Origin of the sequence: Streptomyces roseolilacinus (genome assembly GCF_014649335.1) — a bacterium.
In the GTDB taxonomy this organism is placed as follows: domain Bacteria; phylum Actinomycetota; class Actinomycetes; order Streptomycetales; family Streptomycetaceae; genus Streptomyces; species Streptomyces roseolilacinus.
Map to the genome: position 1 here is coordinate 170,740 of NZ_BMSV01000004.1, position 229,965 is coordinate 400,704.

Genomic DNA, 229,965 nt, shown 5'->3' on the forward strand with positions numbered 1-229,965 from the left:
GGGGGTGAGGAACGGCGCGTCCGTCTCGACGAGGACCAGCTCCAGGGGGGCCACGGCGAGGGCATCGCGCAGCGGCTGGGCGTTCTTGAAGGTGACGTTCCCGGCGAAGGACATGTAGTAGCCGCGCTCGGCGCAGATCCGGGCCATGTCGGCGTCGCCGGAGTAGCAGTGGAAGACGGTCCGCTCCGGGGCGCCCTCCTCGGCGAGGACGCGCAGCACGTCGTCGTGGGCCTCGCGGTCGTGGATGACGAGGGCCTTGCCGTGCCGCTTGGCGATCTCGATGTGGGCCCGGAACGAGCGCTCCTGCGCCTGCCGGCCCTCGGGTCCCGTGCGGAAGTGGTCGAGGCCCGTCTCGCCCACGGCCTTCACGTGGTCGAGGGCGGCGAGCCGGTCGATCTCCGCGAGCGCGTCGTCGAGCGCCGCGTCCCCGCCGGCCTCGCGCCCGCGTTGGCGCGGCCCCTCTCCCCCGGGGTCGCCCAGCACGATGCGCGGCGCCTCGTTGGGGTGCAGGGCGACGGCGGCGTGGACGTTCGCGTACCGGGCGGCCGTCTCCGCCGCCCAGTGCGAGCCCTTCAGGTCGCAGCCCACCTGGACGACGGTCTCCACGCCGACGAGCCCGGCCTTGGTCAGGGCCTCCTCGACCGTGCCGGACTGCATGTCGAGGTGGGTGTGGGAATCGGCCACCGCGACGGGCAGGGGCTCGGGCAGCGGCGGCGGGGCGTCCTTGGCACTCATGCCCCGATCGTACGAAAGCCCGCGCCCCGGCCCCCGCCGGCACCGGCGCCGCGGCGCCGCGGATGCCGGCGCCGCCCTCGGCGGCGTCACCCTGCCGGCGTCACCCCCGGCGGAACGGGTGCAGCAGGTGCGAGCGGTGGCGGTGGCCCGCCTCCGGCCCGTCCACCCGGGTCGCCCCGGACCGCCCGGCCTCCCGGACCGCCTCGGCGTCCACGCCCTCCGGTAGCGGCCTCCCCTCCAGCTCCTGGCCGATCGGCCCGGTCGTCGCCACCGGCACGGCCCTCCGGAAGGCCGCTCCGGGTGCGCCGGACCCCTCGGGCCGGGGCTCGCCGTGGTCGAGCACCACCGAGATCCGGCCGGAGCGCATGATCCGCACGACGTGCCGCCCGCAGTTGGGGCACGTCGGCTTCGACAGCGGCGACGGCACGCGCCGGCCCTCGCTGCGGTAGACGACGAAGTCCTGGCCGGTGACGTCGGTGTGGTGCTCGATGTCGTACGCCTGCTCCCAGCCGTAGCCACACCTCATGCAGGCGAAGGCGTACGCCTCGTGGCCGACCGGGATGCTGGAGGTCTCGCTCATGCCGGCTCCTTCCCACCGCCGCGGTGGACGCCTTCGCGGTCGGCGTGGCTCAACGGGTGAGAGCTGTGCTTTTCACGATAGCCCTTCGTCCGCTTTCGGGCGGTTCGCCCGGGAATTCTTCGCCTCGACGTTCTTCGCTCAGCTGCTCTTCGCCGCGGTGTTCTTCGCCGCGACGACGGCGTCGAACACCTCCCGCTTGGGCAGCCCCGCCTCGGCGGCGACGGCGGCGATCGCCTCCTTCCGCCGCTCCCCCGCCTCCTCCCGGACGCGGACCCGGCGCACCAGCTCGTCCGCGTCGAGGTCGGCGGGCCCCGGCTCGGGGGCGCCCTCGACGACGACGGTGATCTCGCCCCGTACGCCCTCGGCGGCCCACGCGGCCAGCTCCCCGAGGCCGCCGCGCCTGACCTCCTCGTACGTCTTGGTCAGCTCCCGGCACACGGCGGCGCGCCGGTCCGCGCCGAACACCTCGGCCATCGCGGCGAGCGTGTCGTCGAGGCGGTGCGGGGCCTCGAAGTAGACGAGCGTGCGCCGTTCCGCGGCGACCTCACGCAGCCGGGCGAGCCGCTCGCCGGCCTTGCGGGGCAGGAAGCCCTCGAAGCAGAACCGGTCGACGGGCAGGCCCGACAGGGCGAGCGCGGTGAGCACCGCGGACGGGCCGGGCACCGCGGTGACCTTGATGTCCCGCTCGACGGCGGCGGCCACCAGCCGGTAGCCGGGGTCGGAGACGGACGGCATGCCCGCGTCGGTGACCAGCAGCACCCGGGCGCCGCCCGCGAGGGCCTCGACCAGCTCCGGGGTCCGCGCGGCCTCGTTGCCCTCGAAGTACGACACGACCCGGCCGCGCGGCTGCACGCCGAGGGCCTGGGTGAGGCGGCGCAGCCGTCGGGTGTCCTCGGCGGCGACGACGTCGGCCTCCGCCAGCTCGGCGGCGAGGCGGGGCGGGGCGTCGGCGACGTCGCCGATCGGGGTACCTGCGAGTACGAGCGTTCCTGTCACGGGGCCATCCTCGCAGCCGCGCGGGCGGCACGGCCGGGCGAGTCGCGCGGACGCGTTCCCTACGATGGCGCGGTGACCAGTACTGCGCCAGAGGCCCTGCACGGACAGGACGGCCCGGGCGGGCCCGCCGCCGGCCCCCCCGGGGCACACGAGCCGCCCTCGTGGGAGCGGCGCCTGCGCCGGTTCGGGTACGTCCCGCCCGCGGTACCGGGCCTGCGGGAGCGGCTGGTACCGCCGTACGTCCGGGCGGCGCCCCGCTCGCGGGGCGGGCTCGGGCTGCCGCCGGGCCTGCTGCGCTTCCTGTCCTGGGGCGGACCGCTGCTGGTGGCGCTGGTCGCGGGCCTGCTGCGGTTCTGGGACCTGGGCTCGCCGCACGCGGTGATATTCGACGAGACGTACTACGCCAAGGACGCCTGGGCCCTGATCCACAACGGCTACGAGGGGGCGTGGCCGAAGGACGTCGACAAAACGATCCTGAAGGACCCCGGCGCGGTCCCGATCCCGGTGGACCCGGGCTACGTGGTGCACCCGCCGGTCGGCAAGTGGGTCATCGGGCTGGGCGAGTGGTGGTTCGGGTTCGACCCGTTCGGCTGGCGCTTCATGGTGGCGGTGTGCGGCACGCTGTCGGTGCTGATGCTGTGCCGGATCGGGCGGCGGCTGTTCCGGTCGACCTTCCTCGGCTGCCTGGCGGGCGGCCTGCTCGCCGTGGACGGGCTGCACTTCGTGATGAGCCGCACGGCCCTCCTCGACCAGGTGCTGATGCTCTTCGTGCTGGCCGCGTTCGGCTGCCTGCTGGCGGACCGGGACTGGGCGCGGCGGCGGCTCGCGGCGGCCCTGCCGGTCGACGCCGACGGGCTGCTGCGGCCGGACGCCCGCGTCGCGGAGACGCTGCGGCTGGGGTGGCGGCCGTGGCGGCTGGCCGCCGGTGTGGCGCTGGGCCTGGCGGCGGCGACCAAGTGGAACGGCCTGTACGTCATGGCCGCGTTCGGGCTGCTGACCGTGGCGTGGGACGTGGGCGCCCGGCGGGTCGCCGGCGCGCACCGCCCGTACGCGACGGTGCTGAAGCGGGACGTGCTGCCGGCGTTCGTGTCGACGGTGCCGGTGGCGCTGGCCGCGTACGTCGCCTCCTGGAGCGGGTGGATCCTGTCCGACAAGGGCTACTTCCGGACGTGGGCGTCGACCGGCGCGGGCCGGGACAGCTCGTGGTCGTGGCTGTTCCCCGACTGGTGGCGGAGCCTGTGGCACTACGAGTCGGAGGTGTACACGTTCCACGTCAACCTCACCTCGGGGCACACCTACGAGTCGAACCCGTGGAGCTGGATCGTCCTGGGCCGCCCCGTCTCGTACTTCTACGAGTCGCCCGCGCAGGGCCAGGACGGCTGCCCGGCGAACGCCGCGGAGAAGTGCGCGCGCGAGGTGCTGGCGATCGGGACGCCGCTGCTGTGGTGGGCGGCGTGCTTCGCGCTGTTGTACGTGCTGTGGCGCTGGTTCTTCCGCCGCGACTGGCGGGCCGGGGCGATCGCCTGCGCGGTCGCGGCCGGGTGGGCGCCGTGGTTCCTGTACCAGGAGCGGACGATCTTCCTCTTCTACGCGGTGGTGTTCGTCCCGTTCCTGTGCCTGGCGGTCACGATGATGATCGGCGCGATGCTGGGCCCGGCCGCGCCCCCGCCCGGCCCGGACGGCGCCCCGGACCCGGACGGGCGCGCCGAACGCCGGCGCACGGTCGGGGCGATCGGCGCGGGCGTCCTGGTCCTGCTCATCGTGTGGAACTTCATCTACTTCTGGCCCCTGTACACGGGCCAGACGATCCCGATGGACCAGTGGCGGGCGCGGATGTGGCTGGATACGTGGGTGTGAGGGCTCGCGGTTGATTCCGTTCGGGTAACGGGCGCCCGGGTGTTCGACCGTGCGGCATAGGGTTCCCCGGGGGATCTTGAACACGTTCAGCGGAACGTGCGAGCGGAGGGGGAACCGCGGGATGCGCAGCGGAGCGAAGGTGGCCGTCGTCGGTGGGGTGTTCGCCGTCGTCGCCGGGGGCGTCGGGTACGGGGCGTTCAACCTGTGGGAGGGGCTGACGGGCGGCACGGTCGCCACCACGTCGGCCGACGGCTCGGCGAGGAGGAGCGGCCCCGTCACGGCGGAGGAGACCGAGGCCACGGCGCGGGGCTTCCTCGCCGCGTGGGCGGAGGGCGACGTGGCCAAGGCGGCCGCGTTCACCAACGACCCGGCCGCGGCGCAGACCGCCCTGGACGTGTACCTGACGGGGACCCACGTCGGGGGCATGAAGGCGAAGGCGGGCGCGCCCAGCGGGACGACGGTGCCGTTCACGGTGAGCGCCGTCGTCTCGTACGACGGCGCCCGCGTCCCGTGGACGTACGCGTCGCGGCTCAGCGTCGTGCGGGGCCTGTCCACCGGGCAGCCGCGCGTCGACTGGTCGTCGGCCGTCCTGCACCCGGAGCTGGAGGACGGCCAGGCGCTGCGGGTGACCTCGTCCGGCGCGCCCGCCATCAAGGCCGTCGACCGCAACGGCGCCGAGCTGACGGCGGAGCGGTACCCGTCGCTCCGGCCGGTCCTGGACGAGCTGCGCAAGCGGTACGGCACCGAGGCGGGCGGCACGCCGGGCGTCGAGCTCGTCGTCACCAGTGAGGGCGACGCGGCGGACCGCACCCTGCTGACCCTGCGCAAGGGCAAGCCGGGCGAGGTCCGCACGACGCTGGACGCCGGGGTGCAGGCCGCCGCCGAGAAGGCGGTGAAGCGGTACGCCGAGTCGTCCGTGGTCGCGATCAAGCCGAGTACGGGCGAGGTACGGGCGGTCGCCAACAACCGGAAGGACGGCTGGAACGCGGCGTTCCTCGGCCGGCAGGCGCCGGGCTCCACGATGAAGATCGTCACGGCGGCGCTGCTGCTGGAGAAGGGCCTCGTGGCCGCGGACCGGGTGGCGGAGTGCCCGCCCGACGTCCGGTACTACAACCGCACGTTCCAGAACCTCGACGGCTTCTCCCTCGACGGCGCGACGTTCGAGAAGAGCTTCGCGCGCTCCTGCAACACCGCGTTCATCAAGCTCATCGACGACGTGGACGACGACGCCGCCCTCGGCAAGGAGGCGCGGGAGGTCTTCGGCATCGGCCTGGAGTGGCGGACGGGCGTGCCCTCCTCGGACGGCTCGGTGCCCGCCGAGACCCAGGAGGAGGCGGCCGCCCAGTACATCGGGCAGGGCACCGTCCAGATGAACGCCCTGAACATCGCCTCCGTCGCGGCGACCGCGAAGGCCGGCGTCTTCAAGCAGCCGATCGTCGTCCCGGCCTCCCTCGACGACCGGGAACTCGCCGAGGCGCCCCGCCGCATGGACGGCTCGACCGCCCGCCAGCTGCGCGACATGATGCGCGCGACCGCCCGCGGCCAGGGCACGGGCGCGGCGGCGATGGCCGGTGTGGGCGGCGACAAGGGCGCGAAGACCGGTTCGGCGGAGGTCGACGACCAGGGCCAGGCGAACAGCTGGTTCGCGGCGTTCGCCGACGACCTCGCCGCCGCGGCGGTGGTGCAGGCGGCCGGGCACGGCGGCGACGCGGCGGGCCCGCTGGTGGCGTCCGTGCTGAACGCCCGGTGAGCGCGGGGGCGGGCCGGGGCGGGCGGGCCGGATGCCGGTGAGCGCCGGGGCGGGGCGGGCCGGACGCCTGTGGGTGCCGGGGCGGGCTGGCCGGCTGCCGGTGACCGCCGGACCGGACGCCCGGTGACCGCCGGGCCGGGTGCTGCCCGGCGCGTCCCGGCCGTGGGGTGCCCGAGGGGCGAAAGCGCTCGCCCGCCCCGCGCGCGGGCCGCTAACGTGCGACGGCATGGACCGTACTGATTCCGTCATCCACCCCCGTTTCGCCGAAGCCCTGCGCGCGCTGGGCCTGGACGTGGAGGTCCGCCGCTACCCGGACGCCGTACGGACGGCCGCGCAGGCCGCGGCCGCGATCGGGTGCGAGCCCAGCGAGATCGTCAAGTCGCTGGTGTTCGCCGCGGACGGGGCCCCCGTCCTCGTCCTGATGGACGGGGCGTCCCGCGTGGACGTCGCCCGCGTACGGGACGAGCTGGGCGCCGCCGTCGTGGAGCGCGCCGACCCGGACCTGGTCCGCGAGACGACCGGCTACGCGATCGGCGGCGTACCGCCGTTCGGCCACCGCACCCGCACGACCGTCCTCGCCGACCGGGGGCTCCTCGACCACCCGGTCGTGTGGGCGGCGGCCGGCACCCCGCACACGGTGTTCCCGCTCGACCCGCGGAGCCTGATCGACCACGCGGGCGGCCGTCTCGTGGACGTGCGCGAGCGCACCGCGTGACCCCACTGGTCACGGCGGCGGTCCTGCTGGCCGCGCTGTGCCACGCGAGCTGGAACGCCCTCGCTCACCACCTGCGCGACCAGTTGCTGTCGTTCACGCTGATATCGGGCGGCGGGGCGCTGATCGGGGCGGCGGTGGCGCTGTTCGCGCCGGTGCCGGCGGCCGCCGCCTGGCCGTGGCTGCTGCTGTCGGCGGCGGTCCACCTCGCGTACATGGCGCTGCTGATGCTCTCGTTCCGGCTGGGCGACTTCGGGCAGGTGTACCCGGTCGCCCGGGGCACGGCGCCGCTGGTGGTGACGGGCCTGGCGGCGGTGTTCGTCGGCGAGGTCCCCGACGGGCGCCAGTCGGCGGGCGTCGCCGTGGCGAGCGCGGGCCTGCTGGGGCTCGCCCTGTGGGGGGTGCGCCGCGCCGGGCGCCGCCCCGCGTGGGGCGCCCTGTCGGCGGCGGGGGCGACGGGCCTGACGATCGCGGTGTACTCGGTGGTGGACGGCGTCGGCGTCCGCGCGTCGGGCACGCCGCTCGGGTACGTGGCGTGGCTGATGCTCGTGCAGGGCGTGGTGATCCCCGCCTACGCCGTCCACCGCCGCCGGGGCGCGCTCGCCGCCCAGCTGCGGCCGCACCTGCGGCTCGGCCTGCTGGGCGCGGTGCTGTCGGTGGGGGCGTACGGGCTGGTGCTGTGGGCGCAGACGCGGGCGCCGCTCGCCCCGATCGCGGCGCTGCGCGAGTCGTCGATCCTCGTGGGCGCGGCGATCGGGGCGGTGTTCTTCAAGGAGCGCTTCGGCGCGCCGCGCATCGCGGCGGCCGGGCTGATGGTGGTGGGCATCGGGTTGATGCTGCACGCGGGGTGAGCCGCCGGCCCCGCGGTGGCCGCCGCGCCGCCCGCACGGCGGCGCGGCGGCCCGGCCCTCACCCCTCGGCGGGGGCGCCCCGTTCGGTGACGGTGACCCAGGCGAACTCCTGGTCGGTGAGGGGGGCGCGGCTGTTGCCCCAGTCGTCGACGGCGACGACCGCGTACAGCACCGTCTCGCCGTCCGCCGTCGCCTCGTGCAGGTGGCTCGTGGCGGTCTCGTCCAGCCAGGCGATCTGGCGGATGGACCACACGCCGTCCTCGCCGCCGACGGGGCCCTCGCCCAGCCAGACGGCCCTGTAGACGTCGTACCGCTTGAGGTCCGGCTCCCGGTTGGGCTCCCACTCCAGCAGCACGCCGTCCTCCCGGGGCGTCGCGGTCAGGCCGGTGACGATTGCCGGGGGCATGCGGTCGCCCGCGGTGGTGATCGTCACGGGCACCGGGCGCGACTCGTTGCCCCCGCCGTCGACGGCGGCGACGGCGTACTCGTACGTCGTGCCGTGGCCGACGCCGACGTCCCGGAACTCGAAGGTGTACGGCTCTGTTCCGGTGTCCACGAACCAGGCGGTGCTGTCCACGAGCCGCTCCCCGTCGCGGTAGACGCGGTAGGTGGACGCGTCGCCGCTGGTGGAGCCGGTCCACCGCAGGGTGACGCTCCGGTGGGTCTCGGTGGCGGTCAGGCCGGTCGGCGGGGCGGGCGGGTGGTCGCCGCGCGTGACGGGCAGGCCGGCGGACCGGACGGAGGTGTTGCCGGACGCGTCGGTGGCGCTCACCCAGTACGTGTAACCGGCCCGTTCGGGGGCGGTCGTGTCCGTCCAGCCCGGGGACGTGACGGTGGCGACCTGGGTGACCGGCGGGGTCTCTCCGTCCTCGGGGCGCGTCTGCCGGAACACCGTGTACCTGGCCGCGCCCGCGCCGGCCGTCCACCCCAGTGTCACGCCGCCCGGTGCGTCGGTGCCGGTGAGGCCGGCCGGTGCGGGGGGCGGGGTGCGGTCGACGGTGGTGACGGTCTGGTCGGCGCTGCCCGCCGACTCGTTGCCCGCCTTGTCGACGGCGCGGACCTCGTACGCGTACGCCTCGCCGGTGGCGGGCGGGACGTTCGCGTACGAGCCGGTCGTGACGAGGGTGGTGCCGTTGACCCGCGCCCAGGTGGTGGAAGCGGAGGGGCGCCGGTACACGCGGTACCCGGCGATGTCCATCTCCTTGTTGGCGGCCCATCGCAGGGTGGCCCGGTTGGCGGTCCGGTCGTAGGTGACGGCCGTGCCCGTGGGGGCGAGCGGCCGGACCTTGTCGACGGTGGAGGTGGTGCGGGGCGCGTAGGCGAACGTGACGTTCGCCGCGCCGGTCCAGGCGACGAAGTCGACACGGATCGTGTGGCGGCCGGCCGGGATGGAGAGGTCGAGCCTGCTCCGCTGGGTGGCGGTGACGTTCCGCCAGGCGTCGATCCTGCGGACGCCGTCGACGTACACGCGGACGCCGTCCTGCGACTCGGCGGTGAAGGCGAAGGGGCCGCCGGAGCCGAAGTCGCGGGTGAGGGTCCAGCGGGCGGAGAAGTCGTCCTTGGGCAGCGTGACGCCGGCGGGGTCGCCGAGGCCGTAGTTCTCGCTGATCACGCTGTCGCAGACGGTCAGCTTCGGCGTGCCGCTCAGCGACGCGTTGGCGTAGAACTGCGCCGTCCAGGCGGGCGAGGCGCAGGAGACGGCCGCGGCGGCCGGAGTGGCGGTCGGCAGGCCGCCGGTGACGGCGAGCGCGGCCGCGGCGGCCAGCACTCCCGCCCTGGTGCGGGTGATCACAGAAGGGTCGACCTTTCAGCCCACGTCAGTAGGGGTGGCATGCGTGGGGGGCGGCGGTACGGGTGGGGCCGGTGCTTCCGCCAGAGCGCGAATGCTACCGCCGTGTCATGCACCCGCCCACGCCAGGAGGGCGTACCGCTCGTCGTCGACGGGCCGCCCCCACAGGGCGGCGTCCCCGTCGAGCGGTTCGACGCGCACCTCGCGGGCGAGCGGCGCGACGGCGCCGGCCAGCACGTCGGCGGGCACGCCCCCGCCCCAGGGCAGCGCCTCGCCGCCGGGGACGTAGGGCTCGGGCTCCCGCCCCGCCTCACCCCACCGTCCCTCGACCAGGACGAGCCGCCCGCCGCTCCGCAGCAGCCCGGCCCAGGCGCGGAGGGCGGCCTCGGGGTCGGGCAGGGTCCACACCAGGTGCCGGACCAGCACCACGTCGAACCGCCGCTCCCCCACGGGCGGCCGCGCGGCGTCCCCCACGAGGAACCGCCCCGGCAGCCCGGCCGCCACGAACTTGGCCTTCGCCCGCGCCACCATGCGGGGCGCGAGGTCGACCCCGGTGACGCGGTGGCCGTCCTCGGCGAGGAGCAGCGCGAGGGACCCCGTGCCGCACCCCGCGTCGAGCACGTCGCACGCCCCGCCCGGCGTCCACCGCCGCAGCCGCTCCCGCCAGGCGTCACGGGTGCGGGGGTCGAGGAGCCCGTGGTCGGGCTCCTCGTCGAAGGAGGCGGAGGCGGAGTCCCAGTAGGCGGTGACGGCGGTGTCGAGTCCGGTCATCGGGGCATCGTCGCACCGCCCACCGACAACGCCTCCGGCACGCGTCCCGGGCCCTCCCCCGCCGCCCGGCGGACCGGCCACCGCCGGGGAGCCGTACGGCCGTCGCGGCGCGTGCCGTGCGGTGCGGTGACGTGCGCGGGGTCGCGGAAGGGCGTACGGCCGGCCAGGCGCCGCGGCGCCCGGGACCGGGACGTACCGGGACCGGGGTGTCGGGGGCCGGGGTGTCGGGGACCGGGGCGTCGTGGGCCGGAGGCGGGGCGCCCGGCGCCGCGCTCAGCCGATCGCCTTGGCCACCGCCCGTACCAGGGCCTGGGCGCGGGGGTCGGCGGTGACGCCCTTGCGCATGCCGTTGGTGACGTAGCCCAGGGCGACGCCCGACTCCGGGTCGGCGAAGGCCAGGGAGCCGCCCCGGCCCGGGTGGCCGAAGGAGCCGGGGGCGAGGAGCGGGGAGGCCGGGCCGTGCAGCATGTAGCCGAGGCCGAAGCGGGTGCCGACCACCAGGACGCGGTCGGGGCCCGCCGACTCCTCCGTGCGGGCCAGGGCCAGGGTCGCCGGGGCGAACAGCCGGTGGCCGTCCACGGGGCCGAGGAGCGCCGCGTAGAAGCGGGCCAGGGCGCGGGCCGTGGCGATGCCGCCCGAGCCGGGCAGGCCCGCCGCGCGGTACTCGGGCGCGTTCTCGTCCGGCGCCGGGTCGATCACCGCGAAGGCCCGCCGCGTCAGCGACCCCGGGTCCTGGTACGCCTCCGCCACCGACCGCTTCGGGCGCAGCACGAGGCCGCCCGACGCCGCGGCGGGCGGCTCGTCGAGCCGGCCCACGCGGCCGACGCGGCGCGCCTCGTCGTCGGGCAGGCCCAGCCACAGGTCGAGGCCGAGCGGGCGGGCCACCTCCTCCGCGACCCACCGTCCGATGGACCGGCCCGTGACGCGCTGCACCAGGCCGGCGAGGAGCCAGCTGTAGGTGTGCGCGTGGTAGCCGTGGTCGGTGCCGGGCTCCCAGACCGGGGCCTGGGCCGCGACCGCCGCCGTCGCCCGCTCGAAGCGGCCCCCCGCGTCCAGCGCCTCGTCCGGCGTCAGGGGCGCGTCCAGCACCGGGACGCCCGCCCGGTGCGCCAGCAGGTGCCGTACGAGCGTGCGCTCCTTGCCCGCCGCCTTGTACTCCGGCCAGTACGTGCCGACCGGCGCGTCCAGGTCGAGTTGGCCGCGCTGGTGCAGCAGCAGCGGCACGGCGGCCGCGACGCCCTTCGTGACGGACCGCACCACCTGGGCGGTGTCCACCGCCCACGGCGCGTCGCCGTCGACGTCCCGCGTGCCGGCCCACAGGTCGACGACCTTCCGGCCGTCCCGGTACACGGCGACCGCCGCTCCCCGCTCCCCGCGCTGCTCGAAGTTGCGCGTGAACGCGTCCTTCACCGGCTCGAAGCCGGGGTCCACGGTGCCCTGGACGTCCACCTCTGCACGCACTTTCTCTCGGGGTCGCTCACCCCATGGTGCAACGGCTCAGTGGCCGCCCGGATTCCGGGTCGGCCTCGCGGTCGGGTCGAAGCCGAACGGCAGCTCCAGGCGGTGCCGGCGCATCAGCTCCTCGTCGGCGAGCAGTTCGCCGGTCGGGGCGTCCGCCGCGATGACGCCCTCGCTGAGGATCACCGAGCGGGGGCACAGCTCCATCGCGTACGGCAGGTCGTGCGTGACCATCAGGACGGTGACGTTCAACGAGCGCAGGACGTCGGCCAGTTCGCGGCGGGAGGCCGGGTCCAGGTTGGACGACGGCTCGTCGAGGACGAGGATCTCCGGTTCCATCGCGAGGACCGTGGCGACCGCGACCCTGCGCCGCTGCCCGAACGACAGGTGGTGCGGGGGCCGGTCCGCGTACGCGGCCATGCCGACCCGTTCCAGGGCCCGCCGCACCACGGCGTCCAGTTCGGCGCCGCGCAGGCCGGCCGCGGCCGGGCCGAACGCCACGTCCTCCCGGACGGTCGGCATGAACAACTGGTCGTCGGGGTCCTGGAAGACGATGCCGACCCGGCGGCGGATCTCCGCCAGGTTCGCCGGCCCGACCGGCAGGCCCGCCACCGCGACCGTGCCCGCCCCGGCCGTGAGGATGCCGTTCAGGTGGAGGACGAGGGTCGTCTTGCCGGCGCCGTTGGGTCCGAGCAGGGCGACCCGCTCGCCGCGCTCCACGGTCAGGTCCACGCCGAACAGCGCCTGGTGCCCGTCCGGGTAGGCGTAGGCCAGGCCCCGGACCTCCAGCGACGGGAGGAAGGACAGGGACGGGGGCGGTGGTGTCGTCATAGCGTCCATCCCAGCAGACACACGGCGAGCGCCGTCAGCGGGAGGGCCGCCGCCCGCCGCCACTGCGCACCCGTCGCCGTCACCTCGTCGATCACCGGCATGGTCCCGGTGTAGCCGCGGCTGACCATCGCCAGGTGGACGCGTTCGCCGCGCTCGTAGGAGCGGATGAACAGGGCGCCCGCCGACTTGGCGAGGACGCCCCAGTGGCGCACGCCCCGCGCCTCGAAGCCGCGTGAGCGGCGGGCGACGGACATGCGGCGCATCTCGTCGGTGATCACGTCCCCGTACCGGACCATGAAGGAGGCGATCTGGACGAGCGTCGGGGGCAGTCCCAGCCGCTGGAGGCCGAGCAGCAGTTCCCGCAGCTCCGTCGTCGCCGCGAGCAGCACGGACGCGCCGACGCCGAGCGTGCCCTTGGCCAGGACGTTCCACGCGTCCCACAGGCCGGGGACGGAGACGGTGACCCCCAGCAGGTCGGTGGTCTCCCCCGGCACGACGAACGGCATCAGGAACGCGAAGGCGACGAACGGGACCTCGACGGTGAGCCGCTTCAGCAGGTACGCCGCCGGTATCCGGGCGGTCAGCGCCACCGCCGCGAGCAGCAGCGCGTACGCGCCGAACGCCCACATCGCCTCGCGGGGCGTGGACACGACGGCCACGACGAAGCCGAGGACGGCGACGAGCTTGGTGTGCGCGGGCAGGGCGTGGACCGGCGAGTGCCCGTGCCGGTAGAGCTTGTGGGCGTGGCCGGCGCCCACCTCAGACGGTTTCCCTCGGGCGGGCGGTCCCGGTCGCGGTGGGGGTACGGCGTCGGCGCGTCACCCAGAACACGCCCGTGCCGAGCGCGAGCGTCGCGCCGACGCCGATGGTGCCCGCCAGCCCCCCGGACAGGCGGGCGTCCTGGACGTCCCTCACGCCGTAGTCGGCGAGCGGGGAGTCCGCCGCGGCGTGCTCCCGCACCTCCCGGTCGAGGCCGTGGTCGGCGGCGACCCGCTCCAGGCCGTCGGGGCTCGCGGAGGCGTAGAAGGACACGAATCCGGCCAGCAGGACGGACACGGCGAGGCCGGCCGCCCACACCCCGCGCGTGCCGGCGGAGGCCGGGGCGGGGCGCGGGGCGGGCGCCGCGTCGACCAGTTCGCCGCCGACCCGGAGCTTCAGCGGCACGGACAGGCCGCGCGCGCCGTACACGAGGTCGGGGCGCACGGCGAGGACCGCGCCGACCGTCGCCGTCGTGATGACGGCCTCGCCGAGGCCGATCAGCAGGTGCACGCCGAGCATGGCGGCGAGGACCTTGCCGACGGGCACGTCGGTGGTGCCGCCGACCGCGTGGACCAGCGTGAAGGCCGCCGCCGACGCCGGTACGGAGACGAACGCCGCCGCGAACGTGGCGGCGGTCACCGAGCGGCGGGTGCGCGGCAGCACCTTCACCAGGGCGCGGAACAGCCCGTACGCGACGAGGACCGTGACCCCGCCCATGACCGTGACGTTGACGCCGAGTGCGGTGAGCCCGCCGTCCGCGAACAGCACGCCCTGCATGAGCAGGACGACGGCGATGCACAGCATGCCCGTCCACGGACCGACGAGTATCGCGGCGAGCGCGCCGCCCAGCAGGTGGCCGCTGGTGCCGCCGGCGACCGGGAAGTTCAGCATCTGCACGGCGAAGACGAACGCGGCGACCAGGCCCGCCAGCGGTGCCGTGCGCTCCTCCCCCAGCTCGCGGCGGGCGCCGCGCAGGCCCGCCGCGACGGCGCCCGCGGCGACGAGGCCGGCGGCCGCGGACACGGGTGCGTTGATGAATCCGTCGGGCACATGCATGGAGGGACCGCTTTCGGACGTTCGACGGTATCCGGCCGTTCGATGATGACCGCTCCTGCAAACACCTTGCAAGAGCGAGTGGGGTACGAAAAGCGGTCCCGGGCGCGGCCGGCGGATGGGTGGGACATTGGGGGGTAGGCGAAACGAGCAGGTGACGGCGAGCAGAGGAGCCGGTGATGTGCCCCGCCGACGCACACCCCGAAGAGGCCCGCCCGGGCGGTGGGTCCCGTTCCGACGACTCCCGCGCGGCCGTGGGGGCCGCGGGCCCCGCGCGGTCCGGGCGCCTGGTGGAGGTGCGGGCCCGGGGCATGGTCGTGACGGACGGGCCGCTGTCCCGGCCGGTGCCGGTGGCGCTGCGCTACGACCCCGGGGCGGAGCCGGGGGCCGTGCGGTTCGTGCTGCCCGGCGGCAGCTGGACGTGTCCGCGCACGCTGCTGGAGACGGGGCTGCGGGCGCCCGCGCACGACGGGGACGTCGACGTGTGGCCGTGCGGGCGGGTGCAGACGGTGGTCGAGTTCCACTCGCCGGAGGGCACCTCCGTCGTCCAGTTCGACTCGTCGGCGCTGCGCGGCTTCCTGCGCCGTACGTACACCGCCGCCACCGCGCCGGTCACGCGCTGATCGCGCGCGCCGGCGGGATGGCGGCGGAGGGCCGGGCGGGGGCCGGGCGTCACCCGGGCGGCGTACCGGCGCGGTGCGCCTTCCGTCCGCCGCCCGAGGGACCCCGGACCGGGGGTGTCACACCCGTACGAGCTCCCGCTCCTGGTCGGCGTCCGGGTCGCCGGGGCGGCCGGTGTGGTCGGCGAGTTCCTTGCGCAGGCCCTCGCCCTCGACGTCGACGTTCGGCAGGACGCGGTCCAGCCAGCGCGGGAGCCACCAGGCCCGGTGGCCGAGCAGGGCGAGGACGGCCGGGACGACGGCCATGCGGACGACGAACGCGTCGAACAGGACGGCCGTGGCGAGGCCGAAGCCGATCATCTTCACCATCTGCTCGCTGGAGCCGATGAAGCCCGCGAAGACGGCGATCATGATGACGGCGGCGGCGGTGACGACGCGGGCGCCGTGGCGGAAGCCGGTGACGATCGCCTCGCCGGGCCGCTCGCCGTGGACGTACGCCTCACGCATGCGGGTGACGAGGAAGACCTCGTAGTCCATGGCGAGGCCGAAGACGACGCCCACCATGAAGATCGGCATCATGCTCATGATCGGGCCGGTCTGCTCCACGCCGAAGACCGAGCCGAGCCAGCCCCACTGGAAGACCGCGACGACGGCGCCGAGGGCGGCGACCACCGACAGGAGGAAGCCGAGGGCGGCCTTGAGCGGCACGAGCACGGACCGGAAGACGACCATCAGCAGCAGGAAGGCGAGGCCGACGACGAGCGCCAGGTAGGGCAGCAGCGCGTCGTTCATCTTCTGCGAGAAGTCGATGTTCATCGCGGTCTGGCCGGTGACGAGGACGTCGTCGCCGGTCGTGTCGCGGATGTCGTGGACGAGGTCCTCGGTGGCCTTGGAGGACGGACGGTCCTTCGGCACCACGGTGATCATGGCCGTGTCGCCGGCCTTGTTCGGGGTGGGCGGGGTGACGGCGGCGACGCCGTCGAGGCCCTTGATCGTGTCGGCGGCCCGGGCGGCGGCCTCCTTGTCGCCGTCCACGACGACCATCAGCGGGCCGTTGGAGCCGGGGCCGAAGCCGTCGGAGAGCAGGTCGTACGCGCGGCGCTGGGTGGTGGAGGTCGGCTGGGCGCCGTCGTCGGGCAGGCCCATCTCCAGGGAGGCGGCCGGCACGGCGAGCGCGCCGAGGCCGACGACGCCGACGAGCAGGACGGCGACGGGGCGGCGCAGGACGAAGCGGGCCCAGCGGGTTCCGGCGTTCGGCGCGGCCCCGTCGGCGTCGCCGTGCCCGGCGGCCTCGCGGGCGGCGAGTTCCTTGCGGGCCTTGCGGCCGAGGACGCGCCCGCCCGCGTAGCCGAGGAGCGCCGGGATGAGGGTGAGCGCGATCAGCACGGCGACGGCGACCGTGCCGGCGGCGGCGACGCCCATCTTCGTCAGCATCGGGATGTTGACGACGGCGAGGCCGACCAGGGCGATGACGACGGTCAGACCGGCGAAGACGACGGCCGAGCCGGCCGTGCCGACCGCGCGGCCGGCGGCTTCCTCGCGGTCGTGGCCCTCGGCCAGTTCGGCGCGGTAGCGGGAGACGATGAACAGGGCGTAGTCGATGCCGACGGCGAGGCCGATCATCGTGGCCAGGGTGCCGGTGGTGGAGCCGAGGTCCAGCGCGTCGGCGAGGGCGGTGATCGACGAGACTCCGATGCCGACGCCGATGATCGCGGTGAGCAGCGGCAGGCCGGCGGCTATGAGCGAGCCGAAGGTGATGACGAGGACGATGCCGGCGACGACGACGCCGATGATCTCGCCCGTGCCGGTCTCCGGCATCGCCTGGAGGGCGTCGCCGCCGATCTCGACGGTCAGTCCGCTCTTCTGCGCCTCGGTGCCGGTCTCCGTCAGCGCGTCGCGCGTGGCGTCGGTCAGCTCCATGCCGTTGGCCTCGTACGTGACATGGATGTACGCGGTGGTGCCGTCGCGTGAGACGGCCTGCGCGGCGTACGGGTCGGTGACGTCGGCGACCTGGTCGGAGCCCGCGCGGAGGTCCGCGACGGCCTTGTCGACGCGGGCCTTGTTCGCCGGGTCGGTCATCTTCTGCCCGTCGGGCGCCTTGAAGACGACGCGCGCGGTGGCGCCGTCGGCGCTACCGCCGGGGAATCGTTCCTCCAGCAGGTCGAAGGCCTTCTGGGCCTCCGTACCGGGCATGGAGAAGGAGCTGGAGGTGGCTGCCGGCGCGGACGCGGCGCCCACTCCGGCGAGGGCCAGCAGCGCGACCCACAGGAGGGTCACGACGTGGCGGCGCCGGAAGGCGAACCGGCCGAGTTTGTAGAGGAACGTGGCCACTGGGGCGTACTCCCGTGATGAGTGGACAGGGCAGGACGTTTGGGGAGTCGGCCCGACAGCGTGAGCGGTACGTGTCAGGTGCTGCGGTCCCGGGCGCGGCGCGCTTCCGGCATGGGGAGTGCCGGGGCCGGCCGGCCCGGGTGGTCCGCCCCGGCGGGGCGGGACGGGTCAGGGGGCGCCGAGGGCGGGGAGCACCACGGCGTCCACGTAGGTGGTGAGGTACGCCTGGTCGACCGGCCGGTCCTCGATGAGGGGGCGGGCGACGACGGCGCCGATCATCATGTGCGGGACCAGGCCGAGCGCCGGGTTGTCGGCGGCGATCTCGCCCCGCTCCACGGCGCGGCGCAGGACCTGGTCGAGCCCGGTCATCTCGGGTTCGAACAGCAGCTCGCGCAGCGCCTGGTGGAGTTCGGGGTTCTCGCTGACGGCATGGGCGAGGCCCCGCATCATCGCGGAGTCCTTCTCCATGCGGCAGTCGTCGGAACGCCCGATCATCTCGTGGAAGTCGCCCCGGAGCGAGCCGGTGTCGATCTCCGCGATCCGTACGGGCTTGTGGTGCCGCAGCGACTGGGCGACCAGCTCGGGCTTGCTCCCCCACTGGCGGTAGAGGGTCGCCTTGCTGGAGCGCGTGCGGGTGGCGACGGCGTCCATGGTGAGCCCGTCGTAGCCGACCTCCCCGAGGAGGTCGATGACGGTCTCGTACAGCTCCGACTCGCGTTCCGGGGTGAGTCTGCTGCGGGCCATGGGCGCTTCCATCCGAACGAAACGGTTTCGTACACCTCCACCCTAGGCCGCCCGGAGAGCGAAACGAAACCGTTTCGTACGTGTCCTGCGTCACGAACACCGGCCCGATCCGCCGGTCGAGTTGCCGTGCTCCCGCGGCGCGGAAAGCATGAACCTGTGAGCAGCGACGGCGCGTACCTCAGGTATCCCCACGTCCACGACGATCTGCTGTGCTTCGCGGCCGAGGACGATCTGTGGATCGCCCCGCTCGTCGCCGAGGGCGGGTCCCCCGGCCGCGCCTGGCGGCTCACCGTCGACCGGACGAGAGTCGGGCACCCCCGCTTCTCGCCGGACGGGCGGCACGTCGCGTACACGAGCTGGCGCAGCCTCGACCCGGAGATCCACCTCGTGCCGGTCGACGGCGGCCCGGCGCGGCGGTTGTCGTACTGGGGGTCGCTGGACACCCGCGTGTGCGGCTGGGACCCCGACGGCAACATCCTGGCCGTCGCGTCGCACGGGCAGCCGTTCTCGCACTTCTCGTGGGCGTACAAGGTGTCCGTCGACGGCAGTCCGGGCCGCCGCCTGCCGTGGGGGCCGTGCGCCGACATCCAGGTCGCCGACGTCGACGGGGAGCACCGCACGCTGCTGCTGACCGGGAAGCCGCCGCACGAGCCGGCCGCCTGGAAGCGGTACCGGGGCGGGGCGACCGGGCGGCTGTGGCTGCACGGCGAGCGGCTGCTGCCGGACCTCGGGGGCCACCTGGACTGCGCGATGTTCGTGGCCGGCCGGATCGCGTTCCTCTCCGACCACGAGGGCGTCGGCAACCTGTACTCGTGCCGGCCCGACGGCTCCGACCTGCGGCGCCACACCGACCACGACGCGTTCTACGCCCGGCACGCCTCCTCCGACGGGCGCCGGGTCGTCTACCAGTGCGCGGGCGACCTGTGGATGGTGGACTCCCTGGCCCCCGACGCGCGGCCGCGGAGGCTCGCGGTACGGCTCGGCGGGCCGCGCGCCGGACGGCGCACGTACCAGGTGCCGGCCGCCCAGCACCTGCAGTCGGTGTCCGTCGACGAGACCGGCCGGGCCAGCGCCGTCTGCGTGCGCGGCAGCCTGTACTGGCTCACGCACCGCGACGGGCCGGCCCGGTCGATCGCCGACACCCCGGGCGTGCGGGTCCGGCTGCCGGAGATGCTGGACGGCGGGCGCGTCGCGTACGTGACGGACGCGGAGGGCGAGGACGCCGTCGAGGTCGCGTACCTGCCGCGCGCCAGCGGCCAGCGGGAGCCGCGCCGGCTCGCCGCGGGGCGGCTGGGGCGCGTGCTGGAGATGGTCTCCGATCCGGACGGGGAACGGCTCGCCATCGCCTCGCACGACGGGCGGCTGCTGCTGCTGGACGTGTCGGAGGAGACGGTGGAGGCGGCGGGGACGGCGGAGCCGGCGGGGGGCGACGGGGACGGGGTGCGGACCGGGCGCCTGAGGCGGCTCACGGACCCGGCGGCACCGGAGGGCCCGGCGGGGGCCGCGGCGGACGCCTCGGCCCCGGCCGGTGCGGCGGGCACGGCGGCCCCGGCCGGTCCGGCGGACACCGCGGCCCCGGCCGGCCCGGCGGCCCCCGCCGGTGTGGTGACGGAGCTGATCCGCTCGGAGAACGGCCCCGTGCGCGACCTGGCGTTCTCGCCGGACGGGGCGTGGCTGACCTGGTCGCACCCGTTCATCGGCCGGTCGCTGCGGCAGATCAAGATGGCCCGCATCAAGGACCGGCTGGTCGTCGACGTGACGAACGGCCGCTTCGAGGACGAGAGCCCGGTGTTCACGCGGGACGGCCGCTACCTGGCCTTCCTGTCCTGGCGCGGCTTCGACCCGGTGTACGACGTGCACACCGGCGATCTGTCGTTCCCGCTGGGCTGCCGCCCGTACCTGGTACCGCTGGCGTCGACGACGCCGTCGCCGTTCGCGCTCTCCCCGGAGGGGCGCCCGGCGGCGGGCGGGCTGGACCCGGGCGAGGAGGAGCAGGCCGGCGACGGGACCGTGCTGGTCGAGGTGGAGGGGCTGGAGAGCCGGGTGACGCCGTTCCCGGTCGCCGCGTCGAAGTACTCGTCGCTGCACCCGGTGAGCGGCGGCGGACTGGTGTGGCTGCGCTGGCCCATCTCGGGCGCGCTGGGCGAGACGTTCGTCAACCCGTCGGACCCCTCGGAGCGGCCGACGCTGGAGCACTTCAACCTGACCAAGGCCCGCAAGACGGAACTGGTCGCGCACCTGGACTGGTTCGCGGTGAGCGGCGACGGGACGCGGCTGGTCGTGGTCGACGAGGGCGACCTGCGGGCCGTCCCCGCGAACGAGACGGGCGACCCCGACACGACCGTGTACGTGGACGCCCGGCGCATCCGGCACGAGGTGGACCCGGGCGCCGAGTGGCGGCAGGCGTACGACGAGGCGGGCCGCATCACGCGGGCCCTGTTCTGGGAGCCGGACATGGCCGGCATCGACTGGTCGGGCGTCCTGGACCAGTACCGGCCGCTCGTCGAACGGGTCGCGTCGCCCGACGAGTTCGCCGACCTGCTGCGGGAGGTCCTCGGCGAGCTGGGCACCTCCCACGCGTACGTCACGCCCTCGCGGCGCAACGAGGGCCCGCCGCACTACCAGCGCGCGATGGGGCTGCTCGGTGCGAACCTGGTGTGCAGGGACGGGAAGTGGGTCGTCAAGCGGATCCTGCCGGGCGACTCGTCGGACTCCAAGGCGCGTTCGCCACTGGCCGGCACGGGCATCCGGGAGGGCGCGGTCCTCACGCACGTGGACGGGCGGCCGGTGGATCCGGTGACGGGGCCGTACCCGCTGCTCTCGGCGGCGGGCGGGACGACGGTGGAACTGACGTTCGGCCCGGCGGACGGCGAGGCGGGCCGGCCGCGGCGCGTGGCGGTCGTGCCGCTGGTCGACGAGCGGCCGCTGCGGTACCAGGACTGGGTGGCCAAGCGCCGCGAGGTCGTACGGGAGTTGAGCGACGGCCGGTGCGGGTACCTGCACATCCCCGACATGGGCGGCTCCGGGTGGGCGCAGTTCAACCGGGACCTGCGGCTGGAGGTGTCGCGGCCGGCGCTCATCGTGGACGTGCGCGGCAACGCGGGCGGGCACATCAGCGAGCTGGTCGTCGAGAAGCTGACGCGCCGGATCCTGGGCTGGGACCTCACGCGGAACGCCCAGCCGGTGTCGTACGCGTCGAACTCGCCGCGCGGGCCGGTCGTCGCGCTGGCGGACGAGGCCACGTCGTCGGACGGCGACATGATCACGGCGGTGTTCAAGCTCCAGGGCCTCGGCCCGGTCGTCGGGCAGCGCACCTGGGGCGGCGTGGTCGGCATGACGGGCCGCCACCGGCTGGGCGACGGCACGGTGATCACCGTGCCGATGAACGCGGCCTGGTTCGAGGCGTACGGGTGGGGGGTGGAGAACCACGGCGTCGAGCCGGACATCGAGATCGAACGCACCCCGCTGGACTGGGCGGAGGGCCGCCACCGGCAGCTCGCGGACGCGGTGGACCTGGCGCTGGAGCTCCTGAAGAAGAACCCGCCGTCCAGCCCCCCGGACTACTCGGCCACCCCGAACCTCTCCCGTCCCCCGCTGCCGCCCCGCCCCTGAACGGGAGAGCGGCGGCGCGTCCGCCCGGGCCCGGCCGTGCCCGGCCGCGTCCGGGGTACGGCCCGGACCGGGTACGGGAGCCACGGCCCGGACCGGGTACGCCGGTGGTCCGGGCGCTCCCGGGCCGAACCGCCCCGTCGTGACGGGCGGCCCCCGCCGTGGCCCCTCGGCGGCGGCGACTTCGCCCTCCCCTCCCGCGGTCCGCGCGGCGGGGGCGCGCGGGCGCCGTCCGGCGAGGTGGGGGGCGCGCGGGCGCCGCCCGGCGGGAGGACGGGAGGAGTCCCCGGAGGTTCGCGTCGCGGCCTGCCGGAGAAGCCCCCGAAGACCCGCCGCACGGCGGCCGGAAACCCGAAGGCCCCGTCCGCGCGCCCCCGTCCCGCACCCCTTGTGACGTCCCGCGGGCGGCCGCGCGCCGCCCGCGCCCGGAAGGACGGCCCCGCCCCGCCCGGAAGGACGCCCCCGCCCGGCAGGGCGCCCGCACGCGCGTGCCCCGGGCAGCGGGGCTGCCCGGGGCACGGGGAAGGGGAGGCGGGGTCAGACCTCGTCGTACTCGTCGTCGAGGCGGTCCTGCCTGCCGCGCGCCGTCTCGTCCTGGTCGCGGTCCATCGGACGGCCGCGCTCGGGCTGGCCCTGCTGCTTGCCCTTGCGCTGCTGCATGCGCTGCTGCGCCTCGTCCTTCATGCCCTGCGCGCGCTGCTTGCCCTGCTGCTGCAGCTGCTCGGCCTTGTCCTTGAACTGGTCAGAGATGCCCATACCGGGTTTCACTCCTACACGGGTCGGGGGAACGCGGAGCCGTTACCGGCCCCGCGCCGACCAGCCTGGCATGAGCGGACATACCGCGCATTTCGATCAGTCACGCTCCGCACGCGCCCGCTCGTCGGCGGCGCCCCCCGCGCCCACCAGCCCCTTCGACATGCCCGCCAACCGGGGTTCGAAGCGCCGCATCTCGCGCCGGCCCACCGCCGTGATGATCCCCGGCAGGTAGCCCCGTACGGACTGCATGCCGCGCAGCCACCACTGGGCGTACACGTGCGCCGAGCGCCGCTCGACACCGTCGACGATCCGGTCGACGGCCGGACCCAGCGGGTAGGTGCGGTTCGCCGGCCACGGCAGCCGCTGCCGCAACTCCCGCATCACCTCGTCCTGGTCGGCGCCCCGCACCATGTCGGTGTCCGTCCACGACAGGTACCCGACCCCGACCCGCACGCCCCGGTGGGCGACCTCGGTGCGCAGGCAGTGCGCGAACGCCTCCACGCCCGACTTGGACGCGCAGTACGCCGTCATCATCGGCGCCGGCGTGATGGCGGCGAGCGAGGCGATCTGGAGGAAGTACCCGCGGCTCTCCAGCAGTACGGGCAGGAAGGCCCGCCCGGTGACGGCGCCGCCGACGAGGTTGACCTCGATGACGCGCCGCCAGGCGACCGGGTCGGAGTCCGCGAACGGGCCGCCCGTCGCCACACCGGCGTTGGCGACGACGACGTCCACCTTGCCGAAGCGTTCCTTCACCTCGTACGCGACCCGCCCCATCACCTCGTGGTCGGTGACGTCCGCGTGCCACCAGTCGCTCTCGGTGTGCAGCCGCTCCGACACCCGCTTCAGCTCGTCCGGTTCGAGTCCCACGAGCGCGATCTTCGCGCCGCGCGCGGAGAGCTTGCGGGCCAGCAGTTCGCCGACGCCGCGCGCGCCGCCGGTGACGACGACGACCTGTCCCTCCAGGCTGACCCTGCTCATACGGCTTCCTCTTCCCTCTCGTCGTCGCGGTCGGTGTCGTCGTCGCCCAGGTACGCCGCGGACAGCTCGCGCAGGCGCGCCGTGACGGCCTCGGGCGCCTCGACGGGCGTCATGTGCCCGACGCCGGGCAGCACGTCCAGGCCGACGCACCGCGGCAGGGCGGCGGCCAGCGCGCGGGCGTGGACCGGCGGGGTGAGCCGGTCGGCGGCGCCGGCGACGACCACGGCGGGCACGTCCAGGGCGCGGACACCGGCCTCCAGGTCGAGTCCGGCGAGCACGTGCGACCAGGCGACGCGCACGGCGCGCGGGCAGGCGTGCACGATGCGGGCGCACTCCGCGACCCGGTCGGGCGCCGAACCGGGGCCCATCGTGGCGTACTTGAGGATCGCCTTCGACACGGGCGTGACCGGCCCGAGCGGGGCGCGGGCGCCGAGGATCGCGCCGGTGATCCGGGTGCGCAGCGCGCCGGGGCGCAGCGGTATGACGAGGGACTCGGGGACCAGCCGGGACGCGCCCGTGCTGCACAGCAGGACGGCGGCGGCGCGGTCCCGCAGGGCGGGGCGCCCGGCGGCGGCCATCAGCGTCATGCCGCCCATGGAGTGCCCGGCCAGGACGGCCTTCTCGCCGGGGGCGAGGGCGGCGGCGAGGACCGCCTCCAGGTCGTCGGCGAGGGCGTCCGTGGAGTAGCCGGAGGACGCGGCGGCGGGCGGGGTGGCGCCGTGGCCGCGCTGGTCGTAGACGACGACGCGGTGGTCGGTGGCGAGGTCCCGCACCTGGGCGGCCCAGAAGTCGGTGGAGCAGGTCCAGCCGTGGACCAGGACGACGGCGGGGGCGCCCTCGGGGCCGTACACCTCGACGTGCAGGGACTGGCCGTCGGCGGAGACGGCGGTCAGCGTGCGGGGGGTGGCCGCCGCGTACGGGGTCGGGTTCACGCGGCGGCCTCCTCGCGGCCGCGGGAGGCGCCCAGCGGCGCCTTCCCGGAGCGGGGCGCACCGGCCTCCCCGGGCGCCCGCACCACCTCGTACTCGCCCATGTCCACGCTCCGCGTCGCCCGCCGGAACTCGGCCGTGGTGCCCGGCCACAGCGTGGTGTTGCGGCCGTTGGCGTCCAGGTACCAGCTGTCGCAGCCGCCGGACTTCCACACCGTGCGCTCCATCCGCGCCTGGACGCGCCGGTTCCACGCGGCGACGGCGGCGGGGCGGGGGGCGAGGGCCCGGCCCTCGCCGAGGAGGTCCAGTCGGCGCAGGAAGTCGGCCATGTAGTTCAGCTGGGACTCGATCATGAGGATCATCGAGGAGTTCCCGAGCCCGGTGTTGGGGCCGATGATCGTCATCCAGTTGGGGAACCCGGCGGCGGTCGCGCCGCGCAGCGCCTCCATGCCGTCCTTCCAGGCCTCCGCGAGGGTGACGCCCTCGGCGCCCACGACGCGGTCGGCGATCGGCATGTCCGTGACGTGGAAGCCGGTGCCGAAGACGATCGCGTCGACCTCGGCCTCGGAGCCGTCCGCGCCGACGGCGGTCCGGCCGCGCACCTCGCTCAGTCCGGCGGCGACGACGTCGACGTTCGGGCGGGCGAGGGCCGGATAGTAGTCGTTGGAGAGCAGGATGCGCTTGCAGCCGATCCGGTACGACGGGGTCAGCTTGGCGCGCAGGGCGGGGTCCTTCACGGCGCGGTGCATGTTGGCCTTGGCGAGCGCCTCGACCAGGCCCAGCGCCTCGGGCCGCTTGGTGAACGCGCCGACCTGGAGCTCGCGGATGCCCCACAGGACGCCCCGGCGGGCCCTGCCGGTGGCCGGCAGCTTCCGGTGGAGCCAGCGCTCGGCGCCGGTGACGGCGCGGTCCATGCGCGGCATGACCCACGGAGGGGTGCGCTGGAAGAGGGTGAGGCGGCCGACCTGCGGCTGGATGGCGGGGACGATCTGGATGGCGGAGGCGCCGGTGCCGATCATCGCGACGCGCTTGCCGGTCAGGTCGTAGTCGTGGTCCCAGCGGGCGGAGTGGAAGACCTTGCCGCCCGCCTCGCGGAAGCCGTCGAGGCCGGGCACGTCCGGGACCTTGGGGTCGGACAGCGGCCCGGTCGCGGAGACGACCACGTCGGCGGTGAGGGTGCCGCGCGAGGTCTCCACCTCCCAGCGCAGCGCCTCGGCGTCCCAGCGGGCCGTCAGCACCTCGTGCCCCAGGCGCAGGTGGGGCCGGAGCCCGAAGGTGTCGGTGACGCGCTCCAGGTACGCGCGGATGTGCGGCTGCCCGGAGAAGGTGCGGGGCCAGTCGGGGTGGGGCGCGAACGAGAACGAGTACAGGTGCGACGGGACGTCGCAGGCGCAGCCGGGGTAGCTGTTGTCCCGCCAGGTGCCGCCGACCGAGTCGGACCGCTCCAGGACGACGAAGTCGGTGACGCCCTCCCGGCGCAGCCGGACGGCGGCACCGAGGCCGCCGAAGCCGGATCCGATCACCGCCACTCGTACGTGTTCGCGCGCGTGGTCGCTCATGCCGCCTCCCAAGACTCTGCCACCAATCACTGGCACTGTCCGGAGGGTAGAGCAGCTCCCTACCCGGCGGTAGAGGGCGGGACGAGGAAAGTTACCGCTGGTACGTCATAGGGTGGCCGACGTGGCGAACGAGGGTGAGGACCGTGAATACCGCATGGAGGAGCTGGCCGAGGCGGCCGGCATCACCCCCCGGACACTCCGCTTCTACCGCGAGCGCGGGCTGATACCGCCTCCGCGCCGCGAGGGGCGCATCGCCTGGTACGGCCCCCACCACCTGGCCCGGCTGCGCACCATCGCGGCGCTGCTGGAGCGCGGCCACACCCTCAACGGCATCGCGGACCTGGCCGCCGCCTTCGAGAGCGGCCGGGACGTGGGCGAGGTGCTGGGCCTCGGCGAACCCACGGAGGAGGAGCCGGTACGGCTCACCCCGGAGCAGCTGGCCGACCACTTCGGCGACCAGGTCACCGCCGAGAACTTCGCCGCCGCCCTCGACCTGGGCTACCTCGCGACGGACGGCGAGGAGATCGTCCACGTCAGCCGCCGGCTGCTGGACGTGTCCTCCGCGCTGGTGCGGGAGGGCGTCCCGCTGGCGGCGGTGCTCGGCGCCGCCCGCGACGTGCGCACCCACGCGGACGCCCTCGCGAAGCTGTTCGCGGACCTGCTCCACGCCCACGCGCGCGACGAGGACCTGGGCCGGCTGCGCCCGCTCGCCAAGAGCGTGGTGGACGCGGAGCTGTCGATGGCGCTGGACCGCCGCCTGCGCGAGGTGCTCGGCAGCGAGGCCCGGGGCGCGTGACCGGCCGCCGTCACGGCGGCGGGGCGCCCCACCAGCGGGCCTTGTAGATGCCGCCGCCCGCCAGGCGGTACGCGCCCGCCGGGCGGTGCACGGCCGCGGTCGTCGTCCACCAGGACTCCGCCAGGCCCCGCTCCGGGACGGTCGACAGGATCCGGCCGGTGCGGGGCTCGTCGCCCACGGACTTCACGCGCGGGCGGCTCACGGCGGCGGCGCCCGGGTAGTCCCGCACGAAGGCGCGGCGGCTCTTGACGTACTGGTAGACGGCCCCGCCGGTGCTCACCCACAGCCGGTCCGGGCGCCGCGCCACCTGGCCCAGGTCGTGGCCGCCCGGGTCGGGCAGCGGCACCCGGTCCACCTGCCGCAGCACGGGCCGCCCGTCCTCGCGCCCCGCGCGCAGCGCCACGAGCCGGTCGCCGCCGAGCGCCCACAGCACGCCGAGGCGCTCGTCCCACTCCAGCCCGTGCGCGTCGTCCAGCGTGAACGCCGCGTACCGCCCGCCGGGCGGCGGCTCGTACAGCCGGACCACGTCCCCGGTGCTGCCCGCGACCGCGACGGAGCCGTCCGGGAGCAGTTCGGCGCTGTGCGGGTTGACCCGGATGGTGCCGGGCGCGAGGGCGGCGGCCCAGTGGCGGGCGCCCGACGGGTAGGCGACGACGGCGGCGAAGCCGTACGAGGCGGTGGTCAGCAGGTACGTGCGGCCCCGCCACCGGCGCAGCTTGGCCTCGTTCGGGTGCACCCAGCTGCGGCCGGGGTCCGCGTCGGCGTACCGGGGGTCCCCGACGGGCGAGAACGCCCACCGCTCGGCCGCCGGCCCCCACACCCGCCGCGCCCCGTCGAACACGACGACGCGCCGCGACGCCTGCTCGGTGACCACCACGTCGGTGGCGCCGGGCGGGGCGGCGGGGCCGGGCGGAAGGGCGGGAGCGGACGGGAGGGCGGGACCGGAGGCGAGGGCGGCGAGGGCGACGAGCGCGGCGAGGGACACGGGGAGCACCCGGTCACGCTGCCACCGGCCGCCGCGCGGTCGGGGGCGACGCGCGCGCCCGCACGGCCGTACCGGTCCCGCGTCAGCCCGTACGGCCCAGGGCGAAGGCCCCGGGGACGCCTACGCGGCGATGGCCAGGCGCCGCTGGATCGGGGCGACCTCCTCGTCCAGCGCCTCCGAGGTCTCCAGGGCGAACGCCGCCTGCGGGTTCTCCTGCACCAGGCGGAGCCACTCGCCCACCGTGGACTCCCGCGACACGGTGACGATCTCCGTGGGCCCGAGCCGGCCGCGCGTGGACAGCACCGTGGCCATGAACTGGTCGGTCGCCGTGATGAGGATGACGTCGTGCCCGAAGCTCGACACGTACTCCATCACGCCGCGGGCGGGTTCGCCCGGGTCCGCCACCACCACGACGTGCGCCCCCTTCTCGTCCGTCGTGTGGGCGACGCCCGCCAGGAACTCCATGAACCCCGGGATGTGCTTGTTCCGCAGCTCGTCGACCACCCTCTCGCGGGCGGCCTCGAAGCCGGGGGTCCCGGCGGCCGTGAAGCTGAGGGTGACGGACACCGAGGTGGCGAGCGCCACGTCGATCTCCGCCATCTCGGCGCGCGTGGGGTAGGCGGCCCCGTCGTCGAGGCCGTGGGCGGCGAGCCACTGGTTGACCTCGCTCCACAGCCAGGCCCGCGACCTGCCCACGGTCCCCTCGGGGGCCGGGAAGGGCTCGCCCTGCGCCTTGCGGTCGCCGGCGATCCACTGGCTGACGTTCTGCCGCGAACGCCCCGTCCGCTCGGCGATCTCGTGGACGCCGACCAGGTCGCGGTCCAGACGGCACACCCGCAGCTGCGGCACCGCGCCGCGGGCGGCGGACACGGCGGTCAGCGCCGCCTCGATGGCCGATTCACCGGAGCCGGTCACGCTCAGGAGATCCACGCCACCGGCTCGGGCCAACAGTGCGTCGCAACTCTCCAGCAAGGCGTCGACGGCAGCCTGGTCGTCCACATCCACGCCGGAGACGACAAAGGTGAAGTCGTAATCCATGTTGGCCCCCTAGTCCTTCACCACAGTCGCAGAGCTGTTGACATTCGTCAACAGCAAAATAGGGTCAAACATGGACAAACGTTCTCGTGACTAGTCGCGTGACCGACCGGTGAGACTGCGGTTCGGCGCATCCGGCGGGAGGGGGCAGCGGGACGCCAGCCGGTCCACCCGGCGCGCGTGGGCCCCGTCGTTCCGGGGCGACCCGGAGACCGGGATGGTGGTGCACTCCGCCCCGCACGGGCAGTACAGCTTGCCCCAGTGGCCCTCCTTGCGGAGCTTCCAGCCGCGCCCGGCCCACTTCTCCAGGACCCGGCGGACCTCCTTCCTCGGATGGTCGGAGGGGTTGAGGTCGCGACCTACCATCCGGCCACCGCCCCCGCCCGCGGGTGGCGGCCTCGCGACGTCCGCCGCCCCCGCGGGGAGACGGTCCTACAGCCCGCACCGGAGCGAAGCGGGGGGTGAACAAGTACCACGGGAGTTCGCGCTCCTCTGGTGCCGGCCGCGCGAGGAACGGCGCCCCGCGAGCAAGATCACTTTCGTGACCGAGTGGTAACACTCAGCCACCAGTACGATACTCCAGATGGCGGACGCCACGTCATCGGCGTGGACATCCGCGACCCGCCCCTCCACGACGGACCGCCTTGACGGCGGGGCCACTTGACGCCCGGTCGGGTCCGGTCCGGGGCGGCGGGACGTGCGGGCGCCGCCGGGAGCACGGGTCCGCCGGGGCCCTGCGCGGGCCGGGCCGCGCGCGTACTCTCGGCCTATGCCTGCCAACTTGGGTGACCGGCTCAGGGACGTCCGGAAGCGTCGCGGGATGACGCAGCGGGGGCTGGCGAGCGAGTCCGGGGTGTCCGTGTCGCTGATCCGGAAGCTGGAACAGGGCGAGCGGCAGGACGCCCGCCTGGAAACGGTCCGCCGGCTCGCCGCCGCGCTCGGAGTGTCCACCTCGCGCCTCGTGGCGGAACCGGCCGAGGAGGGCGCGAGCACTCTCGTCCTCGACGCCTGGGCCCCCGTCAGGGAGGCGCTCACCGCCCCGCCGGCGGACACGGCCGAACCCGACGAGCCGCCCACCGTGGAAGGCGTGCGCGCCGCGCTCGACGCCGTCACGCCCCTGTTCTCCGGCGACCGGTTCGCGGAACTCCGCACGGTCCTGCCCCCACTGCTCCGCGACGCCCACACCCTGGCGCGGCTCGGCCCGGAAGGGCGCGCCCTGCGCGTACGCCTCCTGCAGCTCACCGGCTGGCTCCTGACGCAGACCCGCCAGTTCGAAGCCGCCGAGTGGTCCCTCGACGCCGCCCTGGCGGGCTCAGCGGACCGACTGCAGGGCGCGTCGACGGTCAACACGATGTGCTGGCTCCTGCTGCGGCGAGGACGGCTCGGCGAGGCACGGGAGTTGGCCGTCCGGTGGGCGGACGAGACGGAACCCCGCCTCTCCCGGGCGACACCGGACGAGCTCGGCGCGTGGGGGTGGCTGCTGTTGCGCCTGTCCGCCGCCGCGGTGCGGGACAACAGGCCCGAGGAGGCCGAGGACGCGCTGCGGCTGGCCCACGCCTCCGCCGTGGCGCTGGGACGGGAGTTCGCCCCGGACGGGGACTTCCTCCGGGCGTTCGGCCCCGTCACGGTGACGCTCAAGCGGACGGAGAACGCCATGGTCATGGACCGTCCGGACGTGGTGCTGGCGCTGGCGGAGAGGATCCCGACGGGAGGGCTGCGCCCCACGTCGAACAACCGCAACCGCCACCTCCTCGACGTGGCCAACGCGTACACGATGACCCGGCAGTACGGACCGGCCGTCGACACCCTGGCGGGCATCCGCGCCGCCGCCCCGCAGTGGCTGCCGAACCAGCGCTACGCCCGTGACATCCTCGGCCGCATCATCGCCAGGCGGCGGACCCTGACCGGGACGATGCGCTCCCTCGCCGACACGGTGGGGCTGCCCGTGTGACGGTGCGTGGCACTACTCGCCGATCATGAGTGGAACTGCCATTGCCGCTGGTCAGAGCCGTCCCTAGCGTGGGCCGACATGACCACCGAACCGACACGCCACAGCACTCCCCCGGTCGAACTCCCGCTGCGGTGGGAGCGGGAGCCGGATCCGGCCGGGGCGTGCCCGGACTGCGCCGAGCTCGTCGCCGCGCGGTCCCGGGCGCGCGCCCGGGGCGACAGGTCGGCCGTCTCCGACTGCAACGTCCTCCTCCGCCGGCACCGGCAGGGCCACCGGTGACCCCCCGCGACACCACCGGAGGCCCCGCCGACGGCGGACGGCCGCTGCTGACCCTGCGGGTCTCCCGCGACGGCGGGCGCACCTGGAGCGAGCGCACCGCCGTGCACAGCCGGGAGAGGCTCACCCCCCTGCACTCCTCCGTCTGGCCGCCCTGCGCCTGCCCCCGGTGCGCACCGGGGAGGAGCGGGCGGGACGGCACGGGTCAGGGGCCGTAGACCGCCGTCACCGGGGCGTGGTCCGACCAGCGTTCCGCGTGGGTCGCGGCGCGCTCCACCCAGGCCTTCAGGGCGCGGGACGCCAGGCCGGGCGTGGCCATGTGGTAGTCGATGCGCCACCCCGAGTCATTATCGAAGGCGCGGCCCCGGTAGGACCACCACGAGTACGGGCCCTCCTGGTCGGGGTGGAGCGCGCGGACCACGTCGACGTACTCCGCCTCGTCGAGGACGCGGCCGAGCCAGGCCCGCTCCTCCGGGAGGAAGCCGGAGCTCTTGCGGTTGGCGCGCCAGTTCTTCAGGTCGGCCTCCCGGTGGGCGATGTTCCAGTCGCCGCACACCAGGACCTCGCGGCCGTCCGCCGCCGCGCGCTCCCTCAGCTCCTTCAGGTACGGCAGGAAGGCGTCCATGAAGCGGACCTTCTCGTCCTGGCGCTCCGTGCCCACCTCGCCGGACGGCAGGTAGAGGCTGGCGACCGTGAGACCCGGCAGGTCGGCCTCCAGGTAGCGGCCGGACGCGTCGAACTCGCTCACCCCGAAGCCGACCCGCACCGCGTCCGGCTCGCGCCGCGTGTAGAGGGAGACGCCCGCGCGGCCCTTGGCGGCGGCCGGGGCGTGCGCCGCGTACCAGCCCTCGGGTGCCCGGACCTCCTCGGGCAGCTGGGCCGCGTCGGCCCGGACCTCCTGGAGGCAGAGCACGTCGGCGGCCGTTCCGGCCAGCCACTCCACGAACCCCTTCTTGGCGGCGGCGCGGAGGCCGTTGACATTGGCGGTCGTCACAGTGAGCATCCCGGCACAATACGACAGTCCCGAGACGCGGCCCGCCGCCCCATTCCGCATAGAAGTACGATGCCTCGCATGATTATCCAGCCCATGCCGTTCGACCACCCCGACGCCGTCAAGCTCAACGACCAGGTGCAGCTCGAGTACGCCGAGCGGTACGACGGCGAGGGGGACGAGACCCCCCTCGATCCGGCCATGTTCCGGCCGCCCCACGGCCTCTACCTGATGGCGCACGACGAGCGCGGCCGCCCGGTCGCGACGGGCGGCTGGCGCGCCATGGACGAGAACGGCGAGGGCTACGCGGACGGCGACGCCGAGCTGAAGCGGATGTACGTGGTCCCCGAGGAGCGCGGCCGGGGTCTGGCCCGGCGCATCCTGGCCCTCCTGGAGGAGGACGCCCGCGCGGCGGGGCGGCGGCGGATGGTCCTGGAGACGGGGACCAAGCAGCCGGAGGCCATCGCGCTGTACCTGTCCAGCGGCTACGAGCCGTGCGAGAGGTTCGGCCTCTACCGGCACCACGAGGACAGCCGCTGTTTCGCGAAACTGTTGACGGGTCAGTAAAGAATCAGTGACGCGCCCCTGACAACCTCACGACGGCCGTGGCACTCTGCCTCACGCAGCCCGATCCGGTACCGCGATCCGCACCCCATCCCTTCGTCCCCCCACCCCCCCTGCCCGGGTGGTCCTCGGCGACCGCCCGGGCACGGCAGAAGGAGACACGTGTGAGACGCCATCGCTCGCCCGCGGCCGTCCTGCTCGCCACGGCGGCCCTCCTCACCGGCGCCCTGTCCGCCGCCGCCCCGGCGGCCGCCGCGCCCGCCCCCGAAGCCGGCCCGGCGGTCGCCGCCCGCGTCGTGCCCGCCGCCGAGCAGCGGGACGCGGCCGCGTTCTGGACCGCCGAGCGGATGCGCGGCGCCACCCCGCTCGACCTGCGTCCCACCCCGGCCCGGCCGGCCGCCCCCAAGGCCCCGGAGCCGGGCGGCGAGACGGTCACGGTCGCCCCGACCGCCGCGTCGGCGGACGCCGCGGGCCCCCTGGCGTTCCCGCAGGCCGGGGGCGCCTGGACCGGCGGCGGCGCGGTCGTGAAGACGTCCGGGCGGGTGTTCTTCACCTTCCAGGGCCGTACGGCGTCCTGCTCCGGCAACGCCGTGACCAGCCAGAACCAGTCCACCGTCATCACGGCCGGGCACTGCGTGAAGTACCAGGGCAGCTGGCACACCGACTGGGTCTTCGTCCCCGCGTACGACAACGGGCAGGCGCCGTACGGGCGGTGGACCGCGACCAGGACGCTCACCACGCCGCAGTGGGAGGCGAGCGAGGACATCAACCACGACGTCGGCGCCGCCGTCGTCGCCCCGCTGAACGGCCAGAGGCTGACGGCCGTCACCGGCGCGCAGGGCATCCAGTTCAACGGCGGCTACAACAAGCCGATGTACGCCTTCGGCTTCCCGGCGGCCTCCCCGTACGACGGGTCCAAGCTGGTCTACTGCAGCGGGAACTCCTCCAAGGACTTCCTGTTCTCGCAGGACCACGGCCTCGGCTGCAACATGACCGGCGGGTCCAGCGGCGGCCCCTGGTTCACCGGCTTCAGCGAGGCGACCGGGACCGGGCTCCAGGTCTCGGTGAACAGCTTCGGGTACACGTTCCTGCCGAACCGCATGTTCGGGCCGTACTTCGGCAACGAGGCGCAGGCGCTGTACGACACGGCGCAGACCTCCTGACGCGGCGCCCGCCCGCGGTCCGTGGCCCGCTCCCCGCCGGGGGGGCGGGCCACGCCCGCGCCACCGGCCCTCCGGCCGCCGCCCGGCGGGGCCGGGCCGGGGGTCAGGCCCGGGCGAGGTCCGCGGCCGGTACGGCGTCGCCGAGGACGTGCCGCAGGAGCCGTACGCGCTCGGCGGCGTCGGGGGTCGCGAGGAGGGCGGCGAGGACGGCGATGCGGGCCTGCCCGGCGCGCAGCGTCCCGGTGGGGACGGCGCCCGCCGCGACGAGGTCGACGGCGCCGCCGTGGGTGTAGATCTGGGAGACGGGCCCGGCGGGCACCCGCGTGGTGAGGGCGACGAGGACGCCCCGCGCGGTGGCCTCGGCGACGGCGGAGACGATCTCGGGCGTGGCGTTGCCGGCGCCGGTGGCGACCAGGACGAGGCCCTGCGCGCCGGCGTCGACGGCGGCGTTCAGCAGCAGCGGGTCGCCGTCGGCGTGGTGCATCACCATGTCGACGCGCGGCGGCGTGCCGGGCGCGGCGGGCAGGGGCAGCGCGGCGGGCCGCTCGGGGCGGCGCAGGACGGAGACCTTGCCGAAGCCGATGTTGCCGAGGCGCATGCCGGAGGGGTCCGCGAAGGCGTCGGCGTCGAGGGTGTGGGTCTTGACCGTGCCGCGTGCGGCGTGGACCTTGCCGTCGAAGGCGATCAGGACGCCCAGTCCGCGGCAGCGCGCGGCGGTGAGCAGCGCGTCGTGGAGGTTGCGCGGCCCGTCGCCGTCCTCGGAGTCGAGGGGGAGCTGGGCGCCGGTGAACACGACGGGGCGCGGGTCGTCGTGGTGGAGGTCGAGGAGGAACGCCGACTCCTCCAGCGTGTCGGTGCCGTGGGTGACGACGACGCCGTCGACGCCCGGGTCGGCGAGGACCTCGTGCACCGCGCGCAGCAGGGCGAGCTGGTGGGTGGTGGTGAGGCGGGGGCTGTTGACGCTGAACAGGTCGACGACCTCGACGGTGACGCCCTCGGGCACGGCGGCGGTCGCCATGACCTCGCGTCCGTGCGCCTCGGCGGCGAACCCGGAACCCTGCCAGCGGCTCGCTATCGTCCCGCCGGTGCTGACCACGACGATCCGTCCCACGCTGCCCTGACCTCTCCTCGCGCAAAGCGACAAAGCGTTCGAAAGAGCAATGATAGGGGAGTCAGTGCGCAACCAGATCGCGTATTTCTCCGTCCGGGCCCGGTTCGTTGGTGGATGATTGCGTCATGGACGCGATCGACCGCGCTATCTTGCGCGAGCTCCAGGCGGACGGCCGGCTGAGCAACCAGGAGCTGGCCGCGCGGGTCGGCCTGACCCCCTCCCCCTGCATGCGCCGGGTGCGCCAGCTGGAGCAGGACGGCGTGATCCAGGGCTACCGGGCGGTGATCGACCCGGAGGCGGTGGACCGGGGCTTCGAGGTGCTGGTCTCCATCGAGGTGAAGCGGGACCGCGAGGTGGTGGAGGCGTTCGAGGCGGCGCTCCAGGACATCCCGGACGTCGTCGAGGCGTACCGGTTGTTCGGCAGCCCCGGGTGCCTGCTGCGGATCGCGGTGGCGGACCTGCGCGCGTACGAACGGCTGTGGATCGAGAAGCTGACCGCCCTGACGGGGGTCACGGAGGTCAACTCCCAGATCATCATGAAGCGGGTGAAGGAGCCGACGGGCCTGCCGGTCGACCCCTAGCCGTCAGTGGCCGTTGCGGCTGCGGCGGGCCTCGCGGACGAAGTGCCGCACGAAGGCGCAGACCCCCCACGCCAGCAGGACGTTCACCAGCGCGCCGCCCGCGTACTGCGGCAGGAAGTCCAAGGGCCCCACGGTCTCGTCCGAGAGGTCCACCCCGCCGCCGACGAGCGCGGGCAGCAGGTAGAAGGCGGCGAGGGCGACCAGGACGGAGCCGGGGAAGGTCACCAGGCTCAGGAGCGCGCTCCATCCCTCGGGGGCCCCGGCGGCGCCGTGGGCGAGCGCGAGCGCGGCGACCACGCCGACGTAGCCGGCGGCCACGAGGGGGGCCTTCCCCCGGCGGCGTGCGCTGTCCGTCTGTGCCATCAGGGTTCTTCCGTCTCCGTGGAGGGCCGGTGGGAGGGTCCGGACACACGGCGGGCCCGCGCCCCCGTGAAGGGATCGCGGGCCCGCCGGGCCCCATTATTGAACATGTTCAACTCAGGGGCCGGTCCCCGAGGGGGGACGACCGGTCACGGCACGTCTCAGAACTTGTCCCGGACCACCTTGCGGAGGTTCTTGCCGAGCTTGTCCCAGTACGGCTTCGCCTTCGCCTCGCTGCAGGAGCGGCCGCAGAAGATCGCCGCCGCGCCGCCGAGCTTGCCGCGGACCTCCAGCTTCATCCGGCCCTTCTTCTTGTACAGGTCGAAGCCGATCCAGCCGCCCGGCCAGTCCGGGTGCCCTCGCCGGGCCCCGAGCTGGAGGTAGCTCTTGCCGATGCTGTTGACCTTCACCGGGAAGTCCATCCGGATGCCGTACACCTTCGGGTGCAGCGTGAACTTCTGCCCCTCGTGCGTGATCTTGTTGGGCCGGCCCGGGATCGGGAAGATCGCCTTGAAGTGCTTCTTCCAGTAGGAGAAGACCTTCGTGGCGGACGCGCCCGTCCTGCCCAGGTCGTAGTACCGGTAGTAGCTCGCCTCGCCGCTGAGGTCGCGGCAGCCGACCGGATCGCCGCCGCAGTACACGTACGCGTTGGCGCCGCCGTCGTACTGCGGGTCGACCTGCAGGAACCGGCCGGTGCCCGGCTCGTAGGCGCGCGCGTTGGTCAGCACGACGCCGCTGAGCGTGTCGCTGGAGACCTGCGAGCCGCCCTGCCAGCCGTACCGGGTCGCCCCGGTGCCCTCGGCCGGCGCGCCGAACTCGTCGTACCGCTGCACGGCCGACGCGGACGGGTCGGCCAGGTCCAGCCGCACCGCGACGTCACCGGCCAGGTTGGTCAGCTGCAGCACCACGCCGGTGCCCGTCGTCGTCGCGGTGAGCGAGCCCACCGCGTCGTTGACGAACCGCGTCACCGTGCCGTCGCCGCGCGCCTCCCAGTCGGGGCTGGTCGACTCGTCGCCGTAGTGCTGGGTGACCGTGCCGGCCACCGTCCACGCGCCGTCGGCGCCGCGGGTCTCCGTGGTCGCCACGGCCGGGCGGCCGGCGGCGTCCAGGTCCCAGGTGCGGCGCCGGTCGCCGACGGTCTCCGTGCGGAGCCCGTCACCGGCGTAGTACCCGTACTGAACGCCGTCCTTGGCCGTGGTCCGGCCGAAGGCGTCGTAGGCGCGGCCGGTGAGCCGGTCCGCCGAGTCGTACGCGTACGCCGTCTGGTCGACGACCGCGTCCTGCGTGGCCGGGTCGCAGTCGTCGCGGGTGACGGTGCGGGTCTTGCGGTTGCGGTTGCCGTCGAAGGCGTAGGCGCGGACCGCGCAGCCCTCCACGGCGCTGTCGGCGGCCCGGGAGAGCCGGCCGATCGCGTCGTACCCGTAGTCGGTCGACACGGTGGTGCCGTCCGTCTGGGTGTGGCCCACCAGGCGGCCCGTGATGTCGTACTCCGCCACGTCCGCGAGCACCGTGGCGCCCTCGGCGTCGGTGTAGACGCGCGCGGTGGACCGGCCCAGCGGGTCGGTGGTCACCCTCAGCGTGTGGCCGCCGGGCAGCGACTGCGACACGAGCGTGCCGCCGGCGCCGTAGTCGGCGGTGAACGCGCCCGCCACCGAGTCGGTGACGGTGCCCAGGTCGCCTTGGGCGTCGTAGCCGTAGACGGTGCTCGCGCCCGTGGAGTCCGAGGTCTTCACCGGACGGTCGAGCAGGTCGTACTCGGTCTTCGTCGTGTTGCCGGAGCCGTCCTGGTAGGAGATCTGCCGGCCCAGCGAGTCGTACGCGTAGGTGACCGTCTTCCCGCCGGACGACTGGGTCAGGAGCCTGGCGGTGTTCGGGTCGAACGTGTACGTCGTCGCCGCCGTCGCCGTGCCGGTGCCGCCGGTGAGCTCGCTCTTGGTCCGGCGGGCCGCGTCGTCGTAGGTGACGGTCAGGACGCGGGTGACGCCGTTGGCGGTCTCGGTCGTCTTGGTGACGCCGCCCCACCGGTTGTACTCGTGCCGGCTGGTGACCAGCTGCGCCGGGTTGTCGCCGCCGCCGGTGACCGCGCCCGCCGGGGCCGTCTTGCACAGCAGCCCCGCCCACTCGGGACGGCCGGCGCACTCGCCGGTGCCCGCCGCGGTCCAGTACGTGTACGTCAGGGTGCCCGCGTCGGCGCCGTTGGACATCGGCAGGCTGGTGGAGGCCAGCTTGCCGTCCGCGCGGAAGGCGGACCGGGTCGCGCTGAGCTGCGTGCCCTGGTCGTCCCTGGTGACCAGTTCCTCGCCGGTCGCCCAGTTGTAGGTGGTGGCGGTCCGCTTGACGTCGGCGTCCTGGGCGTAGCCCTCGACCGCCGCGCCCGTGGACGTGGAGGTGGACATCCCGGAGACGGCCGCGTCGGCGGGCCGCCCCTCGTCGTACCGGTACGCCGTGTGCTGGCGGGCCGGGACGGACGTGCCCGCGGCGAGCGCCGGGTTGCCCCCGGACGCGGCCAGCGGACCGGTGAGGGTGACCTGGTGCAGCGGGCCGTACGTGTCGGTGACCCGCTGGCCGTCCTCGGAGTACACCGTGGCCGACGACAGCCGCTCGGCGCGCTCGGCCGTGGTGAGGCCCGCCAGGTCCAGTGCGTCGAGCCGGGCCGCGGCGTCGGGGGCCGTGCCCATGGCGAGCGCGCGGTTGGCGGCGCTGAGCTGGCCGACCGTGTTGCCGTACCGGTCGAACTCGGTCACGTCCAGGTCACCGCCGGGCCGGGCGGTGTTGGTCTCGCGGCCGTTGGCGTCGACGTACGTGACGGCGGCCCGGCCGTAGCCGGTGGCCGTCAGGTCGGCGCCGGTGGAGGAGGCCGGGACGGAGTCGGCGGGGAACACCGCCGTCGCGTCGGTCGGCACCTCGTCCTGCGCCCACGCCCCGACCTCCGCGGCGCCCATCTGGTACGGCGCCTTGGTGCCGGTCAGCGGCACGTCGTAGACGACGGTGGTGGTGGCGGTGGACTCCACGGTGTCCACCGTGCCCTGCTTCAGGGTCGGGCGGGTCACCTTCAGGAGCATGCCGTCACCGGAGGTCAGCGACGAACCGGCCTTGCCGTAGTGGAAGTTCCACGCCTGCTCGGGGCCGGCCATCATCCAGAAGACCCGGCCGGCCGCGTCGTACGAGTACTGGACCTGCGTGCCCTGCGAGTAGTGCGGGTTCCACTGCTGGCGCAGGCGGCCGTACGCGTCGTAGCGGTACGACGCGAGGGTCTCGTCGCGGGTCGCGGCGGCACCCGGGTCGGCGGCCCACAGCTTGATCGCCTTGACCTGGCCGGCGAAGTCGCCGAAGTCGGCGGCGGTGGACCAGCCGGTGGCGGTGGTGGCCGTCGCGTACACGAACTCCAGGACCCGGCAGCCGCGCGTGGACGGCGCCGCCTGGCAGGTGGCGGCCGCCACGGACTCGGACGGGGATATCAGGTACTTCGGGCGGGCGACGGTCTGGCCGCCCTGGACGACCGTCTCGGAGACCACGGTGACCGTGGAGTCCTCCACGGCCGCCGCCGAGGTGGCCAGCGTCCACGTGGTGGCGCCGGCACCGACCTTGCGGAAGACGGAGACCGTCGCGTCGGTGTCCTTCAGGGTGAACGCGTCGCCGGTCAGCGACCCGGTCAGGGTGAGCGTCCCGGCACCCGTCTCCGGTTCCCAGCCGCCGTTCGCGGTGGCCGTGAACGCGGTGGAGTCGCCGTCCGCGTCCAGGATCTCCACGGACGTCGCGGAGGTCCTGCGCAGCTGCGTGTAGCCGCTGCCGGAGGTCTGGGCGCTGACGGAGGAGACCCAGCCGGGTCCGAAGACGGCCGCCTGGCCCTCGGTGTCGGAGGGGTTGGCGCGCGAGGAGAACGTCCGGTTGACGGACACCTCGAAGGCCTCGACGTCCTTGGCGCCGATCTTGAAGTCGCCGGTGAGGAGGTTCAGCGAGCCGGGGCCGACCTGCGCGGTCGGGGCCTCGCCCGCGTTGCGGTCGACGGTGACCTCGACCTCCGGGGAGGCGTCGGTGGTCGTGCCGGCCGTGAAGACGGCGCGGATCTCGACCGGGCCGTCGTTGGGCAGCGTGCTGGTGACGTTCCAGTACAGCGACGCCGGCTTGCCGCCGGTGACCGCGAACGGCCAGGCGGTGACGGCGCTGCCGTCGGCGCTGCGCCGCACGTCGGCGACGGGGACGTCCTTCCAGGCGTCGGCCTCGCCGTGGCGGTACTGGTAGCGCACCCCGGTGTACGTGCCGCGGCCCTCGGACGTCAGCACCACACGGCGGGCCGGCCGGTCGCCGTCCGCCGGGGAGGTGATCGCGGCGCCCTTGCCCGCGGAGAACGCGTACACGGTGTTCGCGGAGAGGTTGCCGGCCGCGTCGCGGGTGCGCGCGGTCAGCGTGTGCTCGCCCGCCTTGAACGTGAGGCTCCGGGTGACGGCCGCGCCGGTGGTCGACACGGTCGTCCAGGTCCCGCCGTCGAGCTGGTACTGGACGCTCTTGGTGTCGGTGGCGGGCGGCGTGAAGGTGAACGCGCCGGTGAAGTCGCCGTTCCCGTCCGCGGTGCCGGACCACTGCCCCGCCGGGAAGTCGGCGGAGGAGACGGCGGTGGCGGCCGGCTTGGTCGTGTCGACCGTGAAGGTCTGCCACGCCGACCAGGAGCCCGTCGCGGTGCCGTCCGAGGCGCGGGCGCGCCACTTGTAGGCGCCCTGCGCGAGGGCCGTGCCGGCCGTCCAGGACGCGGTCGCCCCGGAGTTGACCTTGGCGGCCGTGCCGGACTGGAGCGCGGCCGTGCCGTCGGACTTCCAGACCTCGAAGGCCAGCTGGACCATGTTGCCGTCGGCGTCCGTCGCCTTGCCCGACAGGGTCGGCGTCGTGTCGCGGGTCGCCGTGCCCGTCAGCGGGGACAGCGGGGTGACGGTGCCCGGCGTGGAGTTGTACTGCACGGTGAGCGACGGCTCGTGCGTCGCGTCGTGCGAGCCGTCGACGTGGTTGGCGGAGCGGTAGCGGCGCCAGGTCAGCGGGTCGGTCTCGCCGCCCGCGCCGGCCAGCCGCACCCCGTGGTTGGGCTGGCCGCCCGCCCACGCCTGGGCGATGGCGTCGATGTCCCACGTGCTGTACCCGGCGGGGCAGGCCGCCGAGTAGCCCTTGGCGTCCTTCACGACGACGGCGCCGCTGGTGGTGGTGGCCGGCTGGTCGGCCCAGCCGATCGCCGCGGAGTCCCAGCTCTCGGTGATCCGCCGCACCTCGACGCCCGCGTTGTCCGTGTCGCAGGTGGAGGAGTAGAACGAGTACAGCCGCAGCTTGGCGTCGAGGACCTGCTTGCCGGCGTACTTGGCGACGTTGAACTTCAGGAAGGAGCGGGCCTTCTCGGAGCCGTCGTACGTACCGGTCTTCAGCTCGGTCGAGCCGCGCTGCGTGGTCAGGTAGTCGTCGTACTGGATCCAGGTGTCGGTGACCGGCCCCATCAGGGAGTCCGTCGGGTCGATCGTGACGGGGTACGTCACCGACGGGTCGGCGAGGAACGCGGCGCTCGGCCTGAGCACCAGCACCTGGCCCTTGCCGTCCGCGTCCCGCTCGACCTCCACCTCGACGCCGGCGATCCGCTCGGGCTCGCCCGACGCCTTGTCGCGGGAGGAGTCCCACATGACGGGGGCGGGCGCGGCGGCCTTGGTGCGGCCCTTGGCGTCGTGCCACAGGAGCCGCTTGTCGCCGGCCTCCTTCAGGCTCAGCCCGGTGGCCGCGACGGGCAGCCGGTACTCCACGGGCCCGGTCGGCCGCTCCCGCAGGACGACGTTGTGCTGGAAGCCCTCGCGCAGCGCGGTGACGACGAGGTCGCCGCCCTCGACGGCGTTCGGGTACGTCGCGGTGGGGCCGTCCAGCCTCGGCGCGGGCAGCTTGCCCTCCCAGCCGACGCCCAGCGCCTGCCCGCCCCGGCCGACCCGCGCCAGGGGCTCCCCCGTGCCGCCGTCGGACAGGGTCACGTCGGCGGCGGCCCTGCGGGGCCGGACGCCCTCGCCGGCGTCGACGAGCGTCATGTCGACGGGCCGCCACACGCCTTGGGCGTCCTTGACCCGGACGGCCCCGGTGAACGCCTCCACCGTGGTCGTGCCGTCGGGGCCGGCCCAGGTGGTCGTCGACTCGGTGCGCTCACCGGTGATCTCGATGCGGCGCTGCTGGAGCCGTGCCAGCAGCATCGCGGTCGGCGCGTCGGCCGCCTCGGCGGGTCCGAGCGGCTTGGCCGCCTGCGCCGTGCCGGAGGCCGCCCTGGGTGCCGTGGCGACGGCCACCCCCGCGTCGACCGCCGACACCGACATCACCACCGCGGCGGCGAGGGCTGCGTACCTCAGCCGTGCCGCGGATAACACGTGGTACCGCCCGCGTGGAGCGGGATCCCACTCTCTCATGCGCCTCTGTCTCCTCATGGACAAGGAGGAATGACGTTCGGTCACTCCCCGTCAGTAGTGATCACTACTGATCACTGCGAACCTACTGAGAGGGGGCAAGAGGACAGATGCGATATACACAGACATCGTCGGGCCGTGTGGAGATCCCGTAATCAAAACGTGTCCGCCACGGGAAGAGTGGAAGTGGTGAAACGTGGGATTTCCCCCTGCCGCGCGGCAGGGGGCCGCCCACCTGCGCGGGTCGCCGCGCCTCCGCGCACCCGGCCGGCACCTTCGCGGTCCCGCCCGTGGTCCTGCCCGTGGCCCCCTCCGCGACGAGCCCTCCCGGCGCACGCGACCTGGGGAACGCCGGGCCACCGCGCCGCGCCGCCTCGCCCCGCACCGCGCCACCTCGCCGGGGCCGGGCGGGGTGGGTGGGGGGTGGGAAACGCGCCATGCCTCGCGCGGACGGTGACCACGTATCAACAAATCCCTACAGGCGTTCGGGATCCGGCTGTAGGCTCCATCCGCCGCCGAGCCGCGCGTGCGCCCCTTCCGGGTGCGCCGCCCGCCGCGCTCGCGGCCTCTTGATCACTCACCCCAGGGGGGGTTCCGCATGGCGTTCCACCGTACGGGCCGCGCGCACGCGCGCGCCCGCAGACTCGCTTCGTGCACCGCGCTCGTCCTCGCCTCCGGCCTGCTGCTGTCCGGCACGGCCGTCGCCGACGACCACGGCGGCGCCCCGGCCCCGGGCCGCGCGCCGGTCGAGCGCGCCACGCCCGGCATCGAGCTGCCCGAGGGCCAGCTGCCGAAGAAGCACCGCATGTCCACGGGGACGACCAAGGCCGCCACGGTGCCGTCCCGCCACGACTTCACCGGCGACGGCACCAGCGACCTGCTCTACCGCGGCCTCGACGACGCGTTCTACCTGATGCGCTCCGAGGACTCGGGCAACACCACCGAGTTCGGCCTGTACGGCGACCCGGGCGAGAAGTTCAAGGACGTCATCCCGGTCGGCGACTTCACCGGCAACGGCACGGCCGACGTGCTGACCCTGTCCCCGTACGGCACCCTGTCGTTCCGCGAGACGTACGACGGCGGCACCGGCACCTCCAGCCCGTACTGGTCCGGCGTCGGCTGGAACATCTACAACAAGGCCCTGTCACTCGGTGACGTCAGCGGCGACGGCAAGGTCGACGTGCTGGCCCGCACGCCCGAGGGCGAGCTGTTCCTGTACCGCGGCACCGGCGCCGGCAGCGCCCCGCTCCAGACCCGCCTGAAGGTCGGATCGGGCTGGCACATCTACGACCAGCTGGTCGGCGTGAACGACGCCAACGGCGACGGCCTGGGCGACCTGTACGCCCGCACCCCGAACGGCGACCTGTTCTTCTACGCGGGCACCGGCACCCCCCTCACCCCGTTCAAGGCCCGCGTCAAGGTCGGCACCGGCTGGAACGTCTACAACCAGCTGTCGATCGCCGACGACAGCTCCACCGACCCGACCGACGACGGCCACCCCGAGCTGCTCGCCCGTACCACGGGCGGCGCCATGTACTACTACGTCACGGACGACGCGGGCCGCCCCACCACCCGCGTCCTGTGGTCCGACGCCAGCTGGAACAACGCGAACCTCCTCGCCAACTTCGGCGGCAACCCGCAGACCGGCAAGTCCGAGATCCTGGGCCTGGACAAGAACGGCACGCTGTTCACGTACTCCTCGCGCAACAACGGCACCCTCACCGCCCGCTACCAGATCAGCGACGTCGGCGGCTGGGCCGGTGCCCGGGTGCACTTCCCCAGCTCCCTGGACAACAACGGGCACGCCGACCTCCTGGAGGTCTACCAGGGCTACCTGTACAACTACGACCGGTACTCCGACGGCCCCTACCCGCTGGGCCGCGGCTGGGGCGCGTTCAACACCCTCACCGGCGTCGGCGACCTGAGCGGTGACGGCAAGGGCGACCTGCTGGCCCGCACGTCGGGCGGCACCCTGTACCTCTACCGGGGCGACGGCCAGGGCTACGGCTTCGCCGGCCGCACCACCGTCGGCTCCGGCTGGAACGCCTACAACGCGCTGGTCGGCGCGGGTGACATCACCGGCGACGGCCGCGCCGACCTGCTGGCCCGCACCCCCGGCGGCACCCTGTACCTCTACCCCGGCAGCGGCGACGCCGCCGCCCCCTTCAAGGCCCGCGTGAAGGTCGGCACCGGCTGGAACACCTACGCCAAGCTGGTCGCCCCCGGCGACATCACCGGCGACGGCCGCGCCGACCTCCTCGCCGTCACCTCCGGCGGCACCCTCTACCGCTACATCACCACCCACACCGGCACGGCCAACCCCTTCACCACCCGCACCAACCTCGGCACCGGCTGGAACACCTACACCCAGCTCCACTGACCGAAGACCCACACCCGGAAGCCCCGCCCGGCACCAAGCCGAGCGGGGCTTCCGCCTTCCCGGGCCCCCGGGGGGGGCGGCGGTCGCCTCGCCCCACGGCGTCCCCGCCCCCCGGCCCGACTTCCGACGTACCGCCAAGGAAGCGTCGCAGCAAAGTTCCTGAGGCCGCCTCCACCGGACCGCGCCCGGACGAACCGTCACCGGCACCGCGGAAGTCCGTCCCGGCCCCGCGCCCGGAAGCGCCGGCGGTCGCCCCCGCCCGTCATCGGCCCGCGAGCTCCCCGGCCGTCGTGCGGGTCACCACGGAACCGATCCTTTGCCGATATCACCACAACCCTTCCCCCGTGTGGCGCACATCACGGCGAACACCCGGGGGTTGCCCGGTTCTTGCCGGTTTCCGCATTGGACGCACCCGCCGGGCCCCGGCTTCGATGGGGGAGGTGAATCCGCGGGGGGCGGCAGCGAAGGGCTTTCCCTGCCGACTTGCCGCGTCGAAGATCGCGACGAAGCCACGCGGCGTCGGCGCGCTTTTCCGGGCACCACGACCGCGACCGGTGCCCTGACACGGGCCGTGAGGGCGCGGAACTCCACCGGGAGGACCTCCCCGGCCCGGAACTCGACTCGGTGTACCGGCGTGCGGACCCACGACCACGACAGTTCGTCGACGGCCGGGAGCACGTCCTGGCCGAGATCAGTGGAGCAGAAGGGAGCCGTGATGTCACGGCCTTCAGAACGGGTCTTCAGCAGACGCCAGATGATGGGCATCCTCACCGCGGCGGGGGCCGGTTGCGCGCTGCCCGCCTGCGTCATCGGGGCCCGACCCGCGTACGCGGCGGGCGAGGCGGGCTCCACGGCGGTGCCCGAGGGAACGGGCCTTCCGGACACCGACCGCGGCAAGGTGGTCTGGGCGTACAAGTCGGGCGGCCGGGCCGTCCGCACCGCGGCGGCCGCGGCGCTGGCGGGCAGCGCGGCGGACGTGACGGCGTTCCTCGACCGGAAGCTGCCCCTCGCCCGGGCCGAGGACAACAGGTTCACGCTCATCAAGTCCCTGGGCACGGCCGGCAAAGCGACGCGCACGGGGATCAACAACGCGCTGTCCAGCGGGGACGCGGCGATCGAGTCCTTCCTGAAGGGCGGCTTCCGGACCGCGGTCCACGAGGACCTCAGGGTGGCCGTCACCACGGTCATGACCCACGGTGGCCGTGCCGTGAGGAGCAAGGCGTCCACGGCACTGGACACCGACTCGGACTTCGCGTTGCGCGCCTTCCTCAGCGGCGGGCAGTTCACCGCCCGCGAGGAGGACGAACGGGTGCAGGTGCTCTCCCTCCTCATGACGGCGTCACCCCAGGTGCGTGAGTACGCGCAGCGGGCACTGGACGACGGGTCGCCGAGGGCGATCCGCTGGTTCCTGAAGACGGGCCAGTACATCGCCCGGGCGCGTGACGAGGAAACGGCGACGATCGAGCAGCTGGTCAAGGTCGTCGAGGCGGAGGGTCGCCTCGCCGGCCAGAAGACCGACGAGGCCGTGGAGCTGTCCGCCCAGGCGGTCGAGGCCGCCGAGAAGGCGAAGAAGGCGGCGTTGGAGGCCAAGGCCGAGGCCGAGGCCGCCGAGCGGGACGTCCAGCGCTCGGCCGACGCGGCGAACAAGGCCGCGGAGGCGGCCAGGGGCGCCGCCGCGGCCGCGTCGACCGCCGTGTCGGCCTCACGGACCGCGCAGGCCGCCTCGCAGCGTGCGGTGGCGGCCGCGCAGGCGGCCGCCGCGGCCGCCGCGGAGGCGGGACGCGCCGCGGCACGCGCGTACCACGCCGCGATCGCCGCCTCCAAGGACGCGTCGATGGCGTCCGCGGCCAGGACGGCGGCGCAGGTCGCCCGGAGGATGGTCGGCTTCGTCCGTTCCGTGGCCCTGAAGGCCGACATCGCGGCGGTGGCCGCCATGGCGGCCGACCGGGCGGGCGCGGCTGCCGCCAGTTCGGCGGTCAACGCGGCCGCCGCCGCCCGCGCCTCGGCCGACGCGGCCGTCGCCTCCGGTGCCGCGAGGGCCGAGTCCGCCGCCGCGCAGCGGGCCGCCGCGGAGGCCGAGGTCGCCGCGAACAGGGCGACCCAGGCCGCGAGCAGGGCGCGGTCCCTGGCCGGGCAGTCGGCCGCCGCCGCCGCCACGGCGCGGGACGCCGCCAACAGCGCCGCCGACCACGCCGAGAAGGCGGCCGCAGCCGCCGAGGAAGCGGCCGACCACGCCGGCCAGGCGGTCGACTTCGCCAACCGGTCGACGGCCGCCGCCAACGCCGCGATCGCGGCGGCGAACAAGGCCGCCGACGCCGTCGCCAAGGCACGTGAGGTCGAGCAGGCGGCCCGTGCGGCCGAACTCGCCAGGCTGGCCGAGGAGACCGAGGAGGCGATCGAGCGGGCCCGGCTCGAAGCGGTCGCGGAGACGGACCTCCTCGCACGGTCCAACCGGCAGCGGACGCAGGAGACGCGCCTGTCCGAGGAGGTCCTCGGCCTCCTCGGCTCCGCGGAGTCGGCGCTGCGGAGCGGGAACGTCGCCGAGGCCGTGGCGGCCGGACGCAGGGCGGCGGTCCAGCTCATCGACCGGTCGGGCACCTGGACCCGGGAGGCCGCGGAGTTCGCGCTGGCCGGTTCGGACGAGGACGTCGTCCACTGGATCGAGGCCGACCGCGCCATCGCCCTGAACCAGGACAACGCCGAGAACGTCGCGGCGATCTCCGCGGTGTCCACGAAGAACGTGGCCACGGCGGCCCACGAGGCCCTGAAGACCGAGGACGCCGCCCGGATCAGGGGATTCCTGGAGAGCGGGGCGGTCGCGGCGGCCCGGGAGGACAACCAGGTCGAGATATTCAAGATCCTGGCCGACGCCTCCACCGGCAGGGCGGTGCGAAACGCGGCCCAGGCCGCGCTCGACGCGGGAACCGCCGAGGCCCTGCACACCTTCCTGCACGTCGAACGTGCCGTGGCCGTCCGCGAGGACGACCGGGTCGCGGCCGCGACCCTCCTGGCGAACGGGGGCCCCTACGTCAAGGCGGCGGCCCGCATCGCGCTCGAGGGCGACACGCACATGCTCCGCCAGTTCGTCGGGACGACGCAGTACGACTTCGCGCGGCTCGACCACGACCACGCGACGCACATCAGCGCGATCCGCGCGGCGATCGCGCGTGCGGCCAAGATCGCCTCGGACGCCCTCGAGGACGCGGCACGCGCCTCCGAGGCGGCGGCCCGCGCACGCAACGCCGCCGCCGAGGCGACCGAGTGGGCCAACCGCGCGCAGGGGTACGCCAACGACGCCAAGCTGTCCGCCGAGGAAGCGCGCAAGAACGCCGCGGCCGCCGAAGGGTCCGCGGCCGCCGCCGCGCGGTCCGCCGAGACCGCCCGCCAGGCGGCCGCCGCGGCCCGCCAGGCGAGCAGCGTGGCGCGGCACGCGGCGACGCGGGCCGTGCGGTCCGCCACCGTCGCCGCGTCCTACGCCGCGGACGCCGCGGTGTCGGCGACCGCTGCCCGGAAGGCGTCGATCGAGGCGGGCAAGGACGCCAACGCCGCCACCCGGGCCGCGTTCGAGGCCAAGGCCCTCGTCATCCAGGCCGCGATACGCGAGGCGATCCAGAACGCGCTGGACAACGCGACCGTTCCCATCGACCCCGCCAAGAACGGCCTCCCGGAAGGCGCCGAAAGCTGCCTGACGCCGTTCGGCCGCCCCATCGCCTCCGGCAACGCCACCAACCCGTGGGAACTGGGCTGGGACTGGCTCTCCGGGAGCGGCTCCGCGTCGCAGTGCTTCGGCCCGGACGACGAGTTCACCGGCATCTACCGCGGACACGACTACACGAAGGAGGCCATCGCCTTCTTCGCCGCCCGCACCCAGTCCGGGAACTACGAGCTGGGCCACACCTACATGTACGACTACCAGCTCGGCGGCTTCGACGGTGTCGGGAAGTACCTCACCGACTACGGGACGCTCGCCACGGGCGGGCTCACCGGGAACCTGGCGTACACGTTCCTGGGCTCGCACTACGTCAGGATGACCCCCATCCGCAAGAACGCGGACGGCTCCGTGGTGTGGCGGTACACCGCGTTCAACGAGTCGGACATCGAGTCCGCGACCCACCCCCCGGTCATCGGGTACACGGACTGGTGGAGCGACAACGTCGGCTCCTTCGTCGACAAGGTCGTCGGCGAGTCCGGGCCGATGTCGCCGAAGACCCAGGTCATCGAGTTCAACGTTACGCTGGGACCGTGACGCGCAAGAGGACCGGCGGGCGGTGGCTGGCCGCCGCCCTGACCGCCTCCGCGGCGCTCCTGTCGGGGTGTGCGGGCCTGGGCTCGGTCGACCCCGACGAACTGCCCGGGGTGTACCGCGACGACGCGACCGGCGGCGAGCTCGTGCTCGCGTCCGACGGGACGTTCTCCGCCACCGACGTGCCGGGGGACGCCGTGGGGGGCGGCGGTACCGATCCCGTCGACTTCGGCGGCCGGTGGGAGTGGGTCGCGAGCAGCGGGTCCGGCGGCTTCGTCTACCTGACGGTCGACGAGGGCGACCTCGGCACGGTCGGCGGCATGAAGCTCCATCCGAGCGGCCGGGCGGTGGAGTTCCACGCCGATCCGGACGGGCCGCCGTCCCTGGTGCTCACCAGGGCGGCCGCGGCGTAGCCCCCGCGAGCCGGTCCGGCACCACGCCTGACGGCGGCGGCCGGGCCGCGGGACGTCCGTTCCGCGGCCCGGCCGCCGCCGTCTCCGGCTCCCCGCCCCCTCGACGTGCCCCCGGGCGGGGCCCGCACGGGGAGTGACCAAGGGCGCCCCTCCCGGTGATCCGCGTCACGACACGGGGGCCCGCCCTCCCCTTGGGCGCGCGCCGGCACAGCGAGGGCGGCAGGGCTCGACGTGCTTGCCGTACGTCACTGCCGTACGACAAGGCAAAGCCCCCGCCCGGTTTCCCCGGCGGGGGCTTTGATGTCTGTGGACCTGAGGGGATTTGAACCCCTGACCCCCTCGATGCGAACGAGGTGCGCTACCAGTCTGCGCCACAGGCCCTTGCGACGTGTGAAACATTAGCATCCCGATCGGGGTGCTTGGAAATCCGTTGCCCGGCCGGGGCCGGGAGGCGGGTCACGGGGTCATTCGTTGGCCGCGCGGGGGCGGTCGTCGTCGGCGTACTGGTCGAACAGCGGGGTGCGGCCGTGGTCGCGGGGGCGGCGCGGGGGCGTGGCCGAGGGGTTCGGGTTCTTGCGGGTGGGCGGGGGCGGGGTGGGTTCCGCCGGGGAGGAGCGGGCGGCGCTCCACGTCTCCGGGTCGGTCACGTCGACCCCGCCCGTGGCGCGCGGGGCGACCGGGGCGGTGACGTAGGTGGGGAGCGGGACCGGGACGGGGTCCCAGCTGTCGCCGCGCGCCGGGCCGCGGTCGCGCTGCTGGTCGACCCACTCGGCGTGGTCGGTCTGCTCGACGAGGGCGCGGCGGTCCGCCTCCGCCGGGGACACCGGCGGCGTGGCCGGCTCCGGGTGCGCCGGGGCCTCCTCGTCCTGGAGCGCGGGTACCGGGCGGCCGCGGCGGGGGCGGTTCTCGCGGAGGCGCTGGGCCGCGGCCTCCGCGCGGCGCCGGTCCATCACGTACACGAAGCGGCGGCGCTCCTGGCGGCGCAGGTACACGATGTACGCGCTGAGCAGGACCGCCGGGACGCCCGGCGCCCACAGGAAGGCGAGGCCGCCCACGGCCGCGACGATCGCGCCCACGGTGAACGCGAGGAAGAGGAGCACCGTCGTACGGCGGCGGCGGGCCAGGACGCGGGAGCGGCGGGCGCGCTCGGCGGCCGCCCGCGACACGGCGGGCCGGGGGTGGCCGTCGGGGGCCGCCCTGCGCGCCGCGGGGGCGGCGAGGGCCTCCGGGAGTTCCAGGCGCGCCTCCGTGTGGGACGGGGGCGCGGCGAAGGCCCGGACGTCGACCGAGTCGATCTGCTCGGTCTCGGCGTCCGGGTCCACGTCGGGCACCCGCCAGTCCTCGTCGGCGCCGCGGGCGCGTAGCTCCTTGGCATACCGGCGCTCCATCCCCGCCCTTCCGGACAGGAGCCGGATGGCGGTGCTGAAGCGTTCGGTAGGTCGCGCTTCGTTCAGCTCGTCCTGCCTGCGGAGCCACATCGGCACCAGATAGGCGGCCCAGGCTCCGACGATGACTGCGTAGATGAGGCCGCTGCTGCTCACGCCTCACACGGTAGAGGTGTCGGCGTGAGCCCATCCGCCAATTGGGCCGGTGTGTCGCACGATCTGGCTGATATCACTGCCATTTTTGTGATTGGTCAGATCGATTGCGTTCATGCAAGCGCTTAATTCGAACACGTGAATTATTTTGTTTGGCGTTCCCGGTACGACCTGTGCCAGCGCCGCACCAGCCCCTCGGGGACCTCCTCCGCGGTCAGCGCGAAGACGAGGTGGTCCCGCCAGGCGCCGTCGATATGGAGGTACCGCGGACGCAGTCCCTCCTCGCGGAATCCCAATTTCTCCACGACGCGGCGGCTCGGCCCGTTCTCGGGGCGAATGCACACCTCGATCCGGTGCAGCCCGACCGCCCGGAAGCAGTGGTCGACGGCGAGCGCGACCGCCGTGGGCATGACGCCGCGGCCCGCGACGGCCTGGTCGACCCAGTAGCCCACGTGCCCGGAGCACATCGAGCCCCAGGTGATCCCGGCGACGGTGAGCTGGCCGACGAGCCGGCCCTGGTACTCGATGACGAAGGGCAGCATCCGGCCGGCGTTGGCCTCCGCGCGCAGGTGGCGGACCATCTGCCGGTACGTGGGGCGCTGGACGTGGGGCGCCCCGGGGGCGGGGGGCGGGACGGTGGCCTCCCAGGGGCGCAGCCAGTCGCGGTTGCGCCCGTTGACCTCCCGCCACGCCTTGTGGTCGCGCACCTTTATCGGGCGCAGCACCACGTCGCCGTCGGACAGCATCGCGGGCCAGGCGGGGTTCATGACGCCGGTCTCGGGTGGTCGCCGCCGCGCAGCTGGTCCACCGCGTGGACGAGGAGCGGCTCCAGGACGGCGAGGCCGTCGCGTACGCCGCCGGTGGAACCGGGCAGGTTGACGATCAGGGTGCGGCCCGCGACGCCGGCCAGGCCGCGGGAGAGGGCCGCCGTGGGGACCTTCTCCCGGCCGTACGCGCGGATGGCCTCCGGGATGCCGGGGACCTCGTGGTCGAGGACGCGGCGGGTGGCCTCGGGGGTGGCGTCGGTGGGCGAGACGCCCGTGCCGCCGGTCGTGAGGATCACGTCGTACCCGGCGCGCACCCCCGCGCGCAGGGCGGCCTCGACGGGATCGCCGTCCGGGACGACCCGCGGGCCGTCGACGGCGAAGCCGAGCGCCGCGAGGCCCTCGGCGAGGAGGGGGCCGCCCCGGTCCTCGTACACGCCGGCCGCGGCGCGGTTCGAGGCGGTGACCACCAGCGCGCGGTACGTCACGGCCGGCTCCAGTCCCCGGACTTGCCGCCCGTCTTCTCCTCCACCCGCACGTCGGTGATGACGGCGGCCTTGTCGACCGCCTTGACCATGTCGACGACGGTCAACGCGGCCACGGACACCGCCGTGAGGGCCTCCATCTCGACGCCCGTGCGGTCCGTGGTCCGCACGGTCGCGGTGATCTCGACCGCGTCGTCGGCGACGCTCAGGTCGACCTTCACGCCGGAGACGGCGAGGGGGTGGCACAGCGGGATCAGGTCGGGCGTGCGCTTGGCGCCCATGATCCCGGCGATGCGGGCGGTGGCGAGCGCGTCGCCCTTCGGGACGCCCTCGCCGCGCAGCAGCTCCACCACCCGCGGCGACACGAGGACCCGTCCGCTCGCACGCGCGGTACGGGTGGTGACGTCCTTCGCCGAGACGTCCACCATGCGGGCCGCCCCCGCCTCGTCGATGTGGGTCAGGCTGCCTTGCGTACTCAACTCACTCCGCCTCGCGATCCTGGCGCCGGTCGTCCTGTCCGGCGCGGCGGCAGCCACCGTACCGCCACGGCCACCCCGGGGGGCCCGCCGGTTCAGCCGATGAGAACCACCTCCAGCTCGGTCCCCGGCTCCACGCGCGTGGCGTCCTCCGGTACGACGATGAGCGCGTCGGCCTGGGCGAGGGCGGCGATCAGGTGCGACCCGGCACCGCCCACAGGAGCGACGGTACCCGCCCGGGCGTCGTACGTCCCGCGCAGGAACTGGCGCTTCCCGGCGGGCGAGGACAGCGGCCCGGCGGCGGACAGCACGGCACGCGCGCGGGGGCGGTGCAGGTCCCGCAGTCCCATGAGGGCGCGGATCGCGGGCCGCACGAACAGCTCGAAGGAGACGTACGAGGAGACGGGGTTGCCCGGCAGGGCGAGCAGCGGCGTGTGGTCGGGGCCGACGGAGCCGAAGCCCTGGGGCTTTCCGGGCTGCATGGCGAGCGTGCGGAACTCGACGCCGCCGCCCGGCTCGTCGGCGTCGGAAGCGGCCGACAGGGCCTCCTTGACCACGTCGTACGCGCCGACGCTGACGCCGCCCGTGGTCACCAGGAGGTCCGCGCGGACCAGCTGGTCCTCGATGGTGGCGCGCAGCGTGTCCGCGTCGTCCGTGACGGCGCCGACCCGGTAGGCGATGGCGCCGGCGTCGCGGGCGGCGGCGGCCAGGGCGAAGCTGTTGGAGTCGTAGATCTGGCCGGGGCCCAGCTCGGTGCCCGGCTGGACGAGCTCGCTGCCCGTGGACAGGACGACCACGCGGGGGCGGGGGCGGACCCGGACCGTGCCGCGGCCGATGGCGGCGAGGAGGCCGATCTGGGACGGCCCGAGGACCGTGCCCGCCGCGAGGGCCAGGTCGCCGGCGGCCACGTCGCTGCCGCGCGCGCGTACGTGGGCGCGGGCCTCGGCGGGGCGGTGGACGCGGACCTCGCCGCCCGCCCCCTCCGGGGCCGCGCTGGCCGCGCGCATGCCGGTGGCGGCGCCGCCGCCGGTGCCGCCGTCGGTCCACTCGACGGGGACGACCGCCTCGGCGCCGGGCGGGAGGGGCGCGCCGGTCATGATCCGCGCGGCCTGGCCGGGGCCGACCTCGGGCAGGCCGTCGCTGCCGGCCGCCACGTCCCCGACGACGGTGAGCACCGCGGGGAACTCCTCGCTCGCCCCGGCGACGTCGGCGACGCGCACCGCGTAGCCGTCCATGGAGCTGTTGTCGAAGGGCGGCAGGGCGACGGGCACCGTGACGTCCTCGACCAGCACGCAGCCCTGGGCGTCGGGCAGCTGCAGCTCGATGGGGTCCAGCGGGTGGACGGTCGCGAGGATGTCCTCGAGGTGCTCGTCCACCGTCCAGACGGTTCTCTCCGGGCTCACTGAGGTCACAGGGCCTCCATCTCCTCGGTGACGTAACGGCGGAGCCAGGATCGGAACTCCGGTCCCAGATCCTCACGTTCGCACGCGATTCTGACAATCGCCCGCAGGTAGTCGCCGCGGTCGCCGGTGTCGTAGCGGCGGCCCTTGAAGACGACGCCGTGGACGGGGCCGCCGGCCCCGTCGTCGACGGCGAGCTTGTGGAGGGCGTCGGTCAGCTGGATCTCGCCGCCCCGGCCGGGCGCGGTCTCGCGCAGTATCCCGAAGATCGACGGGTCCAGGACGTACCGGCCGATGACCGCGTAGTTGCTGGGGGCGTCGGCGGGGTCGGGCTTCTCCACGAGGTCGGTGACCCTGACCACGTCGGCCTCGCCGGACGGCTCGACGGCGGCGCAGCCGTAGAGGTGGATCTGGGCCGGGTCGACCTCCATGAGGGCCACGACGCTGCCGCCCTGCCGCTCCCGCACCTCCACCATGCGGGACAGCAGGGGGTCGCGGGGGTCGATCAGGTCGTCGCCGAGGAGCACGGCGAACGGCTGGTCGCCGACGTGCGGGGCGGCGCACAGGACGGCGTGGCCGAGGCCGCGCGGGTCGCCCTGGCGGACGTAGTGCATGGTCGCCAGCTCGTTCGACGCCCTGACGCGCTCCAGCCTCTCCCGGTCGCCCTTGCGGTAGAGCGCCTCCTCCAGCTCGTAGTTCCGGTCGAAGTGGTCCTCCAGGGGCCGCTTGTTCCGGCCGGTGATCATCAGTACGTCGTGCAGACCGGCACCCACCGCCTCCTCGACCACGTACTGGATGGCGGGTTTGTCGACGACCGGCAGCATCTCCTTGGGAGTGGCCTTCGTGGCGGGCAGGAACCGGGTGCCGAGTCCCGCGGCGGGGATGACAGCCTTGCTGATCCCGGGGTGCGACTGAGTCATGGCCAGTACCCTATCCGTTCGATATGGGAGGAAGATGAGCCCTTGGTTAACTTCCTCCTCATATAGGGGATTACGAGAGGTTGGCGAGTGTCGTGACGGAAGACGAGGCGGGGACGGGCGGCGGCGGCCGGGACGGCGCGGGCAGCGGACCGCGGGGGCGCGCGCCCGGTGAGCGGGCGCCGGACAAGGCGGGGCTGCGGGAGCGGCTGCTCGCCGCCCGCACCCTGCTGACCGGGGAGGACGTCCGGCGGGCCGCCGGGGCCCTCGCCGCCGCGGCGCTGGGGCTGCCGGAGCTGGCGGGGGCCGGCACGGTCGCCGCGTACGTCTCCGTGGGGCGCGAGCCGGGCACCCGGGAGCTGGTCGACGCGCTGCACGCGCGGGGCGTGCGGGTGCTGCTGCCCGTCCTGCTGGACGACAACGACCTGGACTGGGCTGCCTACGCGGGCGTCGAGGGCCTCGCCAAGGCGCGGCTGGGGCTGCTGGAGCCGTCGGGGCCCCGCCTCGGCCCGGACGCGGTCACGGAGGCGGACGCGGTGCTGCTGCCGGGGCTCGCGGTGGACGCGCGGGGCATGCGGCTGGGCCGGGGCGGCGGCTCGTACGACCGGGTGCTGGCCCGCCTGGCGCGCGCGGGGGCCGATCCGGCGCTCGTGGTGCTCCTCTACGCGCACGAGGTGGTCGCCCGGGTCCCGGAGGAACCGCACGACCACCCCGTGCACGCGGTGGTGACTCCCGACGGGGTGCGGCGCTTCAGCGCGCCCCGCCCGGTCTGATCAGGGCTTCAGGACGAGGTGGTCGGTCTTCGCCGCGTCGACCGCCTTGTCGCTGAACGGCCAGTCCAGCAGTTCGCCCCTGGCCCACGCCTCGGTCTGGTCCGTGTAGTGCGGGTGGTAGGCGTGGCCAGAGGCGCCGGTCAGGTTGATCCAGCGGGACTTGTCCCAGTCGCCGACGTTGACGACCATCCGCATGGACGGCACCCAGACGACGCCGTAGCCGCCCGCCGCGTTCCAGCCGGTGGCGTTGACGGCCGCCTCGCCGCCCGACAGGTTCCACGGGCCGCGGTTGAGCAGGAACTTCACGAGGTCCGGGCCGCCCGTGCCCAGCGTCTGGTTGCGCAGGGTCAGCTGGTGCAGCCGGCCCCAGCTCCAGGTGGAGACGTCCTTGCCGAGCTCCGCGGTCAGCTCCCAGCGGGCGTCCTTCATGGCGCGGGCGAACAGCTGGTCGCGGGTCTCGGTGGCCGCGTCGAGACGGTTCTCGGGCGTGTGCCACCAGGCGTTGTCCTCGTCCTGCAGGAGCGGGCGGACCACCTCGTACCAGCGGTCGCTGCCGTCCGGCTGCGCCTTGTCCGCGTCGCGCTGGCCGCACTCGCGGACGAGCCGGTCGCGCTGGTCGTCCGGGACGGTGGGGTCGGCGGCCGGGACGCGGAGGCACTCGCCCTTGACGCGCAGCTCCTTGGGCAGCTTGTCGCCGAACGCCAGCTTCAGGACGTTGCGCCAGACCGCGTTGAAGTACGCGGCGGCCGGGGAGTCGGCCTCCTGGGTGTAGTCCCAGCCCTCCAGCAGCCTCTGCGCCTCCCGGACGTACGGGTCCGAGATGTCGACCCTCAGCAGGAGCGGCGTCAGCAGCTTGGCGATCTCGCTCTGGTTGTCCGTCTGCATGGTGCGCATGTCGTCGGTCGAGATCTTGCCGCCGTCCTTGATCTTCGACTCGATGAGGTCGTTGATGCGCTGGCTGCGGGAGCCGTAGCCCCAGTCGGCGGTGAGGTGGTGCGGGTACTCCTCGCCGTTCACGACGGCCTGGTTGGCGGTGACGATGTAGCCGCGCGCGGGGTCCTCCTCGTACGGCAGCTCGTCGAAGGGGACGTACTTCTTCTTCCAGTCGTACGCCGGGTCCCAGCCGGGCGCCGGGAGCGTGCCGTCGTGGCCCTTGGCGCGGACGGGGATCTTGCCGGGGGCCTGGTAGCCGATGTGGCCCTCGGAGCCCTTGGCGTCGGCGTAGATCAGGTTCTGCGACGGCACCTCGAAGTCGCGGGCGGCGGCCCGGAACTCCTTGAAGTCGCGGGCGCGGTTCAGCTTGAACACGGCGTCCATGGACTTGCCCGGGTCGAGGGCGGTCCAGCGCAGGGAGACCGCGTAGCCCTCGCCACGGTCGGGGGCGAGGTCGGTGACGGGGGCCTTCTGGCCGACCTTCTCCAGCTCGCCGCTGCGGTCGGAGATCAGCGGGCCGTTGACGGTGGTGCGGACGGTGATGGTGCGGCTGGTGCCGCCGGCGACCTTGATGACCTCGTCGCGGGTCTCGAACGGCACCTCCTTGGTGCCGCGCAGGTAGCCGCGGTCGGTGACCTTCTGCAGGTACAGGTCGGTGACGTCGGCGCCGAGGTTGGTGAAGCCCCAGGCGATGTCCTGGTTGTGGCCGATGACGACGCCCGGCATCCCGGCGAAGGTGTAGCCGGCGACGTCGTAGCGGCACGTGTCGGAGACGGCGCGGCAGTGCAGGCCCATCTGGTACCAGACGGACGGCAGCTGCGGGGCGAGGTGCGGGTCGTTGGCCAGCAGCGGCTTGCCGGTGGTCGTGTGCTTGCCGGAGACGACCCAGGAGTTGGAGCCGATGCCGGAGCCGTTCGGGCCGAGCAGGGCGGGGACGGACTCGAGCGCCTCGGAGAGGGCCGCGAGCTGGGACTGGAGGCCGCTCTGGGCGCCGATGCCGGTGCCGGTGCCCGCGCCCTGGCCGGTGCCGGTGCCCTGGGTGCCGCCCTGCAGGCCGCCGCCCTCGCCGGTGCCCGTGCCGTCGCCGGCGCCCGTGCCGTCGCCGTCCTCGCCGTCACCGTCGCCGGAGACCTCGAAGCCGTCGACGACGGGGCGGTGCGCCTTGTACGGGTAGTCCGGGTACAGGTCCTCGATCTGGCGGGCGCTGAGCCGGCTCGTCATGAGCGAGCGGTCGATCTCGTCCCGCATGTTGCCGCGCAGGTCCCAGGCCATGGCCTTCAGCCAGGCGATCGAGTCGACCGGGGTCCAGGGCTCGATCGCGTAGTCGTGCGAGAAGGCGAGCGCGGAGTACTCGACGGAGACGTCGCGGGGCGCCCTGTCCTTCAGGTAGGCGTTGACGCCGTCCGCGTAGGCCCGGAGGTTCTTCTTCGTCTCCTCGGACAGGACCTTGTCGTACTCCTCCTGCGCCACCCGGTGCCAGCCGAGCGTGCGGAGGAACGCGTCCGTGTCGACCATGCGCTTGCCGAGCATCTCGGAGAGGCGGCCCGCGGTCATGTGGCGGCGGACGTCCATCTCCCAGAAGCGGTCCTGGGCCTGGACGTACCCCTGGGCACGGAACAGGTCCTCGTCGGTGGAGGCGTAGATCTGCGGGACGCCGCGGCCGTCGCGCTTGACGTCGACCGGCCCGGAGAGACCGTCGAGCCGGAGCGTGCCGGTGGTCTGCGGGAAGGGGGCGCGCACGGTGCTGACGCCCCAGTAGGCGCCGTAGCCGACGCCCGCGACGAGCGCCAGCACCAGGGCGATCACGAGCAAGCGGGCACGTCGCCCCTTCTTCTTGGGGGAAGAGACGGTGGTGTTGGCGGGCATCGCTGTCCTTCGAGGCGCAGGCTTGGTCCAGGAGTGCTGGGAGCAACCATAGGCGCAGCGCCCGGCGGGCCCGGACGCGGTGTCAGTAAGGAGCCCCTCCGCGGGCGGCGGTACCGGCGTCAGGAAAGCGTTAAAGATTAGGTAAGGTAACGAAGTACCGACCGTCGCGGGCCCCTCACCCGGCCGGACATACCCGACACACCCCCGTCTTTCCCTGCATACCGGCAACTACGGGAACCCCTCCGACCGGTGGGGACGGCGCCCACGCGCGCGGCCGGGCCGGAAGGCCGGGGTGCGGGCGCCCGCGCACGACTGAACGCGCACAACTGAAGAGGTCCGCCCACGCATCTCCCGGGAAGGTTCGGCCCCTGACTGTCCACCAGCTCAACGAACTCCTGTTCATCGGCTCGCTCGTGCTGCTCGTCGCCGTCGTCGCGGTGCGCCTGTCCTCGCGCAGCGGCCTGCCCAGCCTGCTCCTGTACCTCGGCATCGGCATCGCCATGGGGCAGGACGGCATCGGCAACGTCGCCTTCGACAACGCGGAACTCACCCAGGTCATCGGATACGGCGCGCTCGTCGTGATCCTCGCCGAGGGCGGTCTGGGCACCAAGTGGAAGGAGATCAGGCCCGCGCTGCCCGCCGCGACCGTCCTCGCGACCCTCGGCGTCGCGGTGAGCGTGGGCATCACGGCCGCCGCGGCGCACTACCTCGTCGGCCTGGAGTGGCGCCAGGCGCTGCTCATCGGCGCCGTCGTCTCCTCCACGGACGCCGCGGCCGTCTTCTCCGTGCTGCGCAAGGTGCCCCTGCCGTCACGGGTGACCGGCACCCTGGAGGCCGAGTCGGGGTTCAACGACGCGCCCGTCGTGATCCTGGTGGTCGCCTTCTCGACGACGGGCCCCGTGGACAGCTGGTACGTCCTGATCGGCACGATCGCGCTGGAGCTCGCCATCGGCACGGGCATCGGCCTGGCGGTCGGCCTCCTCGGCGCGTACGGCCTGAGGCGCGTCGCCCTGCCGGCCTCCGGCCTGTACCCGATCGCCGTGATGGCCATCGCCGTCACCGCGTACGCGGCGGGCGCCCTCGCGCACGGCAGCGGCTTCCTCGCGGTCTACCTGGCGTCCATGGTGCTCGGCAACGCGAAGCTGCCGCACCAGCCGGCCAACCGCGGCTTCGCCGAGGGTCTCGGCTGGATCGCCCAGATCGGGATGTTCGTCCTGCTCGGCCTGCTGGTGACCCCGCACGAGCTGCTGCGGGACTTCTGGCCGGCGGTGGCCATCGGGCTGGTCCTGACGGCCGTGGCGCGGCCGGTGTCGGTCCTGCTGAGCCTGACGCCGTTCCGCATCCCGTGGCAGGAGCAGGCCCTGATGTCGTGGGCCGGGCTGCGCGGCGCGGTGCCGATCATCCTGGCGACGATCCCGATGGTGTCGGGCATCGAGGGCAGCCGGAAGGTCTTCAACATCGTCTTCGTCCTGGTCGTCGTCTACACGCTGGTGCAGGGGCCGACGCTGCCCTGGCTGGCGAAGGCGCTGCGGCTGGGCGACGGGGAGGGGGCCAAGGACCTGGGGGTGGAGTCGGCGCCCCTGGAGCGGCTGCGCGGCCACCTGCTGTCGGTGTCCATCCCGGAGCGGTCGCGGATGCACGGCGTGGAGGTCGCGGAGCTGCGGCTGCCGCCCGGCGCGGCGGTCACCCTCGTCGTCCGGGACGGCGCGAGCTTCGTGCCGTCGCCCACGACGGTGCTGCGGCGCGGCGACGAGCTGCTGGTCGTGGCGACGGACCCGGTGCGGGACGCGGCGGAGCAGCGGCTGCGGGCCGTCGGCCGGGGCGGCAAGCTGGCGGGCTGGCTGGGGACGGGCGGCTGACCGCCCGGCGGCCGGCCCCCGGTGTGACCGCGGTTTCACAGGCGGTGAAGTGGCGCGTAGCACATTTCACAGGCGTCACACGACTGGCTCCCTGTACCATGAAGGCACCCTGATCGAACCAACTCTGCCTGATGCAGGGCTGGCGCGACCGTATGGCGGCCGAGTCCCCCCTCCGCGGGACTCCGGTATCTACCGCGCTTCCGCGCAAGAGGACAGCCCTCGGCGGTTCCCGGCACCCCGGCGAGCGCTACCAGGCGGCAGAAAGGCACGGGCCGTGGCATCCACGGTCACCTCCGACGCTGTGAAGCGTCCCGGATACGGGCAGCTCCTGCGCACCCCCGGCGCCTGGACGTTCCTGTTGCCCGGATTCGCGGCGCGACAGCCGTTCGCGATGCTCACCATCGGCATCGTCCTGCTGGTCCAGCACACCACGGGCTCGTACGGCAGCGCGGGCGCCGTCGCCGCGGTGACCGGCGTGTCCATGGCGCTGTTCGCCCCGCAGAGCGGCAAGCTCGCGGACCGCTTCGGGCAGCGCGCCGTCCTGGTCCCCGGCGTCCTGGTGCACGCCGCGTCGGTCTCCGTGCTGACGGCGCTCGCCCTGGCCGGCGCGCCCCTGTGGGCGCTGTTCGCGGCTGCGGTGCCCAGCGGTGCCTCCGTCCCGCAGGTGGGCCCCATGGTGCGGGCCCGCTGGGCGGCCCGGCTGGAGGGCTCGCCGCTCATGTCGACGGCGGCGGCCTTCGAGTCGGTGACGGACGAGTTCACGTTCGTCGTGGGCCCCGTCCTGGCGACCGCGCTGTGCACCGGCGTGCACCCGGCGGCCGGCCTGGTCGCCGAGGCCTCCCTGACCCTGGTCGGCGGTCTCCTGTTCGCCGCCAGCACGCGCACGCAGCCGGCCCACGGGGCGCACTCGGGCGCCGGGGCGCGGCCGCGCGTGTCGGCGCTGTCCGTGCCGGGCGTACGCGTGCTGGCGGTGGCGTTCCTGGGGATCGGCTCCGTCTTCGGCGGCATGCAGGTCTCGCTGACCGCGTTCACCGAGGAGATCGGCAACCCCGGCGCCAACGGCCTGCTGTACGGCCTCTTCGCCGCCGGCAACATGCTGGCCGGCGTCGCCGTCGGCGCCATCGCCTGGAAGTCCGGGCCGCGGCGCCGCCTGATCGCCGGGTACGCGGCGCTGACGGTGGCCGCCTCGCTGCTGTGGTCCGCGCAGTCGGTACCGCTGCTGGCCGCGCTCGGCCTGGTGGTCGGGCTGTGCATCGCGCCCGCGCTGATCAGCGGGTACACGCTCGTCGAGTCCCTGGTCCCGGCCACCGCGCGCACGGAGGCGTTCACCTGGCTGACCGGCGCCGTCGCGCTGGGCCAGGCGGCCGCCGTGACGGTCGCCGGACGCCTCGCGGACGCGTACGGCTCGGCCGCCGGTTTCCTGGTGCCGCTGGGCGGCACGGCGCTGGCGCTGGCCACCCTGCTCGCGCTCCGGTCGCGGCTGGCGCCGCGGGCGCCCGAGAGCCGCGCCGCCGCGCGTGGCATCGGTCACCGCGTGCCGGTGGCGGTGGACTGAAGCGGCGGAATGCGTCACTATGGTTCGTCGTTAGCACTCATCGAGTGAGAGTGCCAGGAGGAAGACAAGTGCCGACGTACCAGTACCAGTGCACCGAGTGCGGCGAGGGCCTCGAGGCGGTGCAGAAGTTCACCGATGACGCCCTGACCGAGTGCCCGAGCTGCAAGGGACGCCTGAAGAAGGTGTTCTCGGCGGTCGGCATCGTCTTCAAGGGCTCCGGCTTCTACCGCAACGACAGCCGCGGCGCCTCCTCGAGCAGCACCCCCGCGTCGAAGTCCGCCCCGTCCGCGTCGTCCTCTTCGACGTCCTCGACGGGCTCGTCGTCCTCGGACGCGAAGCCGGCCGCGTCGGGCACGAGCGGCGGCAGCGCCGGCTCCGCCGCCTGACCGGGGCACCGCCCGACCCGGGCACCGACACGTCCCAGGGCCCCGCCGTTCCGTACGGCGGGGCCTTCGGCGTGTCCGGGGCGGGGCGGGGTGGGGCGCACCCGGCGTCGGGGCTTGTGGGGTGGGGCGCCGCGGCTTGCGGGGCGGGGCGCCGGCGGGGGACGGGGTGCGTCCGGGGCCCGGACGGGCCGCGTCTAGGGTGAGGCGCATGGCGACGCATGCAGAGATCGGCGTGATCGGCGGTTCCGGCTTCTACTCCTTCCTGGAGGACGTCACCGAGGTCGAGGTCACCACCCCCTACGGCAGTCCCAGCGACTCCCTGTTCGTCGGGGAGGTGGCCGGGCGCCGGGTCGCCTTCCTGCCCCGGCACGGCCGCGGCCACCGGCTGCCGCCGCACCGCATCAACTACCGGGCCAACCTGTGGGCGCTGCGCTCGGTCGGCGTCCGCCAGGTCCTGGGACCGTGCGCCGTGGGCGGGCTGCGCGCCGAGTACGGGCCGGGCACGCTCCTCGTGCCCGACCAGCTGGTGGACCGCACGAAGTCGCGCGTCCAGACCTTCTTCGACGGGGAGCCGCTGCCGGACGGCACGACGCCGAACGTCGTCCACACCACGTTCGCCGACCCGTACTGCCCGGACGGGCGGAAGGTGGCACTGAGGGCCGCGCAGGGCCGGAGGTGGGACGCCGTGGACGGCGGCACCATGGTCGTCGTCGAGGGGCCGCGCTTCTCGACGCGCGCCGAGTCGCGCTGGCACGCCGCGATGGGCTGGTCCGTCGTGGGCATGACCGGCCATCCCGAGGCGGTCCTCGCCCGCGAGCTGGGCCTCTGCTACACGTCGATGGCCCTGGTCACGGACCTGGACGCGGGCGCCGAGACGGGCGAGGGCGTCTCCCACACGGAGGTGCTGCGGGTGTTCGGGGAGAACGTCGAGCGGCTGCGGGCCGTGCTGTTCGACGCGGTGGGGGCGCTGCCGGCGACCGAGGACCGGTCGTGCCTGTGCACCCACGCCCACGACGGGTGGGACCTGGGGATCGAGCTGCCGTAGGGCCGTGGCTCACCCCTGGGGGTGAGCGCGTTCTCCACAGGCGGGAGGGCCGTCCACAGGCCCCGGCGGGGACGGGGGAAACACGGGAGGGTGGAGGGCGCCGGCGCTCCGCCGGCGACGGTCCTCCCACGACAGGCGGTGTGCCATGACGTCCCGCACGTACCGGTCCACGTCCTCCCCCGCGCCCTTCTCCGTGCCCCCTCCCGCCCCCTCCCCCGAGACCTTCTCCACGTCCTTCTCCGCGCTCCCGTCCGCCCCTCCCCCCGCGTCCCCCCTCCCGGCGCCGTCCGTACCGGAGACGTGCGCGGTGCCGCGGTTCGCGCCGCTGCGGGTGCGCGGCGGGCGGTGCGGGTCGCGGTGGGCCGCGCGGCGCGGGCGGCGGGCGGTGGCGGCGGGGCTGGCGGTGACGGCCGCCGCGCTGGCGGCGCCGCATCTCCGCGAGCCCGCGGCCGAGGCCGGCCCGCAGGCCCGGCGGGCGGCGCGCGCGGCCGCGGTGCAGGCCGGGCCGCCCGGCCCGGCGGCGGCACGGCGGGGAGCACGGGACCTGGTGTCCGCGCCGGTGCGGATCGCGGACGGGGCGACGGTGCGGCTGCTGCGGCCCGGCGACCGGGTGGACGTGATCGCCGCCCCGGAGACCCCGGCCGGCACGTCGGCGGAGGACGGCGGCCCGAAGGCGCGGACCGTGGCGTTCGGAGCCCGGGTGACGGCCGTGCCCCGGGCGGAAGAGGAGGGTGGTCGTCCGCATGGTCCGGACGGGTTGCCCGAGGTGGGGCGGAGTGGCGGCGCGCTGCTCGTGCTGACCGTTTCGCGTGCGGTCGCCGCGGACCTCGTCGCCGCGGCCGCCGCCTCGCGCCTGGCGGTGGTCCTGTGCTGACGCGCACGTGTGGGCAGCGCCGTCACCGGTCCGTGTGTACCGATTGGACGGCCCGGCGATCCGTACGACGTAATGGCTGCACCCACTGCACACGCGACGAAAGGCACCCGAGTGAGCCAGGAAAGCAGGACGAGCATCCTGGAAGGCTTCAAGGCGTTCCTGATGCGGGGGAACGTGGTGGACCTGGCGGTGGCCGTCGTCATCGGCGCCGCGTTCACCAACATCGTCAACGCGATCGTGAAGGGCGTCATCAGCCCGATCGTCGGAGCCTTCGGCACGAAGAGCCTGGACGGCTACCAGTCCTGCCTCAAGGGCCCCTGCGTGGTCAAGGGCGGCGAGGTCACCAGCGGGGTGGCCATCCTGTGGGGCTCGGTGCTCAGCGCCACGCTCACGTTCCTGATCACGGCCGCGGTGGTGTACTTCCTGATGGTGCTGCCGATGGCCAGGTACCTGGCGCGGAAGGCGGCCAGGGAGAAGGAACTGCACGGCCACCGGGACAGCGTGGAGGTCACCGAGCTGGACGTGCTGAAGGACATCCGCGACGCCCTCGTGCACCAGCGGGGGGACGAGACCGCCGGGCCGGGGGTCCGCACTCCGTAGCAGGGACCCCCGCGGCGGCTCAGAGGTGGTGCGGCGGCTTCTCGTCGAGGAAGCGGGCCAGATCGTCGGCCGCGCCGTCACCACCCGGAGCCCGCTCGCCCCACCCACGGTCCGTATCGTCCGCGGACTGCTGGTCCAGCGGATCGTCGAAGACCAGCGCGGGCTTCTTCTCGGCCTCGGGCCGGTTCTCCGCAGGGCGCGGTCCGGGAGTGGGGGCGGTACTCATACGTTCAGCGTACGCCGCGCGGCGGGAGCGCCGCCTTCCGCATCCCGACGCGTCCCGCCCCGTCCCCGCCCCGCCGTCCGGTGCCGTACCGCGCCGCGCCGCGGCCCCGTGGACCGGTGGCGGACCCGCCGTCCCCCCGCGGGGCGGCGGGATGCGGACTGACGACCTCAAGGGCCGGCGTGCTAGGCAGGAGGGATGGACACCTGGACGCCGGCGGGCGGGCTGACGGACGTGGCCGGGCTGCGCGTGGGGCACGCGCGGGTGCCCGGTGAGCGGGCACTGAGCGGGACGACGGTGGTCCTCGCGCCGGAGGGCGGCGCCGTCGCCGCGGTGGACGTGCGGGGCGGCGGCCCCGGGACGCGGGAGACGGACGCGCTGGACCCGCGCAATCTGGTCGACCGGATCGACGCCATAGTCCTCACGGGCGGCAGCGCGTACGGCCTGGAGGCGGCCGGGGGCGTCATGGCGTGGCTGGAGGACCGGGGCCGGGGGGTGCGGGTGGGGCCCTCGCCCGAGCAGGTCGTGCCGGTGGTGCCTGCCGCCTGCATCTTCGACCTGGGACGGGGCGGCGACTGGCGGGCCCGGCCCGGGGCGGCGACCGGCCGGGCCGCGGTGGAGGCCGCCGCGGCGGCGGCGCCGGGCGCGCCGGTGGAGTGCGGGTGCGTGGGCGCCGGCACGGGCGCGGTCGTCGGTGGGCTGCGCGGCGGGGTCGGCACGGCCGCGACGGTGCTGGAGGGTTCGGAGGTGACGGTGGCCGCGCTGGTCGTGGCGAACGCGGCGGGCTCGGCGGTCGACCCGTCCACGGGCGTCCTCTACGGGGCGTACGGCGATCCGGCCTTCGCGGCCCAGGGCACGCCGGGCCGGCCCGCGTACCCGGCGCCGGAGGTGCACGCGGCCGCGGCGCTGCGGCTGGCGGAGGCGCGGGAGCGCGGCACCACGCCGCCGATGAACACGACGCTCGCGGTGGTCGGCACGGACGCGGAGCTGACGCGCGCCCAGGCGCAGAAGGTCGCGGGGGCGGCGCACGACGGCATCGCGCGCGCCGTACGGCCCGCCCACCTGCTGAACGACGGGGACACCGTCTTCACCCTGGCGACCGGCGCGCGACCGCTCACTCGGGGGCGCGAACCGCTCGCGCCGAACGCTCTGCTGGCGGCGACCGCGGACGTCGTGACGCGGGCCATCGTACGGGCCGTGCTGGCCGCGCGGTCCCTGTCGGGGCCGGGTGGCGACTTCCCGTCATATCGCGGCCTGTACGGGACGCCGCCCGGACCGGGCGGCTCCTGGGGCGAAGACGGCCCCGAGGGCCCGGAGGGGCTGAACGGCCTTGACCGACCGGGTCGTTGACCGGTCGGGCGGGGGCGCGCGGGAACTCGCCTCGTGCGCCCTTCGTTTTGCGGAAGCCGGTCGCGTTGTCGTACCGAGGCACTACCTTGAGCAAGCATCGAGTAACTCGCGGCGACGGCCTGGAGACCCATCTTGAACGATCCGATCGATCGGAACGATCCGTATGAGACCACGGAGCTGCACGTCGAGCGGCTCCTGGGGCGGGCGCTCAACTCCTTCGATCTGCCCGATGCCCTGGTCGAGCGGCTGCGTTCGGCGCTGGCACACGCGAGTGCGCTGCACTCCTCGCACCACAGCGCGGCCCTGCACCGCGCGACGTACCGGCACACGTACCTGCTGGCGGACGGCGAGTCCCTGACGCTGTGGGAGCTGGTGCACCACACGGGCGAGGACGACCGGGACCACCACGAGTTGTACGGGGACGAGGCGGAGGTGCGGCTGGCCGCGGCGCGGCTGTCGGCGGCGTTCGGCCTCCCCGGCACCGTGCGGCGGGCCGATCCGCTCGACGACGACCTGGACGCGGACCTGGAGCTGCTGAGCGCGCTGCTGGTGCGCCCCCTGGCGCCCGCGCCGCGCCTGTACGTGCCGGACGACTCGGCGGACCACGCACGCCGGGTGCTGCGCCGGGCGGAGAACGCCGACCGGCCGGGCGAGGCGGTCGCCGCGCGGCTGCGCGGGGCGTACGCCCACCACATCCAGCAGGTGTTCGGCCGCCAGTGCGGGGTGGCGGGCGGCAGGGACGCCGGGTTCTCGCTGTACGAGCACGCGTTCCTGCTGCTGGACGGGACGGAGATGAGCGTCTGGGAGGTGGAGCACACGGCGACGCCGGACGGCCGCCACATGTGCGAGGTGTACGAGGACGAGCACACGGCGCGGGCGGCGATGGAGGTGCGCGCGGCGCGGGCGTGGTGAGCCCGGCGCGCGGCGCCGTGCGTGACGGTGCGCCCGGGGGCGGGGCCCCCCGGGGCGGGGGCCCGAGGACGGCAGGCCCCGGGGCGGGAGACCTGGCAGGCCGGGCCCGGCGGCGGGGTCCGGGAGCGGAGGCCCCGCGGCGGAGGTGCCTCGGCGGGGGCGCGAGGACGGAAGAAGGCCCGGCGGCGGGGTTTGGCGGTGGCCGTTCCCGCCGCCGGGCCGTGGTGGATCAGGCCGCGACGGTGACCGTCCGCTCCGCGTCCGGGGCCGGCTCGCCGCCGTCCGCGGGGGCCTTGCGGGCGCTCTTGAGGACGACGACGAGCGCCGCGCTGACGAGCGTGCCGGCGAGGACCGCCAGGAGGTAGGGGAACGGGTTGCCGATCAGCGGGACCACGAAGACGCCGCCGTGCGGCGCCCGCAGCGTCGACCCGAACGCCATCGACAGCGCACCCGTGACCGCGCCGCCCGCCATCGCCGACGGGATGACCCGCAGCGGGTCGGCCGCCGCGAACGGGATCGCGCCCTCCGAGACGAACGAAGCGCCCAGCACCCACGCCGCCTTGCCGTTCTCCCGCTCGGCCCTGGTGAACAGGCGGCCGCGCACGGTCGTGGCCAGCGCCATCGCGAGCGGCGGCACCATGCCGGCGGCCATCACGGCGGCCATGACCTTCATGGAGCCCTCGTTGGGGGTGGCGAGGCCGCCCACCGCGAAGGCGTACGCCACCTTGTTGACCGGGCCGCCGAGGTCGAAGCACATCATCAGGCCGAGGATCATGCCGAGGACGACGGCGTTCGCGCCGGTCAGTCCGGACAGCCAGTCGGTGAGCGCCTTCTGCAGCGAGGCGATCGGCTTGCCGACCACCAGGAACATCAGGAAGCCGACCACCGCCGACGCGACCAGCGGGATGACCACCACCGGCATGATCCCGCGCAGCACCGGCGGGATCCTCAGCCGCTGGACGGCCATCACCACCGCGCCCGCGAGCAGACCGGCTGCCAGGCCGCCGAGGAAGCCCGCGTCGATGGTGAGCGCCACCGCGCCGCCGACGAAGCCGGGGACGAGGCCGGGGCGGTCCGCCATGCCGTACGCGATGTAGCCCGCCAGCACGGGGACCAGGAACCCGAACGCCAGGCCGCCGGTCTGGAACAGGAGCGCGGCCCAGCTTTCCGCCTGGCCCCAGGCGAAGTGCTCCGCGACGGACGGCGCCTTGTTGATCTCCCAGCCGCCGATGGCGAAGCCCAGGGCGATGAGCAGGCCGCCCGCGGCGACGAACGGGACCATGTAACTGACGCCGGACATCAGCCACTTGCGGAGCCGGGTGCCGTAGCCCTCGCCGGACTCGCCCTCCCGGTCGACGGGGGCGACGGTGGCGGGGGCCGTCGTCTCGCCCCGCGCGGCCTTCGCGCGGACCTCGGTGATCAGCTCGGCGGCGCGGTTGATGCCGGCCTTCACCCCGACGTCGACGGTCGGCTTCCCGGCGAACCGCTCCTTGTCGCGCACGGCGACGTCATGGGCGAGGATCACGCCGTCGGCGGCGGCGACGACCGCCGGGTCGAGCCGGGTGAAACCGGCCGACCCCTGCGTCTCGACGGTCACCTCGACCCCGGCGTCCCGTCCGGCCTGCTCCAGCGCCTCGGCGGCCATGTAGGTGTGGGCGATGCCGGTGGGGCAGGAGGTGACGGCGACGATCCGGAAGGGCTCCTCCGAGGCCGGAAAGCCCGCCTCGGGAGCGCCCCCTGCCTCGGGGGCGGCACCCGTCTCGGCCGAGGTACCCGCCTTGGTCAAGGAGCCCGCCTTGACCGAGGAGGCCGTCTCGGGGGCGGCGTCCGCCTCTGAGGCGGTGCCCGTCCCGAGGGGGGTCTCCGCCTCGGGGGGCGTACCGGTACCGGCCTCGGGGGCCTCGCCGCCCGCCGGCGGCGGCTGCTCGCCGCGCAGCAGCGCGGCCGCCTCCGCCGAGGACGCCGTCGCCCGCAGCGCCGCCGTGAAGTCCGCGTCCATCAGGTTGCGGGCCAGGGACGACAGGATCGTGAGGTGGGCGTCGTCCGCGCCCGCCGGGGCGGCGATCAGGAAGACCAGGTCGGCCGGGCCGTCCGGGGCGCCGAAGTCGACGCCCCGCGCCGTCCGGCCGAACGCCAGCGTCGGCTCCGTGACGTGAGCGCTGCGGCAGTGCGGGATCCCTATGCCGCCCTCCAGCCCCGTCGGCATCTGGGCCTCGCGCGCCGCCACGTCGGCGAGGAAGCCGTCCAGGTCGGTGACGCGGCCCAGGGCCACCATGCGTTCGGCGAGCGAACGGGCCGCTTCCTGCTTCGTCTGCGCGGCCAGGTCGAGATCGACCAGGTCCGCGGTGATCATGTCGCTCATCGCGGCTTCCTAAGGGCTCGTCACTCGGTGAGTGCGCGGTCGAGGGGGACGTCGGTGGTCACGGTGACCGCCGCCGGGTTCAGGTGGGCGGGCGTCGGCATCTGGCTGCCGGGCAGCTGGACGGCGGCCGCGCCGTGCGCGACGGCGGCGGCCAGGGCGGCCGGCCCCTCGCCGCCCGCCGCGAGGAAGCCGGCGAGGGAGGCGTCCCCCGCGCCGACGTCGCTGCGTACGGAGGCGACGGAGGCGTTGCCGTACCAGACGCCGCTCGCCGACACGAGGAGCTGGCCGTCCGCGCCGAGGCTGGCCAGTACGGCTCCGGCGCCGGCGGCGCGCAGTTCCTCGGCGGCCTTCACGGCGTCGCCCACGGTCGCCAGGGGCCGGCCGACCGCCTCCGCGAGCTCCCGGACGTTGGGCTTCACCACGTCGGGCCTGCCGCGCAGGGCGACGAGCAGGGACGGCCCGGAGGTGTCGAGGGCGGTGCGGGAGCCGTGCCCGTGGGCGCGGGTGACGAGGTCGGCGTACCAGGTGGGGGCGAGGCCCCGCGGGAGGCTGCCGCAGCAGGCGACCCAGTCGGCGCCGGCGGCGTGCGTGCCGACGGCCGCGAGGAGCGCCTCGGACTCGCCGGGCGTGAGGTTCGGGCCCGGCGCGTTGATCTTGGTGAGGGTGCCGTCGGGTTCGGCGACGGCGATGTTGGAGCGGGTGTGCCCGCCGATCGGCACGGGGGCGACGTCGATGCCCTGCCCGGCGAGCAGTTCCGCGACGAGCGCGCCGGGCGCGCCGCCGAGGGGGGCGATGGCGAGGGTGCGGTGCCCGGCGGCCGCGACGGCCCGCGAGACGTTGACGCCCTTGCCGCCCGGGTCCATGCGCTCGCCGGTCGCGCGCAGCACCTCGCCCCGCTCCAGGGCCGGCACTTCGTAGGTCCGGTCCAGGGAGGGGTTGGGGGTGACGGTGAGGATCATGCGCGTACGACTTCCGTTCCCGCGGCCTCGATGGCGGCCGCGTCCTGGGGGCTGAGCCCCGTGTCGGTGATGAGCAGATCGACGTCGGTCAGGTCCCCGAAGCGGGCGAAGTGGTCCTGCCCGTGCTTGGCGGAGTCCGCGAGGAGGACGACGCGGCGCGCGGCGGCGACGACGGCCCGCTTCACGGCGGCCTCCGCGAGGTCGGGGGTGGTGAGCCCGTGGGTGAGGGAGAAGCCGTTGGCGCCGAGGAGGACGACGTCGGCGCGGATCTCCTCGTACGAGCGGAGCGCCCAGGCGTCGACGGCGGCGCGGGTGCGGTGCCGGACGCGGCCGCCGACGAGGTGGAGGGCGATGCCGGGGTGGTCGGCGAGCCGGGCGGCGGTGGTGAGGGCGTGGGTGACGACCGTGAGGGAGCAGTCCGGCGGGAGGGCGGCGGCGATCCGCCCGACCGTGGAGCCGGCGTCAAGGATGACGCTGCCCTCCTCGGGCAGTTCCGCGAGGGCGGCCCGCGCTATGCGGTCCTTCTCGTCGGCGGCGGTCGACTCGCGCTCCGCGAGGTCGGGCTCGAAGTCGAGGCGGCCCGCCGGGATGGCGCCGCCGTGCACCCGGCGCACGAGGCCGGCCCGGTCGAGGGCCTTCAGGTCGCGCCGGATGGTTTCGGCGGTCACCTGGAACTCGTCCGCGAGGGAGAGCACGTCGACACGGCCGCCCTCACGGGCGAGGCGGAGGATCGCCTGCTGGCGCTCCGGTGCGTACATGTCCGTTTACATCCGTTCGTGACCGAACCTGTGGTTCTCACCTCACAGTACGGACCGAATCTCGGGAAGTAAACACATCCGGGCATCGAAACGGGCACGTTCGGGCATGCCGGCGGGGAGGGGTGCCCAGGAGGATGCCGGAGCCCGGCCGGAGGGCCTCCCCCGGCCGGGCCGGGCAGGCGGGCCGGGCAGGCCGCAGCCCCTCGCCGGGGGGGGGAAGGCGAGGGGCTGCGGGTCCGGCCACCGTCCCGCCCCTGGGGGGATCCGGGCGGGACGGTGGGTCCGCGGGGTCACGCCGCCGCGTCGAACCCCGTGTCGCGGGCCATGCGCTTCAGCTCCAGCAGGGCGTGCTTCTCGATCTGGCGGATGCGCTCGCGGGTCAGGCCGTGCTCCTTGCCGACCTCGGTGAGCGTCCGCTCGCGGCCGTCCTCGATGCCGTACCGCATGCGGATGATGGACGCCGTGCGGCGGTCGAGGCGGCCGATCAGGTCCTCCAGCTCCTCGCTGCGCAGCAGCGTGAGCACCGACTGCTCGGGCGACACCGCCGAGGTGTCCTCCAGCAGGTCGCCGAACTGGGTCTCCCCGGCGTCGTCCACCGGCATGTTCAGCGACACCGGGTCGCGGGCCCAGTCCAGCACGTCGGAGACCCGCTCCGGGGTGGAGCCGAGCTCGGCGGCGACCTCGGTGGGCTCCGGCTCGCGGCCGTGCTCGCGGTTGAACTCGCGCTGCACGCGGCGGATGCGGCCCAGCTCCTCCACCAGGTGGACGGGGAGGCGGATCGTGCGCGACTGGTCCGCGATGGACCGCGTGATGGCCTGGCGGATCCACCACGTCGCGTACGTCGAGAACTTGAAGCCCTTCGTGTAGTCGAACTTCTCCACGGCGCGCACCAGGCCGGCGTTGCCCTCCTGGATCAGGTCCAGCAGGGGCAGCCCGCTGCGCGGGTAGCGCCGGGCCACGGCGACCACCAGACGCAGGTTGGAACGGATGAAGACGTCCTTCGCGCGCTCGCCCTCGGCGACCAGGCGCTCCAGCTCCTCGCGGGTCGCGCCCCCCGCCTCCGTCTCCACCTCGCCGTCCAGGATCTGCTGGGCGTACACGCCCGCTTCGATGATCTGGGACAGCTCGACCTCCTTGGCGGCGTCGAGCAGCGGCGTGCGCGCGATCTCGTCGAGGTACATGCCGACCAGGTCGCGGTCGGCGATCTCCCCGCCCACGGCGCGAACGCTGTTGGCCCGAGCGGTGCCGGTGGTGGCGGACTCCGGACGGGCGACGGCACGGGTTGCCATGCGAGCTCCCTTACTGAGTAGGTCGCGACACCCTTGCGGGTGCCCTGCATCCGACGGAAACAACGACTGGAATCCGGACAGAATTCCCATGCCGCCCATCGATTTCGCCGATCATGCAGTACCCTGTGCCGCCCGACGGATGGGGTGCCTGATGATCGATCAGGCAGAAGTGCAGGTCGGGACGGGAAAGGCGACCGGTCTCCCGGCCCCCCTGGGAGCCGCATGACCCCGCGTACGTGAGACGGCCGTCACATGTGATCCGGCATCCTCCCTCCGAACGGCGCCGCCCCCGCTCGCCCTTCGACCGGGAAGACGCCCCCTCTCGCCTCTCGGTTGCCCGGAAGAACGGGAGAGATGCCCGGAATGTTCCGACCCGGACCGTCGCGGGCGGGGACCAGGACCCCGGGGAGGGCCGCTCGGGCCCCGGGACTAGGTCCGCCGCCCGTTCCGCCGGGCGCGGCGCCCGGCCTAGGGTCCGGGCCATGGAGGACACCGACAGCAAGGACACCCCGACCACCCGCACCCCCCACACCACCGCCACCCGCACCCCCCACACCGCCGACGCCCTCGACGCCGGCACCACCCACGCCGCCCACCCCCTCGGCGCCCCCGAAGTGCCCGACACCACCGGGATCCTCGACGAGGCACTGGAGCGGCTGCACGCCTCCGGCCCCGAGCGGCAGGGATGGCTCAGCAACCACGCGCCGATGGCCGTCGAGGCGCTCGTACGGCGCGGCCGGGCACCGCGCGTGCACCGCTGGCTCGACGCGTACCGGGACAGGCTGGAGGACATGCCGGCCCCCCGGGCGCGCGTGACGCGGGACAACTGGCGCGAGGCCCTGGGCGACCCGGCCAGGATCGCGGACTGGGCCGGGTACTTCGAACGGGAGACCTCCGGGCGGCCCTGGCGCGAGGTCCTCGCCGAGTGGTGGCCGCGCCTGCTGCCCGGCATCGCGGGCGGGGCCACGCATCCGGTGATCCGCGTCGGGCACGCCGTACGGACCCTGCTCACCACCGAGGAGACCGCTCCCCGCGTCACCGAACTCGCGCACGCCCTCGGCTACTGGGCCGCCCGCCACCAGCCCCTGCCGCCGCTCGCCACCCTGGCCGCCGCGCCCACCGCGGCCGCCGCCCTGGACGCCGTACCGGCCGTACCGGACCAGACCGAGGGCATCCGGCACCGGCTGGCGCAGCTCACCGCCCTGCCGGGGTGGGGCGCCGCGCCCGGCGGCCCGGACGCCGCGCGCGGGCTCCTCGCCGAGCTCGTCACCGCCGCCACCCACCGCTACGCCACGCACGCGCACGGCGAGCCGGTCATGCTGGTCCACGCCGCGACCGCGCCCAACGCCGTGCTGCGCACCCTGCCGGCCCTGCCGCGGGACCTGTGGGCGCCCAGCGTCGGCGCGGCGTGGGCGGCGAGCGCGGCGGTCACGGCCGCGTACACGCCGGCGGCGGCCGTGCCATACCGGCCGGCGGCCGTCCCGACGGCGGAGGAGGTCTTCGAGCGGGCCGCCGCCCACGGCGACGACCACGTGATCAAGTTCGCCGACACCGCGCTCGACGTGGGCGACCCGGTCGCGCTGGCCGCCACCGTGCGGTCGGTCGGGCTGATCGACCCCTGGTTCGGCTGAGGGCTCAGCCGAACTGCACGGACCGCTTGGCCAGCCCCATCCAGAACCCGTCGACGACGCTGCGGCCCGTGTCCAGCTCGCCCGCCGCGTCCGCGGCGCCGAGGGTCACGAACAGCGGCGCGAAGTGCTCCGTGCGCGGATGGGCGAGCCGCCCGGCCGGGGACTTGTGCAGGAAGTCCAGCAGGGCGTCCACGTCCCGCTCGGCCAGGGCGCGGCGGCCCCAGTCGTCGAACTCGGCCGACCAGGCGGGGACTCCGCCCTGCCGCAGCGCGGCGAGGTTGTGGGTGAAGAAGCCGCTGCCGACGACGAGCACGCCCTCGTCGCGCAGCGGTGCCAGCCTGCGGCCCAGCTCCATCAGCCTGGCCGGGTCGAGGGTCGGGAGGGACATCTGGAGGACGGGCACGTCGGCGTCCGGGAACATCTCGACGAGCGGCACGTACGCGCCGTGGTCGAGGCCCCGGTCGGGGATGTCCTGCACGGGCGTGCCGGGGGCGCGCAGCAGCTTGCGGACCGACTCGGCGAGCGCCGGTGCGCCGGGGGCCGGGTACCGGACGCGGTAGTAGTGCTCGGGGAAGCCCCAGAAGTCGTACACGAGCGGCACGGTCTCGGTGGCGCCGAGGGCGAGCGGCGCCTCCTCCCAGTGGGCGGAGACCACGAGGATCGCGGTCGGCCGGGGCAGGTCGGCGGCCCACGCGGCGAGCTGGCCGGGCCACACGGGGTCGTCGGCGAGCGGCGGGGCGCCGTGGGAGAGGTAGAGGGCGGGCATCCGCTCGGCGGTGTCGGTCATGGCGGGTCCTCTTCGCATCACGGGGGCCACGAACTTGAAGTTTCAAGCTTGTGTACGTTCCACGGTAACGCGATCTAGTTGAACCTTCAAGGAGAAGTAGAGTGGATGCATGAATACCGCATCCATCAACGAGGATGGCGCGTCCGGGACGGCGTCGGGGTCCGGGGCGGAGCCGCGCTGGCTGACCGACCGCGAGCAGCGCGTCTGGCGGTCCTACGTCCACGCCACCATGCTCCTGGAGGACCACCTCGACCGGCAGCTCCAGCGCGACGCGGGCATGCCGCACATCTACTACGGACTGCTCGTCCAGCTCTCCCAGGCGCCCCGCCGCCGGATGCGGATGACGGAGCTGGCGAAGGGCGCGAAGATCACCCGCTCCCGGCTCTCCCACGCCGTCGCGCGCCTGGAGAAGAACGGCTGGGTGCGCCGCGAGGACTGCCCCTCCGACAAGCGCGGCCAGAACGCGTACCTGACGGACGAGGGCTTCGAGGTGCTGCGCCGCAGCGCGCCCGGCCACGTCGAGGCCGTGCGGCAGGCGATGTTCGACCGGCTCACGCCCGAGCAGGTCGACCAGCTCGGCTCGATCATGCGCGTGGTGGCCGACGCGCTGGAGCCGTCGGACCCGAACGCGGACCTGCCCTGGCTCCGCTGACGGGCGGAACCAGGGCAGGGGACGGCGCGGGGCGGCGGGCTCAGTGGGCCAGGACCGGCACCTGCACCTCGTCACCGGGTGCGCCGTCCTTCGCCGCGCCGCCCGGGGCGAGGTTCGGGCGGCCGGTGTTGACCAGCGTCAGCGCGATCGAGGCGGCGACGACGAGGATGCCGACCGCCCACCAGATGGCCGACGTGTAGCCCTCCACCATGGCCTCCAGCTGCACCAGCCGCTGCGCCTGCGGCGAGGTCGCCGACGCCGCGTGGGCGGTGAGGTACGCGGTGGTCGCGGAGGCGGCGATGGTGTTGAGCAGGGCCGTGCCGATGGCCCCGCCGACCTGCTGCGAGGTGTTGACCATCGCGGAGGCCACCCCCGCGTCCCGCGGCTGGACGCCGTGCGTCGACAGGGACATCGCCGGCATGAACGCCGTGCCCATGCCCAGGCCGAGCAGCAGCTGCGCGGGCAGGATCAGGCCCGCGTACGAGGTGTCGATCTCCAGCCGGGTCAGCAGCAGCATGCCGACGGCGGCCGTCAGGAAGCCGGGGCCCATCAGCAGCCGGGGCGGGACGCGGGTCATCAGCCGCGTGCCGATCTGGGTGGAGCCGGTGATCATGCCGACGACCATCGGCAGGAACGCGAAGCCGGTCCTCAGCGGCGAGTAGCCCTTCACCACCTGGAGGTAGTAGGTGAGGAAGAGGAACAGGCCGAACATCGCGATGACCGCGAGGCCGAGGGAGAGGTAGACGCCGCCGCGGTTGCGCTCGGTCATCACGCGCAGCGGGAGCAGCGGGCTCCTCACCGACGACTCGACGGCGACGAACGAGGCCAGCAGCACCACCGACGCGGCGAAGACGGCCAGCGTCCCGGCCTCGGTCCAGCCGTGCGACTCGGCGCGCGTGAAGCCGTACACGAGCGCCACCAGGCCCAGCGTCGACAGGACGACGCCCGGGACGTCGAGCGGCGAGCGGTTCCGGCCGCCGGCGGGCTCACGGATCACGAAGTACGCGCCGGCCGCGGCCACGATCGCGAACGGGATGTTGACGTAGAACGTCCAGCGCCAGTCCAGGTACTCGGTGAGGAAGCCGCCCAGGATCAGACCGACCGCCCCGCCGCCGCCCGCGATGGCGCCGTAGATGCCGAACGCCTTGGCCCGCTCGCGGGCCTCGGTGAACGTCACGGCGAGCAGGGACAGCGCGGCGGGCGCCAGGAGCGCGCCGAAGGCGCCCTGCAGGGCGCGGGATCCGAGCAGCATCGCCTCACCGGTCGCGGCACCGCCCAGCGCGGACGCGGCGGCGAAGCCGAGCAGGCCGACGACGAACGTCCGCTTGCGGCCCCACAGGTCGGCTATCCGGCCGCCGAACAGCAGCAGCCCGCCGAAGGCGAGGGCGTACGCGGTGATGACCCACTGGCGGTTGCCGTCCGAGATGCCCAGGTCCTGCTGGGCGGAGGGCAGCGCGATGTTCACGATGGTCGCGTCGAGGACCACCATCAGCTGGGCCAGGGCGATGAAGACGAGCGCTTTCCAGCGGTTCGGATCGGGCAGCACTCCGGCTGCTTCAGAGGTTTTCGACATGGATGAGGCCACCTGATAAGTCGTCAATGAGGTACGCGGGCATGGAAGGAGCGGCTCCGGGGAGCGGAACGAGGCCGTACGGCGGGGGTGGTGCGCGGTCGGCGGCACCGGCGCGCGGCCCCGGGCCCCGTGTCAGGGCCCGCCGTCGGGGCGGCGGCCGGCCGCGGTCAGGGGCGGCCGTGCTGCCGGAGGGCCTCCAGGGTCGCCGGGGCGCCGGGCAGCTCGGAGCGGGCGGGGGCCTCCAGGCCGTCGAGCAGCAGCTGGAGGTGGCGGTGGACGAACTGGTCGTTGACCGGGCACGCGGTGCCCGGCAGCGGCCGGGTCAGCTGGGACAGGGCGACCAGCAGGTCGCCCACGGCGACGTCGGGGCGCATCCGCCCCGCCGCCTGGGCACGCTCGAACAGCCCCTGCACCGCGCCCTCCAGCCGGTCGCGCGCGGCGGCGATGCCGGGCTCGTCGTGGTCGAAGGTGCCGGAGAGCATCGGGCACAGGGCGCCGATCCGCTCGTCGGCCGCCTCGTGGGTGAAGCGCCGCAGCGCGCCGAACGGGTCGGCCTCCTCGGCGGCGGCCCGCTCGGCGCTCCGCGTGATGCGCGCCATCACGCAGACGACGACCTCGTGGACCAGGGCCTCGCGGTCCGGGAAGTGCCGGTACAGGGTGGCGTTGCCGACGCCGGCGCGGCGGGCGATCTCGTCCAGCGCGACCTGCGCCCCGGACTCGACGAACATCTCCCGGGCGGCCGCGACGATCCGCTCCCGGTTGCGCAGCGCGTCCGCCCGGAGCCGGGGGGCGCGCCCCGCCTCGAAGCCGCCGCACCCGGCGGCCGCCTCGGGCGTGCCGGACGCCGCGCCCGCCGCCGGAACGGCGGTACCCGCGATGGTCGTGGCGGTCACGGCTGCACTCCTCGGCTCGGGTTCGGACAGGGCCGCCGTCAACCGGGGAGATCCTCCCCGCTTACCGGCGGCACCCTTGCAAACGGGGAGACCGTCCCCACTTATTTCGCCCCCTCTTGTGACCTGCGTCACTTCACCTGCGGATTCCCACGATCGGGCCACCCGGCGAGCGCCCCCGCACCACCCGGAACAGGCTGTGGGCATGCAGCAGCCGACCAGCCGGAGACGGCGAATACGCAGGACGGCCGCGATCGGAACCGTCACGGCGCTCGCCGTGGCCGCCCTCGCCACGGCGAGCGCCACCCTCCACGGGCCCGCCCCCGCCACCGCGGGGGCGGGGGCCGCCGACCCGGGCGCGCGGGCGCTCGCGGAGGCCGCCGACCCCGGGAGCCTCGCCGCGTGCCGCATCCGGGCGGAGCCCGGCGTGCAGATGTCCGAGGGCATCCCCACCCCGCCCGGCTACGCCCGCTCCACCGGCGTGGTCCGCGCCCTCAACCTGATGATCGACTTCCCGGACGCGCCCGGCGAGGAGCCGGCGATGCGCCGGTTCGCGGAGTTCTTCCCGCAGACCGCCGACTGGTTCCGCGTCAGCTCCTACGGGCGGCTGCGGTACGTCCCGTACGCGCCCGTCCCGGACTGGCTGCGGATGCCGCTGCCGTTCCCCGCGTACGGCATCGACCGCGGCGCGCCGTACGAGCCGGGGTACCGCAAACTGGTCGAGCACATCGTCGAGGCGGCCGACGAGCGCGTCGACTTCAGCACGTACGACCTGGTCAACGTCCTGGTCACACCGAACGCGGGCCCCTCGGCGCTGGACACGGTCCTGTCCGTCACGTTCTCCGGGAACGGCGAGGCGCCGGGCGCGGACGGGGTGACGCTGTCCAACACGTCGTTCGTGTACAGCCGCCAGGACGACGGCTCCGGCTCCTTCCACGAGACCGGCTACCGGGTGCTGCCGCACGAGAACGGCCACGTCTTCGGCCTGCCCGACCTGTACACCGCCGAGGGCGGGGCGGCGGTCGGCCACTGGGACATCATGTCCGAGGACTGGGGCGCCAACAACGATCTGCTGGGCTGGCACAAGTGGAAGCTGGGCTGGCTCGACGGCGACCAGGTGCGCTGCGCGTCCAGGCGCGGCACCCGCGAGTACACGCTGACGCCCCTGGCCCGGGCGGGCCGCGGCGTGAAGCTGGCGGTCGTCCCGCTGGGCGAGACGGCCGGGTACGCGCTGGAGGTCCGCTCCCGGGAGGGCAACGACGAGGCGGTGTGCGAGCCGGGCGTGCTGGTCTACCGGGTGCGGGCCGACGTGGACACCGGCCAGGGCCCCGTGACCGTCGAGGACGGCGACCGCGACAGCGGCGGCTGCACCCGCCGCCCGAACGTCCACGCCGAACTGTCCGACGCGCCGTACGGCCCCGGCGAGACGTTCCACGACGAGGCGGCCGGGGTGAGGGTGACGGTCCTGTCACGGGAACGGAACGGCGCGTACCGCGTGCGGGTGACTCGCGGCTGAGACGGGGGATCTTCGCTGCCACCGGGGGGGCGGCCGCACGGGACGGGCCCTCCCACCGGAGGCGGGCTGCCGTACGGGGCGGGGCCCTGCCACCGGAGGGCGTCACCGGCCCCGCCACCAGGCCCGTCACCGCCCCCGCCACCGGAGGACACCGCCGCACCCCCGGGTCATCCCCCGTCCGACACCTCACCCCTCACCCCGCCCGTCCCCCATCCGCGAAGGCCCGCCTCAGCTCGTCCTTCAGGACCTTGCCGCCCGCGTTGCGGGGCAGCGGCCCGTCCCGGACGACGACGTGCGCGGGCACCTTGTACGCGGCGAGGTCCCGCGCGACGTGCGCCCGCAGTTCCTCGGCCGTGACCGCGTGCGGCGCCTCCCGGAGCCGTACCACCGCGGCGACCTCCTCGCCCAGGACGGGGTGGGGCACGCCCAGCACCGCCGCCTCGGCGACGGCGGGGTGCCCGTGCAGGGCGGCCTCGACCTCGACGCAGTGGACGTTCTCGCCACCGCGGACGACGACGTCCTTGATCCGGTCGACGACACTGACCCGCCCGTCCTCGCGCACCACGGCCAGGTCGCCCGTCCGGAACCACCCGTCCGCGGTGAACGCCGCCGCCGTCGCCTCCGGGTCGCGCCAGTAGCCGCGGACCAGGCTCTGGCCGCGCAGCAGCAGCTCGCCGGTCTCCCCGTCCGGCACCGGCCGCCCGTCGGGCCCGGCGACGCGGACCTCGGTGACCGGGGTGGGGCGGCCGACGCGGTCGGGCCGGCGCCGGTACGCCTCGCCGTAGTGGGCGAGGACGCCGCCGCAGGTCTCGGTCAGCCCGTAGCCGTTGCGCGGCTCGACCCGGTCGCCGTACGCCTCGGTGAGGCGGCGGACCAGCGCGGGGGGCGCGGGGGCGCCGCCGGTGTTGAGGTGGGTGAGGCTCTCCAGCCGCTTCCCGCCGGCCGCGTCGAGGAGCTGGAGGGCGGTGGTGGGGACGCCCGCGTAGTGGGTGACGCGGTACCGGTCGACGAGGTCGAGGGCCCGCTCGGCATCCCACCGGCGCATCAGCACGAGCGTGCCGCCGGCGGCCATCACGGCGTACAGGGAGGTGAACGCGGCGGCGTGGAAGAAGGGGAAGGTCGTCAGCGAGACCGGCGGCCGCCCCGCACCCGGCACGGCACCCCGTTCCAGCGCGGCCGCCGCGGCCTGGTAGCGCGGGTTGATCGCGGCGGCGACCTGCGCGCGGTGGGTGGCGACGGCGCCCTTGGGACGGCCGGTGGTGCCGGAGGTGTAGAGGATGGTCGCGTCGTCGTCGGGCAGCACGTCCACGGCCGGCGGCGCGACGGCGGAGGTGTCCCGGGCGGCGTCGCGGAAGCCGAGGCACGGCACGCCGTTCCGCTCGGCCCAGCCCCGCAGCAGCACGGCCCGCTCGTCGTCGACGAGGAGCGCCTTCGGTGCGCAGTCGTCGAGGGCGTACGCGCACTCGCCCGCCGTCCACCAGGCGTTCAGCGGCACCGCGACCAGCCCGGCGAACTGCGCCGCCCAGAACGCGACCTGCCACTCGGGATGGTTCCGCCCCGCGATCACGACCCGGTCGCCGGGGCGCAGCCCGTACCCGTCGGCGAGGCGCCGCGCCAACCCGCAGGCGGCGCCGAGGAACTCGCGGTACGTGTACCCGGCCCCGTCCTCGCCCACGAGGAACGGCGCGTCCCCGAAGGCCCAGGTGGCCTCCACGAACTCCCGCAGCGTGCGCGGCCCGGACACGTACTCCAGCCGGCCGCCCTCCCCCCGCACCACGGCGAACGGCGCCCCGGGCGCGGTCAGCAGGGCCTCGACCCGCGACGAACTCTCCACGTACGACACCCGGGGACGGTACCGAACCCCCACCCGACCCCCGACGGCCGGTGCGCACATCGGGCACCCGGGGCTGGCGCTCACGGCGGGCCGGCGCCCGGCGGCCGGCATCCGCCAGGACCTCGCCGTACCGACGGAAGCCCGCCGGACCGGCAGGGCCCGCCGACCTGGGCGCCGCCCACCGGCCCCGACGCCCATGCAGGGCGCCACCACCCGACTGCCGGAGGCCCTCCACCACGGCACCCCCGACGCGGCGACCACCGCTCCGCCCCCACCCCCCACCTCACCGCCACCACCCGGCTCCGATCCGCTACCCTGTCTGGGACCACCCCGCCTCCGTAGCTCAGGGGATAGAGCACCGCTCTCCTAAAGCGGGTGTCGCAGGTTCGAATCCTGCCGGGGGCACCAGCGCAAAGGCCCCGGACCGATCACGGTCCGGGGCCTTTGACATCCGTATTTGACATCAACGGCGTCGGTCACTGACGACCGGGACGCCTCTTCCTGAGCAGCCGGTCCATGTGGCTCATGGCCTCGCGCTGCGTGTCCTGCACGACGTGCGTGTACACGTCCATGGCACTCGGAACCATCCGCCCTGTCTCCACCTTGGACACAGTCGGCTGTCCCACCCCGGCCCGTTGCGCCACCACGGCACCTGCCAGACCACCTTCAGTGCGCAGTCCCCGAAGACGCATCCCCAGCGCCTTCATCCCCTCCCGCCGCTCACTCCCCATACCCAGGGTTCTACACCACGGGACGGCAAGGTCCGGCTGCACGAGCCCTAGCGATCACCAAGGGGACCCGAGCGTGATTCAAACTTTCTCTACGGGTTCAAGGCGCCCGCCGCGCACAGCACGGCGGGCGCGGCCCGTCGTCCGGGCCGACGCTCCTGTCTCCGCCCCGCTCCGGCCCGGCCGCCGGCCGCACGCCTAGCAGCTCGGGTTGATGGTGGGAGAAACCCGCTGTGGCTGGGGCGGTCGGCTCCGCGGCTTTAGCCACCTCCCCGGTCCGGGTCCCGCGCCGAGCAAGACCGGGGGGCCACTCGTGCTCATTACGGGCAGGTCCAAAGCCTGCCCGAATTGCCAACCAGCGTACGGCCCCCTAATCATGCTCGGCCCCAAACCAGGCAGGACACCGGCCAAACCCGCTCCACCGACCTGACGGCAATGACGCACTCATCAAAACAAGAACTAGAGAGCCGAAAGCTCAGACAAGGCCTCTTCAATGCTCGCGTCCGCCTCTACGTCGATCCATCCCAGCGTCGCTAGATGGACAATCGATCGCAGAATGTCTTCGCTTCTAAGCGGCGGGCGTCGTCTGACCTTCCACGCTTCCACAGCACGAAGGATTTGGGAGGCAGTCGGCCGAGTCCCATACTTAAGGCTCAAAAACTTGCAGGTATAGTGAACTGTAGCTGCAATTTCGGCCTGTGTTGAGTCAAAGCGAGCCACGAGGTCCATTGTCTGCTCGATTGCATGATCCCACTTCTCGATATGCTCTCGATACTCTTCGCGCGCATCCTTGAAGGTGTGGCCAACTCGAACTTCGAACATATTTCCGCGCTGTTGCTCTAGAATCAAGCCGTTGTTTTGCAGTCGGGCAACGGTGGGTTTCACTTGACTAGAGAACGGACCATAGCTCGCGCGCTCATACTCGAGACCTGTAGGCACGCCCGCAGCTGTAGCAAAATACGCAATCTTCTGGAACATTACTCGCCCAACCGGCCAGCGATAAGGCTGCCTTTCTAGCCGATCCAGAATATCGACCAATGCAATTTGCCATGGCTCAACAAACTGGGCCGACCCGGCAACCTGTCCCGAACCCCAGAGATCTAGCTGTTCATGGCCATCGAGATTCACGTCGAAGGGCGCATAAAGCTCTACAGGAATGTCGAACCGCTCAAGGTGTTGCACTAGGGTGGGGCCGACTACAGACCATTCGAGCTGCCCATTACCGCATCCTAGGGGCGGAACAGCAAGGCTCCTGATCCCCCACTTCCGATAATTGGCATGCAAATATTCAAGGCCCGCCACGATATCGCTCAGGCGACTTACACTGCGCCAATGCCCCTTGGTCGGAAAGTTGATGACTACATGGTCGCCCGCGTCGAAGGGGTAAGGCTCACCCAATCTAACCAAACCAGAACGGCATCGCTGAACATAGTCTTCGTACATCGCCGGGTAACGCTTCTTGAATGCGAGAGCGATACCCTTTCCCATGACACCAACAGTGTTTACGGTATTAATCAGTCCGTACATTGGGGACTTCAACAGGTCCCCTTGGACAATCCGCACGTTACTAGCGGAAGTAGACATTCCTGTTCACCTCCACCTTCCAATGCGGGTCCGCGTCGACGCAAGTCGCCAAATGTTCCTGATTCAGAGTATAGCAACCCACGATGTGATCAGGCGACACGAACTCAGGAATTAGCATTTCAGCGCACCTTTGACGCTTTCGTTCCGCCTTCTCAAACGGGTCGGCATAGTTCCAAGACTCAGCATAGATACGGGATTCGTCCAGATATTTCAAACCGGTCGGAGAATCGAAGAAACGAGTGGTTCCAGCAGCCGCATTACCGTCAGTCAAAACTGCATCGGGCAGATCGAGGACCGCGTTTGAAATTCGGATGACGATCAGGTCTCGCCGAGCCTCCTGATTGAACAGCCTGTACATCATGGGATTCCGCGCATCAAAGTATAGATTCGCATACGAGTGGAGGAGCCCCCCGTTCGGGACGCGCTTACCCCTCCGCCGATCCTGCACCGACTCCATGGCTACCGACTTGTGCGGCAGTGATGCTGCCCTGATATGGCTGAGCAGCCCTCGCTCGACTATAGATGTCAAATTCGTGATCGACGTAATGTAATGCAACTCACCAACCCTACTTCTGTCCATGAAGCCCCTTTCATGCAGGAGACGCAGACCGGACTTGAACTGGCGCCACGACACCAGGTCTGCGCCAACGCAAACCCTTCTGTGACACTCTCAGCAGCATAGGCCTCGGCACTGACAACGGGCTGGTAGAGCCGTGTGACGGCTCAAGAGGGGCGCCTGGGGCGCGTCGCCGCTTCGGGCCAAGGTAGGTTGCGCCCCATGTCAGCAGCTCCGCCCACATGCCCCGAGTGCGCCCAGACGATGAGGGCCGGCGGCCTCGTCCTCTCCGGCCGGGAAGATGATGGCGCGCGAACCTGCCGCGTGCTGTGGCGCTGCCCCTCTCGCCACGTCTGGTGGAAGTGGGCGGACCGTCCCGAGGACCCGCTGGAGCCATGCCCGAACCCCCAGCTCTTCCGGTCCTGACATCCACGGCTGACATCAACGAGGGCGCACAGCCGCATCCACGAGCGACCCAGCGCGGCGGCCGGACGTCCCGGCGTGCGGGTTGCACAGCGCCCTCGATCGAACTTCTAAAGCTAGTATCGAGGGCCGACGTCACTCCTCGCGGTACTCAGCGAACACGGGCTGCTGCTCGTCCCACCAGTTCCAGTCAGCCGACCGTGAGAAGGGCAGGCTTCGGGCAAGGGTGGAGAACTGATCGGACGGCTCCCGGCTGGTCTTGTTCACCACGATCGCCGAGAGCATCGGTGCTCGTCCGTCCTCGTTGCGGTGGAGACAGACGTCCTTGAGCAGATAGGTCATGACTCCGCGGTGAGGCGGGATGGAGTCGAAGCCCTGGGCTGCCAACTCGGCACTCAGTTCCCCGTACGTGATGGTCAGTCCTTGGCCGGCCCGCTTCCGCAGGATCTCCACAGCCGCTTCGATCGCTGCCGGGTACTCCGGATCCTTGATCCTCATAGCCCCTCCCCCCATCGCGTGGACACTGCCCAGCCCGCGCATCGTACTGGCCGAACACCGACCAGCGCTGTCGAAGCGGCACAACAGCGAAGTACGACAACCTTCCTGACCCCAACTGATCATTGGAGGTCAACAGCCCTTCGATCAGCCCACCGCCCCCGATGACCCTTCAGTCGGAAGCTCGGGGCGGAGGCCATCCATGCCGGATGCGTGCCAGAACGAGCGGGGAGGAGCGGTCAGCAGCGGTCACTTCGAGCTCCACCACAGCGCGAACTGTGAGGGTATCCGCGCAGGTCAGGGGCATGACGCGTAGGTGATCGCACGGTGATTCCCAAGCTCAGAGCGCGGGTTCGATCCCCGTCACCCGCTCCACGCAGAAGGCCCAGGTCATCGACCCGGGCCTTGTTCGTTGTCCGGATCTCCCAGTCCTTCACGGCGATGGGCCGCGACAACGACGGCACGGTCGTCAGGCTCGGGCCGGCCTCACCGACGGACACCCGCCGGATCAGCCACTTCCCCGTCTGCCCGGGACGCGGCGCCTGAGCCGGGCCCGAATCCCCTGACGATCAGCCACCCGGCCAGTCCCAGCTCCCAGGCGAACACCGGGAGCGCGGCGGCTGCCCCCGCCACGGAGAGCTGCGCGTAGGCCCCGAACACCACGGCGACGGCCGAGGCGCAGATCAGTGGCCCGCCGACCAGGCCGAGCGCGGCGATGAAGCGCGGTACGAGCCGTGCGCGGTACGCCAGGTACGCGAGCAGGACAGTGTTCAGGCCGAGGGCGATGTTGGGCCCGAGCAGGAACGTCCAGTCGTGCACGGCCACCAGAGCGGCATCGGCGCCGTCCGCCGTCCCCGTGTCCCGCCGCAGGGTGACGAGCGCCAGGACGGCGACGATCCCGAGGGCGATGACGGCCGCCTCCAGCAGCCGCCCGAAGGCGTACCCGAGCGCGAGCCCCTCGCCGTGGCGCCGCAGGACGGGGAACAGTGCCGCCCCGGTACCGGCCACCGCCACCACCAGCACCATCTCGCAGAGCGCCCCGAGCAGTGCCTGCGTGTCGGCACCCTGCGCGAGCCGGCCGTCCGCGGCGCCCAACAAGGGGCGGTACAGGATCGCCCCGGCTATCGCGGCGGCCTCGGTCAACAGGAACAGCGACCCGGCGGTCACCGCGGTTCTCCGGTCCGGACTCATCTTCTCCAGCCCCCTCGCTCAATGGTGGTGTACGTCGTACACCTGACAGCGACCATAGGTGTACGGCGTACACTCGTCAAGGAGAAGGCTGTCGAGGAGGGAAGGGGCCGAACGGAAATGACCCCGCAGGAAGCCACGCGCACGCAACGAATCCCCCTGAACAGGGACCGCGTCCTGCGCGCCGCCGTCGCGCTCGCCGACGCCACCGGCATCGACGCGCTCAGCATGCGCAGGCTCGCGCAGGAGCTGGGCGTCGTACCGATGGCCCTCTACAAGCACGTGGCCAACAAGGAGGAGTTGCTCGACGGCATGGTCGACGCCGTCGTCGGCGAGATCGACCCGCCGGCCTCGGGCCCCGACTGGCAGCGCGTGGTCCGCGGGCGGATCCTCTCGGCCCGGCGGGTCCTGCTGCGCCACCCCTGGGCGGCCCGGGTCATCGAGTCGCGGACCGGCCCCACCCCGGCCGTGCTCGCGTACCTGGACTCGATGGCCGGGAGCTTCCGGGACGGCGGCCTCTCCGCCGACCTCACGCATCACGTCATGCACGCGATGGGCAGCCGCCTCCTCGGCTTCAGCCAGGAACTGTTCGACGCCTCGGGCCCCTCCGGCCCACCGGACCCCGGCCTGGCGGCGCGCTACCCGCACATCGCGGAACTGGCCGCGACGGCCGCGCACGACGGGGGCTCCACGGTGGGTGGCGGCTGCGACGACCAGTTCGAGTTCGAATTCACCCTGGACCTCCTCCTGGACGGCTTCGAAAACCTCCGTCGCCAGGGCTGGACGTCCGCGCGGAAGGCGTAGCGGGTGCGGGGACTGATCGAGCAGCGGGAGGAGTCCTCGAAGCCGACTTTCCGATCGAGTCCGGGACGGCGATCCGGAGGCGCACCCGCGCTGGTTCCGACTTCCCCCTCCCCGCAGGCACCTGCTCGATGTTCCGGCACCGTGCCCCGGTCGTGCCCTTCAGAGCGGTGAACAGCGGTGAACGGGGGTGTCGCCCGGCCGTCCACCAGTGCCGCCGCGGAGGACGTTTTGGCAGGACAGAAACCAGGTGGCCGAAACGGGTGGCGGTGATTCCCAAGCTGATGGCTCACACTCCGTCGTGACGGTGCCGGCCGTCGCGGGTTGCTCTGGTCGACGGCGCAAGCCAGCAGCGCGGCTGAGGCCGGTGGAGGGTGCAGCGAGGCACACGCGCGCCTCGTCGGTCGGCGCGCCCGCCGTCGTGGCTGACTGTCGTCGGCTGAGGTTCGTGCCACAACCGTGCCAGACGCAGGGGTCAGCCACGGTCAACGCCGGTGCCCCGCGGTCGAGTACCCACCTCTTTCCTCGGCCGGTGAAGCCGCAGCTCAGGCCTGGGATCACCCAGCCGCTCCCTTGAAGCGGGTGCCACGGGTTCGCATCCCGCATGCTGCGGCCGCGAGTTCTCCCACCGGTCCGCAAGGGGCGCGGAGGACTGGTGGCCGGTCAGCCGGTCGCGTCCGGATCCGGTTGTCGCTTCGTGGCCGGCTGCGCATCCTGCTGGTGTGCGCTTCTCTGTGAACATCCCGAACTTCGGTGACTTCGCCGACCCTCGTAATGTCGCGGCTGTTGCGGCCGCCGCCGAACAGGCGGGCTGGGACGGGCTCTTCGCCTGGGACCACGTACTGCACCGACGGCACCAAGGGCGTCCCTTCGGAGATCCCTGGATGCTCCTGACCGCGGCCGCGCTGGCCACTTCCCGGATCCGGCTGGGCACCTTGCTGACGCCGGTCCCTCGTTACCGTCCGCAGCAACTCGCCCGCCACGTGGCCACCCTGGACCATCTCAGCGGCGGCCGGGTGGTCTTCGCCGCCGGGCTGGGCGGTCCGGTCGAGGACGAGTACCGCAGCTTCGGTGACGCCGCCGAACCACGTGTCCTCGCCGAGCGCCTGGACGAGGGGCTGGAGCTGTTGAGGCGCTTCTGGTCCGGTGAGCCGGTGGACCACCGCGGTCGGCACTACGAGGTCCGGGACGTGACGCTGCTGCCCGCGACCGTGCAGCGGCCCGGTCCGCCGGTGTGGATCGGCGGGTTCTGGCCGCGTCGTGCGCCCATGCGGCGGGCAGCGCGGTGGGACGGCGCGGTGCCTCTCTTCGAGACGGCCCGGCACGGACACGTGCCGGACGTGACGGAGGTGCGCGAACTGGTCGCCTATGTGCGCAAGCACCGTACGGTCAGGGCCGAGCGCCCCTTCGAGTTGGTGCTCGGCGGTGCCACGTCCCCGGACGCGGCGAGGGCCAGGGACGTGATCGGTCCCCTGTACGAGGCCGGTGCCACCTGGTGGGACGAACGGCACGTCCAGACCGGCCCTGACGTGGACCGCTTCCTCCCGGTGCTGCGCCGTGTCGAAGCGGGGCCGCCGGTGATCTGATCAGGCGTTACGGGCCGGTGGCCAGGTCCGGTGTGCCGTCCGGGGCTTCGGCCGAGCGCCACGGCGGCAGTCGCCGCTCCCTCCGGGAGACCCGGGGTGGAGGCGGAGCGGAAGCGGCTCCGGTCGGGCGCGGGCCTCGGGTTCGGGGGCCGGCGACGGTCCGTGGCGGTTCGCCGGTCGGGTGGGCTCGCGGCGCCGCCGTCACGTCGGGCCGGTCGTCACGTCGGGTCGGTGTCGTCCCGCTCCAGTCGGCGCCGGATCTCGGCGAGGTCGCTCAGCCGTCGCGCGGTGTCGGGGTGGTCCGGTCCCAGGGCCGCCTCGGTGATCGCCAGCGCCCGTTCCGCCAGTGGTAGTGCTTCCGTGTGCCGGCCCAGCTCGGAGAGCGTCACGACGAGGTTGCCCAGCCGCAGCCCGGTGGTGGGGTGGTGGGGTCCCAGCGCCGCCTCGGTGATCGCCAGGGCCCGCTCCTCCAGCGGCAGCGCCTCGCCGCGCCGGTCCAGCTCGGAGAAGGTCCTGGCCAGGTTGCCCAGTCGCAACGCGGTGGTGGGGTGATCGGGGCCCAGCGCCCTCTCGGTGATGGTCAGCGCCCGTTCCTCCAGCGGCAGCGACTCGCCGTGCCGTCCCAGCTCGGAGAGGCTGGCGGCGAGGTTGCCCAAGCGCAGGGCGGTGTCGGGGTGGTGGGGGCCCAAGGCCGCCTCGGTGATCGCCAGGGCCCGCTCCTTCAGGGGCAGTGCCTCGTCGTGCCGTCCCAGCTCGGAGAGGGTGGCGGCGAGGTTGCCCAGCCGCAGGGCGGTGTCGGGGTGGTCCGGTCCCAGGGCCGCCTCGATGATCGCCAGCGCCCGCTCCTCCAGCGGCAGCGCCTCGCCGTGCCGCCCCAGTTCGGAAAAGGTCCTGGCCAGGTTGCCCAGGCACAGTCCGGTGGTGGGGTGGTCCGGTCCCAGGGCCGCCTCGGTGATCGCCAGGGCCCGCTCCTCCAGCGGGAGCGCCTCGCCGTGCCGTCCCAGCTCGGAGAGGGTGGCGGCGAGGTTGCCCAGCCGCAACGAGGTGGTGGGGTGGTCCGGCCCGAGCTCCCTCTCGGCGATGGCCAGCGCCCGTTCCTCCAGCGGCAGCGCCTCGCCGTGCCGCCCCCGCTCGGAGAGCGTCCTGGCCAGGTTGCCCAGCCGCAGGGCGGTGTCGGGGTGGTCCGGGCCCAGCGCCGCCTCGGCGATGGCCAGCGCCCGCTCCGCCAGCGGCAGCGCCTCGTCGTGCCGTCCCAGGTCGAAGTACGTCGTCCCCAGGTTGCCCAGCCGCAGGGCGGTGACGAGGTGGTCCGGGCCCAGCGCCGCCTCGGTGATCGCCAGGGCCCGCCTCTCCAGCGGCAGCGCCTCGGGCGCCTGGCCGCGGCTGCGGAGGTAGAACGCCGTCTCTCCCAGGATCGCGGCCAGCCGGAGGTCCCTGCTGTCGTCGGGGTGGTGGGCGATCACTGCCTGGAGGTGCGGCAGGAGGCTCTGCCAGACGGGCCAGCCGTCCACCTCCTCGGGGCTGCCCGGCGGTATGGCGTCCAGCAGGAGGATCAGGGCGGTGGTGTGCGGGGAGGGCGGGGCGGCCGGGGTGCGTCCGCGCAGCCGGCGGGCGAGGCGACGGAGGCGGGTGGGTGCCGCGGGGGGCGGGGGTGCGGTGGTGCGGATGACGCTTTGGACGAGGCGGTGGGTGGTGACGGTCCGGTCCGTCAGGGTGATCATGCTGTAGGCGGCGAGTGTGCCCAGGGCGTGGTCGACCGCCCGGCGCGTGGGCAGGGCGGTGTCCAGGACGTCGCGGGGCAGGGGGTCCGGGGCCGTGTGGGCCAGGATGCGCAGCAGGTGCACCGCGTACGGGTCGGCCTCCTCCACGGCCCTGAGGGTGACGCTCCACACCTGGGCCACGGTGCGCTGGTGGGCGTCACCGGGGGGCGTGGTGGCGAGGATGCCGGCCGGGTCCCGGCGGAGTTCGGCCAGGTAGTCCCGGGCCGGGGTGCGGGTCTGCGCCAGGTAGGCGCCCGCCTGCTGCAGTGCCAGGGGCAGGCAGCCCAGTTCGCCGGCCAGCTCGCCGAGCGCGGTGTCGTCGGTCCGGCTGCGGCCGGTGACGCCCTCCAGGACGGCCACGGCGGCGTCCGGGGTGAGGGTGTCCAGGCACAGGGGGGCGACGAGGTCGCGCCAGGGCAGGTCGCGTCGGGTGGTGATCACGACCTGGCCGGTGGTCAGCCGGCCGAGGTAGGGGGACAGGTCGGCCGGGTCCTCGGCGTTGTCCAGGACCACCAGCCAGCCCGAGCGGCCCTGCAGCCACACCAGCGCCCATTCCGCCGCCTCCTCCAGCGGCAGGGCCGCGTGCACCGGGTGCAGGGCGGTGGCCAGTCCCGCCAGCCCGGCCACGACGCCCGCTTCGGTCTCCGCGTCGATCCACCACACCGGGCCGCTCCCGGCGGTGAGGAACGCCCGCGCGTGGTGGAGCACCAGCGTGGACTTGCCGACTCCGCCCAGGCCGCGCACGCTCTGCGCCACCACGCCCGTCCCGGCCGACGGCACGGCGGCCAGGGCCCGCAGTTCCTCCTGGCGGCCCTCGAACACGGCGCTGTCGTAGGCGGGCAGGTTGTTCAGCCTGACGACGGCCTCGCCGTCGACCGCCGGGCCCACGGCGCCCGGTGGCAGTACGAGGGTGCGCTGGTCGATCCGGGCGTCGTTGCCGGTCGCGATCACCCCCGGGTTGCTGCCCGCGGCGGCGGCCCGGCCGCCGGAGGCGGAGGAGGGCGTCTGCTGTGCGCTCACCGCTGGATGGTGCCGTTGTCCCCGGTCACGATGATCCCCGTGTTGTCCCCCGTGGCCACCGACCGCTCGCCCGACGCCGTGATCCGGGTCGCCCCCGACGGCGGCGGGGGCGGGGACGGCGGCGGGGACGCGGGGTTGATCACGGACGACCCCCAGGCCACCAGTACCGCGACCAGCACCGCCCCGGCTCCCGCTCCGGCGCCGACCCGCTCCGGCCGGTCCCACGGGAGCAGCGCGTCCCCCAGCCACACGCACAGCCCGAACACCACCAGCGAACCGGCGGCCAGCAGCAGCCACCGCGTGGTCCGATTCATGTGACGCCCCCTCAGACGAATCGTCGGCTCCATCCTCCCACCGAAGCCCGTTCCCTGTCCGTCCCTCGGCGCACACCGCGTGAAACCGTTCGGCCGCCCCCGTGCGGGCGCGGGACCGGGAAGCCCCCCGGGTCCCGGGGGCGGTTCGGGGGTTCGGGCCTTGCCCGTGGGGTTTTGTTCCTACGCTGGACACTGGCGTGACCGCGAGTTCCGGGGGGTCGAGTGAGTACGGAGATCGTGCGGTTGGTGGAGCGGGCGGGGCCGTGCCTGACGACCGCGGTGGGCGCGTACGGGGTGACGGTGTTCACCCGGGCGGAGAGCGCCGCGGTGGACGCCACGGCGAACCTGGGGCGGCGGATCCTGCGGGCGGTGTGGGACCGCCGGGACGAGCGGGGGCGGGTGGAGCTGGAGGCCGCCGTCCGGGACGCGGCCGAGGCCCCGGAGGACGCGGACGCGGCGGCCGCCCTGCGGCAGCAGGTCAAGCGCGCGCTGCGCGAGGACGCCGGGTTGTCGGCCGAGCTGGCCCGGATGCTGCCCGCGGCCGGGGAGACGGTGAACGTGACGGCGTCGGGTGAGCGGTCCGTCGCGGCCAAGACCATCGGTACGGCCGTCACCGGCGACAACGCGACGATCAAGCCGTGACGGACGGACTCGTGCCCGGGGCCGGTGGCCCGCAGGCGACGGGGCAGCGGTCCGTGGCGGTGGGCGGCGACGTCGGGGTGGCGATCACCGGGGACGGCGCCCGGGTGGTGATGCTGCCGGCCGAGGCGGTGCGCTGGGCCAGGGAGGTGGAGGCCCCGCCGGGGGCCGGGAACCTGCCCGGGTCGGCGTCCGGGGTGTTCGTCGGGCGCGAGGACGAACTCGCCACGTTGCGCCGGCTCCTGACCGCCGAGGGGGAGGCCGCGGTCACCCAGGGGTCCGGGACGCGGGCGATCCACGGACTGGGCGGGATCGGCAAGAGCACGCTCGCCCTGCACTACGCCCATGCCCACCGGCACGCCTACACGCTGGTGTGGTGGATCAACGCCACGAGCACCGAGCAGGTCGTCGCCGGTCTGGCCGCCCTCGCCACCCGGCTGTGCCCGCAGTGGGCCGCGTCGGCCGGTACCCGGGAGCGGGCCGCGTGGGCGATCCTGTGGCTGCAGTGGCACCCCGGCTGGCTGCTCGTCTTCGACAACGTCGAGGACCCCGCCGACCTGCGCCACTACCTGGGCACCCTGCCGGACGGGCACCACCTGGCCACCAGCCGCATCGCGACCGGCTGGCACAGCATCGCCCCCACCATGCCCCTGGGCCTGCTCGACGACGACACGGCCGTGGCCCTGCTGTGCTCCCTCGCCTTCGGACCGGACCACGTCCTCACACCGGCGCAGCGCCGGGACGCCACGGCGCTCGCCACCGAACTGGGCCACCTGCCGCTGGCGTTGGAGCAGGCGGGCGCCTACCTCTTCGAGACCGGCATCACCCTGGCCGACTACCGGGTCATGCTGGGGCAGGTCATGAACGCGGCCGCGGGCGGCATCGACCCCGAACGCACCATCGCCCGCATCTGGCGCCACACCCTGACCGCCATCGAGCGCCGCGACCCGCAGGCCATCACGCTCCTCCACGCCATGGCCTGGCTCGCCCCCGGCGACATCCCCCGCACCCTGCTCGCCCCGCTCTGCCCCGACCCGCTCCGCCTCGGCGAGGCCCTGGGCGCCCTGCACGCGTACAACATGATCGCCTTCACCGGGCACCAGGGCGTCAGCGTGCACCGCCTGGTCCAGGCCGTCCTGCGCTCCCACCGCACCGGCGACTCCGCCGCGCCACGGGGCCGGTACGAGGCCGAACGGGCCGTCCACCAGGCGCTCCCGCCGGAGTCGGACACGGAAGCCGCTCACACCGGGCGGTGGCAGCGGCTGATACCCCACGTCATGGCCCTCCTGGAGACCACGCCGCCCGGGCACCCCACGTCGTCCGACACCAGCGCCACGTACAACGCCACCGCCCAGCACCTTTTCCTCCAGGGGCGTGACTACCAGACCCCCGGCCTGCGCAAGGCCGTCCTCGCCCACAACGCGCGGGCCCTGGGCGACACCCACCCCGAGACCCTGACCTCCCGCCACAACCTGGCCCACGCCTACCGGGAGGCCGGGGACCTGGAGCGGGCCATCCCCCTGTTCGAGACCACCCTCGCCCAACGGGTGGAGACCCAGGGCGACGCCCTCCCGGCCACCCTGGTCACCCGCAACCAGCTCGCCGTCTCCTACCTGGAGGCGGGGGACCTGGAACGGGCGATCCCCCTGTTCGAGACCACCCTGGCCCAGCAGGTGCAGATCCTGGGCGACACCCACCCCGACACCCTGACCACCCGCCACAGCCTCGCCCACGCCTACCGGGAGGCCGGGGACCTGGAGCGGGCGATCCCCCTGTTCGAGACCACCCTCACCCAAAGCGAACAGACCCAGGGCGACACCCACTCCCACACCCTGATCACCCGCAACCAGCTCGCCGCCTCCTACGTGGAGGCGGGGGACCTGGAACGGGCCATCCCCCTGTTCGAAACCACCCTGGCCCAGCAGGTGCGGACCCTGGGCGACACCCACCCCGACACCCTGACCACCCGCCACAACCTCGCCCACGCGCACCGGGAGGCCGGGGACCTGGAACGGGCCATCCCCCTGTTCGAGACCACCCTGGCCCAGCAGGTGCGGACCCTGGGCGACACCCACCGCCACACCCTGATCACCCGCAACCAGCTCGCCGCCTCCTACCAGAGGGCGGGGGACCTGGAGCGGGCGATCCCCCTGTTCGAGACCACCCTCGACCAACAGGTGCGGACCCTGGGCGACACCCACCCCGACACCCTGACCACCCGCCACAACCTCGCCCACGCCTACCGGGAGGCCGGGGACCTGGAACGGGCCATCCCCCTGTTCGAAACCACCCTCGCCCAAAGCGAACGGGTCCTAGGCAAGACCCACCCCCACACTGTGATCACCCGCAGTCAACTCGCCTTCTCGTACCGGGAGGCCGGAACCGCGCAGGGGTGAGGTGCGGCGTTCCAGGGGCACGGGCGGCCGCGTCGAGGGTGGCTCCCCCGACGCGGCCGGTTCCCGGTACGTCCCGCTACGGCGCCGCCGGGGCCGCGTCCGTGAACGTCTTGCTGCGCATGAGGAACTCGCCGAGGTAGCCGTCGTGCGGCAGTCCGGGCACCAGCACGTGGGTCGGGTGGTCGCCGACGTGGAGGTTGCGGACGGTGGGTTCGTCGAGCAGGCGCCCGACCAGGTCCCGGTCGGACGTGAGCGCGGTGAGCACGATCGTGTCGCGGAGCGGGGCCAGGCCGTCGGCCCGGCTCCACGGCGCGACCCACACACAGGGGAACGGCATCTCCAGGCGCGCCTGCGGCGCGTCGGCGCGGTCCAGCTGGAACACCGCCGGGCGCAGGGCCGCGGCGCCGTCACCGAGCTCGGCGACGATGGTGTCGCCGCCGAGCCACGCCCTGGCGCCGGCGGCCTCGGAGTGCACGAACTTCTCCAGGTTCCGCGCGGCGTCCAGCCCCCGGACCGGCAGCACGGCCCGGTCGTCCTCCGGCGGCAGCGCCGGGAGACCGGCCAGCCGGTCGGCGAGGGCCTCGGCCACCGGGGCCGGGTCCCCCTCGACGAAGACGGCCGTGGCGTTCACGCACGCGGCGCCGGCCTCCCGGCTGACCGAGTCGACGATCGTGTCGAGGTGCCGGGTGAAGTCGGTGTCCGCGGTGATCAGGATCTTGGCCCGGCCCGGCCCGTGCGGCAGCACGGCCGTACTGGACCGGTACTTGTCCACCACGTCGTCGCCGCCGTAGACCACGGCCAGGTCGGCGCCCCCCACCAGGTCGTCGGCGACGCCGTGGTCGGTGGGCAGGAGGACGACCCGGTCCGTGCCGAACCCGGCCTCGTGCAGGGCGGTGACCAGCCGGTGCGCGCTCAGCGGTTCGCGGCGCGAGGGCCGTACCGCGACGCGGTAGCCGAGGGCCAGCGCCTCCGCCCACTGCGCGTGGATCCCGGGGTGGTTGCCGGCGGCGAGCACCGCGAGCACGTCGCCGCGCCGGATCCACACCGCGGTGCCGGCGCCGTTCGACGTGTCCCGGCTGCCGCGCGGCCGGGCCTGGCCGGCGAAGCCGTACGCGCCGGCCAGGCCCGCCGCGATGCCGGCGGTGGACTCCCGCACCATCGTGATCGGCAGGCCGCTCACCCGGGCGACGGCGTGCTCGTACTGCCCGGCGGTCATGCCGTTCAGGGTGGCGGTGGCGAACAGCCGGCCCGCCTCCGCCAGTGCCGGCACCCGTTCGTCCGGCGGCAGCGTCTCCGCCCGCCGCAGCGCCGCCAGGCCGCGCTGCACGTACAGCCGCGGCACCATGCTCAGCTCCGCGACCGGCCGGCCGGTGACGTCGTGGACGACCTCCCTCGCCTGGGCCCGGTAGGGGCCGCTCGGACCGAGGGCGTCGAGGTGGAGCGGTGCCGGGGAACCGGGCATCGTCAGTACACCCCCTCGACGACGGCGGTGCCGCCGAACGTCGGGACCGGCCTGATGTCGGCGACCGCGTCGCCGCCGAGGCCCGGGGCGCCGGGCAGGCGGACCGCGGTGTCCCGTTCGAGGTTGTTCGGGATCAGCATGCTGCGGCTGATGTGGTTCATGACCACCTGGCCGCGCTCGCCGTAGGGCACGGTCTTCCCGGTGTCCGGGTCGACGACCCGCAGGCTGACGAACGGGTACGGCGGGTCGAAGGTGGGCGGCTCGTCGTCGGCGAGCCCCGCCCGCTCGTACATGCCGGCGCCGACCATGGTGCTCCCGTAGAAGCCGAGCAGCTGCGCCCCGGGGAACACCTCCTTGCGGAACAGGGTGCGGGTGTCGAGGTCCATCGAGGCGCCGCCCCAGATGAGGGTGCGGACCTTCCGGTTGACGAGTTCGGCCAGCTCCTCGTGGCCGGCCAGCGCCTCCAGCAGCGGCGGCGTGGTGAAGACGACGCCGACGTCCTGGCTGCGCAGGATCTCCCCCACCTGGTCGAGGACGTGCGCGAGGTACCTCCTGCTCTCCTCGGACCTGCCCTCCGCGGCGCACTTCTTGGCCCACCGCGGGTCGAGGTCCACGGTGAAGGGGATGCCGCCCCGGCGGTGCGCCAGCGTCCGGCCCATGGGGCCGAACATGTGCGGTCCGCTCGGGCCGATCGTCAGCCAGTTCGCCCCGTGGGGGACGCCCCGGTCGTCCAGGACCTGGGAGTGCCACGAGTTCAGCTGGTCGTGGAGGTCGGGAAGCCAGGCGATGCGCTTGGGCGCACCGGTCGTCCCGCCGCTCTCGTAGACGTCCAGCGCGATCCGCCGGTCCCCGTACCCGCGGGGGACGAGGTCTTCCACGCGGACGTCGCGCAGCTCGTCGACGACGTTCGGGAACAGCTCCAGGTCGGCTTCGGTGCGGACGTCCTTCCGCGGGTCGAAGTCCAGGCTCTTGGCGCGCTCCAGCCAGAACCGGGAGCCGGTCTTCGGGTCGAAGTGCCATTCCATGGCGGCGGCGAGCAGTTCCGGCATCGAGGGCGGCCGGTCCCACGGCGTGTCGAGCACCGGGAGGACCACCGCCGGCGCGGCCGGCCGCTTCCGCTTCCTGGTCGCGTACTCGGTGAGGACGTCGGTCACCGCCGCCGCCACCTGGTCCGCCTCGTCGTGGCTCATCACCAGCGGCGGGCTCACCAGGACGGTGTTGGGGTTGTTGCGGACGATGATCCCGCTGCGTTCCCGGACCAGCGGCGGGACCCACCCGGCCGACAGCGGTTCCCCGGTGTCCGGGTCCTGGGCCAGCTCGATGCCGATCATGAGGCCGATCTGCCGCACCTGGCCGACGATGGGCAGCTCCTCCAGCCGGCGCAGCTGGGCGCCGAGGTGGTCGCCGACGTCGACGGCGGCCGCGAGCAGGTTCTCCCGCTCCATGATCTCCAGGTTCGCCAGTGCCACCGCGCACCCGGTCGCGTGGCCGCCGTAGGTGTAGCCGCCGATGAACCCCTCGTCGCGGGCGACGACGTCGACCACGCGGTCGGCCACCAGCAGCGCGCCCATCGGGAAGTAGCCCGAGGTGAGCCCCTTGGCGGTGACGACGAAGTCGGGGGCGACACCGAGGCGTTCGGCGGCGAACCAGTGCCCGGTCCTGCCGAACGCGGTGATGACCTCGTCGAGGATGAGGAGGATGCCGTGGGACGCGAGCAGTTCGCGGACCCGCGGCCAGTAGTCGCTGGGCGGTTCGATCACGCCGGCCACGCCGAGGATCGGCTCGCCGATCATGACCGCGATGCGGTCCGCGCCGATCTCCTCGATCGTCTCGCGCAGTTCGCGCAGGCAGAATTCGGTGGGGTCCTCGCCGCCGTACATCTCGGGGTGGAAGGGCATCGGCGGCGTCAGGTGCCGGACGTTGGGCAGCATGGGGCCGAAGCCCTGGTGGAACATGGGCATGCCGGTCGCCGCGGCGCCGCCGTACGAGACCCCGTGGTAGCCGAAGTTGCGGGCGAGGATCCACGTGCGCTCCGGCTCGCCCCGGCGGTGGTGGTAGAGCCGGGCCATCCGCAGCGCGGCGTCGACCGCCTCGCCGCCGCCGCTCGTGAAGTACACCCGTTCCATCGGAGAGGGCGCCAGGTCGATGAGCTTCTCGGCGAGCCTGATCGAGGGTTCGTTGGTGAACTCGTGAAAGCTGCTGTAATACTCCAGTTTCGTCATCTGTCCGGCCGCGACCTCGGCCAGGTCGCGCCGCCCGTGCCCGACGTGCGCGAGTAAGAGCCCGCCGGTGGCGTCCAGGTACTCGCGGCCGTGCGCGTCGCGTAACCGACAGCCGGAACCCTCCACCATGACGATTCGGTCGGTGACATCACCGGGCAGGTGCGGGTGGATCAACCTGGAGCGGTCGGTTTTTACCAGGGCGTCTGCGTCTACTAGCGGTGCCGTCATCGCATCCTCACATCGAGAATCAGCCGAAATCTTCATTCCTGGTGTTCTTCGGGAGGATGCCAGTGTGCGGCAGGGGGAACACGGAGGTAACCGGTTCAAGTGGATAAGTTAACGGGTTCAAGTGAACGGGGAAGGGGCCGCGTACAAGGGGCATCGGCGTCACCGCCTCGGGCTTTGCCGGGATTTTCCACTTCCGGTTGCGGGCGGTCCCCCATTCGGTAATGAATGGCTCCGCTTCCGCTTCCGCGAAAACGCGGATCGGGCCACAGGGGGAACACCGGCCGGTTCGCGTACCGGGGCGGGGCCGGTTCGTCCGGCGGCCGGAAGGGCCCCCGGCGGCGCGCGTGCCGGGACCGCTCCGGGGCCACCGCCGCGCGCCGTGCCGGGACGTGTCACTCCACCTCGACCCCGTGGTCCCGGAGGAGCTGCTCCAGTCCGCCCGTGTACCCCCGGCCGCCGAGGACGAAGTCCCAGTCCCCGTTGGGCCTGCGCCGGAAGGAGCCGAGCACCAGGGCGGTCTCCCCCGGCCGGCCGTCGGAGACCTCCAGTCGCCCGATCTCCGTCATCGCCGGGTCGAGCAACCGGATGCGGGCGTCGGTGAATCCGGAGAGGTCGGCTTCCGGATCGGTCTCCGGGTCGACGGCGGCGACCAGGACGAAGCGGTCGGCCTCCTCCGGGAGCGCCTCGAAGGAGACGCGGATCGCCGCCCTGTCCGGTGGCGCGGCCGGCAGCGCGCCCACGGAACCGTCCGGGGTCTGCGGGTTGTTGTAGAAGACGAAGTGGTCGTCGCTGAGGACCCGGGTGCCGCGGCAGACGAGCGCGCACACGTCGAGCGCGACGTCACCGGACCAGGACATGCCCAGCACGTTGGAGTCGTCGGGCCGGGCGCCGGGGCCGGGCGGCGCCGGCCGCGCCGGGGCCGCCCGCCCGGCCCCGCCCAGCCGTCCGCGCAGTCCGTGCCGGTGCAGCAGGTCGACCAGTTCGCTGCCCGAGACGAGCTCCAGGGGCTTGCCGTGGGCGAAGGTGTGGGACCCGGGGCCGAACTTCGACGTCGTCACCAGTACGCCCTTGTTGGCGCCGACGTCCTGGACCGTCCCGTACAAATCGCGTACGGCGGTGGGCGGCACGGTGTTGCGGTAGCGCTTCACCTGCACGACGATCTTGCCGCCTCGGATGGGTGCCGGATCCAGCGCGTCGACGTCCACGCCCCCGTCGTTCGAGCGCTGCGTCGTCACGGCCTGCATCCCCATCGCCCGGAAGAGCTCGGCGACGAGGGACTCGAAGGCGAGGGGGTCCATCTCGTACAGGTCCGGTTCCTCGCCGCCGTCGCCGTGGGTGACGACCTGGTCGCCCACCTCCTGCGGGCGCCGGCCGGGGCGTACCGGGGAGAGCTGGTCGGGCCGGGCCGCGAGCTGTCCCCTGAGCGCGTCGGTCAGGCAGCTGACGGCGTCGACCTGCTCCAGGCGCAGTCCGGTGAAGGTGGACCGCGGGGCCATGACGGTCACCAGGTGGATGTGCGTCCGCCGGCCCGTCGCCGGGTCGGGGGCGTCCACGAACCCGTTCAGCGCCACGGCGTCGAGTGCGGCGGACTCGTCCGCCGCGAACAGCTCGTGCAGGACGAGCAGCGCGCACTGCGCGAGGACCTCCCGGTACAGCGCGCGCCGCTGCCCCACCGGGCGGGGGGTCTCCTTGTCCTGGTCGGTTCCCGGCATGTACCGGACCGACTTCGTCTCGGGGACGACCTCGGGACCGGGCATCTCCCAGTCCAGGACCAGCTGCCGCGCCGCCGCGTCGTACGCCGCCGAGACCTGCCGAGGGAACCCCTCCGGCCAGGCGGTCGAGGCGTAGAGGGCGGCGGAGAAGTACGCGACCACGGACTCGGGGTCCCGGCGCCTGACCCCCTCGGTCACCTCGGCGATGCCGGCGTTGTGCCGGCGCACCTCCGACCGTCGGGCTTCGGCCCACTGCTCGTACTCCCGCCGGTAGGCCTCCAGCTGGTGCAGGCGCTGCGCCTCCGCGGCCCGTGCCGCGTGCAGGTCGTGTTCGAACCGGGCCCGCGCCTCGGCCTCCGCCTGGGCGCGCCGGCTCGCGGTCCACCCGCCCTGGGCCTGGTAGTGGTGGGGGTTCGGCAGGGGTACGGGGTGGGCGAGCGGCCCCGGTGAGAACGGCTGGACCTCCTCGGCGCGCAGGAGCGAGGCCGCCCGGAAGGCCGGGGCCCGGCAGCCCGCGGCCAGGAGCCCCCGGAGGGACGCGACCCGCGCGTCCAGCTCCTCGGTACGCCGCCGGGCCTCCGCCTGCCGGTACTCCCGGTGGCTCTGCGCGACGCGCCGCTGGTAGGCCCGCTCCTGGCGTTCCTGCTCCCTGCGCCGTCGGGCGTCGGCCTCCAGCTGGCGCTGCTGCTGACGCTGCATCTCGGCCCAGACACCGACCAGACCGGTGGAGCGACGGCTCATCCCTACAGGCCCTCCCCAGGACATCGACGTCACCGGCCCGGCCGTCCCCACGACCGGTCGTGACGAGCCGACTCTATCCAGCGACGACGGTCTCGCCCATCCATGTGCCGAAGGGACCGTGCGGTGCCGGTCGCCACAGGTCACGGCCACCGGGGCGGAGGCGGCGCCGGGCCCCTCCCCGGTGGCCGGGACGCGGCTGCGGGCAGCCGCCCGCCGCAGGGGCGCGGGCGTCGGCGTGGGCGGGTGCGGGCACGGTCGTCGGCGTGTACGGGCGCGTCGGCGGTTCCGCCGGGGGCCCCGGGGCTCGTAGAGTCGCGATCATGGTGACTGCGACTGTTCGTGAGTGGCGCGAGGAGGAGGGGTGGGGGGTGCTCGACAGCCCGGAGACCCCCGGCGGTTGCTGGGCCCACTACTCCACCATCGAGGTGACCGGGTTCCGCACGCTGTCGCCCGGGCAGCGGGTGGACCTCGAGTGGCAGGCGCCCGGCTTCCAGCAGGACGGCTACGACTACCGCGCCCTGCGCGTCGTTCCCCGCAGGGGGCACGGTGGCTGAGCGGGCCGACGCCGACCGGACCCCGGCGGGCCGCGAGGACGCGGGCGGGGCCGGTGTCCCGGTGGGGATCAGGGACGTCATCGTCGACTGCGTCGACCCCGAACGGCTGGCGTCGTTCTGGTCCGAGCTCCTGGGGAGGCCGGTCACGGGAAGGACCGGGCCCTACGTGTGGCTCGCGCGGGGCGCGGGCCCGGGGGTGGGCTTCCAGAAGGTCTCCGAGCCGAAGTCCGGCAAGAACCGCGTCCACTTCGACGTCTCCTCCTCCGACCCGGCCTCCACCCGGGCGCGCGTCGAGGAACTGGGGGGCCGGCGGCTCGACCGGTACGCGGCCGGCGGCTTCCTGGTCATGGCCGACCCCGAGGGGAACGAGTTCTGCGTCATCCCGCCCGAGCCGTTCGAGGTCGACGACGACGGACGCGCCGACTACCTCGGCGAGGGCGGCGCCTGAGTCGGAGCCTTCGCCTCCTGGCGATGATCGCCGAAGGCCCCGGCACCGTCACGGCGCTTCCACGACCGGCGTCGTGGCGTGAACGGCGCGACGGAGTCGCCCGTCGTCCACGCGATCCGCCCGGAGGCCCCCGGCGTCCGGCACCGGTGCCGCGACCACCCGCGGCCCGGCCGGAGTGACCGTGCCCGCGGGCCGTCCTCCACCGCGCGTCCTCGGACGGGCCCGTCGGCAGGCCCTCCCGCTCCGCCACCGGTCGGCTCCGCTGCCTCGCTGCAACCTTTCCGTCCGGGGCGGTGTTCCTCTCACTGATGGACGAGAAGGCCGAGCAGCAGTTGACCGAGCTCCTGGCTGCGGACCTCGACGGTGGGTTCACCGAGCTGGTCCGGGTGCACGGGAGGTCGGTGTACACGTTCCTGCTCCGGGTCTCCGGCTCCCGGACCGAGGCCGACGACCTGGGACAGGACGCGTTCCTGCGCGCCTACACCGCCTTACAGGGATACGACCCCGAGCGACGGAGGGAGTTGAAGCCCCGTGCCTGGTTGCTGACCATCGCCGCGAACGTGTGGCGCAACCACGTGCGCACCTGCACGCGACGCCCCGCCCTGACGGGGGTGCCCGTGGAGGAAGCCGCCGGTTCCTGGACCGACCACCGGCCCGGACCGGAGGAGCGCGCGGCGCTGTCCGACGATCGCAGGCGCCTGGTCTCCGCACTGCTGAAGCTGCCCGAGCACCAGCGGATGGCGGTCGTGCTCCGCCATGTGATGGGGATGAGCTACGCGGAAGTGGCGGAGGTGCAGGGGTGCCCGGTCGGGACGGCCAAGGCACAGGTGTCCAGAGGGCTGAGAAGTCTCCGTCAGCTGCTGGATCCGGAGGTACCGGTGTTGGAGGAGGTGACGACGTGAGACAGAGTGACCACGAGGTGCCGACCCGTCTCGAACGGGCAGCGGGCGACCTGATCGGGCTCGCCGCGGACCCCCCGGAGGACTTCGCCCTGCGCGTGCTGCGGCGCGTCGGCATCCAGCGCGAGCAGTACGACACGTACGTCCGCCTCGAAACGCCTGCCGGCGGTCTGTTCGTGGCGGCGGGGCCGGACGCCGTGACGGGTGCCGCACTCGACTCGGCGGGACTGACGGCGACGGCCTTCGAGGAACGGCACCGCGTCCGTACGCACCGCTCGGCCATACCGGCGACCAAGCCGTTCCCGGGGGTCGTCACCGCCCTGCGCACCGGGCGGGCGAGGAGGCTGCCCATCGACCTGTCCGGCCTCACCACGGCCGAGCGGGCGGTGCTGGAGGCCGTGCGGACCATCCCGCCGGGGCAGTTGCGGCCCGTCGGCTGGATCGCGCGGGAGGCCGAGGTCCCGGCGACGGCGGTGGTCGGAGCCCTGGCGAGGAACCCGGTGGCGGTGCTGATCCCCTCCCACCGCGTGACACACGACGGCGGCGCCCCCTGCGACGCCGACCTCGTCCCCGGCGCGGGGGACGCGCTGCGCGCCGCGGAGGGCGTCGACCTGGACAGGGAGGTGGAGCTCCGCCGCGGAGGGGTGGTGTTCCTCGGCAGCGACACCACCCGCATCTACTGCCACCCGACCTGCGCCCACGCCCGCCGCATCGTCCCGCGCCACCAAGTCCCCTTCCGCACGGCGCGCGAGGCCGGCCGGGCCGGGTACCGCGCGTGCAAGAGCTGCCGGCCCGTCACCGTGTGACGGTAGCCCGACGGCAACGACGAACCCACGGAGTCACCATGCGAACCAGCACCAGGATCACCGGCGGCCGCCCCGTCGCCGTCACCGCCGCCGTGGCGGTGCACACCACCCCCCTCGGACCGCTCGTGCTGGCGGCCACCGACGAGGCACTCGTGCTGTGCTGCTTCGGCCCGCCCGAGGCGGCGGCGGAGCGCGCGAGGAGGGCCGGGACGCACACGGTGGACGAGGAGGAGGCCACGGCGGCGCAGCGCCGGGTGCTCGACGAGGCGCGGGCGCAGCTCGACACCTATCTGAGCGGTGGGCGCCGGGACTTCACCGTGCCGATGGACCTGCGGCTCGCGACACCGTTCAGCCGCCGGACCGTGTCGGCGCTCGGGGAGTTCGTCCCGTACGGGCGGACCGCGACGTACGCGCGGCTCGCCGAGGCGCTCGACCGGCCGCGGGCCGCTCGGGCGGTCGGGACGGCGCTGGGGGCCAACCCGCTGTGCGTGGTGCTCCCGTGCCACCGGATCGTCGGCTCCACGGGCGGCCTCAACGGATACGCGGGCGGCCTGGAGGCCAAGCGGTTCCTCCTCGACCTCGAAGCGGCCGCCCTCCCGGCGGGCCTTCCGTCCCGGTGACCGGCGGGCGCCGGCGCACTTCCCCACCGCCGGCATCCGCCGTCCCCTTCCGACCCGGAGCGTGGAGCACGTGAGCGCCTACGAAACACCCCACCTGCCCGGCCTGCCCCCCGCGGGCCCGACCGCCTCCCCGGCCGTTTTCCCGACCGGCTCCCCAGGCGCCTCCCCGGGCGCGTCCCCGGGCGGCTCCGCCCATCCGCCCAGCGCCGGTGGACTACCCGCCCTCCAGGACCTCGACTGGGTCGCGCTCGCCGCCGAGCTGGACGAGGAAGGGGTGGCCCTGACCCCACCGCTGCTGACCCGGGAGGAGTGCGCCGAGGTCCGGGCGCTGTTCGACGAACCCGCGCTGTTCCGCAGCACGGTGACGATGGCGCGGCACCGCTTCGGCGAGGGACGGTACCGCTACTTCACCCATCCCCTGCCGGACCTCGTCCGGACGCTGCGGCAGCGGCTCTACCCACCGCTCGCGCACATCGCCACCACCTGGGCGGAGAGGCTGGGGGAAGCCGGGTTCCCCCACGACCACGAGGGCCTCGTCGCGGCCTGCGCCGCCGCCGGCCAGCACCGCCCGACCCCCCTGCTGCTCCGGTACGGACCGGGCGGCTACAACTGCCTGCACCAGGACGTGTACGGCGAGCTGACGTTCCCCCTGCAGGTGGCGGTGATGCTGGACCGGCCGGACGAGGACTTCACCGGCGGCGAGAGCGTGTTCGTCGAGCAGCGGCCGCGTGCCCAGTCGCGCCCCGTCGTCAAACGGCCCCGGCAGGGCCAGGGCATGGTCTTCGCGGTCCGCCACCGCCCGGTCCGCTCGATACGCGGCTGGAGCCGGGTGACCCTGCGGCACGGGGTGAGCGCCGTGCACAGCGGACAGCGGCACGTGCTGGGCGTGATCTTCCACGACGCGCGGTAGCCGGACGGCCGGCGGCGCCACCCGGCGGGACGCGTCTCCCACCCGGCGGGGCACCTTTCCCGCCCGGCGGGGTGCCTCTCCGCCCGGCGGCGGGCGCGCGAGGACCTCAGCGGGACGCCGAGGGGCAGGGGGTGCCCCGCGGGAAGAGGGTGTACGGCGAGGCCAGGTGGTACGTCCCCGCCGAGGGCACCTGGAGTTCCGTCCACTCGTCGCCGTCCGCCGTGCGGGCGGCCCTGCGGAGGCAGGGCGCGCCCTCGGCGCTCCCCGCTGACGCCAGGCGCTCGCCCCGTTCGTCCACCAGTGACAGCCAGGGCGAGTACGCGACCCTGACGAGGACCCTGCCCGGTTTCTCCACGCGGAGCGTGACGCGGTCCGCCGCCGCCCGGTCGACCGACGCCGCCGGGCCCGCCAGGGGCTTCGCGTCGCGGACGGAGAAGAGACGCCAGTGGGCGTCGGACCACACCAGGTCCAGGTACGGCAGCCCGCCCTCGATCAGGGCGGTCTCCTCGCGGGCGCCCGTGTCGGGCGTGCCGGTCGGCAGGACGACGTACCGGACGGCCCACCGGTCCAGCCACGCCCGGTAGTTCGCGGCGGTCAGGGAGCCGTCGTAGAAGGCCGGGTTGCGTTCCAGGTCGGCCTGGCGGTTCCAGCCGCGCGCCAGCGTGACGTACGGGGCGAGCGCGCTGGACTCGCGGTGGCTGCGGGCCGGGACGACCTCCACGCGGGCCCGCTCGGCGCCGCGCCGCTCCAGTTCGTCGAGCAGCGGCCGCGTCGCGTGCCGGTCCCACGACGCGTGGGGCGCGGTCACCAGCACGTCGTCGACGCTCTTGAACCCGACCCACCCGTGGAACACCACCAGCGCGGCGAGCAGCCCGTAGCGGGCCCGCCGCGACGCCGCGTACGGCACGGCGGCCAGCAGCACCACGCCCGCGAACAGCATCGGCAGCCGTGTCACGTTCGACCCGACCTGCGAGTCGACGAGCCAGGTGAGGAGCGCGCCGGCCACGTACACGGCGGACGCCGTGCGGACCGTGCGCCACGTCCGGTCCGCCGCCAGCAGGCACAGCACGCCGAACGCCAGCGGCAGCAGCACGGTCCCGAACGCCATCGGCTGCGTGCCCGAGAAGGGGAACAGCAGCGCCGACGCGGCGACCACCAGGACCGGCGGCACACCCAGCGCGTACGCGGCGGGACGCCGGCCGCCCAGGAACAACGCCGCCGCGACGACGCCCAGGAACAGTCCCGCGACCGGGCTCGCCGCCGTCGCCGTGCCCGCCAGGAGCGCCGTGGCCGCGCCCCGTACCGCGCGGTTCGGGCGCGGGCCGCGCGGCCGGGGCCACCGGCCGCAGAACACGACGGCCACCGCGCCCAGCGCGAACATCAGGCCCAGCCCGAACGTCACCCGCCCCGACAGGGCGTTGCACAGCAGCGCGAAGACCGCGGCCAGCGAACAGGCGAGCGGGTTGCGGACGGTCCGCGTCCGCACCAGGAGCAGCGCGGTGAGCGCCGCCGAGACCGTCCCGGCGACCGCCATCGTCGTCCGCACGCCGAACAGCGCCATCACGTACGGCGAGAGCACGCTGTACGACACGGTGTGCATCCCGCCGTACCAGGCGAGGTTGTACGACGAGCCGGGGTGCCGGGCCGCGAAGTCGGCCCACGCGTCCTGCGCCGCCAGGTCGCCGCCGCTGTTCGCGACGAGCAGGAACCACCCGGCGTGCAGGGCCGCCGCGAGGACCGTCGCCGTGACGACGACACCGACCGGGCCCGGCCTGCGGACCGGACCGGCCGCCGGGAGGCCGCGGAGCGCGCTCCGGTGTGCGGCGCGGCGCTCCGCGGGCGGTTGCGCGGTCGTCACTCGTCGGCCCCCTGTCCGGTTGCGCGCGGGGGCGCCCCGGTGTCCGGGACGCCCCCGCGCCGTGTGGTGTGGTGCGCGTCAGCCGACGCGCGTCAGCTTCGCGCCGAAGCCCGGCTCCTCCAGGCCCCGCTGGAGCGCGACGGGCACGCTGACCCGGCCCGTGCCGGAGCCGACCGCCAGCTCGCCGACGACCGTGCCCGCGGCGGCCGTGCTCGGCAGCCCGCCCTTGCCGTCCTTGCCGGCGGTCAGCTTCAGCTCGACCTCCAGGCCCGCCCAGCCGACCGGCTTCAGGTCCTTCGTCGCGACGACCGGGGTGTGGCCGCCGAGGCCGTCGTCGACGTACCCGACGACGTCGCCCTTCTTCACCGCCGTCGCCGAGACGACGCCGCCCTGCGCGGCCTTGATGAGGCCGTAGCTGTACGTCTCGACGGCGAGCTTCGTCTTCTCGGAGAGCGTCGCACCGGACTTGACGTTCATCACGACGCCGATGACGCGCCGCACCTCGCCGTCGACGACCGTGTTCGCGGACCACAGGAGGTTGCCGCCCGCCGGGGTGGACGTGCCGGTCTTGATGCCGCTGACACCGTCCTTGAGGAGGATGGTGTTGCCGTTCTCCAGCTGCCGGCCGATCTGCGGCAGGTTCACGTTCGGCATGTCGACGATCTTGCGGAACACCTCGGACTTCATGGCCGCCTTCGCCAGCTTCAGCTGGTCCTTCGGCGTCGAGACGGTGCCCTTGTCGAAGCCGCTCGCGTCCGTGTACACCGTGTCGGTCATGCCGAGGTCCTTGGCGGTGGCGTTCATCTTCTTGATGAACGCCACCTCCGAACCCGCGTCCCAACGTGCCAGCAGGTGGGCGACGTTGTTCGCGGAGCGGACCATCAGCAGCTGGAGCAGCTGGCCCTGCGTGTACTTCTGGCCCTTCTCGACCGGCGCGGTGGACCAGTCGGGATTGCTCGCCTGGTCCTCCGTCTTCTGGTCGATCTCGATCGTCGGGCCGGCGTCCTTGTCCTTGATCGGATGGTCGCGGAGGATCACGTACGCCGTCATCGCCTTGGCGACGCTCGCGGTCGGCGCGGGCTTCTGCGGCCCGTACGTGCCGACGATCCCGACGCCCTCGACCTCGACGGCGCCCTGGCCCTCGGTGGGCCACGGCATCTTCAGCTCGCCGCCCTCGAAGGTGTACGCGGCGTCGGTGGACAGCGCCAGCGACGGGGCGGGCAGCGGGCGGAGCAACTGCACGGTCGCAAAGACGATCACCAGGAGGGCGACCAGCGGCGACCAGATCTTGACGCGGCGGACCAGCGTGCGGATCGGGGTTTCCGGCGGGGGCGGCGTGTTCGTCAGCTCCGCCAGCAGGTCGAGCGGCGGACGCGGCGGCATCGGCTGCTGCTTGGTCCGCTCCGCCTCGGTGAGGGACGGCGGGGTGACGGCGGCGGTCACCTCGGCGTCACCGCCGAGGGAGGCGCCGGCCCCCTTGGCGGGCGCGGTACGGGAGCCGGCGCCGGCCGCCGTGGCGCCGGCGCGCGCGGCGGGGGCGGAGTCCGCCCCGTCGGCCTCCGCGGTGCGCGTGGCCGTGGCGGGGCGGATGTCGTCGGAGCGCAGCGGCACGAGCCGGCCGGGACGCTTGCCGTCACCGTCCGCACCGGCGGCCGCCCACTTGGGCGCGGGCTTACCGTCGACCGGCTTCCCGTCGGTCGGCTGCGCGTCCGTCGACTTCCCGTCGACCGGCTTCCCGTCGACCGGCTTCCCGTCCGCTGGCTTCCCGCCGGTCGACTTCCCAGCCGCCGGCTTCCCGTCGGACGGCTTCGCCTCGGTCTGCTTCGCCCCGGTCTCGGCCGGGGGCATCTTGAGCGCGGTGGTGGGCTGGTCGACGGCGGGGGTGCGCTTCCCCGGGGCCTTGAACACGGCGGTGGGCTGGTCCACGGACCCGGCCCCGGAACCGGCCCGAGAGCCCGGCTCGGCGTCGCCCTCGGAGTCGGACCCGGACTCGCCCTCGGATCCGGAGTCGCCCTCGGAGTCGCTCTCGGAGTCAGAGTCGGAGTCAGGCTCGGGGGCCGAGGACTCGCCGGACTTCCGGGGCATCTCGGCGTCCCCGGCATCCCCGGCATCCTCGGCGTCCTCGGCCGCGTCCGCCTCGGCGTCACGGGCCGGCTCCGACACGTCGGAGGTCCCGGTCCCGGGCGCCTTCGACGTCCGGGTGGCGGCCGTGGGGCCCTCCGCGGCACGCGGCTCCTCGGACTCGGTGTCCGCGTCGGCCTCCGCGGGGGCGTCGGCGTCACCGGACGTGGCGGAGGCAGCGGGGGCCGCCCCGTCCCGTCCGCCCTCGGACGCCGTGTCCGTTTCGTCCTCGTCGGGCGTCTCAGCGGCGTCGGAGTCGTCCGGGGCCGTCTCGTCGGAGTCGGGGGCCGCGCCCGCCGCGGAACCGCCCGGGCGACGGGACGACCCGGAGGCCGCCGCCGTACCGGCGCCGTCCGCCGCACGCGACGCGCCGGACGCCCCGGCGGAGGCGGTCCCGCGGGACGGGGTGGCGGGCTCGGTGGGTTCGGCGGTCTCGGGGGTGGATTCCTCCGAGGTCTCCGCCGGCTCGACCGTCACGGCTTCCTGACGCTGGGCGACCAGTGCGGGCTTCGAGGACGTCGAGGGCCGCGGCTCCACCGTCTCCGTGGACGGCTTGGGGGCCTTGAAGACCGCCGTCGGCTGGTCCACCCCGGCCGGGGCCGCGCCACCGAAGGCGGTGAGCCGCGGATCGCGGCCGCCCGCAGCCGTCTCCCCCGGAGACCTACGCTGCTCCGACTTGTCGGGGGACTCGCCCGCCACCGTGCCTCCTCAACCAACGCGTTGTCCGAACCATGTACCAGTGTCCTGTGTGAGCCCTCGGCCCCCGTGCAAGACGAGAACGACATACCTACCGGTTCCCGCACGAAGCACCCAGGCGCTCTCGACAGATGAATGTGAGAGGGGTCACCCTGTCATTCATCCACGCGGGGAGGCATGGATGGGCAGGAGCCGCAGAACACTTCCGGAGGAGCTTCTGCTGCTCGCTCTGGACCCGGCCACGGGTACCACAGCGCAGCCGCAGTCGCTCGACCTCGGTCTCGCCGGAGCACAGCTAGTGGAGCTGGCTCTGGCAGGACGGATAGCCCCTGACGGGGATCGTATCGCCGTGGTGATGCCACGGCCGACAGGAGATCCGACGCTGGACTCCGCACTGGAACTGCTGCGCAGGCGCGGCAGTCCGGTACGGGCCGTCCACTGGATAGGCGGGCCCCGACTGGGGCTGCGTCAGACGTATCTCTCGCACCTGGAGCGGTGCGGCATGGTCCATGCCGTCGAGAGCCAGATGTGCGGGGTACTGCCGACGACCCGCTACCAGGCGACGGACACGGCCATCAGCCGGGAGATCAGGTCCCGGCTGGACAGCGCGATCCGCACCGGCGTGCCGCCGGACCCGCGGACCGCCGCACTGGCCGCGCTCGCGCACGCGGTGGGTCTCGGCAAGCACCTGTACCCCGGGAACGAGGGGCGCTCGTCGCGCTCCCGGCTCCGGGACCTGATCCGGCACGACCCCATGGGCGGCCTCGTGGCGCACGCCGTGATGGACGTCCAGAACGGCGTGGGCGCACAGCCGCGCCGTACCGCCGCACCGGGAGGCGCCGGCCGCCAGGCCGCCGCGGAACCGATGCGGTCCCCCTCGCGACCCGGGCCGGGTGCCATGGCCCGCGTCGCCGCCCGCTGAGCCTCGACACCCCCGAGCGCTCCGGCGGGCCCGCGGCGGCACCGCGCCGCACAGCACCACGAGCACCGCGGCGGCACCGCGCCGCACAGCACCACGAGCACCGCGGCGGCACCGCGCCGCACAGCACCACGAGCACCGCACGACACAGCACCGCACCTCGACACCGCCCGCAGGGGTGGCGCCACGCCCACGCGCGGCGCCTTCGTCCCACCGGGCCCCCACGGGCCGGGTCGGGTGTCGTATCGGGCGCGCGGGGCGGCCACCGGCCGTCCCGCGCGTTCGCGGTCGCTCACCCGTGTGGCAATTCTCCAGCGCGGCACGCCCTTTGGTGGCAGTCTGCTGAGCAGTAGACACGCAGTGCGATGCCAGCAGCCAGGCAGCCGGAGGTGCAGTTCCCGTGGCGTCCAATGTCAACCCCACCGTCAGGCGACGCAGACTGGGCATGGAGCTCCGCCGGCTGCGTGAACAGAAGGGCATGACGGCGGAGGAGGTGGCGGAGCGCCTGCTGGTCTCGCAGTCGAAGATCAGCCGCCTGGAGAACGGACGCCGTTCGATCAGCCAGCGCGACGTGCGCGACCTGTGCGGGGTCTACGAGGTCGAGGACCGGCGGATCGTCGACTCGCTCATGCAGATGGCGAAGGATTCGCGACAGCAAGGATGGTGGCACGCCTTCGGCGACATCCCGTACAGCGTGTACATCGGCCTGGAGACGGACGCCGCGTCGCTGCGCGTGTACGAGCCGCAGATCGTGCCCGGGCTGCTGCAGACCCGGTCGTACGCGCAGGCCGTCATCACCGGCGCGCTCCCGGAGGCGCCCGCCGCGGAGATCGACAAGCGGGTGAACGTCCGCACCCGCCGCCAGGACCGGATCAACGACGCGGAGAAGCCGCTGCGGCTCTGGGCGGTGATCGACGAGGGCGCGCTGCGCCGGGTCGTCGGCAGCCGCGAGCTGATGGTGGCGCAGTTGGAGGCGCTGATCGAGCACTCGCACCTGCCCCACGTCACCGTGCAGGTGATGCCGTTCGAGATGGGCGCGCACACGGGCATGAGCGGGCACTACGCGATCCTGGAGTTCCCCGAGGCGACCGACTCCTCCGTCGTCTACATCAAGGGCGTCACCAGCGACCTGTACCTGGAGAAGCCGAACGACGTGCAGCGGTACACGGTGATGTACGAGCACCTGCGCGCCCAGGCGCTGGGGGTGGAGCAGAGCCGGCGGTTCATGGCGCGGATCGCGAAGGACCACGCGGAGAGCGAACCGCCCGCCTTGCCGGGGTTCAACCGGGATTGACGGATACGTCACCGGGGGGACCGGCACCGTACACCTCGGCCACCGCCGAGCGGAAGAGCATCCCGGGACATGCCATCCGGTCGAGTGAACGGCGATGCCGGGCACGGAGGTTGGGCGGGTAGCGTCGATCACGCCAGCCTGAGGGGTTGGCGTGGCTGCCAGCCAGCCACCACCAGCCAGAACCGGAGCTAGATCATGGCCATTATTCAGGGCGCCACGGACACCTGGACGAAGTCCTCGTACTCCGGCGGGAACGGCGCGTGCGTCGAGGTCAAGTCCCCCGTCGTCGCGTCGATCGCGGTCCGCGACTCGAAGGTCCCTGCGGGCCCGTCGATCACGTTCGTTCCGGACGCGTGGAACGCGTTCGTCAGCGAGGTGAGCACCGGCTCCCTCTGAGCCCGGCGCCCCTCCCGCGCCACGCATGAGCCCTCTCGACTGGTCCGCCGTCCCGGCCGAGGGGGCTCGTCCCGTGGCCGGCCCCTCCACCGGGGTGCCGGCCCCGTCACCGGGCCCGCCGGCTCCGCCCTTGCCGGTTCCTTGCCGGTTCCTTTTCCGGACCTTTCCGTACGGGCGGTCGACATACCGGTGAGTACCCGGAAGGGTGGCCCGTGAGCGGCGCCGCCGGTCCCGCCTCCCCGCCCGGACCCCGGCGCCCGTTCCGCACCCCTCCCCCGCCCGTACCCCCGCTCCCGCTCCCCTCCTCTTCTCGGCCGCACGGGACCCGCATCCCGCGCGGCCGTCGTCGTGCGTGCACGGCCATGTGAGCCCTGACGAAGCGCCCGGACATCGTCCGCCGGGCCGCGCGCCGACGACAACGACCCCAATGGTCAAGAACGAGTAAAGTAGTTCCACTTGGTGACCTGCGTTCACATCCTTGATTTCGAAAGGGGTTGACCGACCCTTCGAACGGACGGTTCAATCCCGGGGAATCCCCCGCTCCCGCACGGGGGAAACCGCTTGCCTACACCGCACTGGCGAAGTGGCGTGGCGTTCACAAAGCGGACCCCTGGAGGGGGCACATGAACAGTCTCGACTGGGCCGTGCTCATCGGCTACTTCGGCGTCATGGTGGCGATCGGCCTCTGGTCGCACAAACGCATCGACGACGTCGGGGACTTCTTCACCGCGGGCGGCCGTATGCCGTGGTGGCTGTCCGGCATCTCCCACCACATGTCGGGCTACAGCGCCGTCATGTTCACCGGCTACGCCGGCATCGCCTACACCTACGGCATCACCTCGTACGTCACCTGGTCCTTCCCCATCGCCATCGGCATCGCCATCGGGGCGAAGCTGTTCGCGCCCCGGCTCAACCGGCTGCGCTCCCGGCTGCGCGTGGCCTCGCCCCTGGAGTACCTGAAGAACCGCTACGACCTGCGCACCCAGCAGGCCCTCGCCTGGTCCGGGGTGCTGCTGAAGATCGTCGACGTGGGCGCCAAGTGGGCGGCCATCGCGACCCTGCTCTCCGTCTTCACCGGGATCTCCCTCAACCAGGGCATCCTCATCACCGGCGTCGTCACCGGCGTCTACTGCACCGTCGGCGGGCTGTGGGCCGACGCGCTCACCGAACTCGGCCAGTTCGTCATCCAGTTCTTCGCCGGCATCGCCATGCTCGTCGCGGTCCTCGCCGAGCTCGGCGGGGTCAGCGCCCTGTGGACCGTCTGGGACCGGCCCGAGCTCCAGGGGCACGCCGAGCCGACCGCCGGCCCGTACACGATGACGTTCCTGCTCGCGTACCTCTTCATCAAGACCTTCGAGTACAACGGCGGCATGTGGAACCAGGCCCAGCGCTACATGGCCACGCCCGACGCCCGCGCGGCCACCCGGTCCGCGTGGCTGTCGTCCGTGCTGTGGCTGGTCTGGCCGCTCGTGCTGTTCTTCCCCATGTGGGTCGCGCCGCTGCTGATCACCCCGGAGAAGCCGGACGCCTCCGACTCGTACGCCCTGATGACCGAGCAGCTGCTGCCGCACGGGCTGCTCGGCCTGGTCATCGTCGGGTTCTTCTCCCACACGATGGCGATGTGCTCCTCCGACGCCAACGCCATCGCCGCCGTCTTCACCCGCGACATCGCGCCCGTCCTGTCGAAGTCCGCCCGCACCTGGACGCACCGGGCCGGGCTGCTCGCGGCGCGCTGGTCGACCGTCGCGTTCCTGGCGCTCTCCATGGCCATCGCCACCCAGGTCAACTCGCCCGCGTTCAAGGACATCATCACCGTCGTCATCAAGTGGGTGGCCGGGCTGATGGGGCCCATCGCGATCCCGTTCATGCTCGGCATGCTGCGCGCCTTCCGCCGGTCCGGGCCGACCGCCGCGCTCGTCTCCTGGGCCGCCGGGCTGTTCGCGTTCTGGCTCACCAACTACGGCCTGGACGGCGTGGAGCTGCAGATCCAGATCGTGTCGCCGGTCGCCACCTCGCTCGTCCTCTACGTCCTCGTCGGCTTCCTCAAGCCGGAGGACACCCCGGAGCGGGACGCCGTGCTCGACCGGATCAACACGGACGCGCCCGAGGACGCCCCCGCCCCCGCCGCTCAGCCGCGCGGGTAGCGGGCCAGCCAGCCCGGCGAGGCCGCCGACGGGCCGTGCAGCGCCGGGCCCTGCGTCATCTCCATCGCGAAGTCGTCGGCCAGCTCCAGCAGGGTGGACCGCCCCTCCAGTTCGGCCAGCCAGGCCGGCGGCAGGGCGGTCTCGCCGTGCAGGGCCCCCAGCAGGGCGCCCGTCAGCGCGCCCGTCACCTCCGACGGGCCGTCGTGGTTCACGGCCAGCCGCAGCCCGTGCCGTACGTCCTCGCCGACCAGGGCGCAGTACACGGCGATCGCCAGGGCGTCCTCCGCCGACTCCCCGTCCGTGTCGCCCAGCGACGCGATCCGGTCCGGGGAGGGCGCCCCCTGGCGCACGGCGGCCGCGGCCCGCTCCAGGGCGCCGGTGACCGGCTCGTGGCCGGGCCGGGAGGCCAGCTGCGCCGCCGCGGCCCGCACCGCCGACTCGATGTCCTGGCCGCGCGCCACCCCGTGCACCACCACCGCGTACGCGCCGGCCGACAGGTACGCGACGGGGTGGCCGTGGGTCTGCGTCGCGCCCTCCACGGCGAGCTGGCACACCAGGTGCGGCTCCCACCCGACCAGCAGCCCGAACGGCGCGGACCGGACGAGCGCGCCCGCGTCCCGCGCGCCCGGGTTCTTCGGCGCGGCCGGGGTGCCCGGCACCTCGTCGGCGAGACCCGTCAGGCAGGCGCGGGCCGGGTCGCGGCGGGCGTACAGCCACTCCTGGGCGGCGAGCCAGCCGTTGTCCTTGCGCCGCTCGTCGGGCCCCCAGTCCCGCTGGGTCGCCGCCCAGCGCAGGTACGCGCGGTGCAGGTCGGTCGGCGGGTGCCAGGCGCCCGTGTCGCGGCGCACCTGGGCGCGGATCAGCCCGTCCACGGTGAACAGGCCGAGCTGCGTCGCGTACGTGACGGCGCCGCGCCGCCCGTGGGCCGACGCCAGGTCGGTGATCCCGTCGGCGCCGTGGGCCTCGCGGATGGCCTCGACGGGCAGGCGGGCCACGCAGGCGCCGAGGGCGTCGCCGACGGCCCCGCCGAGCAGGCAGCCCCGCACCCGGGCGCGGTAGTCCTGCTGCTCGACCCGGCCCCAGACGGCTGCCGCTGTGGTACTCACCGAGAGGCCCTCCCCCACGACGTGGCTCCGGCGCAGCACTGTAATCGAACGGCCGCCCCGCGCAGGGGGCCGCGCGGGGAGAGTTTCCGCAGCCGGGCGAACCCGCCGGGAACTCCGGGGGAAGCCGCGCCGACTACTTGTCCGGGGTCGTTCTTCGGCCCGAACGGCAAGGAAGGGTCAGCAGTGGTGAGGCAACCTCGCGTGTGGTGCGGTGTCGCGGCCGTCCTGGCGTTCGCCGCGGTCGGCTGCGGAGCGGACGGCGGCGGCTCCTCGTCGTCCGCCGGCGCGTCCGGGGGCGGGGAGGCCGCCGCGGGATTCCCCGTGGAGGTGACGGACTGCGAGGGCGGCCGTACGACGGTCGGGGCCGCGCCCCGCGGGATCGTCACCAGCAACTCCTCCGCGCTGGAGCTGCTGCTGCGGCTCGGCGCGGGTGACAAGGTCGTCGGCACCGGCTTCCCGCCCGGCAAGGGCACCCTCCCGGGGGAGCTGGACGCGCGGGCGCAGGAGGTCCCGGTCCTGAGCGAGACCGTCATCCCGAAGGAGAAGCTGCTCGGCTCCGGCGCCGACCTGTACGTCGACACGTTCGCCACGGTGCGCGGCGGCGGGCACGGCATGGGCGACCAGCCGACCGCCGAGGAGCTCCGGGCGGCCGGCATCACGCGCATGTACCTGAAGTCGACGGCGTGCGCCGCCGGGGCGAAGGGCCCCGTGACCGACCTCACCGCGGTCACCGAGGACATCAGGACCCTCGGCGCCGTGACGGGTACGGCCGACAAGGCGGCGGAACTCGTCGCGGGGATGAACCGGAAGGTCGAGGCCGTCCGGAAGGCCGTCGGCCCGACGTCGGAGGAGGACCGGCCCACGTACTTCCTCTTCGACTACGACGCCGGCACCAAGCAGCCCGTCGCGGTGTGCAACCGGCAGGTCGCGAACGCGGTCATCACGCTGGCGGGCGCCCGGAACGTCTTCGCCGACTGCGACGACACGTTCAAGCAGGTCGGCTGGGAGGACGTGGTCGCCGCCGACCCGGACTGGATCCAGCTGGCCGTCCGCAACCGGGGCAGCGCCGCCGCCACCGAGAAGGCGTTCGACGAGGCCCGCGCCTGGCTGGAGGGCAACGCGGCGACGCGCGGCCTCAAGGCCGTCAAGGAGGGCAGGTACCTGCGGATCGGCTCCGAGGTGACGACCATCGCCGGGGTGCGCAACGCCGACACCGTGGAGAAGATCGCCGCGACGCTGTACCCGAGCAAGGTGAAGGCCGGACGGTAATGCCGATAGTGGAGGCCGACGCGCAGACCACCCCCGCCCGCACGGGACCGGACCACACGCCTGGCAGGGCGCCCGGGGTCCGGCACGTGCGGGCCGGGGTCCTCGCCGCGGTGTTGGGTGTGGCGCTGCTCGCCGCGCTCACGTTCGCCGTGGCGTGGGGGTCGACGGACGTACCTCCGCGCGAGGTGTGGTCGGTGGTGCTGCGGCGGCTGTCCGGGGAGGCGCCCCGGCCGGGCACGTCGGACCTGATCGTCTGGCAGCTGCGCCTCCCCCGCGCCCTGCTGGCCGCCGTCGTCGGCGCGGGACTCGGCCTCGTCGGCACGGCGGTGCAGGCCCTGGTCCGCAACCCGCTCGCCGACCCGTACCTGCTCGGCATCTCCTCCGGCGCGTCGCTCGGCGCGGTGGGCGCGCTGGTGCTGGGCCTGGGCACGGGCGGCGCGCTCGGGCTCGGGACGTCGGGCGCCGCGTTCGTCGGGGCGCTGGCCACGTTCGCCCTGGTGTGGCTGATCGCCCGGCGCGGGGGCGGTTTCTCGCCGCTGCGGCTGGTCCTGGCGGGGGTGGGCCTGGGGCAGTTCCTGACCGGTTTCACCAGCTACCTCGTCCTGCAGGCCGGGGACGAGCAGCAGACGCAGGGCGTGCTGTTCTGGCTGATGGGCAGCCTCGGCGGGGCCGGCTGGGAGACCCTCGCGGTGCCGGCCGCGGCCGTGCCGGTGGCGCTGCTGCTGCTCATGGCGCGGGCCCGGGCGCTGAACACGATGATGATGGGCGACGAGACGGCCGCGGGGCTCGGGGTGAGCCCGGCGCGGCTGCGGCGCGAACTGTTCGTGGTGACCAGCGTGCTGACCGGGGTGCTCGTCGCCGTGTCCGGCGCGATCGCCTTCGTCGGCCTGATGGTCCCGCACGCCTGCCGGCTCCTCGTCGGCGCGGACCACCGGCGGCTCCTTCCCGTGTCGGCGCTGTTCGGGGCGGTGCTGCTCGTCGTCGTCGACATCGTGTGCCGTACGGCGCTGGACACGCAGGAGCTGCCGGTCGGCGTCGTCACCTCCCTGATCGGCGCGCCCGCGCTGCTGTACCTGCTCGACCGGCGGCTCGGGAGGAACGCGTGAACATCGCCATCGAGGAGCTGAGCGTCGCCTACGCGGGGCGGGCCGTCGTGTCGGGGGTCCACCTGATCGCCGCGGACGGTGAGATCGCGGGACTCGTCGGGCCGAACGGCAGCGGCAAGTCGAGCGTGCTGCGCACCGTGTACCGGCACCTGCGGCCGGCGGCCGGCCGGGTGCTGGTCGACGGGCGCGACGTGTGGGAGCTGACGCCCGTGCAGGCGGCGCGGTGTGTGGCGGCGCTGCCGCAGGAGCGGACCAGCGACTTCGAACTGACGGTCGGTGACATCGTCATGATGGGCCGCACCCCGTACAAGAGGCCGTTCGCCGGGGAGGACGCGACCGACCGGGCCGTGGTGGCGGGGGCGCTGGAGCGGGTCGGGATGGGGGCGGCGCGGGGCCGGTCGTTCTCGACGCTGTCCGGGGGCGAGCGGCAGCGGGTGCTGCTGGCGCGCGCGCTGGCGCAGGACCCGGACGTGCTGGTGCTGGACGAGCCGACGAACCACCTGGACGTCCTGCACCAGGTGGAACTGCTGGCGCTGCTGCGGGAGCAGCGGCGGACGACGCTGGTGTCGCTGCACGACCTGAACGCGGCGGCTTCGGTGTGCGACCGGCTGCACGTGCTGCACCGGGGCCGGGTGGTGGCGTCGGGGACGCCGCGGGAGGTGCTGACCCCGGAGCTGCTGGCGGAGGTGTTCGGGGTGCGGGCCGCGGTGCTGGAGCACCCCCTGACGGGTGACCCGCTGATCGCCTTCGACCACCGCTCCCCCGCGGCGGTGGCCTCCCCCGTCACCACCGCGGTGGCCCCGTGACCTCCCGCCGTGCCGCGGCCGTCGCCCCGGCCGGGGCCGCCCTCCCCCGGGACCCCGGACCGGCTCGCCCCGGGGGGAGCCCCCGCGTCCCGGGGGGCGCGCCCCCGGCGGGGTCCTCGGGTGAGGGACGACCGCTCACCACCGGCCGGGACCCGCGGTGGGCGGTGGGCGACGGCCCGCGGGCAGGGAGGTCAGCGGGCTTCCTGGGGAGCGGCGGTCCGGGCGCGCATGGTGGCGAGGACGTCGTCGCGGTCGTAGTAGACCTGGCGGCCGTTCTTGCGGCGCCGCCAGCGGTGCGTGTTGGCCAGCCAGTACACCGTGCCGGAGGCGATGCGCCAGCCGGCGGCGATGTCCTGCGCGGTCAGCCCCGTCGTGCCGCGCCCCGCGCGCGGCGGCGCCTCGTGCAGGGTGTGCCACAGTTCCGGCGTCCAGGTGTGCCCGCGCTCGACGGTGCACGTGATCGCGGCCCGGCCGGACGGCGAGGGCGACGCGCCGGAGCCGAGGTGCGCGACGAGCGTGCCCCGGCAGCCGGGCCGTACGCACGGCCCGATCACCATGTGCCGGTCGGTGCGCCCGGACAGCACGCCCCAGGCGGACTTGACCAGTTCGTCGGTCTCGGCCACGAGGTCCTCCGCCGCCTCGTGACCGGCCAGCCATCCGGAGTGGTGGCTGAGGAAGGCCAGCAGGGCGACGGTGTTGCGGGTCGGGGCCTGGACGCCCCGCCCCTCCCGGACCACGGCGGCCCAGCTCGCCAGTACCCTGCGGATGCGATCCCTGGTGTCGACGGCCCTGCTGTTGAGCGGGATGCCGGGGGTGCCGCGTTCCCGGACCCGCTCGACCACCCCCCGTGAGGGTCGGGCCGAGGTCAGGGAGTGGGTGAGTTCGTTGTACAGCTCTCCAAGGGTCACCAGGTTCTTGGTGATCCGCCGGCGGGTCACCTGCGCGCTCGTGCTATAGGCAGGAATAGAGGCACATGGCATAGGGCATCCTCTGCAGGCGTATGACGACAGCATCAATGAGCCTGAGGGTCCGGGCTACCAGGTCGATACCAATCCGTTCCCGCCCGGTGGTGCCGGCGGACGACTCTTGACAAAAGCCCAGGATCACCAAGAGGATGGGCTTCAGGTTGGTGTTTCATGCCCAGTTCGGGCAGCACCACCCGAGGGGGCTCCACGTTTTACGGGTCGACAGATCGTAAAACGATGATGAACCACACCCCTTGACATTCCACTTGCACATCCGCCCAGCTCAGCTGGGTTGTTCAGCATGCACGCGGGACGCCTCGGCGTCCCTTTCGCTCTTCCCGGACACACCGCCGACACGCCCGGCGCGCCCCTTTGACATACGCCTGCCGGGCCGCTCCTCCGTCGTGGCCGGAAACAGACCTTCAGGCGGTATTGGCAATTCCGCCGGCTCCGCCCCCGCACCGAGGAATTGAGGCCGACATCACTACGCGCACGGAAACCACGGAAACCGGCTTCCGGACCGTGGACACAGTCCTTTTCGATCTCGACGGCACCCTGGTCGACACACTGGACGACATCGTCCGCGCGGTGAACACGGCACTGCGTGACCACGGCCTCCCGACCCTGTCCCGCGCTGAGGTCAGGGACCGGGTGGGCGAGGGGGGGACGGCGCTGGTCGACGCGTCCGTACGCAAGTCCGGGCGCGCCGTGGGCCCCGCCGTCGTGGCCCGCGCCCAGGAGGCGTACCTGACCGGCTACGCCGCCTCGCCCGCCGAGGACTCCCGGCCGTACCCGGGCGCCGCGGCGCTGCTGGAGCGGCTGCGCGCGGCGGGTGTCCGCACCGCGCTGTGCACCAACAAGGCCGGCGGCGTCACCGGCGAGCTGCTCAAGGCCCTGCACCTCGACGGCTGCTTCGACGCGGTCGTCACGGGGGACGGTCCGGCCGGGCGCAAGCCGTCGCCCGAACCCCTGCACCACGCGCTGAAACTGGCCGGCGGCACGGCCGGCCTCATGGTCGGCGACAGCCGCCACGACCTCGCCGCCGCCCGCGCCGCCAGCATGCCCGCGGCCTGGGTGAGCTTCGGATACGGCCGGCCGGGTCCCGCCCAGGCCCCGGATCTGGAGCTGTCCCGTCTCGACGCGCTGGAGTCCACCGCGCGCACCGTGCGCATCCAGTTCCACGCGATCCGATGACCGAACCCCACTTATCCCTCAAGGAGGGAACGATGTCCGGTTCACCCGCGGACGACATTCTCCGCCTGGTCTTCTCGTTCCGCCGCCTCGCCCACACCCCGGCCGACAGCAGTTGCGCCGCCGGGACGTGCGAGGAGTGCTTCGCGCTGCACCGGCCGAAGGTCGAGCACTTCATCGAACAGGGCGTTCCCATCCACTTCGTGATCCCGGCGTTCCCCGCCAAGTCGCCCAACCCGGAGAAGGTGCTCGGCACGCTCCCGGACATGGCGGAGCGGGTGTCCCTGGAGTTCCTCCAGGAGCTGTGCGACTACACCCGCCACTGCTACGAGCCGGGCGCGCGCATCACCATCTGCTCCGACGGCCACGTCTTCAGCGACCTCGTCGGCGTCCCCGACGAGACCGTCCACGCGTACGGGGCCGAACTGGACGTCCTGCTCGGGGCGATCGGCGCGGACGCGATCAACACCTACGGGCTGGAGGACGCGTTCCCCGGCTTCCCGTACGACGAGCAGCGGGCCATGCTCACCAGCCAGTACGCCGTCCCCGTCGAGGAGGTGCGCGCCCGCGCCCTGGAGGTCCCGGCCGCGCGGAGCATCTTCGGCGGCATCCACCGGTTCCTGTTCGAGGACCGGATGGCCCTGAGCACCGGCCGCAGCCGCAACAGCGTCCGCGAGGAGACCAAGTCCCTGGCGTACCAGGTGATCCAGCGCAGCGACGCGTGGAGCAGCCTCGTCGAGGACTTCTTCCCCGAGGCGCTGCGCCTCTCCATCCACCCCCAGGTCAGCCACTCCTCCAAGATCGGCATCCACATGATGCGGACGAAGGACAACTGGATGACCCCCTGGCACGGTGTGGCGCTCGACGACGGCGAGGGCGTGCGCCTCGTCAAGCGCCACGAGGCCGAGGAACTCGGCGCGACGCTCGTCATGCGCGGCGGCCGCGTCAGCCACTACATCGCCCCGAACGTCTCGTCATCCCTCAAGCCGCTGATCGAGGAGGTCGCGTCATGACCGCGTACACCGTCACCGCCCTCAAGCCGTTCGGCGCCGTCGTCGAAGCCCGTCAGGAAGGGACCGACCTCGGCTCGATCGACCTGGAGGCCGTCCGCGCGCTCGTCGGCGAGCACCGCGTCGTCGTCCTGCGCCGGTTCCGGTCCTGGACCCACAAGGACGAGCTCGTCGCGTACGCGCGGCGCTGGGGCGACCTGCTGTCCTGGAACTTCGGCGAGGTCCTCGACCTGGAGGTCCACGCCGACCCCAAGGACTACGTGTTCACCCCGGGTCCCGTGCCGTACCACTGGGACGGGGCGTTCGCGGAGAAGACGCCCACGCACCAGATCTTCCAGTGCGTGAAGGCGCCGGCCCGCGGCACCGGCGGCCGGACGACGTTCTGCGACACCACGATGGTCCTGGACGCGCTGCCCGCCGAGAAGCGCGCCCAGTGGGAGGCGCTGAGCGTCACCTACCGCAAGGAGAAGACGGCGCACTACGGCGGACACATCACCGCCCGGCTCGTGCAGCCGCACCCGCACACCGGCGTGCCGACTATCCGGTACGCCGAGCCGCTGGCGCCCGAGGAGTTCCTCAGCCCGCTCTTCCTCGACGTGGACGGGCTGCCGGAGGGCACCGACGCGGAGGCGTTCTTCGCCGACATCAAGGAGCGCCTGTACTCCCCGGACGTGATGTACGAGCACGCGTGGGAGGACGGTGACTTCGTCATCACCGACAACCACGCACTGGTGCACGGCCGTACCGCGTTCACCCAGGGCTCGCCGCGCCATCTGCGGCGCGTGCACGTCCTGTGAGCACCGCCAGTACCACCAGTACCACCAGCACCACTCGCACCATCCGAACCACCCCGGACAACGAGAGGCGAGACTTGATGCGACCGTACTACGACGTGGTGATCATGGGTGGCGGCCCGGGCGGGTCGTCCCTCGCCGCACTGCTCATGCGGCAGGGCGGCCTCAGCGTGGCCGTGTTCGAGAAGGAGGACTTCCCGCGCGAGCACATCGGGGAGTCCTTCGCCCACCCGCTGATACCCGTCCTGGAGGAGACCGGGGCGCTGGAGAAGGTCCTGGCCAGCGACTGTTGGGTGAAGAAGTACGGAGGCATCTTCCAGTGGCGCGCGGAGGACCCGCACGTCGCCTTCTTCGACCACTCCAACACCGTCCGCGACGGCGCCTACCGCTGGGCGATCCACGTCAACCGCTCCGAATTCGACAAGATCCTGCTGGACCACGCCCGCGACCTGGGCGCCGACGTGTTCGAGGGCACGGCCGTCTCGGACTGCACGCTGCTGCCCGACGGCCAGGGCCAGGAGATCACCCTCAAGGACGGCCGCACGGTCCGCGCCGGGTTCTTCGTCGACGCCTCGGGCCGCCGCAACAGCATCGTCACCAAGAAGCGCCGCGAGTGGCTGTCCGGTTACCGGAACATCGCCATCTGGCAGCACTACCTCGGCGGCAAGTCGACGCAGACGCTGGAAGGCGACTGGAACATCTTCCGCGACGGGGACATGTCCCCGATCGGCTGCTTCGCCTTCCGCGACGGCTGGTGCTGGTACATCCCCGTCCGGAAGATCATCAACGGGGAGCGGGTGACCACCCACTCCATCGGCATCGTCACCGACCCCGGCATCCTCAAGCAGCCGGGCACCGACTTCACCGACCCGGAGGTCTTCCTCCGGACGGTCAAGGAGGTCCCGAGGCTCAAGGACCTGATCCAGGACGTCACCCCGGTCGACAACAAGATGCTGACCGCGACCAACTACTCGATGATCAATGACAAGTTCTCGGACTACGAGGGACGCTGGATCCTCCTCGGTGACGCCTCGTACTTCGTCGACCCGCTGTTCTCCTCCGGCGTCGCCTTCGCCACCAACCAGGCCCGCGCCGCCGCCGCGCTGATCCGCGAGACCCGCCGCGAGGGCCTCAGCGAGGACGAGGTGCGGGGCATGTGGCGGGACTACGACACCGAGTGGCACGGCATGGCGTCGTCGTTCGCGCTCTCCATCGACCAGTGGTACTACGCCATCGGCAAGGACAACCCGGAGAGCGTGTACTGGAACAGCCGCGGCACCGAGGGCCCGGCGGGCCCCAGCCACGAGGCGACGTTCCAGGCGCTGCTCAACACGGCCTTCACCCCCGACCTGCTCCAGGTGCTGACGCAGGGCGAGGGCCTGGCGGCGCTCGACGTGAACGGCCCGTTCATGACCGCCTACGCCGAGGCCAACGACCTGCGGCTGGACGCCGAGACGAAGGTGGCCCTCAAGGAGAACGTCACCGTCCTCCAGGGCCCGGCGCTGGACATCCCCGGCTTCAAGGCGGCCATCCCGCCGAACCCGGACCTCATGCCGGAGGAGGAGCAGAAGGCCATCGCCGACTACTGGGCCGACCCGGTCCGCAACGGCGACCTCGTCGAGTCGCCGCTCGACCGGACGCTCGCCGCACACCGGTTCGGCTTCACCGACGACCCGGAGGGGCCGCAGATCCGCGGCCTGGACGAGCGCGACGGAGCGGCCGGCCTGTGGGAGCGGCTGCGCGGAGGGCCGGTGCTCTGGCACGAACTGGTCCAGGAGCTCGACGAGGGCCAGCAGCGGCTCCTGAAGCGGCTGCTGCACGCCGGGATGCTGGACCTGGGCTCCCACGCCTGACGGCCGGGCGCACGACGACGGCGCCCGAGGCACCACCCGTACCACCGCACCGCCCGTACCACCGGTAAGAACCGCCCCGCCGTCCGTCCCGCCCCCCGTGGGCGGGGCGGGCGGCGGCGCGCGGTGCCATCCAGGACGTTCCAGCAGAATGGTGAGGGTCGCATGGGCCAGAAGAACAGGGAAGGCGACGAGAGAGCGGTCGCGCGATGGCGGGACATCGTCGGTCCCGACGCCATCGCGTACGACGAGGCCACCCTGGCGGAGGTCTCCCGCAACACCTCGGCGTTCCCGGCACGCCGCGTGGTGGCCGTCCTGCGGCCCTCCGACCCCGACCAGGTGGCCCGGATCGTCCAGGTCGCCCGCGAGGAGAAGGTGCCGCTCCACCCGTACAGCACGGGCCTCAACTGGGGCCTCGGCTCCCGCCTCCCAGTGGGGGACGGCTGCGCCCTGCTCGACCTGTCCGCCATGAACCGCATCCGGGAGGTCGACACGGCCGGCCGGTACGCGATCGTCGAACCCGGCGTCACCCAGCTCCAGCTCGCCGACCACCTGGCCGCCCACGCCCCGGACCTGGTCGCCAACGTGACCGGCTCGTCCCCGCACTCCTCCGTCCTCGGCAACCTCCTGGAACGCGGCACGGGCTTCCGCCGCCACCGCGCCGACGAGGTACGCGGCCTGGAGGTCGTCCTCGGCACCGGGCAGCAGCTGCGCACCGGCCTGTGGGCCGGTACGGGCACCCGGCAGCTGCACCACTACGCCCACGGCATCGGACCGCAGCTCGACGGGCTGTTCGTCCAGTCGAACCTGGGCATCGTGACGGCCGCCGTGGTGGACCTGCTGCCCCGCCAGGAACAGCTGCGCCTCCTGATGTTCACCCTCTCCGAGACGGCGCTGCCCGGCGTGGTCGACGCCGTGCGCGGACTGTTCCTGCGCGGCACCCTCCGGTCCATCGTGCACATCTTCAACGACAAGCGGATCCTCGCCATGTCGGACAGCGACCGCGTACCGACCTGGACCGGAGCCGTCGCCGTCGACGGTACGCAGGAGCAGGTCGCCCTCGCCGTCGCCGACGTGAAGCGCACCCTGGCCGCCGAGGGCGCGACCGTACGGGTGATCGACACGGAGGACGCCGGGCACCCCGACGCCGACCCGATCACCACCGCGATGTTCGACGTGCACACCGGCCGGCCCACCACGGCGTTCCTGCACGGCCTGTACCAGTCGGTACCCGGCAAGGAGACGCCCCCCGACCCCGACGTCCTCGACGGGACCACCGTCGGCTACCTGGCGTGCATGCCGGTCGCCGCGGTCGACGGGCGGACCGTCGCGGACCTGGTGGCCGTCATCGAGAAGACCTGCGCGGACCACGGCCTCGTCCCGGCCATCGCCGTGAACCCGACCGGCCCCGACTACCTCGAATCGGTCGTCAACCTGTACTTCGACCGCACCGACCCGGAACAGGAGGAAGCCGCGCGGGCCTGCAACACCGAACTGCACCGGCGGCTGTACGAGGACGGCTTCCGGTTCTACCGCGTCGGCGTCGAGACGATGGAGTCCCTCACCGGGTGGGACACCGCGCCGTGGGAGACGATCGGACTGCTCAAGGCGGCCCTGGACCCGGACGGCATCCTCTCCCCGGGGCGGTACGCGCCTTCTTAGGCTCGTTCCGCCTCCGGGGCGCTGTGAGCGGATGTCGGGAAGTCGACCGTGCTCGGCCCCTCGTACCTCGGGGCGCTGCGCGCGCTCGTCTTCCCGACACCCGCGCGCCCCTTCGGCTCCACGAGCGCTACAGGGGGGCACCCTCCCCCTCCCCGGCGATCCGGCCCCGCACGAAGCGTGCCCCCACCGGTCCGACACCCGCGCGCTCCTTCGGCTCCACGAGCGGCCCAACACGGCACCGTCCCCCTCCCGGGCCCTCAGGTGCGTCCCCGCCCACGGCACCGCGAGGCGCACGTCGACGGACTTCGGCCTCGTGGACGGCCGATGCGGTGCCCTGCCCCTCCCCCGTGCCGACCAGCCTCACGGGCGCGGGTTCTCACCGGCACTCGCGCCCTTCCGGCTTCACGGAGTGGCCCGAGTACCGACCAAGCCCCACGGGCGCGGGTTCTCCCGGCGCCCGTGGGGCTTTTCGGCTTTGTGGGGCGGGGGTTCAGCGGGTCGCCGGTTCCGGGGCCGGGGTCCCGGACGGGGTTCCCGACGGGGACCGGGGCGGGCGGGCGGACGGGGTGCGGCGCCGGGTGGCGAGGAGCAGGACGCACAGCCAGGCGGCGCCCGCGGAGATCAGCAGGCCGTACCGGGAGCCGTCCGCCCTGCCCGCCAGGCCCCACGCGGCGCCGGCCAGCGCGGGGCCCATCGCGAAGCCGAGGTTCCGGGAGAGCTGCACCAGCGATCCGGCGACGGCCACCGCCCGGGGCGGCGCGGCGGTCATCACGAGCGTCTGCGTCGGACCGCCGTACAGGCCCATGCCCGCGCCGGCGAGGGCGAGCCGCCAGGCCACGTCGGTCTGCGTCCAGTGGTCGCCGCTCAACGCGAGCAGGGTCAGGCCGAGCGCGGTCACACAGGCGCCGGTGACGGCGGTGGGCCGCGGCCCGTACCGGTCGGCGAGACGCCCGCCGACCGGCCCCATCAGGCCCATGGCCAGCGGGAACGCCAGGACGGTGAGCCCGGTCGCGGACGCGGAGAGGCCGCTGCCGTCCTGCAGCCGCAGCGCGACCACGTAGTGCATGGCCGCGAACCCGGCGGCCAGCGAGAACACCGCGCCGTACACGCCGGCCACCCCCGACGCGCGGACCACGTCGAGGACCGGGCGGGCGGCGGGACGGCGCGTCCACCACACGAGGAGCGGTACGGCCGCCAGGCCCAGCAGCAGCCAGGCGGGGACCTCGGGAGCCAGGGTGAGACCGAGGAGCAGCGCGGCGACGGCGCCACCGACGAGCGCCGCGTCCGTCAGGGGCTGCCGGCCGGGCGCGACGAGCCGGCCGCGCCGGGGCAGCACCCGGGCCACGACGAACAGGGCGACCAGGCACACGGGGAGCTTGACGAGCAGGACCGCCCGCCAGCCGAACGCGTCCAGCAGGAAACCGCCGACGGCCGGTCCGGTCACGGCGCCCAGCGGGCCGAGCGTCGCGGGCACGCTCATCGCGCGGCCGCGCAGCGACGGCGGCACGGCGCGCATCACCAGGACGGGCATGAGGACGAACAGGAGCGCGCCGAAGGAGCCCTGCGCGATCCGGGCGACGGCCAGCCAGGCCATCCACGGGGCGAGCGCGGCGAGCAGCCCGCACAGCGAGAAGCCGGATATCGCCAGCAGCAGCGCCGAACGCAGCCCCACGCCACCGCCGTCGTCGCCCCGCCCGCCGTCCAGCCAGCGGCCCGCGGGCAGCAGCAGGGACACGACGGCGAGCTGGTAGCCGAGCGCCGCCCACTGCGCCATCGACGGGGAGACGTCCAGGTCGGTGGATATGGTGGCCAGCGCGATATTGACGACGTTCATATCGAGCATTGCCGTGAACGACAGGGCGCCGGCGATGGCGACCAGGATCCACGGACTGCGTCCACCCGTTAACGGGTTCTCCGGCTCGCCCGTCTTCTCCCGGACCCGTGCGGCATCCTGTTCGTCGTGCGGCATTGCTCGTTCCTTTCACGTCCGCCGTACGGCGGGCTCCGTACTTCATAGTCGCAGGTGGGACGCGACGGGTTCCCCGGCCTTTCGGGACACCGCGGCCGGAAACAGACGGTCGGCGGCCGTGGTTGGCCGGAAAAACGGCGGAGACTTTCTCCAGGTAGTCGGCCCGCGGCACGCACGGGTTCCCGGCGCGGAACGGGAGAATACTCACGTGCGGTATCACCGCCGAGTCGGGTGGATTCCGCGGATTCTCGTGCCAGCATGAGTGTCCGGGCCGCGGGAAATGACCACCTTCCCCGTTCGGCCCGTCCCTTGTCGGCCCGTCAGCCGCGTGTCCGGGCCATCCCCCGTACCGGGATTCGTGGCTGGCGGGCGCTTGTTTCAGGAGCGGAACATCATGAAGGATGCCCGGCCCGAACAGGCCACGCCCGACCGCCCGGACGCCGCGACGCGCGGGCCGCTCCTGGGCCTGAGCGGGTTCCTGGCACTGCTCGTGGCCCTGCTCGCGGTGTCGTACGCCGTCGGAACGCTCGCCGGGCCCGTCGCCCCCGGCCTCCACCCCGGCAACAGCAGCCCCGCCGAGATGACCGGCGGTGGCGGCGGGACGGACATGGGCGGCATGGACATGGAGGAGATGAGCCGATGACCGCGCCCGGACCCGTGGCCCCCGCCACGACCACCACCGACCTCCTCATCGGCGGCATGACGTGCGGGGCGTGCGTCGCCCGCGTCGAGAAGGGGCTCGCGAAACTGGAGGGCGTGGTCGCGTCGGTCAACCTCGCCACGCACACCGCCCGGGTCACGCACCCGCCGACGTACACCGTCCCCGACCTCGTCGCCGCCGTCGAGCGCTCCGGCTTCACCGCCGAGCCGCCGGCCCCGCCGAAGGCCGAGGAGGAGTCGGAGGGCTCCCGGCAGGAGCGCCGCGACCAGGAGGCGGCCGCCGAGGAGGCGGCGCAGCGGCAGCGGATGTGGGTGACCGTCGCGCTCTCCGTGCCCGTCCTGGCCCTCTCCATGATCCCCGCCCTGCAGTTCAGCAACTGGCAGTGGCTGTGCTTCGCGCTGACCGCGCCCGTCGTCTTCTGGAGCACCTGGCCGTGCCACGTGAAGGCGGCGCGGGGCCTGCGGCACGCGGCGTCCACGATGGACACGCTGGTCTCCCTCGGCACGATCGCGGCGTTCGCCTGGTCGACGTACGCGCTGTTCCTCGGCGGAGCCGGCGTGCCGGGCATGACGATGCCGTTCAGCCTGCTGCCGTCCCCGTCGGCGGACGTCGCGCACGTCTACCTGGAAGCGGCCGTCGCCGTTCCCATGTTCGTGCTGACCGGGCGGTACCTGGAGGCGCGCGCCAAGCGCGGCACCGGTGCCGCGCTGCGGTCGCTGGCCCAGCTGGCCGCGAAGGACGTGGCGGTGCGCTGCGAGAAGTCGGGGCGCGAGCGGCGCATCCCGGTGGAGCAGCTGCGCGTCGGCCAGGTCTTCGTCGTACGGCCCGGGGAGAAGGTCGCCACGGACGGCGTGGTCGTCGAGGGCAGCTCGGCGCTCGACCTGTCGCTGGTGACCGGTGAGAGCGACCCCGTCGAGGTGGGCCCCGGCTCCCCCGCCGTCGGCGCCGCCGTCAACGCGGGCGGGATGCTGCTCGTCCGGGCGACCGCGGTCGGCGAGGACACGCAGCTGGCCCGCATCACCAAGCTGGTGACGAACGCGCTCGCCGGCAAGGCCCGGGCGCAGCGCGTCGCCGACCAGGTCGCCGGGGTGTTCGTGCCGGTCGTGCTGGCGCTGGCGGTGACCGTGCTGGGCTTCTGGCTGGGCGCCGGGGCCGACGCGCAGGTCGCCGTGACCGTCGCGGTGGCCGTGCTGGTCGTCGCCTGCCCGTGCGCGCTGGGCCTCGCCACGCCGACGGCGCTCCTCGCCGCCACCGGGCGCGGCGCCCAGCTGGGCATCCTCGTCAACGGGCCGCGCGCCCTGGAGACCCTGCGCAACGTCGACACGGTCGTCCTCGACAAGACCGGCACGCTCACGACGGGCAAGCTGAAGGTCACCGGCGTCACCCCGCTGGGCGGGGCGCACCGCGACGACGAGCGGCGCGAGGTGCTGCGGCTCGCCGGTGCCGTGGAGCAGGGCTCCGACCACCCGCTGGGCCGGGCCGTCGTCGCGTACGCGCGCCGGACCCTCGGTGAGGACGCGCTGCCGCAGGTCGCCGACTTCGTCTCCACGACCGGGGTCGGCGTCGCCGGCCGGGTCGAGGGGTGGCGCGTCGAGGTCTGCGCGCCCGGCGACGAGGTGCTGCCCGAGCCGCTGGCCGGGGCGCTCACCGCCGCCGAGGAGGCCGCGCACACGCCCGTCCTCGTCAAGGTGGACGGCACGACGCAGGCCGTGGTCGCGCTCGGCGACACGCTGCGGCCGGGCGCGTACCGGGCCGTGGAGCGGATGCGCAGGCTGGGCCTGCGGCCCGTCCTGGCCACCGGTGACCGGGAGGCCACCGCCCGCGCCGTCGCGGCGGAGCTCGGCATCCCGGAGGCGGACGTCCACGCCCGCTGCACGCCCGAGGACAAGGCGGCGCTGGTCGCCGGACTGAAGTCGGAGGGCCGCCGGGTCGCCGTCATCGGCGACGGCGTCAACGACACGGTCGCCCTGGCCGGCGCGGACCTGGGCGTCGCCATGGGCAGCGGTACGGACGCGGCGATCGGCGCGGCGGACGTGACGCTGGTCCGGGAGGACATCGAGGCCGTCGCGGACTCCGTGATGCTGGCCCGCCGCACGCTCGGCACGATCCGGATGAACCTCGTGTGGGCCTTCGGGTACAACGTCGTCACCATCCCGCTCGCGGCGACCGGCTGGCTCAACCCGATGGTGGCGTCGGCCGCCATGTCGGTGAGCTCCGTCATCGTCGTCACCAACAGCCTGCGGCTGCGCGGCTGGCAGCCCGGGCGCCCGGCGAGGACCGCGCGCCGCACCTCGGAGGCACACGCATGAGGACCCCGCGCGACCGGGTCGAGTCGGTCATGCCCGCCCTGTCCGCCGTCGTGGCGAGCGCGCTCGCGCTCGGCGGGCTCACCGCCTGGACGGCGGCGGGCGCGGCGGGCACCCCGGCGGAGCTGGAGGTCACCCACGCGCGGCTCCTCCAGCCCTTCCCCGGACGGGAGTCGACGGCGGTCGTCTTCACCGTGACGAACTCCGGCAACGCCGACGACCGGCTGGTGTCCGTGACGTCCCCGGCGGTCGACGCGGCGATGCTGTCCCAGGACGCGGACGCGGGCGAGTCCGCGGCCCGGATGCAGATGGTCGCCTCCGCGGAGGTGCCGGCGCGGGGAACGCTGGAGATGACGCCGTACGGCACGGACGTGATGGTCGAGCTGCGGAACCCGGTGAAGCTCGGCCAGCGGATCCCGTTCACCCTGTACTTCGCGCAGAGCGGCCCCGTCACCACGGAGGCCCTGGTCGTCCGCCACACGGAGTGGTCCTCCCGCTGACCCCCTACAGGGCGAGCCCCGCCCCGTGCGGGGCGGGCGCCCCCGCGGCCCCCGCCCGGGGGACGCGGCAGAGGAGGTCCTCGAAGAAGGCGAGCGCGCGGCGGTGGTAGGACGCCGCCGCCCACCCCAGGCTGATGTGGTGCCCGGCGGCCGGCTGCCGCACCACCTGGACGCGTTCCGCCGCGGTGAAGTGGGCGGACAACTGCGCCAGCGCCTCCGCGTCGTGGCGCCAGGACGCCTCGTGCTCGGCGAACGTCAGCCGCACCGGCACCGTCGTCCGCGCCGCCACCGCCGGGAAGTCGCGGGGCCAGCGGGCCGCCTGCGCCGCCTCCACGGCGGGCGGGTCGCACATCAGGTCGACGCCCGCGGCGAACGTACCGGGCGGGTAGAGGCTGGGCGGCCCCCACGGCGACCGCGGCTCCCCCGGGCCGGCCGGCCGGCAGCCCTCCGGGACCTGGTCGGAGGCGTGGCGGTGGCCGCACCCCGAGACGTCCAGGCCGACGAGCCGCTCGTGGAGGCCCCGGGCGGCCGCCGTCAGCGCGACCTGCCCGCCGAAGGAGTGCCCGAGGAGGAGGACGCCGTCGCCGAGCGCGTGCCGGGCGGCGAAGTCGGCGAACGCCGCCCGGATCAGGTCCGCCTGCTCGGTACGGTCCGCGCCGTCCGGCAGGTGGGGCGCGGACGCCCCGTAGCCGGGGCGGTCGAGGGCCAGGACGGTGAAGCCGAGGCGCGCCCCGAGGGCCAGCAGGGACACGCTCGGGTGCGCCCGGCCGTCGAAGTAGCCCGCGGTCGTCCCCCCGCCGTGCAGCGCGAGCACCGTTCCGCGCGGCTCTCCGGGCGGCTCGGCGAGCAGGCCGGAGAGGGCCAGGCCGCCGGCGTCCAGTGTGACGCGTGCGGCCGCGCGGGAGGGGGGTGTGAGCGGCATGGGTCCTCCTGTTCCGGATGGGGGGCTGGGGTGGGGTCCTCGGTCCTCACAGGCGCACGGCGCCCGAGGTGAGGCAGGCCAGGAGCGTGCGCGCCTGGACGTTGACGTAGTGGCCGTGCGCCGTCAGGGAGTTGAGCTGCCCGACGGACACCCACCGGTAGGCGGGCGGGGGTTCGAGGGGGGCCGTCTCCTCGTCCCCGGCGACGAAGAGGTAGCGGATGCGGGCCTCCAGGAAGCGGCCGCCCTCCTCGGAGTGCTCGACCGCGTAGTGCGCGTCGCCCCGCCCGGCGGCGGCGAGGACCAGGTCGAGGAAGGGCGGCCGCTGCTCGGCGCGTACGGGGTCCCAGTTGCCGGGCGTGCACTGGACGGTCGGGGCCAGCTCGATCGTGTCCAGGTACCCGGCCTCCACCTTGGCGTGGACGAGGACGTGGGGGACGCCGCCGATGCGCCGGTACACGAACGCGGCGACGCCCGTCCCGCACGGTTCGAGCAGCGGCTGCGACCAGCCGGTGACCTCGCGGTTGCCGGCCTCGACGGTGACGCCGGTGATCCGGAAGTACCGTCCGTCGGGCCGTCCGATGCCGTCCGCGTCGCGTTCCCAGCCGTCGACGCCGGCGAGCGGCACGAGCCGCACGTCCACGTCGTGGCGGGCCCGTTCGGCGGTGAACCAGGACAGCAGCTCGGTGTCGGAGTGCAGCGCCCCCGGCTCGGGCGCGGGCATGGGGAAGCAGGCCAGGACCGTGCGGGCGTCCATGTTGACGACGTGGTCGAGGCGCAGCAGCTCGCCGAGCTGGCCGAGGGTGAGCCAGCGGAAGTCGGCGTGGGGCTCCACGTCGGCGGTGGTCTCGACGAGCGTGTTCCGGTTCGACTTGCGGTAGAACCACGAGCCGTGCTCCGACTGGAGGGAGTCGGTGAGGACCCGGCCGCGGGCGGGGTCGGCGAAGTACTCCAGGTACCTCACGCCGGCGCCCCGGTGGACCCGCTGGTAGTTGCTGCGGGTGGCCTGCACGGTCGGGGACAGCTGGAGCAGGTTCGGGTTGCCGGGCTCCATCTTGGCCTGCATGAGGAAGTGCAGGACCCCGTCGAACTCCTTGGCGAGGATGCCGAGCACCCCCACCTCCGGCTGGTGGATGACGGGCTGCCGCCAGCTGGTGAACGGCCCCTCGTCGACCGTCGCGGCCAGGCCCCGCACGGAGAAGAACCGTCCGCTGTGGTGGACGAGGTCGCCGCCGTTCGGCTGGAAGGACCAGCCGTCGAGCCGGTCGAGGGGCGTGCGGCGCACCGCGAACCGGTGGGCGCGGGCCCGCCGGGCGAGCCAGCCGGGGACGTCCTCGGTACGGAGGTGGTGGCCGTGCCCGGTCGCGGCGGCCGACCGGGCGAGCCGCGCGGGCAGGTCCTGCGCGGCGCGGGGCCGCAACCGCGCGGCGGCGGTCACGCCACGCCTCCCGCGACCTGCTCCCCCCGGCCCCGGGCCGCGCGCTCCGCCTCGTCGGCCAGGTGGTCGACGGTGCGGCGCAGCGCCTCGGGGAACGGGGTGGCGGGCGCCCAGCCGGTGGCGGCGCGGAACGCGGAGGCGTCGATGGTGACGCTGGCGAAGTCGCCCGCCTCGGCGTGCGCGGGCGGCTCGACGGTCACGACCGGCACCGGTGGCCTGCCGGTGCGGTGCGAGACGAGGATGGCGACCTGCTGGAGGACCGGGCCCAGCCGGCGGCCCTCGCCGGTGCCCAGCAGCCAGTGCCGGCCGGCGAGCGCCTCGGCGTGGTCGATCCCGGCGACGACGGCGCGCGCCAGGTCGTCGATGTACAGCAGGTCGCGGCGGACGGAGCCGTCGTGCCACATGGTGATGGGGTCGCCGGCGAGGGCGCGGCGGGTCATCGCGGAGACGATGCCCCGGTCGCGGGCGGTGGAGCCGGGGCCGTACCCGAAGACGGTGGGCAGCCGCAGGGACGTGCCGCACAGGACGCCGCGGGCGGTCGCGTCGAGGAGGACGCGCTCGGCGGCGAGCTTCTGCCGGTCGTAGGCGCCGGCCGGGCGGTCGTCCTCGGTGCCGTCGAGGACGTCCTTGCCGGTGGGGCCGGCCTGGGAGGCGGCGCCGGTGAAGACGACCTTCGGCGGGGGGCCGCCGGTGCGGGCGGCGAGGGCGTCGACGAGGTCGCGGGCGAGGCCGGTGTTGACGCGTTCGGCGGCCGCGTCGCCGTCCTCGACGCGCCAGGTGGAGGTGGCGGCGCTGTAGAGGGTGGCGAGGACGACGACGTCCGCGCCGTCGACGGCGGCGGCCATCTCACCGGGCTCGGTGAGGTCGGCGGCGCGCACCTCGACGTCGGCGCGGGCGCCGGGGGGCACGGGGGCCGGGCGGCGGGACACGGCGCGTACGCGCACGGGCCGGGCGGCCAGTTCGCGCAGGACGGCGGAGCCGACGAAGCCGGTGGCGCCGAGGAGCGCGATCCGGGGCGGGTTCACTGCCACAGCGCGGCCTCCACCTTCCGGCAGGTGTCGTACTCGGGCAGCAGGCCCCGCTCGCGCGCCTCGGCGAGGGTCGGGGCGGCGGTGTCCCGCTCGGACCGGGTGAGGTCGTGGCCGTCGGGGACGGGCAGGCCCAGGGCCGGGTCGAGGGGGGAGACGGCCAGCTCGTTCTCCGGCACGTACCCCGACGACATCACGTACACGACCATCGAGTCGTCCTCCAGGGAGAGGAAGGCGTGGCCGACGCCGACGGGGACGTACAGCGCCCGGCAGGTGTCGCCGCCCAACTCGGCGGCCTCCCAGCGGCCGAACGTGGGGGAGCCGACGCGCAGGTCGACGAGGTAGTCGTGGACGCGGCCGTAGGGGCAGTAGACGTACTTGGCGCGGCCGGGCGGCGTGGTCGTGTAGTGGATGCCGCGCAGCACTCCGCGGGCGGAGAGGTTGTGGCTGATGTCGCGGACGGGGAACAGGCTCCTGCCGCGGGCGCCGGTGAACGGGGCGTCCTGGTACGGCGAGGTGAACAGCCCGCGGTCGTCGCGGTGGACGGGCGGCGTGAACGCGAGAGCGCCCTCGATGCCCAGGGTCCGTACCTGCACGGTGCTCACTCCCTTCCGGTGGAGGTGGCGGTCACAGCCCGGTGATCACGTCGCGCAGGGCGCCGATGACGCGGTCCTGGACGGCTTCGGGCAGCGACGGGTACATGGGCAGCGAGAAGATCTCGCCGGCGAGCCTCTCGGTGACGGGCAGCGATCCGGGCTTCCAGCCGAGGTGGGCGAAGCCGGACATGGTGTGCACGGGCCACGGGTAGCTGATGTTGAGCGCGATGTCGTGGGCCTTGAGGGCCTCCACGACGTCGTCGCGGCGCGGGTGGCGGACGACGTACACGTAGTACACGTGGGTGTTGCCGGGGTTGGTGGCGGGCAGCAGGAGGCCCCCGGGGCCGGTGAGGTCGGCGAGTCCCTCCTCGTAGCGCCGGGCGACGGCGCCCCGGGCCTCGACGTACGCGTCGAGGCGGGTGAGCTTGCGGCGCAGGATCTCGGCCTGGACCTCGTCGAGGCGGGCGTTGTGGCCGGGGGTGCGGACGACGTAGTACGTCTTGTCCATGCCGTAGTAGCGCAGCTGGCGGACGGCCCGGTCGGTCTCCTCGTCGGCGGTGAGGACGGCGCCGCCGTCGCCGTACGCGCCGAGGACCTTCGTCGGGTAGAAGGAGTACGCGGCGGCGTGGCCCATCGTGCCGGCGGGCCGGCCGTGGTGGCGGGCGCCGTGCGCCTGGGCGCAGTCCTCCAGGATCCTCAGGCCGTGCCGTTCGGCGAGGCGGCGCAGCGGCTCCATGTCGGCGCACTGCCCGTAGAGGTGGACCGGCAGGAGGACCTTGGTGCGGTCGGTGATCGCGGCCTCGACCTGGTCGGTGTCGATGAGGAAGTCCTCCTCGCGGACGTCGACGAAGACGGGCGTGGCGCCGGTGGAGACGATCGCGACGACCGTCGGGGCGGCCGTGTTGGAGACGGTGACCACCTCGTCGCCGGGGCCGACGCCGAGGGCCTCGAGGGCGAGCTTCAGGGCGTTGGTGCCGTTGTCGACGCCGGTGCACCGGTGGCCGGCGCCGTGGTAGGCGGCGAACTCCTCCTCGAACCCCCGGACGCTGTCGCCGAGCACGAGGCGGCCGGACGCGAAGACCTTCCCGACCGCTTCGAGGATGTCGTCCTTCTCCTTCGCGTACTCGGGCAGGTAGTCCCAGACGTACGTGGTCATGGTTCTCCTCGGGTGCGTGACGGCTGCGGTTCAGGGTCGGGACGTCGTGCGGGCGGCCTTCCACCAGTCGGGGTTGTCGCGGTACCAGGCGACGGTCGCGGCGAGCCCCTCGCCGAAGGGGTGGCGCGGGGCGTAGCCGAGTTCGTCGCGGATCTTGCGGTCGTCGAGGGCGTAGCGCAGGTCGTGGCCCTTGCGGTCGGGGACGCGGCGGACCATCGAGGGGCCGGCGCCGCAGAGGGCGAGGATCCGCTCGGTGAGGTCGCGGTTGGTGAGTTCGTCGCCGCCGCCGACGTTGTAGACCTCGCCGGCCCGGCCGCGGGTGAGGACGAGGTGGACGGCGCGGCAGTGGTCGTCGACGTGGAGCCACTCGCGGCGGTTGCGGCCGTCGCCGTACAGCGGGACGGGCTCGCCCCGCAGGAGGTGGGTCACGAAGCGCGGGACGAGCTTCTCGGGGTGCTGGCGGGGCCCGTAGTTGTTGGAGCAGCGGGTGACGGAGACGTGCAGCCCGTGGGTGCGCCAGTGGGCGCGGGCGACGAGGTCGGCTCCGGCCTTGGACGCGGCGTAGGGGGAGTTGGGCAGCAGCGGCGACTCCTCGGTCCACGAGCCGGTGTCGATGGAGCCGTACACCTCGTCGGTGGAGACGTGGACGACGCGTCCGACGCGGGCGGCGACGGCGGCCTCCAGGAGGGTCTGCGTGCCCAGGACGTTGGTGCGGACGAAGTCGGCGCCGCCGTCGATGGACCGGTCGACGTGCGACTCGGCGGCGAAGTGGACGACCGCGTCGTGGCCGGGCAGCAGCCCGGCGAGGAGCGGGGCGTCGCACACGTCGCCGCGGACGAAGGCGAGCCGGTCGTGGGCGGCGGGCAGGTTGGCCCGGTTGCCGGCGTAGGTCAGCTTGTCGAGGACGGTGACGGTGTGCGCGGCGCCGGGCTCGTACGCGTCGTCGAGCAGGGCCCGTACGTAGTGGGAGCCGATGAAGCCGGCGCCGCCGGTCACCAGGATCCTCATGCGCGCTCCTCGGGTCGCACGGCGCCCCCCTCGTGCCGGGCGTCGCTGGTGATGTCCATCAGGTAGCGGCCGTAGGGGGACTTGGACAGGGCGAGGCCGAGCCGGTGGCAGGCGTCGCGGTCGATGTACCCCATGCGCCAGGCGATCTCCTCGACGCAGCCGATGCGGACGCCCTGGCGGCGGGAGAGGATCTGCACGTACTGGCCGGCCTCGGTGAGGGCGTCGTGGGTGCCGGTGTCGAGCCACACGAAGCCGCGCCCCAGCTGCACGAACTCGACCTTGCCGCGTTCCAGGTAGACGCGGTTGACGTCGGTGATCTCCAGTTCGCCGCGTGCGGAGGGGCGCAGGGAGCGGGCGATGCGGACGACGTCGTTGTCGTAGAGGTACAGGCCGGTGACGGCCAGGTTGGAGCGGGGCCTGGCGGGTTTCTCCTCCAGGCGGACGAGGCGCCCCTCGGTGTCGATCTCCCCGACGCCGTACCGCTCGGGGTCGCCGACCGGGTAGCCGAACAGGACGCAGCCGTCGACGTCCCTGGCGCTGGTGCGCAGGATCTCGCCGAAGCCGGGCCCGTGGAAGAGGTTGTCGCCGAGGATGAGGGCGACGGAGTCGTCCCCGATGTGCTCGGCGCCCAGGACGAACGCGTCGGCGAGGCCGCGCGGCTTGTCCTGTTCGGCGTAGCTGAGGGTGAGGCCGAGGGTGGAGCCGTCGCCCAGGAGGCGCTGGAAGCCCGGCACCTCACCCGGCGCGGCGATGACCTGGATCTCGGTGACGCCGGCCAGCATCAGCACGGACAGCGGGTAGTAGATCATCGGCTTGTCGTAGACCGGCAGCAGCTGCTTGGAGACGCCCAGCGTGATGGGGTGCAGCCGGGTGCCGTTGCCGCCGGCCAGGATGATTCCCTTCATCCTCCGGTCCCTTCCGGTGTCGCAGCGGTCGCGGACCCGGCCCGGTCACGGGTCGGCGGTGGTGCGGGGGGCCGGGGACGTCTGGGCGGGCCGCGTCCGCGACAGGAAGCGGTGGCCGCGCAGCTCCTCCTCCGCGGTCAGCTCGACCCGGTTCATGGCCAGGCGCAGCAGCGGTGGCGCCATCAGGGAGGTGAGGACGGCCATGAGGACGACGATGGAGTACATCTCCACGGTGAGCAGGCCCAGCCGGACGCCGATCAGGGCGATGATCACCTCGATCACGCCGCGGGCGTTGATGCCGGCTCCCAGGGCGAGCGACTCCCAGCGGTTCATGCGGGTGGTGAGCCCGCCCAGGAAGGCGCCGAGGAACTTGCCGAGGACGGCGACGGCGAACACCGCCATCCCCCACAGGGCGACCTCGGGGTCGACGAGCGAGGTGAGGTCCATGCGCAGGCCGGCGGTCGCGAAGAACAGCGGCGCGAGGACGGACATGATCGTCGTGTTGAGGGGGGCGAGGGACGCCGTGTCGAACTCCTTGGTCCCGCCGATGAGGATGCCGCACAGGAAAGCGCCGAGGGCGGCCTCCAGGCCGAGGGCGTGGGTGCCCGCGGCGGACAGCATCATCAGGACGACGGCGGTGACGACGGGCAGTCCGGGCACGTCGGCGCGGGCGGAGGCGCGCATCGCGGCGCCGACGAGGTACCGGCCCACGGTCACGGTGGCGAGGATGAGCAGGCCGACCTCGCCGAGCGTGGTGAACACCTCGCCGGCGTAGAGGCCGGTGGTGGCCATGGCCGCGATCAGGGACAGCAGGACCCAGCCCACGGCGTCGTCGATGGTGACCGCCACCAGGATCATCTGGCCGACGTCCCGGTGGATGAGCTTCATGTCGATGAGCGTGCGGGCGATGACGGGGATGGCGCTGACGCACATCACGACGCCGACGAACAGCGCGAAGACGGTGGGGTCGGCGCCGGGGGCACGCAGCTGGGCGGGGAGGAGGAAGCCGAGTCCGGCGCCGAGGACGAGCGGGACGAGCAGCCCCGCGGCGCCCACCCCGGCCGCGCGGGCCCCCTGCCTGCGGACGAGCTTGAGGTCGAGGTGGATGCCGCTGAAGCCGACGAGGAGGATGACGCCGAACTGGCCGACCGCGTCGAGGAGGTGCATGTGCTCGGTGCTCTGCGGGAACAGCCAGTTCCCGACGCCGGGGGCGACGTGGAACAGCAGGGACGGGCCGAGGAGCACCCCGGCCGTGAGTTCCCCGACGACCGCGGGCATGCCGAGGCGCTCCGCGAGGCGCCCGAGGAGCAGGGCGAACAGCAGCAGTACGCCCACCTGGAGCAGCAGCACCATCAGGGCGTGGCTGGGGAGGGGCTCGACCACCGAGGCGGCCACGGACATGAGCGGTACTCCTTTCCGTACGACGACCCGGGTGCGCGGCCCGGCCGGCGTGACCCGCGGGTCACGCCGGCCGGGCCGCGGTGGTACGTCAGGCCGCCGCCGCGGAGCTCGTGGCGGTGCCCGTCCCGCTGTCGTCGCCGACCGCCTCGAAGTGGCTGGGCCGGCCGTCCTGGTAGACCTCGCGGCCGATCTTCTCGGCGTCGCGGCGGTGCATCAGCTCCCAGGTGCCGTCCGTGTGGTGCATCAGGACGGAGTGCCACGGCGTGGTCCACGCGTCGGCGGCGCCGAGGAGGCGGATGCCGAACTTGATCGAGCCGCGGTTCTGCGGGTGGATGGAGAGCCGGACGTTGTGCGGATACCGCTCGGCGATCAGCTCGCTCCAGGCGCGGCTGCGGAGGATGACCTCGTACGCGCGGCGGCGGCAGTCGCGCTGCAGGGCGGAGCGGGAGCCCTCCCAGCCGGCGGTGTCCTCGACGAGGAACCGGGTGATGCCGCGGTACATGCGCAGCGACGCCTCGTCCTCGCGGACCTCGGCGCGCAGCTCCTCCAGGGACGGGCCGAGGGTCTCGGCGGCCTTCTGGCGCTTCTCGTCGTACGTCAGGTCGGGGCCGTACACGTCGCGCAGGTCGAAGGTGTCGAGGTGGTCGGCGAGGCCCTCGGCGTGGATCATGTCGAGCACCGCGTCGTTGTACGCGTCGATGTGCTCGTCCGGCACGCGGATGACGTCGCCGAAGATGTGGCCGTCGGAGCAGATCAGGACCTTCGCGCCGGGCTCGTAGACCTTCTCGATCTCGGCGCACAGCGAGTCGAGGAAGCGCAGGGCCAGCCGCTCGCCCTGGTCCGGGAGGTGGCCGAAGACCTTGTCCGTGTTGGGCGACTTGCACGGGAAGCCCGGCAGGCTGAAGATCACCTGTTCGTTCTTGGCGACGAAGTCGGCTATCTGACTCAACTGCTCGGGAAAGTCGTCCGGGGTGTCGAGATGGGTGTCGGGCTCCACGGTGCGTCGGTGCGGGATGAGGAGCCGCACGATCTCCTGGCTGATGCGCTCGACCTCGGGCGTCAGGGCGGTGGTGGCGGACTCGGACATGGTTGATCGGCTCGCTTCCGTGAGTCGTGGTGCGGGGAGGAGTGGTCCGGGGGGCGGCCCGGCGGGTCGGTGCCGGGCGCGGTTCGTGCGGCGGGACCGCCGGGTCAGTGCCGCACGGGGCAGCCGCCGCTCGGGGCGGCGTCCGTCGGGCCGTAGGCGACGGGCAGCTCGTTGACGCCGCGGGCGAGGACGGCGCCGACCCAGACCAGGTCCTCGTCCGGGACGGCGAGGCGGATCTGGGGCAGCCGCAGGAGCAGCTGCCGTACGGCGATCTGGAGTTCGACCCGGGCGAGGGCCGCGCCGGGGCAGAAGTGGATGCCGTGCCCGAACGCCATGTGCGGGTTGGGCGAGCGGTCCAGGTCGAGGGTGTCGGCGTCGGGGAACCGCTCGGGGTCGCGGTTGGCGGCGCACAGCGACACGATGATCGAGTCACCGGCGGGGATGGTGGTGCCGAAGAGGTCGGAGTCCTCGGCGAAGAACCGCCACGTGGTCAGCTCGAAGGCGCTGTCGTAGCGCAGGAGTTCCTCGACGGCGCGGGCGAGCAGCGCCTGGTCGGCGTCGCTCATCTCGCCGCTGACGGCCTCCTGGAGCCGGCGCAGCTCGGCGGGGTGGCGCAGGAGGGCGATGAGGGCGGTGGTGATCTGGTTGGTGACCGGCTCCTGGCCGGCGACGAGGAGCTGGAAGACGATGGAGTCCTGCTCCTCCTTGGTGATCTCGCCGGCCTCGCAGGCGCGGACGAGCTTGGTGAGCAGGTCGTCGGCGGGGTGGGCGCGCTTGTGCTCCACCACCTCGGCGATGTAGTTCTGCAGGCCGCGCAGGCGCCCCTCGTACACCGGCCGCTGCGGGTCGCTGGGGCCGACGGGCTGGACGACCTTGCCCCAGTCGCGGTCGAAGCGGGCGGCGATCGCGTCGGGCAGGCCGATGACCTCGGCCAGGACGCGGAAGGGGAAGTGCGCGGCGAAGGCGGAGACCACGTCGACCACGCCGCCGGCGGCCTCCCCGCCGGCGTCGGGGGCGGCGAGGGCGGCGTCGAGGAGTTCGGTGGCGAGCTCCTCGAAGCGGGCGCGCTTCCGCTCGACGTTGCGGGGGGTGAAGGCCTCGGTGACCAGCTTCCGCATCACCGTGTGCTTCGGCGGGTCCTGGTGCAGCAGGTGCACCTGGAGCTGGGAGTGCTGCGGCTCGGGCATGATCGCCGCGCGCTCGCGCCAGGCGCTGTTGCCGAGGTCGTGGTTCTTGCCGAGCCGGTCGTCGGTGAGGGCGTCCTGCGCCGCCTCGTAACCCGTGACCAGCCACGCGTTGACCCCGCTGGGGAAGTTGACCGCGTGGACGGGGCCCTCTTCGCGCAGCTTCCGGTACAGCGGGTACGGGTCGGTCTTGTACTCCTTGCCGTAGAGGGGCAGCGGTTCGGAACGCGACATGGCGTGGTGCTTCCTTCCTGGTGGGTGGTCCGCTCCGGGGGCGGGAGCGGAAGCGGTGGTTCGCGGAACGCTGCACGCACGGTTCGGCCGGGCGCGGGCACGCGGACACGCGCCCGGACGTACGGGGGCGTCGGGCGGCGGGGGTGCGGATCGGTGGTGGAGAAGGGGGCGGTGGTACGCGGGGGGTGCGGGTGGGCCGACCTCTCGGGCGGGCCGCGGGAGCGTTTTCGGAGGACCAACCGCCTGGTGTGCGGGGTCAGATGCGAACCGTCAACGCGTACAAGTCACCAACGCTGAGCGAGTATTCTTGGCCACAGGTCAACATGTCAAGTTGGATCTGTTCAGCACTCAAATTGACGGACACTGACCGGAATTGATCAAAGAACTGTCCTAAATGACTGAGGCCACGGACGCGTTCATCCCATAGAGTGAGTTTCCATGATGGCCTCACGGGGGAGCGCTGTCCGGTTCAGCATTCTGGGCACGTTGATGGTTTCGGTCGGAGAGCAGCAGCTCCACCTGGGTGGACCGCGCGCCCGCGCGGTACTCGCCGCGCTGCTGCTGGAGGCCAATCGGCTGGTGCCGATTTCCCATCTGGTGGAAGCGGTGTGGGAACGCGTCCCGCCCGCCACGGCGGAACACCAGATCCGAAAGATCGTCGCCGATCTCCGTTCACGCATTCCTCACGCGCAGGAAATGATCGCCACCGACGGCCCCGGATACCGGATCATCGTCGACGAGGACCAACTCGACCTCATCCGCTTCGACAAGGCCCTCGACGAGGCCCGCCACTGCGCCACCGTCGACGGCGAGGTCGCCGCCCTGGAGACCGCCCTCGGCCTGTACCGCGGCCGGGTCCTCCCCGACGGCCGCAGCCCCGTCCTCACCTCCGCGGCCGCCGCCCTGGAGGACCGCTACCTCGGCGCCCGGGAACGGCTGCTGGAACTGCGCCTGGAGCAGGGCCGCGCCCACGATGTCGTCAGCGAACTGATGCCGCTCGTCGCCGAACACCCGCTGCGCGAGTCCCTCAGCGCCCTGCTGATGGTCGCCCTGTACCGGGTGGGCCGGCAGGCCGACGCCCTGCGCGTCTACCACGACCTGCGCAACCTGCTCGCCGAACAGCTGGGCATCGACCCGAGCAGCGCCGTCAACTACCGCTACCAGCAGATCCTGCGCAACGAACCGGGACTCGACGCGCCCCCGGCCGCCCGCCACGACCGGCCCGCCGGCCCGCCCGCCCCGGCGCCCCCGCCCCGCTCCCTCCCCCACGACCTGCCCGACTTCACCGGCCGCGAGACGGAACTGGCACGCCTCCTGGCGCACGTCCCACCCGCCCCCGCCGACCCCGCCGACACCCCCCGGGCGGTGCGGATCGTCACCGTCGACGGAATGGCCGGCAGCGGGAAGACCGCCCTCGCCGTACACGCCGCCCACCGCGTCGCCGACCGCTACCCGGACGGCCAGATCTTCCTCGACCTGCACGGCTTCAGCGCGCACTGCGAACCCGTCGAACCGCGCGACGCGCTCGGCACCCTGCTGCGGGCCGTCGGCGTACCCGCCGACCGCATCCCCGACGACCCGGCCGACCGCGAGATCTTATGGCGCGGGATGACCGCCGACCGCCGCATGCTGCTCCTCTTCGACAACGTCCTCGCCTCGGACCAGGTACGCCCCCTCATCCCCGCCGGACCGGGCTGCCTGGTCCTCGTCACGAGCCGCCCCCGCCTCGCCGGACTGGACGGCGCCGCACCGCTGCCCCTGCCGCTGCTCTCCGCCGCCGACGGGCTCGCCCTCCTCGGCCAGCTCCTCGGCCACCGGCGGGTCGCCGCCGAACAGGAGGCCGCCGCCGAACTGGTCGCCCTGTCCGGCCGCCTGCCGCTGGCCCTGCGCATCGTCGCGTCCCGCCTCACCAACCGGCCCCACTGGACCCTCGCCTACCTGGCCGGACGGCTCCGCGAGGAACACCTGCGCCTCGACGAGCTGACCGTCGAACACCGCAGCGTCCGCACCGCGCTCCACCTGTCGTACGCGGCCGTGCCACCCCGCCACCAGGAACTGTTCCGGCTGCTCGGCGCGGTCCCCGGCACCGACTTCGACCGGCACGCCGTCGCCGCCCTCGCCGGACTCACCCCGCACACGGCCGAGACCCTCCTGGAGGACCTGCTCGACGCGCGGCTCCTCGTCCAGCGGACCCCCGGCCGCTACACCTTCCACAGCCTGGTCCGCGCCCTCGCCCGAGAAGCCGCCGCCCACCAGCCGCACACCGCCCACGACGCCCGGCAGCGGCTCCTCGACTACTACCTGAAGATCACCGACGAGGCGGCCGACCTGCTCGGCCCCCGCCGCGAACGCCCCCGCCCGGCGGGCCGGCACCACACCCCCGCCGCCACCCCGCCCCTGCGGGACGCCACCGACGCGCTCGGCTGGTTCGGAGCCGAACGGGCCAACCTGCTCGCCGCCATCACCCACGCCGAGGAGACCGGATCCGACGTCCACGTCGCCCGCCTCCCCCTCGCCTTCGCCCCCTACCTGCACACCCGCGGCCACATCGAGGACGAACTCGGCGTCCTGCGCAAGGCGTCGGCCGCCGCACGCCGCCTCGGCGACCCCGCGCTGGAAGGCGCCGCGCTCACCGGCATGGCCGCCCCCTTCGGCCACCTGGGACGCGTCAAGGAGGGCCTGGCGTGCGCACGGGAGGCCCTCTCCCTCGCCGAACGCGCCGGAGACCGGGGCGGCGCGGCGTTCTGCCTCGGCCGGATCGGCATGTTCCACAACGCCCTCGGCCAGTACGAGAACGCCATCACCGCCCTGCACCGGGCCCTGGTACTGCTGAGCCGCGCCGACGCACACGACGAGGAGAGCACCGTCCTGGCCGCCCTCGGCGAGGCGCAGGCCGCCCTCGGCCGGCACGCCGAAGCACTCCAGACCAGCCGCCTGGTCGTCCTGCACAGCCGGCAGAGCGGCGACACGTACGGCGAACTCACCGGCCTGATGGGCGAAGCCGCCGCCTACGCCGGAGCCGGCCAACTGGACATCGCCCTCGACCGGCTCGCCGAGGCGTCCGAACTCGCCCGGCACACCACCACCCCGGACGGCCAGGCACCCATCCTCGCCCAGTACGCCGACATCTACCGCCGCCAAGGCCGCCACCGCGAAGCCCTGCACGCCGGACACACCGCGCTCCAACTCCTGCGCCGGGTCCGCCGCCCCGCCCTGTCGGCCGCCGTCCACAACGTCATCGGCAGCGTTCACCGCGACCGCGGCGACTACGAACGCGGCGAAGGCCACCACCAGAAGGCCCGCCGCCTCGCCCAACAAGCCGGCCTGCGGCGCGAACTGACCCTCGCCCTCGACGGCATCGCCCACGCCCGCGCCCACGGCGAGGGCCCGCACGAGGCCAAGGAGCACGAGCCGCGGGGGGAGTGTTCTCTGGTCTATTGAGCTCGTTCCGCCTCCGGGGCGCTTTGAGCGGGTGTCGACAGGCCGAACGTGCTCAACCCCTCGTTCCTCGGGGTCTGCGCGCGATCGGCCTGTCGACACCCGCGCGCCCCTTCGGCTCCACGAGCGGCCCCACACGGCACCCTCCCCCTCCCGGGCCCTCAGGTGCGCCCCGCCCACGGCACCGCGAGGCGCACGCCGACGCGCTTCGGTCCCGTGAGTGGCCCACCGGGTGGCCGCGCCCACGGCTCCGTAGGCCGTGCGCGGCCTTCGGCCGGCAACGCCGGAGGGGCACGCGGGTCACCGGGTCGGTGTCCGCGTGCCCCTCGGTGGCGCGTGGTTCACGGGGTGGGGCTCACCGCAGGGGGGCCAGTACCTCGCCCGTCGTCGCGTCGCGTACCGTGATCGCCTCCATGGGGCAGGTCTCCGCCGCGTCCGTCACCGCGTCGTCCGGGGTGATCACGTCCTCGACCGGGCGCGCCCGCCCCCCGTCCAACCGCATCCGGCCGTGCGCCGTGCCGAGGCACAGGCCCGTGCCCGCGCACACCAGCCGGTCGACCTCGATCCGCCACTTGCCGGCGTCACCCTGCACCTGGTCCTGCTCCTGGGACATCTTCCTGTCTTCCTTTCACGTCACGATGTGGACGCGGCACGGGCGGCCGCGCGCAGCGACCGCTCCACGGTCAGCGCGGCGTCGTAGCCGGGCAGGATCCCCCTGCGCTCCGCCTCGGCCATCGTCACCGCCCCCCGGTCGCGTTCCGAGATGATCAGATCCGAGTCGTCGGGGATCGGCAGGCCGAGATCCGGATCGAGTACCGAGACCGCCTCCTCGTCCTCCTCCACGTGCTCCGCGGACATGAGGTCGGTGATGACGGTGTCCTCCAGGGCCACGCACGCGTGGCCCACCCCGGCGGGCACGTACACCCCGCTCGGGTACTCGGCGTCCAGCACGAGGGACTCCCACGCGCCGAACGTCGGCGAGCCCACCCGCACGTCGACGACGACGTACAGCGCGCGGCCCCGCGAACAGTGCACGTACTTGGCGACGCCCGGCGGGGTGCGCGTGAAGTGCACCCCGCGCACCGTCCCCCGCCGCGACCGGCTGTGGTTCGCCTGCCGCACGGGGAACAGCGGACCCCCGGTCGCCGTCTCGAAGGCCTCCTCACGGTAGGGGGAGGCGACGTAGCCGCGCACGTCGTGAAGCGTCCGCGGCACGAACAGGAAAGCCCCCGCGGTCTTCAGCTCACGCACCTCCACGACGTCCCGCCCCTCCCGCCGGCCGCGTCGTCCCGCCGGTCACCACCGCGCGTCAGCGCGCCGCCAGCTCCTCCAGGCGGGTGACGACGTCGTGCGGCGTCGGCATGGCCCTGATCTCCGCGCGGACCTCCGCCGCGGCCTCGCGGATCGACGGGTCCGCCATGACCGACTCCAGCAGCTCCGGGCCGATGTCGTCCGGCTCGGCGACGCGGCCCACGCCGCGGTCGGCGATCGCCCGGGCGACGACCGGCCGGCCCAGACCCTTGAAGGCGGGCATGACCTGCGGCAGGCCGTGCACCATCGCGCCCAGCGCCGTGCCGGGACCGGCGTGGTGGACCACCGCCGAACAGGTCGCCAGGAGAGCGCTGTACGGCACCCAGTCGAAGGCCCGGACGTTGTCGGGCAGCGGCCCGAACGGCTCCAGGTCGACGCGCGGCAGGACGACCACGAACTCGGCGTCCGCCTTCGGCGCCGCCGCGATGATCCGCTCCAGGATGACCGCCGCCTCCCCCGGCACGGGCCCGCTGCCCAGCGTGACGGCGATGCGGGGCCGCTCGGGCCGGGTGTTCAGCAGGTCGTACAGCGGCTTCGGCAGCGGCCCGCTGCCGTTGTACGGGACGAAGCCCATCGACCACATGCCCGGCCCGGTCGGCACGACGCTGGGCGGCGTGATGTCGATGGTGGCCCGCGCCTCGGGCAGGGAGACGCCGTGCGCCTCGAAGAGGTCCCCGTGCAGCTCGCTCATCATCTCCGCGGACGGGTTGACGAAGCCGAAGCCGTGCTGCACCGCGGGCACGCCCAGCTTGGCTGCGGCGACGATGCCGGGCGTGAGCAGCGGCGAGTGGACGACCACGTCGGGCCGCCACTCCTCCGCCGTGCGGATCACCGCGTCGACCATGTCGGGCTGGAGCCGCAGCGCCGCCGCCACGGCCCCGCCGACGACCTCCAGGTACGGCACGCCCGACGCCTCCTGGAGGAGCTTCGCGGCGACCTCCGGGTGGTTCTGCGCCAGCTTGCCGACCATCCGGTCCAGGGACAGGCCGGGCGCCACGTCGACGGTGCGGGCGCCCGCCTCGCCGAGGGCCAGGCCGGGCCCGCAGGACGCAACCAGCACCTCGTGGCCGGCCATCTGCAGGGCCCAGGACAGCGGCACCATCGGATAGGTGTGGCCCGTGCCCGGGGTGATCGTCATCAGTACACGCATGGGTGGCGGTTCTCCGTTCGGAAGGCGGGCGGCGGTGCGCGGGACGGACGGGAGGGGACGGGAGGGACGGGGGCGGCGGGTCAGCGCAGTGGCGGGACGGGGTGCTCGGGGCGCAGCCCGATGGCCATCGCGCGGGCCGGCCCGCCCTGGAGCGCCGGCACCCGCTTCATCAGCCGCAGCACCGCGGGCGTGGACGACCTGCCCTCCCCCCGGATCCACGGCTCCAGGAACCGGGTCTGGAGGAACCGCTGGATCCGCTGCGTGGCGGCGGTGGGCGCCATCCGGCGCTTCTGCACCCGCGCCAGGTGCTCGTCGGTGAGGGTGCCCTCGCGCAGCGGTCCCGCCAGGACGTTGGCGGCGGCGACGGCGTCCTGGAGGGCGAGGTTGATGCCGACGCCCATGATCGGGGACATGGTGTGGGCGGCGTCGCCGATGCACAGCAGGCCGGGCCGCCACCAGCGGACGAGCCGGTCGATCTGCACGTCGAGGACCTTGACGTCGTCCCAGCTGCGCAGGTCGTCCTCCAGCCGGCCGGCGAGGAACGGGGTGAGCCCGGCGAGCAGTTCGCGGAACCGGTCCAGGCCCTGGGAGCGCAGCTCCTCGTACCCGCCCTTGCGGACGGCGATGGCCGACTGCCAGTGCCCGAGCCGCTCGATGCGGACGAACAGCTGCCCCTCGGAGAGCCGCCCGACCATGCCGCCCGGGTCGCCCTCCTCCTTGGTCAGCCTGAACCACAGGACGTCCATGCGGGAGCCGAAGACCCGCGGCCGCAGGCCGGCGGCGTCGCGGACCGCCGAGCGCCGGCCGTCCGCGCCGACCACCAGCTCGGCGGCCAGCTCGTGCCCCTGCCCGTCCGCGTCCTCGTAGCGCAGGCCGGTGACCCGGCCCCCGGCGGTGGTGACCCCGGTGACCTCGGCGTTCTGCACGAGCCTGAAGTTCGGGAACCGGTTGGCCTCCTCGAGGAGGAAGGTGAGGAAGTCCCACTGCGGGAGGAAGGTGATGTACGGGAACCTGCCCGGCAGCCGGCTGAAGTCCGCCAGGGTGTGCGGCCCGTCGTCGGTGACGACCTGCAGGCGTTCGATGCGCTGGTGGGCGAGCTTCCGGAAGGCCTCGCCCAGGCCCAGTTCGTCCATCAGCTGGTGGGTGGAGGCGTGGACGGTGTCGCCCCGGAAGTCACGGAGGAAGTCCCCGTGCTTCTCCAGGACCACGGTGTCGACTCCGGCGCGTGCCAGGAGCATGCCGAGCATCAGCCCGGCAGGCCCCGCACCGGCGATGGCGCACGTGGTGTGACCTGATGCCATGGTCTCCCTCAATCGGTTCTCGCGTCTCACCCCTCACGCGTCGAAGGAATTCACCAGGTGACGAGCAGGGATTCCGGGGCACGCGCGATGAGGCCCGGCTTCCACGGAACATCCTCCGCGGTACCGGCGAGGCGCAAGGAGGGGAATCTGGCCATCAGGCCCTCCAGCGCGACCCTGAGTTCGGCGCGCGCGAGACTCGCGCCGAGGCAGTAGTGCATTCCGTGGCCGAAGCCGAGGTGCGGGTTGCGCTCCCGGTCGAAGCGGATCGTGTCGGGGTCCTCGAAGACCCGCTCGTCCCGGTCGCCCTGGGCGCGCTGGAAGATGACCGTGTCGCCCTTGCGTATGGTCACCCCGCCGATCACGACGTCCTCCGACGCGCGGCGCGGGAAGCTGCCGACCGAGCGGAGCGGGATGATGCGCAGCATCTCCTCCAGGGCCGGGTCGATCAGCTCCGGGTCGTCGCACAGCCGCGCGTACAGCTCGCGCTGCGCGAGCAGCAGGAAGCAGACGTTCGAGATCATGCTGAGCGAGGTCTCGTGGCCGGCCATGAGCACGCCGATACCGGTGCGCACCGCCTCGACCTCGGACAGCTCGCCCGCGTCCAGCGCCTCGATCATGACCGATACGAGGTCGTCGGAGAGGCTGGAGCGGCGCTTGGCGATGAGCCTGCGGAGGAACTCCTCCAGGCCGTCGCGGGCCTCGTTGATCTCCTCCTTCGTGTGCGCGGAGGTCGCGACGAAGACGTCCGAGTACCGGCGGAACTCGGCGCGCTCCTCGTACGGGACGCCGAACAGCTCCACGATCATGCGGACCGGCAGCGGGATCGCCAGGCGCTGCACCAGGTCACCGGGCGGGCCCGCCTCCTCCATGGCGTCCAGCTCGGAGTCGACGAGGTCTCGCATGCGGTCGGCGAGCTGCGAGACGATGCGCGGCCGGAAGGCGTGGGCGACGACCTTGCGGATCCGGCCGTGGTCCGGCGGGTCCATGCTGAGCAGGTTGCCGGGGCGCAGCGGCAGCGGCGTCACCCGGGCCGTGTCGGGCTCCGTCGCGGCGTGGGAGCTGAACCGGGGATCGGCCAGGAACTCCTTGATCTCGTGGTACCCGGTGAGGAGCCAGGCCTCGCCGCCGTACGGCATCGTCACCCGGGACACCGGTTCGTTGCGGCACAGCTCCGCGTACCGGGGGTGCAGGTCGAGTCTGACGACGGGGCCGAAGGGGTACTTCGGCGGCCCGGCGGTCTCCGTGACGGTCATGGTTGCCACCTTCTGCGTGTCGTCCACCGTGCCGGGAGGGGGAGGAGCAGGGTGCTCAGGCCGTGGCGGACACACACGAAGCCGATGCCCTGCCCTCCGGAGGGATCCCGGCGGTTCGACGGTGGGGAAAAGACGTGAGGAAGAGCTTCTGCGGGCGGGGCGGTCGGTCTTCGGACGGCGGTTGCCTCATCGCGCGCCGAACCGGCCTCTCGTTTCCGGAATCCTCTCACAAGGACCCTTCGGAAAGCCGGTGTTCGATGTCCTGATCACGCCCCCGCACGAAGCGGGTGAACGGCGAAACCCGCCGGTCGGAGGGGGTGCCGAGGGTGTCGGCCCGGAAAGGCGGAAGCCCCACGCACGTGCACGGTGGCGAAATCGGCGCGGGGCTTCCCCGGACGGCCGGGGGGTGGATCCGGCCGTCAGGCGCTGGTGTGGGAGCGCTGCTCGCTCTGGCCGGCCCTGGCCTCCCGGTCGACCCGGTCGGCGAAGCGGAGCCACATGTCGGCGCACTCGCGGGCGAGTTTGCTGACGCCCTCGGCGCAGTGCGGCGGGACGGTCGTGGCGAGCCGCGCCCAGACGGAGGCGTCGACGTCGTGGACGGCGAAGCAGCGGAGCAGGAAGCGGCCGGACTGGGAGAGGCGCAGCGCGGGGTCCTTGCGCAGCCGCTCCAGCAGTTCGCCGGAGTCCCGCAGCGACGTGGCCTCGCGGCGCGGCCGGCGGGGCGCGGGGACGCGCGGCTCCGGCTGGTCGGCGCGGGGGCCGCGGCCCTCCGGCACCGGGTTGCGGCCGAGCAGGAGGCGCTTCTTCACGTCGTGCGCGGTGCCCAGGGAGATCCCGGCGGCGCGGGCGATCTCGCGGAGGCTCGCCCCCGGGCGCTCCAGCATCAGCTGGCCCGCCCGCTGCCGGCCGCTGGCGACGCCGGCCACGTCGGCCGGGCGCCGTTTGCCGTCCAGGCCGATGCGGGTGTTCAAGTGGGGGACCTCGTCGGTTGAACGCCGTACGCGCGACACGGTGCGCGGCGACAGCGCGGTGACGGAGGCGACGTACCGGTCGGAGAGCGCCGGGTTCTCCCGCAGGATGCGGGTGGCGGCGGCGAGCCGGTCGCTGTGGGTGAGCGGCTTGCCGTGCGAGATGTTGAGGCTCACCGCGACGGCGAAGAGGCTGTGCTCCGGCACGTCGAGGAGGTAGGCGCTGATGGTGCGGTCGCCGCGGGCGCGGGCGGCCGCGAGCCGGTGCATGCCGTCGACGACGCGCCCGGTGGGACGGTGGACGACGATGGGCGGCAGATCCTCGTCGAGCGCGACGAGCGAGTCGACGTACTCCTGGTCGAGGCCCTTGGTGCGCGGCGAATCCGCCGGAAGGAGCGTCTCGACCGGGATGTCGGCCCGGGCCGCCGTGCTCAGGGTGGGCGATAAAGGCCGTATGCCGTCGCCGTCAGCACTGCTCATCGAATCCCCCGCGTTCCCCCGCCATGATCGATGGTGCTACGCCTGCACGTTAGCAACCGGCTACAGGCCAAAGCAAGGAGTTCACGGAGTGTGCGCGGCGCCCGCCCGTTGGGCTGAAATCCCTTGTGCCAGAAGGGAAGTTGAAGGGGGGAGGCAGGGTCGCGAACCGGCCACGGGCACCGGTTCGCGCGGGCGGGTCACTTGCGGTTGTAGAGCCGGACGGTGAGGGATCCGAACACGGCCACCAGCGCCGCCGACCACCCCAGTGTCCACGCCACCTCGGCACCCGGCCAGTGGCCGTCCATGAGGCCGCGCACCGCCGAGGCGACGTGGGTGATGGGGTTGTGGTCGACCAGGGTCCGCAGCCAGCCCGGCATGGTGGCGGGGTCGACGAAGATGTCGCTGAGGAAGTTCGACGGGAAGATCACCGTCATCGAGGCGCCCATCACCGTCTTCTCGTCCCGTACGAGCAGGCCGAACATCGTCCCGATCCACGAGAAGGAGAAGGCGAAGACGATGAGGAGGAGGATGCCGGCGACGACGCCGACGGCGCCCCCGTCCGGCCGGAACCCGATGACCAGGCCGGCGGTGAGCATCACCACCGAGGCGATCGAGTAGCGCAGCACGTCGCCGAGCAGGTAGCCGACGACCGTCGCCGGCCGCCACACCGGCAGCGTGCGGAACCGGTCGAAGACCCCCTTGTCGATGTCGTTGTTGATCGCGATGCCCGTGTACATGGTGGTCATCACCACCGACATCACCATCACGCCGGGCAGCAGGTACTGGATGTACTCGCGGGGCGAGCCGGCCAGCGCCCCGCCGAAGAGGTGCGTGAACATCAGCACCAGCATCACCGGCAGCACGGTCACGTCGAACAGCTGCTCCGGCACGTGCTTGATCTTCAGCATGGCCCGCCAGCCGAACGCCATGGAGGCGGCGAACGGGCCGGGCCGCGCGGGCCGTTCGTCCGCGGCGAGCAGGTCGGCGAGGGACCGGGCCGAGACGGGCGTGAGCTCGTCGCCGCGCGGGGCGGTCTCGCCGGGCGTCACGGTGCTCATGCCGGGGCCCCCTCCTTCACGTCCGCGGGCGCGCCGCCGGCGCCCGCCCTCCGGTCGGTCAGGGCGAGGAACACCTCGTCCAGGCTCGGCTGGCCGAGCGAGAACGTGTCCACCGTGATCCCCCGCCGGGCCAGTTCGGCGAGCACCCGCGACGCCCTCTCCGCCGCGCCCCGGTCCCCGCCGGCGTCGCCGACGCGGGCCGTCAGCGCCACCGGGTCCACGTCGAGCTGCACCTCGGCGGCCAGGTGGAGGGCGAGCACCCGTTCGGCCTCCGCCCGCTGCCCGGGGTCGCGCAACCGGAGGTGGACGGAGCCGGAGCCGACGGACGCCTTCAGCTCGCCCTTGGTGCCCTCGGCGATGACCCGGCCCTTGTCGATGACGGCGATCCGGGACGCCAGCCGGTCGGCCTCGTCCAGGTACTGCGTGGTCAGCAGCACCGTCGTCCCCAGGTCGACGATCGCGCGGACGATGTCCCAGACCTGGTTGCGGGAGCGCGGGTCGAGGCCCGTGGTCGGCTCGTCGAGGAACAGCAGGGCGGGCGTGTTGAGGAGGGACGCGGCGATGTCGAGCCGCCGCCGCATGCCGCCCGAGTAGTTCTTCACCTGCCGGCCGGCGGCGTCGACCAGGGCGAACGCCTCCAGCATCCGGCCCGCGCGCTCCCGCGCCGACCGCTTCGACAGCCCGGTCAGCCGCCCCAGCAGGACCAGGTTCTCCAGTCCCGTCAGGTCCTCGTCGAGCGACGCGTACTGGCCGGTGAGGCTGACCAGGCCGCGGACCGTGTCGGCCTCCCGCACGACGTCGTGGCCGAAGATCCGGGCCTGGCCGCCGTCCGGGCGCAGCAGCGTCGCGAGCATCTTCACGGTCGTCGTCTTCCCCGCGCCGTTCGGGCCGAGGACGCCGTAGACGGTCCCCGCCTGCACGGTCAGGTCGACGCCGTCCACGGCGCGGTCGGCGCCGAACGTCTTCACCAGTCCCACGGCCTCGATGGCCGGGCCGGCCGGCGGGGCGCCGACGCCTGGGCGGTCAGCCACGGCCGGTCACCCCACCGGGTCCTTGGCGGGCGCCTTGACCGCTTCGGGGTGGCGCCGCAGCCACTGCAGGACGAGCATCCCGCCGATGCCGGGGACGAACGCCAGCGCCCGCGCCGCGCCCGCCACGCCGGCGACCGTCAGCGAGAACGTCGCCACGATGGTGATCAGGTACGCCGAGCCGTGCACCGGGCCGCCGAGGGAGGTGATCGGCTTGGCGTGGACGGTGAACAGGTTGACGAACAGGATGACGATGGAGGCGGCCTCGACCGCCGCGGCCGCGCGCAGGGCCTTCATGTTCATGTTGATCACACACCCGTCGTGGAGCCGGGACGGACGATCATCAGGACGACGACCACCGCCCACACCAGATTGAAGATCCCGGTGAGCATGCCCAGCCGCGTCGCGGCGGCGTCGAGCCCCTCGACGGCGGCGCCGTCCTGCCGGGCCATGGTCAGCATGCGCTCCTGGCCGGGGATGATCGCCATGGCGAGCAGGAACGCGGCGAGGGCGGTGAGGATCATCGACGAGATCAGCCAGGCGTCGCCCAGGACGCCGAGCTGCGCGCCCGTGGCGATCCCGAAGACCGGCACGACCAGCCCGGCGACGGCGTAGATCCGGCAGATGCGGTGCAGGAACGCGGCGATGCCGACGGCCTTCCCCTTCTCCTCACCCCCCTGCGGTGCCTCCGCCGCGGCCTGCTTGGCGAAGCGGGGGAAGAGCGAGGCCGCCACTGCGATCGACCCGACCGCGAGGATGGCGGCCAGTACGTGCACGGACAGGAGGAGCTTGGTCACGGTAGTGCCTCCAAGCGGGACCGGAGCAGACCCTCGATAGATTGGCTACCAATAGATAGCACGCCTACATCACGATTGGGTAGACTCCCTGGTCATGAGGACAGACGCGGTGCGCGGCCACTTGGACGGACTCCTCCTGGCCGTGCTCGAACCGGGCCCGCTGCACGGCTACGCGATCATCGCGGCCGTCCAGCAGCGCAGCGGGGGCGCGCTCGAACTGCGCACGGGCACGATCTATCCGGCGCTCCAGCGGCTGGAGCGGCTCGGCCTGCTCAAGAGCAGCTGGGACTCCGTCGGTGAACGACGTCGCCGCTGCTATGAGCTGACCGAGGCCGGCAGGCGTAGCCTGGCCCATGAGCGGAACGCCTGGCAGGAGTTCACGACGGCGATCGGCTCGGTCCTCAACCCGACGACACCCTCGACGGGACTGGCCACATGAGCACCGGGGTGGGCATGGAGACGAGCATCGGCGCCGCGGCGTCCGGCAAGCGGCGTCCCGCCGTTCCCTCCGATCCCATCGACGCGTACGTGGCGGCCCTCGCGGACTCCCTGCGGGGCCCCAGCCGCACCAAGTCCCGCCTCGTCGCGGAGATACGGGACGGCCTGGACGACGCGGTCTCGGCGCACACCCGCGCGGGCGTCCCCTACGAGCGGGCGGCCGAGCTGGCCGTGCGCGACTTCGGTTCGCCCGACCACCTGGCGCCGACGTTCCAGTACGAGCTGACCATCGCCCAGGCCCGGCGCACCGCCCGTGCCGCCGCGCTCACCGTGCCGCTCGCCGTCGCCTGCTGGCTGCTGATCTGGACGGCCAGCCACGACACCGCCACCTGGCAACTGCCGCGGACCACCTCGCTGCTGACGGTGCACCTGGTCGCCGTCGCCGCCGTGGCGTCGGTCCTCGCCGCGGCGACGCTCGCCGCGACGGGGCGGCTCGCCCGCTGGCTGCCCACGCCGCACCGGCTGCCCCTCGCGGTGGCCTGGACGGGCACCGCGGCGAGCATCGCCATGGCCATCGCCGCGCTCGTCCTGGTCACCCTCTCCGTCGTCGTCACCAACTGGCCGCTCGCGGTGGCCGCCGGGGCGCTCGCCGCGGCGTCGCACGCCGTGGTGGCCTCCTCGGCCCGCACGTGCCGGCAGTGCGCCCGCCTGCCGGTGAACTGACGCCGCGTGCCGTGCGCATCCGTTGAAGCAGGCCGTCCCCGGCAGCGCCGCCGAGGGCCGACAACCGAGGACAGTCCGCCGCCGCGCCCCCTGCGCCCGGAGCCACGCGGAGGACCGGACCCCAGTACTCCGAGGCGGGGTGACGTGCGTTGGTGAGACCCGCGGGCCCGGGGCCCGCCCTGAGGCTGGTGCGCGCCGCCGTCTTCGCCGCCGTGTGCGTCCTGACCGCCGCGCTGGGGCACTCCCTCGCCGCCGACTCCCCGTTACCCCTCGACTTCCTCACCGGGGCCCTGGCCGTCACCACCGCGGCCGCCTGGTGGCTGGCCCGCGTCGAGCGCGGCGCCCTCCAGATCACGGCGACGACGGTCGGCGCCCAACTGGCCCTGCACACCCTGTTCTCCTTCGCGCCGGTCCCCGGCGGCGGCGGGCACCACCAGCACCAGCAGGAGGCCGTCGCCCTCCCGCAGAGCGTGTGCATGGGCGGCGCCGTCGACCCCGTCGCCCAGGCCGTGTGGCAGGCCCACACCGGTGCGGTGCCCCCGGCGCCGCCCGGACCCGAGTCGCCCGTCGCGTACGTGGTGCAGCTCCTCACCCACGGCTCCTGGACCATGTTCCTCGCCCACGTCCTGGCCGCCCTCGTGTGCGGGCTGTGGATGTGGCGCGGCGAGGCCGGGTTCTTCGCGATCGCCCGCTCCCTCCACTGCGCCTTCTTCGAGCCGCTGCGGCTCGCCCTCGCCGGGCTCCCCCCGGCGCGGCTCCTGGCCGTCCCGCGCGTGGCCCCCGTCGCGGTGCACCCGCGCCGGCTGCGCGACCTGCTGCTGCGGCACGCCATGTCCCGGCGCGGCCCGCCACGGGGGCACCCGGTCCCCTGCTGACCCGGCCGCCACGACGGCGGCCCGGCGAGGGACCGGTGCGAGCGTCTCCCACCCCTCCCCCTCGCACGTGCCCCGCCGCGCCGGTCCACGCCGGGCGGCGGGCACGCGTGGCCGGACGCCCCCGCGTCCGGCTGCGGCGCGCAGCAACGAAGGACGTTTCCATGCCCACCCACCTCAGTGGCGTACGCGACCGTGCCGCCGTTCCCGACGACGAGCAGATCACCGACTGGGCCCTGGCCGCCGCCCGCGGCGACGCCACGGCGACGGAGGAGTTCATCGCCGCGACCCACCTGCACGTCTGGCGGTTCATCACCCGCGCCTGCGGCGACGCCCACAGCGCGGACGACCTCACCCAGGAGACCTACCTGCGGGCCCTGCGCAGCCTCCCCCGGTTCGCGGCGCGCTGCCACGCCCGGACCTGGCTGCTGTCGATCGCCCGCCGGGTCGTCGTCGACCGCTACCGGTCGAACGCCGCCCGCCCCCGCCTCGCCGACACGGCCGACTGGCAGGCGGCCGCCGAGCGCACCCAGCAGACGGGACTGCCCGGCTTCGACGAGGGCGTGGCCCTGCTCGACCTGCTGGAGTCGCTCGACCGGCCGCGCCGCGAGTCGTTCATCCTCACCCAGGTCAAGGGCCTCTCCTACGAGGAGGCCGCCTCGATCGCGGGCTGCCCGATCGGCACGGTGCGCTCCCGGGTCAACCGGGCCCGGCAGAACCTCACGCACCTGCTGAAGTCGGCGGAGTCCGCCGCCTGAACGGGGGCGGCCGGGGCCCCTGACGAACCCCGGCCGCCCCTCCCCCCTCGCGGGGTCACTCCGACAGGACGGGCAGCAGCTCCGGCAGGTGCCCGTCCGACGCCGCGGCCGCCGCCCGCCGCTCCTCGGGCACCTCGCCGTACAGCGTCGTGCGCGGCCGCGCCGGGCGGCCCGCCGCCTCCGCGATGGCGACGAGGTCCCGCACCGACTTGTAGGAGCCGTAACCGGACCCGGCCATGCGGGAGATCGTCTCCTCCATCAGCGTGCCGCCCAGGTCGTTCGCCCCGGACCGCAGCATCTCCGCCGCGCCGTCCGCGCCGAGCTTCACCCAGCTGGTCTGGATGTTCGGGATGTGCGGGTGCAGCAACAGCCGCGCCATCGCGGTGACCGCCCGGTTGTCGCGGACGGTCGGGCCGGGCCGGGCGATCCCCGCCAGGTACACGGGCGCGTTGGTGTGGACGAACGGCAGCGTCACGAACTCGGTGAACCCGCCGGTCTCCTGCTGGAGCCGGGCCAGCGTCCGCAGGTGGCCGAGCCAGTGCCGGGGCTGGTCCACGTGCCCGTACATCATCGTCGACGAGGACCGGATGCCCAGCTCGTGCGCCGTCCGGACGACCTCGATCCAGGTGGCGGCGGGCAGCTTGCCCTTGGTGAGGACCCACCGCACCTCGTCGTCGAGGATCTCCGCGGCCGTGCCGGGGATCGAGTCGAGCCCGGCCTCCCGCGCGGCGGACAGCCAGTCGCGGATCGACAGGCCCGTCCGGGTCGCGCCGTTGACGACCTCCATCGGTGAGAAGGCGTGCACGTGGATGCCCGGCACGCGTTCCTTCACGGCCCGCGCGATGTCGAAGTAGGCGGTGCCCGGCAGGTCCGGGTGGATGCCGCCCTGCATGCACACCTCGACCGCGCCCACGTCCCACGCCTGCGCGGCCCGGTCGGCGACCTGCTCCAGGGAGAGGGTGTACGCGTCGGCGTCCGTGCGCCGCTGGGCGAAGGCGCAGAAGCGGCAGCCGGTGTAGCAGACGTTCGTGAAGTTGATGTTGCGGGTGACGACGTACGTGACGTCGTCGCCGACGGCCGCCCTGCGCACGTCGTCGGCGATCCGGCACAGGGCGTCCAGCGCCGGGCCGTCGGCGTGCAGCAGCGCCAGCGCCTGCGCGTCGGTCAGCCGCGTCGGGTCGTCCGCCGCGGTGGCCAGCGCCTCCCGTACGTCGGTGTCGACGCGCTGCGGCACGAGGCCGGGCGCCGCGGCCTCCCGCAGGGCGTCCCAGTCGCCGTACACGGCGTCGAAGTCGTCGCGCCGGTCGTGCGTGCGGCCCTCGGTGTCGATGGTGCGGTGCAGGTCGGTGCGGCCGGCCGCGGTGAACGCCTCGTCGGGCTCCTGCCAGGGCAGCCCCCTCGGCACCGCGTCCGGCCGGGCGAGCCCGGTGTCCGGGTCGGCGAGCGCGGTGACGTGCGGCAGCAGCCGCGGGTCCAGCCACGGCTCGCCGCGCAGCACGAACTCCGGGTACACGCACAGCCGTTCGCGCAGCTCGAAGCCGGCGGCCGCGGACCGCTCGGCGAGCACCTCGATCTGCGGCCAGGGCCGCTCCGGGTTGACGTGGTCGATGGTGACGGGGGAGACCCCGCCCCAGTCGTCGATGCCCGCGCCGATGAGCCGCCCGTACGCCTCGTCGACGAGGTTCGGCGGGGCCTGGAGGCAGGCGGACGGGCCGAGCAGGTGCCGGGCCACGGCGACCGTCGCCACCAGGTCGTCCAGGTCCGCGTCGGGCGCGCCGCGCATCGCCGTGTCCGGCTTGGCGCGGAAGTTCTGGATGATCAGCTCCTGGATGCCGTGGTACGCGCGGGCCACGCGGCGCAGCGCGAACAGCGACTCGGCGCGCTCCTCGTACGTCTCGCCGATCCCGATGAGCAGCCCGCTGGTGAACGGCACGGACGAGCGGCCCGCGTCCTCCAGCACCCGCAGCCGCACCGCCGGCTCCTTGTCGGGCGAGCCGTGGTGGGGGCCGCCGGGCTCGGACCAGAGCCGTTCGGCGGTGGTCTCCAGCATCATGCCCATGGACGGCGCGACGGGCTTGAGCCGCTGGAAGTCCGTCCACGACAGGACGCCCGGGTTGAGGTGGGGCAGCAGCCCGGTCTCCTCCAGGATCCGGATGGAGACGGCCCGCACGTACGCGAGGGTGTCGTCGTAGCCGTGCGCGTCCAGCCACTCCCGCGCCTGGGGCCAGCGGTCCTCCGGCTTGTCGCCGAGCGTGATCAGCGCTTCCTTGCAGCCGAGCGCGGCGCCCTTGCGGGCGATGTCGAGGACCTCGTCCATCGACAGGAACATCCCGTGCCCGGCGCGGCGCAGCTTGCCCGGCGCGGTCGCGAACGTGCAGTAGTGGCAGGTGTCGCGGCACAGCCGGGTGAGGGGGACGAAGACGCTCCTCGAGTACGTGATGACACCGGGCCGGCCCGCCTCGGCGAGCCCCGCGTCGCGCACCCGGGCGGCCGAGGCGGCCAGTTGGTCGAGGTCGGCGCCGCGCGCCCGGAGCAGGACGGCGGCCTCGGTGACGTCGAGCGCGACCCCGTCCCTCGCCCGCCTCAGCGCGCGGCGCATGGCGTTGTCGGTCGGTCGGCTTCCGGTTCCCGTGGAGGTCATTCCCCGAGGATACGAGCGGTCCCGGAGGCGGCGCGCACAGCTGTCCGGAAGCGGCGGGGCCACCGCCCGGCGGCCCGGCGGCAGCCGCTCGGCGGCGGACCGGCGGGCGCGCGTTCAGGCCCCTGTGGACGGGGACCCCCGGGGAACGTACGGTCGTCACGTCGCCCCCCGGAGGGGGTGCGGGACGGGGGTTTCGCATCATGGCGCGCAGTGGTCCGACCAGTTCGCCCGGCGGGGACGACGCGCCCCGCGCGCGCCCCGCGGTCCGCTAGGGACCGAGCGACCGGTGCCCGCGGCCGTCCGGGCCGCCCCTCCCCCGCCCGTACGCGCTCTCCGCCGCTCCGCGCCCGCGCGGCCCGGAGCCGTCCCCCCACTCCCCCACCCCTCGTTTCCGGCACGCCCACGTCACCGGCACATCCACGTACCAGCGAACGAAAGGTTCAGACACGTGCGGGAGTACTACGACGTCGTGATCATGGGTGGTGGCCCGGCCGGGTCCACCCTCGGAGCCCTGCTGGCCCAGCGCACCGACCTGCGGATAGCGATCTTCGACCGGGAGGTCTTCCCCCGCGAGCACATCGGCGAGTCCTTCGCCCACCCCGTCGTCCCCGCGCTCCAGGAGAGCGGTGCGCTGGCGAAGGTCCTCGCCAGCCCCTGCTGGGTGAAGAAGTTCGGGGGCGTCTACGCCTGGGACCCCGAGCGGCCGAGCGTGGCCCTCTTCGACCAGGCGCCGTTCGAGAAGGACGGCGTGCACCGGTGGACCATGCACGTCAACCGCGCCGAGTTCGACCACATCCTGCTGGACCACGCCGCCGACGTGGGGGTGGAGGTCTTCCAGGGCGTCGCCGTCACCGCGTACGAACCGGGCGACCGGGGCGGCCTGGTGCGCCTCGGGGACGGCACGGCCGTGCGGGCCGGCTACTTCGTGGACGCGTCGGGCCGGCAGAGCAGCGTCTCCGCGGCCCGCAACAAGCGGGGCTGGCTGTCCCACTTCAAGAACATCGCCATCTGGCAGCACTTCACCGGCGGCCGGCAGACCCAGAACCTCGCGGCGGACTGGAACATCTTCACCGACGACAACCTGTCCCCGATCGGCTGCTTCGCCTTCCGCGACGGCTGGTGCTGGTACATCCCCGTCCCGAAGGTCGTCGACGGGAAGCGGGTCCTGACCCACTCGGTCGGCATCGTGACGAACCCGGCCGTCCTGAAGGAGCCGGGCCGGGACTTCACCGACCAGAGGACGTTCCTGGAGACGGTGCGCCGGGTCCCGTACCTCGAGGAGCTGATCCAGGACGCCGTACCGGTCGCGGAGGACATGCTGACGGCGACCAACTACTCGCGGGTGAGCGAGGAGTTCGCCGACTACGACGAGCGGCACCTGCTGGTGGGCGACGCGGCGTTCTTCGTGGACCCGCTGTTCTCGTCGGGCGTCGCGGTCGCGCTGACGCAGGCGTCGGCGGCGGCGCTGCTGATCGGCGAGACCGTCGGCGGCGGGCTCGACGAGGTGGACCGGCGGGCCCTGTGGCAGGACTACAACGACAAGTGGCACGGCACGGCCGAGACGTTCGCCCTGATGATCGACCAGTGGTACCACGCCATCGCGAAGAACAACCCGGGCAGCGTCTACTGGAACACCCGCGGGACGGGCGCCGACCTCGGCATCCGCGAGCAGACGTTCGACGCGCTGCTCAACACCTCGTTCCAGCCGACGCTGCTGGAGGTGCTGACGCACGGCTCCCGCAGGATCGAGGACCTGGACGCGGCGGGCCCCTACCTGGCGGCGACCGCGCTGGCCGACCCTGCGGGCCTGACCGGCGACGCGGTGGTGGCGCTGGCGCCGAACACGGCGATCCGCGACAGCGTGACGCTGGTGGTGCCCGGGTTCAAGGCGACCCACCCGCCGGCCACGGTCCAGCTGCCGCCCGCGGTCCTCGACGGCATGGCGGACTACTGGCGCAACCCCCTCACCAACGCCGCGTCGGCTCCGTCGCCGCTGCGCGGCACGGTCCCGTGCAGGCGGATCCACTCCACGGAGGACCCGCACGGCCCCACCGTCGACGCGGACCCGCGCCGCGACGGGGTGGACGAGCTGTGGGCCCTGCTGAGCGCCGGCCCGGTCAAGTACGGGGAGATCGCCCCGCGCCTGACCCCGCTCCAGACGCGCCTGGTCAAGCGCATGTGCGTGGCGGGCTTCCTCCGGATCACCCCGGCGTCGTGACGGCGGCCGGTGCCGGACCCCCGTCCGGGCGGGCCCGGCACCGGCACCGGCGTGTGCCCGTCCGCCCCCGCGGCCGCCGTCCCGCGGCGGACGGGCCCGCGGGGCGGGAGGGGTGGTCGTACGCCCTCAGACGCCGGTGCGTCCGTCGGTCAGTTCGCGGATCGCGTCGAGGTGGCCGTTGTGGCGGGCGGTCTCCTCGATCAGGTGCAGGAGGATCCACCGCAGCGTGACGCGGACGCCGTCCCGGACGGGCTGCTTCGCCTCGGTGTCGAGGTCGTGCCCGGCGACCAGCCGGCGGAGGCGGTCGCTCTGCCCGGTGTAGTCGGCGAGCAGTCGCGGCAGGGGGACGTCGAGGGCGATCCGCATCTCCCGGTCGGGGTCCTCGGCGGTCCACGGGGTGTGGTCCTCGCCGCCCAGGAAGACGACGTCCAGCCAGTAGTGCTCCACCCAGCGCAGATGGCTGATCAGTCCGGCGGCCGTCATGAGCGGGGAGTGCGGCAGCGGCGCCCCGCGCGCGTCCTCCTCGGAGAGGCCGTCGCACTTGGCGACGGCGGTGTCGCGGACGTAGTCGAGGAAGGTGAGCAGGTGGGCGCGCTCGTCCCGGGTGGGGGGCAGGTCGGTGCGTGTCATCCCCGCATGCTCGCCGCCGCCCGGCACCCGTGTCGAACGGATTGACGGTCCGGCGTGCGGGCCGCGCGGTCCCCGCCCCGCCCCCCGGGGTGGCGTCAGTCGTTGACCGCGGTCAGCAGGAACGCCGTGTCCGTCACCGCCACCAGGCTGTGCCGCTCCGGCGGGATCAGGAAGAGGTCGCCCATCGTGAGCTCCACCTCCTCCGACGCGGTCTTCAGCTTCACGACCCCGCGCAGCACCTGCAGGGACGCCGCGGGCGGCGCGTTGTGCTCGTCGAGCCTGGTGCCGGCCGTGAGCGCGATGACCGTCTGCCGCAGCGGCCGCTCCCGCAGCAGCAGGTTGGCGCTGCGCCCGTGCTCCGAGCGGTGGGCGGCGACCAGGTGTTCCTCGGCGATGGCGTAGAGGTCGTACATACGTCCACCCTGCACCCCCGGCGCCGGGGCCGCACGGGAAGCGCGTACGGACCGGCGATCCGGCCCGCCCGGCCGGGGGCGCGGGGCGGGAACGCCGCGCGGCCGGGGCCCCGGGGGGGCTCCGGCCGCGCGGTGGCTCAGGTGGGGGGTGGGAGGGGCGGGGTTCAGTCCTCGACGACCAGCGCGGGCGTCTCCTTGGTCAGCACCTCGCCGCGGAAGAACGCCGGGCTGCGGCGGTGCATGACCGCCATCAGGAGCACGCCGACGAGCAGCAGTCCGACGCCGATGACGAAGACCGAGCCGACGCCGAGGACCGACGACCCGCTGCCGTACGCCGGGTCCCACATGTCCGTGAGGGTCTGGGCGAAGACGGCCGTCAGCATCAGCCCGCCGAGGCCCGGCAGGACGCCCTTGACCAGCAGGTCGCGGGCCGAGCGGGTCAGCTCGCGGCGGAAGAACCAGACGCAGGCGAAGGCGGTGATCGCGTAGTAGAAGCAGATCATCAGGCCGAGCGCGTAGATCGTGTCGACCAGGACGTTCTCGCTGACGAGGGTCATCACCGAGTAGAAGACGCCCGTCGCGACACCGGCGACGACGGTCGCGCGGCCGGGGGTCTTGTGGACGGGGTGGACCTTGGAGAAGGCCGGCGGGAACGCCTCGTACGTGGACATCGCGAGCGCCGTGCGGGCGACGGGGATGAACGTCGTCTGGAGGCTGGCCGCGGCGGAGGCGAGGACGGCGACGAACAGCAGGATGCCGAGCCCGGAGCCCATGACCGGGGAGGCGAGCGCGGCGAAGACGTTGTCGGAGGTCTCCGGGTTGCCCAGGCCCAGGCCCTTCTCGCCGACGCCCGCGTACATCTGCACGGCGACGGCGACCACCAGGTACGAGGAGACGATCACGACGATGGCCAGCAGGGCGGCCCGGCCGGGCGTGCGGGCGCTGCCGACGCTCTCCTCGTTCACGGACAGGCAGGTGTCCCAGCCCCAGTAGATGAAGATCGACAGGGAGAGCCCGGCGGTGAAGGCGGCGAAGGAGTCCACCGCGAAGGGGTTCATCCAGGTCCAGGAGAAGGACAGGGAGCCGGCCACCTCGTCGGCCTTCGTCACGGCCGTCACGGCGAACAGGACGATCACGGCCAGCTGGAGGCCGACGAGGGCGTACTGGAGCCACTTCGTGGCGGTGATGCCCCGGTAGCTGACGACCGTCGCGGCGGCGACGAAGGCGAGGGTGGTGAGGATGTGGACGGTCTTGTTCCCGTCGAGGGCGGCGATCGACGGGTCGCCGGTGATCTCGCCGGCGGTCAGCCAGAAGAAGGATGTGGCGACACCGGCCAGGTTGGACAGGACGACCACGGTGGCGACCAGCAGGCCCCAGCCGCACATCCAGCCGACCTTCGGGCCGAACGCCTTCACCGACCAGGTGAAGGAGGTGCCGCAGTCGGGGACGGCCCTGTTCAGCTCGCGGTAGGCGAAGGCCACGAGCAGCATGGGGAGGAACCCGGCGAGGAAGATCGCGGGCATCTGGAGGCCGACCTCGCCGACCGTGGGGCCCAGCGTCGAGGTCAGGCAGTAGACCGGGGCGACGGTCGAGATGCCGATGACGGCACCGCCCGTCAGCCCGACGGAGTTGCCGCCGAGGCCCTTGGTGCGTACGCCGCCGCTCTCGCCCGTGGCGGCGACGTTCCTTACCGTGTCTCCGGCCGGGGGCCGTGCTTCCACCTGAGTCATGAGCAGGACGGTAGGTGCTGCGGTTTCCACATCCGGAGGCCCGAACTCCGCGATCTTCACCTTTGCTTGTGCGGGAGGAACCGGACCGGAAACAAGGAATTCATGGCCTGTTCACCGTTGAACCATGCTTCTCTCGGCCCTGACGGCCGACGTTCGATATGCGGGAACCGCAGCGGCGTCCGCTTTGCCCCTTTCAAAAATTTCCCGTGCTTGTTTTTCCGTTCCCCGCCGGGCTCCCCACCGGCTCCCCGCCCGGTCGCCGACCGCCCCCGCGCGGTCGCCGTCCGGCGTCAGGCGCCCGGCGTCAGGCGGGGCGCGTCAGGTCCCCCGGGTCCGTGTTCGCCCCGCACAGCACCACGGCGGTCCGCTCGCCCTCGGCGGGGCGGTAGGCGCGCAGCCCGGCCAGCGCGGCGGCGGCCGCGTGCTCCACGGCGATGCGGTGCTCCTCCCACAGGTCCTGCCGGGCGCGCACGATCTCGCCGTCCGGCACCAGGACCGAGCACACGTCGTAGCGCTGCGCCGCGTGGAGCGCCATCGGCGTCACCCGGCGGGCGCCGAGCGCGTCGGCGGCGACCGACGCGACGGGCACGTCCACGACCTCGCCCGCCGCGAGGGCCGCGTTCAGCGCGCGGCAGTCCTCCGGCTCGACGGCGACGACCCGTACGCCGTGCTCGTGCGCCGACGCGGCGACCCCGGCGAACAGCCCGCCGCCGCCCACGGAGACCACGACCGTGTCCAGACCCGGCAGGCGGGAGCGCAGCTCCTCCATGAGCGTGCCGGCGCCGGCGGCGATGAGCGGGTGGTCGTACGCGTGCGAGGCGAGCGCCCCGCTCCCGGCGGCGTACGCCCGGCACGACTCCAGCGCCTCGGCGTACTCGCCGCCCGAGAGCCGCACGTCGGCGCCGTACGCGCGCAGCCGCGCCACCTTCACGGCGGGCGCGTTCTCGGGCAGGAACACCGTCGCCCGCACGCCCTGGGCGCGGGCCGCCCACGCGCAGGCGAGCCCGGCGTTGCCGCCCGAGGCGATGGTGACGCCCGCCTCGGGCAGGGTGCCGGCCTCCTGGTGGGCGCGGATGAAGTTGATGGCACCGCGCGCCTTGAAGGTGCCCGTGTACTGGAGGAACTCCAGGGCGAACCACGTCCGCCCGTCCCCGCCGGGCGCCACCGCGAGGGGCCGGACCCGTCCGGCGACCCGCCCGGCCGCCGCCGTCACGTCCTCGTACGTGAGGTGATCCATGTCAGGACCATACGACGAGGCGGCCGCCGGTGGTGACGCCGAGGAAGAAGGCGAACGCGATCCGCCGCCCCGGGCCCCGGTTGGGCTCCACCGCGTGGAAGTGCGCCGGGTCGAACAGCAGCGCGTCGCCCGGGTGCGGCGGCAGCTCCACCCGCTGGCGGCCCTCGACGGCCGCGGGCCGGTAGCCGTACGCGTCGCGGTGCCCCTCGTCGGCGGGCTCCCAGCGGTGCCGCCACACGATCGTCGCCCCGCCGCCGGAGGCCACGCTCACGTACAGGTTGAAGGCCAGCTGGGCGACGACGTCCTGGTCGAACAGCCCAGCGGGGAACTCGCGGTTGATGTCGTCGTAGTGCATCAGCAGCCCGGCGTCGATCTCCCGCAGGGTGCCGCCGAAGGCCGCCCGGCCGCCGACGGTGGCGGGGACCACGGCGGAGCCCCACGCCGCGCCGAGCAGGGCCAGGGCGTGCGCGACCGGGTCGGGGCGGATCGCGGCGCGGCCCCACGTCGCGCGGGCGGCGTCGGCGTCGGGCCAGTACCGGGCGGTGTCGAGGCCACCGCCGGGCAGCCGGTAGTCGTTGAGCGCCGGCCCGAACCGCAGGACGGGCGTCGGCACCCGGCCCGGGTCGTAGGGCGCGGTCGGCAGCCGGTCCAGCGCCCCGGTCACGGCCCGGCACCCGGCGGGGTCGAGGAACCCGGGGACGCGGACGGCGGCGAGCGTGCCACCCGCCAGCCGGGCGAGGTGCCGGGCGGTGAACGCGGGGGCGTCCACGGCGGCGAACAGGGGGTCACGGGCGATGAGCGCGGTCGGCGCGGTCGGCGCAGAGGCCATGTCGCCTCCTCGGACGGAGGACATACGGCACGTTTCGACCATACGGCGGGCCCGGGGGCCCCGCACGTCCGCGGCCCCCGCCGGGGCGGGGCGGGCGGTTGCCGAAAACGGCCCCCCTGCCGGGGGACGGCCCCTAGATTCGGAGGCTCGCAACACCGCAGGGCATCGGACCGCAGGGAGGGAACATGGGCGTGTTACGGGGCAGGACCGCCGTCGTCACCGGAGGTTCGCGGGGGATCGGCCGGGGCATCGTGGAACGGCTCGCGGCGGACGGCGCGGAGGTCGTCTTCAACTACGCGCACGACCGGGAGGCCGCCGAGGACGTCGTGCGGGAGGTGAAGGCGGCGGGCGGCGCCGCCCGCGCGGTGCGCCTGGACCTGGCCGAGCCGGGCGCGGCGGAGGAGCTGATGCGCACGGCGGCGGAGGAGTCGGCGGCGGGCGAGGCGACCGTCCTGGTCAACAACGCGGCCGTCGGCTTCACCCCCACGCCGCTGGACGAGACGGGCGAGGAGCTGTTCGACCGGGCGCTCACGGTCAACGCGAAGGCGGCGTTCCTGACCGTCCGGCACGCGGCCCGGTTCATGCCGGAGGGCGGGCGGATCGTCAACGTCTCGACGCTCAACACGAGCCGCCCGGGACGCGGGATCGTGCCGTACATGATGAGCAAGGGCGCGCTGGAGCAGCTGACGGCGGCCGCCGCGGTGGAGCTGGGACCGCGGGGGATCACCGTCAACACGGTGTCGCCCGGCGCGACGGACACGGACCTCCTGCGCGGGACGAACCCGCCGGAGGCCCTGGACATGGCGGTCGGGCTCACCCCCCTGGGCCGCCTCGGCAAGCCGTCCGACGTGGCGGCCGTGGTGGCGTTCCTGGTGGGGCCGGACGGGGCCTGGGTCACCGGCCAGAACCTCCGGGCGACGGGCGGGCTCGGCTGACGGGGCGGGGCGCGCCGCTCAGCCGACCTCGTAGCCGAGGGCCGTCGCGAGGACCGCGGCCTGCTGCAGGTCGATGCGGGCGCCCGCCGCCTCCACCGTCCTCGGGTCGAGGGCGGACAGGTCGCTGCCGCGCAGGTCGGCGCGGCGCAGGAGGGCGCCCCGCAGCCGGGCGCCGGACAGGTCGCACCGGGTGACCACGGCCTCCTCCAGCCGCGCGCCCGCCAGGTCCGCCTCGCGGAGGCGGACGCCGTCCAGTTCGGCCCTGCGCAGGTCGGCGCCGGCCAGCCCGGCGTACGACCAGTCGCCGCCGTCCACCGCGAACAGGTTGAACGTCGACTCGTGGAACCGGCTGCCCAGCGCCTTGCACTGCTCGAAGCGCGCGTCGAAGAACACGCACCGGCGGAACGTGCAGTTCGTGAAGGCCGACCCGGTGTGCCGGGACGCGTTGAACCGCACGCCGGAGAAGGTGCAGCCGTCGAAGGACGCGCCCTCGCTGACGCCCTCCGTCCAGTCCGTGTCGTAGAAGGTGCACCCCGCGTACGCGTCGCCGGCGCCCAGCTCCCGCCCGTACCAGTCCTCGCCCCGTACGACGAGGTCGTGTGTGATCGGCATGCCCCGATCCAAGCGCACCCCACCGACATCCCCGCCGCCCGGCGCCTGCGGCCCGCCCCGGCCCGCGCGGCGGGGCACTCCCCCCCCCGCCCCCCACCACACCCCCACGGCGGCCGATATGGCGACACGTCACATGTGCCGGGGTCGTCTGATGTGTCACGGCCTCGTGCGGAGCGTCACCCGATGCTGACGCATCCGCCGTCGACAAGGCAGACTGTGAGCGGCGATACCAGCGGTACGGGCAGGGGGAGCTATGGACCGTGACAACGGGCCGCGAGTGCCGGAGCAGCGTGTTCCACGGCAGGCGCAGGTACCGGGCGGTCAGGCACCGGAAGACGGCCTGGCCCCCCGCGGGCACCGAACGGCCGCGGGAGGCGGGCCGGACGGCCGCGCCGACCTGCGCTTCGGGGTGCTCGGACCCGTGCGGGCCTGGCGGGACGGCGAGCCGCTCCCCTCGGGCTCACCGCAGCAGCGGGCCCTGCTCGCCGCGCTGCTGCTGCGCGAGGGCCGCACGGCGACGGCCGCCGAACTGATCGACGCCATCTGGGGCGAGGAGCCCCCGTCGCAGGCCCTCGCCGCGCTGCGCACGTACGCCTCCCGCCTCCGCAAGGTCCTCCCGCCGGACGTCCTGGTCAGCGAGTCGGGCGGGTACGCGATCCGGGGCGCGCCGGACGCCCTCGACCTGAACGTGGCGCAGGAGCTGGCCGCCGAGGCGGAGAAGGCCCGCGTGGCCGGGGACCGCGCGCAGGCCGTGGCGCTGATCAACAAGGCGCTGGGCCTGTGGGACGGCGAGCCCCTCGCCTCCGTGCCGGGGCCGTACGCGGAGACCCAGCGCGCCCGCCTGGAGGAGTGGCGGCTCCAGCTCATCGAGGGCCGCCTCGACCTGGACCTGGAGTGCGGCCACCACGCGGAGGCCGTGTCCGAGCTGACCGCGCTGACCGCCGCCCACCCGCTGCGCGAGCGGCTGCGGGAGCTGCTGATGCTCGCCCTGTACCGCAGCGGCCGCCAGGCCGAGGCCCTCGCCGTGTACGCCGACACGCGCCGCCTCCTCGCCGACGAACTGGGCGTCGACCCGCGCCCCGAGCTGTCCCGGCTCCAGCAGCGCATCCTGCGGGCCGACAGCGAACTGGCCCAGCCCGTCGAGCGGCCCGCCCCCGGCAAGGCGCCCGTCGCCCGGCCCGCCCAGCTGCCCGCCACGGTCCCCGACTTCACCGGCCGCGCCTCCTTCGTACGGGAGCTGGGCGACCTCCTCGTCACGGCCGAGGGCTCCGTCATGGCCGTGTCGGCGCTCGCGGGCATCGGCGGCGTCGGCAAGACGACGCTCGCCGTGCACGTGGCGCACCAGGCGCGCCCGCACTTCCCGGACGGCCAGCTGTACGTGGACCTGATGGGCGCCGGTTCCCGGGCCGTGGAGCCGGAGACCGTCCTGGGCTCCTTCCTGCGCGCGCTGGGCACGCCGGACGCGCAGGTCCCGGAGACCCTCGACGAGCGGGCCGCGCTGTACCGATCGACGCTCGCCGGGCGGCGCGTCCTGGTCCTGCTGGACAACGCCCGCGACGCCGCCCAGGTGCGGCCGCTGCTGCCGGGCACGGAGGGCTGCGCGGCGCTGGTCACCAGCCGCATCCGGATGCTCGACCTGGCCGGCGCGCACCTCGTCGACCTGGACGTGATGTCCCCGGACGAGGCGCTCCAGCTGTTCACCCGGATCGTGGGCGCCGAGCGGGTGCAGGCGGAGCGGGAGGCGGCGCTGGACGTGGTCGCGGCGTGCGGGTTCCTGCCGCTGGCGATCCGCATCGCCGCGTCCCGGCTGGCGGCGCGGCGCACCTGGACGGTGTCCGTCCTGGCGGCGAAGCTCGCCGACGAGCGGCGCCGCCTGGACGAGCTCCAGGCGGGCGACCTCGCGGTGAAGGCCACGTTCGAGTTGGGGTACGGACAGCTGGAGCCCGCGCAGGCCCGTGCGTTCCGCCTGCTGGGCCTCGCGGACGGCCCCGACATCTCGCTGGCGGCGGCCGCGGCCGTCCTGGACCTGCCGCCCCAGGAGACGGAGGACCTCCTGGAGAACCTGGTCGACGCGTCCCTCGTCGAGTCCGCCGCACCGGGCCGCTACCGGTTCCACGACCTGGTCCGCCTCTACGCGCGTGCCTGCGCCGAGCGCGACGAGCAGCCCCCGGCGGAACGCGAGGCGGCGCTGTCCCGCCTGCTGGACTTCTACCTGGCGACGGCGGCCCACGTGTACGCCATCGAACGCCCCGGGGACCGCCTGGTCGACCACCTGGAGCCGACCACGTACGGCGGCCTGGCCTTCACCGACCGGCACGCGGCGCAGGACTGGCTGTACCGGGAGGCCAACTGCGTGCTGGCGTGCGTCCGCCAGGCCACGACCAACGACGCGCCGGGCAGCCGCCTGCGCCGCGCGGTGGACCTGCTGTGGGCGGCGAAGGACCTGACGGAGTCCGGCGCGAACTCCCGGCAGTACGAGTCGGCGGCCCTCGCGGTGTGCGAGGCCGCCCACGCGGCGGGCGACGCCCGCACGGAGGGCCGCGCCCGGACGACGCTCGGCAACGTCCACCTGGTGGCGGGCCGCTACGACGAGGCCGACCGGGAGGCCCGCAACGCCCGCGACCTGGCGGTGGCGGCGGGCGACCCGGCACCGGTGTACTGGGCGGACAACGACCGGGGGATCATCGCCATCGTGCAGGGCCGGCACGAGGACGCCGAGGAGCACCTCGTACGGGCGACCGAGGGGTCGCGCGAGGTGGGCAACCTGTCCAGCGTCGCCACCGCCCTGTGCAACCTCTCCCGTGTGCACCTGCTGACCGGCCGCCCGACCAGCGCCATAGACCTGGCGCGGCAGGGCATCGAGATCTACGACCGGCTGGGGCTGACCCTGCGCCTGGCGAACGGCCGCTACGCGCTGGGCGTGGCCCTCACCCACGCGGACCGGCACGCGGAGGCCCTGGAGGAGTTCGCGGAGGCGCTGCGGATCTTCGCCAGGAACCGGCAGCGTCTCTGGGAGGGCGTGACCCACTTCCGGATCGCGGAGGCCCAGTTGAGGTCCCGCCACCCCGCGCGCGCCGCACAGCACGCCGAGCAGGCCCTGGCGCTGGGCTGCATCGGCGGGGACCAGATGCGGGGCAACGTCCTGGTGCTGCTGGGGAAGGCGCTGCGCGTCCTCGGGCAGACCGACCGCGCCCGCGCCTGCCTGCGGGAGGCGCTGGCCCTGTACGAGCAGCTGGGCGCGCCGGAGGCGGACGGCGTACGGGCCATGCTGACCCCGTCGGCGGCGGCCTGAGCGGTCCGGTGCGCCGGAAGGGCGGGCGTTCAGCATTCGTTTATGCGGGTCCGGCATCGTTCTCGGTACACGGTCCGTCGCGTCGGGGGGCAGACGGGCCGGGGAAGTGCCCACCGCTAAGGTGAGCGCTCCCTAGACGCCCGTTCGGCGGCCCTCGGGGGAGTCGCCGAGCGGGCGTCGTCGAGTCGACCGTCACAGGGGAGATGACGCGCCATGAGCAACAAGAAGCCCGAAGAGATCATCACGACGATGGACAACCACGTGCCCGCTCCTCCGCGGGACGGCATCGTGACCATGGACAACCACGTCCCGGCCCCGCCGAAGGACGGCGTCACCGTCGAGGACGTCCTCACCACCATGGACAACCACGTGCCGGCGCCGCCGCTGGACGGCATCGTGACCATGGACAACCACGTGCCGGCGCCGCCGATCAAGTAAGCCAACCCGACGGGGTGCGGCCGCGGCGGCGCGGAGGGGGGGCCGTCGCGGCCGCTGCACGTGTGCGGCCGCGCACGACGGTGGGGGCCGACCCGGACGGGTCGGCCCCCACCGTCGTGCCGTCCGCTCAGCTCATCGTGCGCTGCGCCCTGGTGACGACGCACGTGGTGTACTCGGCGCCGTTCTGCGTGCCCGTGTAGGCCGTGGTGGCCTCGGTGGTCTTCGAGCCGCTCGCCGGGACGACGAGGTCGTCGACGCGCGCGACGGCGTACGGCACGCTCGTGCCGGTGGCGCCCTTGAACTGGACCGTCGCGTCGTACTGGTAATCCAGCGAGCCGCCGTTGGTGACGGTGAGGCGCGCGACGAGGTTCTTGCCGGACGCGTCGAGCTTGCACTCGTCGATGCGGATGTCCCGCATGGCGGACGCGTCGGATCCCGAGCCGCCGGGCACGGAGACCCCGCCGCCGGAACCGTTGCCGTCGGTGTCCTGGTGGCCGCCGGAGCCGGAGCCGCCGGAGCTGCTGCTGGAGCTGCCGCCGGAGCCGGAACCGCTGCAGCTGCCGCCGCCCGAGCCCCGCGCGCCGGTCAGGGCGACCAGGACGACGCCGAAGACGGCCACCGCGCGAACATGACGCATTTTCACGTTTCAACCCCCGTTGAAAATGGAAGAATAAAGGGCTCGTTCTGACGAGCGCACGTCACCCTAGCAGCGGAGGGGCCCGGCGTTCACCGCCGCCGCGGGATTTCCCCGGCCGGGGGCGGGTACCCGATCGGGGGACCGGACCCGGGCCTGACCGGTCCGGCTCCCGGAGCCGAGGGAGGCCGAGGATGATCCGCAACGTCATCGGCGCCGTCCTGGCCCTGGTGGGGTCGGTGGCCGCCGTCTGGAGCCCCTTCCGCGCCTGGTACGACGGGCGCCTGGGCCGGCACTACGAGATCGACGACCTGTTCGGCGGCATCACCTCCGGCCGGGCCGACCTGTGGACGTCGCTGCTCCTGCCGATGGCCTTCGCCGCGCTGCTCGCCCTGGTGGGGCTGGTGCTGCGGTCCCGGGCGGTGGTGGCGCTCGCGGGGGTGGCCGTGCTGGGGTTCACCGTGCTGTGGATGGTGCGGCAGGGCCAGGCCGAGGGAAGCCTCACGGTGAGCGGTGACGGCAGGGGCCTGGGGCCGGGCACCGGACTGGCGCTCGGCGGCGGGCTGCTGTTGCTGCTGGCCGCGGTGGTCATGGCGGGGCGGCGGCGCGGCCGCATGCTGGGAGGGCACGACACGGCGTACGCGGCCGGGGAGGGCCGGCGGCGAGGAGCGCGGCGGGACCCGGTCCCGGGGCCCGACGACCCCGCCTACCCGGGTCACCCGGACGACACGTCCGCGCACCGGCCCCCGGGGGCGCACCAGGAGCCCTCCTATCAGGACCCGTACCAGGAGCCCCACCACGGGCCGTACCAGGACCCGTACCAGGACCCCCACCAGGGGCCGTACCAGCAGCCCCACCAGGATCCGTACCAGGACCCGTACCAGGAGCCCCGCCGGGACCCGCACGCGCAGGACACCCGGACGCACCGGCACCCATACGGCCGGGGAGGCCACCCGGACGACCGCCCCTCCTAGCCCCGGGCGGCCGTGCGTCCGGGCCGCCCGGCGGCCGGGACCGGGTGGGCGGTCACGGGCGGGCGGTCACCGGGCCGGGGACGGGCGGGGGCCCGTCGCGGTGCCCTTCTGGGCGTCCAGGGCGTAGACGCAGCGGTCCTTGCTGCACGCGTACACGACGCCCGCGCGGGCCACGGGCGAGCCCGTGATCTCACCGCCCGTCGTCAGCTTCCACCGCAGCTGCCCGCCCGCCGCGTCCAGCGTGTACAGCACGTGGTCCGCCGAGCCGAAGTGCAGCCGCCCCTCCGCCACCGCGGGCGCGCCGACGATCTCGCCGCCCGCCGCGAACCGCCACTTCGGCGTCCCGGTGACCGCGTCCAGCGTGTACATGGCGCTCCCGCTGCCGACGTGGACGTTCCCGTCCACGACGAGGACCGGCTCGACCGACTGCCGGGCCTCCGTCGCGATGCGCCACCGGTCCTTGCCGGTCGTCGCGTCGAGGGCGTACACCGTGCCGAGGTAGTCGGCGAGGTACACCCCGCCGCCGGTCACCGAGGGCCCCGGCGCGAAGGCGGGCGGCGACAGGAAGACCGCGGGCGCCTCGAAGTGCCAGCGGACGTGGCCGGACAGGACGTCGACGGACAGGACCCGCGTCCCGGCGACGACGTACGCGTAGCCGTCCTCCGCGGGGGTGACCCGCACGGGCACGCCGCCGCAGGACGCCGCGTCGCCGATGGGGTACGACCAGCGCTCGGTGCCGGTGCGGGCGTCGAGGGCGCGGAGCCGGGCGTCCTGCCACACGTACACGGTGTCGCCGTGGACGGCGGGCCCCGCCTCGGGGGTCTCGAAGTCGGTCTGCGCGCCGGTCAGCTCCCACAGCTTGGCGCCGTTGGAGGCCTCCCAGCCCTGGACGCCGCCGCCGCGCGTGCCGGTGACGACGGTGCCCCGGTCGACCTTGAGCGAGTACACCCACGCGTCGGTCTGGAGCCGCCACAGCTCGCCCGCGTCGACGGCGTCCAGCGCGTACAGCGTGGGCCCGTCGGAGGCGTGGATGCGGCCGGCGGCGACGGCCATGGACCAGGCGACGTCGCGGGTCTTGAACTGGCGGCGGCCGGTCGCCACGTCGAGGGCGTGGACCTCGAAGGAGGTGACGTAGAGGAGGTCGCCGTCGACGACGGGCGTGCCCCACACGTCGTTCGACATGCGGAACCGCCAGGGGCGCCAGTGCCCGGGCGCGGGTGCGGACGCGGCGACGGTCGGGCCGCCGTCCGTGCCGTTCGGCTGGGAGGGCACGCCGGGGACGGGGCCGGGGAGGGGGCGGCCGGTGGGCGGCGGGGCGTCCGCGCCGGTCAGCCCGGCGGGCGGGCGGATCCAGCCGGTGGCGGGACCGGCGGGGTCGGGCGCGGCGGCGGAACGGCCGTCGACGCGGCGGGGGCCGGGGCCGATGGGCACCTTCGCGCCGGGGAGCCGGACGGGCGCGCCGCCGTGCGGGGCGGGGCCGTGCGGGGCCGGGCCGTGACCGGTGCGGGGGTCGCCGCCGCGCCAGGCGGCGTCCCAGTCCTGGCCGGGCGCGGGCGCGCCCGGGGCGGGGCCGCCGTGCGGCGGGCCGGGCGGGGGCCCGGGCGGGGCGGGCGGGGGCGGCGGCGGGGTGGAGGGGCGGCCGCCGCGCCGCCGCTCGATCATGGCGGTGGCCGGCCCGGGCAGCCACGCCGACGCCGTGCCGCTGTCGTCGCCGCCGGCGAAGAGGTGCGGGGCGAGCTGGGCCTGGAGGTCCGCCGGGGTGGGGCGGAGCGTCGGGTCCATCTGCATGCAGGAGTCGATCAGGGGGCGCAGCTCGTCGGGCAGCCCCTCCAGGTCGGGGCCCTCGCGCAGCAGCATGAAGACGGTCTCGACGGGGTTGGCGCCGTGGAACGGCGCGTGCCCGGTCGCGGCGAACACCAGCGTGGAGCCCAGCGAGAAGACGTCACTCGCACCGGTGACGCTGCGGGAGTCGCGCGCCTGCTCGGGCGACATGTACGCGGGCGTTCCGACGGCGACGTTGGTCATCGTCAGCCGGGTGTTGGAGACGCCGGACGCGATGCCGAAGTCGATGACGCGCGGTCCGTCCTCGACGACGAGGACGTTGGACGGCTTCAGGTCGCGGTGCACGAGGCCCGCGCCGTGGATGGACTGGAGGGCCTCGGCGACGCCGGCGGCCAGCCAGCGCACGGCGGGCGCGGGCAGCGGCCCGCACTCGTTCACTATCTCCTCGAGGGACGGCGCCGGGACGTACGCGGTGGCCAGCCACGGCACGGCGGCGCGCGGGTCGGCGTCGACGACGGCGGCCGTGTAGAAACCGGACACGGCCCGCGCGGCCTCGACCTCCCGCGTGAAGCGGACGCGGAACAGCTGGTCCTCGGCGAGCTCGGTCCGTACGGTCTTGATCGCCACGCGGCGGCCGGACGCCGACCGCGCGAGATAGACCAGGCCCATGCCGCCGGCGCCGAGCCGGCCCAGCACCTCGAACGGGCCGATCCGTCTCGGGTCGTGCTGCGTCAGCTGCTCCACTTGCCTGCCACCTCCCCGTCAGGGCCATGGGGGTACGACCCTGTGCACCCTGATTCTTCCTGTCCGGGGCGGTGGTTGCGAACCCGGGGGCGGATCGGGGTGTCTCACCCGTAAGGGGACACTCGTGTGAGGGACGCCGGAGTGGCGGGTCGACGGGATCCGACGATTTCCGGCCACCGTCGGTCACCACCCGTCACCCACCGGGGAGCCCGGACCGGCCGCCGGGGGCGGCTCGGGGCGGGGCCCGATGGGGCGGGGCCCGATGGGGCGGGGCCCGGCGGGGCGGGTGGGGGCTCAGGCGGCCTTGGGTTCGGCCAGCACGGCGAAGGCGGCGCCCTGGTCGTCGGCGAGGAGCGCGATCCGCCCGTACGGGGTGTCGAACGGGTCCTCGGTGACGCGGCCGCCGAGGCGGACGGCGGCGGCCACCGTCTCGTCGCAGTCGGCGACGGCGAAGTACACCAGGAAGTGGGCCGGCATCTCGGCGGGGAACGCCTCGCCGATCACGCTGCGCCCGCCGATCGCGTCGGCGTCGGTGGGCTCGCCGGCACCGGCCGGCGACCAGACGCGGAAGTCGGCGGACGGGTCGTCGAGGTCGCGGGTGCGGTAGCCGAAGACGGTCGCGTAGAAGGCGTCGACGGCCTCCTTGTCGCGGGCCCGGGTGTACACCTCGGTCCAGCAGTACGAGCCGGGCAGGCCCTCCTTCTCGAAGCCGGGGTGCTCCTCGGCCTGCCAGATCCCGAAGACGGCCCCGCCGGGGTCGGCGGCGAGCGCGGTGATGCCGGCGGCGCCGACCCGCATGGGCTCGGTGATGATCTGCCCGCCGGCCTCCCGGACCCGGGCGGCGAGGGCGACGGCGTCGGCGGTGGCCAGGTAGACGCCCCAGGCGGTGGGCATGCGGCCGTCCCGTTTGGGGGCCAGCCCGGCGACGCGCAGGCCGTCGCTGAACGCGGTGGCGTACGGGCCGTAGGTCTCGCCGCTGCCGGCGAAGGTCCAGCCGAACAGTCCGCCGTAGAAGCGCTTGCCCGCCTCCAGGTCCGGGAGCAGCACGTCCGCCCAGCACGGCGTGCCCTCCGGCCTCTCCTCCGGGGGGCCTCCCGGCGTGCGTTCCGCGGTCGCGGCCATGGGCGTGGTTCCTTCCCTGTGCACGGACGCGCACGGGCCGTGCGTGCCCGTCACGGTCACGCTAGTGCCGGTGCGGGCCCGCCGCAGGGGGAGCAGGGCCGGACGGGAAGTTGTCCACCGAAGTTTTCCACAGGCTGTTGATAATCATCCTGCACGAAAAGACGCGGAGACGGGCGGGGCGAAGGGGGGCGAAAGGCGCGGCCGGGAAGCCGGTGGCGGCCGGGGAACTGCCGCCGATTCCGCGGCGGGCGTTCCCGGAGCCCTTCTCCGTACACCTCGGAAAACCCGTCCGGAACAGCCCGCGCACGGCCTCGCACCCATTTGCAGTCGGCCGAATCGCGCGCCGAACACCCCTCGGTAAGCTGACGGCATGACAGGACAAGTACGCACCGTCGACGGCCGCGTGGCCGGTCGGCGCGGCCAGGCGACGCGGCAGAAGCTGCTCGACTGCCTCAGCGAGATGCTCAGCTCCTCGCCGTACCGGGACGTCAAAGTCATCGACGTGGCCCGGAAGGCGGGCACTTCACCTGCGACCTTCTATCAGTATTTCCCGGACGTCGAGGGCGCCGTTCTCGAGATCGCCGAGGAAATGGCCAAGGATGGCGCAGGATTGACCGAATTGGTGTCGGACCGCTCCTGGGTCGGCAAGGCCGCGAAGCAGGCGTCGGAGGAGCTCGTCGAGGGCTTCCTCGACTTCTGGCGGCGCCACGACGCGATCCTGCGCGTCGTCGACCTCGGGGCCGCCGAGGGCGACAAGCGGTTCTACAAGATCCGCATGAGGATCCTCGGCTCGGTCACCGGCTCCCTCACGGACGCGGTGAAGGAGCTCCAGGCCAAGGGCCGGGTCGACAAGGACGTGAACCCCGCCGCGATGGCCGGCGCGCTGGTGACGATGCTGGCGTCGGTGGCGTCGCACCAGAAGGGTTTCCAGACGTGGGGCGTCAAGCAGGCCGAACTCCGGCCCAACCTGGCGCTGTTGGTCCACCTCGGCATCACGGGCAAGAAGCCGGCGAAGTAGGGGCGCGCACCGAACGCCCCCGCACGGCCCCCTCCCCCGCGCTCCGGCGCACCCCGCCCGCCCCGGGCACGGCACGTCCTGTCACGCCGGTGGCGGCGCGTCCCGCGACGACCGCCGCCGGCACCCCCCGTGCCCGGGCCCGGACGCCCTCCCCGCCCGGCGGATGATGGCTTCATGACGCACGGCACCCACGGCACCCACGCCGCCTTCGAGTCGGCGCTCCACGCCCTGCGGGTGTGGGACGCCGACCTGCCCGTCTTCGACCCGTCGACCGCCCCGGACGACCCGCTGGACCTGTTCCGCACGTGGTTCCTCGACGCGGCCCGGGCGGGCCAGCCGGAGCCGCACACCACCCAGCTCGCCACGGCCGACGAGGACGGGCGCCCCGACGTGCGGACGGTGATGCTGCACGGCGCCGACGGGCGCGGCTGGCGGTTCGCCACGCACTCCACCAGCGCGAAGGGCCGGCAGCTGGCCGCCCGCCCGTACGCGGCGCTGCACTTCTACTGGCCGCTGCGGGGCCGCCAGGTCCGCCTGCGCGGCCCCGTCGCCCCGGGCACGCCCGAGGAGGCGTACGCCGACCTCCACGCCCGTTCGACGGGCGCCCTGGCGGCGGCGCTGACCGGCCGCCAGAGCGAACCGCTCGCGTCCACCGAGGCCCTGGCGGAGGCGAGCGAGAGGGCCTGGGCGCGCGCCGGGGCGGAGCCCACGGCGCACGCGCCGACCTGGACGGTGTACCACCTGGCGCCGGAGGAGGCGGAGTTCTTCCAGGGCGACGCCCACCGCCGCCACGTCCGCCTGCGCTACCACCGCGCGCCGGACGGCCCGTGGACCCGGGGCCTGCTCTGGCCCTGACCCGCCGGGAAGACCACGCCCGGGGCCTCCCGGAAAGACCGTGCCCGGGACCTCCCGGGAAGACCGTGCCCGAGGCCGCCGGGGAGGCCGCGGGCCGGCCCGGTGCACCGGCCGCGGACCGGCCCGGCGACCTCCCGCGGTTCCTCCCCCGGGGGCGTTCCCGCCGGTCAGCCTGCCGCGTTGAGGACGAGCTTCGCGGTGTCGTTCTTGCTGTCCGGGTCGTTCGGACGGGCCTCGCCCCACCCGTTGCGCAGCGTCAGCGTGCCGGTGGCGTCCGGCACGACCGTGTCGACGCGCAGGGTGAACGGGAGGGTCACCGTCTGCTTCTCACCGACCCAGACGGGCAGGTCGCACCGGTAGCGCGGGGCTCCGGACGTCCCCTCGTACCAGCTGCCGTCCAGCGTCAGCCCGAAGCAGTTCTCCGGCGCCCGCGTCACGGTCGCGCCCCGCGGGACGACGAAGTCGACCAGGCCGACGGGCTCGCCGGAACGCAGGTTCGCGACCCACGCCGGGCCCCTGTTGCGGAACGTCAGGTCGGCCCGGACGGTCTCGCCGGCGGCGGCGGTCAGGTCGGCGCCCCGCACGGAGAAGTCGCTGGTGTTGGCCACCTTGACCGCCCCGTACAGGCCGTTGTCGCCCGGGGCCAGGTCCTGGACGCCGCCGCCGGGCTCGACGGTGAGGTCGAGGCGCTCGTGGAACGCGTACGGGGCGGCGGTCGCCGTCAGCGTCCGGGGCAGCGTGAAGGTGCCGCCGGGCCGGACGACGTCGTCGAAGGCGCAGTCGACCCGGCTGATCGGGACGTACCCGTCGGTCTCGTCGAGCGGCGTGGTCGTGCAGTGCGGGTCCACGGTGCCGACGTCGAGGCCGCGCGTGACGTACAGGGTGACGCGCAGGCCGTGCGCCGCCTCGCCGCCCGTGTTGACGACGCTGAACGGCACGGACACGGTGCCGCCCGGCTGGATCTGCCCGTCCGGCACGGTGCCCCGCACGACGAGGTCCGGGCCGGAGCCGACCGTGACGGGGGTCTCGGCCTCGTGCGCGACGAGCTCGCCGACGCCGGGCTGATCGGTCGCGGCGCGCCCCGTGTACGTGATGCGGCCGGTCGCCCCGACCGCCGCGCCCGCCGCGGCGCGGACCTGCAGGCGCACCCGCTCGCCGACCTCGCCCGACAGGGCCACCTCGGGCACGGTGCACACGGCGGTCGTCCCACTGGGCGCGCAGTTCTCGGGCCAGGTCACCTCGGCGACACCGGCGAGGCCGGACACGTCGACGGTGATCCGGCCGTCGGTGACGGCGAAGTTGACGTTGTCGTGCGACAGGCCGACCGCCACCTCCCGCTCCTGCCCGGCCTCGCCGCCGGTCCCGACGGGCACGGCCGCCTCGTATGGCGCGGCGCTGATCCACAGCTGGTCGGTCTGGGGCTCGTCGGCGAACGCGGGCGCCGCGGTCCCGGCGCCCACCACACCGGCGACGACGGCGACGCACAGGCCGCGCGCGAGGGCACGCGCGGGGAAGGACTGGTTCATGGACGTGGGCCTTTCTGTTCATCGGGCAATGCGCCACTACCACGACCCACGACCCCGCGACGAGGTTGTACGGCCCGGTGATCAAGCCCGGTCGGCCCCGCCGTGCCCGTGATGACCTTCGCCGGGCGGACGTTGTCCGTGTCCGGGCTGTTCCTCGGAAGGCAACCCTTCGGTAACGTGACAAGCCGTCAGCTGGTCCGTGTCGCGGTCGGCGGGAGGCGCGCGTTGGCGGTTTCTGTGGCTGAACTGGGGGGCCTGTTCCGGCCCCGGGGCGTCGCCCTCGTCGGGTCCGGCGGGGAACGGGACGCCGTCGTGCGGTGGGCCCTGCGGGCCGGGGCGCGGGTGTACGCGGTGCGGGGCGAGCCGGAGGGCCCGCCCGGCGTCGTGCCCGTGCCGTCCGCGGGCGACCTGCCGGGCGACGTGGACCTCGCCGTGGTGCTCGGCGGCGACCCGCTGCCCGCGGTCCGCCAACTGGGCGACTCCAAGGTGCCGTTGGCCGTCGTCCTGGGCGGCGCCTCCCCCTCGGCCGACCGGCTGAGCGGCGCCGGGCCGCGGGTCCTCGGGCCCACCGGCCCGGCGCTCTTCGCCCCCCTGCGCGACGACCTCCCGGGGCCCGGCATCGCCGTGGTCGCCCGGACCGGTCCGCAGGGCCGCCCCCTGTACGCCCTCCAGGAGCTGGGCGTCCGGCTCTCCCACTGGGCGGTCACCGGCGACGAGGCCGACGTGACGGCCGCCGACCTCGTCGCGTACTACGCCGAGCAGCCCGGCGTCGGCGCCATCGCCTGCCACCTCGACCGCCTTCGCGACGCCCACGCCCTCCTGCGCGCCGCCGACCACGCCGCCCGCCGCCGCGTCCCCGTGGTCGCCCTCACCGCCGCCGCCCCCGCCACCCGCCCGGTGCTGGACGCCGCGCTGCGCCAGTACGGCGTCGTCCCGGTCGGCTCGCCCGACCAGCTCCAGGACACCGCCGTGCTCCTCGCCCGCGCCCGCCCGCCCCGCGCCGACGGCGTCGCGGTGTACGAGGAGGAGGCGACCGGCGCGGCCGCGCACTTCGCCGCCCTCGCCACCGCCCGCGGCCTCCGGGCCGAGGCCCGCCCCGGCGCCCCCCTCGACGCGCTCCTCGCCGACCCGGCCGTCGGCGTCCTGGTCTGCCCCGTCCCCGCCCCGCACCCCCCGCACACGGACCGCCTCGCGCGGGCCCTCGCCGACGCGGCGGAGGCCACCGACAAGGCGGTGTGCGTCATCTGGGGCTCCCCGGCCGGCACGGAGGCGGCCTACCGCGAGACCCTGCTCGGCTCGTCGCGCCTCGTCACCTTCCGCACGTTCGGCAACTGCGTCACGGCCGTCCGCGCGTACCTCGACCGCCACCGCCTCGCCGCGGCCCACCACTCCCCCTTCGACGAGACGCCCGCCGCCCCGTCACCGTCGGCGCGCAAGGCGCGGCCCCTGCTCCGGCCGGGGCAGCGGCTGAGCGAGCACGCGGCGAAGCAGCTGCTGCGGGCGTACGGCATCCGCGTGCCGCGCGAGCAGTTGGTGACCAGCGCGGCGGCGGCCGTCCGCGCGGCCGCCCAGATCGGGTACCCGGTGGTGCTGAAGGCGTCCGCCCCGCACCTGGCGCGCCGCCGCGAGCTGGGGCTCGTCCGGGTGGGGCTCACCTCCGCGAGCCAGGTCCGCGACACGTACCGGGACCTCACCGAGATCGCCCGCTACGACCGCGTCGACCTGGACGGCGTCCTGGTCTGCCAGATGGTGGAGCGGGGCGTCGAGATGGCGGTCCGCCTGGTGCACGACCCGCTGCTGGGGCCGACCGTGCGGGTGGGGACGGGCGGCGCCCTGGCGGAGGTGGAGGCGGGCACGGCCGTGCGCGTCCCGCCGTTCGGGGAGCGGGAGGCGCGGGCCGCGGTGGACGAGCTGCGCGGGCGGCCGCTGCTGGACGGCGCGGGGGGCGGTCCGCCGCTCGACGTGGACGCGCTCGTCGAGGCGGTCCTGCGCGTCCAGCGCATCGCCCTGGAACTGGGCGGCGACCTGGCGGAGTTGGACGTCGACCCCCTCGTCGTACGGGAGCGGGGCCAGGGTGCCGTCGCGCTCGGCGCCCAGGCGGTGTGCCGCCCCGAGGCCCCCTGACGGCGCCCGGCGGTCCGGCGCCCGGTGCCGTCGCCGCCGCCCGTACGGCCGTCGGAGCCGTGTGCGCAGGGGCTCGCGGGGTGCGGGGGTGCCGTCCCCGGCCGCCGTCGGCGTGGTCCTCCGAGCGACCTGACGCTTCCTCGGGTGGCGGCGCGCCCGTGCGCGCCCCGAGCACGGCACGGCGGCCGCCACCCCGTCCGGCACGGGCACCGCGCTCACGCGCGGCCGACTCGCCTCCGCGGCGCCCGGGGAGCGCGACGTGACGATCCTGCCGACGCCGGACCCGCGACCCGCACTCGCCGAGGACGGGTCGGGCCCTCGGCGTCCCCTCGCCACGGATCGCTGCTCCCAGGGTGTTCGGACCGTCCCCGAGCGTCAACAGGTATGCGCCGAAACAACCGTTACGCGGTATTCGTCACGGCGTGCGTCGGCCCGTACGCCCCCGGCTCGTGCATCACCGGGGCGAGTGCCGGCGCGCTCCGGTCCACCTCGCACCAGATGCGCTTGCCCCGCCCCTCCGGCTGCCACCCCCACCGGTCGGCGAGCCCGTCGACCAACTCCAGCCCCCGGCCGTGGGTGTCGGCGCCGTCGGCCCGGCGCTGCTGCGGCGGGCAGGCGCTGCCGTCCACCACCTCGACCCGGACGATGCCGGCGCCCGCGCCGCCCGGGCCGAACAGCAGCCGCAGCACGGCCGGGCAGCCGGTGTGCACGACGGCGTTGGTCACGAGCTCCGAGATGAGGAGCACGAGCGTGTCGGCGAGCGGCTCGTCGGCCGCTATCCCCGAGCCGGCCAGCCGCGTTCTCGCCCATCTGCGGGCCCGCCCCACCTCCGCGGGGTCCGGCCCGACCTCCAACTGAACCTGAAGCACCTGCACCGATCACACCATCCGAACCGGCGGACACATCGCCTCGCGCCTCACAGCGAACCTTGGGCGCTCAGCATGGTTGACGTACAGTCACCGGAACAAGCGCTTCGGGCATATTCCCGCGCGAAGGAGTACGGCTGGTGCATACTGTGCGACGCACTTTCCGTACAGTCGAACGCGAGCGTGCACCCGTCACGTTCGCCCCACTCGTACACAGGCGTGACGGGCCCGGCCGCCCCGCTCGCCGGGCGGCGGCGACCACCCGGCCGCGCCCCGTCCGGGGCGCCGCCCCCCGCGCGCCCCGCGTCCCTCACCGACCGTGACCTACGCGGACGCGGTACGGGGTGCCACCACGCCGTTCACCACGTCCTCGGCGGGCTCCCGCGCCGCGCCGTCCGCCGCTCCCGTCGCCCCCGGCACGTCCGGGTACACGTCGAACAGCCGGCGCACGCCCAGCGCCGCCAGCACCCGGTTGACGTGCGAGCCCTCCACCGCCCCGCGCGCCGGCAGGATCAGCCGCAGCCGCCCGCGGCAGGAGTGCAGCAGCCGGCGCGCCGCGATGAGCACGCCCACGCCGCTGGAGTCGCAGAACCGCACCCCCGACAGGTCGAGCACCACGTCGTGCCGGCCGTCGGCGACCACGTCGTGCACCCGGCGCCGGACCACCGGCGACGACACCAGGTCGAGCTCGCCGAAGACGCGGAGCACGGTCCAGGCGCCGTGCTCGGCTCGCTCCACCCTCAGCATCACGTGCTGCGACCTTTCCTCGCCGGGACCCGGACCATACGCAGGACGCTCTTCCCGTCGCAGCTGCCCCATGTGCCACCGCCGAAACGCCGGGCGGCGAGGATGGCGGCTTCCATACCACCACCCCGCCCAAGACGGCCGGCACTTGCCCAAAGGGCGGTGCGGCGCCGGGGGCGCGCACTACATTCGAGGAATGCCCAAGGACACCCCGCCCCGCTGGGACCGCAGGATGCAGCAGCGGCTGGCCCGAGGAGAGGCCGCCGCGCTCGGCGAGCTGTACGACCGCTTCGCCTCGCTCGTCCACAACACGGCCCGCCGCGTCCTGGAGGACCAGGAGGCCGCCGACCGGGTCACCCGGGAGGTGTTCGGGTACGTGTGGGAGAACCCGGACGCGTACGACCCCCGCGAGGAGGGCTCGTTGCGGGCCTGGATCGCCCGGCTGGCCCGCCGGCAGTCGGTGTACCGGCTGCGGCAGAGCGGCGTGCGGGCGATCGCCGAGGACGGGCGGGGCTCGGCGGAGGAGCTGGAGCAGCGGGTGCGGCGGGCGTCCGCGGCGGCCCGCGCCGACTACATCGTCACGGCGATGCCGGCCCCGCTGCGCACGGCGCTGGAGCTGGCGTACTTCCAGCGGCGGGACTACCGGCAGACCGCCGCGCAGCTCGGCGTGACCGAGGTCGAGGCGCGGCGCCGGCTGCGGCTGGGGCTCCAGCTGCTCGCCACGGCGCACACCCGGCCGCCGGACGGGTCGCCCCCGGGCCCGGGAGGGCCGCCGCTGTGACGGGGCCCCTGGACGGCGGGGACCTGGACGGCGGGGACCGGGGCGGCGCGGGGGACGGCGGGGCCGGGAGGCCGCCGCGCGTGCCGGGCCCCCGGCCTGCGGCGGACGACTCGGCGCACCGCGCGCCCGACCCTCCGCCCGGCCCGCCCCCGGAACCGCCCCGGAAGCAGCCGCCGGAACCGCCCCGTGAGCAGCCGTGGGAACGGCCCCGGGAGGCGTCCCCGCTGCCGCACGCGACGCTGCGGTCGCTCCTCGGGGCGTGGGCGCTGGCGGCCTGCTCCGCCGAGGAGACCGCCGCCGTCGAGGCGCACCTGACGGAGTGCGCGCCGTGCGCGGACGAGGCGCTGCGGCTGCGCGACGCGGTCGGGCTGCTGCACCACGAGCGCGACCTGGACCTGGACCCGCTGCTGCGGTCGCGGGTCCTGGAGAACTGCCTGGGCCGGCGACCCGCCCGCATCCCCGTGCCGGGCTGGGCGGCCCCCTACGACGCGGAGACCGCGCGGCTGGACGCGCTGCTCCGGGACATCGGCCGCTCGGAGTGGCGCGCGCCGGTACGGCTCAGATGGTTCGCGGGAGGGCGGCAGGTGGACCGGCCGACGAACGTCGCGGGCGTCATCAGCCACCTGCTCGCGGCGGACGGCCTGGTCGCGGCGGCCCTGGGACTCGACGACCCGGTGGGGCCGCCCCCGGACGCGCGGTCGCCGGGCACACGGCCGCCGTACGGGCCGACGGAGCGCACGGAGGCGTTCTGGCGCGTCCTGGAGGACGAGGACCGGGGGTGCCTGCGGGACCCGTGGCGTGACCAGGCCCACGCGCTGGTGCGGACGGTGTCGTTCGCGGGGCGCGGGGTGGCGGACCTGTCCGTGCCGTACGGGTCCTTCTCCCTGCCGCTGAGGGACGCCCTGCTGGACCGGGCGTTCGAGTGCTGGGTGCACGCGGAGGACATCGCGTCGGCCGTGCACTACCCGTACGACCCGCCCTCCGGGGCGCACCTGCACGACATGATCGACCTGGCGGTCCGCCTCCTGCCGGCCACACTGGCCGGCCGCCGCCGCGCCGGGCTCGCGGGGCCGGCCCGCACGCTCGTCGAGGCGGGCGCGCCGGGGCGGTCGCTGCGCCTGGAGGTGGAGGGGGCGGGCGGCGGCCACTGGTACGTCGCCCTGGACTCCCCGGCGGCGAGGGCCTGCCCGGACCGGGAGGTGGCCCTCGTGGCGCTGGACGGCGTGGAGTTCTGCCAGCTGGTGGCGGGGCACGTCACGCCGGAGGAGGCGGCGGTGGGGCAGGCGGGCGACCGGGAGGCCATCAGGGAGGTCCTGTACGCCGCGGCCTCCCTGAGCCGCATGTAGCCCGCCGCCCGCGGACCGCCTCAGTCGAAGACGACCGTGCGGCGGCCGTTCAGCAGGATGCGGTGCTCCGCGTGCCACTTGACCGCGCGGGCCAGCGCCTGGCACTCGACGTCGCGTCCCACGGCCACCAGCTGCTCGGGTGTCACCTCGTGCCCGACCCGCTCGATCTCCTGCTCGATGATCGGCCCCTCGTCGAGGTCCGCCGTCACGTAGTGGGCCGTCGCCCCGATCAGCTTCACACCGCGCGCGTGCGCCTGGTGGTACGGCTTCGCGCCCTTGAAGCTCGGCAGGAACGAGTGGTGGATGTTGATGATCCGCCCGCTGAGCGCCTGGCACAGGTCGTCCGACAGGACCTGCATGTACCGGGCCAGCACCACCAGTTCGACGTTCTCGCCGCGCACCAGCTCCAGCAGCCGGGCCTCGGCCTCCGCCTTGGTGTCCTTCGTGACCGGGATGTGGTGGAAGGGGACGTCGTACGAGGCCACGAGCTCCGCGAAGTCCGTGTGGTTGGACACCACCGCCACGATGTCCACGGGCAGCGCGCCGATCCGCGTGCGGAACAGCAGGTCGTTCAGGCAGTGGCCGAACTTCGACACCATCAGCACGACCCGCATCCGCTCGTCGGCGCGGTGTATCCGCCAGTCCATCCCGAAGGAGTCGCCGACCGCGGCGAAGCTCGCCCGGAGCTTCTCGACGGTCACGGGCGCCTCGGCGGAGAAGTGGACCCGCATGAAGAAGAGGCCCGAGTCGCGGTCTCCGAACTGCTGGCTGTCCTCGATGTTGCACCCCGTGATGAAGAGGTAGCTCGACACGGCGTGAACGATGCCCTGCTTGTCGGGGCAGGAGAGGGTGAGGACGTACTGGTCGGTCATGCTGGCAGGATGCCACACGGGGCGGGCGCGCCTTCCGCCCCGTCCGGCTTCCGGACCGGTCCGACCAGGGGGGCGGGCCCCGTCCCTACACCGCGCCGGTCAGCGCCCGCAGGGCGTGCAGCGGCCGCGGCGGCGCGTCCGGGTCCTCGCCGTCGTTCAGGCAGAGCCGCACGTGGGCCTCGCGGGTGGCGTGCACGGCCTCGGGCCAGCCGGGGTGGTTCAGGTACGCGGAGACGGGCGCGTCCGGGCCGACCTGGTGCAGGATCCGCAGGACCCGCAGCACGGCCAGGTCGACGAGCTGGGCCTCGACCGCGTCACGGAAGATCGTCCCGACGTACTTCTCGGCGGACCAGTTGTCCAGCCACGTGTCCTCGACCAGCCGGTAGACGGCGTCCGTGACGTCCCCGTACCCGTCGACGCCGGCCAGCCAGCACTCCTGGTGGAAGGCGGTGTCGGAGAGCATGTGCAGCGCCGAGCGGACGTTGGCGCGCCAGCGCCACCACGGCATGTCGTTGAGGGGCATGCCGCCCATGGTGAGGGAGTGACGGCCGCGACGGGAAGAGTTCATCTGCGTTCACCTTGCGGGGCCGGCCCTGGCGGACCGGGCCCGAACGAGCTGGGGACGTGCGCACCGCCGGGCAGCGGAACGTACGGATCGTACGTCCTCCACCGTACGCGCCCGGCGGCCCCCGCAATTCACCTCCACGTCACCGACCGTTGAACCACCCTCACACCCGCGTTACCCGTGGGCAGGAAGTGTGCGTGTTCATGACCGGTAACGGCAGGCGACGCTTTGCCACCTCTCTCACGTCCAGGGCCGCGGCGGCTCTCGTCGCGGCGTCCCTCCTCGCCGGCTGTGGTGCTCTCCCTGGAGCCACGGGGGGCTCCAGGGAGCCCATCACAGTGATGACCTGGGCACCCCAAGACACCAAGGCGACCAACATGCCCGGCATGCCCGCGATGGCCGAGGCCTACGCGCGCTGGGTCAACGGCCAGGGCGGCCTGGCCGGGCACGAACTGCGCGTGATCACGTGCAACGAGGGCAACACCGCGACGGGCGCCGCGACCTGCGCCCGCCAGGCCGTCAAGGAGGGCGTGGCCGCCGTCGTCGGCTCGTACAGCCAGCACGGCCGCGCCTTCATGGCCACCCTGGAGGCGGCGAACATCCCGTACATCGGCGGCTACGGCCTGTCCGACGAGGAGTTCACCAGCTACCTCTCCTATCCCGTCAACGGCGGCCAGGTCGCCCTGCTCGCGGGGAACGGCATGCAGCTCGCCGCCTCCTGCGAGCGGGTCTCCCTGGTCCGCCCCGACACGATCGCCGGCGACTACCTGCACGCGCTGCTCAACTCGGGCCTCACCCACGCCAAGCAGCGCGAGGCGTACGACTTCCCGGCCGCCGAGGACGCCGGGGAGTACGCGGCCGTCGCCGACCGCTCCCGGAAACGGGCCGGCAAGGAGCACGGCTGCGTCACCGCCGCGCTCGGCGAGCGGACCGCGCACTTCTTCGACTCGTTCCGCCGGCTGGCCTCCGACGGCCGCGACGTCCGGATCTCGTCCGTGCTGGGCAGCGTCGACCAGCTCCTCGTCGACCGCACGGGCGGGGCGGCCGGGCCGTTCGAGGGGGCGTACGTCACCGGCTGGTACCCGGCCCCGGGCGACCCCCGCTGGGAGCCGATGCGGCGGGTGATCCAGGAGCACGCCTTCGGCGACAACCGGATCGACCCGGCCGACGCGGGCGTGCAGACCACCTGGATCGCGTACACGACCCTCAAGCGGGTCGTGGAGGCGATCGGCGACGAGGAGGTGACCCCCGGCAAGATCGCGCTCACCCTGGACCGCGGCCTGCGGGTGGACACCGGGGGCCTCACGCCGGCGCTGCGCTGGCGGTACGAGGACATGCTCGGCACGCCCGGCTTCCCCCGGCTCGTCAACCACGAGGTGACCTTCCAGGTGGTGCGCAGGGGCCGCCTCGTCGCCCAGCGCGCCGGCTTCGTCGACGTCGGCGAGACCCTCCTGGAGGCCCGCTCCTCCTGAGCCCCGCGGCCCGCCCCTACAGCTGGGTGGGCTGCCGCTGGGTCAGGCCGTACGTCTCGGCTATGCCGTTCCAGAGACGTGCGGCCTGACGCTTCGCCTCGGTCGCCTCGCCGCTGGCCACGGCCGCCTGCGCGGTGCTGCCGGTGTTGCGCGCCCGGCCGTCCTTGCAGTTCTTGGGGTTCTTGACCTGCTGGGCCCAGGCCGCGTAGTGGTCGTCGGCGGTGGCGGACGCCTGCCACGCCCGGGTGAGCGACGAGGACAGCTCCGTGTGGTCCGGCAGCTTGTCGATCTCGATGCCGCGCAGCCGGTTCACCAGGTCGCGCCGCTGGCCGGCGGCCTCCCGCAGATCGGCGGCGGCCTTGTCCAGCGCCTGGCACTTCTTGATGTTCTCGACGGAGCGGATCACCGCGGCACGGCTGTCGTTGCTGTCCGCGAGCAGCTTGTCCAGCTCCTCCGCCTGCGCCTTCACCGGGTCCGGGGCCGGCTCGGACGACGTCTTCGGGGCGGGCGTCGGGGACGAGGCGGCGGCCACGCCGGCCTTGTCGCCCGTGTCGGGCGCCTCCTCGCCGCCGCTCATCAGGGCGCCCGCGCCGAGGCCGACGACGGCGCACCCGACGATCACCGCGGCGAGGAGCGGCAGCTTCGAGGAGCGGCGCCGCTCGGGCTCGTCGTAGTCGTCGTGGCCGTGCGGGTCCGCGTACGGCGGGGGCGGCTGCTGGCCGTACCCCTGGTGCGGCGGGGGCGGCTGGTGGCCGTACCCCTGGTGCGGGGCGGACGGCTCGACGCGCGGCATCTGCTGCGTGCCGCCCGCCGCGTCGTCGCGGAACAGGTTGTCGAACTCCGCCGGGGGCCCGCTGCGTCCCGGTACGGGCGCGATGTACTGCGTGGCCTCCGCGTCCGGGTCCGGCGGCCGCTGCTGGTGCTGCTGCTGGGGTGGGTACGGCGGCTGCTGCCCCTGCGGCGGCGGGTACGCCTGCGGGTGCTGGGGCGGGTACGCCTGCGGGTACTGCTGAGGCTGCTGGTGCGGCGGCTGCTGCTGGTACTGCTGCTGCGGCGGCTGCTGGTACTGCGGGGGCTGCGGCTGCTGCTGGTACGGCGGCTGCTGGTGCTGCTGCGGCGGCTGCTGGTGCTGCGGGGGCTGATGCTGCGGCGGCTGCGCGCCGAAGCCGGTGCCCAGGAACTGGGTCGACTCCGCCGGGTTCTCCGCCGGCGCCTGCCCCCGCTCCGGGGGCAGCGGCGCCGAGGCCGGCGGAACCGGCCGCAGGTACTGCGTGGCGGGGTCCTCACCCGGCGCGGCCTGCGGGGGCGGCGATCCCCAGGGTTGGCCAGGGGCCTGGCCCCACGACTGGCCCTCCTGGCCGTGTCCGCTCTGCGTCACCGGGACTCCTACGTGTGAACCTACGGAAGCGTCGGCTCACGCTACCGGGTGTACCGCCACCCCCGCACACGGGTGCGGTCGTTACGCCGCCTGGGGCTCCAGCCGCGCCGCGAACTCCCGCACCGCGGGCTCGTCCCGGAACGGCTCCAGCCGCGCCTGGAGGTCCTCCAGGTACTCCGCGCCGCGCGACGACCGCAGCGTGCCCAGGAGTTCGGCCGCCCGCGCCCCGGTGTGGCAGGCCTGCTCGACCTCCCGCTGCTGCACCTGGGCCGCCGCCAGCAGGACGAGGCCGATCGCCCGCCGCCGCGCCCGCGTCGCCGGGTGGCCGTCCAGCGCCTCGGCCGCCGTCCGCGCCGCCGCCTGGGCGTGGCCCAGGTCCCGGTGGCAGTGCGCCAGTTCGTCGGCGAGGTACGCGTGGTCGAAGTGGGCGATCCACGCCGGGTCGTCGCCCGAGTCCGGGTCGGACCGGTCCAGCGCGGCGACGGCCCGGCCCGCCACGTCCTGGCAGGTGCGCGCGTCCCCGAGCAGGGCGTGGCCCCGCGCCTCGGCCGCCAGGAACATCGCCTCCGCGCGCGGGGTGACGTGCCCGCGGGAGCCCTCCTGCGCGGCGCGCGCCAGCTGGGCGATCTCCCGGGGGTTGCCGAGCTGCGCCGCCAGGTGGCTCATCGACGCGGCCAGCACGTACCCGCCGTACGCCCGGTCGCCGGCGGCCTGCGCGAGCCGCAGCGCCTGGATGTAGTACCGCTGGGCGAGCCCCGGTTGGCCCGTGTCGACCGCCATGTACCCGGCCAGCTCCGTCAACCGCGCGGTCGCGGCGAAGAGTTGCCGCCCCACCGCGTCCCGGTACGAGCCGGAGAGCATCCCCGACACGACGCTGTTCAGGTAGTGGACCACCACGGGGCGCACGTGCCCGCTGCCGAACCGGTGGTCCAGGTCGACCAGTGCCTCCGTCATCGCCCGCACGGCGCGCACGTCCGCCAGGCCGACCCGGGCGCCCGCGCTCCGGGCCACCTGGGCGTCCGGCCCGGTGATCAGCCAGTCCCGGCTGGGCTCGACGAGCGCGGAGGCCGCGACGGTCGAGCCGGAGAGGAAGTCCCGCCGGCCCACGTCGCTGCGCCACAGCTCACAGACCTGCTCGACGGCGCCCGTCACGGTCGGCGAGAACTGCAGCCCCACCCCGCTCGCCAGGTTCTTGCCGCTCGCCATCCCGATCTCGTCGATCGTGACCGTCCGCCCCAGCTTGCGGCCCAGCGCCTCGGCGATGATGCCCGGGGCCCGGCCCCGCGGCTGCTGCCCGCGCAGCCAGCGCGCCACCGACGTCTTGTCGTACCGCAGGTCGAGCCCGCGCTCCGAGCCGACCATGTTGACGCGACGGGCGAGCCCGGCGTTGGAGCACCCTGCCTCCTGAATGAGAGCCTGCAGCCGTTCGTTCGGCTGACGGGCGACGAGCGGCCTCGCTGCCATGACTACCCCCTGTCGTGCCGGTGGCGATCAGTCGCCCCGATCACTGCCCAGCTGATGTCCGGAGAATGCAGAACCTGGCGCTGTCATACCAAATCACCGGCAATCGCCGCGTTGTTCAGTGATTGCCCGGGGAATACCGCAATGGCCCCCATTGATGCCCTTGAGGCCGCTCCCCCCGACCCTGCCTACCCGCCCGTGGCTTCCGCCGCCCGTGCGCGCCCCCGGACGTGCACCCATGCGCCCCGCGTGCCGAACCGATGCACCACCGCGTTCACTTCTGCGCCCCGTAACCACCCGTGGGGAGGACAGTTGTGCTGGTCGTGGAAGAGACCATGGGAGTCACGGAGGCCGCACCCATCCCCCGGCAGCACGGGGAACCGCTGCTGGACAGCGCCGTGCGGTACGCGGAGGAGCGGCACTGGGACGTGTTCCCCGGCACGTGGCTGGAGGCGGTCGACGGCCGGGAACACTGCTCGTGCGGGGACGCGGCCTGCGCGTCGCCGGGGGCGCACCCGTTTCGCGAGGACTGGGCGGCCCAGGCCACCGGCAGCCCCGCGGCGGCGCGCCGCCTGTGGGGCAAGCACCCCCGGGCGTCGGTCCTGCTGCCGACGGGCCGTACGTTCGACGCGCTGGACGTGCCGGAGTCGGCCGGCTTCCTGGCGCTGGCGCGCATGGAGCGGATGGACCTGGCGCTCGGCCCGGTGGCCTGCGGGCCGGACCGGCGGATGGTGTTCTTCGTGCTGCCCGGGGCCGCCGCGAAGGTCGCGGGCCTGGTCCGCAGGCTGGGCTGGTCGCCGTCGGGCATCGACCTGGTCGCGAAGGGCGAGGGCGGGTACGTGGCGGCGCCGCCGACGCGGGTCGGCGGGCAGGGCGCGGTGCAGTGGGTGCGCCGCCCGACCCACGCCAACCGGTGGCTGCCGGACGCGGAGGAGCTGATCAGCCCGCTGGCGTACGCGTGCGGCCGGGACGCGGCGGCGGCGAGGGGCCGCTGACGCCTCCCCTCCCCCTTTCCGGCAACGTCGGCCCGCGGAGACTGCCGGAACCGGCACCTGCGCTTCTGCCTGCGGGTTCCTAGGCTGTTCTCGTACAAGTGACCGACGGGGCAGCGAGAGGCGGCAGTGACCATGCCGGAGCAGGGCAGGGAAGTCGACGCGGTGGGCGGGACGCCGGAGGCGGCGCCGCCCGCCGTGCGCGTGGAGGGGCTGGGGAAGCGCTTCGGCGAGCAGGTCGCGGTCGCCGGGGTGGACCTGGTCCTGCCCGCGGGCCGGTTCGTCGGCCTGGTCGGCCCGAACGGCGCGGGCAAGACGACGACCCTGTCGATGGTGACCGGACTGCTCCGCCCCGACCAGGGGCGCGTCGAGGTCGCCGGGCACGACGTGTGGCGCGACCCGGCCGCGGTGAAGGCCCGCATCGGCGTGCTGCCGGAGGGACTGCGGCTGTTCGAACGGCTGTCGGGACGCGAACTCCTCGCGTACACCGGCCGGTTGCGGGGGCTGCCGGGCGCCGAGGTCGACAAGCGGGCGACGCAGCTGCTCGACGTCCTGGACCTGGCGGGCTCCCAGCACAAGCTGGTCATCGACTACTCGACCGGCATGCGCAAGAAGATCGGCCTCGCGGCGGCGCTGCTGCACAACCCCGAGGTGCTCTTCCTCGACGAGCCGTTCGAGGGCGTCGACCCGGTGTCGGCGCAGACGATCCGGGGCGTGCTGGAGCGGTACACGGCGTCCGGGGCGACGGTGGTGTTCTCCAGCCACGTGATGGAGCTGGTGGAGTCCCTGTGCGACTGGGTCGCGGTGATGGCCGCGGGGCGGATCCGCGCGCACGGCCCGCTGGCGGAGGTCCGCGGTGACGCGCCGACGCTCCAGCGGGCGTTCCTGGAACTGGTCGGCGCGCAGGGGCGCGACGCGGGCGAGTCCCTGGACTGGCTGGGGGGTGCCCGGTGACGTACGGGTCCGGTACGACGGGCGCCCCCGGCACGGGCACGGCGGGAGCTGCGGGTGCGGGGGCGGCGGGTACGGGGGCGCTGACGTCCGTCTTCGTGCGGATCAAGCTGTCGCTGCTGCGCAACGGGCTGCGGCAGTCCTCGGGCCGTACCGCCGTCTTCGTCGTGTCGATCGTCTTCGCCCTGCTGTTCGCGGCCGGCCAGCTGCTCGGCATGCTGCTGCTGCGGGGGCACGCGCAGGCGGCCACCCTGGCGGTGCTGCTGACCGCGGTGACGGCGCTCGGCTGGGCGGTGATGCCGCTGTTCTTCCCCAGCGGTGACGAGACGCTGGACCCGACGCGCCTGGTGATGCTGCCGCTGCGGGCGGGGCCGCTGGTGTGGGCGCTGCTGGTGGCGTCGCTGGTGGGCATCGGCCCGCTGTTCACCCTGTGCCTGGCGGTGGGTGCGGGGATCTCCGTGGCGCACGGGGCGTTCGCGGTGGCCGTGGCGGTGTTCGCGGTGCCTCTGGTGCTGCTGGTGTGCCTGGCGCTGGCCCGTGCGGTCGCGGCGGCGAACATCCGGCTGCTGACGTCCCGCAAGGGCCGGGACCTGGCGCTGCTGAGCGGCCTGGTCGTGGCGATCGGCATCCAGGTCGTGAACTTCGGCGCGCAGCGGCTCGGCCAGGCGGGCGGGCTCGCCCGGCTGGAGCCCGCCGCGGACGTCGCCCGGTGGGTGCCGCCCGCCTCGGCGGTCGGCGCGGTCGACTCGGCGAGCCGCGGCGCGTACGGGGCGGCCGTGGCGCAGCTGCTGCTGTCGGTGGTGGCGCTGGCGGCGCTGCTGTACTGGTGGCAGCGGAGCCTGACGAAGCTGATGACGGCGCCGGACGGTTCGACGGTCGCGGCGGCGGGCACGGACACGGGCCGGGGCGGCTCCGGTGCCGGCTGGGCGCGGCTGCTGCCGGAGGGGCGCACGGGCGCGGTGGTGCAGCGGGCGCTGCGCTACGCGTGGCGGGACCCGAAGGCCAAGTCCGGCTGGGTGACGGCGCTCGCGCTGGGCCTGATCGTCCCGGTGTTCAACGCCCTGCAGGGGCACGGCTCGGTGTACTGGGCGTGCTTCGCGGCGGGGCTGCTGGGGACGCTGATGTACAACCAGTTCGGCCAGGACACCTCGGCGTTCTGGATCGTCGCGATGACCGTGTCGTCGAAGCGGGACGCGTACGTGGAGCTGCGGGCGCGGGCGGTGGCGCTGCTGCTGGTGACGCTGCCGTACGCGACGCTGGTGACGGTGGTGACCGTCGCGGTCCTCGGCGACTGGGGGGTCCTGGCGGAGGGCCTGGGCCTCTCGTACGGGCTGCTGGGCGCGATGCTGGGGGTGGGCGCCTGGGCGTCGGCGTTCTTCCCGTACTCGATCCCGCAGGACAGCGCGTACAAGAACGCGGCGCCCGGGCAGGGCGGGCTGGCCTGGGCGTCGATGATGGGCGGGATGCTGCTGGCCGCGGTGCTGTGCGGCCCGCTGATCGCGGTGGCGGTGTGGACGCACGTGGCGTCCGCCGAACCGTGGGTGCTGCTGCCGCTGGGCGCGGTGTGGGGGGCGCTGCTGACGTGGGGCGGCCTGCACCTGGCGGCGGGCCGCACCGCCCGGAGGCTCCCGGAGATCCTGACGGCCGTGAGCAAGGCCTAGCGGCGGACAGGCCGGCCCCGCCCGCAGCCGGCCCGTCCGCCGCCGGTCCCGGGGCCGGCCCCGCCCGCCGCCGGTCCCGGTGCCGCCGGGAGGGGCCGGCGGGCGGGGCCGCGGCCTCCGCGCCGCGCCGGCCCCGCGGGCCCCGGGCCGGCTAGGTGGTCGCGGCGAGGAAGGGCCAGAGGGTTTCGCGCCAGCTTTCCGGCTGGTCGTAGTGGAGGTAGTGGCCCGCGTCGGGCACCTCGGCGTACTGGCCCCGCGGCAGGACGCGAACCATCTCCTGCGCCTCCGCGCGGCCCAGCTCGCCGTCGAGGCCGCGCACCACCAGCGTCGGGCAGCGGACCTGGGCCAGCGTGTCCCAGTGCGCGTCGTGCACCCAGGTCGAGCGGGCCTCGAGCATCTGGTGCGGCGAGAACACGGGCCGCCACCCGTCGGGCGACTCGCACATCACCTCCGCGAAGAACGCGCCCCGCGCGGGGTTCGGCCGCTCGACCCAGGGGTCGTCCTCCCCGAACCACTTCCGCACGTCGGCCAGCGTCGCGAAGGGCACCGGCCAGCTGCGGAACCACTCCTCCCACTCCCGCTGCGACGCCGCGCCCAGCGCGGAGGCCCGCATGTCGCCGATGACCAGGGCGTTGACCAGCTCCGGCCGCTCGGCGGCGAGCTGCCAGGCCGTCAGGGCGCCCATGGAGTGGCCGATGAGGGTGACCGGCGCGAGCCCCAGCTGCTCGATCGCGGCGGCCGCGTCCGCCACGTACGCCTCGCGCGTGTAGGGCCCGGCGGCCGGTTTGCCGCTGTGGCCGTGCCCGCGCTGGTCCAGGGCGACAGCCCGGTACCGGTCGGACAGCCAGCGCGCCGTGTCCGCCCAGTGGGCGGCGCGGCCCATCAGGCCGTGCAGGAGCAGCACGCCCCCCGCGGACTCGCTTCCGTCGGCGCCCGGTCCCTTGGGCGGATCGGCGAACTCCCAGGCGGCGAGACGCACGCCGTCGGCTCCGGCCAGATCGATGCGTCGCACCATGAGCCCTGGCACCCCCTTCATGTCGCGTCGGACAACCCGCTCAGAGTATCGAACTTATATTCGAAAACCGGGGCGTGGGCGGCAACATCGCTCGTTCGAGTGACCCCCCTCAAGGATTGACGGGCGTCGCCGAGGGGAGATCTTCAGCGGGAGGCGGACCACTCGGGGAAAAAGGTCCGACGGGATTGACCCTGAGAGCTCGGGGCTCCGGGTCAGCACAGGGGAGGCCGGGTCCCGGTGCCGCAAGGCACCGGGACCTTCCTCGTGTGTGGACGCGCGCCTCGGTGCGGACGGCGGACGACGCATCGCGCGACTCCCTCCCCAGGGCAGGTCCCGGCCTGAAGCCCAGACTGGCACGCGCGAAGCCGCACCGCTGCCGTTCCGCGCGAAAGCACTCCGTACGGTACGGGCGCCGGGCGCCGGACGGAACGGCGCCGTCCGGGCGGCCGGCGGGGCGGGGAGGGGCGGGTGGCCCTCAGCGCTTGGCGACGAAGACGTGCGACGCCACGTCGGCGTCCAGCTCGGCGGCCTCGCCGCTGCTGCCGACCAGCACGCCGCCGGGCGACTCGGTCACGCTCACCACGGAGCCGGGCTGCACACCGGCGCGCCGCAGCGTGTACATCAGCTGGGCGTCGGTCTGGATGGGCTCGCCAATCCGGCGCACCACCACGGTCTTGCCCTCCGCGCCCGCGTCCAGCTCGGACAGGGACACCATGTTGTCGTCGAGGAACGGGTCGGCCTCCGCCTGCTCGCCCAGCTCCTCCAGGCCCGGGATCGGGTTCCCGTACGGCGACTCCGTCGGGTGGCGCAGCAGCTCCAGGACGCGCCGCTCGACGGCCTCGCTCATCACGTGCTCCCAGCGGCACGCCTCGGCGTGGACCTGCTCCCACTCCAGGCCGATCACGTCCACGAGGAGGCACTCCGCGAGCCGGTGCTTGCGCATCACGCGCGTGGCCAGCCGGCGGCCCTCCTCGGTCAGCTCCAGGTGGCGGTCGCCGGCGACGGTCACCAGCCCGTCACGCTCCATCCGGGCGACCGTCTGGCTGACCGTGGGACCGCTCTGGTCGAGCCGTTCCGCGATACGGGCGCGCATGGGCACCACGCCTTCCTCTTCCAGCTCGAGGATGGTGCGGAGATACATCTCCGTGGTGTCGATCAGTCCGGACATACGTGCCCCTCGATGCGTGACTTCCAGTGTGCGCGGCCCTGGCTCAATTGTTGCGCATCCCCGGGGCCCCCGTGCCGCCCCGGACAGGGCCATGGCCGAACGCCGTATTGACAGGCGAAAGGTCCAGACCGCACGGTGATCCGCGACACAGACGAGAGGAAGGCCGTGCCGATGGGCGACAGCACGCTGGCCGATCAGTTCTTCGACGCCGCGATCGGCCTGCTCCGGCGGGTCCGGGACGAGGAGGCCGAGCACGTCGCCGCCGCGGGCGCCGCCGTCGCCGACACCGTCGCCGCGGGCGGCCGCCTCTTCGCGTTCGGCGCCGGCCACTCTTCGCTGCCCGCGCAGGACGTCGTCTACCGCGCCGGCGGGCTCGCGCTGATGAACCTGCTCGCCGTACCGGGCGTGGTCGGCGTGGACGTGATGCCCGCGCCCCTCGGCTCGGCCCTGGAGTGCGTGGAGGGCCTCGCCACCGCGGTCCTCGACGCGTCGCCCGCCCGCGCGGGCGACGTGCTGGTCGTCATCTCGCTGTCCGGCCGGAACCCCCTGCCCGTCGAGATGGCCGTCCACGCCCGCGCCCTGGGCATGAAGGTCATCGGTGTCACCTCCGTGGCCTACGCGAAGGAGACCCGCCCCCGCAACGCCTCGGGCACCTTCCTGAAGGACCACTGCGACATCGTCCTCGACTCCAAGATCGCCGTCGGGGACGCGGAGCTGACGCACGAGGGCGTCGAGGCGCCCTTCGCGCCCGCCTCCACCGTGGTCACCAGCGCCCTCATGCAGGCCGTCATGGCCGCGGCGGCCGAGGAGCTGGTCCGCCGCGGCGTCGAGCCCCCGCTGCTGCGCTCCGGCAACGTCGACGGGGGCCACGAGTGGAACCTCCGCGTGATGGAGGAGTACGCGGACCGGATCTTCTACCGCCGGTAGCTCACGCCCCGAGGCGGCCCGCCTTGAGCGCCGTGACGAACGGCGCCCAGGCGCGGGCCGCGAGGACGAGGGCGGGGCCGCCCGGGACCTTGGAGTCCCGCACGGGGACGACGCCGGGCAGGCCGTCGGCGACCTCGACGCACTCACCGCCGGTGCCGTTGCTGTGGCTGGACTTGCGCCACCGAGCGGCACCGGGGAAGCCTTCCGCGACCTCGACGCAGTCACCGCCGTCCCCGTTGCTGTAGCTGGACTTGCGCCACACGGCAGTGCGCAGATCAATGCGGTTACTTGCCATTTCGGTAGTCCTCAGCCGCTTGTTCGATCCTGACTAGGGACGCCCCTGGCGGCAGCGCAGCGGCCCTGAGCCGATCGTATGCCTTGCGGTAAAGCTTCACGAGACCCGGCTCGTCCACGGTCTGACCGTGATAAGGACCTTCCGTGTAGGCGATGGGCGGCTCGTCCTCGAACTCCATGAACTTGAGCGCCATCGTCATGAAGGGCTGCGTCTCCGAGTTCCACGGCAGGATCTGCGGCACGATCCTGCGGCGCCTCACCAAACCCGCGATGTGCTCAAGCTGTTCGGCCATCTCTGCGCCGGACAACACTGTGGGCCGCAGCAGCGACTCGTGCAGGATCACCCAGTATTCCGGCTTCTTCGGCGTCTCGAAGAGGCTTGCCCGCTTCATACGGGCCCGGACCTTCGCCTCGACCTCGTCGGGTAGATCCAGCCCGTGCGTGCAGTTGATGACCGCACGTGCGTACTCCGGTGTCTGGAGGAGTCCCGGAATCAGCGCGTTCCCCCACTCTTCGATCGCCCGCGCCCGGACTTCCGACTCCGCGATCGGCGCGAAGTAGGCTGCGTGGGCACCCTGCTTGGCCTTCCGTACGTCATGGCACCGTCGCTCGAAGAACCCGTCCGTGCCCAGCACCCGGTCCACGTGCCGGGCCAGATCGAGCGGCATGCGGCGCTGGCCCCGTTCGATCTCGCTCAGGTAGGTGGCCCCGTAGAAGCTCCCCTCCACCAGCTTCTCCAGTGTCAGTCCGGCCGCCTCCCGCTGGAACCTGAGTTCCGTGCCGTAGAAGCTGGGAACGTTCTCCGACCCGTCGATGTCCTTACGCTGCCCTCGCGCCACCGTCGACCGCCCTTCGCCGCGCCCACCTCGTTGTCAGCCCCCGGCCACGCTAGCCACGGCCATTCACCTCATGTGACGGGCTCATCACCATTCGCACGCACGGGTGGTGGGCCTCTCACGTCACGGGCCCCGCCAGGTCCAGGGACGCCGCGACCCGTACGGCGACGCTCTCCGCGTACGAGACGTCCGGGCGCTCGAAGGGCGGGCGGCTGGACGAGCGGAGGAACGTCACCACGCCCAGCGTCCGCCCCCGGCTGCGCAGGACCGCGCACAGGGCGTGCGCCGTGCCGTCCGGCCACTGCCGCTCCGCCGCCCACGCGTGCCCGGCCCCCGCCGACCAGGTGCTGGCCCGCACCGCGCCCGCCCGCTCCAGCGCGCGCAGCGCCGGGTGGCCCGGCCCGTAGGGCACCGGCAGCCCCGCGCCCGCGACGAGCGCCACCGGACCGGGCGCCCGGGCGGGCGTGGCGGCGATCCGCACCAGCCGCGTGCCGTCGTCGCGGGCCAGGTCCAGCAGCGCGTCGTCCGCGAACCCGGCGAGCGCGAAGTCCAGGTACGCGGTGGCCGCCTCCATCGGGTCCTCGCACTCCGCCGCGGCGGTGCCCGCCCGGTGCAGCTGGCTGGCCCGGAACCGCAGCCGGTCCGCGTCCTGCTCGGCGAGCCGCGCCTCCGTGACGTCCTCGAACAGCCACGCCACGCCCAGGGGCGCGGGCTCCCGCGACAGCGGTGACGCGAGCCGCAGGAAGCCGCCGCGCCAGCAGCGCCGCCGCTCCCCGTCCGGGGTGCGGACCGTCGCCCACAGCTCGGCCGGCGAGCGGGGGCCGCCCTCCGCCAGCACGTGCTCCAGGGCCGCCTCCAGCCGGTCGGCGCCCTGGGTCAGGAAGTCGCCGAGGGGCCGGCCGAGCAGGGCCGTGCGGGGGGCGCCGAACGCCCGGGCGGCCCGCGCGTTCACCACGGCGGGGCGCAGGTCGGCGTCCACCACGAGGAGGCCGTGCGGCGCCTCCCCGAACAGGGCCTCGCTGAGCGCGACCGAGCGCTCGAAGTCGAGCTGCGCGTGGACCTCGCCGAAGGCGCAGTACACCCCGGCCGGGCGCCCGTCCGCGCCCCGCACGCCGGACGCCTGGACGCGGACGAGGACGCGGCCGCCGTCCTTGCGCAGCAGCGCGCACTCGTGGAGGACGCGGCCGGGGCCGTCCAGGGCGGCCATCAGCCGGGCCTCGGTCGCGGCGGCGTCCGCGGGCCGGGCGGCCCAGCCGGCGAGGCCGCGGCGGCCGACGGCCTCGTCGGCGGGCCAGCCGAGGATCCGCTCGGCCTCGCGGTTCCAGTGGGTGACCGCGCCGTCCGCGTCGAACGCGCACAGCGCGGCGTCCATCCCGTCCAGCAGCGCGCTGAGCAGGTCCCCGTCCGCCCGCGCCGTTCCGCTCCTGGACGCACTCATCCCGGCACCCCCCACAGGACGTGTAGGCGCGCGCACCCGCAACGCTCCCGGCGCCATTCAACTGGAACGTGACCCAGGACACACGCGGTTCCGTAAATTCGGTTGAGCGGCGCGGGACGGGTTCCTAGGGTGGGGAGCACACGAGAGAGGAGGTGATCCGGAAGTGGTTTCTTTTCGGATGCGTGAGGTGACTGCGGGCTGAGGCCTGTCGTCACATGACGGCAGGCCTCCTGCCGTACACCAAGCAGTCACCGGCCCGCGGGCTCGTCGGCACATCCGGCCGACCTCTCCTTGCTAGCAGGAGAGAGCAGAGCCCGCGGGCTTCTGCGTGCCCGGCGCCCCACGGGGCGGGCGGGCCCGCGGAGCGGGTCGCGCCACCGGTGGACCGGCCCGCGGCGCGGGCCGGCCCGGCGAGGCGGGCCGCGCTACGGGGCGAGCCGCTCCACCCGCCAGTCCTCGCCGCCGCCCTCCCCGTGCGCCCGCCGCACGTACCGGAGCCGGTCGTGGAGCCGGTTCTCGTGCCCCTGCCAGAACTCGACCGTGTCGGGCACCACCAGGAACCCGCCCCAGTGCGGCGGTACGGGCACCTGCTCGCCCTCCGGGTGGCGGGCGGCCAGCTCCTCGTACCGGGCGAGCAGCTCGGCGCGGGAGCCGATGACGGACGACTGCGCGCTGGCCCAGGCGCCGAGCTGGGAGCCGTGCGGGCGGGTGCGGAAGTACGCGGCCGTCTCGTCGCGGCCGACGCGGGCGACCCGGCCGGTGACGATGACCTGGCGGGCGATCGGGTGCCAGGGGAAGAGGAGCGAGGCGTGCGGGTTGGCGGCCAGTTCGCCGCCCTTGCGGGAGTCGTAGTTGGTGAAGAAGACGAAGCCGCGCGCGTCGTAGTGCTTCAGCAGCACCGTCCGGGCCGAGGGGCGGCCGTCGGGGGTGGCCGTCGCGACGACCATGGCGTTCGGCTCGTGGACGTCGCCGCGGCGCGCCGCGTCCTCGAACCAGCGCGCGAACTGCTCCATGGGGTGCGCGGCCAGGTCGCGCTCGGTGAGCTCGGAGGTGTGGTACTGCTCGCGCATGGGGGCCGGGTCGAGGGCGGGGTCCAGGGCTGGATCGAGGGCGTCGGTCACGGCGTCCATCCTGCCTCAGGGCGGGGCGGCCGCTTCAGTCTGCCCGGCACGTCCCGGCCTTAACCCCACCTGCCCGGAACGGCGGAGTGTGCCTGATGTCACGCTTCCCCGCATCGGGGGAACCCGACAGACTCGACCGCTGGGTCCCTGTTCGTTCCCTCCACACACACGTCACCACGAGGAGCCGCCAGATGTCCGACTTCGTACCCGGGCTCGAGGGAGTCGTCGCGTTCGAGACGGAGATCGCCGAACCGGACAAGGAGGGCGGCGCCCTCCGGTACCGGGGCGTCGACATCGAGGACCTGGTGGGGCACGTGTCCTTCGGGAACGTGTGGGGCCTGCTCGTCGACGGCGCGTTCAACCCCGGCCTGCCCCCGGCCGAGCCCTTCCCCATCCCGGTCCACTCCGGTGACATCCGCGTGGACGTGCAGTCCGCGCTGGCGATGCTCGCGCCCGTCTGGGGGCTGCGGCCGCTCCTCGACATCGACGAGGAGCAGGCCCGCGACGACCTGGCGCGGGCGGCGGTCATGGCGCTGTCGTACGTGGCGCAGAGCGCGCGGGGGCAGGGGCTGCCGATGGTGCCGCAGAGCGAGATCGACAAGGCGCAGTCGGTGGTCGAGCGGTTCATGATCCGCTGGCGCGGCGAGCCGGACCCCAAGCACGTGAAGGCCGTCGACGCGTACTGGACGTCGGCCGCCGAGCACGGCATGAACGCCTCGACGTTCACCGCGCGCGTCATCGCGTCGACCGGCGCGGACGTGGCGGCGGCGCTGTCCGGCGCGGTCGGCGCCATGTCCGGCCCGCTGCACGGCGGCGCGCCCTCCCGCGTCCTCGGCATGATCGAGGAGATCGAGCGGACCGGCGACGCCGTCGCGTACGTGAAGCGCGCCCTGGACAAGGGCGAGCGGCTCATGGGCTTCGGCCACCGCGTGTACCGCGCCGAGGACCCGCGCGCCCGGGTGCTGCGCCGCACCGCCCGCGAGCTGGCCGCGCCGCGCTTCGAGGTGGCCGAGGCCCTGGAGAAGGCCGCCCTGGAGGAGCTGCACAACCGCCGCCCGGACCGCGTCCTGGCGACGAACGTGGAGTTCTGGGCGGCGATCGTCCTGGACTTCGCGGAGGTCCCGGCGCACATGTTCACGTCCATGTTCACCTGCGCGCGCACCGCCGGCTGGTCGGCCCACATCCTGGAGCAGAAGCGCACGGGCCGCCTGGTCCGCCCGTCGGCCCGCTACGTCGGCCCGGGCTCCCGCGACCCCCGCGAGATCGCCGGCTACGAGGACATCGCCTCCTGACGGCGGGCCGGCTCCCGCAGCCGCCCCGCCCCGCCCCGCCGCGCCCCGCGCACGGCGGGGCCTTCGTCTTCCCGGGGCCGGATTCCCCACCACTGAAAAAGCAAGCACGCTTGCTTGTTTTCGGGGGCGCTGGCATGCTCGCCGGGCACACCGCCTGTGGCCCGAGCCGAGGGAGCGCGTCGTGTACCACCCCGTACTGGACGACCTGCGGGACGAGGGCGAGGAGTTGGACCGGCTCGTGGCCGGGCTCGGCTCCGCCGGGTGGGCGCGCGCCACCCCGGCCGCCGGGTGGAGCGTCGCCCACCAGATCGCCCATCTCGCCTGGACCGACGAGGTGGCGCTGACGGCCGCCACCGCGCCGGACGACTTCGCCGCGCACGTGGCCGAGGCCGCCGCCGGGGGTCACGGCTTCGTGGACCGGGCCGCCGAGGAGGGGGCGCGGACGGGGCCGTCCGCCCTGCTGGAGCGGTGGTGCACGGGCCGCGCGCGGCTGCGGGAGGCGCTGCGGAGCCTGCCCGACGGCGCCCGCGTGCCCTGGTACGGGCCGCCCATGAGCGGGCCGTCCCTCGCGACCGCGCGGCTCATGGAGACCTGGGCGCACGGGCGGGACGTGGCCGACGCGCTGGGGGCGGCGCGGGAGCCCACCGCGCGGCTGCGGCACGTCGCGCGCATCGGCTGGCGGGCGAGGGACCACGCGTACGCCGTGCGGGGGCTCACCCCGCCGGACGGGGAGTTCCGCGTCCTCCTCGACGCCCCGGACGGCACCGTCTGGACGTACGGGCCCGAGGACGCCGCCCAGTGCGTCACCGGGCCCGCGCTCGACTTCTGCCTCCTCGTCACCCGGCGCGCCCACCGCGCCGACCTGGCCCTGCGCGCCCACGGGCCCGACGCCGACCGCTGGCTCGACATCGCCCAGGCGTTCGCCGGGCCGCCGGGGGCCGGGCGGCCCCCGAAGGGGGCGGGGTCGTGAGCGGCGGGGCCGCGAACGGCGGCGTCCTGCGCGTCGGGAACTGCTCCGGCTTCTACGGCGACCGCTTCTCCGCCGTCCGCGAGATGCTCACCGGCGGGCCGCTCGACGTCCTCACCGGCGACTACCTCGCCGAGCTGACCATGCTCGTCCTCGGCCGGGACCGCCTCAAGGACCCCTCCCTCGGGTACGCCAAGACCTTCCTGCGGCAGATGGAGGACACCCTCGGGCTCGCCCACGCGCGCGGCGTCCGGGTGGTCGCCAACGCCGGGGGCCTCGACCCCGCCGGGCTCGCCGGCGCCCTGCGGGACCTCGCCGGCCGGCTCGGCGTCCCCGTGCGCGTCGCCCACGTCGAGGGCGACCGGCTGCCGCTGCCGGCGGGGGCGCTCACCGCCAACGCGTACCTGGGCGGCGCCGGGATCGCCGCCTGCCTCGACGCGGGCGCCGACGTCGTCGTCACCGGGCGGGTCACCGACGCCGCCCTCGTCACCGGGCCGGCCGCCGCCCGCTTCGGCTGGGCGCCCGGTGACCACGACCCGCTCGCCGGGGCCGTCGTCGCCGGGCACGTCCTGGAGTGCGGCACCCAGGCGACCGGGGGCAACCACCCCTTCTTCCGCCGCTACGACGTGCGGCGCCCCGGCTTCCCGGTCGCCGAACTCCACCCCGACGGGTCCGCCGTCATCACCAAGCACCCCGGCACCGGCGGAGCCGTCGACGTCGCGACCGTCACCGCCCAGCTGCTGTACGAGACGTCCGGCGCCCGCTACGCCGGCCCCGACGTGACCGCCCGCCTCGACACCGTACGGCTCACCCAGGAGGGCCCCGACCGGGTGCGGATCGACGGCGTGCGCGGCGAGGCCCCGCCGCCCGCGCTCAAGGCCGGGATCACCCGCCTCGGCGGCTGGCGCAACGAGGTGGTGTTCGTCCTCACCGGCCTCGACGTCGACGCCAAGGCGCGGCTGGTGGAGGAGCAGGTCGAGGACGGGTTCGCGCGCGCCGGGACCCGCCCCGCGGACGTGCGGTGGGAGCTGGCCCGCACCGACCGGGCCGACGCCGCCACGGAGGAGACCGCCAGCGCCCTGCTGCGGCTCGTCGTGCGCGACCCCGACCCGGAGGCGGTGGGCCGCGCCGTGACGGGCGCCGCCGTCGAGCTGGCCCTCGGCAGCTACCCCGGCTTCCACGTCACCGCGCCGCCCGGCAGGGGCGCCCCGTACGGCGTGTTCGAGGCCGTGTACGTCGAGCCGGGCACCGTCACGCACACGGCGGTGCTGCCCGACGGGCGGCGCGTCCCCGTCCCGCACCCCGCCGCCACCCGCCCCCTCGCCCCCGTGCCCGAGCCGCCGCTCCCGCCGCCCCTGCCGCCCGGGCCCACCCGGCGGGCGCCGCTCGGGCTGGTCGCCGGGGCCCGCAGCGGCGACAAGGGCGGCGACGCCAACGTGGGCGTGTGGGCGGAGACGGACGAGGCGTGGCGGTGGCTCGCCCACACCCTGACCGCCGACCGCCTGCGCGACCTGCTGCCGGAGACCCGCCCCCTGCCCGTCGCCCGCCACGTCCTGCCCCGCCTGCGCGCCCTGAACTTCACCGTCGCCGGCCTCCTCGGCGAGGGCGCCGCCGCGCGGGCCCGGTTCGACCCGCAGGCCAAGGCGCTCGGCGAATGGCTGCGCGCCCGCCACCTCGACATCCCGGAGGTCCTGCTGTGACCGTCCTCGCCTCCGCCCTCGACCCGGCGTCCCCCGCGTACGGGGCCCACCGCCGCGCCATGCTCGCCAGACTGGCCGAGCTGGACGAGGAGCACGCCAAGGTCCTCGCGGGCGGCGGCGCCCGGTACGTCGCCCGGCACCGCGCGCGCGGCAAGCTCCTCGCCCGGGAGCGCGTCGAGCTGCTCCTCGACGAGGACACCCCCTTCCTGGAGCTGTCGCCGCTCGCCGCCTGGGGCTCCGACCACCCGGTCGGCGCGTCCCTGGTGACCGGCATCGGCACCGTCGAGGGCGTCGAGTGCCTGATCACCGCCAACGACCCGACCGTGCGCGGCGGCGCCTCCAACCCCTGGACGCTGAGGAAGGCGCTGCGCGCCAACGAGATCGCGTTCGCCAACCGGCTCCCCGTGATCTCCCTCGTCGAGTCGGGCGGCGCCGACCTGGCCTCCCAGAAGGAGGTCTTCGTCCCCGGCGGCGCCCTCTTCCGGGACCTCACCCGGCTCTCCGCCGCCGGCGTCCCCACGATCGCCGTCGTGTTCGGCAACTCCACCGCCGGGGGCGCCTACGTCCCCGGGATGTCCGACCACACCGTGATGATCAAGGAGCGGTCGAAGGTGTTCCTCGGCGGTCCGCCGCTGGTGAGGGTGGCCACCGGCGAGGAGAGCGACGACGAGTCGCTGGGCGGCGCCGAGATGCACGCCCGCACCTCCGGCCTCGCCGACCACTACGCCCTCGACGAGCCCGACGCGATCCGCCAGGCCCGCCGCGTCGTCGCCCGGCTCCACCACCGCAAGGCGCACCCCGACCCCGGCCCGGCCGAACCGCCGCGGTACGACCCGGAGGAGCTGCTGGGCATCGTCCCCGGCGACCTGCGCACGCCCTTCGACCCGCGCGAGGTGATCGCCCGCGTCGTCGACGGCTCCGACTTCGACGAGTTCAAGCCGCTGTACGGGACGAGCCTGGTCACCGGCTGGGCGCGGCTGCACGGCTACCCGCTCGGCGTCCTCGCCAACGCGCGGGGCGTGCTGTTCAGCGCCGAGTCGCAGAAGGCCGCCCAGTTCGTCCAGCTCGCCAACCAGCGCGACGTCCCCCTGCTGTTCCTCCACAACACCACCGGCTACATGGTCGGCAGCCGGTACGAGCAGGGCGGCATCATCAAGCACGGCGCCATGATGATCAACGCGGTGTCGAACAGCCGCGTCCCGCACCTGTCGGTCCTCCTGGGCGCCTCGTACGGCGCCGGGCACTACGGCATGTGCGGCCGGGCGTACGACCCGCGCTTCCTCTTCGCCTGGCCCGGCGCCAAGTCCGCCGTGATGGGCCCGCAGCAGCTCGCCGGCGTCCTGTCGATCGTCGCCCGCGCCGCCGCGCGGGTCGAGGGCCGGCCGTACGACGAGGACGGCGACGCCGCGCTGCGCGCCGCGGTGGAGCAGCAGATCGAAGCCGAGTCCCTGCCGATGTTCCTGTCCGGGCGGCTGTACGACGACGGGGTCATCGACCCGCGCGACACCCGTACCGTCCTCGGGCTGTGCCTGTCGGCGATCCACACCGCACCGGTCGAGGGCGCGCGCGGCGGCTTCGGCGTCTTCAGGATGTGAGGCCCCGTGATCGAGACCCTGCTCGTCGCCAACCGCGGCGAGATCGCCTGCCGCGTCCTCCGCACCTGCCGCGACCTGGGCGTCGCCACCGTCGCCGTCCACTCCGACCCGGACGCGCACGCCCTGCACGTGCGCCGGGCCGACGCGGCGGTGCGGCTGCCGGGCGCGGCGCCCGCCGACACGTACCTGCGCGGCGACCTGGTCGTGGCGGCGGCCCTCGCGGCGGGCGCGGACGCCGTGCACCCCGGCTACGGCTTCCTGTCCGAGAACGCCGGCTTCGCGCGCCGCGTCGAGGAGGCGGGGCTGACCTGGGTGGGGCCGCCGCCGGAGGCCATCGAGGCGATGGCCTCCAAGACGCGCGCGAAGCGGCTGATGGGCGCCGAACCGCTCGACCCGGACGCGCTCACCGCCGCCGACCTGCCCGTCCTGATCAAGGCGGCGGCGGGCGGCGGCGGGCGGGGCATGCGCGTCGTGCGGGACCTGGGGGCGCTGAGGGGGGAGCTGGCCGCCGCCCGCGCCGAGGCGCTGTCGGCGTTCGGGGACGGCGAGGTGTTCGCCGAGCCGTACCTGGCGCGCGGGCGCCACGTCGAGGTGCAGGTCCTCGCCGACGCCCACGGCACGGTGTGGCCGCTGGGCACCCGCGACTGCTCCCTCCAGCGCCGCCACCAGAAGGTCGTCGAGGAGGCCCCCGCGCCGGGCCTGCCGCCCGCGCTCGTCGACGAGCTGTACGGCACGGCCGTGCGCGCCGCCCGCGCGATCGGCTACCGGGGCGCGGGCACCGTCGAGTTCCTCGTCGCCGAGGACGGCACCGCGCACTTCCTGGAGATGAACACCCGCCTCCAGGTCGAGCACCCCGTCACCGAGGCCGTGTACGGCGTCGACCTGGTCGCCCTCCAGCTGCGCGTCGCGGAGGGCGCCGCCCTGCCGCCCGAACCGCCCGCCCCGCGCGGCCACGCCGTGGAGGCCCGCCTGTACGCGGAGGACCCGGCGCGCGGCTTCGCCCCGCAGACCGGCACGCTCCACGCCCTGGAGGTGCCGGGGGTGCGCCTGGACACCGGGTACGCCGCCGGGGACGGGATCGGCGTCCACTACGACGCCCTGCTCGCCAAGGCCGTCGCCCACGCCCCCACCCGCGCCGAGGCCGTGCGCCTCCTCGCCCGCGCCCTGGAACGGGCCCGCGTCCACGGCCCGGTCACCAACCGCGACCTCCTCGTCCGCTCCCTGCGCCACCCGGAGTTCACCGAGCCGGGCCGCGCCGACACCGGGTTCTACGAGCGGCACCTGGCCGCGCTGACCGCCCCGCCGCCCGGCGGCCGGCACGCGGCGATCGCCGCCGCCCTGGCCGAGGCGGCCGCCCGCCCGGGGCCCGGCGCGTGGCGCAACCTCCCCTCGCAGCCCCGGAGCAGGACCTACGGCGAGGAGCACGGCGGGACCCCGGTCGACCACGAGGTGCGCTACGTCCGCACCCGCGACGGCCACCTCCTGCCGGACGACCCGGACGTGCGGGTCGTGTCGGCCGGCGCGCGGGAGGTGCGCCTCGACGTGGCCGGCGTCGTCCGCCCGTACCGCGTCACCGCCCACCCCGGCACGGACACCGTCCACGTCGACACCCCGGCGGGCGCGTACCGGCTCACGCGCCGCCCCCGCTTCACCGACCCGGTCGAGCGCACCGCGCCCGGCTCGCTCCTCGCGCCCATGCCGGGCACCGTCGTCCGGCTCGCGGAGGGGCTGGCGGTGGGCGCCCGCGTCGAGGCGGGGGACACGCTGCTGTGGCTGGAGGCCATGAAGATGGAGCACCACGTCACCGCGCCCGCCTCCGGCGTCCTCACCGCGCTCCACGCCGAGCCGGGCCGCCAGGTCCCGGTCGGCGCGCTCCTCGCCGTCGTCGCACCGGAGTCCCCCGAGGGACCGCCCGTCCAGTCCGCACAGGAGGAACAGGCATGACCGCAGCCACCGGCACCCCCTTCGAGACCGACGAGCAGCGGGCCCTGCGCACCGCCGTCGCCGCCCTCGGCCGGCGCCACGCCGACACCCACGAGGACGACCCCGACGTGCTGTGGCGGGAGGCGGGGAAGCTCGGCTACCTCGGCGTGAGCCTGCCCGAGGAGTACGGCGGCGGGGGCGGCGGCATCGTCGAACTCGCCACCGTCCTGGAGGAGCTGGGCGCCGCGGGCTGCCCGCTGCTGCTGATGATCGTCTCCCCGGCGATCTGCGGCACGGTCATCGCCCGCTTCGGCACCGAGGAGCAGCGGCGGCGCTGGCTGCCGGGGCTCGCCGACGGCAGCCGCGTCATGGCGTTCGGGATCACGGAGCCGGACGCGGGCTCCAACACGCACCGCATCACCACCACCGCCCGCCGCACCCCGGACGGCTGGGTGCTGTCGGGCCGCAAGGTGTTCGTGTCCGGCGTCGACACGGCCGGGGACACGATGATCGTGGGACGTACCGAGGACGCCCGCACGGGCGCGCTGAAGCCGTGCCTGTTCGTCGTCCCGCGGGACGCGCCCGGCTTCCACCGCACCGCCATCGACATGGAACTGCGCGCCCGCGAGAAGCAGTTCGAGCTGGTGCTGGACGAGGTGCGGCTGCCCGCCGACGCGCTGGTCGGCGACGAGGACGCGGGGCTGCTCCAGCTGTTCGCGGGGCTGAACCCGGAGCGGGTGATGACGGCGGCGTTCGCGCTGGGCATGGGCCGGTACGCGGTCGCGAAGGCGGTGGCGTACGCCAAGGAGCGCCGGGTGTGGGAGGCCCCGATCGGCGCCCACCAGGCCGTCGCGCACCCGCTCGCGCAGGCCCACATCGAGCTGGAACTGGCCGGGTTGATGACCCGGAAGGCGGCCTTCCTGTGCGACGCGGGCGACGGGCCGGAGGCCGGGGAGGCCGCCAACATGGCGAAGTACGCGGCGGCCGAGGCGTGCGTGCGCGCCGTCGACCAGGCCGTGCACACCCTCGGCGGGAACGGCCTCACCCGCGCGTACGGGCTCGGCCGGCTCGTCACCGCGTCGCGGGTGGCCCGCATAGCGCCGGTGAGCCGGGAAATGATCCTCAACTACGTCTCGCACCAGTCCCTGGGACTTCCCAAGTCGTACTGACCCACTCCATCGGAGGCGAGAGCCATGCCCCTGGTCACCACCGCCCACGACCGCGCCGTCACCACGCTCACCCTGGACGCGCCGGACACCCGCAACGCCCTCTCCGCCCGGCTGGTCGCGGAGCTGGCGGACGCGTTGGAGGACTGCGCCAAGGACCCGGCGGTACGGGCGGTGGTGCTCACCCACGCCGGCCCCACGTTCAGCGCGGGCGCCGACCTGAAGGCCCCGCCGAGCCCGTACGCGTTCGTGGCGCTGCTGCGGCGGATCGTGGAGCTGCCCAAGCCGGTCGTGGCGCGGGTCGCGGGGCGGGTGCGGGCGGGCGGTGTGGGGCTGGTGTCGGCCTGCGACCTGGTGGTGGCGTCTGAGGGGTCGGACTTCGCGCTGACGGAGGTGCGGATCGGGGTGGCGCCCGCGCTGGTCTCGCTGACGCTGCTGCCCCGCCTCGACCAGCGGGCGGCGACCCGCTACTACCTGACCGGCGAGTGCTTCGACGCGGCGGAGGCGGCGCGGATCGGCCTGGTGACGGTCGCCGCGCCGGAGGCGGACGAGGCGCTCGTCCCCCTGCTCGACGCCTTGCGGAAGGGTTCGCCGCAGGGGCTGGCCGCGTCGAAGCGGCTGGTGACGGCTAGGGTGCTGGAGACCTTCGAGCGGGACGCGGAGGACCTCGTCCAGAGCTCGGCGTCGCTCTTCGCCTCGGCGGAGGCGCGCGAGGGAATGACGGCCTTCCTGGAACGACGGGACCCCGCATGGGCGATGTGACCCCCAAGCAGGACCGCAGCCGCGTCACCCGGCGGCGGCTGCTCGAAGCCGCCGTGGCGTGCCTGGCGGAACGCGGCTGGGCGGGCTCCACGGTGTCCGTCGTCGCCGAGCGGGCGGGCGTCTCGCGCGGGGCGGCGCAGCACCACTTCCCGACGCGGGAGGACCTGTTCCTGGCGGCGGTCGAGTACGTCGCCGAGGAGCGGTCGCAGGCGCTGCGGGCGCTGGACGGCAGGAGCCGCGCGGAGGTCGTCGAGGCGCTGGTCGCCCTGTACACCGGGCCGCTGTTCCGGGCGGCCCTGCACCTGTGGGTGGCCGCGTCCGACGAGGAGCAGCTGCGCCCGCGGGTCACGGAGCTGGAGGCCCGCGTCGGCCGGGAGGCGCACCGGATGGCGGTGGGGCTGCTGGGCGCGGACGAGTCGGTGCCGGGGGTGCGGGAGACGGTCCAGGGGCTGCTGGACATGGCGCGGGGGCTGGGGCTGGCGACGCTCCTGACCGACGACCGGGCCCGCCGGGACCGGGTGGTGGCGCAGTGGTCCCGCCTGCTGGACGGGGCCCTGGGCTGACGCCCCCCGCCCCCGCGGGCGGGTCAATACGCCTAGCCGCCGAAGGTGGCCACGATGAAGACCGGGTAGGCCAGGGCCAGACCGCCGGTGACCAGGCCGACGGCGCACTGGACGCGGTTGAGGCGCTTGGCCAGGCCGAGGGCCCCGAAGGTGACGGCGAGGGCGCCGCACAGCGCCGGCAGGGCGATCCCGACGTACCCGACGAAGACGGCGCCGGCCAGCCCGAAGAGGCCGAGGACGAGGGAGGCGACGCCGTAGAGGGAAGCGGGGCTGTCCGTGGTGCGGGTGGTCATGGCGGTCCCTAGCGGTTGGACGTCGGCGTCGTCGGGCGCGCGAAAAGCACCCCCGGTGCGGGAGTGCTCCTCCGCATGCCCAATGATGGCACTTCGCGTGTTCCCGGGACTGACCACCCCGCACCGGCAGTTGGCATAGCCCTGTCACACGCGGGGTGCTCCCGAGGGAGCGCACAACCAAAAAACGGGAGGAAACATGAATCGTCGCTCTGTTGCGAGGGCGGCTTCGCTGGCGATCGTTCCGCTGACGGTGCTGGCGACCGGGATGCCGTCGACCGCGGCCCCCGCCGCCGACCCGCGGCCGGACGCTCCGCGGTTCTCCATATCCGCGCTGACCGGCGGCGGCACGAAGGACGTGTCGGGGGTGAGCGCGCACAGCGCCGCCGGCAAGGCCATGGCGGCGCAGGGCCTCGGCGTGGTGCGGTCCGCCTCGGGCGAGACGGCGGTCGTCGACCGCTCCATGGCGCACCAGGGGATCACCGCGGCGTACGGCGCCTCGTTCGTCGACCTGTCGTGGAAGGCGTACGCGCCGCAGGCCCGCTACGTGGTCCTCCGGGACGGCGTGCAGGTGGCCGACCTGGCGGCGGGGGTCACCTCGTTCCGCGACACGCAGGTGACGTCGGGCGCCGACCACGACTACCGGGTGCTGCCGGTCCTGCCGGAGAAGGGCGAGCCGGACGCGCGCGTGTGGGGGATGAAGGTCTCCCTGCCGGCCTCCGACACGCCGGCGGACCTGCGCCGGGAGGCCCTGGCGCAGGCGACCGCCGCGGCGGCGGCCAAGACGACCACGCTGTCCTGGGTCACCTTCATCCCGCAGGCGAAGATCGACGCCCCCAAGGCGGGCTGCAACTACGGCAGCGGCTACCAGTTCGGCGGTGACAACCGCACGGCGTTCGACTGGAAGTCGAGCAGGTACCGCACCGCCCTGCACGCGACCGTCACCTGGAGCTCCAAGAAGGTCACGGGCAACTCGTCCATCGGGTCCACCAAGGTCTACAAGAAGAGCACCGGCAAGCTCGTCGCGACCAAGACCGCCAGCAACAAGGACATGGTCGCGAAGAAGCTGGGGTCGGGCGGCAACTACGTGGACCTGCGGATGGTCACGCACGCCACCAACCCGTTCTGCAAGGGGCTCGGAGGGGTCAAGGGGGCCATCAGCGGCGCCCTCACCATCCAGCTGACGCAGAACGGCAACTGGACCATCCGCTCCGGCAAGCACCGCCTGATGCCCAACCACCACATCTACATCTACAACGGGGGGAAGGTCACGAACGTCTACACGCGCAAGTACGCCAGCGCGGCCTGCCTCATCGGTTCGATCGCCTGCCAGGAGGCCGACCTGACCGGCTACCGCGGGAAGTTCTGATCCCCCGGTGACACGGCACGGATGAACGGGGCCTGCCGCGCGCCCGCGCGGCAGGCCCTCCGGTCAGCGGGCCGTCCGGGCCCGGACCGCGCCGACGCTCGCCGCGACGACCAGGGCGATCGCCGCCGCGTCCGTCACCGACAGCGCCTGGCGCAGCACCAGGAACCCGGCCAGCGCCGCCACCGCCGGCTCCAGGCTCATCAGCACCGCGAACGTCCCCGCCGGCAGCCGCCGCAGCGCGATCAGCTCCAGCGTGTACGGCAGCACGGACGACATGAGCGCCACCGCCAGGCCCAGCGCCAGCGTCGACGGCACGAGCAGCCTCGTCCCCGCCTCCACGACGCCCAGCGGCAGGCTGAGCACCGCGCCCACCGCCATCGCCAGCGCCAGGCCGTCGGCCTGCGGGAAGCGCCGGCCGGTGCGGGCGCTGAACACGATGTACGCCGCCCACATCGCCCCCGCCCCGAGCGCGAAGCCCGCGCCGACCGGGTCCAGCCGGTCGAAGCCGCCGCCGCTCAGCAGCACCACGCCCGCCAGGGCCAGCGCGGCCCACAGCAGGCTCACCACGCGCCGGGACGCGACGACCGACAGGGCGAGGGGGCCGAGGACCTCCAGGGTGACGGCCGCGCCCAGCGGGATGCGGTCGATGGCCTGGTAGAAGAGGAGGTTCATGCCGGCCATCGCGGCGCCGAACGCCACGACGGTCCCCCAGTCGGACCGGCTGTGGCCGCGCAGCCGGGGCCGGCACACGGCCAGCAGCACCAGCGCGGCGAGCGCCAGCCGCAGCGACACCACGCCGAGGGCGCCCGCGCGCGGGATCAGCAGGACGGCGAGGGCCGCGCCGAACTGCACCGACAGCGCCCCGCCCACCACCAGCGCGACCGGCCCGACCGCGCCGCCGCCCGCCGCACGGCGGCCCCGGGCGGGGCCGGGACCGGGGCCGTCGGGGTGGGCCGCGGCCGTCTCGGGGAGGGAGACCGCGGAGGCGTCTGCGGTACGGGCGTCGTTCACCGGGACCTCTTCTTCGTGCGCGTGCGTCGTGCGGGCGGACCACCCTCCGGAAGGAATCGTTCCGCCAGGGTGGTCGATCCTTCCACGGTAAGCAGCGAAACCGGTCCACGGCCATGGCGGGGCGCCCGGTCTCAGGGGACGGGACGGCCGGGCAGCGCCCCGGCCAGGACCTCCGCGAGGTGGCGGGCGCGGCGGCCCGCGAGCTGGGCGAGCTGGGTGCGGCACGAGAAGCCGTCGGCGAGCAGCTCCGTGCCGGGGGCGGCGGCGCGGACGGCGGGCAGCAGCCGGTCCTCGGCGCAGGCGACGGACACGTCGTGGTGGCCGCGTTCGAAGCCGAAGTTCCCGGCGAGGCCGCAGCAGCCGCCGCTCAGCTCGCCGACCAGCCCGGCGCGCTCGCGCAGGCGGCGCTCGGCGGCGTCGCCGAGGACGGCGTGCTGGTGGCAGTGGGTCTGCCCGGCGACGGGCCGGTCGAGGCGGGGCGGCCGCCAGTCGGGCGCCAGCTCCTCCAGGGCCCGGGCGAACGTACGGACCGACGCGGCCACCGCGCGGGCCCTCGGGTCGCCGGGCAGCAGCTCCGGCAGGTCCGTGCGCAGCGCCGCCGCGCAGCTCGGCTCCAGCACCACCAGCGGCGCGCCGGCGCCGAGGACCGGGCCGAGCGCGTCGAGGGTGCGGCGCATGACCGCGCGGGCCCGGTCGAGGCGGCCCGTCGACACGTACGTGAGCCCGCAGCACACCCTCCCGGGCGGCAGCGCGACGGGGACCCCGGCCGCCTCCAGGACGGTGACGGCGGCGCGGCCCACCGAGGGCGTGAAGTGGTCGGTGAACGTGTCGGGCCACACGTACGCGCGCGGGGCGCCGGGCGGGGCCGGACGGCGGGCCGCCCACGCCCGGAACGTCTCGCGGGCCAGCTCCGGCAGGTCCCGTTCGGCCGCGATCCCGCCGGCCCGCTTGGCGAGCGCCGCGAGGGGGCGCACCCGCGCGGCGGCGTTGAGCAGCGGCGCGACGGGCGCGGCCAGGGGCAGCAGGGCGGGCAGCGAGCCCATCGCGTAGTGGGCGGCGGGGCGCAGCCGGCCCGCGTAGTGGTGGTGCAGGAACTCCGCCTTGTACGTGGCCATGTCCACCCCGACCGGGCAGTCGCTGCGGCAGCCCTTGCACGACAGGCACAGGTCCAGCGCGTCCCGCACCTCCGGCGACCGCCAGCCGCCGGCGACGACCTCCCCGGCGAGCATCTCGTGCAGGAGGCGGGCCCTGCCGCGCGTGGAGTGCCGCTCCTCGCCGGTCGCCCGGAACGACGGGCACATCACGTCCGCCCCCGTGCCGGGCCCCTCCACCCGGCACCTGGCGACGCCGACGCAGCGGCGCACGGCCGCCCGGAAGTCGCCGCCGTCGTCCGGGTAGGCGAACTCCACGTCGACGGGGGTGCGCGGCAGCACGTCGAAGCGGAGGTTCTCGTCGAGGCGGGCGGGGCGGACGAGGACCCCCGGGTTCATCCCGCCGTCCGGGTCCCACAGGTCCTTGAACCGGCCGAACAGGCCGACCAGTTCCCCGCCGTACATCCTCGGCAGCAGCTCGGCGCGCGCCATCCCGTCGCCGTGCTCGCCCGACAGGGAGCCGCCGTGGGCGACGACCAGGTCGGCGAGCTCCTCCGAGAAGCGGCGGAAGCGGCGCACGCCGTCGGGGTCGGTGAGCCGGAAGTCGATCCGGACGTGGACACAGCCCTCCCCGAAGTGCCCGTAGGGCGTGCCGCGCAGCCCGTGCGCGGCGAGCAGGGCGCGGAAGTCCCGCAGGTACGGGCCGAGCCGCGCGGGCGGCACCGCGCAGTCCTCCCAGCCGGGCCACGCCTCGGCGCCCTCGGGGGTGCGGGTCGCGGTCCCGGCGGCGTCCTCGCGGACCCGCCACAGGGCGCGCTGCCCGGCCGGGTCGGTGACGACGGCGCCGTCCAGCGCGTCGGCGGCGCGCAGCAGGGCCCGCGCGGCCGCGGCGGCCTCGGCGGGGGTGGCCCCGCCGGTCTCGGCGAACAGCCAGGCCGCGCCCCTGGGCAGCCGGGCGCGGGCCGCCGGGTCGCGGACCAGGTCCAGGGCCATGCCCTCCACGGTGAGCGGGCCCAGCGGGAGGAGGCCGGGGGCGGCCTCGGCGGCGGCGCCCTCGTCGGCGTACCCGAGCACGGCGAGCGCCCGGGCGGCCGGTGCCTCGACGAGCCGTACGACCGCCTCGCTCACCACGCCGAGGGTGCCCTCGCTGCCGCAGAACGCGCGGGCGACGTCCGTGCCGCGCTCGGGGAGCAGCGCGTCGAGGGCGTAGCCGGAGATGCGGCGCGGCAGGCCGGGCGGGAAGCCGGTGCGGATCGCCGCGAGGTGGTTGCGGACCAGGTCGGTGACGCCGTCGGGGGCGCCCCGCCCGTCGCGGCCGAGGCGGAGGGTGGCGCCGCGGTAGGTGTGGACGGTCAGCTCGTGGACGTTGTCGGCGGTGGTGCCCCAGGCGACGGAGTGGGCGCCGCAGGCGTTGTTGCCGATCATGCCGCCGAGGGTGCAGCGGCTGTGCGTAGACGGGTCGGGGCCGAAGGTGAGCCCGTGGGGCCGCACGGCCTCGCGGAGCCGGTCCAGGACGACGCCGGGCTGGACGGTCGCCGTGCGGGCCTCGGGGTCCACGGCGAGGACGGCCCGCAGGTGGCGGGTGAGGTCGAGGACGACGCCGGTGCCGGTGGCCTGGCCGCCGACGGACGTCCCGGCGCCCCGCGCCACCACGGGCACGCCGTGCGCCCGGCACACCTCCAGGGCGGCGGCGACGTCGTCGGCGTCGCGGGGGGCGACGACGGCGACGGGGACGCGGCGGTGGTTGGAGGCGTCCATGGTGGTGAGGGCGCGCGCGGACGGCCCGAAGTCCACGCTCCCGCGCACCGCGGCGCGCAGTTCCGCCTCCAGGGGGTCCGCGCCCCCGTGTCCGCCCCCGCGCTTCCCGCGCCGGACGCCGTCGTGCTGCCCGTGATCGCCCATGTCCCCAGCATGCCGGTCGGGGGCGGGGCCGCGCGGGCCCGCGCAGCCCCGGGCCGTGTGCACCGGCCGCGTGCGTCAGGCCGTGCGCGCGTCGGGCCGTGTGCACCGGGCCGTACGCGGGCCGGGCCGTGTACGCGCCGGGCCGGGCGCGTCGGACCGGCCGCCGACCGGCGCGGTCGCGCCACGGGCCGGACGGGGCGTCTCAGACGGCGGACGGGGGGAGGGGGCGGCGCCCCGGAGCGGCTAGGCTCCCCACGTGGCTGAGATCCGGATTCCCGCTGACATCAAGCCCGCCGACGGCCGTTTCGGCGCGGGCCCCTCCAAGGTGCGCACGGAGGCGCTGGACGCCCTGGCCGCCACCGGCACCTCCCTCCTCGGAACGTCCCATCGCCAGGCCCCCGTCAAGAACCTGGTGGGCGAGGTCCGCGACGGCGTGCGCGCGCTGTTCTCCCTGCCCGAGGGGTACGAGGTCGTCCTCGGCAACGGCGGCTCCACCGCGTTCTGGGACGTCGCGACCCACGGCCTGATCGCGTCGAAGTCGCAGCACCTGTCGTTCGGCGAGTTCTCGTCCAAGTTCGCCAAGGCCGCCAAGCTGGCGCCGTGGCTGGAGGAGCCGACCGTCGTCTCCTCGGAGCCGGGCACCCACCCGGAGCCGCGGGCGGAGGCGGGCGTCGACGTGTACGCGCTGACGCACAACGAGACCTCCACCGGCGTCGCCGCGCCGATCCGGCGCGTCGAGGGCGCCGACGAGGGCGCGCTGGTCCTGGTGGACGCCACCTCCGGCGCGGGCGGCCTGCCGGTCGACATCGCCGAGACCGACGTGTACTACTTCGCGCCGCAGAAGTCCTTCGCCGCCGACGGCGGCCTGTGGATCGGCGTGTTCTCCCCGGCCGCCCTGGAGCGCGCCCGCGCCGTCCACGCCTCGGGCCGCCACGTGCCGGAGTTCTTCTCGCTGCCGACCGCGATCGACAACTCCCTCAAGAACCAGACGTACAACACCCCGGCGCTCGCCACGCTGTTCCTGCTGAACGAGCAGCTGAAGTGGATCAACGGCCAGGGCGGTCTGGACTGGGCGGTGGCCCGGACGAAGGAGTCCTCGCAGGCGCTGTACGGCTGGGCGGAGGAGTCCAAGCACGCCACGCCGTTCGTCACGGACCCGGCGAAGCGGTCGCAGGTCATCGGCACGATCGACTTCTCCGACGAGGTCGACGCCGCCGCGGTCGCCAAGGTGCTGCGCGCCAACGGCATCGTCGACACGGAGCCGTACCGGAAGCTGGGCCGCAACCAGCTGCGCATCGCGATGTTCCCGGCGGTCGACCCGGCGGACGTCCAGGCGCTGACGGCGTGCATCGACCACGTCATCGAGAAGCTGTAGGGCCGCGGGCCGGCCGTACGACCGTACGGAGGAAGGGCCCGGCACCCCGCGTCGACGGACGCGGCGGTGCCGGGCCCTTCGCCGTACCCGGCCGGTTCGCGCCCGGTGCCGCGCCGCCCCGGCCGGCCCCCGATCAGGGCCGCCCCCGTGGCCGGGCCGGCGTCAGGCCCCCTGCCGCGCGTCCCCGCCCGCGTCGCGGATCATGCGCTGGAGGACCTTCAGGGCGATCGGGTACTCCTCGTCGTCGATGCCCGCGTGCACCCGGTCCCGGCTCGCGCGCTGCGTCTCGGCGGCGCGCCGGTGCGGGTCCCGGCCCTCGTCGGTGATCCGCGTCAAGGACGTCCTACCTGCTCAGGGCCCGGAAGCGGCGCACGGCCAGCGGCAGGCAGACCACCGTGACGGCCAGTGGCCACACCACCGCCATCAGCAGGGCGTGCTCCTGGATCCAGCTGCCGTCCGACGCCACCTCGTTGCCGAACAGGCCGCGCGCCGCCGACGCGGTCGAGGACAGCGGGTTCCACGCGGCGATCGCGCCCAGCCAGCCGGGCATGGTCGAGGGCGGGACGAAGATGCCGGAGACCATCGTCAGCGGGAACGCCACGGCGAACAGCGAACCCGCCGCCTCCGCGCTCGGCAGCAGCAGCCCCAGCCAGACGCCGACCCACACCAGGGCGAACCGCAGCCACAGCAGGAGGGCGAACGCGCCGGCCGTCGCCGCCGCCCCGCCGTCCGCGCGCCAGCCCATGGCCAGCGCCGTCCCGGCCAGGATCGCCAACTCCGCGCAGGCGACCAGCAGATCGGTCACCCCGCGGCCGGTGACCACCGCGGACGGGGTCATCGGCATGGAGCGGAACCGGTCGGTGACGCCCTTGCCCGCGTCCGTCACCACGGTCGTCGCGGTGTTCATGAAGCCGAAGGCCATCGTCGACACGAACATGCCGGGCATCAGGTACTCCCGGTAGTCCGCGGCCGTGCCCCCGCCTCCGCCCGGCGGCCGCATCGCGCCGCCGAAGACGTAGCCGTAGAGCAGGACGGAGACGATCGGGAAGCCCAGCTGCCAGGCGACGTAGACGGGCTTGCGGCGGTAGTGGGTGAGGGAGCGGCGGACGATGTTCCAGCAGTCCGCGACCGCCCAGTAGGCGCGTCCCCGTCCGGCGAGGGGGCGCGGTGCGGCGGCGCTCACGCGGCGGCTCCTTCCGGGGCGCGGCCGGCGTCCGCCGCGCGCGCGTCCCCGCCCGTCAGGCGCAGGAACACGTCGTCCAGCGTCGGCCTGCGCAGCCCGATGTCCTCCACCCGCACCCGGTCGTCCCGCAGGGTCCGCGCCACCTCGGTGAGGGCCGCGACCCGGTCGCGCACCTGGGCGTGGACGCGCCGCTCGGCGTCCGCCACGCGCGGCTGCCCGTCGCTCACCCGGGCCACGGCCGCGGCGACCCGCGGCAGGTCGGCCGGGTCGGCGGCGACGACCTCGATGCGGTCGCCGCCGACGCGGTCCTTGAGTGCCTCGGGCGTGTCGTCGGCGATGGCCCGGCCCCGGTCGATGACCGTGACGCGCGAGGCGAGCCGGTCCGCCTCGTCGAGGTACTGGGTGGTGAGCAGCACCGTCGTGCCGCCGGTGACCAGGTCCCGCACGGCGTCCCACACCTCGCCCCGGCCGCGCGGGTCGAGGCCGGTCGTCGGCTCGTCGAGGAACAGCACGCGGGGCGCGAGGATCATCGACGCGGCCAGGTCGAGTCGGCGCCGCATGCCGCCGCTGTACTCCTCCACGCCCCGGTCGGCGGCCTCGGTCAGGCCGAACCGCTCCAGCAGCTCGACGGCGCGGTGCCGGGCGCCGCGGCCGCCGAGGTGGAGGAGGCGGCCGAACATCTCCAGGTTCTGACGGCCCGTCAGGATCTCGTCCACGGCGGCGTACTGGCCGGTGAGCCCGATCAGCGCGCGCACGCGGCCGGGATGGCGGGCCACGTCGACCCCGGCCACCTCGGCGCGCCCGCCGTCGTACCGCCGCAGGGTGGCGAGGACCCGCACGGCGGTGGTCTTCCCGGCGCCGTTGGGCCCGAGCAGGCCGTGGACCGTGCCGGGGCGCACCACGAGGTCGAAGCCGTCCAGGGCGGGTCTGCCGCCGTACCTCTTCCGCAGCCCCTCGGCCCTGATCGCACAGGTCGTGTCCATGCAGCCCCTCCGTCGCCAGGTGTCGCGCTGAAACTGAGTACAGCGTACCCAAGTGAGCGTACAGCGTACTCAGTTTTTCGGCGGGGAGGACCCTGAGCCGTACGCTGACGCCATGACCGGCAGCGCGGGCGACACGACGACGAGCGGCAGCGGCGACATCCGCCGCAGCCTGGAGCTCCTCTGGGGGGACGGCGAACCGCCCAGCCGCGGGCCGAGACGCGGGCTGACCCTGGACGCGATCGTCACCGCGGCCGTCGAACTCGCCGACGCGGAGGGGCTCGCCGCGGTGTCGATGCGCCGGCTGTCGACCGAGCTGGGCGTCGGCACGATGTCGCTGTACCGGTACGTCCCCGGCAAGGCCGAGCTGCTGGACCTGATGCTCGACCGCACGCAGGGCCTCCCGCCCGGCACGCCCGCGCGGACCCCGGCCGACTGGCGCGACGGCGTCGAGGGACTCGCGCGCGGCTTCCTCGCCCTGTACCGGCGCCACCCCTGGCTGCTGAAGATCAACCAGAGCCGCAGCGTCCTCGGTCCCGGCACGCTGCGCGCGCTGGAGGCGGCGCTGGCCGCGCTGCGGGGGATGGGCCTGAGCGACCCCGAGACCCTGTCCGTGATCATCGCCGTGCAGAGCTTCACCGTCGGGATCGCCCGGATGGAGATCGAGGCGGCGGAGGCGGCGAAGGAGACCGGCCTCAGCGACGAGGAGTTCTGGAGCAGCCAGGAGCCGATCCTGTCGCGGGTGATGCGGAGCGGGGAGTTCCCGCTGATGGCGCAGCTGTCACCGGACACCTTCTCGACGGAGTTCGACCACTTCGGGTTCGGACTGCGGTGCCTGGTGCAGGGCTTCGAGGCGAAGGTGGCGGCGGTGGCGGCGGCCCGGGAGCAGGGGTAGCCGGGCCCCGGGCCGCGTGCGCGGCGCGTGGAGGACACCGGCCGTGGCGGGCGTGGTGGCAACCTCTCGTGATCCTGGTCGGTCGAACAGCGTGCTCGCCGAAGGACGACGGAAGGATCCGGCCGTGCGGAGAAGACGATGGACATCGGTGCTGCTCGCCGTGTGCGCGGGTCTGCTCGCCGTGCCGGCGGGGAGCCGGTCCTCGGGCCCGCCCGGGGTGACGGACACCAGGGGATTCCGGCTGGACCCTCCTGTGGCGTTCGCCGACTTCCGCATGACCGACCGGCTCGAGGAGTCGTACGTCGGAGAGGTGGGGTGTGCCGGCGAACCCGCGGCCCCGGACTGCCTCCGGAGTACTCGGGCGGATGCGACGGGGCCCGGCATCACACCCGAGGACGCCGACAGGATCGTCAGGAACGCCACCGGGACCGGAGCCGACTACATACGGCGGAGCGAGGCCCCGGAGTCACAGAACATCCTCGTCTTCAGAGGTCTGCAGGGTGAGGTCCCGGACCCCGAGCGAGCGGCCCGGCGCATGATGCGGTTGATCGAGAAGGACGAGCAGGTCCCTTTCCGGCGGGGCCCGCACGTGCAACGGTCAGGCCCCTACCGTGACTTCCCCGTCGAGGGCGCCCCCGGTGCCGTCATGATCTGCCAGGACAGCGACTACAGCGAGGTCATCGGGACGGAGATCTCGTCATGGAGCGATGCGACCTGCATCTGGGCGGACCGGAGCACGGTGGCCGCGACCAGGGGCCACGGCATAAGGCTCGATGAGCTGGCGGCCCTCACCGCCGAGCTTCACGGCACGGCACGCGTACGCAGGTGAGGCACCGGGCCGGCCGCAGGGGACCCCGGCGTGCGGGACGTCGTCCCGTCCGGTGGTCCTCCGGTGGCGGACGCCTCGCATGCGGAGCCACCGGCGCAGGTCGTCGCAGTCGTGGCCTTCGCCGCCGCGGAGTCCGGCGGGCCGGCGCCCACGGACGGTGCCGCTCCGGGACGCGGCGACCCGGCGGCGTCACGGCACAGTGGCGCCGCGGTCCGGTGGCGCCGCGGCCCGGTGGCGCCGCGGCCCGGTGGCGCCGCGCCCTCCTGATGGACCAGCCGGCGCGCGGACGCCCGGCCCGTCGCGCAGCATCGGTGGGGTACAGCCGACGCAGCCGCACAGACCAGGAGGCACGCAGTGCGTCTCGGAACCCCCCTGCCGGCCGCCCTCGCGGTGGCGGCCCTGACCGTCCTCGCGGGCGCCGTCCCCGCCGCCGCGGCGCCCGGCGTACGGGCCGCCGCTCCCCCGCCCGTCTCCCACTGCGCCCCCGCCGCGCCCCTGACCCAGCGGGGCGCCGAGCGTCCCGCCGGACCGGCCGTCGGGCTGTGCGTCACGGTCGCCGGGGCCTCCATGACCGTGTCCGCCTCGGCCGACTGCGCCTGCGACGTCTCCGGCACGTGGACCGCCCGCCGGGGTGACGAGGACGGCGCCGCCTCCGGCACCCTGGGCACCCGCGCCGACTACCCGGGCCCCGGTACGTACGAGGTCACCGCGACCGTCCAGGTGGGCGGCACGCCCCGGGCCGCGGCCGCGCCGCCGGCGGGCACCGTCACCGGGACGTTCACGCTCACCGCGCCGAAGCCCGCGCCCTCGCACACCATCGAGGTCGGCTCCCCGGCCGCGCTCACCCCCGGGACGACCACGACCCTCACCTACACGGTGGCGCGGACCAGCGACGACGGCGACGGCAGCGCGCGCTTCGGGCTCATCGGCGAGCCGGGCACCGGGATCGAGCTGGCCTCGACGGACGTCCGCTGCGTCAACCCGCTGACCGGCCGCTACCCGGCGACGAAACGCAGCCCGCACGCGCTGGACTGCGCGCTCACCGACCTCCAGCCCGGCCGCCCGGCCACCGTGACCGTCCACGTCACCCTGCCGGCGGACACCTGCTCGACGATCGTCTCGAAGCTGGGCTACTGGACGCCGAAGGGCCAGCAGGTGGCCGGCGCGATGCTCAACGGGCCGACCGTGCGCTGCGGCTGACGGTCCGGACGGCCCGCCCCGGACCCGGCCGGACCGCGAACCGGCCGGGCGCCGCGGGGCGTCCCCCTCACGCCCCCGGCGCCCCGCCGCCACCGCCCCGGCCGCGCAGGCGCCTCAACCCCAGCAGCAACGCCGCGCCCAGGGCGACCAGGCCCAGGGTGTAGCCCGACCCGCCGCCGGACGGTTCGCCGCCGGACGCCGTCCCCGATCCGGACGCGGAGGGCGGGGACGGGCGGGCCGACGAATCCGGCGCCGGGGCCGCGCCCGTCCCCTCCACCGGGACCCGCACGACCCGGCCCCGCTCGCCCTCCGTGCCGAACAGCAGCGCCGAGCCGTCCGCCGTGTACGTCACCGACTCCGACTGGCCCTGGATCGGCGCCCGCACGCGGTCGTCGGCGCCGAGCCGCCCGTCCTTCCAGGCGTAGCCGCGGGCGCTGAAGTAGCTGCGCAGCACCAGCCGCGTGCCGTCCGGCGAGAACGCGCCGTCCGTCACCCACGGCACCTCCCCGATCCGCCGGAACACGTTGGTGCCCTTCGCGGACAGCTTCGCCGGGCCCTCGTACAGGCCGCCGCCCTCCTCGTTCTTCGACGCGACGTACACGCGCCCGGTGCGCGGGTGCACCATCAGCGCCTCCGCGTCGCGCGGGCCGTCCTCGTACCGCACCGTGTACTGCGTGGCGTCGACGGCCGTGTCGCGCAGCCGCTCCGGCTCGCGGAACCGGTAGATCCACACGTGGTCCCAGGAGCCGTTCAGGTTGTCGCCGATGTCGCCGACGTACACGTACCCGTCGGGGCCGACGGAGACGGCCTCCATGTCGCGGGGCCTGCCCACGCCCCGCAGGGTGACGGTGGCGACGGTCTCGCCGGTGCGCCCGTCGACGGCGAAGACCCGCGGCTCGTCCTGGTCGTTGTGCGTCCAGTACACGCCGGGGTGGGCGCGGCTGGCGGCGAGCCCGCTGGACTCGGTGATGCGGGGGTCGGTGAGCGTGAACCCGTCGTCGTCGGCCGCGGCGGCCGGCCCGGCGGGACCCGCCGCCACGAGGAGCGCCGCGGCGAGGGCGACGGCGGCGCGGCCCGACGGGGTGCGCGGCGCGCGGGCGGAGGCACGGAGGGAAGCCATGCCGTCCAGTGTCCATGGTCACGTGGCGTCCGGGGCCCGCCACCGGCCATGATGGCGGCCATGCGTCCCAGGTTCATGTTCGTCGGCGACTCCATGACCATCGGCAGCGCCGGCGAGCACACCTGGCGCTACCGCATGTGGCAGCACCTGGAGGCGTCACTGGGCCCCGGCGGGTACGCGATCGTGGGCCCGCGGACGACGCTGTACGACCCGGAGGCGGGCGCGGCGGTGTCGACGGCGTACGCGGACCCGGCGTTCCCCGAGGAGGCGCGGGCCCACCTGGCCGGCTGGGGCGAGGGCTGGCTGCACATGGCGCCCCTCGTCGGGGAGGCCGTGGCGGCGACCGGGGCGAACGTGCTGCTGGTCTCCCTGGGCCTGATCGACCTGGGCTTCTACACCAACAGCGACCAGACGGTGGAGAACGTCCGCGCGTTCCTCGCGGCGGCGCGGGCCGCCGACCCGGACGTGCGGGCGGTGCTGCTGCCGGTCATACCGAACATACGGGCCGAGGAGGAGCCGCCCTTCGCGGCGGAGTGCGCCCGCTTCAACCGTCTCCTCGCACAGACGGTCGCCGACCTGCACACCCGGCGCTCCCCCCTGGTCCTGGCCGCGCCCCCGGCCGACTACGACCTGCGCACGGACACCTACGACGGCACCCACCCGGGCCCGGCGGGCGAGCACAAACTGGCCGCGGCCTTCGTGGCGGCGCTCTTTTCTCGGCTCGTTCCGCCTCCGGGGCGCTGGGAGCGGGTGCCGAGGCGGTGAACGTGCTCGGCCCCTCGTACCTCGGGGCGCTGCGCGCGATCACCGCCTCGACACCCGCGCGCCCCTTCGGCTCCACGAGCGGCCCACGGGGGCACCCTCCCCCTCCCAGGTGCCACCCGGCCCCGGGGACGATCCCGGCCGACACCCGCGCGCCCCTTCGGCTCCACGAGCGGTACAGGGGGACGCCCTCCCCCTCCCAGGTGCCACCCGGCCCCGGAGCCGGTCCCGGCCGACACCCTCGCCCCTTTGGCTCCACGAGCGGGCCAGCGGGGCACCCTCCCCGTGCCGTGCGGAAGGTCGGCTACCCGGGGAACGCCGGCCTTCGGGCGGTCCGGCGCCGTTCCCACTCCTGACGGGTGAGGGCGTACTCGACCTCGCCGTGCTCCGAACCGTCGATCGCCTCCGGCCAGTCGCCGAAGTAGGTGCGGACGTACGTCAGGCCGCTCTTCTCCATCACCCGGCGCGAACCGGCGTTCACCGCCATCGTGTCGGCCGTGATCCGCTCGGCGCCCAGCTCCGTGAAGGCCCTGTCGACCAGGGCGCGCGAACCCTCCGTGGCGTACCCGCGGCCCCACGCCGCCCTGCGCAGGCGGTACCCGAGCTCCACCGCCTCCGCGCTGTCGTCCCGCAGCGGCCGCAGCTCGAACCAACCGACGAAGGCCCCCGTCGCCCGCTCCCGCGCCGCCCAGAAGCCGGGCTCGCCGGTGCACGGGTAGCGGTGCAGCAGCCGCGGCAGGACCCGCCCCCGCACGTCCGCGGGCGGGGTCGGCCGCCCCCCGGTGAGGTACCGCATCACCTCCGGGTCGCCGTCCAGCTCGACGAGGAGGCCCTCGTCGCGGTCGGTGAACGGGCGCAGTTCCAGGCGTTCGGTGACGAGGAAGGGCTCCACGGTGTCCATGGCCCGATCCTGGCCGACCGGCCGCTTCCCCTCCACCGGATAACGCCGCTGTCCTGTCGCGCCGTTGGCCCGGCGCCGCCGCGGACGGTGGCGCCGGGGGGCGGCGCGTTCCGGGGTGGAGGGCCCGGCCTCGGGGCCGCCGCCCGGGCGCGGGGCCGGTCCGGACGGGCGCGGAGCCGGTCCGGACGGGCCCCTCCCGGCTCAGCCCGCCATCTCCGGGCCGACGGCGTAGTCGCCGATGTCGGTCGTCCGCGCGGGGATCCTGGCGAGGGCCCGCCGGACCGGGCCCTCCAGGCGGGCGTTCTTCTCCGCGTCCCGCGCCGCCCTGCGGGCGGTGAACTCGGGCATGACCTCCTCCGCGAAGAGGCGCAGGGACTCGCAGACGTGGTCGTGCCGGTTCCTGCCGAGCTGCGCGGCGAAGATGATCTGGTCGACGCCCGCGGCCTCGTACCGGCGGACCAGGTCCGCCAGCTGGTCCGGCGTGCCGATGCCCTGCCGCAGGGACGCGATCTCCTCCAGCCGCGCCTGGGGGGTGCCCGGCGCGGGGGGCTCCTGGGCGGGGTCGCGGGACAGGCCGTGCCGCGCGCGGTTCTCCTGGAACTCCCGCCACATGTCGCTGCCGCCGGGGCGGTGCCTGCCGAGGAAGTAGTAGTACATGAGGCAGTACGACCAGAAGTGGGCACCGTCGATGCCCCGGTCGAACGCCGTGTCCGCGTCGTGGTGGCACATCAGCGGCAGGACGACCGCGAAGTTGGGGTTCACGGCGAGCCCGGCGGGCACGCAGTCGTCGGAGGTGATCACCTGGTAGTACAGGTCGACCCACTCCTTCGCCTCCTCCGGGGTGGAGAAGGACAGCGCCAGCGCGCCCAGCCCGGCGCGGGCGGCGGCCTCGATGGTCGGCCGGGCGGTACAGCCGACCCACAGCGGCGGGTGGGGCTTCTGCTTCGGCTTCGGCACGACGTTGCGCGGCGGCGTGTCGATCCAGCGGCCCTTGTGCCCGGTGAACGGCTCCTCCGCGAGCATCCGCGTGACCACGCCGACCGCCTCCCGCCACTGGTCCCGCTTGG

Annotated in this window: 190 protein-coding genes, 2 tRNA genes and 1 pseudogene (2 of these 193 cut by a window edge); 87 read left to right on the forward strand and 106 right to left on the reverse strand. The window is 74.3% G+C overall.

Annotated elements, in window-relative coordinates; translation table 11 throughout:
* From IE106_RS11015 to rsmI, 3 genes are all read right to left on the reverse strand, one after another.
* Positions 1-735, reverse strand: partial view of a TatD family hydrolase gene (locus IE106_RS11015; protein ID WP_189532501.1) — the 5' portion only. It extends 138 nt beyond the left edge of the window; only the first 735 of its 873 coding nucleotides appear in the window; the start codon lies at positions 733-735; the stop codon falls past the left edge of the window.
* A gap of 100 nt (positions 736-835) precedes the next feature.
* Positions 836-1,315, reverse strand: coding sequence for a hypothetical protein (locus IE106_RS11020; protein ID WP_189532503.1), 480 nt, complete (start codon positions 1,313-1,315; stop codon positions 836-838).
* A gap of 138 nt (positions 1,316-1,453) precedes the next feature.
* On the reverse strand, positions 1,454-2,311 hold the full coding sequence (gene rsmI, locus IE106_RS11025; protein ID WP_189532505.1) for a 16S rRNA (cytidine(1402)-2'-O)-methyltransferase: 858 nt from the start codon (positions 2,309-2,311) through the stop codon (positions 1,454-1,456).
* Positions 2,312-2,383: 72 nt separating this feature from the next.
* Between rsmI and IE106_RS11030 the strand changes: the two genes are divergently transcribed.
* The 4 genes from IE106_RS11030 (at position 2,384) to IE106_RS11045 (ending at position 7,481) form a co-directional block, all read left to right on the forward strand.
* Complete coding sequence (locus IE106_RS11030; RefSeq protein ID WP_189532508.1) at positions 2,384-4,168, forward strand: dolichyl-phosphate-mannose--protein mannosyltransferase; 1,785 nt, start codon at positions 2,384-2,386, stop codon at positions 4,166-4,168.
* A gap of 121 nt (positions 4,169-4,289) precedes the next feature.
* Positions 4,290-5,918, forward strand: a complete 1,629-nt coding sequence (locus IE106_RS11035; RefSeq protein WP_189532510.1) for a penicillin-binding transpeptidase domain-containing protein — start codon at positions 4,290-4,292, stop codon at positions 5,916-5,918.
* Between the two features lie 226 nt (positions 5,919-6,144).
* Positions 6,145-6,633 carry a YbaK/EbsC family protein gene (locus IE106_RS11040; RefSeq protein ID WP_189532512.1) on the forward strand — a complete coding sequence of 163 codons (489 nt, stop codon included), beginning with the start codon at positions 6,145-6,147 and terminating at the stop codon, positions 6,631-6,633.
* Positions 6,630-7,481, forward strand: a complete 852-nt coding sequence (locus tag IE106_RS11045; protein WP_189532514.1) for an EamA family transporter — start codon at positions 6,630-6,632, stop codon at positions 7,479-7,481. The genes IE106_RS11040 and IE106_RS11045 overlap by 4 nt, the downstream gene beginning before the upstream one ends.
* Before the next feature lie 58 nt (positions 7,482-7,539).
* Here IE106_RS11045 and IE106_RS11050 read toward each other — a convergent pair whose 3' ends face one another.
* The 6 genes from IE106_RS11050 to IE106_RS11075 form a co-directional block, all read right to left on the reverse strand.
* Positions 7,540-9,273: a fibronectin type III domain-containing protein gene (locus tag IE106_RS11050; RefSeq protein WP_229840271.1), complete on the reverse strand. Its 1,734-nt coding sequence runs from the start codon at positions 9,271-9,273 to the stop codon at positions 7,540-7,542.
* A 105-nt stretch (positions 9,274-9,378) separates the two neighbouring features.
* Positions 9,379-10,041, reverse strand: coding sequence for a class I SAM-dependent methyltransferase (locus tag IE106_RS11055; protein ID WP_189532516.1), 663 nt, complete (start codon positions 10,039-10,041; stop codon positions 9,379-9,381).
* A 273-nt stretch (positions 10,042-10,314) separates the two neighbouring features.
* On the reverse strand, positions 10,315-11,490 hold the full coding sequence (locus IE106_RS11060; protein WP_189533165.1) for a serine hydrolase domain-containing protein: 1,176 nt from the start codon (positions 11,488-11,490) through the stop codon (positions 10,315-10,317).
* A 48-nt stretch (positions 11,491-11,538) separates the two neighbouring features.
* Complete coding sequence (locus IE106_RS11065; RefSeq protein ID WP_189532518.1) at positions 11,539-12,330, reverse strand: energy-coupling factor ABC transporter ATP-binding protein; 792 nt, start codon at positions 12,328-12,330, stop codon at positions 11,539-11,541.
* Positions 12,327-13,088 carry a cobalt ECF transporter T component CbiQ gene (cbiQ, locus tag IE106_RS11070; RefSeq protein ID WP_189532520.1) on the reverse strand — a complete coding sequence of 254 codons (762 nt, stop codon included), beginning with the start codon at positions 13,086-13,088 and terminating at the stop codon, positions 12,327-12,329. Before cbiQ ends, IE106_RS11065 begins: the two co-directional genes overlap by 4 nt.
* 1 nt (position 13,089) lies before the next feature.
* Entirely contained in the window at positions 13,090-14,145 is a 1,056-nt protein-coding gene (locus IE106_RS11075; RefSeq protein ID WP_189532522.1) for an energy-coupling factor ABC transporter permease, read from the reverse strand.
* 308 nt (positions 14,146-14,453) lie between these two features.
* Here IE106_RS11075 and IE106_RS11080 point away from each other — a divergent pair, with 308 nt between their 5' ends.
* Entirely contained in the window at positions 14,454-14,765 is a 312-nt protein-coding gene (locus IE106_RS11080) for an SsgA family sporulation/cell division regulator (RefSeq protein ID WP_229840273.1), read from the forward strand.
* Positions 14,766-14,882: 117 nt separating this feature from the next.
* Here IE106_RS11080 and IE106_RS11085 read toward each other — a convergent pair whose 3' ends face one another.
* The gene (locus tag IE106_RS11085; protein ID WP_189532526.1) at positions 14,883-17,093 is read right to left on the reverse strand and encodes an MMPL family transporter; all 2,211 of its coding nucleotides are present in this window, start codon (positions 17,091-17,093) and stop codon (positions 14,883-14,885) included.
* 168 nt (positions 17,094-17,261) lie between these two features.
* Positions 17,262-17,837 (reverse strand): TetR/AcrR family transcriptional regulator, encoded by a 576-nt coding sequence (locus IE106_RS11090; protein ID WP_189532528.1) that lies wholly within the window; start codon positions 17,835-17,837, stop codon positions 17,262-17,264.
* A gap of 156 nt (positions 17,838-17,993) precedes the next feature.
* On the opposite strand from IE106_RS11090, the gene IE106_RS11095 reads away from it, so the two are divergent.
* The gene (locus tag IE106_RS11095) at positions 17,994-21,449 is read left to right on the forward strand and encodes a S41 family peptidase (protein WP_189532530.1); all 3,456 of its coding nucleotides are present in this window, start codon (positions 17,994-17,996) and stop codon (positions 21,447-21,449) included.
* A 534-nt stretch (positions 21,450-21,983) separates the two neighbouring features.
* On the opposite strand, the gene IE106_RS11100 is transcribed toward IE106_RS11095, so the two are convergent.
* The 4 genes from IE106_RS11100 to IE106_RS11115 form a co-directional block, all read right to left on the reverse strand.
* Positions 21,984-22,202, reverse strand: a complete 219-nt coding sequence (locus tag IE106_RS11100) for a hypothetical protein (RefSeq protein ID WP_189532532.1) — start codon at positions 22,200-22,202, stop codon at positions 21,984-21,986.
* 96 nt (positions 22,203-22,298) lie between these two features.
* Complete coding sequence (locus IE106_RS11105) at positions 22,299-23,180, reverse strand: SDR family oxidoreductase (RefSeq protein ID WP_189532534.1); 882 nt, start codon at positions 23,178-23,180, stop codon at positions 22,299-22,301.
* A complete protein-coding gene (locus IE106_RS11110; RefSeq protein ID WP_189532536.1) occupies positions 23,177-24,112 on the reverse strand; it encodes an alpha/beta fold hydrolase in 936 nt (311 codons plus the stop codon). Before IE106_RS11110 ends, IE106_RS11105 begins: the two co-directional genes overlap by 4 nt.
* The gene (locus IE106_RS11115) at positions 24,109-25,668 is read right to left on the reverse strand and encodes a flavin-containing monooxygenase (protein ID WP_189532538.1); all 1,560 of its coding nucleotides are present in this window, start codon (positions 25,666-25,668) and stop codon (positions 24,109-24,111) included. Before IE106_RS11115 ends, IE106_RS11110 begins: the two co-directional genes overlap by 4 nt.
* Positions 25,669-25,822: 154 nt before the next feature.
* On the opposite strand from IE106_RS11115, the gene IE106_RS11120 reads away from it, so the two are divergent.
* Positions 25,823-26,464, forward strand: a complete 642-nt coding sequence (locus IE106_RS11120) for a MerR family transcriptional regulator (RefSeq protein ID WP_189533167.1) — start codon at positions 25,823-25,825, stop codon at positions 26,462-26,464.
* Between the two features lie 10 nt (positions 26,465-26,474).
* Here IE106_RS11120 and IE106_RS11125 read toward each other — a convergent pair whose 3' ends face one another.
* The 3 genes from IE106_RS11125 to IE106_RS11135 form a co-directional block, all read right to left on the reverse strand.
* Positions 26,475-27,458 carry a DUF6528 family protein gene (locus tag IE106_RS11125; RefSeq protein ID WP_229840275.1) on the reverse strand — a complete coding sequence of 328 codons (984 nt, stop codon included), beginning with the start codon at positions 27,456-27,458 and terminating at the stop codon, positions 26,475-26,477.
* A gap of 111 nt (positions 27,459-27,569) precedes the next feature.
* Positions 27,570-28,487 (reverse strand): helix-turn-helix transcriptional regulator, encoded by a 918-nt coding sequence (locus tag IE106_RS11130; protein WP_189532540.1) that lies wholly within the window; start codon positions 28,485-28,487, stop codon positions 27,570-27,572.
* Positions 28,488-28,577: 90 nt separating this feature from the next.
* The gene (locus IE106_RS11135) at positions 28,578-28,850 is read right to left on the reverse strand and encodes a hypothetical protein (protein WP_189532542.1); all 273 of its coding nucleotides are present in this window, start codon (positions 28,848-28,850) and stop codon (positions 28,578-28,580) included.
* A 403-nt stretch (positions 28,851-29,253) separates the two neighbouring features.
* Between IE106_RS11135 and IE106_RS11140 the strand changes: the two genes are divergently transcribed.
* Complete coding sequence (locus tag IE106_RS11140) at positions 29,254-30,435, forward strand: helix-turn-helix domain-containing protein (RefSeq protein ID WP_189532544.1); 1,182 nt, start codon at positions 29,254-29,256, stop codon at positions 30,433-30,435.
* 78 nt (positions 30,436-30,513) lie between these two features.
* Entirely contained in the window at positions 30,514-30,714 is a 201-nt protein-coding gene (locus IE106_RS11145; RefSeq protein ID WP_189532546.1) for a hypothetical protein, read from the forward strand.
* Between the two features lie 202 nt (positions 30,715-30,916).
* Here IE106_RS11145 and IE106_RS11150 read toward each other — a convergent pair whose 3' ends face one another.
* Positions 30,917-31,714, reverse strand: a complete 798-nt coding sequence (locus IE106_RS11150) for an exodeoxyribonuclease III (protein WP_189532548.1) — start codon at positions 31,712-31,714, stop codon at positions 30,917-30,919.
* Between the two features lie 69 nt (positions 31,715-31,783).
* Between IE106_RS11150 and IE106_RS11155 the strand changes: the two genes are divergently transcribed.
* Positions 31,784-32,269, forward strand: coding sequence for a GNAT family N-acetyltransferase (locus IE106_RS11155; RefSeq protein ID WP_189532550.1), 486 nt, complete (start codon positions 31,784-31,786; stop codon positions 32,267-32,269).
* A gap of 161 nt (positions 32,270-32,430) precedes the next feature.
* On the forward strand, positions 32,431-33,429 hold the full coding sequence (locus tag IE106_RS11160) for a trypsin-like serine peptidase (RefSeq protein ID WP_189532552.1): 999 nt from the start codon (positions 32,431-32,433) through the stop codon (positions 33,427-33,429).
* Positions 33,430-33,532: 103 nt separating this feature from the next.
* Here IE106_RS11160 and IE106_RS11165 read toward each other — a convergent pair whose 3' ends face one another.
* Positions 33,533-34,540: an asparaginase gene (locus IE106_RS11165; RefSeq protein ID WP_189532554.1), complete on the reverse strand. Its 1,008-nt coding sequence runs from the start codon at positions 34,538-34,540 to the stop codon at positions 33,533-33,535.
* A 125-nt stretch (positions 34,541-34,665) separates the two neighbouring features.
* Here IE106_RS11165 and IE106_RS11170 point away from each other — a divergent pair, with 125 nt between their 5' ends.
* Complete coding sequence (locus IE106_RS11170) at positions 34,666-35,121, forward strand: Lrp/AsnC family transcriptional regulator (protein ID WP_189532556.1); 456 nt, start codon at positions 34,666-34,668, stop codon at positions 35,119-35,121.
* Positions 35,122-35,124: 3 nt separating this feature from the next.
* On the opposite strand, the gene IE106_RS11175 is transcribed toward IE106_RS11170, so the two are convergent.
* Both IE106_RS11175 and IE106_RS11180 read right to left on the reverse strand, forming a co-directional pair.
* Positions 35,125-35,484: a hypothetical protein gene (locus tag IE106_RS11175; RefSeq protein WP_189532558.1), complete on the reverse strand. Its 360-nt coding sequence runs from the start codon at positions 35,482-35,484 to the stop codon at positions 35,125-35,127.
* A gap of 158 nt (positions 35,485-35,642) precedes the next feature.
* Complete coding sequence (locus tag IE106_RS11180; RefSeq protein WP_229840277.1) at positions 35,643-41,855, reverse strand: DNRLRE domain-containing protein; 6,213 nt, start codon at positions 41,853-41,855, stop codon at positions 35,643-35,645.
* Positions 41,856-42,489: 634 nt separating this feature from the next.
* Here IE106_RS11180 and IE106_RS11185 point away from each other — a divergent pair.
* From IE106_RS11185 to IE106_RS11195, 3 genes are all read left to right on the forward strand, one after another.
* The gene (locus tag IE106_RS11185; RefSeq protein WP_189532559.1) at positions 42,490-44,271 is read left to right on the forward strand and encodes an FG-GAP repeat domain-containing protein; all 1,782 of its coding nucleotides are present in this window, start codon (positions 42,490-42,492) and stop codon (positions 44,269-44,271) included.
* 715 nt (positions 44,272-44,986) lie between these two features.
* Positions 44,987-48,517 (forward strand): ALF repeat-containing protein, encoded by a 3,531-nt coding sequence (locus tag IE106_RS11190; protein WP_229840279.1) that lies wholly within the window; start codon positions 44,987-44,989, stop codon positions 48,515-48,517.
* Positions 48,514-48,927, forward strand: coding sequence for a hypothetical protein (locus IE106_RS11195; RefSeq protein WP_189532561.1), 414 nt, complete (start codon positions 48,514-48,516; stop codon positions 48,925-48,927). The genes IE106_RS11190 and IE106_RS11195 overlap by 4 nt, the downstream gene beginning before the upstream one ends.
* A gap of 307 nt (positions 48,928-49,234) precedes the next feature.
* On the opposite strand, the gene IE106_RS11200 is transcribed toward IE106_RS11195, so the two are convergent.
* From IE106_RS11200 to galU, 7 genes are all read right to left on the reverse strand, one after another.
* A tRNA-Ala gene (locus IE106_RS11200) sits at positions 49,235-49,308 on the reverse strand.
* A gap of 83 nt (positions 49,309-49,391) precedes the next feature.
* Positions 49,392-50,468: a divisome protein SepX/GlpR gene (gene sepX, locus IE106_RS11205; protein ID WP_189532563.1), complete on the reverse strand. Its 1,077-nt coding sequence runs from the start codon at positions 50,466-50,468 to the stop codon at positions 49,392-49,394.
* Between the two features lie 140 nt (positions 50,469-50,608).
* Positions 50,609-51,232 (reverse strand): GNAT family N-acetyltransferase, encoded by a 624-nt coding sequence (locus IE106_RS11210; RefSeq protein WP_189532565.1) that lies wholly within the window; start codon positions 51,230-51,232, stop codon positions 50,609-50,611.
* Positions 51,229-51,717 carry a MogA/MoaB family molybdenum cofactor biosynthesis protein gene (locus tag IE106_RS11215; RefSeq protein ID WP_189532567.1) on the reverse strand — a complete coding sequence of 163 codons (489 nt, stop codon included), beginning with the start codon at positions 51,715-51,717 and terminating at the stop codon, positions 51,229-51,231. Before IE106_RS11215 ends, IE106_RS11210 begins: the two co-directional genes overlap by 4 nt.
* Positions 51,714-52,193, reverse strand: coding sequence for a cyclic pyranopterin monophosphate synthase MoaC (gene moaC / locus IE106_RS11220; protein ID WP_189532569.1), 480 nt, complete (start codon positions 52,191-52,193; stop codon positions 51,714-51,716). Before moaC ends, IE106_RS11215 begins: the two co-directional genes overlap by 4 nt.
* Positions 52,194-52,285: 92 nt before the next feature.
* Positions 52,286-53,593 carry a molybdotransferase-like divisome protein Glp gene (glp, locus tag IE106_RS11225; protein ID WP_189533175.1) on the reverse strand — a complete coding sequence of 436 codons (1,308 nt, stop codon included), beginning with the start codon at positions 53,591-53,593 and terminating at the stop codon, positions 52,286-52,288.
* Between the two features lie 5 nt (positions 53,594-53,598).
* The gene (gene galU / locus IE106_RS11230; protein ID WP_189532571.1) at positions 53,599-54,510 is read right to left on the reverse strand and encodes a UTP--glucose-1-phosphate uridylyltransferase GalU; all 912 of its coding nucleotides are present in this window, start codon (positions 54,508-54,510) and stop codon (positions 53,599-53,601) included.
* 194 nt (positions 54,511-54,704) lie between these two features.
* Between galU and IE106_RS11235 the strand changes: the two genes are divergently transcribed.
* A complete protein-coding gene (locus tag IE106_RS11235) occupies positions 54,705-55,280 on the forward strand; it encodes a 5-formyltetrahydrofolate cyclo-ligase (protein WP_229840328.1) in 576 nt (191 codons plus the stop codon).
* Here the strand turns inward: IE106_RS11235 and IE106_RS11240 are convergent, their stop codons facing one another.
* Positions 55,281-58,079, reverse strand: a complete 2,799-nt coding sequence (locus tag IE106_RS11240) for a penicillin acylase family protein (protein ID WP_189532575.1) — start codon at positions 58,077-58,079, stop codon at positions 55,281-55,283.
* 413 nt (positions 58,080-58,492) lie between these two features.
* Between IE106_RS11240 and IE106_RS11245 the strand changes: the two genes are divergently transcribed.
* From IE106_RS11245 to mscL, 6 genes are all read left to right on the forward strand, one after another.
* Complete coding sequence (locus IE106_RS11245; RefSeq protein WP_229840281.1) at positions 58,493-59,938, forward strand: potassium/proton antiporter; 1,446 nt, start codon at positions 58,493-58,495, stop codon at positions 59,936-59,938.
* Positions 59,939-60,212: 274 nt separating this feature from the next.
* The gene (locus IE106_RS11250; RefSeq protein ID WP_189532577.1) at positions 60,213-61,493 is read left to right on the forward strand and encodes an MFS transporter; all 1,281 of its coding nucleotides are present in this window, start codon (positions 60,213-60,215) and stop codon (positions 61,491-61,493) included.
* A gap of 68 nt (positions 61,494-61,561) precedes the next feature.
* Entirely contained in the window at positions 61,562-61,879 is a 318-nt protein-coding gene (locus IE106_RS11255; RefSeq protein ID WP_189532581.1) for an FmdB family zinc ribbon protein, read from the forward strand.
* 208 nt (positions 61,880-62,087) lie between these two features.
* A complete protein-coding gene (locus IE106_RS11260; protein WP_189532584.1) occupies positions 62,088-62,924 on the forward strand; it encodes an S-methyl-5'-thioadenosine phosphorylase in 837 nt (278 codons plus the stop codon).
* Positions 62,925-63,069: 145 nt separating this feature from the next.
* Positions 63,070-63,798 carry an RcpC/CpaB family pilus assembly protein gene (locus IE106_RS11265; RefSeq protein WP_189532586.1) on the forward strand — a complete coding sequence of 243 codons (729 nt, stop codon included), beginning with the start codon at positions 63,070-63,072 and terminating at the stop codon, positions 63,796-63,798.
* A gap of 111 nt (positions 63,799-63,909) precedes the next feature.
* Positions 63,910-64,398, forward strand: a complete 489-nt coding sequence (gene mscL / locus IE106_RS11270) for a large conductance mechanosensitive channel protein MscL (protein ID WP_189532588.1) — start codon at positions 63,910-63,912, stop codon at positions 64,396-64,398.
* Between the two features lie 19 nt (positions 64,399-64,417).
* Here mscL and IE106_RS11275 read toward each other — a convergent pair whose 3' ends face one another.
* The gene (locus IE106_RS11275; RefSeq protein ID WP_189532590.1) at positions 64,418-64,624 is read right to left on the reverse strand and encodes a hypothetical protein; all 207 of its coding nucleotides are present in this window, start codon (positions 64,622-64,624) and stop codon (positions 64,418-64,420) included.
* Between the two features lie 195 nt (positions 64,625-64,819).
* Between IE106_RS11275 and IE106_RS11280 the strand changes: the two genes are divergently transcribed.
* Both IE106_RS11280 and IE106_RS11285 read left to right on the forward strand, forming a co-directional pair.
* Positions 64,820-65,971, forward strand: a complete 1,152-nt coding sequence (locus IE106_RS11280) for a P1 family peptidase (protein ID WP_189532593.1) — start codon at positions 64,820-64,822, stop codon at positions 65,969-65,971.
* 132 nt (positions 65,972-66,103) lie between these two features.
* Positions 66,104-66,883: a DUF6227 family protein gene (locus IE106_RS11285; protein WP_189532595.1), complete on the forward strand. Its 780-nt coding sequence runs from the start codon at positions 66,104-66,106 to the stop codon at positions 66,881-66,883.
* Between the two features lie 229 nt (positions 66,884-67,112).
* Here the strand turns inward: IE106_RS11285 and IE106_RS11290 are convergent, their stop codons facing one another.
* From IE106_RS11290 to IE106_RS11305, 4 genes are all read right to left on the reverse strand, one after another.
* Positions 67,113-69,245 (reverse strand): PTS fructose transporter subunit IIABC, encoded by a 2,133-nt coding sequence (locus tag IE106_RS11290; protein ID WP_189532597.1) that lies wholly within the window; start codon positions 69,243-69,245, stop codon positions 67,113-67,115.
* Positions 69,246-69,265: 20 nt separating this feature from the next.
* Positions 69,266-70,204: a 1-phosphofructokinase gene (pfkB, locus tag IE106_RS11295; protein WP_189532599.1), complete on the reverse strand. Its 939-nt coding sequence runs from the start codon at positions 70,202-70,204 to the stop codon at positions 69,266-69,268.
* Positions 70,201-70,962: a DeoR/GlpR family DNA-binding transcription regulator gene (locus tag IE106_RS11300; RefSeq protein ID WP_189532601.1), complete on the reverse strand. Its 762-nt coding sequence runs from the start codon at positions 70,960-70,962 to the stop codon at positions 70,201-70,203. The genes pfkB and IE106_RS11300 overlap by 4 nt, the downstream gene beginning before the upstream one ends.
* 290 nt (positions 70,963-71,252) lie before the next feature.
* A complete protein-coding gene (locus IE106_RS11305; RefSeq protein ID WP_189532603.1) occupies positions 71,253-72,251 on the reverse strand; it encodes a sigma-70 family RNA polymerase sigma factor in 999 nt (332 codons plus the stop codon).
* Positions 72,252-72,865: 614 nt separating this feature from the next.
* Between IE106_RS11305 and IE106_RS11310 the strand changes: the two genes are divergently transcribed.
* Positions 72,866-73,882, forward strand: a complete 1,017-nt coding sequence (locus IE106_RS11310; RefSeq protein WP_229840330.1) for a questin oxidase family protein — start codon at positions 72,866-72,868, stop codon at positions 73,880-73,882.
* 4 nt (positions 73,883-73,886) lie between these two features.
* Here IE106_RS11310 and IE106_RS11315 read toward each other — a convergent pair whose 3' ends face one another.
* Positions 73,887-74,669 (reverse strand): dioxygenase family protein, encoded by a 783-nt coding sequence (locus tag IE106_RS11315; protein WP_189532607.1) that lies wholly within the window; start codon positions 74,667-74,669, stop codon positions 73,887-73,889.
* Positions 74,670-74,778: 109 nt separating this feature from the next.
* Here IE106_RS11315 and IE106_RS11320 point away from each other — a divergent pair, with 109 nt between their 5' ends.
* Positions 74,779-75,321, forward strand: coding sequence for a MarR family winged helix-turn-helix transcriptional regulator (locus IE106_RS11320; RefSeq protein WP_189532609.1), 543 nt, complete (start codon positions 74,779-74,781; stop codon positions 75,319-75,321).
* A 40-nt stretch (positions 75,322-75,361) separates the two neighbouring features.
* On the opposite strand, the gene IE106_RS11325 is transcribed toward IE106_RS11320, so the two are convergent.
* Together IE106_RS11325 and IE106_RS11330 are read right to left on the reverse strand one after the other, a co-directional pair.
* On the reverse strand, positions 75,362-76,894 hold the full coding sequence (locus IE106_RS11325; RefSeq protein ID WP_189532611.1) for an MFS transporter: 1,533 nt from the start codon (positions 76,892-76,894) through the stop codon (positions 75,362-75,364).
* Positions 76,895-77,061: 167 nt separating this feature from the next.
* Positions 77,062-77,661 (reverse strand): TetR/AcrR family transcriptional regulator, encoded by a 600-nt coding sequence (locus IE106_RS11330; RefSeq protein ID WP_229840333.1) that lies wholly within the window; start codon positions 77,659-77,661, stop codon positions 77,062-77,064.
* Between the two features lie 328 nt (positions 77,662-77,989).
* Between IE106_RS11330 and IE106_RS11335 the strand changes: the two genes are divergently transcribed.
* Complete coding sequence (locus tag IE106_RS11335; RefSeq protein WP_189532615.1) at positions 77,990-79,300, forward strand: M6 family metalloprotease domain-containing protein; 1,311 nt, start codon at positions 77,990-77,992, stop codon at positions 79,298-79,300.
* Between the two features lie 193 nt (positions 79,301-79,493).
* On the opposite strand, the gene IE106_RS11340 is transcribed toward IE106_RS11335, so the two are convergent.
* Complete coding sequence (locus tag IE106_RS11340; protein WP_189532617.1) at positions 79,494-81,194, reverse strand: class I adenylate-forming enzyme family protein; 1,701 nt, start codon at positions 81,192-81,194, stop codon at positions 79,494-79,496.
* Positions 81,195-81,466: 272 nt separating this feature from the next.
* Here IE106_RS11340 and IE106_RS11345 point away from each other — a divergent pair.
* Positions 81,467-81,542 (forward strand) — tRNA-Arg (locus IE106_RS11345).
* A gap of 167 nt (positions 81,543-81,709) precedes the next feature.
* On the opposite strand, the pseudogene IE106_RS30675 reads toward IE106_RS11345, so the two are convergent.
* From IE106_RS30675 to IE106_RS11370, 5 genes and pseudogenes are all read right to left on the reverse strand, one after another.
* Positions 81,710-81,865 (reverse strand): annotated as a pseudogene (locus IE106_RS30675) (helix-turn-helix domain-containing protein); the annotation flags it as partial.
* A gap of 456 nt (positions 81,866-82,321) precedes the next feature.
* Positions 82,322-83,446, reverse strand: coding sequence for a type II toxin-antitoxin system antitoxin DNA ADP-ribosyl glycohydrolase DarG (darG, locus tag IE106_RS11355; protein WP_189532619.1), 1,125 nt, complete (start codon positions 83,444-83,446; stop codon positions 82,322-82,324).
* On the reverse strand, positions 83,430-84,026 hold the full coding sequence (locus tag IE106_RS11360; RefSeq protein WP_189532621.1) for a DUF4433 domain-containing protein: 597 nt from the start codon (positions 84,024-84,026) through the stop codon (positions 83,430-83,432). The genes darG and IE106_RS11360 overlap by 17 nt, the downstream gene beginning before the upstream one ends.
* Positions 84,027-84,560: 534 nt before the next feature.
* The gene (locus IE106_RS11365) at positions 84,561-84,923 is read right to left on the reverse strand and encodes a hypothetical protein (protein WP_189532623.1); all 363 of its coding nucleotides are present in this window, start codon (positions 84,921-84,923) and stop codon (positions 84,561-84,563) included.
* Positions 84,924-85,406: 483 nt separating this feature from the next.
* Complete coding sequence (locus IE106_RS11370; protein WP_189532626.1) at positions 85,407-86,111, reverse strand: DUF4386 domain-containing protein; 705 nt, start codon at positions 86,109-86,111, stop codon at positions 85,407-85,409.
* Positions 86,112-86,228: 117 nt separating this feature from the next.
* On the opposite strand from IE106_RS11370, the gene IE106_RS11375 reads away from it, so the two are divergent.
* Positions 86,229-86,912, forward strand: a complete 684-nt coding sequence (locus tag IE106_RS11375; protein WP_189532628.1) for a TetR/AcrR family transcriptional regulator — start codon at positions 86,229-86,231, stop codon at positions 86,910-86,912.
* A 719-nt stretch (positions 86,913-87,631) separates the two neighbouring features.
* Positions 87,632-88,495 carry an LLM class flavin-dependent oxidoreductase gene (locus IE106_RS11380; RefSeq protein WP_189532629.1) on the forward strand — a complete coding sequence of 288 codons (864 nt, stop codon included), beginning with the start codon at positions 87,632-87,634 and terminating at the stop codon, positions 88,493-88,495.
* A gap of 218 nt (positions 88,496-88,713) precedes the next feature.
* On the opposite strand, the gene fxsT is transcribed toward IE106_RS11380, so the two are convergent.
* A complete protein-coding gene (gene fxsT, locus IE106_RS11385) occupies positions 88,714-91,275 on the reverse strand; it encodes an FxSxx-COOH system tetratricopeptide repeat protein (RefSeq protein ID WP_189532631.1) in 2,562 nt (853 codons plus the stop codon).
* Positions 91,272-91,589 carry a hypothetical protein gene (locus tag IE106_RS11390; RefSeq protein ID WP_189532633.1) on the reverse strand — a complete coding sequence of 106 codons (318 nt, stop codon included), beginning with the start codon at positions 91,587-91,589 and terminating at the stop codon, positions 91,272-91,274. Before IE106_RS11390 ends, fxsT begins: the two co-directional genes overlap by 4 nt.
* A gap of 222 nt (positions 91,590-91,811) precedes the next feature.
* Between IE106_RS11390 and IE106_RS11395 the strand changes: the two genes are divergently transcribed.
* A complete protein-coding gene (locus IE106_RS11395) occupies positions 91,812-92,231 on the forward strand; it encodes a hypothetical protein (RefSeq protein WP_189532635.1) in 420 nt (139 codons plus the stop codon).
* Positions 92,228-94,624, forward strand: coding sequence for a tetratricopeptide repeat protein (locus IE106_RS11400; RefSeq protein WP_189532636.1), 2,397 nt, complete (start codon positions 92,228-92,230; stop codon positions 94,622-94,624). Before IE106_RS11395 ends, IE106_RS11400 begins: the two co-directional genes overlap by 4 nt.
* A gap of 76 nt (positions 94,625-94,700) precedes the next feature.
* Here the strand turns inward: IE106_RS11400 and IE106_RS11405 are convergent, their stop codons facing one another.
* From IE106_RS11405 to IE106_RS11420, 3 genes are all read right to left on the reverse strand, one after another.
* Entirely contained in the window at positions 94,701-96,086 is a 1,386-nt protein-coding gene (locus IE106_RS11405) for an aldehyde dehydrogenase family protein (RefSeq protein ID WP_189532637.1), read from the reverse strand.
* A gap of 2 nt (positions 96,087-96,088) precedes the next feature.
* Positions 96,089-98,437: an aminotransferase class III-fold pyridoxal phosphate-dependent enzyme gene (locus IE106_RS30820; RefSeq protein WP_308427867.1), complete on the reverse strand. Its 2,349-nt coding sequence runs from the start codon at positions 98,435-98,437 to the stop codon at positions 96,089-96,091.
* A gap of 491 nt (positions 98,438-98,928) precedes the next feature.
* The gene (locus IE106_RS11420; protein WP_189532638.1) at positions 98,929-100,989 is read right to left on the reverse strand and encodes a restriction endonuclease; all 2,061 of its coding nucleotides are present in this window, start codon (positions 100,987-100,989) and stop codon (positions 98,929-98,931) included.
* Between the two features lie 320 nt (positions 100,990-101,309).
* Between IE106_RS11420 and IE106_RS11425 the strand changes: the two genes are divergently transcribed.
* The 6 genes from IE106_RS11425 to IE106_RS11450 all read left to right on the forward strand — a co-directional run bounded on the left by IE106_RS11425 (position 101,310) and on the right by IE106_RS11450 (position 105,226).
* Complete coding sequence (locus IE106_RS11425; RefSeq protein WP_189532639.1) at positions 101,310-101,543, forward strand: cold-shock protein; 234 nt, start codon at positions 101,310-101,312, stop codon at positions 101,541-101,543.
* A gap of 61 nt (positions 101,544-101,604) precedes the next feature.
* Positions 101,605-101,991 carry a VOC family protein gene (locus IE106_RS11430; protein ID WP_189533181.1) on the forward strand — a complete coding sequence of 129 codons (387 nt, stop codon included), beginning with the start codon at positions 101,605-101,607 and terminating at the stop codon, positions 101,989-101,991.
* A 308-nt stretch (positions 101,992-102,299) separates the two neighbouring features.
* The gene (locus tag IE106_RS11435; RefSeq protein WP_189533183.1) at positions 102,300-102,893 is read left to right on the forward strand and encodes an RNA polymerase sigma factor; all 594 of its coding nucleotides are present in this window, start codon (positions 102,300-102,302) and stop codon (positions 102,891-102,893) included.
* Positions 102,890-103,696, forward strand: a complete 807-nt coding sequence (locus IE106_RS11440) for an MGMT family protein (RefSeq protein WP_229840285.1) — start codon at positions 102,890-102,892, stop codon at positions 103,694-103,696. Before IE106_RS11435 ends, IE106_RS11440 begins: the two co-directional genes overlap by 4 nt.
* 38 nt (positions 103,697-103,734) lie before the next feature.
* Positions 103,735-104,316 (forward strand): methylated-DNA--[protein]-cysteine S-methyltransferase, encoded by a 582-nt coding sequence (locus IE106_RS11445; RefSeq protein WP_189532640.1) that lies wholly within the window; start codon positions 103,735-103,737, stop codon positions 104,314-104,316.
* Between the two features lie 70 nt (positions 104,317-104,386).
* Positions 104,387-105,226: a 2OG-Fe(II) oxygenase gene (locus IE106_RS11450; protein ID WP_229840287.1), complete on the forward strand. Its 840-nt coding sequence runs from the start codon at positions 104,387-104,389 to the stop codon at positions 105,224-105,226.
* Positions 105,227-105,332: 106 nt separating this feature from the next.
* Here IE106_RS11450 and IE106_RS11455 read toward each other — a convergent pair whose 3' ends face one another.
* Both IE106_RS11455 and IE106_RS11460 read right to left on the reverse strand, forming a co-directional pair.
* The gene (locus IE106_RS11455; RefSeq protein WP_373295937.1) at positions 105,333-107,084 is read right to left on the reverse strand and encodes a DUF8823 domain-containing protein; all 1,752 of its coding nucleotides are present in this window, start codon (positions 107,082-107,084) and stop codon (positions 105,333-105,335) included.
* Between the two features lie 78 nt (positions 107,085-107,162).
* Complete coding sequence (locus tag IE106_RS11460) at positions 107,163-109,904, reverse strand: D-alanyl-D-alanine carboxypeptidase family protein (RefSeq protein ID WP_189532641.1); 2,742 nt, start codon at positions 109,902-109,904, stop codon at positions 107,163-107,165.
* A 178-nt stretch (positions 109,905-110,082) separates the two neighbouring features.
* On the opposite strand from IE106_RS11460, the gene IE106_RS11465 reads away from it, so the two are divergent.
* The 4 genes from IE106_RS11465 to IE106_RS11480 all read left to right on the forward strand — a co-directional run bounded on the left by IE106_RS11465 (position 110,083) and on the right by IE106_RS11480 (position 114,654).
* Positions 110,083-110,823, forward strand: coding sequence for a GOLPH3/VPS74 family protein (locus IE106_RS11465; protein WP_189532642.1), 741 nt, complete (start codon positions 110,083-110,085; stop codon positions 110,821-110,823).
* A gap of 397 nt (positions 110,824-111,220) precedes the next feature.
* Positions 111,221-112,114 carry a helix-turn-helix domain-containing protein gene (locus IE106_RS11470; protein ID WP_189532644.1) on the forward strand — a complete coding sequence of 298 codons (894 nt, stop codon included), beginning with the start codon at positions 111,221-111,223 and terminating at the stop codon, positions 112,112-112,114.
* Positions 112,115-112,309: 195 nt separating this feature from the next.
* Positions 112,310-112,510, forward strand: coding sequence for a DUF397 domain-containing protein (locus IE106_RS11475; protein ID WP_189532646.1), 201 nt, complete (start codon positions 112,310-112,312; stop codon positions 112,508-112,510).
* Positions 112,511-113,133: 623 nt separating this feature from the next.
* Positions 113,134-114,654, forward strand: a complete 1,521-nt coding sequence (locus IE106_RS11480) for a sodium:solute symporter family protein (RefSeq protein WP_189532649.1) — start codon at positions 113,134-113,136, stop codon at positions 114,652-114,654.
* Here IE106_RS11480 and IE106_RS11485 read toward each other — a convergent pair.
* Positions 114,639-115,760 (reverse strand): ADP-ribosylglycohydrolase family protein, encoded by a 1,122-nt coding sequence (locus IE106_RS11485; RefSeq protein WP_189532651.1) that lies wholly within the window; start codon positions 115,758-115,760, stop codon positions 114,639-114,641. The two genes, IE106_RS11480 and IE106_RS11485, sit on opposite strands and share 16 nt — an antisense overlap.
* A 186-nt stretch (positions 115,761-115,946) precedes the next feature.
* On the opposite strand from IE106_RS11485, the gene IE106_RS11490 reads away from it, so the two are divergent.
* The 3 genes from IE106_RS11490 to IE106_RS11500 are packed head-to-tail and all read left to right on the forward strand — an operon-like array spanning position 115,947 to position 118,941.
* A complete protein-coding gene (locus IE106_RS11490) occupies positions 115,947-117,029 on the forward strand; it encodes an ABC transporter substrate-binding protein (protein WP_229840289.1) in 1,083 nt (360 codons plus the stop codon).
* On the forward strand, positions 117,029-118,135 hold the full coding sequence (locus tag IE106_RS11495; protein ID WP_189532653.1) for a FecCD family ABC transporter permease: 1,107 nt from the start codon (positions 117,029-117,031) through the stop codon (positions 118,133-118,135). The genes IE106_RS11490 and IE106_RS11495 overlap by 1 nt, the downstream gene beginning before the upstream one ends.
* On the forward strand, positions 118,132-118,941 hold the full coding sequence (locus tag IE106_RS11500) for an ABC transporter ATP-binding protein (protein ID WP_189532656.1): 810 nt from the start codon (positions 118,132-118,134) through the stop codon (positions 118,939-118,941). The genes IE106_RS11495 and IE106_RS11500 overlap by 4 nt, the downstream gene beginning before the upstream one ends.
* Before the next feature lie 191 nt (positions 118,942-119,132).
* Here IE106_RS11500 and IE106_RS30275 read toward each other — a convergent pair whose 3' ends face one another.
* Positions 119,133-119,879: a helix-turn-helix domain-containing protein gene (locus tag IE106_RS30275; protein ID WP_229840291.1), complete on the reverse strand. Its 747-nt coding sequence runs from the start codon at positions 119,877-119,879 to the stop codon at positions 119,133-119,135.
* A 549-nt stretch (positions 119,880-120,428) separates the two neighbouring features.
* Between IE106_RS30275 and IE106_RS11510 the strand changes: the two genes are divergently transcribed.
* The 5 genes from IE106_RS11510 (at position 120,429) to IE106_RS11530 (ending at position 126,413) form a co-directional block, all read left to right on the forward strand.
* Entirely contained in the window at positions 120,429-121,100 is a 672-nt protein-coding gene (locus tag IE106_RS11510; protein WP_189532657.1) for an HAD family hydrolase, read from the forward strand.
* A 32-nt stretch (positions 121,101-121,132) separates the two neighbouring features.
* Entirely contained in the window at positions 121,133-122,110 is a 978-nt protein-coding gene (locus tag IE106_RS11515; protein WP_189532659.1) for an L-tyrosine/L-tryptophan isonitrile synthase family protein, read from the forward strand.
* Positions 122,107-122,904 carry a TauD/TfdA dioxygenase family protein gene (locus IE106_RS11520; protein ID WP_189532662.1) on the forward strand — a complete coding sequence of 266 codons (798 nt, stop codon included), beginning with the start codon at positions 122,107-122,109 and terminating at the stop codon, positions 122,902-122,904. Before IE106_RS11515 ends, IE106_RS11520 begins: the two co-directional genes overlap by 4 nt.
* Before the next feature lie 77 nt (positions 122,905-122,981).
* Positions 122,982-124,754 (forward strand): NAD(P)/FAD-dependent oxidoreductase, encoded by a 1,773-nt coding sequence (locus IE106_RS11525; protein ID WP_189532664.1) that lies wholly within the window; start codon positions 122,982-122,984, stop codon positions 124,752-124,754.
* A 162-nt stretch (positions 124,755-124,916) separates the two neighbouring features.
* Positions 124,917-126,413: an FAD-binding oxidoreductase gene (locus IE106_RS11530; RefSeq protein WP_189532667.1), complete on the forward strand. Its 1,497-nt coding sequence runs from the start codon at positions 124,917-124,919 to the stop codon at positions 126,411-126,413.
* 490 nt (positions 126,414-126,903) lie between these two features.
* Here IE106_RS11530 and IE106_RS11535 read toward each other — a convergent pair whose 3' ends face one another.
* The gene (locus tag IE106_RS11535; RefSeq protein ID WP_189532669.1) at positions 126,904-128,382 is read right to left on the reverse strand and encodes an MFS transporter; all 1,479 of its coding nucleotides are present in this window, start codon (positions 128,380-128,382) and stop codon (positions 126,904-126,906) included.
* Between the two features lie 394 nt (positions 128,383-128,776).
* On the opposite strand from IE106_RS11535, the gene IE106_RS11540 reads away from it, so the two are divergent.
* The 3 genes from IE106_RS11540 to IE106_RS11550 are packed head-to-tail and all read left to right on the forward strand — an operon-like array spanning position 128,777 to position 131,849.
* Entirely contained in the window at positions 128,777-129,025 is a 249-nt protein-coding gene (locus tag IE106_RS11540; RefSeq protein WP_229840292.1) for a hypothetical protein, read from the forward strand.
* Positions 129,022-131,352 (forward strand): heavy metal translocating P-type ATPase, encoded by a 2,331-nt coding sequence (locus IE106_RS11545; protein ID WP_189532671.1) that lies wholly within the window; start codon positions 129,022-129,024, stop codon positions 131,350-131,352. The genes IE106_RS11540 and IE106_RS11545 overlap by 4 nt, the downstream gene beginning before the upstream one ends.
* Complete coding sequence (locus IE106_RS11550) at positions 131,349-131,849, forward strand: copper chaperone PCu(A)C (RefSeq protein WP_189532672.1); 501 nt, start codon at positions 131,349-131,351, stop codon at positions 131,847-131,849. The genes IE106_RS11545 and IE106_RS11550 overlap by 4 nt, the downstream gene beginning before the upstream one ends.
* Before the next feature lie 4 nt (positions 131,850-131,853).
* On the opposite strand, the gene IE106_RS11555 is transcribed toward IE106_RS11550, so the two are convergent.
* From IE106_RS11555 to IE106_RS11600, 10 genes are all read right to left on the reverse strand, one after another.
* The gene (locus IE106_RS11555) at positions 131,854-132,771 is read right to left on the reverse strand and encodes an alpha/beta hydrolase (protein WP_189532674.1); all 918 of its coding nucleotides are present in this window, start codon (positions 132,769-132,771) and stop codon (positions 131,854-131,856) included.
* A 46-nt stretch (positions 132,772-132,817) separates the two neighbouring features.
* Positions 132,818-134,206: an NDP-hexose 2,3-dehydratase family protein gene (locus IE106_RS11560; RefSeq protein ID WP_189532677.1), complete on the reverse strand. Its 1,389-nt coding sequence runs from the start codon at positions 134,204-134,206 to the stop codon at positions 132,818-132,820.
* Entirely contained in the window at positions 134,203-135,237 is a 1,035-nt protein-coding gene (locus IE106_RS11565; RefSeq protein WP_189532679.1) for an NAD-dependent epimerase/dehydratase family protein, read from the reverse strand. The genes IE106_RS11560 and IE106_RS11565 overlap by 4 nt, the downstream gene beginning before the upstream one ends.
* Positions 135,228-135,830, reverse strand: a complete 603-nt coding sequence (locus tag IE106_RS11570; protein ID WP_189532681.1) for a dTDP-4-dehydrorhamnose 3,5-epimerase family protein — start codon at positions 135,828-135,830, stop codon at positions 135,228-135,230. The genes IE106_RS11565 and IE106_RS11570 overlap by 10 nt, the downstream gene beginning before the upstream one ends.
* Before the next feature lie 31 nt (positions 135,831-135,861).
* Positions 135,862-136,986, reverse strand: coding sequence for a DegT/DnrJ/EryC1/StrS family aminotransferase (locus IE106_RS11575; RefSeq protein WP_189532683.1), 1,125 nt, complete (start codon positions 136,984-136,986; stop codon positions 135,862-135,864).
* A gap of 30 nt (positions 136,987-137,016) precedes the next feature.
* Positions 137,017-137,994: a dTDP-glucose 4,6-dehydratase gene (rfbB, locus tag IE106_RS11580; RefSeq protein WP_189532685.1), complete on the reverse strand. Its 978-nt coding sequence runs from the start codon at positions 137,992-137,994 to the stop codon at positions 137,017-137,019.
* Positions 137,991-138,899 carry a glucose-1-phosphate thymidylyltransferase RfbA gene (gene rfbA, locus IE106_RS11585; protein WP_189532687.1) on the reverse strand — a complete coding sequence of 303 codons (909 nt, stop codon included), beginning with the start codon at positions 138,897-138,899 and terminating at the stop codon, positions 137,991-137,993. The genes rfbB and rfbA overlap by 4 nt, the downstream gene beginning before the upstream one ends.
* 45 nt (positions 138,900-138,944) lie before the next feature.
* On the reverse strand, positions 138,945-140,300 hold the full coding sequence (locus IE106_RS11590; protein WP_189532689.1) for a cation:proton antiporter: 1,356 nt from the start codon (positions 140,298-140,300) through the stop codon (positions 138,945-138,947).
* An 88-nt stretch (positions 140,301-140,388) separates the two neighbouring features.
* Positions 140,389-141,387: an L-tyrosine/L-tryptophan isonitrile synthase family protein gene (locus IE106_RS11595; protein WP_189532691.1), complete on the reverse strand. Its 999-nt coding sequence runs from the start codon at positions 141,385-141,387 to the stop codon at positions 140,389-140,391.
* Positions 141,388-141,491: 104 nt separating this feature from the next.
* Entirely contained in the window at positions 141,492-142,805 is a 1,314-nt protein-coding gene (locus IE106_RS11600; protein ID WP_189532693.1) for a cytochrome P450 family protein, read from the reverse strand.
* 489 nt (positions 142,806-143,294) lie between these two features.
* On the opposite strand from IE106_RS11600, the gene IE106_RS11605 reads away from it, so the two are divergent.
* Positions 143,295-146,246, forward strand: a complete 2,952-nt coding sequence (locus IE106_RS11605) for an AfsR/SARP family transcriptional regulator (RefSeq protein WP_189532695.1) — start codon at positions 143,295-143,297, stop codon at positions 146,244-146,246.
* Positions 146,247-146,598: 352 nt separating this feature from the next.
* Here IE106_RS11605 and IE106_RS11610 read toward each other — a convergent pair whose 3' ends face one another.
* The 10 genes from IE106_RS11610 to IE106_RS11655 form a co-directional block, all read right to left on the reverse strand.
* Positions 146,599-146,856, reverse strand: coding sequence for a ferredoxin (locus tag IE106_RS11610; protein WP_189532697.1), 258 nt, complete (start codon positions 146,854-146,856; stop codon positions 146,599-146,601).
* 20 nt (positions 146,857-146,876) lie between these two features.
* On the reverse strand, positions 146,877-147,500 hold the full coding sequence (locus IE106_RS11615; RefSeq protein WP_189532699.1) for a dTDP-4-dehydrorhamnose 3,5-epimerase family protein: 624 nt from the start codon (positions 147,498-147,500) through the stop codon (positions 146,877-146,879).
* A gap of 52 nt (positions 147,501-147,552) precedes the next feature.
* Positions 147,553-148,704, reverse strand: a complete 1,152-nt coding sequence (locus IE106_RS11620; protein ID WP_189532701.1) for a nucleotide disphospho-sugar-binding domain-containing protein — start codon at positions 148,702-148,704, stop codon at positions 147,553-147,555.
* A gap of 80 nt (positions 148,705-148,784) precedes the next feature.
* Positions 148,785-150,005, reverse strand: a complete 1,221-nt coding sequence (locus IE106_RS11625) for an FAD-dependent oxidoreductase (protein WP_189532702.1) — start codon at positions 150,003-150,005, stop codon at positions 148,785-148,787.
* Positions 150,006-150,055: 50 nt separating this feature from the next.
* Positions 150,056-151,258, reverse strand: coding sequence for a cytochrome P450 (locus IE106_RS11630; RefSeq protein WP_189532703.1), 1,203 nt, complete (start codon positions 151,256-151,258; stop codon positions 150,056-150,058).
* Between the two features lie 419 nt (positions 151,259-151,677).
* Positions 151,678-152,706 carry a ParB/RepB/Spo0J family partition protein gene (locus tag IE106_RS11635; RefSeq protein WP_189532704.1) on the reverse strand — a complete coding sequence of 343 codons (1,029 nt, stop codon included), beginning with the start codon at positions 152,704-152,706 and terminating at the stop codon, positions 151,678-151,680.
* Between the two features lie 197 nt (positions 152,707-152,903).
* Positions 152,904-153,764 carry an ABC transporter permease gene (locus tag IE106_RS11640; RefSeq protein ID WP_189532705.1) on the reverse strand — a complete coding sequence of 287 codons (861 nt, stop codon included), beginning with the start codon at positions 153,762-153,764 and terminating at the stop codon, positions 152,904-152,906.
* On the reverse strand, positions 153,761-154,795 hold the full coding sequence (locus tag IE106_RS11645) for an ATP-binding cassette domain-containing protein (RefSeq protein ID WP_189532706.1): 1,035 nt from the start codon (positions 154,793-154,795) through the stop codon (positions 153,761-153,763). The genes IE106_RS11640 and IE106_RS11645 overlap by 4 nt, the downstream gene beginning before the upstream one ends.
* 6 nt (positions 154,796-154,801) lie before the next feature.
* Positions 154,802-155,095: a hypothetical protein gene (locus IE106_RS11650; RefSeq protein ID WP_229840294.1), complete on the reverse strand. Its 294-nt coding sequence runs from the start codon at positions 155,093-155,095 to the stop codon at positions 154,802-154,804.
* A gap of 5 nt (positions 155,096-155,100) precedes the next feature.
* Positions 155,101-155,589, reverse strand: coding sequence for a DUF2269 family protein (locus IE106_RS11655; protein ID WP_189532707.1), 489 nt, complete (start codon positions 155,587-155,589; stop codon positions 155,101-155,103).
* 94 nt (positions 155,590-155,683) lie between these two features.
* Between IE106_RS11655 and IE106_RS11660 the strand changes: the two genes are divergently transcribed.
* The 4 genes from IE106_RS11660 to IE106_RS11675 all read left to right on the forward strand — a co-directional run bounded on the left by IE106_RS11660 (position 155,684) and on the right by IE106_RS11675 (position 158,380).
* Entirely contained in the window at positions 155,684-156,028 is a 345-nt protein-coding gene (locus IE106_RS11660) for a PadR family transcriptional regulator (RefSeq protein WP_189532709.1), read from the forward strand.
* Entirely contained in the window at positions 156,025-156,750 is a 726-nt protein-coding gene (locus IE106_RS11665; protein WP_229840295.1) for a permease prefix domain 1-containing protein, read from the forward strand. Before IE106_RS11660 ends, IE106_RS11665 begins: the two co-directional genes overlap by 4 nt.
* Positions 156,751-156,902: 152 nt before the next feature.
* On the forward strand, positions 156,903-157,625 hold the full coding sequence (locus IE106_RS11670; RefSeq protein ID WP_189532711.1) for a hypothetical protein: 723 nt from the start codon (positions 156,903-156,905) through the stop codon (positions 157,623-157,625).
* A gap of 161 nt (positions 157,626-157,786) precedes the next feature.
* Positions 157,787-158,380: a sigma-70 family RNA polymerase sigma factor gene (locus tag IE106_RS11675; RefSeq protein WP_189532714.1), complete on the forward strand. Its 594-nt coding sequence runs from the start codon at positions 157,787-157,789 to the stop codon at positions 158,378-158,380.
* Between the two features lie 55 nt (positions 158,381-158,435).
* On the opposite strand, the gene IE106_RS11680 is transcribed toward IE106_RS11675, so the two are convergent.
* Positions 158,436-161,021 carry a bifunctional FO biosynthesis protein CofGH gene (locus IE106_RS11680; protein WP_189532716.1) on the reverse strand — a complete coding sequence of 862 codons (2,586 nt, stop codon included), beginning with the start codon at positions 161,019-161,021 and terminating at the stop codon, positions 158,436-158,438.
* 448 nt (positions 161,022-161,469) lie between these two features.
* On the opposite strand from IE106_RS11680, the gene IE106_RS11685 reads away from it, so the two are divergent.
* On the forward strand, positions 161,470-163,239 hold the full coding sequence (locus tag IE106_RS11685) for an NAD(P)/FAD-dependent oxidoreductase (protein ID WP_229840296.1): 1,770 nt from the start codon (positions 161,470-161,472) through the stop codon (positions 163,237-163,239).
* A gap of 126 nt (positions 163,240-163,365) precedes the next feature.
* On the opposite strand, the gene IE106_RS11690 is transcribed toward IE106_RS11685, so the two are convergent.
* From IE106_RS11690 to IE106_RS11710, 5 genes are all read right to left on the reverse strand, one after another.
* Entirely contained in the window at positions 163,366-163,869 is a 504-nt protein-coding gene (locus tag IE106_RS11690) for a DinB family protein (RefSeq protein WP_189532718.1), read from the reverse strand.
* Between the two features lie 95 nt (positions 163,870-163,964).
* Positions 163,965-164,282, reverse strand: a complete 318-nt coding sequence (locus IE106_RS11695; protein WP_189532719.1) for a cupin domain-containing protein — start codon at positions 164,280-164,282, stop codon at positions 163,965-163,967.
* A gap of 164 nt (positions 164,283-164,446) precedes the next feature.
* Positions 164,447-166,012 carry an APC family permease gene (locus IE106_RS11700; RefSeq protein ID WP_189532720.1) on the reverse strand — a complete coding sequence of 522 codons (1,566 nt, stop codon included), beginning with the start codon at positions 166,010-166,012 and terminating at the stop codon, positions 164,447-164,449.
* A 304-nt stretch (positions 166,013-166,316) separates the two neighbouring features.
* Entirely contained in the window at positions 166,317-167,249 is a 933-nt protein-coding gene (locus IE106_RS11705) for a serine/threonine dehydratase (RefSeq protein ID WP_189532721.1), read from the reverse strand.
* A gap of 1 nt (position 167,250) precedes the next feature.
* Positions 167,251-168,078 (reverse strand): 2OG-Fe(II)-dependent halogenase WelO5 family protein, encoded by an 828-nt coding sequence (locus tag IE106_RS11710; RefSeq protein ID WP_189532722.1) that lies wholly within the window; start codon positions 168,076-168,078, stop codon positions 167,251-167,253.
* A gap of 185 nt (positions 168,079-168,263) precedes the next feature.
* On the opposite strand from IE106_RS11710, the gene IE106_RS11715 reads away from it, so the two are divergent.
* Positions 168,264-169,013 carry an SDR family oxidoreductase gene (locus tag IE106_RS11715; protein WP_189532723.1) on the forward strand — a complete coding sequence of 250 codons (750 nt, stop codon included), beginning with the start codon at positions 168,264-168,266 and terminating at the stop codon, positions 169,011-169,013.
* 18 nt (positions 169,014-169,031) lie between these two features.
* Here IE106_RS11715 and IE106_RS11720 read toward each other — a convergent pair whose 3' ends face one another.
* On the reverse strand, positions 169,032-169,625 hold the full coding sequence (locus tag IE106_RS11720; RefSeq protein WP_189532725.1) for a pentapeptide repeat-containing protein: 594 nt from the start codon (positions 169,623-169,625) through the stop codon (positions 169,032-169,034).
* A gap of 253 nt (positions 169,626-169,878) precedes the next feature.
* On the opposite strand from IE106_RS11720, the gene afsR reads away from it, so the two are divergent.
* Together afsR and IE106_RS11730 are read left to right on the forward strand one after the other, a co-directional pair.
* Positions 169,879-172,917: an SARP-family global regulator AfsR gene (afsR, locus tag IE106_RS11725; protein ID WP_189532727.1), complete on the forward strand. Its 3,039-nt coding sequence runs from the start codon at positions 169,879-169,881 to the stop codon at positions 172,915-172,917.
* 213 nt (positions 172,918-173,130) lie between these two features.
* Entirely contained in the window at positions 173,131-173,355 is a 225-nt protein-coding gene (locus IE106_RS11730) for a hypothetical protein (protein WP_189532730.1), read from the forward strand.
* Between the two features lie 127 nt (positions 173,356-173,482).
* Here IE106_RS11730 and IE106_RS11735 read toward each other — a convergent pair whose 3' ends face one another.
* Positions 173,483-173,992 carry a hypothetical protein gene (locus IE106_RS11735; RefSeq protein ID WP_229840297.1) on the reverse strand — a complete coding sequence of 170 codons (510 nt, stop codon included), beginning with the start codon at positions 173,990-173,992 and terminating at the stop codon, positions 173,483-173,485.
* Between the two features lie 191 nt (positions 173,993-174,183).
* Here IE106_RS11735 and IE106_RS30280 point away from each other — a divergent pair, with 191 nt between their 5' ends.
* On the forward strand, positions 174,184-174,963 hold the full coding sequence (locus tag IE106_RS30280) for a hypothetical protein (protein ID WP_229840298.1): 780 nt from the start codon (positions 174,184-174,186) through the stop codon (positions 174,961-174,963).
* 66 nt (positions 174,964-175,029) lie between these two features.
* Here the strand turns inward: IE106_RS30280 and afsK are convergent, their stop codons facing one another.
* Positions 175,030-177,489: a protein serine/threonine kinase AfsK gene (afsK, locus tag IE106_RS11745; protein ID WP_189532733.1), complete on the reverse strand. Its 2,460-nt coding sequence runs from the start codon at positions 177,487-177,489 to the stop codon at positions 175,030-175,032.
* 294 nt (positions 177,490-177,783) lie between these two features.
* Positions 177,784-178,611 carry an AfsK-binding protein KbpA gene (gene kbpA, locus IE106_RS11750; RefSeq protein ID WP_189532735.1) on the reverse strand — a complete coding sequence of 276 codons (828 nt, stop codon included), beginning with the start codon at positions 178,609-178,611 and terminating at the stop codon, positions 177,784-177,786.
* Between the two features lie 370 nt (positions 178,612-178,981).
* On the opposite strand from kbpA, the gene IE106_RS11755 reads away from it, so the two are divergent.
* Together IE106_RS11755 and IE106_RS11760 are read left to right on the forward strand one after the other, a co-directional pair.
* On the forward strand, positions 178,982-179,629 hold the full coding sequence (locus IE106_RS11755) for a TetR family transcriptional regulator (protein ID WP_189532737.1): 648 nt from the start codon (positions 178,982-178,984) through the stop codon (positions 179,627-179,629).
* Positions 179,630-179,803: 174 nt separating this feature from the next.
* Positions 179,804-180,484 carry a pyridoxine/pyridoxamine 5'-phosphate oxidase gene (locus IE106_RS11760; RefSeq protein ID WP_189532739.1) on the forward strand — a complete coding sequence of 227 codons (681 nt, stop codon included), beginning with the start codon at positions 179,804-179,806 and terminating at the stop codon, positions 180,482-180,484.
* 167 nt (positions 180,485-180,651) lie between these two features.
* Here IE106_RS11760 and IE106_RS11765 read toward each other — a convergent pair whose 3' ends face one another.
* The gene (locus tag IE106_RS11765; protein ID WP_189532741.1) at positions 180,652-182,010 is read right to left on the reverse strand and encodes a COG1361 family protein; all 1,359 of its coding nucleotides are present in this window, start codon (positions 182,008-182,010) and stop codon (positions 180,652-180,654) included.
* A gap of 111 nt (positions 182,011-182,121) precedes the next feature.
* Between IE106_RS11765 and IE106_RS11770 the strand changes: the two genes are divergently transcribed.
* Positions 182,122-184,134, forward strand: a complete 2,013-nt coding sequence (locus IE106_RS11770) for an acetate--CoA ligase family protein (protein ID WP_189532743.1) — start codon at positions 182,122-182,124, stop codon at positions 184,132-184,134.
* 401 nt (positions 184,135-184,535) lie between these two features.
* On the opposite strand, the gene IE106_RS11775 is transcribed toward IE106_RS11770, so the two are convergent.
* Together IE106_RS11775 and IE106_RS11780 are read right to left on the reverse strand one after the other, a co-directional pair.
* Positions 184,536-185,009, reverse strand: coding sequence for an ATP-binding protein (locus IE106_RS11775; protein WP_189532745.1), 474 nt, complete (start codon positions 185,007-185,009; stop codon positions 184,536-184,538).
* Positions 185,010-185,324: 315 nt separating this feature from the next.
* Positions 185,325-185,747: an STAS domain-containing protein gene (locus IE106_RS11780; protein ID WP_373295941.1), complete on the reverse strand. Its 423-nt coding sequence runs from the start codon at positions 185,745-185,747 to the stop codon at positions 185,325-185,327.
* Between the two features lie 193 nt (positions 185,748-185,940).
* On the opposite strand from IE106_RS11780, the gene IE106_RS11785 reads away from it, so the two are divergent.
* Positions 185,941-186,525, forward strand: coding sequence for an RNA polymerase sigma factor (locus IE106_RS11785; RefSeq protein WP_189532749.1), 585 nt, complete (start codon positions 185,941-185,943; stop codon positions 186,523-186,525).
* Positions 186,522-187,871: a zf-HC2 domain-containing protein gene (locus tag IE106_RS11790; RefSeq protein WP_373295938.1), complete on the forward strand. Its 1,350-nt coding sequence runs from the start codon at positions 186,522-186,524 to the stop codon at positions 187,869-187,871. Before IE106_RS11785 ends, IE106_RS11790 begins: the two co-directional genes overlap by 4 nt.
* A 20-nt stretch (positions 187,872-187,891) precedes the next feature.
* On the opposite strand, the gene purU is transcribed toward IE106_RS11790, so the two are convergent.
* On the reverse strand, positions 187,892-188,743 hold the full coding sequence (gene purU / locus IE106_RS11795) for a formyltetrahydrofolate deformylase (protein ID WP_189532751.1): 852 nt from the start codon (positions 188,741-188,743) through the stop codon (positions 187,892-187,894).
* An 85-nt stretch (positions 188,744-188,828) separates the two neighbouring features.
* Positions 188,829-189,311 (reverse strand): SCO4402 family protein, encoded by a 483-nt coding sequence (locus IE106_RS11800; protein WP_189532753.1) that lies wholly within the window; start codon positions 189,309-189,311, stop codon positions 188,829-188,831.
* Positions 189,312-189,511: 200 nt separating this feature from the next.
* Here IE106_RS11800 and IE106_RS11805 point away from each other — a divergent pair, with 200 nt between their 5' ends.
* Positions 189,512-190,780, forward strand: a complete 1,269-nt coding sequence (locus IE106_RS11805; protein WP_189533204.1) for an ABC transporter substrate-binding protein — start codon at positions 189,512-189,514, stop codon at positions 190,778-190,780.
* Between the two features lie 16 nt (positions 190,781-190,796).
* On the opposite strand, the gene IE106_RS11810 is transcribed toward IE106_RS11805, so the two are convergent.
* A complete protein-coding gene (locus IE106_RS11810; RefSeq protein WP_189532755.1) occupies positions 190,797-192,158 on the reverse strand; it encodes a hypothetical protein in 1,362 nt (453 codons plus the stop codon).
* 81 nt (positions 192,159-192,239) lie between these two features.
* Positions 192,240-193,622 carry an NsdA family TPR-like regulatory protein gene (locus IE106_RS11815; protein ID WP_189532757.1) on the reverse strand — a complete coding sequence of 461 codons (1,383 nt, stop codon included), beginning with the start codon at positions 193,620-193,622 and terminating at the stop codon, positions 192,240-192,242.
* Positions 193,623-193,933: 311 nt separating this feature from the next.
* Between IE106_RS11815 and IE106_RS11820 the strand changes: the two genes are divergently transcribed.
* The 3 genes from IE106_RS11820 to IE106_RS11830 all read left to right on the forward strand — a co-directional run bounded on the left by IE106_RS11820 (position 193,934) and on the right by IE106_RS11830 (position 197,223).
* Positions 193,934-194,614, forward strand: a complete 681-nt coding sequence (locus tag IE106_RS11820; protein WP_189532758.1) for a bifunctional DNA primase/polymerase — start codon at positions 193,934-193,936, stop codon at positions 194,612-194,614.
* A gap of 132 nt (positions 194,615-194,746) precedes the next feature.
* The gene (locus IE106_RS11825; RefSeq protein WP_189533206.1) at positions 194,747-195,565 is read left to right on the forward strand and encodes an ABC transporter ATP-binding protein; all 819 of its coding nucleotides are present in this window, start codon (positions 194,747-194,749) and stop codon (positions 195,563-195,565) included.
* Positions 195,566-195,645: 80 nt separating this feature from the next.
* Positions 195,646-197,223, forward strand: coding sequence for a transporter (locus IE106_RS11830; protein ID WP_189533209.1), 1,578 nt, complete (start codon positions 195,646-195,648; stop codon positions 197,221-197,223).
* A 151-nt stretch (positions 197,224-197,374) separates the two neighbouring features.
* Here the strand turns inward: IE106_RS11830 and IE106_RS11835 are convergent, their stop codons facing one another.
* Together IE106_RS11835 and IE106_RS11840 are read right to left on the reverse strand one after the other, a co-directional pair.
* Positions 197,375-198,238, reverse strand: a complete 864-nt coding sequence (locus tag IE106_RS11835) for an alpha/beta fold hydrolase (RefSeq protein WP_189532760.1) — start codon at positions 198,236-198,238, stop codon at positions 197,375-197,377.
* Positions 198,239-198,713: 475 nt separating this feature from the next.
* The gene (locus tag IE106_RS11840; RefSeq protein ID WP_189532762.1) at positions 198,714-199,406 is read right to left on the reverse strand and encodes an iron-dependent transcriptional repressor DtxR; all 693 of its coding nucleotides are present in this window, start codon (positions 199,404-199,406) and stop codon (positions 198,714-198,716) included.
* A 171-nt stretch (positions 199,407-199,577) separates the two neighbouring features.
* Here IE106_RS11840 and IE106_RS11845 point away from each other — a divergent pair, with 171 nt between their 5' ends.
* Positions 199,578-200,333 carry an SIS domain-containing protein gene (locus IE106_RS11845; protein ID WP_189533211.1) on the forward strand — a complete coding sequence of 252 codons (756 nt, stop codon included), beginning with the start codon at positions 199,578-199,580 and terminating at the stop codon, positions 200,331-200,333.
* A 1-nt stretch (position 200,334) separates the two neighbouring features.
* Here IE106_RS11845 and IE106_RS11850 read toward each other — a convergent pair whose 3' ends face one another.
* The 4 genes from IE106_RS11850 to pdxH form a co-directional block, all read right to left on the reverse strand.
* On the reverse strand, positions 200,335-200,628 hold the full coding sequence (locus tag IE106_RS11850) for a DUF397 domain-containing protein (protein ID WP_189532764.1): 294 nt from the start codon (positions 200,626-200,628) through the stop codon (positions 200,335-200,337).
* Positions 200,618-201,466 (reverse strand): helix-turn-helix domain-containing protein, encoded by an 849-nt coding sequence (locus tag IE106_RS11855; protein ID WP_189532767.1) that lies wholly within the window; start codon positions 201,464-201,466, stop codon positions 200,618-200,620. The genes IE106_RS11850 and IE106_RS11855 overlap by 11 nt, the downstream gene beginning before the upstream one ends.
* Before the next feature lie 115 nt (positions 201,467-201,581).
* Positions 201,582-202,901, reverse strand: a complete 1,320-nt coding sequence (locus tag IE106_RS11860) for a PAS domain-containing protein (RefSeq protein WP_189532769.1) — start codon at positions 202,899-202,901, stop codon at positions 201,582-201,584.
* A 425-nt stretch (positions 202,902-203,326) separates the two neighbouring features.
* Positions 203,327-203,971 (reverse strand): pyridoxamine 5'-phosphate oxidase, encoded by a 645-nt coding sequence (gene pdxH / locus IE106_RS11865; RefSeq protein WP_229840337.1) that lies wholly within the window; start codon positions 203,969-203,971, stop codon positions 203,327-203,329.
* Between the two features lie 242 nt (positions 203,972-204,213).
* Between pdxH and IE106_RS11870 the strand changes: the two genes are divergently transcribed.
* From IE106_RS11870 to IE106_RS11905, 8 genes are all read left to right on the forward strand, one after another.
* Positions 204,214-205,314, forward strand: a complete 1,101-nt coding sequence (locus tag IE106_RS11870; RefSeq protein WP_189532774.1) for a citrate synthase 2 — start codon at positions 204,214-204,216, stop codon at positions 205,312-205,314.
* 181 nt (positions 205,315-205,495) lie between these two features.
* The gene (locus tag IE106_RS11875) at positions 205,496-206,284 is read left to right on the forward strand and encodes a TIGR03084 family metal-binding protein (RefSeq protein ID WP_189532776.1); all 789 of its coding nucleotides are present in this window, start codon (positions 205,496-205,498) and stop codon (positions 206,282-206,284) included.
* Complete coding sequence (locus tag IE106_RS11880) at positions 206,281-207,981, forward strand: acyclic terpene utilization AtuA family protein (protein ID WP_189532778.1); 1,701 nt, start codon at positions 206,281-206,283, stop codon at positions 207,979-207,981. Before IE106_RS11875 ends, IE106_RS11880 begins: the two co-directional genes overlap by 4 nt.
* Positions 207,978-209,576: an acyl-CoA carboxylase subunit beta gene (locus tag IE106_RS11885; protein WP_189532780.1), complete on the forward strand. Its 1,599-nt coding sequence runs from the start codon at positions 207,978-207,980 to the stop codon at positions 209,574-209,576. The genes IE106_RS11880 and IE106_RS11885 overlap by 4 nt, the downstream gene beginning before the upstream one ends.
* 6 nt (positions 209,577-209,582) lie before the next feature.
* A complete protein-coding gene (locus IE106_RS11890) occupies positions 209,583-211,520 on the forward strand; it encodes an ATP-binding protein (RefSeq protein WP_189532782.1) in 1,938 nt (645 codons plus the stop codon).
* Positions 211,517-212,668, forward strand: coding sequence for an acyl-CoA dehydrogenase family protein (locus tag IE106_RS11895; RefSeq protein ID WP_189532784.1), 1,152 nt, complete (start codon positions 211,517-211,519; stop codon positions 212,666-212,668). Before IE106_RS11890 ends, IE106_RS11895 begins: the two co-directional genes overlap by 4 nt.
* A 24-nt stretch (positions 212,669-212,692) precedes the next feature.
* On the forward strand, positions 212,693-213,427 hold the full coding sequence (locus IE106_RS11900; protein WP_189532786.1) for an enoyl-CoA hydratase family protein: 735 nt from the start codon (positions 212,693-212,695) through the stop codon (positions 213,425-213,427).
* A complete protein-coding gene (locus IE106_RS11905; protein ID WP_189532788.1) occupies positions 213,415-213,990 on the forward strand; it encodes a TetR/AcrR family transcriptional regulator in 576 nt (191 codons plus the stop codon). Before IE106_RS11900 ends, IE106_RS11905 begins: the two co-directional genes overlap by 13 nt.
* Positions 213,991-214,022: 32 nt before the next feature.
* On the opposite strand, the gene IE106_RS11910 is transcribed toward IE106_RS11905, so the two are convergent.
* The gene (locus IE106_RS11910) at positions 214,023-214,283 is read right to left on the reverse strand and encodes a hypothetical protein (protein ID WP_189532790.1); all 261 of its coding nucleotides are present in this window, start codon (positions 214,281-214,283) and stop codon (positions 214,023-214,025) included.
* A gap of 196 nt (positions 214,284-214,479) precedes the next feature.
* Between IE106_RS11910 and IE106_RS11915 the strand changes: the two genes are divergently transcribed.
* A complete protein-coding gene (locus IE106_RS11915) occupies positions 214,480-215,649 on the forward strand; it encodes a hypothetical protein (RefSeq protein WP_189532792.1) in 1,170 nt (389 codons plus the stop codon).
* A 63-nt stretch (positions 215,650-215,712) separates the two neighbouring features.
* On the opposite strand, the gene IE106_RS11920 is transcribed toward IE106_RS11915, so the two are convergent.
* Both IE106_RS11920 and IE106_RS11925 read right to left on the reverse strand, forming a co-directional pair.
* Entirely contained in the window at positions 215,713-216,660 is a 948-nt protein-coding gene (locus tag IE106_RS11920) for an EamA family transporter (protein WP_189532794.1), read from the reverse strand.
* Positions 216,661-216,791: 131 nt separating this feature from the next.
* The gene (locus IE106_RS11925) at positions 216,792-219,653 is read right to left on the reverse strand and encodes an FAD-binding and (Fe-S)-binding domain-containing protein (protein ID WP_189532796.1); all 2,862 of its coding nucleotides are present in this window, start codon (positions 219,651-219,653) and stop codon (positions 216,792-216,794) included.
* 256 nt (positions 219,654-219,909) lie between these two features.
* Here IE106_RS11925 and serC point away from each other — a divergent pair, with 256 nt between their 5' ends.
* The gene (gene serC / locus IE106_RS11930; RefSeq protein ID WP_189532798.1) at positions 219,910-221,028 is read left to right on the forward strand and encodes a phosphoserine transaminase; all 1,119 of its coding nucleotides are present in this window, start codon (positions 219,910-219,912) and stop codon (positions 221,026-221,028) included.
* Positions 221,029-221,190: 162 nt separating this feature from the next.
* Here serC and IE106_RS11935 read toward each other — a convergent pair whose 3' ends face one another.
* From IE106_RS11935 to IE106_RS11945, 3 genes are read right to left on the reverse strand one after another with little or no spacing between them, the layout of a single operon-like run.
* Complete coding sequence (locus IE106_RS11935; protein WP_189532800.1) at positions 221,191-221,364, reverse strand: hypothetical protein; 174 nt, start codon at positions 221,362-221,364, stop codon at positions 221,191-221,193.
* 7 nt (positions 221,365-221,371) lie between these two features.
* A complete protein-coding gene (locus IE106_RS11940) occupies positions 221,372-222,211 on the reverse strand; it encodes an ABC transporter permease (RefSeq protein ID WP_189532802.1) in 840 nt (279 codons plus the stop codon).
* Positions 222,208-223,194 carry an ATP-binding cassette domain-containing protein gene (locus IE106_RS11945; RefSeq protein WP_189532804.1) on the reverse strand — a complete coding sequence of 329 codons (987 nt, stop codon included), beginning with the start codon at positions 223,192-223,194 and terminating at the stop codon, positions 222,208-222,210. Before IE106_RS11945 ends, IE106_RS11940 begins: the two co-directional genes overlap by 4 nt.
* 112 nt (positions 223,195-223,306) lie before the next feature.
* Between IE106_RS11945 and IE106_RS11950 the strand changes: the two genes are divergently transcribed.
* The 3 genes from IE106_RS11950 to IE106_RS11960 all read left to right on the forward strand — a co-directional run bounded on the left by IE106_RS11950 (position 223,307) and on the right by IE106_RS11960 (position 226,115).
* Positions 223,307-224,086 (forward strand): TetR/AcrR family transcriptional regulator, encoded by a 780-nt coding sequence (locus tag IE106_RS11950; RefSeq protein WP_189532807.1) that lies wholly within the window; start codon positions 223,307-223,309, stop codon positions 224,084-224,086.
* Positions 224,087-224,339: 253 nt separating this feature from the next.
* Positions 224,340-224,915, forward strand: a complete 576-nt coding sequence (locus tag IE106_RS11955) for a hypothetical protein (RefSeq protein WP_189532809.1) — start codon at positions 224,340-224,342, stop codon at positions 224,913-224,915.
* Between the two features lie 354 nt (positions 224,916-225,269).
* The gene (locus IE106_RS11960) at positions 225,270-226,115 is read left to right on the forward strand and encodes a hypothetical protein (protein WP_189532811.1); all 846 of its coding nucleotides are present in this window, start codon (positions 225,270-225,272) and stop codon (positions 226,113-226,115) included.
* Between the two features lie 67 nt (positions 226,116-226,182).
* Here IE106_RS11960 and IE106_RS11965 read toward each other — a convergent pair whose 3' ends face one another.
* Positions 226,183-227,235: a WD40 repeat domain-containing protein gene (locus IE106_RS11965; RefSeq protein ID WP_189532813.1), complete on the reverse strand. Its 1,053-nt coding sequence runs from the start codon at positions 227,233-227,235 to the stop codon at positions 226,183-226,185.
* 60 nt (positions 227,236-227,295) lie between these two features.
* Between IE106_RS11965 and IE106_RS11970 the strand changes: the two genes are divergently transcribed.
* A complete protein-coding gene (locus IE106_RS11970; RefSeq protein WP_189532815.1) occupies positions 227,296-228,000 on the forward strand; it encodes a GDSL-type esterase/lipase family protein in 705 nt (234 codons plus the stop codon).
* A 301-nt stretch (positions 228,001-228,301) separates the two neighbouring features.
* Here the strand turns inward: IE106_RS11970 and IE106_RS11975 are convergent, their stop codons facing one another.
* Positions 228,302-228,889, reverse strand: coding sequence for a GNAT family N-acetyltransferase (locus tag IE106_RS11975; RefSeq protein WP_373295942.1), 588 nt, complete (start codon positions 228,887-228,889; stop codon positions 228,302-228,304).
* Between the two features lie 210 nt (positions 228,890-229,099).
* Positions 229,100-229,965, reverse strand: the 3' portion of a protein-coding gene (locus tag IE106_RS11980) for an LLM class flavin-dependent oxidoreductase (protein WP_229840299.1). 409 nt of this gene lie beyond the right edge of the window; the window shows 866 of its 1,275 coding nt (coding positions 410-1,275); its start codon lies beyond the right edge, outside the window — the gene reads right to left on this strand; it ends in the stop codon at positions 229,100-229,102.

Excerpts from the sequence above, each read along its gene's own strand:
- IE106_RS11105 (WP_189532534.1), bottom strand. The coding sequence starts at position 23,180 with ATGAGCAGGGTCAGCCTGGAGGGACAGGTCGTCGTCGTCACCGGCGGC.
- IE106_RS11290 (WP_189532597.1), bottom strand. The coding sequence starts at position 69,245 with ATGAGCGACATGATCACCGCGGACCTGGTCGATCTCGACCTGGCCGCG.
- IE106_RS30280 (WP_229840298.1), top strand. The coding sequence starts at position 174,184 with ATGATCCGCAACGTCATCGGCGCCGTCCTGGCCCTGGTGGGGTCGGTG.
- IE106_RS11465 (WP_189532642.1), top strand. The coding sequence starts at position 110,083 with ATGGGCAGGAGCCGCAGAACACTTCCGGAGGAGCTTCTGCTGCTCGCT.
- IE106_RS11100 (WP_189532532.1), bottom strand. The coding sequence starts at position 22,202 with ATGGGCATCTCTGACCAGTTCAAGGACAAGGCCGAGCAGCTGCAGCAG.
- IE106_RS11850 (WP_189532764.1), bottom strand. The coding sequence starts at position 200,628 with ATGGCAAGTAACCGCATTGATCTGCGCACTGCCGTGTGGCGCAAGTCC.
- IE106_RS11420 (WP_189532638.1), bottom strand. The coding sequence starts at position 100,989 with ATGAGCCGTCGCTCCACCGGTCTGGTCGGTGTCTGGGCCGAGATGCAG.
- IE106_RS11520 (WP_189532662.1), top strand. The coding sequence starts at position 122,107 with ATGACCGCGTACACCGTCACCGCCCTCAAGCCGTTCGGCGCCGTCGTC.
- IE106_RS11905 (WP_189532788.1), top strand. The coding sequence starts at position 213,415 with ATGGGCGATGTGACCCCCAAGCAGGACCGCAGCCGCGTCACCCGGCGG.
- IE106_RS11700 (WP_189532720.1), bottom strand. The coding sequence starts at position 166,012 with ATGACTCAGGTGGAAGCACGGCCCCCGGCCGGAGACACGGTAAGGAAC.
- IE106_RS11240 (WP_189532575.1), bottom strand. The coding sequence starts at position 58,079 with ATGCCCGCCAACACCACCGTCTCTTCCCCCAAGAAGAAGGGGCGACGT.
- rfbB (WP_189532685.1), bottom strand. The coding sequence starts at position 137,994 with ATGAGGATCCTGGTGACCGGCGGCGCCGGCTTCATCGGCTCCCACTAC.
- IE106_RS11140 (WP_189532544.1), top strand. The coding sequence starts at position 29,254 with ATGCCTGCCAACTTGGGTGACCGGCTCAGGGACGTCCGGAAGCGTCGC.
- IE106_RS11635 (WP_189532704.1), bottom strand. The coding sequence starts at position 152,706 with ATGAGCAGTGCTGACGGCGACGGCATACGGCCTTTATCGCCCACCCTG.
- IE106_RS11305 (WP_189532603.1), bottom strand. The coding sequence starts at position 72,251 with ATGGCAACCCGTGCCGTCGCCCGTCCGGAGTCCGCCACCACCGGCACC.
- IE106_RS11315 (WP_189532607.1), bottom strand. The coding sequence starts at position 74,669 with ATGACCGACACCGCCGAGCGGATGCCCGCCCTCTACCTCTCCCACGGC.
- IE106_RS11260 (WP_189532584.1), top strand. The coding sequence starts at position 62,088 with ATGGCGACGCATGCAGAGATCGGCGTGATCGGCGGTTCCGGCTTCTAC.
- IE106_RS11650 (WP_229840294.1), bottom strand. The coding sequence starts at position 155,095 with ATGAACATGAAGGCCCTGCGCGCGGCCGCGGCGGTCGAGGCCGCCTCC.
- IE106_RS11965 (WP_189532813.1), bottom strand. The coding sequence starts at position 227,235 with ATGGCTTCCCTCCGTGCCTCCGCCCGCGCGCCGCGCACCCCGTCGGGC.
- IE106_RS11425 (WP_189532639.1), top strand. The coding sequence starts at position 101,310 with ATGGTGACTGCGACTGTTCGTGAGTGGCGCGAGGAGGAGGGGTGGGGG.
- IE106_RS11185 (WP_189532559.1), top strand. The coding sequence starts at position 42,490 with ATGGCGTTCCACCGTACGGGCCGCGCGCACGCGCGCGCCCGCAGACTC.
- IE106_RS11845 (WP_189533211.1), top strand. The coding sequence starts at position 199,578 with ATGGGCGACAGCACGCTGGCCGATCAGTTCTTCGACGCCGCGATCGGC.
- IE106_RS11720 (WP_189532725.1), bottom strand. The coding sequence starts at position 169,625 with ATGCCGATCACACACGACCTCGTCGTACGGGGCGAGGACTGGTACGGG.
- IE106_RS11020 (WP_189532503.1), bottom strand. The coding sequence starts at position 1,315 with ATGAGCGAGACCTCCAGCATCCCGGTCGGCCACGAGGCGTACGCCTTC.
- IE106_RS11605 (WP_189532695.1), top strand. The coding sequence starts at position 143,295 with ATGGTTTCGGTCGGAGAGCAGCAGCTCCACCTGGGTGGACCGCGCGCC.
- IE106_RS11535 (WP_189532669.1), bottom strand. The coding sequence starts at position 128,382 with ATGCCGCACGACGAACAGGATGCCGCACGGGTCCGGGAGAAGACGGGC.
- IE106_RS11735 (WP_229840297.1), bottom strand. The coding sequence starts at position 173,992 with ATGCGTCATGTTCGCGCGGTGGCCGTCTTCGGCGTCGTCCTGGTCGCC.
- IE106_RS11075 (WP_189532522.1), bottom strand. The coding sequence starts at position 14,145 with ATGCATGTGCCCGACGGATTCATCAACGCACCCGTGTCCGCGGCCGCC.
- IE106_RS11545 (WP_189532671.1), top strand. The coding sequence starts at position 129,022 with ATGACCGCGCCCGGACCCGTGGCCCCCGCCACGACCACCACCGACCTC.
- IE106_RS11590 (WP_189532689.1), bottom strand. The coding sequence starts at position 140,300 with ATGTCCGTGGCCGCCTCGGTGGTCGAGCCCCTCCCCAGCCACGCCCTG.
- IE106_RS11515 (WP_189532659.1), top strand. The coding sequence starts at position 121,133 with ATGTCCGGTTCACCCGCGGACGACATTCTCCGCCTGGTCTTCTCGTTC.
- IE106_RS11860 (WP_189532769.1), bottom strand. The coding sequence starts at position 202,901 with ATGAGTGCGTCCAGGAGCGGAACGGCGCGGGCGGACGGGGACCTGCTC.
- IE106_RS11595 (WP_189532691.1), bottom strand. The coding sequence starts at position 141,387 with ATGTCCGAGTCCGCCACCACCGCCCTGACGCCCGAGGTCGAGCGCATC.
- IE106_RS11915 (WP_189532792.1), top strand. The coding sequence starts at position 214,480 with ATGAATCGTCGCTCTGTTGCGAGGGCGGCTTCGCTGGCGATCGTTCCG.
- IE106_RS11925 (WP_189532796.1), bottom strand. The coding sequence starts at position 219,653 with ATGGGCGATCACGGGCAGCACGACGGCGTCCGGCGCGGGAAGCGCGGG.
- IE106_RS11625 (WP_189532702.1), bottom strand. The coding sequence starts at position 150,005 with ATGGCATCAGGTCACACCACGTGCGCCATCGCCGGTGCGGGGCCTGCC.
- IE106_RS11090 (WP_189532528.1), bottom strand. The coding sequence starts at position 17,837 with ATGGCCCGCAGCAGACTCACCCCGGAACGCGAGTCGGAGCTGTACGAG.
- IE106_RS11755 (WP_189532737.1), top strand. The coding sequence starts at position 178,982 with ATGACAGGACAAGTACGCACCGTCGACGGCCGCGTGGCCGGTCGGCGC.
- IE106_RS11275 (WP_189532590.1), bottom strand. The coding sequence starts at position 64,624 with ATGAGTACCGCCCCCACTCCCGGACCGCGCCCTGCGGAGAACCGGCCC.
- IE106_RS11680 (WP_189532716.1), bottom strand. The coding sequence starts at position 161,021 with ATGACCTCCACGGGAACCGGAAGCCGACCGACCGACAACGCCATGCGC.
- IE106_RS11360 (WP_189532621.1), bottom strand. The coding sequence starts at position 84,026 with ATGGACAGAAGTAGGGTTGGTGAGTTGCATTACATTACGTCGATCACG.
- kbpA (WP_189532735.1), bottom strand. The coding sequence starts at position 178,611 with ATGGCCGCGACCGCGGAACGCACGCCGGGAGGCCCCCCGGAGGAGAGG.
- IE106_RS11525 (WP_189532664.1), top strand. The coding sequence starts at position 122,982 with ATGCGACCGTACTACGACGTGGTGATCATGGGTGGCGGCCCGGGCGGG.
- IE106_RS11800 (WP_189532753.1), bottom strand. The coding sequence starts at position 189,311 with ATGAACTCTTCCCGTCGCGGCCGTCACTCCCTCACCATGGGCGGCATG.
- afsR (WP_189532727.1), top strand. The coding sequence starts at position 169,879 with ATGGACCGTGACAACGGGCCGCGAGTGCCGGAGCAGCGTGTTCCACGG.
- IE106_RS11950 (WP_189532807.1), top strand. The coding sequence starts at position 223,307 with ATGACCGGCAGCGCGGGCGACACGACGACGAGCGGCAGCGGCGACATC.
- IE106_RS11730 (WP_189532730.1), top strand. The coding sequence starts at position 173,131 with ATGAGCAACAAGAAGCCCGAAGAGATCATCACGACGATGGACAACCAC.
- IE106_RS11280 (WP_189532593.1), top strand. The coding sequence starts at position 64,820 with ATGGACACCTGGACGCCGGCGGGCGGGCTGACGGACGTGGCCGGGCTG.
- IE106_RS11375 (WP_189532628.1), top strand. The coding sequence starts at position 86,229 with ATGACCCCGCAGGAAGCCACGCGCACGCAACGAATCCCCCTGAACAGG.
- IE106_RS11540 (WP_229840292.1), top strand. The coding sequence starts at position 128,777 with ATGAAGGATGCCCGGCCCGAACAGGCCACGCCCGACCGCCCGGACGCC.
- IE106_RS11130 (WP_189532540.1), bottom strand. The coding sequence starts at position 28,487 with ATGGATTACGACTTCACCTTTGTCGTCTCCGGCGTGGATGTGGACGAC.
- IE106_RS11065 (WP_189532518.1), bottom strand. The coding sequence starts at position 12,330 with ATGACGACACCACCGCCCCCGTCCCTGTCCTTCCTCCCGTCGCTGGAG.
- IE106_RS11040 (WP_189532512.1), top strand. The coding sequence starts at position 6,145 with ATGGACCGTACTGATTCCGTCATCCACCCCCGTTTCGCCGAAGCCCTG.
- IE106_RS11870 (WP_189532774.1), top strand. The coding sequence starts at position 204,214 with ATGTCCGACTTCGTACCCGGGCTCGAGGGAGTCGTCGCGTTCGAGACG.
- pdxH (WP_229840337.1), bottom strand. The coding sequence starts at position 203,971 with ATGCGCGAGCAGTACCACACCTCCGAGCTCACCGAGCGCGACCTGGCC.
- IE106_RS11135 (WP_189532542.1), bottom strand. The coding sequence starts at position 28,850 with ATGGTAGGTCGCGACCTCAACCCCTCCGACCATCCGAGGAAGGAGGTC.
- IE106_RS11705 (WP_189532721.1), bottom strand. The coding sequence starts at position 167,249 with ATGGATCACCTCACGTACGAGGACGTGACGGCGGCGGCCGGGCGGGTC.
- IE106_RS11835 (WP_189532760.1), bottom strand. The coding sequence starts at position 198,238 with ATGGTGCGACGCATCGATCTGGCCGGAGCCGACGGCGTGCGTCTCGCC.
- IE106_RS11210 (WP_189532565.1), bottom strand. The coding sequence starts at position 51,232 with ATGAACCCCGCCTGGCCCGCGATGCTGTCCGACGGCGACGTGGTGCTG.
- IE106_RS11665 (WP_229840295.1), top strand. The coding sequence starts at position 156,025 with ATGAGCACCGGGGTGGGCATGGAGACGAGCATCGGCGCCGCGGCGTCC.
- IE106_RS11760 (WP_189532739.1), top strand. The coding sequence starts at position 179,804 with ATGACGCACGGCACCCACGGCACCCACGCCGCCTTCGAGTCGGCGCTC.
- IE106_RS11660 (WP_189532709.1), top strand. The coding sequence starts at position 155,684 with ATGAGGACAGACGCGGTGCGCGGCCACTTGGACGGACTCCTCCTGGCC.
- IE106_RS11080 (WP_229840273.1), top strand. The coding sequence starts at position 14,454 with ATGGTCGTGACGGACGGGCCGCTGTCCCGGCCGGTGCCGGTGGCGCTG.
- IE106_RS11710 (WP_189532722.1), bottom strand. The coding sequence starts at position 168,078 with ATGGCCTCTGCGCCGACCGCGCCGACCGCGCTCATCGCCCGTGACCCC.
- IE106_RS11190 (WP_229840279.1), top strand. The coding sequence starts at position 44,987 with ATGTCACGGCCTTCAGAACGGGTCTTCAGCAGACGCCAGATGATGGGC.
- IE106_RS11475 (WP_189532646.1), top strand. The coding sequence starts at position 112,310 with ATGGCCATTATTCAGGGCGCCACGGACACCTGGACGAAGTCCTCGTAC.
- IE106_RS11780 (WP_373295941.1), bottom strand. The coding sequence starts at position 185,747 with ATGCTGAGGGTGGAGCGAGCCGAGCACGGCGCCTGGACCGTGCTCCGC.
- IE106_RS11445 (WP_189532640.1), top strand. The coding sequence starts at position 103,735 with ATGCGAACCAGCACCAGGATCACCGGCGGCCGCCCCGTCGCCGTCACC.
- IE106_RS11620 (WP_189532701.1), bottom strand. The coding sequence starts at position 148,704 with ATGCGTGTACTGATGACGATCACCCCGGGCACGGGCCACACCTATCCG.
- IE106_RS11150 (WP_189532548.1), bottom strand. The coding sequence starts at position 31,714 with ATGCTCACTGTGACGACCGCCAATGTCAACGGCCTCCGCGCCGCCGCC.
- IE106_RS11370 (WP_189532626.1), bottom strand. The coding sequence starts at position 86,111 with ATGAGTCCGGACCGGAGAACCGCGGTGACCGCCGGGTCGCTGTTCCTG.
- IE106_RS11555 (WP_189532674.1), bottom strand. The coding sequence starts at position 132,771 with ATGCCGCTCACACCCCCCTCCCGCGCGGCCGCACGCGTCACACTGGAC.
- IE106_RS11480 (WP_189532649.1), top strand. The coding sequence starts at position 113,134 with ATGAACAGTCTCGACTGGGCCGTGCTCATCGGCTACTTCGGCGTCATG.
- IE106_RS30820 (WP_308427867.1), bottom strand. The coding sequence starts at position 98,437 with ATGGTGGAGGGTTCCGGCTGTCGGTTACGCGACGCGCACGGCCGCGAG.
- IE106_RS11035 (WP_189532510.1), top strand. The coding sequence starts at position 4,290 with ATGCGCAGCGGAGCGAAGGTGGCCGTCGTCGGTGGGGTGTTCGCCGTC.
- IE106_RS11970 (WP_189532815.1), top strand. The coding sequence starts at position 227,296 with ATGCGTCCCAGGTTCATGTTCGTCGGCGACTCCATGACCATCGGCAGC.
- IE106_RS11120 (WP_189533167.1), top strand. The coding sequence starts at position 25,823 with ATGGAGGAGCTGGCCGAGGCGGCCGGCATCACCCCCCGGACACTCCGC.
- IE106_RS11715 (WP_189532723.1), top strand. The coding sequence starts at position 168,264 with ATGGGCGTGTTACGGGGCAGGACCGCCGTCGTCACCGGAGGTTCGCGG.
- IE106_RS11340 (WP_189532617.1), bottom strand. The coding sequence starts at position 81,194 with ATGTGCGCACCGGCCGTCGGGGGTCGGGTGGGGGTTCGGTACCGTCCC.
- IE106_RS11335 (WP_189532615.1), top strand. The coding sequence starts at position 77,990 with ATGCAGCAGCCGACCAGCCGGAGACGGCGAATACGCAGGACGGCCGCG.
- IE106_RS11550 (WP_189532672.1), top strand. The coding sequence starts at position 131,349 with ATGAGGACCCCGCGCGACCGGGTCGAGTCGGTCATGCCCGCCCTGTCC.
- purU (WP_189532751.1), bottom strand. The coding sequence starts at position 188,743 with ATGACCGACCAGTACGTCCTCACCCTCTCCTGCCCCGACAAGCAGGGC.
- IE106_RS11435 (WP_189533183.1), top strand. The coding sequence starts at position 102,300 with ATGGACGAGAAGGCCGAGCAGCAGTTGACCGAGCTCCTGGCTGCGGAC.
- IE106_RS11390 (WP_189532633.1), bottom strand. The coding sequence starts at position 91,589 with ATGAATCGGACCACGCGGTGGCTGCTGCTGGCCGCCGGTTCGCTGGTG.
- pfkB (WP_189532599.1), bottom strand. The coding sequence starts at position 70,204 with ATGATCCTCACCGTCACCCCCAACCCCTCCCTGGACCGGACCTACGAA.
- IE106_RS11675 (WP_189532714.1), top strand. The coding sequence starts at position 157,787 with ATGCCCACCCACCTCAGTGGCGTACGCGACCGTGCCGCCGTTCCCGAC.
- rfbA (WP_189532687.1), bottom strand. The coding sequence starts at position 138,899 with ATGAAGGGAATCATCCTGGCCGGCGGCAACGGCACCCGGCTGCACCCC.
- IE106_RS11155 (WP_189532550.1), top strand. The coding sequence starts at position 31,784 with ATGATTATCCAGCCCATGCCGTTCGACCACCCCGACGCCGTCAAGCTC.
- IE106_RS11785 (WP_189532749.1), top strand. The coding sequence starts at position 185,941 with ATGCCCAAGGACACCCCGCCCCGCTGGGACCGCAGGATGCAGCAGCGG.
- IE106_RS11320 (WP_189532609.1), top strand. The coding sequence starts at position 74,779 with ATGAATACCGCATCCATCAACGAGGATGGCGCGTCCGGGACGGCGTCG.
- IE106_RS11405 (WP_189532637.1), bottom strand. The coding sequence starts at position 96,086 with ATGCCCGGTTCCCCGGCACCGCTCCACCTCGACGCCCTCGGTCCGAGC.
- IE106_RS11300 (WP_189532601.1), bottom strand. The coding sequence starts at position 70,962 with ATGTACGCACCGGAGCGCCAGCAGGCGATCCTCCGCCTCGCCCGTGAG.
- IE106_RS11895 (WP_189532784.1), top strand. The coding sequence starts at position 211,517 with ATGACCGCAGCCACCGGCACCCCCTTCGAGACCGACGAGCAGCGGGCC.
- IE106_RS11530 (WP_189532667.1), top strand. The coding sequence starts at position 124,917 with ATGGGCCAGAAGAACAGGGAAGGCGACGAGAGAGCGGTCGCGCGATGG.
- IE106_RS11945 (WP_189532804.1), bottom strand. The coding sequence starts at position 223,194 with ATGGACACGACCTGTGCGATCAGGGCCGAGGGGCTGCGGAAGAGGTAC.
- IE106_RS11610 (WP_189532697.1), bottom strand. The coding sequence starts at position 146,856 with ATGTCCCAGGAGCAGGACCAGGTGCAGGGTGACGCCGGCAAGTGGCGG.
- IE106_RS11145 (WP_189532546.1), top strand. The coding sequence starts at position 30,514 with ATGACCACCGAACCGACACGCCACAGCACTCCCCCGGTCGAACTCCCG.
- IE106_RS11765 (WP_189532741.1), bottom strand. The coding sequence starts at position 182,010 with ATGAACCAGTCCTTCCCCGCGCGTGCCCTCGCGCGCGGCCTGTGCGTC.
- IE106_RS11630 (WP_189532703.1), bottom strand. The coding sequence starts at position 151,258 with ATGACCGTCACGGAGACCGCCGGGCCGCCGAAGTACCCCTTCGGCCCC.
- IE106_RS11770 (WP_189532743.1), top strand. The coding sequence starts at position 182,122 with ATGACCTTCGCCGGGCGGACGTTGTCCGTGTCCGGGCTGTTCCTCGGA.
- IE106_RS11115 (WP_189532538.1), bottom strand. The coding sequence starts at position 25,668 with ATGAGCGACCACGCGCGCGAACACGTACGAGTGGCGGTGATCGGATCC.
- IE106_RS11640 (WP_189532705.1), bottom strand. The coding sequence starts at position 153,764 with ATGAGCACCGTGACGCCCGGCGAGACCGCCCCGCGCGGCGACGAGCTC.
- IE106_RS11840 (WP_189532762.1), bottom strand. The coding sequence starts at position 199,406 with ATGTCCGGACTGATCGACACCACGGAGATGTATCTCCGCACCATCCTC.
- IE106_RS11170 (WP_189532556.1), top strand. The coding sequence starts at position 34,666 with ATGGACGCGATCGACCGCGCTATCTTGCGCGAGCTCCAGGCGGACGGC.
- IE106_RS11365 (WP_189532623.1), bottom strand. The coding sequence starts at position 84,923 with ATGAGGATCAAGGATCCGGAGTACCCGGCAGCGATCGAAGCGGCTGTG.
- IE106_RS11265 (WP_189532586.1), top strand. The coding sequence starts at position 63,070 with ATGACGTCCCGCACGTACCGGTCCACGTCCTCCCCCGCGCCCTTCTCC.
- IE106_RS11175 (WP_189532558.1), bottom strand. The coding sequence starts at position 35,484 with ATGGCACAGACGGACAGCGCACGCCGCCGGGGGAAGGCCCCCCTCGTG.
- IE106_RS11815 (WP_189532757.1), bottom strand. The coding sequence starts at position 193,622 with ATGGCAGCGAGGCCGCTCGTCGCCCGTCAGCCGAACGAACGGCTGCAG.
- IE106_RS11495 (WP_189532653.1), top strand. The coding sequence starts at position 117,029 with ATGCCGATAGTGGAGGCCGACGCGCAGACCACCCCCGCCCGCACGGGA.
- IE106_RS11575 (WP_189532683.1), bottom strand. The coding sequence starts at position 136,986 with ATGACCACGTACGTCTGGGACTACCTGCCCGAGTACGCGAAGGAGAAG.
- IE106_RS11600 (WP_189532693.1), bottom strand. The coding sequence starts at position 142,805 with ATGTCGCGTTCCGAACCGCTGCCCCTCTACGGCAAGGAGTACAAGACC.
- IE106_RS11695 (WP_189532719.1), bottom strand. The coding sequence starts at position 164,282 with ATGTACGACCTCTACGCCATCGCCGAGGAACACCTGGTCGCCGCCCAC.
- darG (WP_189532619.1), bottom strand. The coding sequence starts at position 83,446 with ATGTCTACTTCCGCTAGTAACGTGCGGATTGTCCAAGGGGACCTGTTG.
- IE106_RS11900 (WP_189532786.1), top strand. The coding sequence starts at position 212,693 with ATGCCCCTGGTCACCACCGCCCACGACCGCGCCGTCACCACGCTCACC.
- IE106_RS11910 (WP_189532790.1), bottom strand. The coding sequence starts at position 214,283 with ATGACCACCCGCACCACGGACAGCCCCGCTTCCCTCTACGGCGTCGCC.
- IE106_RS11325 (WP_189532611.1), bottom strand. The coding sequence starts at position 76,894 with ATGTCGAAAACCTCTGAAGCAGCCGGAGTGCTGCCCGATCCGAACCGC.
- IE106_RS11055 (WP_189532516.1), bottom strand. The coding sequence starts at position 10,041 with ATGACCGGACTCGACACCGCCGTCACCGCCTACTGGGACTCCGCCTCC.
- IE106_RS11825 (WP_189533206.1), top strand. The coding sequence starts at position 194,747 with ATGCCGGAGCAGGGCAGGGAAGTCGACGCGGTGGGCGGGACGCCGGAG.
- galU (WP_189532571.1), bottom strand. The coding sequence starts at position 54,510 with ATGACTCAGTCGCACCCCGGGATCAGCAAGGCTGTCATCCCCGCCGCG.
- IE106_RS11805 (WP_189533204.1), top strand. The coding sequence starts at position 189,512 with ATGACCGGTAACGGCAGGCGACGCTTTGCCACCTCTCTCACGTCCAGG.
- IE106_RS11690 (WP_189532718.1), bottom strand. The coding sequence starts at position 163,869 with ATGACACGCACCGACCTGCCCCCCACCCGGGACGAGCGCGCCCACCTG.